Annotated in this window: 191 protein-coding genes, 3 tRNA genes, 3 pseudogenes, 1 riboswitch and 1 other annotated feature (1 of these 199 running past the window's edge); of the genes and pseudogenes, 100 read left to right on the top strand and 97 right to left on the bottom strand. The window is 56.8% G+C overall.

What is annotated here, in order from left to right; genetic code table 11:
* Nucleotides 1-76: 76 nt before the first annotated feature.
* Nucleotides 77-421, bottom strand: a pseudogene (locus LJA86_RS16450) (HNH endonuclease); the annotation flags it as partial.
* A gap of 301 nt (nucleotides 422-722) precedes the next feature.
* Here LJA86_RS16450 and LJA86_RS16445 point away from each other — a divergent pair.
* The gene (locus tag LJA86_RS16445) at nucleotides 723-1,178 is read left to right on the top strand and encodes a SymE family type I addiction module toxin (RefSeq protein ID WP_229226432.1); all 456 of its coding nucleotides are present in this window, start codon (nucleotides 723-725) and stop codon (nucleotides 1,176-1,178) included.
* A 43-nt stretch (nucleotides 1,179-1,221) separates the two neighbouring features.
* Here the strand turns inward: LJA86_RS16445 and trpS are convergent, their stop codons facing one another.
* Nucleotides 1,222-2,223: a tryptophan--tRNA ligase gene (gene trpS / locus LJA86_RS16440; protein ID WP_229226430.1), complete on the bottom strand. Its 1,002-nt coding sequence runs from the start codon at nucleotides 2,221-2,223 to the stop codon at nucleotides 1,222-1,224.
* Nucleotides 2,224-2,422: 199 nt separating this feature from the next.
* Here trpS and fosA point away from each other — a divergent pair, with 199 nt between their 5' ends.
* Nucleotides 2,423-2,848, top strand: coding sequence for a FosA/FosA2 family fosfomycin resistance glutathione transferase (fosA, locus tag LJA86_RS16435; RefSeq protein ID WP_229226429.1), 426 nt, complete (start codon nucleotides 2,423-2,425; stop codon nucleotides 2,846-2,848).
* Here fosA and LJA86_RS16430 read toward each other — a convergent pair.
* Entirely contained in the window at nucleotides 2,834-3,841 is a 1,008-nt protein-coding gene (locus tag LJA86_RS16430; protein WP_058662000.1) for a LacI family DNA-binding transcriptional regulator, read from the bottom strand. The two genes, fosA and LJA86_RS16430, sit on opposite strands and share 15 nt — an antisense overlap.
* Before the next feature lie 185 nt (nucleotides 3,842-4,026).
* Here LJA86_RS16430 and LJA86_RS16425 point away from each other — a divergent pair, with 185 nt between their 5' ends.
* Together LJA86_RS16425 and LJA86_RS16420 are read left to right on the top strand one after the other, a co-directional pair.
* On the top strand, nucleotides 4,027-5,115 hold the full coding sequence (locus tag LJA86_RS16425; protein ID WP_229226428.1) for a cellulase family glycosylhydrolase: 1,089 nt from the start codon (nucleotides 4,027-4,029) through the stop codon (nucleotides 5,113-5,115).
* A gap of 50 nt (nucleotides 5,116-5,165) precedes the next feature.
* A complete protein-coding gene (locus tag LJA86_RS16420) occupies nucleotides 5,166-6,560 on the top strand; it encodes an MFS transporter (protein ID WP_023315317.1) in 1,395 nt (464 codons plus the stop codon).
* Nucleotides 6,561-6,601: 41 nt separating this feature from the next.
* On the opposite strand, the gene LJA86_RS16415 is transcribed toward LJA86_RS16420, so the two are convergent.
* The 4 genes from LJA86_RS16415 to LJA86_RS16400 are packed head-to-tail and all read right to left on the bottom strand — an operon-like array spanning nucleotide 6,602 to nucleotide 11,348.
* Nucleotides 6,602-7,423 carry an alpha/beta fold hydrolase gene (locus tag LJA86_RS16415; protein ID WP_024909512.1) on the bottom strand — a complete coding sequence of 274 codons (822 nt, stop codon included), beginning with the start codon at nucleotides 7,421-7,423 and terminating at the stop codon, nucleotides 6,602-6,604.
* 30 nt (nucleotides 7,424-7,453) lie between these two features.
* Nucleotides 7,454-9,073 carry an MFS transporter gene (locus LJA86_RS16410; RefSeq protein WP_061716031.1) on the bottom strand — a complete coding sequence of 540 codons (1,620 nt, stop codon included), beginning with the start codon at nucleotides 9,071-9,073 and terminating at the stop codon, nucleotides 7,454-7,456.
* A complete protein-coding gene (locus LJA86_RS16405) occupies nucleotides 9,070-9,477 on the bottom strand; it encodes a DoxX family protein (RefSeq protein WP_229226427.1) in 408 nt (135 codons plus the stop codon). The genes LJA86_RS16410 and LJA86_RS16405 overlap by 4 nt, the downstream gene beginning before the upstream one ends.
* The gene (locus LJA86_RS16400) at nucleotides 9,477-11,348 is read right to left on the bottom strand and encodes an amidohydrolase (protein WP_229226426.1); all 1,872 of its coding nucleotides are present in this window, start codon (nucleotides 11,346-11,348) and stop codon (nucleotides 9,477-9,479) included. Before LJA86_RS16400 ends, LJA86_RS16405 begins: the two co-directional genes overlap by 1 nt.
* A gap of 218 nt (nucleotides 11,349-11,566) precedes the next feature.
* Between LJA86_RS16400 and LJA86_RS16395 the strand changes: the two genes are divergently transcribed.
* The 5 genes from LJA86_RS16395 (at nucleotide 11,567) to LJA86_RS16375 (ending at nucleotide 18,789) form a co-directional block, all read left to right on the top strand.
* Nucleotides 11,567-12,253 carry a hydrolase gene (locus tag LJA86_RS16395; protein ID WP_008501349.1) on the top strand — a complete coding sequence of 229 codons (687 nt, stop codon included), beginning with the start codon at nucleotides 11,567-11,569 and terminating at the stop codon, nucleotides 12,251-12,253.
* A 61-nt stretch (nucleotides 12,254-12,314) separates the two neighbouring features.
* On the top strand, nucleotides 12,315-12,536 hold the full coding sequence (locus LJA86_RS16390) for a DUF1427 family protein (protein ID WP_024909508.1): 222 nt from the start codon (nucleotides 12,315-12,317) through the stop codon (nucleotides 12,534-12,536).
* Complete coding sequence (locus LJA86_RS16385; protein ID WP_048225484.1) at nucleotides 12,533-12,796, top strand: XapX domain-containing protein; 264 nt, start codon at nucleotides 12,533-12,535, stop codon at nucleotides 12,794-12,796. The genes LJA86_RS16390 and LJA86_RS16385 overlap by 4 nt, the downstream gene beginning before the upstream one ends.
* A 20-nt stretch (nucleotides 12,797-12,816) precedes the next feature.
* Entirely contained in the window at nucleotides 12,817-13,197 is a 381-nt protein-coding gene (locus LJA86_RS16380; protein ID WP_229226425.1) for a response regulator transcription factor, read from the top strand.
* Between the two features lie 9 nt (nucleotides 13,198-13,206).
* Entirely contained in the window at nucleotides 13,207-18,789 is a 5,583-nt protein-coding gene (locus tag LJA86_RS16375) for a trifunctional serine/threonine-protein kinase/ATP-binding protein/sensor histidine kinase (protein WP_229226424.1), read from the top strand.
* Between the two features lie 3 nt (nucleotides 18,790-18,792).
* Here the strand turns inward: LJA86_RS16375 and LJA86_RS16370 are convergent, their stop codons facing one another.
* Both LJA86_RS16370 and LJA86_RS16365 read right to left on the bottom strand, forming a co-directional pair.
* Nucleotides 18,793-19,410, bottom strand: a complete 618-nt coding sequence (locus tag LJA86_RS16370) for a response regulator transcription factor (RefSeq protein ID WP_048028672.1) — start codon at nucleotides 19,408-19,410, stop codon at nucleotides 18,793-18,795.
* Between the two features lie 180 nt (nucleotides 19,411-19,590).
* Nucleotides 19,591-19,977 carry a VOC family protein gene (locus tag LJA86_RS16365; protein ID WP_045908085.1) on the bottom strand — a complete coding sequence of 129 codons (387 nt, stop codon included), beginning with the start codon at nucleotides 19,975-19,977 and terminating at the stop codon, nucleotides 19,591-19,593.
* 88 nt (nucleotides 19,978-20,065) lie between these two features.
* Between LJA86_RS16365 and LJA86_RS16360 the strand changes: the two genes are divergently transcribed.
* Nucleotides 20,066-20,668: an ATP-dependent Clp protease proteolytic subunit gene (locus LJA86_RS16360; protein WP_126534229.1), complete on the top strand. Its 603-nt coding sequence runs from the start codon at nucleotides 20,066-20,068 to the stop codon at nucleotides 20,666-20,668.
* Between the two features lie 50 nt (nucleotides 20,669-20,718).
* On the opposite strand, the pseudogene LJA86_RS16355 reads toward LJA86_RS16360, so the two are convergent.
* Nucleotides 20,719-21,381 (bottom strand): annotated as a pseudogene (locus LJA86_RS16355) (HAD family hydrolase); the annotation flags it as partial.
* 189 nt (nucleotides 21,382-21,570) lie between these two features.
* Here LJA86_RS16355 and LJA86_RS16350 point away from each other — a divergent pair.
* Together LJA86_RS16350 and LJA86_RS16345 are read left to right on the top strand one after the other, a co-directional pair.
* Nucleotides 21,571-22,488 (top strand): LysR family transcriptional regulator, encoded by a 918-nt coding sequence (locus LJA86_RS16350; RefSeq protein ID WP_229226422.1) that lies wholly within the window; start codon nucleotides 21,571-21,573, stop codon nucleotides 22,486-22,488.
* Nucleotides 22,489-22,521: 33 nt separating this feature from the next.
* Nucleotides 22,522-23,643, top strand: coding sequence for a cupin domain-containing protein (locus LJA86_RS16345; protein ID WP_229226421.1), 1,122 nt, complete (start codon nucleotides 22,522-22,524; stop codon nucleotides 23,641-23,643).
* 91 nt (nucleotides 23,644-23,734) lie between these two features.
* Here the strand turns inward: LJA86_RS16345 and LJA86_RS16340 are convergent, their stop codons facing one another.
* On the bottom strand, nucleotides 23,735-25,150 hold the full coding sequence (locus LJA86_RS16340) for a PLP-dependent aminotransferase family protein (RefSeq protein ID WP_063622637.1): 1,416 nt from the start codon (nucleotides 25,148-25,150) through the stop codon (nucleotides 23,735-23,737).
* Nucleotides 25,151-25,326: 176 nt separating this feature from the next.
* Between LJA86_RS16340 and LJA86_RS16335 the strand changes: the two genes are divergently transcribed.
* Nucleotides 25,327-25,488 carry a DUF1127 domain-containing protein gene (locus LJA86_RS16335; protein WP_022650337.1) on the top strand — a complete coding sequence of 54 codons (162 nt, stop codon included), beginning with the start codon at nucleotides 25,327-25,329 and terminating at the stop codon, nucleotides 25,486-25,488.
* Between the two features lie 86 nt (nucleotides 25,489-25,574).
* On the opposite strand, the gene LJA86_RS16330 is transcribed toward LJA86_RS16335, so the two are convergent.
* Nucleotides 25,575-26,963, bottom strand: a complete 1,389-nt coding sequence (locus LJA86_RS16330; RefSeq protein ID WP_229226420.1) for a PLP-dependent aminotransferase family protein — start codon at nucleotides 26,961-26,963, stop codon at nucleotides 25,575-25,577.
* Nucleotides 26,964-27,064: 101 nt separating this feature from the next.
* On the opposite strand from LJA86_RS16330, the gene LJA86_RS16325 reads away from it, so the two are divergent.
* The gene (locus tag LJA86_RS16325) at nucleotides 27,065-27,544 is read left to right on the top strand and encodes a carboxymuconolactone decarboxylase family protein (RefSeq protein ID WP_014882392.1); all 480 of its coding nucleotides are present in this window, start codon (nucleotides 27,065-27,067) and stop codon (nucleotides 27,542-27,544) included.
* Here LJA86_RS16325 and LJA86_RS16320 read toward each other — a convergent pair.
* The gene (locus LJA86_RS16320) at nucleotides 27,531-28,433 is read right to left on the bottom strand and encodes a LysR family transcriptional regulator (protein WP_063622634.1); all 903 of its coding nucleotides are present in this window, start codon (nucleotides 28,431-28,433) and stop codon (nucleotides 27,531-27,533) included. The genes LJA86_RS16325 and LJA86_RS16320 overlap by 14 nt on opposite strands.
* 100 nt (nucleotides 28,434-28,533) lie before the next feature.
* On the opposite strand from LJA86_RS16320, the gene LJA86_RS16315 reads away from it, so the two are divergent.
* From LJA86_RS16315 to LJA86_RS16285, 7 genes are all read left to right on the top strand, one after another.
* On the top strand, nucleotides 28,534-29,949 hold the full coding sequence (locus LJA86_RS16315; protein ID WP_229226419.1) for an aldehyde dehydrogenase family protein: 1,416 nt from the start codon (nucleotides 28,534-28,536) through the stop codon (nucleotides 29,947-29,949).
* 152 nt (nucleotides 29,950-30,101) lie between these two features.
* Nucleotides 30,102-30,425, top strand: coding sequence for an antibiotic biosynthesis monooxygenase family protein (locus LJA86_RS16310; RefSeq protein ID WP_023618387.1), 324 nt, complete (start codon nucleotides 30,102-30,104; stop codon nucleotides 30,423-30,425).
* A complete protein-coding gene (locus tag LJA86_RS16305; RefSeq protein ID WP_148768996.1) occupies nucleotides 30,418-30,795 on the top strand; it encodes an amino acid-binding protein in 378 nt (125 codons plus the stop codon). The genes LJA86_RS16310 and LJA86_RS16305 overlap by 8 nt, the downstream gene beginning before the upstream one ends.
* Nucleotides 30,788-31,483 (top strand): ArsR/SmtB family transcription factor, encoded by a 696-nt coding sequence (locus LJA86_RS16300; RefSeq protein WP_126534236.1) that lies wholly within the window; start codon nucleotides 30,788-30,790, stop codon nucleotides 31,481-31,483. The genes LJA86_RS16305 and LJA86_RS16300 overlap by 8 nt, the downstream gene beginning before the upstream one ends.
* 146 nt (nucleotides 31,484-31,629) lie before the next feature.
* A complete protein-coding gene (locus LJA86_RS16295) occupies nucleotides 31,630-32,100 on the top strand; it encodes a MarR family winged helix-turn-helix transcriptional regulator (protein ID WP_024908312.1) in 471 nt (156 codons plus the stop codon).
* The gene (locus LJA86_RS16290) at nucleotides 32,097-33,164 is read left to right on the top strand and encodes an HlyD family secretion protein (RefSeq protein WP_111967178.1); all 1,068 of its coding nucleotides are present in this window, start codon (nucleotides 32,097-32,099) and stop codon (nucleotides 33,162-33,164) included. The genes LJA86_RS16295 and LJA86_RS16290 overlap by 4 nt, the downstream gene beginning before the upstream one ends.
* Nucleotides 33,154-34,230: a DUF2955 domain-containing protein gene (locus tag LJA86_RS16285; RefSeq protein WP_196365453.1), complete on the top strand. Its 1,077-nt coding sequence runs from the start codon at nucleotides 33,154-33,156 to the stop codon at nucleotides 34,228-34,230. Before LJA86_RS16290 ends, LJA86_RS16285 begins: the two co-directional genes overlap by 11 nt.
* On the opposite strand, the gene LJA86_RS16280 is transcribed toward LJA86_RS16285, so the two are convergent.
* Nucleotides 34,227-35,498, bottom strand: a complete 1,272-nt coding sequence (locus LJA86_RS16280; protein WP_229226418.1) for a DUF445 domain-containing protein — start codon at nucleotides 35,496-35,498, stop codon at nucleotides 34,227-34,229. The genes LJA86_RS16285 and LJA86_RS16280 overlap by 4 nt on opposite strands.
* Before the next feature lie 56 nt (nucleotides 35,499-35,554).
* A complete protein-coding gene (locus LJA86_RS16275; RefSeq protein WP_229226417.1) occupies nucleotides 35,555-36,202 on the bottom strand; it encodes a hypothetical protein in 648 nt (215 codons plus the stop codon).
* Between the two features lie 197 nt (nucleotides 36,203-36,399).
* Here LJA86_RS16275 and LJA86_RS16270 point away from each other — a divergent pair, with 197 nt between their 5' ends.
* Nucleotides 36,400-37,770, top strand: a complete 1,371-nt coding sequence (locus LJA86_RS16270; RefSeq protein ID WP_229226416.1) for an NAD-dependent succinate-semialdehyde dehydrogenase — start codon at nucleotides 36,400-36,402, stop codon at nucleotides 37,768-37,770.
* 45 nt (nucleotides 37,771-37,815) lie between these two features.
* On the opposite strand, the gene LJA86_RS16265 is transcribed toward LJA86_RS16270, so the two are convergent.
* The gene (locus LJA86_RS16265) at nucleotides 37,816-38,136 is read right to left on the bottom strand and encodes a hypothetical protein (protein WP_008501314.1); all 321 of its coding nucleotides are present in this window, start codon (nucleotides 38,134-38,136) and stop codon (nucleotides 37,816-37,818) included.
* Nucleotides 38,136-38,681: a YfaZ family outer membrane protein gene (locus LJA86_RS16260; protein WP_047746519.1), complete on the bottom strand. Its 546-nt coding sequence runs from the start codon at nucleotides 38,679-38,681 to the stop codon at nucleotides 38,136-38,138. Before LJA86_RS16260 ends, LJA86_RS16265 begins: the two co-directional genes overlap by 1 nt.
* Before the next feature lie 411 nt (nucleotides 38,682-39,092).
* On the opposite strand from LJA86_RS16260, the gene LJA86_RS16255 reads away from it, so the two are divergent.
* Nucleotides 39,093-40,451, top strand: a complete 1,359-nt coding sequence (locus LJA86_RS16255; RefSeq protein ID WP_229226415.1) for an esterase-like activity of phytase family protein — start codon at nucleotides 39,093-39,095, stop codon at nucleotides 40,449-40,451.
* A 68-nt stretch (nucleotides 40,452-40,519) separates the two neighbouring features.
* Here the strand turns inward: LJA86_RS16255 and yjiA are convergent, their stop codons facing one another.
* The 14 genes from yjiA to hpaG all read right to left on the bottom strand — a co-directional run bounded on the left by yjiA (nucleotide 40,520) and on the right by hpaG (nucleotide 55,447).
* Nucleotides 40,520-41,473, bottom strand: a complete 954-nt coding sequence (gene yjiA / locus LJA86_RS16250; RefSeq protein WP_229226414.1) for a GTPase — start codon at nucleotides 41,471-41,473, stop codon at nucleotides 40,520-40,522.
* Nucleotides 41,474-41,483: 10 nt separating this feature from the next.
* On the bottom strand, nucleotides 41,484-41,687 hold the full coding sequence (locus tag LJA86_RS16245) for a YbdD/YjiX family protein (protein ID WP_003856610.1): 204 nt from the start codon (nucleotides 41,685-41,687) through the stop codon (nucleotides 41,484-41,486).
* 96 nt (nucleotides 41,688-41,783) lie between these two features.
* Nucleotides 41,784-43,937, bottom strand: coding sequence for a carbon starvation CstA family protein (locus LJA86_RS16240; protein WP_024908297.1), 2,154 nt, complete (start codon nucleotides 43,935-43,937; stop codon nucleotides 41,784-41,786).
* A 191-nt stretch (nucleotides 43,938-44,128) separates the two neighbouring features.
* A complete protein-coding gene (locus LJA86_RS16235; protein ID WP_126534242.1) occupies nucleotides 44,129-45,046 on the bottom strand; it encodes a helix-turn-helix transcriptional regulator in 918 nt (305 codons plus the stop codon).
* 177 nt (nucleotides 45,047-45,223) lie between these two features.
* Nucleotides 45,224-45,733, bottom strand: a complete 510-nt coding sequence (locus LJA86_RS16230) for a 4-hydroxyphenylacetate 3-monooxygenase reductase subunit (protein ID WP_045907710.1) — start codon at nucleotides 45,731-45,733, stop codon at nucleotides 45,224-45,226.
* A gap of 17 nt (nucleotides 45,734-45,750) precedes the next feature.
* The gene (hpaB, locus tag LJA86_RS16225; RefSeq protein WP_014168483.1) at nucleotides 45,751-47,313 is read right to left on the bottom strand and encodes a 4-hydroxyphenylacetate 3-monooxygenase, oxygenase component; all 1,563 of its coding nucleotides are present in this window, start codon (nucleotides 47,311-47,313) and stop codon (nucleotides 45,751-45,753) included.
* A 195-nt stretch (nucleotides 47,314-47,508) separates the two neighbouring features.
* The gene (gene hpaA / locus LJA86_RS16220) at nucleotides 47,509-48,399 is read right to left on the bottom strand and encodes a 4-hydroxyphenylacetate catabolism regulatory protein HpaA (protein WP_044597194.1); all 891 of its coding nucleotides are present in this window, start codon (nucleotides 48,397-48,399) and stop codon (nucleotides 47,509-47,511) included.
* A complete protein-coding gene (gene hpaX, locus LJA86_RS16215; protein ID WP_063622611.1) occupies nucleotides 48,371-49,723 on the bottom strand; it encodes a 4-hydroxyphenylacetate permease in 1,353 nt (450 codons plus the stop codon). The genes hpaA and hpaX overlap by 29 nt, the downstream gene beginning before the upstream one ends.
* A gap of 21 nt (nucleotides 49,724-49,744) precedes the next feature.
* Nucleotides 49,745-50,542 carry a 4-hydroxy-2-oxoheptanedioate aldolase gene (gene hpaI / locus LJA86_RS16210; protein WP_045907712.1) on the bottom strand — a complete coding sequence of 266 codons (798 nt, stop codon included), beginning with the start codon at nucleotides 50,540-50,542 and terminating at the stop codon, nucleotides 49,745-49,747.
* 9 nt (nucleotides 50,543-50,551) lie between these two features.
* Nucleotides 50,552-51,355: a 2-oxo-hept-4-ene-1,7-dioate hydratase gene (gene hpaH / locus LJA86_RS16205; RefSeq protein ID WP_024908290.1), complete on the bottom strand. Its 804-nt coding sequence runs from the start codon at nucleotides 51,353-51,355 to the stop codon at nucleotides 50,552-50,554.
* Between the two features lie 107 nt (nucleotides 51,356-51,462).
* A complete protein-coding gene (locus LJA86_RS16200) occupies nucleotides 51,463-51,843 on the bottom strand; it encodes a 5-carboxymethyl-2-hydroxymuconate Delta-isomerase (RefSeq protein ID WP_111967187.1) in 381 nt (126 codons plus the stop codon).
* Between the two features lie 9 nt (nucleotides 51,844-51,852).
* Nucleotides 51,853-52,704 (bottom strand): 3,4-dihydroxyphenylacetate 2,3-dioxygenase, encoded by an 852-nt coding sequence (gene hpaD, locus LJA86_RS16195; protein WP_014830538.1) that lies wholly within the window; start codon nucleotides 52,702-52,704, stop codon nucleotides 51,853-51,855.
* A 2-nt stretch (nucleotides 52,705-52,706) separates the two neighbouring features.
* Nucleotides 52,707-54,173, bottom strand: coding sequence for a 5-carboxymethyl-2-hydroxymuconate semialdehyde dehydrogenase (gene hpaE / locus LJA86_RS16190; RefSeq protein WP_025912116.1), 1,467 nt, complete (start codon nucleotides 54,171-54,173; stop codon nucleotides 52,707-52,709).
* Nucleotides 54,170-55,447 (bottom strand): 4-hydroxyphenylacetate degradation bifunctional isomerase/decarboxylase, encoded by a 1,278-nt coding sequence (gene hpaG / locus LJA86_RS16185; RefSeq protein ID WP_229226413.1) that lies wholly within the window; start codon nucleotides 55,445-55,447, stop codon nucleotides 54,170-54,172. Before hpaG ends, hpaE begins: the two co-directional genes overlap by 4 nt.
* A 270-nt stretch (nucleotides 55,448-55,717) precedes the next feature.
* On the opposite strand from hpaG, the gene hpaR reads away from it, so the two are divergent.
* Together hpaR and tsr are read left to right on the top strand one after the other, a co-directional pair.
* Nucleotides 55,718-56,158, top strand: a complete 441-nt coding sequence (gene hpaR, locus LJA86_RS16180) for a homoprotocatechuate degradation operon regulator HpaR (RefSeq protein WP_045907716.1) — start codon at nucleotides 55,718-55,720, stop codon at nucleotides 56,156-56,158.
* A gap of 83 nt (nucleotides 56,159-56,241) precedes the next feature.
* The gene (tsr, locus tag LJA86_RS16175) at nucleotides 56,242-57,906 is read left to right on the top strand and encodes a methyl-accepting chemotaxis protein (RefSeq protein ID WP_045335615.1); all 1,665 of its coding nucleotides are present in this window, start codon (nucleotides 56,242-56,244) and stop codon (nucleotides 57,904-57,906) included.
* 228 nt (nucleotides 57,907-58,134) lie between these two features.
* On the opposite strand, the gene LJA86_RS16170 is transcribed toward tsr, so the two are convergent.
* From LJA86_RS16170 to LJA86_RS16090, 17 genes are all read right to left on the bottom strand, one after another.
* Nucleotides 58,135-58,641: a GNAT family N-acetyltransferase gene (locus LJA86_RS16170; RefSeq protein ID WP_045907850.1), complete on the bottom strand. Its 507-nt coding sequence runs from the start codon at nucleotides 58,639-58,641 to the stop codon at nucleotides 58,135-58,137.
* A gap of 29 nt (nucleotides 58,642-58,670) precedes the next feature.
* Nucleotides 58,671-59,144 carry a hypothetical protein gene (locus tag LJA86_RS16165; protein ID WP_048028616.1) on the bottom strand — a complete coding sequence of 158 codons (474 nt, stop codon included), beginning with the start codon at nucleotides 59,142-59,144 and terminating at the stop codon, nucleotides 58,671-58,673.
* Between the two features lies 1 nt (nucleotide 59,145).
* On the bottom strand, nucleotides 59,146-59,886 hold the full coding sequence (locus tag LJA86_RS16160; protein ID WP_111967190.1) for a winged helix-turn-helix domain-containing protein: 741 nt from the start codon (nucleotides 59,884-59,886) through the stop codon (nucleotides 59,146-59,148).
* A gap of 126 nt (nucleotides 59,887-60,012) precedes the next feature.
* On the bottom strand, nucleotides 60,013-60,969 hold the full coding sequence (locus tag LJA86_RS16155; protein WP_111967191.1) for a spore coat U domain-containing protein: 957 nt from the start codon (nucleotides 60,967-60,969) through the stop codon (nucleotides 60,013-60,015).
* Complete coding sequence (locus LJA86_RS16150) at nucleotides 60,960-63,248, bottom strand: fimbria/pilus outer membrane usher protein (RefSeq protein ID WP_229226412.1); 2,289 nt, start codon at nucleotides 63,246-63,248, stop codon at nucleotides 60,960-60,962. The genes LJA86_RS16155 and LJA86_RS16150 overlap by 10 nt, the downstream gene beginning before the upstream one ends.
* On the bottom strand, nucleotides 63,169-63,945 hold the full coding sequence (locus LJA86_RS16145; RefSeq protein WP_229226411.1) for a molecular chaperone: 777 nt from the start codon (nucleotides 63,943-63,945) through the stop codon (nucleotides 63,169-63,171). The genes LJA86_RS16150 and LJA86_RS16145 overlap by 80 nt, the downstream gene beginning before the upstream one ends.
* A 2-nt stretch (nucleotides 63,946-63,947) precedes the next feature.
* Nucleotides 63,948-64,442: a spore coat U domain-containing protein gene (locus LJA86_RS16140; protein ID WP_045907722.1), complete on the bottom strand. Its 495-nt coding sequence runs from the start codon at nucleotides 64,440-64,442 to the stop codon at nucleotides 63,948-63,950.
* Between the two features lie 178 nt (nucleotides 64,443-64,620).
* A complete protein-coding gene (locus LJA86_RS16135; protein WP_229226410.1) occupies nucleotides 64,621-65,259 on the bottom strand; it encodes an EAL domain-containing protein in 639 nt (212 codons plus the stop codon).
* Between the two features lie 180 nt (nucleotides 65,260-65,439).
* Complete coding sequence (gene opgB / locus LJA86_RS16130) at nucleotides 65,440-67,731, bottom strand: phosphatidylglycerol--membrane-oligosaccharide glycerophosphotransferase (RefSeq protein WP_229226409.1); 2,292 nt, start codon at nucleotides 67,729-67,731, stop codon at nucleotides 65,440-65,442.
* 270 nt (nucleotides 67,732-68,001) lie between these two features.
* The gene (locus LJA86_RS16125; protein ID WP_024908282.1) at nucleotides 68,002-68,484 is read right to left on the bottom strand and encodes a DUF2501 domain-containing protein; all 483 of its coding nucleotides are present in this window, start codon (nucleotides 68,482-68,484) and stop codon (nucleotides 68,002-68,004) included.
* Nucleotides 68,485-68,567: 83 nt separating this feature from the next.
* Complete coding sequence (gene dnaC / locus LJA86_RS16120) at nucleotides 68,568-69,305, bottom strand: DNA replication protein DnaC (protein WP_008502094.1); 738 nt, start codon at nucleotides 69,303-69,305, stop codon at nucleotides 68,568-68,570.
* Nucleotides 69,302-69,847 carry a primosomal protein DnaT gene (gene dnaT, locus LJA86_RS16115; RefSeq protein ID WP_229226408.1) on the bottom strand — a complete coding sequence of 182 codons (546 nt, stop codon included), beginning with the start codon at nucleotides 69,845-69,847 and terminating at the stop codon, nucleotides 69,302-69,304. Before dnaT ends, dnaC begins: the two co-directional genes overlap by 4 nt.
* 148 nt (nucleotides 69,848-69,995) lie before the next feature.
* Nucleotides 69,996-70,424 (bottom strand): organic hydroperoxide resistance protein, encoded by a 429-nt coding sequence (locus tag LJA86_RS16110; protein ID WP_196365468.1) that lies wholly within the window; start codon nucleotides 70,422-70,424, stop codon nucleotides 69,996-69,998.
* 84 nt (nucleotides 70,425-70,508) lie between these two features.
* Nucleotides 70,509-70,961, bottom strand: coding sequence for a MarR family winged helix-turn-helix transcriptional regulator (locus LJA86_RS16105; RefSeq protein ID WP_023293337.1), 453 nt, complete (start codon nucleotides 70,959-70,961; stop codon nucleotides 70,509-70,511).
* Between the two features lie 41 nt (nucleotides 70,962-71,002).
* Complete coding sequence (locus LJA86_RS16100) at nucleotides 71,003-71,644, bottom strand: TetR family transcriptional regulator (protein ID WP_008502090.1); 642 nt, start codon at nucleotides 71,642-71,644, stop codon at nucleotides 71,003-71,005.
* A 67-nt stretch (nucleotides 71,645-71,711) separates the two neighbouring features.
* Nucleotides 71,712-72,185: a threonine/serine exporter gene (locus tag LJA86_RS16095; RefSeq protein WP_045907727.1), complete on the bottom strand. Its 474-nt coding sequence runs from the start codon at nucleotides 72,183-72,185 to the stop codon at nucleotides 71,712-71,714.
* On the bottom strand, nucleotides 72,176-72,952 hold the full coding sequence (locus LJA86_RS16090) for a threonine/serine ThrE exporter family protein (RefSeq protein WP_048028601.1): 777 nt from the start codon (nucleotides 72,950-72,952) through the stop codon (nucleotides 72,176-72,178). Before LJA86_RS16090 ends, LJA86_RS16095 begins: the two co-directional genes overlap by 10 nt.
* A gap of 408 nt (nucleotides 72,953-73,360) precedes the next feature.
* Between LJA86_RS16090 and LJA86_RS16085 the strand changes: the two genes are divergently transcribed.
* Together LJA86_RS16085 and bglJ are read left to right on the top strand one after the other, a co-directional pair.
* Nucleotides 73,361-74,098 carry a helix-turn-helix transcriptional regulator gene (locus LJA86_RS16085; protein ID WP_229226407.1) on the top strand — a complete coding sequence of 246 codons (738 nt, stop codon included), beginning with the start codon at nucleotides 73,361-73,363 and terminating at the stop codon, nucleotides 74,096-74,098.
* Entirely contained in the window at nucleotides 74,095-74,730 is a 636-nt protein-coding gene (gene bglJ / locus LJA86_RS16080) for a DNA-binding transcriptional activator BglJ (RefSeq protein WP_063620702.1), read from the top strand. The genes LJA86_RS16085 and bglJ overlap by 4 nt, the downstream gene beginning before the upstream one ends.
* Before the next feature lie 37 nt (nucleotides 74,731-74,767).
* Here the strand turns inward: bglJ and LJA86_RS16075 are convergent, their stop codons facing one another.
* Nucleotides 74,768-75,226, bottom strand: a complete 459-nt coding sequence (locus LJA86_RS16075; RefSeq protein ID WP_008502085.1) for a YbaK/EbsC family protein — start codon at nucleotides 75,224-75,226, stop codon at nucleotides 74,768-74,770.
* 328 nt (nucleotides 75,227-75,554) lie between these two features.
* On the opposite strand from LJA86_RS16075, the gene LJA86_RS16070 reads away from it, so the two are divergent.
* Nucleotides 75,555-76,901 carry a PTS sugar transporter subunit IIC gene (locus LJA86_RS16070; RefSeq protein ID WP_045907731.1) on the top strand — a complete coding sequence of 449 codons (1,347 nt, stop codon included), beginning with the start codon at nucleotides 75,555-75,557 and terminating at the stop codon, nucleotides 76,899-76,901.
* An 83-nt stretch (nucleotides 76,902-76,984) separates the two neighbouring features.
* Here the strand turns inward: LJA86_RS16070 and fhuF are convergent, their stop codons facing one another.
* Nucleotides 76,985-77,773 carry a siderophore-iron reductase FhuF gene (fhuF, locus tag LJA86_RS16065; protein WP_048225555.1) on the bottom strand — a complete coding sequence of 263 codons (789 nt, stop codon included), beginning with the start codon at nucleotides 77,771-77,773 and terminating at the stop codon, nucleotides 76,985-76,987.
* Between the two features lie 95 nt (nucleotides 77,774-77,868).
* The gene (locus tag LJA86_RS16060) at nucleotides 77,869-78,933 is read right to left on the bottom strand and encodes a GGDEF domain-containing protein (RefSeq protein WP_045907733.1); all 1,065 of its coding nucleotides are present in this window, start codon (nucleotides 78,931-78,933) and stop codon (nucleotides 77,869-77,871) included.
* Between the two features lie 215 nt (nucleotides 78,934-79,148).
* Between LJA86_RS16060 and LJA86_RS16055 the strand changes: the two genes are divergently transcribed.
* Nucleotides 79,149-79,418, top strand: coding sequence for a DUF1435 domain-containing protein (locus LJA86_RS16055; RefSeq protein ID WP_229226406.1), 270 nt, complete (start codon nucleotides 79,149-79,151; stop codon nucleotides 79,416-79,418).
* 38 nt (nucleotides 79,419-79,456) lie between these two features.
* On the opposite strand, the gene LJA86_RS16050 is transcribed toward LJA86_RS16055, so the two are convergent.
* From LJA86_RS16050 to rsmC, 4 genes are all read right to left on the bottom strand, one after another.
* Nucleotides 79,457-79,542: transfer RNA gene (locus LJA86_RS16050), tRNA-Leu, on the bottom strand.
* A 42-nt stretch (nucleotides 79,543-79,584) separates the two neighbouring features.
* Nucleotides 79,585-79,671 (bottom strand) — tRNA-Leu (locus LJA86_RS16045).
* Between the two features lie 28 nt (nucleotides 79,672-79,699).
* Nucleotides 79,700-79,786 (bottom strand) — tRNA-Leu (locus LJA86_RS16040).
* Between the two features lie 172 nt (nucleotides 79,787-79,958).
* Nucleotides 79,959-80,987 (bottom strand): 16S rRNA (guanine(1207)-N(2))-methyltransferase RsmC, encoded by a 1,029-nt coding sequence (gene rsmC / locus LJA86_RS16035; protein WP_039265277.1) that lies wholly within the window; start codon nucleotides 80,985-80,987, stop codon nucleotides 79,959-79,961.
* A 102-nt stretch (nucleotides 80,988-81,089) separates the two neighbouring features.
* Here rsmC and LJA86_RS16030 point away from each other — a divergent pair, with 102 nt between their 5' ends.
* The 8 genes from LJA86_RS16030 to LJA86_RS15995 all read left to right on the top strand — a co-directional run bounded on the left by LJA86_RS16030 (nucleotide 81,090) and on the right by LJA86_RS15995 (nucleotide 87,452).
* Complete coding sequence (locus LJA86_RS16030) at nucleotides 81,090-81,503, top strand: DNA polymerase III subunit psi (protein WP_045907736.1); 414 nt, start codon at nucleotides 81,090-81,092, stop codon at nucleotides 81,501-81,503.
* Nucleotides 81,472-81,915, top strand: coding sequence for a ribosomal protein S18-alanine N-acetyltransferase (gene rimI / locus LJA86_RS16025; RefSeq protein ID WP_008502078.1), 444 nt, complete (start codon nucleotides 81,472-81,474; stop codon nucleotides 81,913-81,915). The genes LJA86_RS16030 and rimI overlap by 32 nt, the downstream gene beginning before the upstream one ends.
* Before the next feature lie 20 nt (nucleotides 81,916-81,935).
* On the top strand, nucleotides 81,936-82,613 hold the full coding sequence (yjjG, locus tag LJA86_RS16020) for a pyrimidine 5'-nucleotidase (protein ID WP_045907737.1): 678 nt from the start codon (nucleotides 81,936-81,938) through the stop codon (nucleotides 82,611-82,613).
* A 91-nt stretch (nucleotides 82,614-82,704) separates the two neighbouring features.
* Nucleotides 82,705-84,294 (top strand): peptide chain release factor 3, encoded by a 1,590-nt coding sequence (gene prfC / locus LJA86_RS16015; protein ID WP_008502076.1) that lies wholly within the window; start codon nucleotides 82,705-82,707, stop codon nucleotides 84,292-84,294.
* A 299-nt stretch (nucleotides 84,295-84,593) separates the two neighbouring features.
* Nucleotides 84,594-85,211: a molecular chaperone OsmY gene (gene osmY, locus LJA86_RS16010; RefSeq protein ID WP_008502075.1), complete on the top strand. Its 618-nt coding sequence runs from the start codon at nucleotides 84,594-84,596 to the stop codon at nucleotides 85,209-85,211.
* 127 nt (nucleotides 85,212-85,338) lie between these two features.
* Complete coding sequence (locus LJA86_RS16005; RefSeq protein ID WP_003856556.1) at nucleotides 85,339-85,500, top strand: DUF1328 domain-containing protein; 162 nt, start codon at nucleotides 85,339-85,341, stop codon at nucleotides 85,498-85,500.
* Between the two features lie 120 nt (nucleotides 85,501-85,620).
* The gene (locus LJA86_RS16000) at nucleotides 85,621-86,673 is read left to right on the top strand and encodes a patatin-like phospholipase family protein (RefSeq protein ID WP_008502074.1); all 1,053 of its coding nucleotides are present in this window, start codon (nucleotides 85,621-85,623) and stop codon (nucleotides 86,671-86,673) included.
* The gene (locus LJA86_RS15995; RefSeq protein WP_229226405.1) at nucleotides 86,670-87,452 is read left to right on the top strand and encodes a TatD family hydrolase; all 783 of its coding nucleotides are present in this window, start codon (nucleotides 86,670-86,672) and stop codon (nucleotides 87,450-87,452) included. The genes LJA86_RS16000 and LJA86_RS15995 overlap by 4 nt, the downstream gene beginning before the upstream one ends.
* On the opposite strand, the gene LJA86_RS15990 is transcribed toward LJA86_RS15995, so the two are convergent.
* Nucleotides 87,447-88,307, bottom strand: coding sequence for a YjjW family glycine radical enzyme activase (locus LJA86_RS15990; protein WP_229226404.1), 861 nt, complete (start codon nucleotides 88,305-88,307; stop codon nucleotides 87,447-87,449). The two genes, LJA86_RS15995 and LJA86_RS15990, sit on opposite strands and share 6 nt — an antisense overlap.
* Nucleotides 88,282-89,829, bottom strand: coding sequence for a YjjI family glycine radical enzyme (locus tag LJA86_RS15985; RefSeq protein WP_229226403.1), 1,548 nt, complete (start codon nucleotides 89,827-89,829; stop codon nucleotides 88,282-88,284). The genes LJA86_RS15990 and LJA86_RS15985 overlap by 26 nt, the downstream gene beginning before the upstream one ends.
* 262 nt (nucleotides 89,830-90,091) lie before the next feature.
* Here LJA86_RS15985 and deoC point away from each other — a divergent pair, with 262 nt between their 5' ends.
* The 4 genes from deoC (at nucleotide 90,092) to deoD (ending at nucleotide 94,405) form a co-directional block, all read left to right on the top strand.
* Nucleotides 90,092-90,871, top strand: coding sequence for a deoxyribose-phosphate aldolase (gene deoC / locus LJA86_RS15980; protein WP_003856543.1), 780 nt, complete (start codon nucleotides 90,092-90,094; stop codon nucleotides 90,869-90,871).
* Nucleotides 90,872-90,979: 108 nt separating this feature from the next.
* The gene (gene deoA, locus LJA86_RS15975) at nucleotides 90,980-92,302 is read left to right on the top strand and encodes a thymidine phosphorylase (protein ID WP_024908263.1); all 1,323 of its coding nucleotides are present in this window, start codon (nucleotides 90,980-90,982) and stop codon (nucleotides 92,300-92,302) included.
* 53 nt (nucleotides 92,303-92,355) lie between these two features.
* Complete coding sequence (gene deoB, locus LJA86_RS15970; RefSeq protein WP_014882457.1) at nucleotides 92,356-93,579, top strand: phosphopentomutase; 1,224 nt, start codon at nucleotides 92,356-92,358, stop codon at nucleotides 93,577-93,579.
* A 103-nt stretch (nucleotides 93,580-93,682) separates the two neighbouring features.
* A complete protein-coding gene (deoD, locus tag LJA86_RS15965; RefSeq protein WP_045907741.1) occupies nucleotides 93,683-94,405 on the top strand; it encodes a purine-nucleoside phosphorylase in 723 nt (240 codons plus the stop codon).
* A 43-nt stretch (nucleotides 94,406-94,448) separates the two neighbouring features.
* Here deoD and LJA86_RS15960 read toward each other — a convergent pair whose 3' ends face one another.
* From LJA86_RS15960 to LJA86_RS15925, 8 genes are all read right to left on the bottom strand, one after another.
* Nucleotides 94,449-95,153, bottom strand: a complete 705-nt coding sequence (locus LJA86_RS15960; RefSeq protein WP_229226402.1) for a DUF1120 domain-containing protein — start codon at nucleotides 95,151-95,153, stop codon at nucleotides 94,449-94,451.
* A 117-nt stretch (nucleotides 95,154-95,270) separates the two neighbouring features.
* Nucleotides 95,271-95,834: a hypothetical protein gene (locus tag LJA86_RS15955; protein WP_053073523.1), complete on the bottom strand. Its 564-nt coding sequence runs from the start codon at nucleotides 95,832-95,834 to the stop codon at nucleotides 95,271-95,273.
* Nucleotides 95,825-98,191, bottom strand: coding sequence for a fimbrial biogenesis usher protein (locus LJA86_RS15950; RefSeq protein WP_229226401.1), 2,367 nt, complete (start codon nucleotides 98,189-98,191; stop codon nucleotides 95,825-95,827). The genes LJA86_RS15955 and LJA86_RS15950 overlap by 10 nt, the downstream gene beginning before the upstream one ends.
* A gap of 63 nt (nucleotides 98,192-98,254) precedes the next feature.
* Complete coding sequence (locus LJA86_RS15945; RefSeq protein WP_048028575.1) at nucleotides 98,255-98,944, bottom strand: fimbria/pilus chaperone family protein; 690 nt, start codon at nucleotides 98,942-98,944, stop codon at nucleotides 98,255-98,257.
* An 82-nt stretch (nucleotides 98,945-99,026) separates the two neighbouring features.
* Entirely contained in the window at nucleotides 99,027-99,743 is a 717-nt protein-coding gene (locus LJA86_RS15940) for a DUF1120 domain-containing protein (RefSeq protein WP_045907745.1), read from the bottom strand.
* Between the two features lie 245 nt (nucleotides 99,744-99,988).
* Entirely contained in the window at nucleotides 99,989-100,699 is a 711-nt protein-coding gene (locus LJA86_RS15935) for a DUF1120 domain-containing protein (RefSeq protein WP_045907746.1), read from the bottom strand.
* 234 nt (nucleotides 100,700-100,933) lie between these two features.
* On the bottom strand, nucleotides 100,934-101,950 hold the full coding sequence (lplA, locus tag LJA86_RS15930) for a lipoate--protein ligase LplA (protein ID WP_048028573.1): 1,017 nt from the start codon (nucleotides 101,948-101,950) through the stop codon (nucleotides 100,934-100,936).
* Nucleotides 101,951-101,989: 39 nt separating this feature from the next.
* Entirely contained in the window at nucleotides 101,990-102,634 is a 645-nt protein-coding gene (locus LJA86_RS15925) for a YtjB family periplasmic protein (RefSeq protein WP_048225575.1), read from the bottom strand.
* Between the two features lie 117 nt (nucleotides 102,635-102,751).
* Here LJA86_RS15925 and serB point away from each other — a divergent pair, with 117 nt between their 5' ends.
* The 3 genes from serB (at nucleotide 102,752) to nadR (ending at nucleotide 106,448) form a co-directional block, all read left to right on the top strand.
* Nucleotides 102,752-103,720: a phosphoserine phosphatase gene (serB, locus tag LJA86_RS15920; RefSeq protein ID WP_008502066.1), complete on the top strand. Its 969-nt coding sequence runs from the start codon at nucleotides 102,752-102,754 to the stop codon at nucleotides 103,718-103,720.
* Between the two features lie 74 nt (nucleotides 103,721-103,794).
* A complete protein-coding gene (radA, locus tag LJA86_RS15915) occupies nucleotides 103,795-105,180 on the top strand; it encodes a DNA repair protein RadA (protein ID WP_023293325.1) in 1,386 nt (461 codons plus the stop codon).
* 35 nt (nucleotides 105,181-105,215) lie between these two features.
* Nucleotides 105,216-106,448, top strand: coding sequence for a multifunctional transcriptional regulator/nicotinamide-nucleotide adenylyltransferase/ribosylnicotinamide kinase NadR (gene nadR, locus LJA86_RS15910; RefSeq protein ID WP_032643997.1), 1,233 nt, complete (start codon nucleotides 105,216-105,218; stop codon nucleotides 106,446-106,448).
* Nucleotides 106,449-106,513: 65 nt separating this feature from the next.
* On the opposite strand, the gene LJA86_RS15905 is transcribed toward nadR, so the two are convergent.
* Complete coding sequence (locus tag LJA86_RS15905; RefSeq protein ID WP_048225578.1) at nucleotides 106,514-107,515, bottom strand: zinc-binding alcohol dehydrogenase family protein; 1,002 nt, start codon at nucleotides 107,513-107,515, stop codon at nucleotides 106,514-106,516.
* 108 nt (nucleotides 107,516-107,623) lie between these two features.
* Here LJA86_RS15905 and LJA86_RS15900 point away from each other — a divergent pair, with 108 nt between their 5' ends.
* Nucleotides 107,624-108,523: a LysR family transcriptional regulator gene (locus LJA86_RS15900; RefSeq protein ID WP_111964085.1), complete on the top strand. Its 900-nt coding sequence runs from the start codon at nucleotides 107,624-107,626 to the stop codon at nucleotides 108,521-108,523.
* A 128-nt stretch (nucleotides 108,524-108,651) separates the two neighbouring features.
* On the opposite strand, the gene ettA is transcribed toward LJA86_RS15900, so the two are convergent.
* The gene (gene ettA / locus LJA86_RS15895; RefSeq protein WP_003856515.1) at nucleotides 108,652-110,319 is read right to left on the bottom strand and encodes an energy-dependent translational throttle protein EttA; all 1,668 of its coding nucleotides are present in this window, start codon (nucleotides 110,317-110,319) and stop codon (nucleotides 108,652-108,654) included.
* Between the two features lie 227 nt (nucleotides 110,320-110,546).
* On the opposite strand from ettA, the gene sltY reads away from it, so the two are divergent.
* Both sltY and trpR read left to right on the top strand, forming a co-directional pair.
* On the top strand, nucleotides 110,547-112,484 hold the full coding sequence (sltY, locus tag LJA86_RS15890; protein WP_045907750.1) for a murein transglycosylase: 1,938 nt from the start codon (nucleotides 110,547-110,549) through the stop codon (nucleotides 112,482-112,484).
* A 55-nt stretch (nucleotides 112,485-112,539) separates the two neighbouring features.
* Nucleotides 112,540-112,866 carry a trp operon repressor gene (gene trpR / locus LJA86_RS15885; protein WP_021240574.1) on the top strand — a complete coding sequence of 109 codons (327 nt, stop codon included), beginning with the start codon at nucleotides 112,540-112,542 and terminating at the stop codon, nucleotides 112,864-112,866.
* On the opposite strand, the gene yjjX is transcribed toward trpR, so the two are convergent.
* Nucleotides 112,863-113,378: an inosine/xanthosine triphosphatase gene (yjjX, locus tag LJA86_RS15880; RefSeq protein ID WP_008502058.1), complete on the bottom strand. Its 516-nt coding sequence runs from the start codon at nucleotides 113,376-113,378 to the stop codon at nucleotides 112,863-112,865. The two genes, trpR and yjjX, sit on opposite strands and share 4 nt — an antisense overlap.
* 50 nt (nucleotides 113,379-113,428) lie before the next feature.
* Between yjjX and gpmB the strand changes: the two genes are divergently transcribed.
* A complete protein-coding gene (gpmB, locus tag LJA86_RS15875) occupies nucleotides 113,429-114,076 on the top strand; it encodes a 2,3-diphosphoglycerate-dependent phosphoglycerate mutase GpmB (protein ID WP_008502057.1) in 648 nt (215 codons plus the stop codon).
* Here the strand turns inward: gpmB and robA are convergent.
* Nucleotides 114,073-114,942, bottom strand: coding sequence for an MDR efflux pump AcrAB transcriptional activator RobA (gene robA / locus LJA86_RS15870; RefSeq protein ID WP_045907752.1), 870 nt, complete (start codon nucleotides 114,940-114,942; stop codon nucleotides 114,073-114,075). The two genes, gpmB and robA, sit on opposite strands and share 4 nt — an antisense overlap.
* Nucleotides 114,943-115,153: 211 nt before the next feature.
* Between robA and creA the strand changes: the two genes are divergently transcribed.
* The 4 genes from creA to creD are packed head-to-tail and all read left to right on the top strand — an operon-like array spanning nucleotide 115,154 to nucleotide 119,161.
* Nucleotides 115,154-115,624 (top strand): protein CreA, encoded by a 471-nt coding sequence (creA, locus tag LJA86_RS15865; RefSeq protein ID WP_063620725.1) that lies wholly within the window; start codon nucleotides 115,154-115,156, stop codon nucleotides 115,622-115,624.
* A 14-nt stretch (nucleotides 115,625-115,638) separates the two neighbouring features.
* Nucleotides 115,639-116,328 (top strand): two-component system response regulator CreB, encoded by a 690-nt coding sequence (gene creB / locus LJA86_RS15860; RefSeq protein WP_229226400.1) that lies wholly within the window; start codon nucleotides 115,639-115,641, stop codon nucleotides 116,326-116,328.
* Nucleotides 116,328-117,752 (top strand): two-component system sensor histidine kinase CreC, encoded by a 1,425-nt coding sequence (creC, locus tag LJA86_RS15855; RefSeq protein WP_229226399.1) that lies wholly within the window; start codon nucleotides 116,328-116,330, stop codon nucleotides 117,750-117,752. Before creB ends, creC begins: the two co-directional genes overlap by 1 nt.
* Before the next feature lie 56 nt (nucleotides 117,753-117,808).
* Nucleotides 117,809-119,161 carry a cell envelope integrity protein CreD gene (gene creD / locus LJA86_RS15850; RefSeq protein ID WP_229226398.1) on the top strand — a complete coding sequence of 451 codons (1,353 nt, stop codon included), beginning with the start codon at nucleotides 117,809-117,811 and terminating at the stop codon, nucleotides 119,159-119,161.
* Between the two features lie 46 nt (nucleotides 119,162-119,207).
* Here the strand turns inward: creD and arcA are convergent, their stop codons facing one another.
* Nucleotides 119,208-119,924, bottom strand: a complete 717-nt coding sequence (gene arcA / locus LJA86_RS15845; protein ID WP_003856501.1) for a two-component system response regulator ArcA — start codon at nucleotides 119,922-119,924, stop codon at nucleotides 119,208-119,210.
* A 95-nt stretch (nucleotides 119,925-120,019) separates the two neighbouring features.
* Between arcA and yjjY the strand changes: the two genes are divergently transcribed.
* From yjjY to LJA86_RS15810, 7 genes are all read left to right on the top strand, one after another.
* On the top strand, nucleotides 120,020-120,160 hold the full coding sequence (yjjY, locus tag LJA86_RS15840; RefSeq protein ID WP_085928893.1) for a protein YjjY: 141 nt from the start codon (nucleotides 120,020-120,022) through the stop codon (nucleotides 120,158-120,160).
* 399 nt (nucleotides 120,161-120,559) lie between these two features.
* Entirely contained in the window at nucleotides 120,560-121,246 is a 687-nt protein-coding gene (locus tag LJA86_RS15835) for a tRNA/rRNA methyltransferase (RefSeq protein WP_045907754.1), read from the top strand.
* Between the two features lie 211 nt (nucleotides 121,247-121,457).
* Nucleotides 121,458-121,526 (top strand): thr operon leader peptide, encoded by a 69-nt coding sequence (thrL, locus tag LJA86_RS15830; RefSeq protein WP_015572623.1) that lies wholly within the window; start codon nucleotides 121,458-121,460, stop codon nucleotides 121,524-121,526.
* Nucleotides 121,465-121,582: a sequence feature (Thr leader region), on the top strand. (Overlaps the previous gene by 62 nt.)
* 24 nt (nucleotides 121,583-121,606) lie before the next feature.
* Nucleotides 121,607-124,069: a bifunctional aspartate kinase/homoserine dehydrogenase I gene (thrA, locus tag LJA86_RS15825; RefSeq protein ID WP_045907755.1), complete on the top strand. Its 2,463-nt coding sequence runs from the start codon at nucleotides 121,607-121,609 to the stop codon at nucleotides 124,067-124,069.
* A gap of 1 nt (nucleotide 124,070) precedes the next feature.
* Entirely contained in the window at nucleotides 124,071-125,000 is a 930-nt protein-coding gene (gene thrB / locus LJA86_RS15820; protein ID WP_048225593.1) for a homoserine kinase, read from the top strand.
* 3 nt (nucleotides 125,001-125,003) lie between these two features.
* A complete protein-coding gene (gene thrC, locus LJA86_RS15815; protein WP_023326668.1) occupies nucleotides 125,004-126,290 on the top strand; it encodes a threonine synthase in 1,287 nt (428 codons plus the stop codon).
* 310 nt (nucleotides 126,291-126,600) lie between these two features.
* Nucleotides 126,601-126,903: a DUF2502 domain-containing protein gene (locus LJA86_RS15810; protein WP_045907758.1), complete on the top strand. Its 303-nt coding sequence runs from the start codon at nucleotides 126,601-126,603 to the stop codon at nucleotides 126,901-126,903.
* A 32-nt stretch (nucleotides 126,904-126,935) separates the two neighbouring features.
* Here LJA86_RS15810 and yaaA read toward each other — a convergent pair whose 3' ends face one another.
* Nucleotides 126,936-127,709, bottom strand: coding sequence for a peroxide stress protein YaaA (yaaA, locus tag LJA86_RS15805; RefSeq protein WP_048225595.1), 774 nt, complete (start codon nucleotides 127,707-127,709; stop codon nucleotides 126,936-126,938).
* A 66-nt stretch (nucleotides 127,710-127,775) separates the two neighbouring features.
* A complete protein-coding gene (locus tag LJA86_RS15800) occupies nucleotides 127,776-129,206 on the bottom strand; it encodes an alanine/glycine:cation symporter family protein (RefSeq protein WP_045907759.1) in 1,431 nt (476 codons plus the stop codon).
* Nucleotides 129,207-129,468: 262 nt separating this feature from the next.
* Here LJA86_RS15800 and tal point away from each other — a divergent pair, with 262 nt between their 5' ends.
* From tal to LJA86_RS15785, 3 genes are all read left to right on the top strand, one after another.
* Nucleotides 129,469-130,422 (top strand): transaldolase, encoded by a 954-nt coding sequence (tal, locus tag LJA86_RS15795; RefSeq protein WP_024907418.1) that lies wholly within the window; start codon nucleotides 129,469-129,471, stop codon nucleotides 130,420-130,422.
* Nucleotides 130,423-130,532: 110 nt separating this feature from the next.
* Nucleotides 130,533-131,120, top strand: coding sequence for a molybdopterin adenylyltransferase (gene mog / locus LJA86_RS15790; protein WP_229226397.1), 588 nt, complete (start codon nucleotides 130,533-130,535; stop codon nucleotides 131,118-131,120).
* 122 nt (nucleotides 131,121-131,242) lie between these two features.
* On the top strand, nucleotides 131,243-132,565 hold the full coding sequence (locus tag LJA86_RS15785) for an MFS transporter (protein WP_229226396.1): 1,323 nt from the start codon (nucleotides 131,243-131,245) through the stop codon (nucleotides 132,563-132,565).
* On the opposite strand, the gene satP is transcribed toward LJA86_RS15785, so the two are convergent.
* Nucleotides 132,542-133,108 carry an acetate uptake transporter gene (gene satP, locus LJA86_RS15780; protein ID WP_032649862.1) on the bottom strand — a complete coding sequence of 189 codons (567 nt, stop codon included), beginning with the start codon at nucleotides 133,106-133,108 and terminating at the stop codon, nucleotides 132,542-132,544. The genes LJA86_RS15785 and satP overlap by 24 nt on opposite strands.
* Nucleotides 133,109-133,404: 296 nt before the next feature.
* Here satP and dnaK point away from each other — a divergent pair, with 296 nt between their 5' ends.
* The 4 genes from dnaK to nhaR all read left to right on the top strand — a co-directional run bounded on the left by dnaK (nucleotide 133,405) and on the right by nhaR (nucleotide 138,857).
* Nucleotides 133,405-135,318, top strand: coding sequence for a molecular chaperone DnaK (gene dnaK / locus LJA86_RS15775; RefSeq protein WP_048028553.1), 1,914 nt, complete (start codon nucleotides 133,405-133,407; stop codon nucleotides 135,316-135,318).
* An 87-nt stretch (nucleotides 135,319-135,405) separates the two neighbouring features.
* Nucleotides 135,406-136,551, top strand: a complete 1,146-nt coding sequence (dnaJ, locus tag LJA86_RS15770) for a molecular chaperone DnaJ (RefSeq protein WP_008502040.1) — start codon at nucleotides 135,406-135,408, stop codon at nucleotides 136,549-136,551.
* A gap of 172 nt (nucleotides 136,552-136,723) precedes the next feature.
* Complete coding sequence (gene nhaA, locus LJA86_RS15765) at nucleotides 136,724-137,899, top strand: Na+/H+ antiporter NhaA (protein ID WP_047746184.1); 1,176 nt, start codon at nucleotides 136,724-136,726, stop codon at nucleotides 137,897-137,899.
* Between the two features lie 58 nt (nucleotides 137,900-137,957).
* A complete protein-coding gene (gene nhaR / locus LJA86_RS15760) occupies nucleotides 137,958-138,857 on the top strand; it encodes a transcriptional activator NhaR (RefSeq protein WP_032660752.1) in 900 nt (299 codons plus the stop codon).
* Between the two features lie 59 nt (nucleotides 138,858-138,916).
* Here the strand turns inward: nhaR and rpsT are convergent, their stop codons facing one another.
* Nucleotides 138,917-139,180 carry a 30S ribosomal protein S20 gene (gene rpsT / locus LJA86_RS15755; protein ID WP_003856458.1) on the bottom strand — a complete coding sequence of 88 codons (264 nt, stop codon included), beginning with the start codon at nucleotides 139,178-139,180 and terminating at the stop codon, nucleotides 138,917-138,919.
* Nucleotides 139,181-139,295: 115 nt separating this feature from the next.
* Between rpsT and LJA86_RS15750 the strand changes: the two are divergent.
* The 10 genes and pseudogenes from LJA86_RS15750 to LJA86_RS15705 form a co-directional block, all read left to right on the top strand.
* Nucleotides 139,296-139,502: pseudogene (locus LJA86_RS15750) on the top strand (DUF2575 domain-containing protein); the annotation flags it as partial.
* 7 nt (nucleotides 139,503-139,509) lie between these two features.
* Complete coding sequence (ribF, locus tag LJA86_RS15745; RefSeq protein ID WP_045907763.1) at nucleotides 139,510-140,436, top strand: bifunctional riboflavin kinase/FAD synthetase; 927 nt, start codon at nucleotides 139,510-139,512, stop codon at nucleotides 140,434-140,436.
* A 45-nt stretch (nucleotides 140,437-140,481) separates the two neighbouring features.
* A complete protein-coding gene (gene ileS / locus LJA86_RS15740; protein ID WP_229226395.1) occupies nucleotides 140,482-143,298 on the top strand; it encodes an isoleucine--tRNA ligase in 2,817 nt (938 codons plus the stop codon).
* The gene (gene lspA, locus LJA86_RS15735; protein WP_229226394.1) at nucleotides 143,298-143,798 is read left to right on the top strand and encodes a signal peptidase II; all 501 of its coding nucleotides are present in this window, start codon (nucleotides 143,298-143,300) and stop codon (nucleotides 143,796-143,798) included. The genes ileS and lspA overlap by 1 nt, the downstream gene beginning before the upstream one ends.
* Before the next feature lie 117 nt (nucleotides 143,799-143,915).
* On the top strand, nucleotides 143,916-144,365 hold the full coding sequence (fkpB, locus tag LJA86_RS15730) for an FKBP-type peptidyl-prolyl cis-trans isomerase (RefSeq protein WP_003856450.1): 450 nt from the start codon (nucleotides 143,916-143,918) through the stop codon (nucleotides 144,363-144,365).
* Nucleotide 144,366: 1 nt separating this feature from the next.
* The gene (ispH, locus tag LJA86_RS15725; RefSeq protein ID WP_045907765.1) at nucleotides 144,367-145,317 is read left to right on the top strand and encodes a 4-hydroxy-3-methylbut-2-enyl diphosphate reductase; all 951 of its coding nucleotides are present in this window, start codon (nucleotides 144,367-144,369) and stop codon (nucleotides 145,315-145,317) included.
* Between the two features lie 205 nt (nucleotides 145,318-145,522).
* A complete protein-coding gene (gene dapB / locus LJA86_RS15720) occupies nucleotides 145,523-146,344 on the top strand; it encodes a 4-hydroxy-tetrahydrodipicolinate reductase (protein ID WP_045907766.1) in 822 nt (273 codons plus the stop codon).
* Nucleotides 146,345-146,798: 454 nt separating this feature from the next.
* Nucleotides 146,799-147,947, top strand: a complete 1,149-nt coding sequence (gene carA, locus LJA86_RS15715) for a glutamine-hydrolyzing carbamoyl-phosphate synthase small subunit (RefSeq protein ID WP_010427050.1) — start codon at nucleotides 146,799-146,801, stop codon at nucleotides 147,945-147,947.
* A gap of 18 nt (nucleotides 147,948-147,965) precedes the next feature.
* On the top strand, nucleotides 147,966-151,190 hold the full coding sequence (gene carB, locus LJA86_RS15710; RefSeq protein ID WP_047072642.1) for a carbamoyl-phosphate synthase large subunit: 3,225 nt from the start codon (nucleotides 147,966-147,968) through the stop codon (nucleotides 151,188-151,190).
* A gap of 182 nt (nucleotides 151,191-151,372) precedes the next feature.
* A complete protein-coding gene (locus tag LJA86_RS15705) occupies nucleotides 151,373-151,606 on the top strand; it encodes a YgdI/YgdR family lipoprotein (protein ID WP_021240552.1) in 234 nt (77 codons plus the stop codon).
* A 47-nt stretch (nucleotides 151,607-151,653) separates the two neighbouring features.
* Here the strand turns inward: LJA86_RS15705 and LJA86_RS15700 are convergent, their stop codons facing one another.
* Complete coding sequence (locus LJA86_RS15700; RefSeq protein ID WP_229226393.1) at nucleotides 151,654-154,521, bottom strand: autotransporter outer membrane beta-barrel domain-containing protein; 2,868 nt, start codon at nucleotides 154,519-154,521, stop codon at nucleotides 151,654-151,656.
* Between the two features lie 351 nt (nucleotides 154,522-154,872).
* Between LJA86_RS15700 and kefF the strand changes: the two genes are divergently transcribed.
* The 3 genes from kefF to folA all read left to right on the top strand — a co-directional run bounded on the left by kefF (nucleotide 154,873) and on the right by folA (nucleotide 157,855).
* Nucleotides 154,873-155,403, top strand: coding sequence for a glutathione-regulated potassium-efflux system oxidoreductase KefF (gene kefF / locus LJA86_RS15695; RefSeq protein WP_229226392.1), 531 nt, complete (start codon nucleotides 154,873-154,875; stop codon nucleotides 155,401-155,403).
* Nucleotides 155,396-157,261 (top strand): glutathione-regulated potassium-efflux system protein KefC, encoded by a 1,866-nt coding sequence (gene kefC / locus LJA86_RS15690; protein ID WP_045907771.1) that lies wholly within the window; start codon nucleotides 155,396-155,398, stop codon nucleotides 157,259-157,261. Before kefF ends, kefC begins: the two co-directional genes overlap by 8 nt.
* A gap of 114 nt (nucleotides 157,262-157,375) precedes the next feature.
* Entirely contained in the window at nucleotides 157,376-157,855 is a 480-nt protein-coding gene (gene folA / locus LJA86_RS15685) for a type 3 dihydrofolate reductase (RefSeq protein ID WP_008502023.1), read from the top strand.
* Nucleotides 157,856-157,891: 36 nt separating this feature from the next.
* Here the strand turns inward: folA and apaH are convergent, their stop codons facing one another.
* The 6 genes from apaH to lptD are packed head-to-tail and all read right to left on the bottom strand — an operon-like array spanning nucleotide 157,892 to nucleotide 164,645.
* Nucleotides 157,892-158,740, bottom strand: a complete 849-nt coding sequence (apaH, locus tag LJA86_RS15680; protein ID WP_045907773.1) for a bis(5'-nucleosyl)-tetraphosphatase (symmetrical) ApaH — start codon at nucleotides 158,738-158,740, stop codon at nucleotides 157,892-157,894.
* A gap of 4 nt (nucleotides 158,741-158,744) precedes the next feature.
* The gene (gene apaG, locus LJA86_RS15675; protein ID WP_032644031.1) at nucleotides 158,745-159,122 is read right to left on the bottom strand and encodes a Co2+/Mg2+ efflux protein ApaG; all 378 of its coding nucleotides are present in this window, start codon (nucleotides 159,120-159,122) and stop codon (nucleotides 158,745-158,747) included.
* Nucleotides 159,123-159,125: 3 nt separating this feature from the next.
* Nucleotides 159,126-159,947, bottom strand: a complete 822-nt coding sequence (gene rsmA / locus LJA86_RS15670) for a 16S rRNA (adenine(1518)-N(6)/adenine(1519)-N(6))-dimethyltransferase RsmA (protein WP_008502020.1) — start codon at nucleotides 159,945-159,947, stop codon at nucleotides 159,126-159,128.
* Nucleotides 159,944-160,930 (bottom strand): 4-hydroxythreonine-4-phosphate dehydrogenase PdxA, encoded by a 987-nt coding sequence (pdxA, locus tag LJA86_RS15665; protein ID WP_045907774.1) that lies wholly within the window; start codon nucleotides 160,928-160,930, stop codon nucleotides 159,944-159,946. The genes rsmA and pdxA overlap by 4 nt, the downstream gene beginning before the upstream one ends.
* Nucleotides 160,930-162,216 carry a peptidylprolyl isomerase SurA gene (surA, locus tag LJA86_RS15660; protein ID WP_045907775.1) on the bottom strand — a complete coding sequence of 429 codons (1,287 nt, stop codon included), beginning with the start codon at nucleotides 162,214-162,216 and terminating at the stop codon, nucleotides 160,930-160,932. The genes pdxA and surA overlap by 1 nt, the downstream gene beginning before the upstream one ends.
* A 53-nt stretch (nucleotides 162,217-162,269) precedes the next feature.
* Nucleotides 162,270-164,645 (bottom strand): LPS assembly protein LptD, encoded by a 2,376-nt coding sequence (lptD, locus tag LJA86_RS15655; RefSeq protein WP_045907776.1) that lies wholly within the window; start codon nucleotides 164,643-164,645, stop codon nucleotides 162,270-162,272.
* 239 nt (nucleotides 164,646-164,884) lie between these two features.
* Between lptD and djlA the strand changes: the two genes are divergently transcribed.
* The gene (gene djlA / locus LJA86_RS15650; protein ID WP_008502016.1) at nucleotides 164,885-165,700 is read left to right on the top strand and encodes a co-chaperone DjlA; all 816 of its coding nucleotides are present in this window, start codon (nucleotides 164,885-164,887) and stop codon (nucleotides 165,698-165,700) included.
* Nucleotides 165,701-165,760: 60 nt separating this feature from the next.
* Here the strand turns inward: djlA and LJA86_RS15645 are convergent, their stop codons facing one another.
* The 7 genes from LJA86_RS15645 to araB all read right to left on the bottom strand — a co-directional run bounded on the left by LJA86_RS15645 (nucleotide 165,761) and on the right by araB (nucleotide 179,586).
* Nucleotides 165,761-169,045, bottom strand: coding sequence for an autotransporter outer membrane beta-barrel domain-containing protein (locus LJA86_RS15645; protein ID WP_229226391.1), 3,285 nt, complete (start codon nucleotides 169,043-169,045; stop codon nucleotides 165,761-165,763).
* A 312-nt stretch (nucleotides 169,046-169,357) separates the two neighbouring features.
* Complete coding sequence (rluA, locus tag LJA86_RS15640) at nucleotides 169,358-170,017, bottom strand: bifunctional tRNA pseudouridine(32) synthase/23S rRNA pseudouridine(746) synthase RluA (protein WP_023345423.1); 660 nt, start codon at nucleotides 170,015-170,017, stop codon at nucleotides 169,358-169,360.
* A 12-nt stretch (nucleotides 170,018-170,029) separates the two neighbouring features.
* Entirely contained in the window at nucleotides 170,030-172,936 is a 2,907-nt protein-coding gene (gene rapA, locus LJA86_RS15635) for an RNA polymerase-associated protein RapA (RefSeq protein ID WP_111967213.1), read from the bottom strand.
* 128 nt (nucleotides 172,937-173,064) lie between these two features.
* A complete protein-coding gene (gene polB / locus LJA86_RS15630; protein ID WP_229226390.1) occupies nucleotides 173,065-175,422 on the bottom strand; it encodes a DNA polymerase II in 2,358 nt (785 codons plus the stop codon).
* Between the two features lie 156 nt (nucleotides 175,423-175,578).
* Nucleotides 175,579-176,274, bottom strand: a complete 696-nt coding sequence (araD, locus tag LJA86_RS15625; protein WP_229226389.1) for an L-ribulose-5-phosphate 4-epimerase — start codon at nucleotides 176,272-176,274, stop codon at nucleotides 175,579-175,581.
* Between the two features lie 89 nt (nucleotides 176,275-176,363).
* Nucleotides 176,364-177,866 (bottom strand): L-arabinose isomerase, encoded by a 1,503-nt coding sequence (gene araA, locus LJA86_RS15620; RefSeq protein ID WP_229226431.1) that lies wholly within the window; start codon nucleotides 177,864-177,866, stop codon nucleotides 176,364-176,366.
* A gap of 10 nt (nucleotides 177,867-177,876) precedes the next feature.
* A complete protein-coding gene (gene araB / locus LJA86_RS15615; protein ID WP_229226388.1) occupies nucleotides 177,877-179,586 on the bottom strand; it encodes a ribulokinase in 1,710 nt (569 codons plus the stop codon).
* A gap of 337 nt (nucleotides 179,587-179,923) precedes the next feature.
* On the opposite strand from araB, the gene araC reads away from it, so the two are divergent.
* Together araC and LJA86_RS15605 are read left to right on the top strand one after the other, a co-directional pair.
* Nucleotides 179,924-180,769: an arabinose operon transcriptional regulator AraC gene (gene araC, locus LJA86_RS15610; protein WP_023293301.1), complete on the top strand. Its 846-nt coding sequence runs from the start codon at nucleotides 179,924-179,926 to the stop codon at nucleotides 180,767-180,769.
* 128 nt (nucleotides 180,770-180,897) lie between these two features.
* Nucleotides 180,898-181,665, top strand: coding sequence for a DedA family protein (locus LJA86_RS15605; RefSeq protein WP_045907783.1), 768 nt, complete (start codon nucleotides 180,898-180,900; stop codon nucleotides 181,663-181,665).
* Between the two features lie 28 nt (nucleotides 181,666-181,693).
* Here LJA86_RS15605 and thiQ read toward each other — a convergent pair whose 3' ends face one another.
* The 4 genes from thiQ to sgrR form a co-directional block, all read right to left on the bottom strand.
* On the bottom strand, nucleotides 181,694-182,392 hold the full coding sequence (thiQ, locus tag LJA86_RS15600) for a thiamine ABC transporter ATP-binding protein ThiQ (RefSeq protein ID WP_045907784.1): 699 nt from the start codon (nucleotides 182,390-182,392) through the stop codon (nucleotides 181,694-181,696).
* Nucleotides 182,376-183,986, bottom strand: a complete 1,611-nt coding sequence (thiP, locus tag LJA86_RS15595) for a thiamine/thiamine pyrophosphate ABC transporter permease ThiP (RefSeq protein ID WP_229226387.1) — start codon at nucleotides 183,984-183,986, stop codon at nucleotides 182,376-182,378. Before thiP ends, thiQ begins: the two co-directional genes overlap by 17 nt.
* Complete coding sequence (thiB, locus tag LJA86_RS15590) at nucleotides 183,962-184,945, bottom strand: thiamine ABC transporter substrate binding subunit (protein ID WP_023345430.1); 984 nt, start codon at nucleotides 184,943-184,945, stop codon at nucleotides 183,962-183,964. The genes thiP and thiB overlap by 25 nt, the downstream gene beginning before the upstream one ends.
* Before the next feature lie 31 nt (nucleotides 184,946-184,976).
* A riboswitch (TPP riboswitch) is annotated at nucleotides 184,977-185,077 on the bottom strand.
* Nucleotides 185,078-185,113: 36 nt separating this feature from the next.
* Entirely contained in the window at nucleotides 185,114-186,769 is a 1,656-nt protein-coding gene (gene sgrR, locus LJA86_RS15585; protein ID WP_126534272.1) for an HTH-type transcriptional regulator SgrR, read from the bottom strand.
* An 87-nt stretch (nucleotides 186,770-186,856) separates the two neighbouring features.
* Here sgrR and sgrT point away from each other — a divergent pair, with 87 nt between their 5' ends.
* The 3 genes from sgrT (at nucleotide 186,857) to LJA86_RS15570 (ending at nucleotide 188,677) form a co-directional block, all read left to right on the top strand.
* Nucleotides 186,857-187,009, top strand: a complete 153-nt coding sequence (sgrT, locus tag LJA86_RS15580) for a glucose uptake inhibitor SgrT (protein ID WP_045907787.1) — start codon at nucleotides 186,857-186,859, stop codon at nucleotides 187,007-187,009.
* Between the two features lie 120 nt (nucleotides 187,010-187,129).
* A complete protein-coding gene (locus tag LJA86_RS15575) occupies nucleotides 187,130-188,308 on the top strand; it encodes a sugar efflux transporter (RefSeq protein ID WP_126534273.1) in 1,179 nt (392 codons plus the stop codon).
* A gap of 216 nt (nucleotides 188,309-188,524) precedes the next feature.
* Nucleotides 188,525-188,677 carry a Hok/Gef family protein gene (locus LJA86_RS15570; RefSeq protein WP_045907789.1) on the top strand — a complete coding sequence of 51 codons (153 nt, stop codon included), beginning with the start codon at nucleotides 188,525-188,527 and terminating at the stop codon, nucleotides 188,675-188,677.
* Nucleotides 188,678-188,768: 91 nt separating this feature from the next.
* Here LJA86_RS15570 and leuD read toward each other — a convergent pair whose 3' ends face one another.
* The 5 genes from leuD to leuL form a co-directional block, all read right to left on the bottom strand.
* Entirely contained in the window at nucleotides 188,769-189,374 is a 606-nt protein-coding gene (leuD, locus tag LJA86_RS15565) for a 3-isopropylmalate dehydratase small subunit (protein ID WP_023616037.1), read from the bottom strand.
* 10 nt (nucleotides 189,375-189,384) lie between these two features.
* Nucleotides 189,385-190,785, bottom strand: coding sequence for a 3-isopropylmalate dehydratase large subunit (leuC, locus tag LJA86_RS15560; protein ID WP_229226386.1), 1,401 nt, complete (start codon nucleotides 190,783-190,785; stop codon nucleotides 189,385-189,387).
* A 2-nt stretch (nucleotides 190,786-190,787) separates the two neighbouring features.
* Nucleotides 190,788-191,879 (bottom strand): 3-isopropylmalate dehydrogenase, encoded by a 1,092-nt coding sequence (gene leuB / locus LJA86_RS15555; protein ID WP_024907450.1) that lies wholly within the window; start codon nucleotides 191,877-191,879, stop codon nucleotides 190,788-190,790.
* Nucleotides 191,879-193,450, bottom strand: coding sequence for a 2-isopropylmalate synthase (leuA, locus tag LJA86_RS15550; protein ID WP_008501997.1), 1,572 nt, complete (start codon nucleotides 193,448-193,450; stop codon nucleotides 191,879-191,881). Before leuA ends, leuB begins: the two co-directional genes overlap by 1 nt.
* Before the next feature lie 91 nt (nucleotides 193,451-193,541).
* Complete coding sequence (gene leuL / locus LJA86_RS22300) at nucleotides 193,542-193,628, bottom strand: leu operon leader peptide (protein WP_071530973.1); 87 nt, start codon at nucleotides 193,626-193,628, stop codon at nucleotides 193,542-193,544.
* A 587-nt stretch (nucleotides 193,629-194,215) separates the two neighbouring features.
* Here leuL and leuO point away from each other — a divergent pair.
* The 15 genes from leuO to murC all read left to right on the top strand — a co-directional run.
* Nucleotides 194,216-195,178 (top strand): transcriptional regulator LeuO, encoded by a 963-nt coding sequence (gene leuO / locus LJA86_RS15545; protein ID WP_275430302.1) that lies wholly within the window; start codon nucleotides 194,216-194,218, stop codon nucleotides 195,176-195,178.
* 380 nt (nucleotides 195,179-195,558) lie between these two features.
* Nucleotides 195,559-197,283 carry an acetolactate synthase 3 large subunit gene (gene ilvI, locus LJA86_RS15540; RefSeq protein ID WP_196365491.1) on the top strand — a complete coding sequence of 575 codons (1,725 nt, stop codon included), beginning with the start codon at nucleotides 195,559-195,561 and terminating at the stop codon, nucleotides 197,281-197,283.
* A gap of 1 nt (nucleotide 197,284) precedes the next feature.
* Nucleotides 197,285-197,776 (top strand): acetolactate synthase small subunit, encoded by a 492-nt coding sequence (gene ilvN, locus LJA86_RS15535; protein ID WP_063620771.1) that lies wholly within the window; start codon nucleotides 197,285-197,287, stop codon nucleotides 197,774-197,776.
* Between the two features lie 179 nt (nucleotides 197,777-197,955).
* On the top strand, nucleotides 197,956-198,963 hold the full coding sequence (gene cra, locus LJA86_RS15530) for a catabolite repressor/activator (protein WP_008501993.1): 1,008 nt from the start codon (nucleotides 197,956-197,958) through the stop codon (nucleotides 198,961-198,963).
* Between the two features lie 600 nt (nucleotides 198,964-199,563).
* Nucleotides 199,564-200,022: a division/cell wall cluster transcriptional repressor MraZ gene (mraZ, locus tag LJA86_RS15525; protein WP_021240528.1), complete on the top strand. Its 459-nt coding sequence runs from the start codon at nucleotides 199,564-199,566 to the stop codon at nucleotides 200,020-200,022.
* 2 nt (nucleotides 200,023-200,024) lie between these two features.
* Complete coding sequence (gene rsmH, locus LJA86_RS15520) at nucleotides 200,025-200,966, top strand: 16S rRNA (cytosine(1402)-N(4))-methyltransferase RsmH (RefSeq protein WP_021240527.1); 942 nt, start codon at nucleotides 200,025-200,027, stop codon at nucleotides 200,964-200,966.
* Nucleotides 200,963-201,328: a cell division protein FtsL gene (gene ftsL / locus LJA86_RS15515; RefSeq protein WP_008501989.1), complete on the top strand. Its 366-nt coding sequence runs from the start codon at nucleotides 200,963-200,965 to the stop codon at nucleotides 201,326-201,328. The genes rsmH and ftsL overlap by 4 nt, the downstream gene beginning before the upstream one ends.
* Nucleotides 201,329-201,343: 15 nt before the next feature.
* Nucleotides 201,344-203,110, top strand: a complete 1,767-nt coding sequence (locus LJA86_RS15510; protein ID WP_045907793.1) for a peptidoglycan glycosyltransferase FtsI — start codon at nucleotides 201,344-201,346, stop codon at nucleotides 203,108-203,110.
* The gene (murE, locus tag LJA86_RS15505; protein WP_229226385.1) at nucleotides 203,097-204,584 is read left to right on the top strand and encodes a UDP-N-acetylmuramoyl-L-alanyl-D-glutamate--2,6-diaminopimelate ligase; all 1,488 of its coding nucleotides are present in this window, start codon (nucleotides 203,097-203,099) and stop codon (nucleotides 204,582-204,584) included. The genes LJA86_RS15510 and murE overlap by 14 nt, the downstream gene beginning before the upstream one ends.
* Nucleotides 204,581-205,939 (top strand): UDP-N-acetylmuramoyl-tripeptide--D-alanyl-D-alanine ligase, encoded by a 1,359-nt coding sequence (gene murF, locus LJA86_RS15500; RefSeq protein ID WP_229226384.1) that lies wholly within the window; start codon nucleotides 204,581-204,583, stop codon nucleotides 205,937-205,939. The genes murE and murF overlap by 4 nt, the downstream gene beginning before the upstream one ends.
* On the top strand, nucleotides 205,933-207,015 hold the full coding sequence (gene mraY / locus LJA86_RS15495; protein WP_008501985.1) for a phospho-N-acetylmuramoyl-pentapeptide-transferase: 1,083 nt from the start codon (nucleotides 205,933-205,935) through the stop codon (nucleotides 207,013-207,015). Before murF ends, mraY begins: the two co-directional genes overlap by 7 nt.
* A gap of 2 nt (nucleotides 207,016-207,017) precedes the next feature.
* Nucleotides 207,018-208,334: a UDP-N-acetylmuramoyl-L-alanine--D-glutamate ligase gene (gene murD, locus LJA86_RS15490; protein WP_045907796.1), complete on the top strand. Its 1,317-nt coding sequence runs from the start codon at nucleotides 207,018-207,020 to the stop codon at nucleotides 208,332-208,334.
* Nucleotides 208,334-209,578 carry a cell division protein FtsW gene (ftsW, locus tag LJA86_RS15485; protein ID WP_008501983.1) on the top strand — a complete coding sequence of 415 codons (1,245 nt, stop codon included), beginning with the start codon at nucleotides 208,334-208,336 and terminating at the stop codon, nucleotides 209,576-209,578. Before murD ends, ftsW begins: the two co-directional genes overlap by 1 nt.
* Nucleotides 209,575-210,639: an undecaprenyldiphospho-muramoylpentapeptide beta-N-acetylglucosaminyltransferase gene (murG, locus tag LJA86_RS15480; protein WP_126534276.1), complete on the top strand. Its 1,065-nt coding sequence runs from the start codon at nucleotides 209,575-209,577 to the stop codon at nucleotides 210,637-210,639. The genes ftsW and murG overlap by 4 nt, the downstream gene beginning before the upstream one ends.
* A gap of 56 nt (nucleotides 210,640-210,695) precedes the next feature.
* A protein-coding gene (murC, locus tag LJA86_RS15475; RefSeq protein WP_023293287.1) for a UDP-N-acetylmuramate--L-alanine ligase crosses the window boundary here: on the top strand, nucleotides 210,696-210,916 show its start. The gene runs 1,255 nt beyond the window's last position; the window shows 221 of its 1,476 coding nt (coding positions 1-221); its start codon is at nucleotides 210,696-210,698; its stop codon lies beyond the right edge, outside the window.

The raw sequence follows: 210,916 nt of genomic DNA, 5'->3' as shown, positions 1-210,916 counted from the left end.
GCAGATGCCACCGGCTGAATATGAAAACCTATATTATCAACGGCTCAGAAGTGTCTAGATTATCCGTAGCGATTCAACCGCCTGCAACATGATGTTCAACCAGCTCTCCTGCAGGAGGTTGTTTGCTGGTACCTGATGTGGAACAGCGCTCCGCATTGCGTAGTTCCCAAAATCCATCACCTTGTAAACGCCAGAACGGCATATCAGGACGGTACTGTGCACGCTGCGGTCCGAAACGTTCCAGCAGGCTGTGCAGCTGATCGCGTACTTCAGTACCATAATCAAACAGTCTCGCATGCCCCTGCTGATACTTCGCCAGCACGTACAGAAGCAATAAAGGTTTATGTGGCGCACGCTGTTCGCCTTTACGCCAGATGGTGATGTCGGCAATTGCCTGTTCGAGAGTTTTGCTGGAAGCCATCGCGTTACGGAAGAAGGTAAATAATTGCGATGATGCTCGCAAAACCCAGACCAATCAACCCACAATCAACAAAAACATGATCTTACCGTACCAAACCCTATTTCCTGAATCCCCCTCGCAAATTCCAAATTTCCCCCAACCCAAACCGCTGTATCTATATTCAGCCCTATATAATGAGCACCAGAAATTACGCCAAACGGCGAAAGAAAGTATCAAGGAATATTTAACGAAGAATTCGCGATATGAAGGTGCTGCAACACCCTCATACCGCTAACCACAAACAACTAAGATGGAGTTGAAAATGGCTGCGACGAATTTTAAGCCAGAGTTTACTGTTTGCAAAACAGAATCAGACGCTTTCACCGGCGTGATTGAAAACCGCGAGTTGGTACGCAAAAACAGCGCCCGCCGACTTCACGGCAACCAAACTAACGCAGCACCCGTCCATCCTCGCGCGGAGACGCCGCAGGACAGTGCCGCCTGCTGCGAACTGTATGCGCGCATAGATATGAAATATCTTCTGCTGGGCGGCGAGTGGTTAACTCGTGCGGGCTTTATCGACGGCATGCCCGTGAAAATCCGCGCCATGAAAGACTGCATTGTGATAACGCCACAACATACAAGAGAATTATGGGGATGCCTGGAAGGTATGAGCGTGGTGAATATTAATAAGCAGAAAGTCGCGCAGTGGTTAAAAACATTTCCGGGCGCGTTAAACGACACCGGCGATATTCCGGTGATTAAGCGCAACGCCTGATAAATATCCCGGCCCTGCGCCGGGATTATTATTTAAGCCGTCATCAAAACACCGGCACCCCCAGCCCAACCTTCACCTCCCGCAACGTCTCCTGCGTCACCCCCTGCGCCCGTTCGGTCCCGCGCTTCAGCATCGCCATCAACTCGGCCCTATCCTGCATATAAATCGCCCTCCGCTCCCGCATCGGCGCAATCAGTTCCTGCAAACACGCTTCCAGCTCGTTCTTGCACACCCGGTCACCCAGCCCACCCGCCTGATAGTGAGCCTTCATCGCCGCCACTTTCTCCTTGTCCGGATGAAACGCGTCGAGGTACGTAAACACCACGTTCCCCTCAATCTGCCCCGGGTCGCTCACCTTCAGGTGGTTCGGGTCGGTGTACATGGCGCTGACCGCACGGTGAATAGTCTCTTCGCTGGCCGAAAGGTGCAGCGTGTTGCCCAGCGATTTCGACATCTTGGCGCTGCCGTCGATGCCGGGCAGGCGGCTGGTGTCGCTCAGCATCGCCTTGCAGTGGCGTAGCACCGGGGCGGGCAGCAGGCTGTTCATCTTGTGCACAATCTCGTTAGTCTGCTCAATCATTGGCAGCTGGTCGTCGCCGACGGGCACGCACTCGGCCTTAAACGCGGTGATGTCCGCCGCCTGGCTGATGGGGTAGGCCATAAACCCGACCGGCAGCGAGCGGGCAAAGCCCTTCTGCGCAATCTCGTTTTTCACCGTCGGGTTACGCTCCACGCGGGCAACGGTGACGATGTTCATATACAGCATCGTCAGCTCGGCGAGGGCGGGCAGGGCAGACTGCAGGCAGATCGTGGTCAGGTTCGGGTCGATACCGGCGGCGAGGTAGTCGGCCAGCACTTCGGGGATGTTATCGCGGATCTTCTGCGGGTTGCTGCCGTTATCGGTCAGGCCCTGCAGGTCGGCGATCAGTACAAACTGGTTGTGCGTCTGCTGGAGCGCCACGCGCTGGCGCAGCGATCCGACGTAGTGGCCGAGGTGCAGCGGGCCGGTTGGGCGATCGCCGGTGAGGATGGTTTGCGGGTTCATAAAGACTCCTTAACGTTGTAATGCCGAAAGGGGTCTTAGAAATGTGAAAGCCGCCTTTCGGCGGCTATCTGAAAATGGGGAAAACTACTCCGTGCCGCCTTTAAGAAGGCAGCCACCAGCGGTTTACGGTGAGCACGGCGTGGTTTATGTTCATCTCTTTACCATACCACGTCCGGCGCGAAAAACAAAAGGGCACGTCATGCTGCAATCTCTCAATCATCTGACCCTCGCGGTCAGCGACCTGCAAAAAAGTGTCACCTTCTGGCACGAGCTGCTGGGGCTGACCCTGCACGCCCGCTGGAATACCGGAGCCTATCTTACCTGCGGCGATCTGTGGGTCTGCCTGTCGTACGACGAGGCGCGCCAGTACGTGCCGCCGCAGGAGAGCGACTACACCCACTACGCGTTTACCGTGGCGGAAGAGGATTTTGAACCGTTCTCGCAAAGGCTGGAGCAGGCGGGCGTCACCGTCTGGAAGCAGAACAAAAGCGAGGGAGCGTCGTTCTATTTTATCGACCCGGACGGGCACAAGCTGGAGTTGCACGTGGGCAGCCTCGCCGCGCGGCTGGCGGCGTGTCGCGAGAAGCCCTATGCGGGCATGGTGTTTACCTCAGACGGGGCTTGAGGCGCGCACCTTCAGCCTGCCCGCCAGCGTCACGTGCGTGGCGGCATCTTCCTGATTGCACAGGTACTCCACCGCCAGCCGTCCCAGCTCGCTGTAGGGCAGCTGGATACTGGTCAGCGGCGGGGTGAGCTGCTCGGAGATCTTCTGGTCGTCGTAGCCCGCCAGCAGCATATCCTGCGGGATGCGCACGCCGTTCACCGCCAGCGCCTGATAGCAGCCAATCGCCAGCCAGTCGCTGGCGCAGAAGATGGCGTCCGGGCGCTCGGCCAGTTCCAGCAGAGAAGTCGTGGCGGTAAAGGACTCGCTGAACTGCCAGTTGGTCTGGCGCACCAGGTCGTCGTCGCACGCGAGTCCGGCCTGCTGCAGCGCCGCCTGGTAGCCTGCCAGACGCTGGCGCGAGGCCTCCATCCAGCTCTCCCCGGTGATGTGGGCGATGCGCGTCGCCCCGCAGGCGATGAGGTGTTTAGTCACCTGGAAAGCGTTGGCGTAGTCGTCCGGGATAAACGACGGCAGCAGCGGCGAGCCGGGGTCGCGCTGGTTGAGCAGCACCAGCGGAATGCGGGTGCAGTCCTGAAACGCCGTCATGTCCACCAGCGTGGTGACCGGAGACGCGAGAATAATCCCGATGCAGTTGCGCTTCTCCAGCTGGCGGATGATGTTCAGCGCCAGCTCGATGTCGTCGCCGTAGTCGTAGACGGTGAGCAGGGTCTCGTTGCGCCACGCCGCTTCCCGCGCCTGGCTGATGGCATCGATAAACGGGTCGAAGCTCTGCATGGAGCTCACCAGCAGGGCGATCTCTTCCTGGTTGCGCGGGGCGTGAACGGCGGGGAGGCGGTCGTAGCCGAGCTCGGTAGCCACGTTAATTACCCGCTGGCGGGTGTCGTCGCTGAGCTTGATGTTGCGGGACTGGTTAAGTACCAGCGATACCGTCGCCTGCGACACCCCTGCCGCCCGCGCAATATCGTTCATCGTCACTTTCGTTTTTCGCTTCATCCGTCCTCTCCCTTTCGCGAATTCGCATCATACCCTAACCGCACGCTTTAGCGCCGTCGATCACGTTTCTCATTCATCGAAGCGTGAACTTTGTGAGGGGCATCGCTTTTCTTCGTGCGGGAAATTGCGCATTTATCCCACAGTTAATATTTATTAGCTAAATATTATCAGTAAGAGGACGCGTAATGAAAGAGCAGTGGAGCAGGGAGCAGGCACAGGCGTGGTATCAGCAGAAGGGCTGGCTGTGCGGGTTTAACTATCTGCCGTCTACGGCGGTGAACTGGACCGATATCTGGCAGGCGGAGACCTTCGACGCCGGGACGATTGACCGCGAGCTGGGCTGGGCGGCGGACGCGGGCTATAACACCCTGCGCATCAACCTGCCGTTTATCGTCTGGGAGCATGACCGCGACGGGCTGATGGCGCGCATCGACCGCTTTTTAACGATTGCCAACGGCCACGGGTTCAGCACCATGCTGACCCTGATGGACGACTGCGGCTTCTCCGGCGACGAGCCGTACCTTGGCCCGCAAAAGCCGCCGGTGCCGGGCAAGCACAACAGCCAGGCGGCGGCGAGTCCGGGGCGCGACAAGGTGTGCGATCCCGACTACTGGGCAGACATTGAGCGCTATATCCGCGACGTTGTCCGCCAGTTCCGCGAGGATGGGCGCGTGCTGCTGTGGGATCTCTACAACGAGCCGGGCAACCGCGGCATTTTCGCGACGGGCACGCAGGAGGTGCAGTACGACGCGAAGCTGGAGACCTGCGCCCACGCGCTGATGAAGCTCGCATTCCAGTGGGTGCGTGAAGAAGACCCTACCCAGCCGCTCACTGTCTGCGCGTGGCGCCTGCCGCCGGAAGAGGAGGGCGAGACGTTCTTCCAGCACCCGCTGGACCAGACCGCGCTGGCGCTCTCGGACGTGGTGAGCTTCCACGCCTACACCCACACCGGGCGGATGACGGCGATTATCCAGCAACTGCAAAAGCTCGGACGACCGCTGTTCTGTACCGAATGGCTGGCGCGCCACGTGGGCAGCACCATCGAAGAGCAGCTCCCGCTGATGTACGCGGCGAAGGTCGCGCCGTATCAGTGGGGGCTGGTGCGCGGCAAAACCCAGACGTGGCTGCCGTGGCCGGTGGTGATGAAGGAGTCCACGGACTACTGCCGCCTCTGGTTCCACGACGTGTTTGAGGAGAACGGCATTCCGTTCTCACGCCGTGAAATCGCATTAATGCAGCAGCTGCGCAAGATCGCCCCGCAGGCACAAGGCTAATAATATCGACCCGGCGGTCCACCGCCGGGCAACCAGGCAGGCATATAACAATGGCAATGACAATGAAAATACCGTCTCGCGAGCTGTGGTCTTATTTTGGTTATGGTTTAGGTCAGTGTTTTAGCTTTGGTTTAGTGGGTTCGTTTATTAACTATTTTTACACCGACGTGCTGGGGATCTCGGCGCTGGCGGCGAGCACCATCTTCCTGATTGCCCGCGCGTGGGACGCGGTTCACGATCCGCTGTTTGCCAGCATTATGGATACCATTAACAGCCGGTTCGGCAAGTTTCGCCACTTTTTGCTGATCGCCCCGCTGCTGATCACCGGCGTCACGCTGCTGTCGTTCTATAAAATCGAAGCGGACATGACCACCAAAATCCTCTACGCCGGGGTGACCTACATCCTGTGGGGGACGCTGTACGCCATCTCTGATATCCCGTTCTGGTCGATGTCGTCGGTGATGACCAACGACTCCGGGCAGCGCACCCGCGCGGTGACGGCGGCGATGCTCGGGGTGAACGCCGGGATTGCCTGCGCCAACATCTTCTTCCCGAAGCTGGCGGCCTATTTCGCCCAGTACAGCAATGACAAAGGCTACTTTATGGCGGCGCTGGTGATGATGCTGGTGGGCCTGCCGCTGATGCTTAACGGCTTTATGCAGATCAAAGAGCGCGTGCCGCCAAGCCCGGAAAAGGTGACCATCCGCGACACCTTCCACAACCTGCGCCAGAACAAGCCGCTGTTTATCGTCCTGCTGTCGTTCTTCTTCTGCGTGTTCCACAACGTGGCGGGCGGTCTCTATATCTACTTCTTTATCAACAACCTGGGCGACGGCAGCCTGCAGATGGCGATTGGCGTGATGGGGATTGTCGCGGCGGTGCTGTGCCTGGTCGCCCCGATGCTGACGCGCCGGATGCAGAAGCGAAAGCTGTTTATGATCCTCTGCGGGCTGGACGTGGCGGTGCGCGTGGTGATGTGGTTTGTCGGCTATCAGCAGGTGACGATGCTGTTTATTCTGCTCGGCCTGAGCACGCTGTTCGTGATGATGACCAACATTCTCACCTCGTCGATGATTGCCGACACCATCGAGTACGCGGAGTACCACACTCACAAGCGCTGCGCGGCGATCACTTTCTCCGGGCAGACCTTCACCGGCAAGATGTCGGTAGCGGTGGGCGGCGGGCTTATCGGCGTGTTTCTGACGATGATCGGCTACGTGCCGCAGGCGCAAATTCAGAGCGAGAGCGTGCTGTCGGGGCTGTTCTTCGGGATTTGTCTGCTGCCGGCAATAGGGTCGCTGATCCGCATGGGCTTTATGTCGCGTTTTACCTTTACCGAGGAGAAGCACGCGGAGATTTGTCGGCTGCTGGCGGAGCGGAACGCGTCTGCGAAAGCGCCGGGTGGCGGCTGCGCCTTACCCGGCCTACAGGATCAGCCCTTGTAGGCCTGATAAGCGAAGCGCCATCAGGCTTCGCTTTTTAAGAGTTAAAGCGACTTCACAAACGCCAGCAGGTCTTCGTTGAGCTGGTCCTGGTGGGTCAGCGCGAAGCCGTGTGGCGCGTTGTCGTACACCTTCAGCGTGGCGTTTTTGATCATCTCTGCCGCCAGCTTGCCGGTGCTTTCAAACGGCACGATCTGGTCGTTGCTGCCGTGGATCACCAGCGTCGGCACGTCGATTTTCGCCATATCCGGGCGGAAGTCGGTTTCGCCGAAGGCGGTCACGCAGTCGATGGTACCCTTCAGGGAGGCCAGCAGGGCGATGTTCAGCGTCTGCGTCAGGGCACCGGCAGAAACGGTCTGTCCGGCGTTGGTGCCGTAGAACGGGGTGGCGAAGTCGCTGATGAACTGGGCGCGATCTTTACGCAGTCCGTCGCGAATGCCGTCGAACACGCTCTGATCCACACCCTGCGGGAAGGTCTCAGATTTACCAAAGATTGGCGTGACCGCGCCCAGCAGCGCCAGACCGGCCACGCGCGCGCTGCCGTAGTTGTTGATGTAGCGGGTCACGTCGCCGCCGCCCATGGAGAAGCCCACCAGCGTCACGTCCTGGAGGTCCAGGGTGGTGATCAGGTCGTTGATGTCGGACGCAAAGGTGTCGTAGTCGTAACCGTTCCACGGCTGATCCGAGCGGCCAAACCCGCGGCGGTCAAAGGCGATGGCGCGGAAGCCGCGCTCGGCCAGGTAGTTCAGCTGGCTGTCCCACATGTCGCCGTCCAGCGGCCAGCCGTGGCTGAAGAGAACCGGTTTGCCCGCGCCGCCTTCTTTGTAGTAAATCTGCGTGCCGTCTTTTGCCTTAAACGTTGCCATAGTGTGTTCCTGTGCAGGTGATGGTTATGGTTATACCGGCGCGACCAGATAACGAATTGCCGGTGATGTTGTGCCCTGATGAAAAGCCAGAACGCGGCTCTGCAGCAGGAGGTCATTCATGGTGTGGCGCTCCTGCTGGCGCAGATGCTCAATCCACGAGCCCATCAGGAAGGTCTCGATAAACAGGCCGGGGCGCTCAATATCTTCGTATACCGCCCAGCTCATCGCCCCGGCGCGGCGTCGCACTCGGCGCAGCTCGTGTACTGCCTCCAGGAAGGCCTTCGCGTTGTGTGGGTCTATGATGTACTCGTGTGAGACCAGCACCGGGCCACGCTCGTTCGGCAGGTCGATCTCCACGCCGTCCAGCGGCTGGCCGCTCAGGTCGAGGTTTAATTCCGGGTCTTTCTCCAGCTTCCAGCGGAACACGGTGGCGCTTGCCAGCACCATGCCCAGCGTGGCGACAACCAGCGCGGTCGGGGTGCCGAACCGGGAGGCAATCTGCCCCCAGATGGCGCTGCCCGTGGTCATCGAGCCGAAGAACACCGTCAGGTAGACCGCCAGCGCGCGGGCCTTCACCCAGCGGGCTGCGCTGCGCTGCGCGCCGAGGTTTAGCGTCGAGAGCACCGCAATCCACGCGAAGCCGGTGAAGAACTCAAACAGGTTGAGCAGCCAGACGTGGCGCACAAACGCCAGCGCCAGCATGGTGAGGGCAAAGACCAGGCTCGCGGCCACCATCAGGCGGTCGGCGTTCAGCCGCTGGCGCAGGCGCGGCAGCAGGATGGCCCCGGCAATCGCTCCCAGGCCAATGCACGCCAGCATCACGCCGTAGCCCGCCGGGCCCAGGCCCAGCTCGCGGCGCGCCACCAGCGGCAGCAGCGCCCAGCCCGCGCTGCCAAAGACAAAGAACGCCACGGTACGCACCAGCACGTTGCGCAGCACCGGGGCGGCGTGCACGTAGCGGATGCCTGTGCGCACCGCAGAGAAGAAGTGCTCCGGCGGGAGACGCTGAATGGACGGGGCCGGACGCCAGCGCCACAGTACCCACGCCACGCCCACCACGGACAGCGCGTTCAGGGCAAACACCATCCACGGCCCGGCGAGCGACAGCAGGAAACCGCCCAGCGCGGGGCCAATCGCCCGGCTGATGTTCACCCCGAGCGAGTTCAGCGCCACGGCGGCGCCCAGCTCCGGCTTGCTCACCAGATCGGGCACCACGGCCTGGAACGGCGGCGAGCTCATCGCCGCCCCCACGCTCAGCAGAAACGTCGCCACCAGCAGCACGGTGGGGGTGACGTGTCCGGTGAAGGAGAGCACCGTCAGCCCGGCGGCGGCGATGAACACCCACAGCTGGGAGAAGAGCAGGTATTTACGCCGGTCAACGATGTCCGCCATCACCCCGGACGGCAGGGCAAAGAGGAACATCGGCAGGCTGCTGGCCGCCTGCACCAGCGCGATATCCAGCGGGTCGGCGCTCAGGGTCAGCATGCTCCAGTTGATGCCGACGTCGCTCATCCATGAGCCGACGTTAGAGACCACCGTGGCGATCCACAGCATGCGGAACACCGGCTGGCTCAGCGGCTGCCAGGGTGAAACCGTCGGTGCGGGCGTCGTCTCGACGTGTGCGTCGCGAACGTCGTTAACCTGGGTCATGCGAACCTCTCCGTTGCCTTACGCTGCAGCCGCCACTGACCCGGCCCGGTGAGGGCGAGAGTGGTGAAGATAATCAGCAGCAGCCAGCCAAACTGCCCTTCGGCAATCGACCAGTTCGGGTGGACCGCCAGCATCGCCACCAGCAGCACGGCGATAATCGGCAGGCACGCCAGGCGGGTGTAGACGCCCGCAATGATCAACAGCGGGCAGATCACCTCGGCGACAATCGCCGGGATCAGGCTCGCGTAAGGCCCGAAGCCGAACGGATCTTCAATGCGCATCAGCTCTTCGCTGAAGTGCAGCACCTTCGGCAGGCCGTGCACGTAGAGCAGCAGCAGGCTGCCGGTCAGGCGCAGGAAGAACAGCCCCAGGTCGATCCGGGGCGGCATGGTAGTGTTTTTCATCAGAATGCAAAGCAGCTGCAGCCCAGCGCCCCCCAGAAAGCGTTATCGTCGGACACCGGCATCGCTGACGTGCGGGCGAAATCGTGCTGGTGGCTGTGAACTCCGCACGGGCCGCTGCAGTGGTGAGCCACACTCATACCCACGCGTGCGGCCTGCGGCGGCGCGCTGCGGTAGTGGCCAGGCACCTTGACCACCGGGGACCACTCGGGCAGGACCGGGATGGCCGGCGGCGCGAGCGGGCCAAAGCTGCCCGCGGCGTAGACGATGTCGCCGTTGACCACCGTGAGAACGGACTCGATGCCCTTGATCTCCTCTTCCGGCACGCGGAAGTAGTCTTTGCTCAGCACCGCCAGGTCGGCGAGCTGGCCGACTTTAATCTGCCCCTTCTGGTTCTGCTCGCTGGAGAACCACGCGCTGCCCTGGGTCCAGAGCATCAGGGCGGTATCGCGATCCAGACGGGCACTGTGGTCGTACATCTGCATTCCGCCGACGGTACGGCCGGAGACCAGCCAGTAGAGCGCGGTCCACGGGTTGTAGCTCGCCACGCGGGTGGCGTCCGTCCCTAAGCCCACCGGCACGCCGGTCTCGAGCATTTTCGCCACCGGCGGCGTGTGGCGGGTGGCTTCGATGCCGTAACGCTCGGCAAAGTACTCGCCCTGGAAGGCCATGCGGTGCTGGACGGCAATGCCGCCGCCGAGCGCTTTGATGCGGTCGATGTTGGCCTGTGACACGGTTTCCGCGTGGTCGAAGAACCAGTGCAGGCCGTTGAACGGAATGTCGCGGTTCACCTTCTCGAAGACGTCCAGCATGCGGCTGATGGATTCGTTATAGGTGGCGTGCAGGCGGAACGGCCAGCGGTGCTCCACCAGATGGCGCACCACGCGCTCCAGTTCGTCCTCCATGCCCGGCGCGAGATCCGGGCGCGGTTCGAGGAAGTCTTCAAAATCGGCGGCGGAGAAGACCAGCATCTCGCCCGCGCCGTTGTGGCGGAAGAAGTCGCTGCCCTGGCCCGGCGTGAGCATGTCGGTCCATTTTTCAAAGTCTTCCAGCTCGTGGCCCGGACGCTGGGTAAAGAGGTTGTAGGCGATGCGGATGGTCATCTGCTTTTTCGCGTGCAGCTCGGCGATCACCTCGTAATCTTCCGGGTAGTTCTGGAAGCCGCCGCCCGCGTCGATGGCGCTGGTCAGCCCCAGACGGTTAAGCTCGCGCATGAACTGACGCGTGGAGTTGACCTGCTGCTCCAGCGGCAGCTTCGGCCCTTTGGCCAGCGTGGCGTAGAGGATCATGGCGTTCGGACGGGCAATCAGCATCCCGGTCGGGTTGCCGTTGGCGTCGCGCTGGATCTCCCCGCCCGGCGGGTTTGGCGTGTCTTTGGTGTAGCCGACCACCTTCAGCGCGGCGCGGTTGAGCAGGGCGCGGTCGTACAGGTGCAGGATGAAGACCGGGGTATCCGGCGCGGCGTCGTTAATTTCGTCGAGAGTCGGCATGCGGCGCTCGGCAAACTGGAACTCGGTCCAGCCGCCCACCACGCGCACCCACTGCGGCGACGGGGTGCGCAGCGCCTGCTCTTTCAGCATCCGCAGGGCGTCGGCCAGGGAGGGCACGCCTTCCCAGCGCAGCTCGAGGTTGTAGTTCAGCCCGCCGCGAATCAGGTGCAGGTGCGAGTCGTTGAGGCCGGGGATGGCAGTGTGGCCTTTTAAGTCGACCACTTTGGTGCCGTCGCCGTGGTGCTGCATCACCTCGGCGACGGTACCCACTTCCAGAAATTTTCCGTCGCGCATGGCAACGGCTTCCGCGACAGGATTCTCGCGATCGACGGTATGAAACTGGCCGTTAACCAGAATGAGATCGGCTTTACCGAGGGTAACCATAACTGCTCCTGACTGAGAGGGGAATGGTCAGGATTATGGGAACCGGTTTCGGCAAAGATCCAGTTATACAATAGGATAGGTATACCAAAGTATAACTATACCTAAGGTTAACTATACGAAGAGATAATTACGCGCGGAGAAGGAAAACCGCAGGATGAGGGTGACTTTATCGCCGTGGCACTCGCGGCGATTTCTACCCTTAACCACTGGAAAATGCTATGACCTCTTCAAAGCTCGAAGTGTTAACCCCTGCGAACTGTCAGATCATCTTTATCGATCACCAGCCTCAGATGGCGTTTGGCGTGCAGTCGATTGACCGCCAGGTGCTGAAAAACAACACCGTGGCGCTGGCGAAAGCGGCTAAGGTGTTCAACATCCCGACCATCATCACCACCGTTGAGACCGAAAGCTTCTCCGGTAACACCTATCCTGAGCTGCTGGACGTGTTCCCGGGTCAGGACATTCTGGAGCGCACCTCCATGAACTCCTGGGACGACCAGAAGGTGCGCGACGCGCTGAAGGCCAACGGCAAGAAGAAGGTCGTGGTTGCCGGTCTGTGGACCGAAGTGTGCAACAACAGCTTTGCCCTGTGCGCGATGCTGGAAGGCGACTACGAAATTTATATGGTGGCGGACGCGTCCGGCGGCACCTCCAAAGAAGCCCACGACTACGCGATGCAGCGCATGATCCAGGCGGGCGTGATCCCGGTGACCTGGCAGCAGGTGATGCTGGAGTGGCAGCGCGACTGGGCGCGTAAAGAGACCTACACCGCGGTGATGGACATCGTGCGCGAGCATTCCGGCGCGTACGGCATGGGCGTGGATTACGCCTACACCATGGTGCATAAAGCGCCGTCTCGCCAGAAGAGCGAGCACCGCACCTTAGCGCCGGTCCCGGCTCGCTAAGTCCCGTCGGCGGGCTGGTCCCTCATCCGGCTCGCCGCTGCCTCTTTCTCTGGAGTTCACGATGAGTACTGGGCTGATATCCCTTGCGGCAGGCGTGTTGATAGGCCTGATGTATGCCGTGCTGAAGGTGCGCTCCCCCGCGCCGCCCGCGCTGGCGCTGATTGGTCTGCTGGGGATGCTGGCGGGTGAACAGGCGACGCGTCATCTCTTATCCCGCGATGGCGCCCCACCTCCTCAGGTGACCGTTCCGCAGGCGGCATCGCAGACGGGAGCGTCATCATGAAAGCATGGATAATTTCGCTGGTGTGCGGCGTGGTTGCTGGGGTAATTTACGCTCTGCTCGACGTCCATTCCCCGGCACCGCCGGTTGTCGCCCTGCTTGGCCTGTTTGGCATGCTGGTGGGCGAACAGCTTATCCCGGTGGGACGACGTTTACTGAGTCGCGAACCGCTCACCCTCGCCTGGTTTCGTCACGAATGCGTACCGAAAATCAGTGGCACGGCGCCCCCTTCGCCCGCGAAGGACCCTCGCGACGTTAAATGACTGGTTAGAGGAATAACAGCATGACGCTGCCGTGGCGCATTGCCATCATTGATGACGAACGTTCCGTCCGCAGCGGGTTGAGTAATCTCCTGGAGTCGGAAGGCTATTCAACCGACACGTTTGATTCGGCAGAGGTATTTCTGAGCCATCCGCTTGCCCTGTCCGGCGCGGCGCTGGTGATCACCGATATCAAGCTCCGGGGCATGAGCGGCCTTGAGCTGTTTGACAAGCTGCGGCTGCTGGCCGTACCGCCTCCGCCCGTGCTCTTTATCTCCGGTCATGCTGATGAAAATATGCAGCGGTACGCTCTCGGTCTGGGCGCCGCTGCTTTTTTGCGTAAGCCGATTAACATCGATATGCTGCTGGATCATATTCAGCGGGAGCTGGCCCGCCGACAATAAGGATCGCGGATGAACGAACACGAGCAGCCTGCATTCTGGCCCGCCCAGGGAAATCTTCACCAGGGGCGGGTTTTTGTCCTTAAAGAGGATGTGATTTTTACCGTGCTGGCGCAGGAGGGCGGAATCGCCTGGATGCATGCGCGACATCCTCATTCCGGCGGCTCGTTCATTATCGCCACCGCGGTCAGCGACGAAGAGGAAGAGCGGGCCACCCGGCTGCTGAAAAACGAGTTTGCGCTGCGTGACGCGCTGCAGGATAGCTGGGCCATTCGCGCCGTCGCGTCCACCCAGTACCGGGGACGCTTCGCGCTGGTGTACGCCCCGTTTTCGTTTGAGCTGCTGTCGCGGCGCGCGGGCAGGGCGATCTCGGGGATCGCGCGCTTTATCGAGCTGGCGATCCAGATCTGCGTTCCTCTGCGCCAGATGCATCTGCAAAACCTGATCCACGGCGATATCAAGCCCGGCAATATTTTTGTTCATCACGATGCCACCTGCCGTCTGGGCAGCTTTGGCCTTTCATGCAGCCTCTCCGGCGCCTTCGCGCAGACCCGGCTTGCCGTTTCAGGCGGCACGCCAGCGTATATGTCCCCGGAGCACACCTCCCGCACCCAGCGCCCCGTCGATGGTCGCAGCGATCTCTACAGCCTCGGCGTGGTGCTGTATGAACTCCTGACCGGACGCCTGCCGTTTGAACGGGGGGAGGACGATCGGACCAACTGGGCGCATTACCATATTGCCTCGGCGCCGCTGGCCCCGGATGCGATACGCCCGGACGTGCCGGGAATGCTGTCGACCATCATCCTGAAGCTGCTGGAGAAGCACCCCGATAACCGCTACCAGACGGTTGACGGGCTGATTGCCGACCTCCGCCGCTGCCAGGCGACGTTGACCGGTGAGAGCGAGATCGTTGCCTTTACCCCCGGCCAGCAGGACCGCACCCCGGCTATTCTTCTGGCGGACTCGCTGTTCGCGACGCATCCGCAGGCGAATGACGTCATTGCCGCGTTTGAGCGGGTGGGGGAGAACCGCGTGCCGGAGCTGGTGACCATCGGCGGGCCGTCGGGGATCGGCAAATCCTCCATCATTGCGACGGCGTTAAAAACGCTCCAGCAGCGTACGGTGCTGCTGGCGGTGGGCAAAGTGGATCAGTTTTCACCGTCATTGCCCTACGGCGTATTAAGCTCCGCATTCCGCCCCCTGGCCCTGCACCTGCTGGGCCTGCCGGCAGACGAGGTGGCGAAGTGGAAAATCCGTCTTTCTCGCGCCCTGGAAGGACACGAGGCGCTGGCCGTCAGCCTCGTGCCCGAGCTGGGCCTGCTGCTTGAGCGCAAGCCGCGCTTCCCGGCGGATACGTTTTCCATTGATGCCCGGGCGCGCTTCAGCCATATGGTGCTGGCGCTGGTGAAAACCTTTGCCTCGCAGGGCTGCCCGCTGGTGCTGGTGCTCGACGATCTCCAGTGGAGCGACGCCGCCAGCCTGCATACGCTCAACTATCTGCTGGTGAACTGCGGCGCGATCCCACTGCTGGTGGTTGTGGCTCACCGCGACATCGGTTCGTTGTCCGAACCCGCACTGCAACAGCAGCTGGCGAGCCTGCCGCAGGCGGCGCAGCACGCGAGCGAAATTGTCCCGCAGGCGCTCTCTGTCAAAGCCGTGTCCCGTTGGCTGGGGACGGTATTTCGCACCCGCAGCACGGCGACGACCGACCTCGCCACGCTGATCCATGAAAAGACCGGGGGCAACCCGCTCTTTGTACACGAATTTTTCCGCCGCATCGTCGATGACGGGCTGGTGGTGCACAACAAATATCAGGACAAGTGGCACTACGATCTGCAGGCGATTCGCGCCCGGCATTACACCGAAAACGTCGTCACCCTGGTGCTGGAGAAGCTGGAAGAGTTGCCCGACGAGACGCGTCGCCTGCTGGGCAGCCTTGCCTGCCTCGGCGGCACGGGCGAAATGGAGATGATCTGCCGCGTGGTTGGTATATCGATGGCGGAAATGCGCTACGCGCTGCATCCGGCGGTCATGGCGCAGCTGATCGTGCTGACGGAGAAAGCGTACTCCTTCACCCACGACCGGGTGCAGGAGGCCGCCTTTGCCCTGCTGGATCGGCATGAGAAAAGCCATCTTCATCTGACCACCGCCAGCCTGCTGGCCGACGCCGCGCGGCAGGCGGCGGGGAACGAGCTGCTGTTTCGCGCCGTACATCACGTCACGGCCGCGCTGGACAGCATCCAGCCCGCCCCGCAGCGCCAGATGTTCCGCGAGCTGAGCCTGCTGGCCGCGCGACGCGCGAAACGCTCGGGGGATTATCTCTCGGCGCTGAGCTATATCCAGACTGCCCGAGCGCTGGGCAACGCCGGGACGGTGTCAGACTTTATGCTCGATATCGAAGAGGCGGGCTGCGAGTTTGCGCTGGGGCACCTGGAGCGTACCCGCGAGCTGTGTGACGCCATTCTCGGGTGTCCCGGCGGGCTGACCGAAAAGGCGCTGGCGGCCAATCTGCTGGTGGAAGTGTACATTCGCCAGTCGGACAGCCGTCTGGCGCTGGAAGCAGCGCTCTGCTGGCTGGGGGTCTTTGGTATTCAGATCGGCCGCTATCCGGAAGATGCCGACTGCGACAAGGCCTGGGAACACTTCTGTAACCGCGCGGGCGACGCGCCGCAAAGCCTGTTTGCCCCGCTCTCGCGGATGGATAACCCGGAAACCGAAGCGGTGATGAACCTGCTTTACAGCGCCAGCATTTGCGCCAGCTTCATCTGTCCGCGCCTGCACTTTTTACTGCTTTGTCGCATGATGCACCTGACGCTCGACCACGGTATTACCGGCGCCTCCACCACGGCGATGGCTTGGTTTGGCGTGCTGATGGGCCACCGCTACGCCGAGTATCGCCTCGGCTTTCAGTACGGCACGCTGGCCCGCGAACTGGTCAATCGCCACGGCTACGACGCGTTTGAAGCCAAAACCCTGCTGCCGTTCGACCAGCTCAGCGTCTGGACCCAGCCCTTATCGTTTACCATCGAGTGCGCGAAAGCCTGCTTTACCTCGGCGGTGACCCACGGGGATATGACGATGGCCTGCTTTGCGGCCTGCCACCAGGTCATTAATTTCCTCTCCCGGGGCGATCACCTGGACGGGGTGCTGACCAGCATCGATCGCGGCCTGGCGTTCGTGCGTAAAACCCACTTCCAGGACGTGGAGACCATTTTGATGGTCCAGCGCGGCTACATAGAGTTCCTGCGCACGCCGGTTATCGGCACCTGGACCGCATCGCAGGTGCTGCCGGAGGCGCTGCTGCCCGCGTCGCCGGAGCAGGCACCGGAGCAGACCTCCACCATGCTGTTCTGGTACTGGCTCTACCGCGGCATGGCGCACTTTACCTGCGGCGAGTATGCCGACGCGCAGGCGGATCTGGAGATGGCGGGGTGGTACGCGTGGTCTGCGCCGGGGCACATTCATCTGCTGGATTACCATCTCTACAGCGCGCTGGCGCTTTCGCGTCAGCTGACGCCGGAGACCTTCTCGGCGAACCACCGCCGCAGCATTCACGCCCACTATGACAAAATCGCCCTCTGGGCGCGCATTAATCCCGGCACGTTCGCGGATAAAGAGGCGCTGATCTACGCCGAAATCGTGCGTCTGGACGGGATGAACAGCATCGCGCTTGAGCAGTATGAGAAGGCGGTCCGGCTCTCCCGCGAGGGCGGGTTTAATCCGATTAATGCCCTGGCCCACGAGCTGGCGGGCCGCTTTGCGCTGGCCTGCGGCTATCCAACCGCCTCGGACGCACACTTCCGTGGCGCAATTGCCGCCTGGGGCCGGGCGGGCGCGCAGGCCAAGGTGCGCCAGCTGGAGCAGGATTTCCCGCATCTGCTGGCCTCCGGGCAGGCGAGCGCCTATGACACGGTGGCGTTCGCTCAGAACGAGACCATCCGCGATCTGCAGAGCGTCATCAAAGCCTCCCGCGCGCTGTCGGAAGAGATCAACCTCGAGCGCTTAATCGAAAACCTGATGACGATCCTCCTCGAACGCGCCGGGGCGCAGCGCGGCCTGCTGCTTCGCGTGAGCGATAACCTGATCCCGGAGATCGAGGCCAGCGCCTGGACCAGCACTGAAGGCGTGCGGGTGCGGATCCTGAAAGACGTGCCGACGGCGACCGATATGCCCCTGTCGGTGCTGGCGGCGGTGATCCGCACCGGGCAGGAGATCCGCACCGGTAAGCCGGAGGAGTTTCACCCCTTCAGTCAGGATCCCTATCTGGTGACCTCGGGAGCGGCCGTCATGTGCGTCCCTATGTTCAAACAGGCGCGGCTGGTGGGCGTGCTTTACCTGGAAAACCGCCTGATGCCGGAGGTTTTCACCGCCGAGCATTCTCGCGTGGTGAGCCTGCTGGGGGCGCAGGCCGCGGTCTCCCTGGAAACGGCGCGGCTGTATGCCGAGCTGCTGGGGGAGAACATCCAGCGCCGTCGGGTGGAAAAAGAGCTGCGCGCCAGCCAGACCTCGCTGATGCTGGGCGAGCAGATCAGCCACACCGGCAGCTGGCGCTGGGAGCTGGAGCAGGATCTGATGTTTGTCTCGGAGGAGTACGCCCGCATCCTCGGCCTGCCCGAGCAGCAAAAGATGATCTCCATGGCGGAGTTTTTGACCTTCGTTCATGAAGACGATTACGCCCGTATCAGCACCATCGTCACGCAGAGCGTGCGCGAAGGGCTCTCCATGCGCGCGGAGTTTCGGGTGAAGCGTACCGACGGTTCTACGCGCTATATCCTCGGTATTGGCGATCCGGTGGGCGTGGGCAGCGAGGTGAATGAGTATTACGGCATCATCACCGATATCACCAGCCAGCGCGCCGCGGAGGATGCCATGCGGGTGGCGCAGGCGGATCTGGCGAGGGTGTCCCGCGCCACCACCGTCGGGCAGCTGACCTCCTCCATCGCCCATGAGATCAACCAGCCGCTGATGTCGATCGTCTCTAACGCCGGAGCGAGCCTGCGCTGGCTCAGCCGGGAGCCCGCCCGGCTGGATAAAGTGCGGGAAGGGCTGGAAGAGATCGCCGCGGAAGGCGCGCGGGCGGGGGAGATCATTCGCAGCATCCAGTCCCTGACGCGCAAGCAGGATCCCACCTTCTCGCGCATCGATCTGCACTATCTGATCCACCATATCATCGCGCTCTCCCGCAGCGAGCTGGAGCAGCGACACATTAGCGTTGATTACCTGTTGAAGGCGCAGGACAGCTTTATCACTGGCGATAGCGTGCAGATCCAGCAGGTGCTGCTTAACCTGGTGATGAACGCCGTTGAGGCGATGGCCGAGGTGAAGGATCGCGCCTGCACCATCACCCTCAGCACCAGCAACGCGGACGGGAAAGCGATCGTTGAGATCGCCGATACCGGGAGCGGCATTGAGCCCGAGCGGCTGGAGCAGATTTTTGACTCGTTCTACTCCACCAAGCCACAGGGAATGGGGATGGGGCTGACCATCAGCGCCAGCATCATTGAGCGCCATTGCGGGAAGCTGAGCGCGCGCCGCCGGGAGCCTTACGGCACGGTGTTTGCCTTTGCGCTGCCGCTGGCGGTACAGGAAGGGTAAACGTTACTCCGCAGGCTGGCTTTTGGTCAGGCGCTCAACGGCCCTGACTAGCTCTGCCACGGAGCGCACCTGCATTTTCTCCATTACGCGGCGGCGATGCACTTTCACCGTGATCTCACTGACGCCCAACTCGGCGGCAATTTGCTTATTCAGCATGCCGCTTATCGCCAGCGTGAGCACCTCGTGTTCGCGCGGCGTGAGGGAGAGATGGCGCTGCTTCAGGGCGTAGTGCTCTTTATTGCGCTCGGCATTGTTTTCCGCCAGCTGCAGCGCGGACTCAATGGCGTCGATAAGCGCGGTGGATTCGACGGGCTTGGTGAGAAATTCGTAAGCGCCGCCTTTAATGGCGCGCACCGACATCGGAATGGTGCCGTGGCCGGTGAGAAAGATAATCGGGATTTCACGCCCGCTGTCCTTGAGGGCATCTGCCACCTCAAAACCCGAGATGGTGGGCATCTGCATATCCAGAACCACGCACGAGGGGAGCTCTTCAAAGCGGTGCTGAAGAAACGCTTCTGCCGATGAAAAGCCGATGGCGTTTAAGTCTGCGGATTCCAGCAGCCCGATTACGGACTGTCTGACTGCGTCATCGTCATCAACCACATACACAATGTGTTCCATTCACCGCCCCGGTGCTGTTTTACATGTCGAGGATGCAAACAGCCCCCAGGAGTGACGTAAGGGACTGTTTATGCTGACTTTCATCTTAACACATTAAATATAATTATCATTTAACAATATGATAATCATATGAAGTATAGCGATCCGTGACCGGGCGAGTTCAGGAACGAAACGCTGATGTTATGCACCGACAAGCTCAATCCGGTTGCCGTCCGGGTCCGCGATCACCGCTTCATAGAAGCCGTCTCCGGTCATGCGCGGGGCGCTGAGCAACGTGCCGCTGGCCTGCGCCCGTTCGGCCATGTCGTCCACCTGCGCCTTGCTGCCGACATTGATGGCAATATGCGCCCAGCCGATAAACTCCGGATGTGACGGGGCTGCGGGCAGGTCCGGCAGCGTCATCAGCTCGATGGTCGGTCCGTCATTCAGCGTAATAAAATGTGATTCAAACCCGGGACGATTTTTACTGACGTAGCGTTCGTTGCTGCGGCCATTAAAAACCGTTTCCCAGAACTGAACCTGGGCGTTCAGGTTTCGGGTCCACAGTGCAACATGGGCAATATGCATAAGCTCCCTCGTGATTTGTCTGTGAGGACTTTGATCGGTAAAACAGGCTACACTCTGGTTTTGAGCGCGACAAGCTGAGGAAATAACAATGCACTACACACTGAAAGAAAGCGACAAGGAAAAAGCGGAAGGGTCAAACGGCGCGGGCGCTCTGCAGCAAAAACTGCTGGAGTCTCGTTCGATTGTGATCTCCGGTGAGATCAACCAGGAGCTGGCGCAGAAAGTGATCACCCAGATGATCCTGCTGCAAAGCGTCAGCAACGATCCGATCAAGCTGTACATCAACAGCCAGGGCGGCCACGTGGAAGCGGGCGACACCATCCACGACTTCATCAAATTCATTCGCCCGGAAGTGCACGTGATCGGCACCGGCTGGGTCGCGAGCGCCGGGATCACCATCTTCCTGGCCGCGAAAAAAGAGCACCGCTACTCGCTGCCAAATACCCGCTTCATGATCCACCAGCCGCTGGGCGGCGTGCGCGGTCAGGCGACGGATATTGAGATCGAAGCGCGCGAGATCATCCGCATGCTGGAGCGCGTGAACAAGCTGATCGCCGACGCTACCGGCCAGCCGCTGGAAAAAGTGAAAAAAGACACCGACCGCAACTTCTGGATGTCCCCGGCGGAAGCGCTGGACTACGGTATCGTGGGTAAACTGATTACCCATTATGACGAGCTGAAGCTGGATTAATGTGTTATTGCGCCCGGAAACGGGCGCTAACCCAGACCTCATCGGTCCGTTTATCGGCAGGATTTCAGCTCCAGCTGCGTTTGCGAGTCAATAGTCATCACCACTTTCCCCGCTTCTGTCGCTGCAATAGCAACCCCGGTAAAGTCCTGAAGTGTCAGTCTGGCGCCGTGCTTAAGCAGTTCTGCTGCACCGAGACCGACACAATACGCCCCGGCGGCGACGGCTGATGTCACTCCGCTAACGGAGTCTTCGAATACCAGGGCATTCCTGGCGGGTATATTCAGACGCCGGGCTGCGACTAAGTAGGGATCCGGGAAGGGTTTACCTCGTTCAACATCATCTCGTTCAACAATAACCGACACAGACTGTGAAATATCAAGCATGGCCGCGACACGCTCTATTTTCTCTTTCCACCCACTCGTCACAATCCCCACCGTCACTCCTGCGCTATGCAGGGAAGCAATCAGTTTCGCCACGCCAGGAATGGGCGCATACTCAGCCGTATTTTCAACGTAGATAACATGGTTCTGAACGTTATTTTGTTCATGGAGGGGAAGGTGACCAAATAGCGCGCGGATAGTATGATGACCTGGCTGGCCATGAATATGCTGCACAATATCTTCATTGGAAATATCTATTCCATACATGGCAGCAGCTTCTGTCCATGCTCGTTCTATGACGGGGTTTGAATCAATTAACACGCCGTCCATATCAAAAAGAACGGCTTAAAGAGGGATGTGTTCGTTACACATGCGTGACTCCCTGGTTGTAATTATTCATATTGAAAATGAATTCGTAATATATGTTTCTGTTGTGAATGACTGTCAGGTCCGACTTTATGGGGCAATATCATGGACTAATGCCTGGTGTTTTTATAATTCCATTTTTTCCGGGTTCTATAAATGAAAGGAATTGATATTAAATTAATACGGGCGTTTATTACTCTGGCGGACAAGGGCAATTACCAGCACGCTGCTCAGGTGCTGTCTATCACTCAGCCTGCGTTATCGAAGCAGATAAAAATGCTGGAAGAGGTGATGAAGGGGACCCTCTTTATCCGCGGTAGAAAGGGCGCGACGCTCACAGCGTTTGGTCATCATCTGTTGTCGAATGCAAACGCCATTTTGTCTGCCCATGACGAACTGTTGAAGCAGGCTAAAATATTTCAAAAAACATTTTACAAAACGCTCAGGGTGGGATTGGGCATTTCTTCTTTTCATCATGTACCGATATGGATAAACCATTTTCGACGAACAGTTACCGATTGTGAGGTGGTAATAAAAGAAATGGCCTCGAGTCTTCAGTGCCACATGCTGACGGAGGGAGAGCTGGATATAGGCTTCATCAGGATGCCGGTGACAGGGGCGCTGACGGGAAGAGCGTTGTTTGAGGAGAAACTTGTTCTGGCTGTGCCGGGTGATAAAAGAATAGACGCCATGAATTTGACTGACGTCTTATCGTCCTTGCCATTATTACAATTATCCCCGGATGTTATGCCCTGTCTGGCTGAACAAACTGCACTCTGGCAAAAAAATACGAAAACAACCGCGCTTCCTGGACCCATGGCTGACGATATTCCTACCTTGCTGGCATTAGTGGCGGGCGGCAATGGGACTGCCTTAGTGCCCGGGAGTGTCAGACATTTTTTACCGCCAGGCGTGAGGCTTATCACGCTGGAGACAGATCCTGTCGGCTGGGATATTGGTATCGCCTGGAATCCAAAAATAGCCCATCCGCAGCGGGATGAATTTTTACGTCTGGTTGAAGAAACTTCGACATTTGACCCACGACAAGGCGGTTTGATGCGCAGTCTTCCATAATCGCGCCTGTTTCCCTTCTCACTGGTGCTACCCATGGCGTATCAACTGAACCTGAACTGGCCGGAATTTCTTGAGAAATACTGGCAAAAGCAACCCGTTGTGCTGAAAAATGCCTTCCCGAATTTTGTCGACCCGATTACTCCGGACGAGCTGGCGGGTCTGGCGATGGAGCCAGAAGTCGATAGCCGTCTGGTGAGCCATTTCAACGGTAAATGGCAGGCCAGCAATGGTCCGTTCGAGCACTTTGACGATCTGGGCGAAACCGGCTGGTCGCTGCTGGCGCAGGCGGTGAACCACTGGCATATGCCCGCGGCGGAGCTGGTGCGTCCGTTCCGCGTTCTGCCGGACTGGCGTCTGGACGATCTGATGATCTCCTTCTCCGTGCCGGGCGGCGGCGTGGGTCCGCATATCGATCAGTACGACGTGTTTATCATTCAGGGGATGGGCAGCCGCCGCTGGCGCGTGGGTGACAAGCTGCCGATGCGTCAGTTCTGCCCGCATCCGGCGCTTCTGCATGTGGATCCGTTCGAGCCGATCATCGACGAAGATCTGGCCCCGGGCGATATTCTCTATATTCCGCCTGGATTCCCTCACGACGGTTTTACCCATGAAACGGCGCTTAACTACTCCGTCGGCTTCCGTGGGCCAAACGGCCGCGATCTGATCAGCAGCTTCGCCGATTATGCGCTGGAAAACGATCTGGGCGGTGAGCATTACAGCGATCCGGATCTGACCTGCCGCGAACACCCGGGCCGCGTGGAGCAGTGCGAGCTCGATCGCATTCGTCAGATGATGATCGACATGATCGGCAAGCCCGATGATTTCACAAAATGGTTCGGCAGTTTTGTCTCCACGCCGCGCCACGAGCTGGATATTGCCGCCGCCGAGCCGCCGTACGCGCCGGAAGAGGTGCTGGACGCGCTGCAGGGCGGCGAAACGCTGTCTCGCCTGAGCGGCCTGCGCGTGCTGAACATCAACGGCAGCTTCTTCATCAACAGCGAACAGCTGGAGACGGTAGACGCGAAGGCGGCGGATGCGCTGTGCCGCTACACCGAACTCGGTCAGGCCGAGCTGGGCGATGCGCTGAAAAACCCGGCGTTTGTAGAAGAGCTCACCGGGCTGATTAACCAGGGATACTGGTACTTCGACGAGTAGTGCGGCCTGTTGCCCGGTGGCGCTGCGCTTACCGGGCCTACAACGGCAAGAACGTAGGCCGGGTAAGGCGAAGCCGCCACCCGGCAAAACACTACTCCTCCATCGCAATCACAATCGCTTCACCCAGCTTTTTCAACGCCTCGCGATGTTTCTCCGTCGGCGGCAGCGCTACGTTGATCCGCAGGCAGTTGCGGTACTTCCCTGATGCGGAAAACAGCGACCCGGCCGCGGCCTGGATCTTCATCCGGCACAGCTGCTTGCTGACGCACACCATGTCGACCTTCTCCGGCAGCTCAATCCACAGCAGGAAGCTGCCCTGCGGGCGCGTGACGCAAATCTCTGCCGGAAAATACTGCCGCACCCAGCAGGTGTAGGTTTCCATATTCTGCTGATAAATCTGGCGCATACGGCGCACATGGCGATGGTAATGACCGTCGCGAATAAACGCCGCCACCGCCATCTGCGTGCCCGGCACGTTAAACCCGCCCGCGGCGTATTTCATGTGCATTACCCGGTCGTAGTAGCGTCCCGGCACAATCCAGCCGACGCGCAGGCCCGGCGCCACGGTTTTGGTAAACGAGCTGCAGAGGATCACGCGGCCGTCGATATCCATTGAATGAATGGTGCGCGGGCGCGGGTACTCCGCCGCCAGCTCGCCGTAAATATCATCCTCGACAATCACGATATCGTGCCGCTGGGCGAGGGCCAGCACCTGCTTTTTCCGCGCCTCCGGCATGATAAACCCGAGCGGGTTATTGCAGTTGGGCACCAGGATCACCGCCTTGATTGGCCACTGCTCCATTGCCAGCTCTAGCGCTTCGATGCTGATCCCGGTTTCAGAGTCGGTGGGAATTTCAATCGCCTTGATGTCAAACCCGCGCAGCATCTGCATGGTGCCGTGAAACGACGGCGATTCCACCGCCACGATATCCCCCGGTTTGCATACCGACAGCAGGGCAATCGACAGCGCGCCGTGGCAGCCGTTGGTGATCACAATGTCGCTTGCCGAAACGGTGGAGCCGCCGTCCAGCATCAGGCGGGCGATCTGCTCGCGCAGCTCCAGACGCCCGTCAAGCACGTCATAGCTCAGCATCTCGCCAGGGTTATGCTGCGCGATGCGGCTCATCTCGCGCCACAGGGGCTTCAGGCTCGGCTGGTTAATGTCCGGCGAACCGCCGCCGAAGGAGATCATCTCTTTGTCGGCGCGGGCGTCCAGCAGCATCATCACCTCATCCCACTGGGTAACGTCCACGGGGCGCTGCACCGGGCGCGTCATCGCCGGGACGGGCGGCTGGGCTTTGCGCGGTGAGACAAAATAGCCGGAGCGCGGTTGAGGCGTGATCAGCTGGAGGTTTTCGAGGATCTGGTAGGCCTGCTGTATGGTGCTGATGCTCACGCCGTGCTCCTGACTCAGCGTGCGCACCGACGGCAGACGTTCGCCGCTGCGATACAGCCCTTGCTCAATGCGTTCAGCCAAAAGATTGGCCAGATGTTGGTAGCGTGTCATGCTGTATCCTTTGTTTTCACCATACAGATTATAAAACCAGTACAGATTGCTGCGAAAATTGCCATGCAGATACTGTTTTAGCGGATCTGTATGTTAAACAAAAGTTGTTTTTGCATCTGTATTGCACGGGTGGATTTCCGGGATGATAACCCCACTGACACAGTGAGGAGAGCATCATGGAATTCTACGAGAATCGTTCAAAACGTCCGTTTATTGTGTTTGTCTGGATCGCAAAAACGCTGCGTAACTGGTATCGCATCAACCGCACCCGCCGCATCCTGAGCCAGATGAGCGACGAGCAGCTCAAGGACGTTGGGTTATCGCGATATGATGTGTGATCCACGTCGTCGCCGGGTGGCGGCTGCGCCTTACCCGGCCTACTCGATCCCGTAGGCCCGGTAAGCGTAGCGCCACCGGGCGATTCTCAGCGCAACAGCGCAAACGTCTGCCGCTTCGGCCTTTCCAGTAAATCCAGCGCCTCCTGATACGAGCGCACGTTGTTATAGCCCATCACCAGCCCGTAGCGTTTGCCCGACCCGCGATACCATTCCGAGAGCGCATTGACCTGCAGCTGATGTTCCTGCCAGCAGCGCGCCACTTCCCGGTCACGGCTTCCTTTGGTCAGGAACGCCACGATATGCATCCCACCGTCGTTTTGCTCGGTGAAAAACAGATCGCCATACACCTCCTGCAGGGCGGCAATCATCCAGTCGCGGCGGGTCTGATACAGCGCGCGCATCTTTTTCAGGTGACGGAAAAAATGCCCTTCGTTGAGAAACGCGGTGAGGATCTTTTGCGTCAACACCGGCTGGCCGCTGGTGGTGATGTCCGCGCAGTCGGTAAAGGCTCCGACGGTGCTGGCGGGCATCACCACGTAGCCCATGCGCAGCGACGGCATGATGGTTTTACTGAAGGTGCCCATAAAAATCACCCGGTCGTGATGGTCGAGGCTTTTCAGCGACGGCAGCACCTTGCGGGTGTAGTGAAACTCCCCGTCGTAATCGTCTTCGATAATCCACGCCTCGTTCTGGCTGGCCCAGTCGAGAAGCTGCTGTTTACGCGGCAGGGAGAGCGTGACCGCCAGCGGGCTCTGGTGCGACGGGGTGACGATGGCAAATCGGGCGTCGCGATGGTGACGCAGCAGGTAGTCCGTGTCGATGCCGCAGCGATCGACCGGCACGGTGTGCAGGCGCGGCACGATCCGCTTGAGCAGCTGCTGGCCCATAAAATAGCCCGGATCTTCAAACACCACCTTGTCGCTGCGGCTGGCGAGGGTGTCGAGGATCAGCCGCAGGCTGCCGCTGTAGCCACTGGTGATCAGCACCTGTTCAGCGGTGCAGGATAAACCGCGTGAAATATTGAGGTAGCTGGCGATGGCCTGGCGCAGCGGATACCAGCCCAGCACCGGCGGGTTGAGCATCTCCTCCTGACGCATGGCGCGCGTCGCCTGGCCCGCCAGCAGCAGCCATTTTTTATACGGAAAACTGTCGAGGGCAGGGATGCCGGGGCGCAGAAACCCGGCCCGCTCGCGCTGGCTGATGAGCGAGGCCGGAAGCGCCCCGGTGGGCTGCTCCGCAGGGGCAGTCTTATCCGGCAGCAGTAAATCCGGGTTAACATGCGTGCCGCGCGCGCCCTGGCTCACCAGATACCCTTCACCCGTCAGAATGGCGTACGCCGTTTCGACGGTTTTACGCGCCACCTTCAGCTCTTCCGCCAGCACGCGGATGGCAGGCACCCTGTCGCCCGGCTTCAGCACGCCGCGCATGATGTTGTCGCGATAGCGGGAATAAATCTCGTGATAGCCCGGCTTCATGTCCTACCTCGTTTCACGCTTTTTGTATCTTTTTACTATGTCATGAACGGCGTAGATTTGCCTCATCGCACGGCACATGCCGCACAAAAAGAGGAAAGACCATGAGCACTCGCGTTAACCACCATAAAGTTACACCTGCCCTCGCCAACGCGCTGTCTGCCCTGAGCATGGAGGTGGCAAAAACCTCCATCGATCCGGCGCTGAAGCACCTGATCGACATTCGCGTGTCGCAGCTGAACGGCTGTACGTTCTGTCTGGATATGCACTCAAAAGAGGCGAAAATCGCCGGCGAGCGCGAACTGCGCCTGTACCATCTGGCGGCCTGGCGCGAGTCCCCGCTGTTCAGCGCCCGTGAGAAAGCGGCGCTGGCGTTCACCGAAGCGCTGACCCAGATTGGCGTTCACGGGGTGAGTGACGCGCTGTACCGCAGCGTGGCGGAGCACTTCTCGGACGTGGAGATTTCAGAGCTGAACTTCGCCATCGTGGCGATCAACGCCTGGAACCGTCTGGGGATCACCTCCCGCATGGCGCCCGGTTCGCTGGATGCGGCGTACGGGCTGAATAAAGCTAACCTGGAATAATTCCGCGCTCGCGGATCATCGCCACCAGCGCCCGCAACCCCGGCGGGACGTGGCGATGGCCGGGATAGTACAGGCGCAGCCCGGCAAACGGCTGCGTCCAGTCGTTTAAGACGCTCACCAGTTCCCCGCTTTTCAGCTCGTCCCGAATATAGAGTTCCGGTAAAAATCCCACCCCTAATCCCGCTTTCACGGCGCGGATGGAGGCAAAAAGATCGGACGTCGCAAAGCGCGGCGGCACGGCAAGCGCGTACGTTTCCCCCCGACGGGCCAGCTCCCAGCGGTAGATCCCACCGTGAGCCATACGCATGCCGATCCCCTGATGTGAAAGCAGATCGTCCGGCGTCTCGGGTATGCCGTGAAGGGCGAAATAGTCCGGCGTGGCGGTGACGAGCTGGCGGATCTCTCCGGTCAGCGGCACGGCGATCATGTCCTGCGGAACGGACTCTTCGAGGCGGATCCCTGCGTCATAGCCTTCGGCAACGATGTCGATCATCCTTGCTTCACTCACCGTTTCCACGCGCATTTTCGGGTAGCGGATCATGTAGTCGATCAGCAACTGGTCCAGAAACAGGGTGCCGATATGATTCGGCACGTTTAGCCGTAGCGTGCCGGCAGGTTCCCCGGTTTCGCTGTGGATCGCCTCCCCGGCGAGACGGATCTCCTGCAGGGCGGGGCCGATACGCGCCACGTAGCGCTGTCCGGCGTCGGTAAGCGCCACGCTGCGGGTGGTGCGGTTGAAAAGTCGCGTCTCAAGGCGGCTCTCCAGCCCGGCGATGGCGTTGCTGACCGCCGTGGCGGACATCCCCAGCTCCTGCGCTGCGCCGCGAAAGCTGCCGCGTCGCACCACCGCCATCACCACCTCCAGCTCTGTCAGACCTGAACGATGCATAGATTATCCTGAAAATCGAAACAACCCTTGCAGCATAGCGTGGATTATCGCAACGGAGAAGCCGTGACAGACTGGTCTTACACAGCCTGAGGAGGGTTATATGCACATTATCGAACAGATCTTTATGAACGGCGAGTTTGTTACCCCGCACGGGACCGAACGGTTTGATTTATACAATCCGGCGACGGCGCAGGTCATCGGCCAGGTTCGCCTGGCGGATGAGGTTGACGCTGAACGCGCTATCGCGGCGGCAAAAGCGGCGTTTCCGGCGTGGTCGCAGACCACAAAGCAGGAACGCATCGCCGCGCTGAAGCGCATGCACGCCGCCGTGGCCGCCCGTCACGATGCGCTGCTGGATGCCATTGTCGAGGAGTACGGCGCGCCCGCCTCGCGCTCGGCATGGATGGCAAGCTATCCGGCAGAGGTGATTGCTCAGGCCATCGAGGCGCTTGAGGCGTTTGAGTTTGTCATCCCCGCAGGTGCCGCAACAGTGCAGATGACGCCGCTTGGCGTGGCCGGGCTGATTACGCCGTGGAACAGCGATGCCGGGTTTATCTGCGGCAAACTGGCGGCCGCGCTCGCCGCGGGCTGCACGGCGGTCATCAAGCCGAGTGAAATGAGCGCCCTGCAAACGCAGATTGTCACCGAAGCGCTGCGCGACGCCGCACTGCCGCCGGGCGTGTTTAACATCGTCACCGGACGCGGCGAGACGGTGGGCGAAACGATTAGCCGTCATCCGGACGTCGCAAAAATCTCGTTCACCGGTTCCACGAATACCGGCAAGGCGATCCTTCGCAACGCGGCGGAAAGCTTTAAGCGCGTGACGCTGGAGTTGGGCGGTAAATCGCCGACGATCCTGCTGGATGATGTGGATCTCTCGCAGGCGATCCCGCTGGTGATCCAGGCCGGGTTTATGAACAGCGGGCAGGCGTGCGTGGCCGGGACGCGCATTCTGGTGCCTTACTCGCTCAAGACGGAGATCGAAACCGCGCTGGCGCAGGCCGTGGCGGCGGTGAACTCCGGCGACCCGCGCAACAGCACGACAGACGTCGGCCCGATGGTCAGCGAGAAGCAGTGGCTTCGGGTGCAGGGCTATATCCGTAAAGGTCTCGAAGAGGGGGCACGCCTGCTGGCGGGCGGTGAAGGACGACCGGACGGCACGCAGGACGGCTGGTTCGTGCGTCCGACGCTGTTTACCGACGTGAACAACCGGATGACCATTGCCCGCGACGAAATTTTCGGCCCGGTGCTGTGCGTGATCCCCTATCGTGACGAGGCGGAGGCGATCGCCATTGCCAACGACACCGACTACGGCCTGAGCGCAATGGTGCTGGGCGGCGATGTGGACCGCGCACGACGCGTGGCGCAGCAGATTGTTTCCGGTCGCGTGCTGGTGAACACCCTGGCCCATGAACCGAAAGCGCCGTTCGGCGGGTTTAAGCACTCCGGTTTGGGGCGCGAGATGGGTGAGTGGGGAATTCGGGCGTTTATGGAGCCGAGGTCGATTGTGGGATAAAACCCGCCCGGTGGCGCTGCGCTTACCGGGCCTACATGAGCCCGTAGGCCGGATAAGCGCAGCGCCATCCGGCGCAACTCTTCGCTCCTTGCCGAAGCATTGTGCTTTTCCCTCCTGCATTCTCTCCCCTACATCACAACGGAGAGAAAACCATGATCGCAGTCCTTTTCGAAGCCAAAGCCGCGCCTGCCCATCAGGCGCGCTATCTTCAGCTTGCCGCAGAGCTTAAGCCGCTGCTGGCGGACATTGACGGTTTTATTGATATCGAGCGGTTCCAGAGCCTGACGACCGACGGCAAAATCCTCTCCCTTTCCTGGTGGCGGGATGAAGAGGCCGTCCGCCGCTGGAAGCAGAACGTTTTTCATCAGGCGGCGCAGGCCGAAGGACGGGAGTCAATTTTTGCGTACTACCGCATTCGGGTGGCGCAGGTCGTGCGGGAATATACCTCTGAAACCGGAGGACACGCCGATGTATGACGTTCATGTCATTTTTCGCGATATTCCGGGTGAACTGGCGCGCTTTGGGCAGCTGCTGGGCCGCAACGGCGTGGGGCTGGAGGGCGGTGGCGTATTTGGTACACATGCCCATTTCCTGGTGGAAGACGGGGAAAAAGCGCGACGCGTGCTGCTCGACGCCGGGTTTACCGTGCAGGCGGTGCGACAGCCGGTGATCAGAAAGCTTAAGCAGGAACGCCCTGGCGAGCTGGGCGAGATCGCAGCGGCGCTGGCGGCACGCGGTGTGTCTATCCTGACTCAGTACAGCGACCATGCGAATCACCTTATTCTGCTGACGGATGATGATAAGCTGGCCGCAGAGATCACCGAACCCTGGGCGGCCCATGCTTAAGACGAGTTTACCCCCTGACAACAGCGCGATGCTGGAAAAAGCGATTGCCGCGGTGGCGGCAGCAATGGCCGATCCGTCGCGCGTGAAGATGCTCTGTGCGCTAATGGACGGGCGGGCGTGGACGGCCACTGAGCTGAGCGCGGCGGCAGATGTCGCACCGTCGACCGCCAGCGGGCATCTCGCCCGGCTGCTTGAAGGGCAACTGATAACCTGCCTGTCGCAAGGGCGGCATCGCTATTATCGTCTTGCCGGGCACGACGTGGCGGCGCTGGTGGAGCAGATGATGGGGCTTTCGTGGAGCCGCATTACCCCGCCGGAAACCACCGCACCGAAAGCCATGCGTGAAGCTCGGACCTGCTATGACCATCTCGCAGGCGCGGTGGCGGTGCAGATCTATGATTTCATGCACGCGGAAGGCTGGCTGGAGGCTGACGGTTCAGCGTTGACACTCTATGGCCGGGAGCAGTTCCTGACGCTCGGCATTTCGTTAAGCGCGCATCCGCGCCGGAAGGCCTGCTGCGCCTGCCTGGACTGGAGCGAGCGGCGGTTTCACCTGGGCGGAGAAGCCGGCGCGTTGCTGCTCGACCATCTGGAAAGTAAAGGCTGGATCCAGCGGGTGGCGGGGTATCGGGAGGTGGTGGTGACGGCGTCGGGGAAGGCCGCTGTAAAGAGGCTTTTTAGCCGCTAAAAACGCCCGGTGGCGCTGCGCTTACCGGGCCTACGCGTACATCGCCTCCAGTAACACCTTTCGCAATTCCTGCGCTTTCGCCTCTCGTTTCTTGATAGTTACCCTGATAACTATTATCTTGACCGCGTGTAACGAGAGGTTTCCCCATGAGTGAAGAAGAACTGTTCTGCCGCAGACCGATGGGCATGCGGATGGCGATGATCGTGCGCCAGTGGCGTGCCGTCATCGACGAGGCCATTCTCGATACCGGGTTAACCCAGTCGAGCTGGACGGTGATGATGCAGCTTCATCAGCTCGGGGATAACGTCTCAATGAGTGAGCTGGCGGAGGTGCAGGGCATTGAACTGCCGCCGCTGATGCGCACCCTGACACAGCTGGAAAAGCAGGGATACCTGCTGCGCGCCGTATCGCCTTATGACAAGCGCATCCGGCTTCTGACGCTGACGCCTGAGGGAAAAGCCCTGTTACAAAGGCTCACTCAGGTGATTGAGACGTATCAGGCGCGCGTATCGCAAAACATCGCGCCGGAACATCTCGACATTTTCAGCGCCACGTTGAATCAAATCGCCTGCAATTTGCGGACAATCCGCGAAGAAGATAACAAGACCGAAAAATAATGACCCCTGAACAAAAGTTTGCCCGCTGGGTAAGGGTGAGTATTGCCTCTTTCCTGCTGATGTTTGTCTACTTTATCGTCGCGGATATCTGGATCCCGCTGACGCCGGACTCCACCGTGATGCGCGTGGTGACGCCGGTGTCTCCGCGCGTCTCCGGCTACGTGGCGGCGGTGCATGTCCACAACAACAGCCAGGTGAAGAGAGGCGATCTGCTGTTTGAGCTCGATGACACGCCGTTTCGCAATAAGGTGGAAGCGGCGCAAATCGCGCTCGAGCAGGCACGTCTGTCCAACGAACAGCTGGATGCGCAGATCGCCGCCGCGCAGGCCAGCCTGAAAACCGCCGTGCTGACCGCGCGTAACGACAAAGTGACTTTTGATCGCTACCAGAAGCTGAGCACGCTGCAGAACGTCTCGCAGGCGGATCTGGATAAAGTCCGCACGACCTGGCAGAGCAGCGAACAGGCCGTCAGCTCAATTCAGGCCAACATCCAGAACCTGCGCATTCAGCGCGGCGAGCGGGACGAGCACCGCAACGTGACGCTGCAAAAATACCGTAACGCGCTGGATGAAGCAGAGCTGAATCTCGGCTGGACGAAGGTCTACGCCCAGGCGGACGGTACGATCAGTAACCTGCAGTTGAGCCCCGGCTTCTACGCTTCATCCGGTTCCGCCGCGCTGGCGCTGGTGAACAACCAGACCGATATCGTGGCCGATTTCCGTGAGAAGAGCCTGCGCCATACCCATCAGGGCACCGATGCGGCCGTGGTGTTTGACGCCTTTCCGGGACACGTTTTCCGCGCCCACGTCACCAGCAGCGACGCGGGGATCCTGGCAGGTCAGGAGGCCGTTAACGGCCAACTCTCCGAGCCGGAAACCTCTAACCGCTGGGTGCGCGACGCTCAGCGCATGCGCATTCACGTGACGCTGGACGAGGCGTTGCCGAAGCATCTGCCGACCGGCGCCCGCGCGACCGTGCAGCTTTACAACAGCGAAGGGCCGTTTGCGCGCTTCTTCTCCGGGATGCAGATCCACCTGGTAAGCCTGCTTCACTATGTCTATTAGTACCCTGGCGCGGGTCTTTACCCCGCACGGCAACATCGTCTACACGGCAAACGACTTTCGCCAGACCCTGCGCATCGTCTTTGCCGGGATGATTGCGCTCAGCATCTCCAGTTTCTACAACACCAGCTACGGCGTCTTTTTCGTGGTCTATCCGATCATGCTGCTCTCGCTGGTGCCGGTGTTTAACCGCCACGTGGCGAAGCAGTTTATCTTCAGCGCATCGCTCAACTGCGTCGAAATGGTGATTATCATCGGCTATCTGTCGCAATGGCCGGTCATCATGACGCTGGTGGTCTTTGCCCTGTACGTGATGCGTTTTCGCTTTATGAGTAAAGGCCCGCTGTTTCTGTTCGGTTCGATGGGCGTGGTGTGCCAGAGCGTGATGCTCAACTTTATGAGCTACCCCACCACCAACTGGCACACGCTGCTGTTTTCCAACATCGAAGCGAGCGTGATGGCGGTGTGCCTGAGCGCGCTGATGAACTATCTCCTGCCGGACGTGGAGCCCCGCAAGCCGCCGCCGCTGATTGAGAAAGACGACGCCCGCGTGCGCCACGAGTCGTTGCTCTCCGGCACTGTCGCAACGCTGATATTCGTCGTTTTTCAGATCAGCGACTTAAGCGATTCGCTTTCGGCGCTGATGGCAGGGATTTTGATCCTGTTCCCGATGCACTATCGCGGCGCGGTGATGAGCTCCATCTGGCGCGTGGTCGGCGTGGTGCTGGGCTGTCTCTATATTCTGGTGGTGCAGTTGATCCTCTACGATCACAGCAGCCATATGCTGCTGATGATGCCGCTGATCGGCCTTGGGCTGGCGTTTGGTGCGCGACTCCACGTGATGGAGAAGGTGGGGGCGGGCGTGGGCTTCTCCAGCATCACCACCATCGGGATAATGTTCGGGCAGAACATGCACCCGGACACTGACCTGGTGTTCAGCGATCTGTACCGCATCACCTCCGTCACCTTTTCGCTGGTGGCGACGCTGACGATGGTCTTTCTGGTGCACCTGATCCTGAACCGCTTCGAGGCGACGCGCTACGTCATCGCGCCGCCCAAAGCGGATTAATGTCCCAGCACGGCAGGCAGCTGCGAGAGTAAAAACAGGATCAGGCCAATCGTCCCGCCCACCAGGGTGCCGTTGACGCGGATAAACTGCAGATCCTTGCCAATGTTCAGCTCAATCTGGCAGGACATGTCTTTGGCATCCCAGCTTTTCACCGTGTCGCTGATATGGCGTGTCAGGAACGCGGCAAAATCCGGCGCGAGGCGGTGCGCGGCCTGCTCCAGATGCTCGTTCAGCGAGGCCTGCAGGTTCGCGTCGTTCGTCAGCGTTTCACCGAACCACAGCCCGGCGTTGGCGATGCGCTGCTTCACGCGCGAGTCCTCACTCTGCATATCCGCCTTCAGCCACTGGCGCAGATCGGCCCACATCTCGCCCAGATAGCGGTTAAACGCCTCATCGTTTTTCAGGTAATGCTTGATGTTGTCGGCTTTGGCCGCCATGTCCGGATCGTTTTTCAGGTTGTCGATAAGCTTCAGCGTGGCGCGGTCAAACGCCTGGCGGATCTGGTGCGTGCGGTCGTGGCTGATATCGTCCAGCAGCGTGTTGACCGCGTTCGATACCATCTCCGCACTCTGATCCCCCAGCCACTCCGTGGGTAGCACCATCGCTTTGCGGGGATGCTCGGTTTTGAGCCAGTGGACGATCTGGTCGGCGATAAAGTCCCGCGTGCTTTCCCGCTGAATCAGGGTAATCAGTCGGTTGATGATGGTGTCGAGCAGCACCTGATGGCGGTTGTTTTTGGTCATGCTCTCCAGCATCACGGCGCTGGTTTCGGTGAAATCGACCTTGTCGATGGCCTTATGCACCGCGCGTTTGAGCAGGCGCTGAATGCGCCCGTCGTCGGTCAGCTCGAGAAAACCGCTCATCACCTGCATCAGATGCAGCCCGACGCGCTGGGCGTTGTCAGCCTTGCTGAACCAGGCACCAATCATCTGGGCAGGTTCATAGCGGCGAATCAACGCCACCAGCGACTGGGTATCCAGAAACTTCTCCTGCACGAACTGGCCGAGATTGTCGCCGATCCGGTCTTTATTGCGCGGGATGATCGCCGTATGGCGGGAGATAAAGGGAATCGGCACCCGGCGGAACAGCGCGACCACCGCAAACCAGTCCGCCAGCGCGCCGACCATTGCCGCCTCGGCAATGGCCTTGACGCCGCGCACCCAGAAGGTCTGCGGCAGGAACAGGGTGGTGATAAAGGCCGCGGCGGCAACCAGCAGCAGCGACAGCGCCAGCAGCTTGGCGCGTTTGAGTTCAGCTATTTTTTCCATAGGTTAAGGATAGAGGTAAGCGGGGGGAAAGTGCAAAGTCCTCAGTTAAAGATAAATTAGTCGCCATCACCTAATATCTTTTCATTTATTTCATACGATACAGGTAGCATAACTGCATATTTAATGATGTCGTCGATCTGCTCAAATTTTTCATTTTTATGGCTTTGAATATAATTTTCAAAATATTCGTATGCTTTTTTGTCAGAAGATGAGACTTTCTTTGTGTTATTATTAGGAAGCAATGAGTTTGAATAGGTGATAATATCAAATTTTGTGTTTCCTTTGATGGATATTTGATAAATAGTGGTACTAAGCAGTTTTTCCCGGATCGTTGCTAACTTTCCGAGAATTGTTTGCTTTTGTGCTAGAACAAGTTCTCTGTTCAAATTATCAAGTAATTTTTGTTTTTCTATAAGAGTTTTATTTGTTTTGCTCAGATTTTCATTGAGTTCATTTAAATGGTTGCTGGATGCTAAGAATTTATTTTGTAGTAAGAGATTGTCGGCATTTAATTTTGATTTTTCTGACTCAAGACTAAGCTTTTCAGCTCGTAAGTTTTGTAGTTCTTTTTCTTTTTCAAAAACGGGATGGATGGTATTAAAGTAGGCATAAATTCCGAAAGCTAGCGTTCCTGTAGTGGCAAATATTGAAGTTATTTTTGATACTTTATCGAAGAAAGCATCGTCAGCTTTAAATAATTTCACTTTCTTTCCTTGATGACTAAAAGTTATCGTCAATAATATGTGTATAATATATTGATATTAATTAATAATATTGTCTATCACAAGAAGAAAATGGTATATACGGAAATGGTAGGCTGCTTACATACCAAACTTTACGTTTGTTTCCAGTCATGTTGACTACCCTTAATACCCTAAGCGGTAAAACAAGGAGATTCGACATGGCTTATCAGACAGTAAATCCTGCCACTAACCAGCTCATCAAAGAATACCCCTCGCATACCGACGCGGATATCGAAGCGGCACTGAAGGCGGCCGATGCGCTTTACCATTCGGACTGGGCGAAAGGCGACATCAGCCAGCGCCTGCCGGTGCTGCATAAGCTTGCCGATCTGATCGACGAGCGCACCGAGGATCTGGCGAAAATCGCCAGCCAGGAGATGGGTAAGCTCATCGAACAGAGCCGCGGCGAAGTGAAGCTGTGCGCGCAGATCGCCCGCTATTACGCTGACAACGCGAAGCAGTTCCTGGCCCCGGTAAAGTATCAATCCGAACTCGGGGAAGCGTGGGTGGAGCATCATCCCATCGGCGTGCTGATGGCCGTTGAGCCGTGGAACTTCCCGTATTACCAGCTGATGCGCGTCCTGGCACCAAACCTGGCGGCGGGCAACCCGATGATCGCCAAGCATGCCAGCATCGTGCCGCACTGCGCTGAGACCTTTGCCCACCTGGTGCGCGAGGCGGGCGCGCCGGAAGGGGCATGGACTAACCTGTTTATCTCGTCCGAGCAGGTGGCGAACATCATTGCCGACGATCGCGTGCAGGGTGCCGCATTAACCGGCTCCGAAAAAGCCGGTAGCGTGGTGGCCGCACAGGCGGCGAAGCACATCAAGAAATCTACCCTTGAACTGGGCGGTAACGACGTGTTCGTGGTGCTGGACGATGCGGACCTGGACAAAGCCGTCAAGACTGGCGTGAATGCGCGCCTCAACAACGCCGGGCAGGTCTGCACCGCGGCGAAGCGCTTTATCCTGCATGAAAAGATCGCCGACGCCTTCCTGAGCAAATTCACCGAGGCGTTTAAGCAGGTGAAGATTGGCGATCCGCTGGACGAAAGCACCACGCTGGGGCCGCTGTCGTCGAAAGATGCGCTAGAAACGTTGACCAAACAGGTTAACGAGGCGGTGAAAAACGGCGCGACGCTGCACTATGGCGGCAAGCCGGTGCAGCGCGACGGGAGCTTTTTTGAACCGACGATCCTGACGAACATCTCGCGCGACAACCCGGCGTACTTCGAAGAGTTCTTCGGCCCGGTAGCGCAGATGTTCGTGGTGAAAAACGACGACGAAGCGGTCGCGCTGGCGAACGACTCCCACTACGGCCTGGGCGGCGCTGTATTCAGCCAGGATATCGAGCGCGCGAAGAAAATGGCGTCACGGATCGAGACCGGGATGGTGTACATCAACTGGCTCACCGATACCGCGCCAGAGCTGCCGTTCGGCGGCGTGAAGCGCTCCGGTTACGGACGCGAGCTGTCGGATCTGGGGATCAAAGAGTTTGTGAACCAGAAGCTGGTGGTGGTGCGTCAGTAAGAGGTCATAAAAAAACCTGCCAGCCGGCAGGTTTTTTTAAGGGGATTATTGCACTTCGATCTTGTCCCAGCCGCTTTTAAACATGCAGCTGTCAACCAGCGTATCCCGGCGATATTCATTCGCATCTTCAACCGTGTAGCTCGTGGAAATATCCTTTTTCTTTTTCGATTTGTCCGTTTTTTCCGAGCTCGAACCGGTCACCACGTTATCCGGGGGAAGATCGATCAGTGCCTGCGCTTCGCATTCCGTGAGCTTTTTATTCATTTCCGCGTCGCTGACGCCCGGTTTCACCCATTTGTACTGGACGCAGCCGGTGAGCATCAGCGTGAGGCTCAGAACGCAAAGCGCGGTCATGCGGTGTTTCATCAGAAGGTGACTCCACCGCCTACATATGCGCCGTCAATCAGCGTGTGGTTCGGACGACCGTCTTTACCATCAACGCTCACGTGGCGGTAGCCCACTTTCAGGGTCACCGGCGCGATCGGCGTCCAGCTTACGCCACCATTGGCTTCCACATAGTTTTTCACGCTGTTGTTCAGCCCTTCTGGCGCCACGTAGCCTTCACCGTACACGTGGATGCTGTCGGTCAGGGCAACGTTTACGCCGCCGCCGATCGGGAACGCCACGCCGTTATCGCCTTTTTTCGGGCCGATGTAGATGGCTTTGGCACCCGCATTCAGCATTACCGGGCCCACTTCCAGGTTGTAGCCTGCGCCCACGCCGCCGGTCTGGGTACCGTCATCGGTGTTTTTAAGCCAGTTGCTTTCGGCATACAGGCCGGATGAGGATTTCCCCATTTCCAGGTTGAGGTTGGTAAAGTTTTTACCCTGCTCAATGCTGCCACCCATTGCCAGAGCGGAACCCGAGAGGGCGGTCAGAGCAGAAAGAAGAAGGATATTCAGTTTTTTCATGTTTTATGCCTCGTCATTAAATTCATCTGGGGGCACCTTAACAAGCGATGTTTATGACTGCAAATGTGATGAAGGTCGCTGTTTTATGCTGATATTGTTAACTTTTTTATTTGAAATGTTGCATCTATGTTTGATTGTCGAGGTGTCAACGCGTGATGTTCGGACGTTTAGGCATCGTTTAATTTTTTGACTAAACATAAACTGAACGAGGAAGGGATAGTGATTAGAGGCGAATTAATTGAGTTTCTAATAATTTCCAAAAGTATTTCAGATGACACACAATACAACATAACCTTACATTTCCGGGCAATGAATATACGTTCACTCGCCCATGCCGATTGCCTTTCCATGTCATTTTTCTGACACGTTTATTCTTTACGTTGTTGGCTTCACTTACTGGATGCTAACAATATGAAAAGAAAAATTATTCCTGTGCTTATCGGTTGTGCGCTCTCTTTCTCTGGCCTGGCGGCACAGCCTACCGCTGAGCGCTATGTCGTCAGCTTCCCTGAGGACTCCCATGTGAAATACAGCGGCGCGTTTGCCGATGCGTTCCCGAACGGGCTCCCGGTGGGGATTGGCTCTGGCCTGCTGTTTACGGGCAAGCAGGGCGATGCCCTGACGTTTGCGACCGTGACCGATCGCGGTCCCAACGCCGATGCGCCAAAAATGGGTAAAAACGAAGCCAAAATATTTGTCACGCCAGATTTCGCGCCGCTGCTGATGACCATCCGCGTCCAGAACGGCAAAGCGGAGGCGGTTGATGCCCGCCCGCTGCATGACGATAAAGGCGAGATTAACGGTCTGCCGCTGCAAAGCGGCGTGATTGGTTCCACCAATGAAGTGGCGTTCAGCGATACCTTAAAGACGCTCAAGGGTGACAACCGCGGACTGGATACGGAAGGCATCACGCCGGACGGCAAAGGCGGCTACTGGCTGTGCGACGAGTACGGCCCGTTCCTGATTAACGTCGACAGCAAAGGCAAGATCCTCGCGATCCACGGGCCGCAGGCCGCGGAAGGGGAAAAATCCATCGCGGGCGGTCTGCCAAACATCATCAAATGGCGCCAGCCCAACCGGGGCTTTGAAGGCCTGACCCGGATGCCGGACGGACGCATTATCGCCGCGGTGCAAAGCACGCTGGACATCGACGGTAAGAGCAAAAAGCAGGCGCTGTTCACCCGTCTGGTGAGCTTTGACCCGGCGACCGGCAAAACCGCGATGTACGGTTACCCTATCGACAGCGCGGCCTACGACAAAAACAGCGACGCCAAAATCGGCGACATCGTGGCGCTCGATAATCAGCACATCCTGCTGATTGAGCAGGGAAGCGATAAAAACGACGGAATGCGTAACCTGATTTACAAGGTGGATCTCAGCAAGGCGAGCGATCTTTCCGCCTTCGACAAGCCGGGCGAGTACCCGGAATTTGATGATGAGAAAACCCTGGCGCAGCGCGGCATTACGCTTGCGTCAAAAACGCAGGTGGTCGATCTCCGCGCGCTGGGCTGGCAGCAGGAGAAGGCTGAAGGGCTGGCGCTGATCGACAGCAAAACGCTTGCGGTGGCGAACGATAACGATTTTGGCGTAAAGGTGGCGATGCAAAACCCGGTCGAGGGCAAGAAGCTTAAGGATTACCGGGTAAACGCGGAAGGTAAGCTGACGCTGGATGATAAACCGGTGGAAACCACGCTCAGCGTGAAGCCGCTGAAGAAGCCGGAGTCCGACAGCGAGCTGTGGATTGTGACGCTGCCGGAGGCGGTGAAATAAGTTTACCGCTCACCCCTCTCCCCACAGGGGAGAGGGGATTGTTCGGAGCGCATAGTTAAGCGGGGAGGCTATTTCTTCAGACCCGCAAACGCCGCCCGAATCTCCTCTTCCGGCAGCTGTATACCAATAAACACCATCACGCTGTGCGGCGGTTCATCGCCCCACTGTCGGTCCCAGTCGGCGCTGTACAGGCGCTGCACGCCCTGGAACAGCAGGCGGTTGGGCTCGCCGTCAATCCACAGCATCCCCTTGTAGCGCAGCAGCTTGTCGGCAAACGACAGCAGCAGGTTCTCCATCACGCGGGAAACCTCGCTGATATCTACCGGATAATCCAGCTCCACCACAATCGACGCCACGTCGTTTTGCTTGTCTCCCATAAAGTGGAAGCGCGGTTTCGCGGTGACATTCTCCTCCAGCATAAAGCCGTTGGTGTTGAACAACTGGGACAGGTCGATATCGCCGTGCGTCACCGTGTAAATTGGCGCGCGGGAGTTGATGCGCGTCAGGCGCTCGCGAAGCTTAACGCTTTCGCCCGCCACGTCGGTTTTGGTCAGCAGGATGCGGTCGGCGTAGCCCACCTGAGACTGGGCGATGGTGAACTGATTCATCTGCTCATTGGCGTGGACCGCATCGACCAGGGCAATGACGCCGTCCAGCAGGTAGCGCTGACAGAGGATCTCGTGAGAGAAAAAGGTCTGAATAATCGGGCCGGGGTCGGCCATGCCGGTGCACTCGATCACCAGACGGTCAAAGTCGATTTCACCGCGATCGCGGCTGTCGAGCAGGTCCAGCAGGGCGTCTTCCAGCTCGTTAGAGCGGGTGCAGCAGATGCAGCCGTTGGTCAGGGTTTTGATCTGCGTGGCGCGATCGCCAATCAGCTGGTCGTCTACGGAGACTTCGCCAAATTCGTTTTCGATGACGGCGATTTTGAAGCCGTGCTGCTCGTTGAGAATGTGGCGCAGCAGGGTGGTTTTACCGGCGCCGAGGAAACCGGTCAGCAGGGTAACGGCAATCGGGGTCATGGTCTCTCCTTTAGCAGCAGCGGACGCCGCCTTCTCCACTTCCGCCGTAGCGCGCTTCCTGACGCTCGCGGAAGAATTCGGTGTAGGTCATGTATGGCTTATCCGGATGGTTGGTCTTCATATGCTCAACGTAGTTGTCATAGTCCGGAATGCCAATCAGCATTTTCGCCGCCTGACCGAGGTATTTTTTTGCTTCGCCTAAGTTACCAAACATAACGTGTCCTGATAAGAAAAAGCCCGGTGGCGCGCAGCGATCCGGGCCTACAGTACCGTTGTAGGGCGGGTCAGCGCAGCGCCACCCGCCATTGTGTTAGTGGTGTGAAGAGGTCTTCACGCCGCCTTCCGGCACCGGCACGTACGGGGTTTCTTTATCCGTGCGGCCTTCAGCGTTACGCACTTTCAACCAGGTTTTGATGCCGTAGAAGATAATGCTGTACACCACCACCAGGAACAGAATGCTCAGACCCGCGTTGGTGTAGTTGTTCACCACGATATGGTTCATGTTGGCAATCTGCTGGGCAGTCAGGTCTGCGCCGCCTGCGGCAATCTTCTCTTTGTACTGGTTAGCCATGAAGAAGAAGCCTTCCAGCTGCGGGTTGGCGCTGAACAGCTTCAGGCCAAGCGCCCAGGTGGTGCAGAGCAGAAGCCACAGCGCAGGAACCACGGTGACCCAGATGTATTTGGTGCGCTTCATCTTCACCAGTACCACGGTGCCGAGCACCAGCGCCACGGCAGCCAGCATCTGGTTAGAGATACCGAACAGCGGCCACAGGCTCTTCACGCCGCCGAGCGGGTCGACAACGCCCTGATACAGCAGGTAGCCCCAGAGGCCGACGCAGCCCGCCGTACCCAGAATGCCCGCTACCAGAGAGTCGGTTTTCTTCAGGAACGGCACGAAGTTACCGAGCAGGTCCTGCAGCATGAAGCGGCCCGCACGGGTACCGGCGTCCAGCGCGGTGAGGATGAACAGCGCTTCGAACAGAATACCGAAGTGGTACCAGAAGCCCATGTCCGCCCACGGCAGCACTTTGTGGAACACGTGTGCGATACCGACGGCCAGCGTCGGTGCGCCACCGGCGCGGTTCAGCACGGACGGTTCGCCGATGTCTTTCGCGGTCTGCATGATCTGCTCAGGCGAAATCACGAAGCCCCAGGAGCTGACGGTCGCCGCCGCGTGTGCGCTGGCGTCTTTCAACTGCGCCATAATCAGCGCCGCGTTGTCGCCGCCCATCTCATGCAGGTTAGGCATCGTAATGCCGAGACCCGCCGGTGGGGTGTTCATCGCAAAGTACAGACCCGGTTCGATGATGGACGCGGCAACCAGCGCCATGATCGCTACGAAGGACTCCATCAGCATCGCGCCGTAGCCGATCAGACGTGCGTCTTTCTCGTTCGCCAGCAGCTTAGGCGTGGTACCGGAGGAGATCAGGGCGTGGAAGCCGGAGACCGCACCGCAGGCAATGGTGATGAACAGGAACGGGAACAGGGCGCCTTTCCACAGCGGGCCGGTACCGTCGATGTACTGCGTTACCGCAGGCATTTTCAGATCCGGGTTGATCAGCAGGATGCCGATCGCCAGACCGACGATAACGCCGATTTTAAGGAAGGTGGCCAGGTAGTCACGCGGGGCCAGAATCAGCCAGACCGGCAGCAGCGCGGAGATAAATGCATAGCCAATCAGCGCGAAGGTGATAGTGGTGTCCTTGAAGGTCAGCGCCGGGCCCCAGTACGGGTCGTGCGCAATCACGCCGCCGAAGTAGATGGAGGCGACCAGCAGTACGATACCAATCACCGACACTTCACCCACGCGTCCCGGACGCAGGAATCGCATGTAGATCCCCATGAACAGCGCAATCGGTACGGTAGAGCAGACGGTGAAGACACCCCACGGGCTTTCGGCCAGCGCTTTCACCACGATCAGGGCCAGCACCGCAAGGATGATGATCATGATCAGGAAGCAACCGAACAGGGCGATAGTCCCCGGTACGCGGCCCATCTCCTCTTTGACCATCTCACCCAGAGAGGCGCCGTTACGGCGAGAAGAGATAAACAGCACCATAAAGTCCTGCACCGCACCCGCCAGCACCACGCCCGCCAGCAGCCAGAGCGTACCCGGCAGGTAGCCCATCTGCGCGGCCAGTACCGGGCCGACCAGCGGGCCCGCACCGGCGATCGCGGCAAAGTGGTGACCAAACAGCACGTAGCGGTTGGTTGGCACGTAGTTCAGGCCGTCATTGTTAATGACCGCCGGGGTGGCACGCGTCGGGTCGAGCTTCATGACCTTCTGCGCGATGTATAAGCTGTAGTAGCGATAAGCCACAAGGTAGACGGAAACCGACGCGACCACGATCCATAGGGCGCTTACGTGTTCGCCCCGGCGTAATGCGACAACCGCCAGACAAAAAGCGCCGAGGATCCCGAGTAAGGCCCAGGGCACGTGCTTCAGTAGTTTTTTAGTATCCATAGTAAGACCTGGTTTTTTATGTAAAGAAAAAAGGGTCAGGGTTCGTTGTGAGGAGGTATTGATTAATGCTGGAGCGATCGTGCCAGATCCTCGCGCGTGTAAAGGACGGTAAATGAATGAGTGGTTGAAAGTGCCGGGTGAGCGGTCAAAGGCGGCGACGAGCGGTTTCGGCTCGCCGCCAGTGGGCTAAATTATGTGATTGAGATCACTTGATTATTCGGGGTACGCTCCACGGCCAGATAGCTTTCCAGCGTCCTGATGAGCTTCTCCTTCAGCCAGCTTGGTTCCAGTATCTGAATATGGGGGAGCCAGTAGAACAGCAGCGGCAGGATCTGGTTCTCGTGGGCCGCCTGGCAGCGCAGCGTGACGCCGCCCTGTTGCTCCTCCAGCAGCTCCTGTTCCGGCAGAAGATCGCGGCGCAGGAAGTAATGTGAAATATTATCTTTAATGAATATTTTCACCACGAAAGTATCTTCGGACACCCAGGGATCAAGGCTTTTTTCCAGCAGCTCAAGGACATTTTCTTCAGGAGTGAAGGTCGTTTTCTGAATATCAAACCAGCTAATCTGGCTCAATGAGAAGGATTTCAGCCGGCTATTTTCGGTGGCTTGTAAATACCATATATTTTTTTTGTTAATGAGTTTATAGGGATTAATCAGGCGGGTTTTGCCCTTATAAACGATCTGGCAAACATTATGGTTTTTAATCGATTTCTCGACTTTCGTTAAATGACGGCGAATATCGCGTTCTAACGTGTGTTCCGCTTCATTACCAAGAATAAGAATATGGTTTTCGTCTACGCGCGTTTCAAGCTTTTGCCAGAATTCCGTATTTCTTTCAGGGAAAAAGCTGTCGGCATTCAGAAAGTTAGCCAGAGTGTGGTGCAATCCTTGTCCGCCGGGCGATTGTGCAGAATGAATCAGACGATATAGCCCGTTACCGGTATGTTCAACAATGGGAGAGAGTGCATTTAAATCCCGATAGACGGTGCGCTCGGTAATTTTAAATTTCTCCATTAGCGCACTGCGGTTTACCACACCGTTTAAATGTAGCTCAAGGAGAATATCGACCAGACGTTCAGCCGAGCGGCTCCGCGTCGTTTTAGCCATAAGGTCATCCTGTATATATAGGCATGCGCTGAATGATGCGGGGGCACTGACACAACCTGTCAGTATTCAGGCACAGAAAATTTCTCTTATGGGTATATAACGGCGTGATTTAGCGGAAACCTTAGGAGTTTTTGTAGAAAGCGGCGCTGGCCGGAAAAAAGGCCAGCGCGAGGGAGATCATACGGCGGCTTCCGTCTCCAGCATGACCGGGTGGAAACGGCGCCTGAAGTAGATCAGGCCGTGGCCCGCATCACTCAGGATGATGTTTTTAATTTCAACAAGATAAACCAGATGCGTGCCGATGGTTTGCACCTGGCTTATTTCGCCTTCAAGGCTGGCCAGCGCGCCCTTGAGTACCGGCTGCGCCAGCGGCCCTTTCTGCCAGCAGGAGAGGGCAAAGCGATCCTCCATCGTCATACCGGTCATCCCGGCGAAATGGCGAGCCATGATCTCCTGCTCGTGGTTCAGCACGTTAACGCACAGCCTGCCGTTGCCCTGGAATACCGGGTTCATGGCGCTGTTGGCGTTGATGCATACCATCACCGACGGCGGGGTGTCCGTGACCGAGCAGACGGCGGTGGCGGTGATGCCGCAGCGTCCGGCCTCACCCTCGGTGGTGACAACATTGACCGCGGCCGACAGGCTGGCCATCGCGTCGCGAAAACGCAGGCGTTGTTCTGATTGCATGAAAACCTCCCGCTGCGCTATTTCAGCAGCTTATCCAGCATGTTGATATCGCTGTTATTGTGCAGGTGCGGCACCGTCCAGCCGTGTTGGTCGTATTCGGACATGCAGCGGTCGACCATCGCCATCATCTTGTCCATGTTGCCGGAGCTCTGCGCCTGGCGCAGACACTGCAGGCGGATCTCATCCTGGCTGCCGGAGTAGTTAATTTCGTACAGCTCGTGACGGCCGCCAAACTCGCTGCCGATGGCATCCCACATCAGCTTCAAAATCTTGATGCGTTCGACGTGATCCATGCCGTTGGAGCCGCGCACGTATTTCGCCAGATACTGGTCGATCTGCGGGTTGTTCAGGTCCCGGGCGCTGGACGGCAGGTAGATCAGCCCGGAAGTGACGTTACGCTCGATGATGTTCTTGATCTTGGCGTAGGCCATCGGGGCCATCACGCGGTAGGTCTGCAGCGCGGCATGATCCGGCAGATACGCGCCGTTGACCCACGGCGTGGCTTCGGAACACATGGAGTCGCTCAGCGCCCAGAACATGTTGCGCCAGGCCACCACTTCGCCGAGATCCGCCTGCACGCCGCGGAACTCCAGGGTGCCGGTGCACTCCAGGGATTTCTTCAGCAGAGCGGTGATGAAGTCGAGCTTCACCGCCAGGCGCACGCAGGCCTGCAGCGGGTACATTCGCGCAAAGCCGCCTTCCATCGTCCAGCGGCGGCAGCGGTCGAAATCGCGGTAGATCAGCACGTTTTCCCACGGGATCAGCACGTGATCCATCACCAGGATGGCGTCGTTCTCGTCAAAGCGGCTGGAGAGCGGGTAGTCGTACGGGGATCCGGTTGCGCCTGCCACCATCTCGTAGGAGGCGCGGGAGATCAGCTTCACGCCCTCGGCATCCATCGGCGCGACGAACATCAGCGCGAAGTCCGGGTTTTCGCCCATCACCTGCGCGGAACCGAACCCGATCATGTTGTAGTGGGTCAGGGCGGAGTTGGTCGCCACCACTTTCGCGCCGCTGACGATAATCCCGGCGTCGGTCTCTTTCTCCAGCTTGATGTAGACGTCTTTTACCTCGTCCGCTGGCTTGTGGCGGTCGATCGGCGGGTTAACGATGGCGTGGTTGAAGTACAGGCCGGTTTCCTGAATGCGGGTGTACCAGTTCCGGGCGTTCTGCTCGAACTGGCCGTAGAAGGCCGGGTTGGCGCCCAGCGCACAACCGAACGCGGCTTTATAGTCCGGCGTGCGGCCCATCCAGCCGTAGCTCAGGCGCGACCACTCGGCGATGGCATCGCGCTGCTGGCGCAGGTCGTCGGCGCTTTTCGCCACGCGGAAGAACTTGTGGGTATAGCCGCCGCTGCCGGTGTCGGTGCCCCAGCACAGCGTGTCCTGCATGTCCGGCTTGTGCAGCGCGTCATACATCTGCGCGATGGAGGCCGCCGCATTGCGAAACGCCGGATGGGTAGTGACGTCTTTGACGCGCTCGCCGTAGATATAAATCTCGCGTCCGTCCTGCAGGCTTTTTAAATACTCTTCACCGGTTAACGGGCGTTTGGCGTCTGCGCGGAAATCTTCAGGCTTCATAGGGACCTCGTATCGGAATAGGGTTGTTAAATTTATGTTTTGTTTTTGTTGTTTAATTGAAGCCTGAGAGGGACGTAACGTGAAGGGACGATTGGGACAACGACGGGTACTTTTCGGGTGGGATGTGGTTTTGTGATCTGGGCGGCTTTTCGGCGGGTGGCGCTGCGCTTACCCGCCCTACGAACCGTGATGCGTTCAGGAAACCGGTACTTTCTGCGCCCGGTATGCGCTGGGAGAGCACCCCACTAAGCGGTTAAAAAAGCGGGCGAAATAGGCCGGATCTTTGAACCCCAGCTGCCAGGCAATCTCGCTGACGGTGCTGTCGGAGAAGAGCAGTAGGCGCCTGGCCTCCCGCAGCTGGCGGTCGAAGATCAGGCGTTTTGGCGGGCGGTTGGCGAAGCGGCGGCAGATATCGGTCAGGCGAGATTCGGTCAGGTGCAGCTCGCTGGCGTATTCCGGCACCGTCCAGTGCTGATGGTAGTGGGTGTCGATCAACTGGGTAAAGCGCTGGAACAGCTTCAGCTCGCCGCGCATGCCGCCTGAGGCGTGGTCGTCGAGCTTCGCGTTGCGCAGCAGCAGGGTAAACACCGCCTGCGCCAGCAGGACCAGGGTATGCTCGCGCCCGGGCAGCTGCTCCGTGGATTCCCGGGCAATCAACTGCCAGTAGTGCTTCAGCGCCGCCAGCTCGTCCGGCCTGTCGGCAAGCGAGAGGCAGATCCCCGGCAGGCCAAAGGCCTCCCGCGTGCCGGGGTAGAGCACCTCCAGCAGCGGCCAGATCAGATCCTCGCGCACCGTCAGCACGTGACCGTCGCTGTCGGATTCGGTGATAAACGCGTGCGGCACCGACGGCGGCGTGAGGACGAACAGCGGCGCCTGCACCGAGTAGCGGTGATCGTCGAGCTGGAGCTCGATTTGCCCGGTATCGAGAAAGTGCATCTGAAAGTACTGGTCGTGACGATGCGCCTGCATGTCGCGGCCAAAAAAGGCCGCCATGCGGGCGAACGACTGGTAGTGCACATCGTCGGTGCCCAGACTTTCGTCGTACTCCTTGCTGATATCAATGTTGGCGATAGGGTTCTGGCACATGATCGTTCCTCTGTTGATCCCGCTGCGTCATCGGAATGCGCGTCAGCACCAGCGCGCCGACCACCAGCAGCCCGGCCACAAACCACAGCCCCGAGCTGAAGCTGCCGGTCGCGTCGCGCAGGATCCCAATCAGCAGCGGGCTGACGGCGGAGCCGACGTTGCCGATGGCGTTGATCACCGCCAGCGCCACCGCGCGGGACTGCAGGCTAATAACCCGATCCGGCGTGGTCCAGAATATCGCCATGGCGGTAAACGATCCGGTTGAGGCCATGATGATGCCAAGCAGCTGGATCAGGCTGTGATCCGTCGCGGAGGCCAGCATCCATCCCGCCGCGGCGAACAGGTACGGCAGGATGGTGTGCTTTTTTCGCTCTTTCAGCCTGTCGGAACGGCGGCTCCACCAGATCATCCCGAGGATGGTGCAGAACTGCGGGATCGCTGCCAGCAGGCCGATGACGATATTGCTGCTTCCCGTGTTGAAGCTTTGCAGGATCTGCGGCGTCCAGATGTTGATCGCACTCAGCGTATTGGTCAGGCAGAAGTAGGCCAGCGTGTAGAGCAGCACCGCCGGGGTCAGCACCTCGCGCAGCGTCGAACGCGGCGTGACGGATTGGGCAATCGCGACCTCCTGCTCGCGGGCGATCATCGTTTTGAGCGCCTGCTTTTCGTCCTCATCCAGCCAGGTGGCCTGGTCCGGCGTGTCGTTGAGGTAAAACCAGGTCACCACGCCGAGCACCACTGACGGCAGCCCTTCCAGCAGGAACAGCCACTGCCAGCCCTTGAGGTTCCACAGTCCGTCCATCGCCAGAATGTAGCCGGAGAGGATCGAGCCGAGCATCATGGTGACCGGCATAGCAATCATAAACAGCGCGTTGGCGCGGGCGCGGTGATAGGCCGGGAACCACCAGGTGAGATAGACCAGAATACCCGGCAGAAAACCGGCTTCGGCAATGCCCACCAGCATGCGCAGGACGTAGAGAGTCTCGGGGCTGGTGGCGAACATGGTGCAGGTAGAGGCAATACCCCATACCACCATGATCCCGGCGATCCAGCGGCGTGCGCCGATCTTCGCCAGCATGATGTTGCTCGGGATGCCGCACAGTACGTAGGTGACGTAAAACAGCGTCGCGGCCAGGCCAAACATGGTTGATGTGAGGCCCAGATCTTTACCCATTGTCAGCCCGGCGAAGCCGATGTTGATGCGATCGAGGAACGAGAAGACAAACAGGATAAAGAGAAAGACGATCAGGCGTCGGAACAGCTTGTGAATGACGCGGTGTTCAACAGCTTTATTATCATGGGTTTGCAGGGTAGAGGTCGTCATGGTGCGCTCCAGATCTTACGTTTAGTAGACGGATTTATTGTTATGAACTGACGTAACCGGTGTTTCGATAAAGCGTGCCGCCAGCGCTTCCGCGCCGCGGGCAAGCAGGGTAGTGTCGACCCCGACGGCAACAAACAGCGCGCCGAGCTCAAGATAGCGTTTTGCCAGCGGTTCATTCGCCATCAGGATGCCGGGAGCTTTACCGGCAGCGCGTATCTGCGCGATCGCCTGCTCAATGGCGGCCTGCACTTCCGGGTGCTGCGGATTGCCGGCAAAGCCCATGTCGGCGCTCAGATCCGCCGGGCCGATAAACACGCCGTCGACGCCTTCCACGTCCAGGATCTGCGGCAGATTTTTCAGCGCCTCGCGGGTTTCAATCTGCACCAGCACGCACATGGCGTCGTTGGCCTGCTGCAGGTAATCGGGAATGCGGTTCCAGCGCGACGCGCGTGCCAGGGCGCTGCCCACCCCGCGAATGCCCGCAGGCGGGTAGCGGGTGGCACGTACCGCCAGACGCGCTTCGTCGGCGTTTTGCACCATCGGCACCAGCAGGGTTTGTGCACCCACGTCCAGCAGCTGTTTGATCTGCACCGGGTCGTTCCACGACGGGCGGACCACCGGCTGGCTGGGATAAGGGGCGATAGCCTGCAGCTGGGTTAAGACGGTCTGCACGCTGTTCGGCGCGTGCTCGCCGTCGATCAGCAGCCAGTCGAAGCCTGCGCCGGCCAGCAGCTCGGCGCTGTAGCTGCTGGTCAGCCCCAGCCATAACCCAATTTGCGGACGGCCTGCTTTTAGCGCCGCTTTAAATGCGTTTTGCATCGTGCTCTCCTAGACAAAGCGGCAGCTGATGGAGCCCATGTTGCCGTAATCGACGTGGAAGGTGTCGCCTCTGCTGGCGGGCACCGGGCGGGTAAACGAGCCGCCGAGAATGATTTGGCCAGGCTCAAGCTGCACGTCGTACGGCGCAAGCTTGTTGGCCAGCCACGCCACGCCGTTGGCCGGGTGGTTCAGGACGCCTGCGGCCACGCCGGTCTCTTCGATCACGCCGTTGCGGTAGAGCAGGGCGGAGATCCAGCGCAGGTCCAGCTCGTCGGGCTTAATCGGACGGCCGCCGAGGATCACGCCCGCGTTGGCGGCGTTATCGGAGATGGTGTCGAAGACCTTGCGCGGACGCTGGGTCTCCGGGTCGACGTTGTGGCAGCGGGCGTCGATCAGCTCCAGCGCGGGGATGACGTAGTCCGTGGCGTTATAGACGTCGAAGATCGTGCAGTTCGGGCCGCGCAGCGGTTTTGCCAGCACGAACGCCAGCTCCACTTCAATGCGCGGGACGATAAAGCGATCGACGGGAATGTCGCTGCCGTCATGGAAGAACATGTCGTCCAGCAGTGCGCCGTAGTCCGGCTCGCTGATCTGCGAGCTGGCCTGCATCGCTTTAGAGGTGAGGCCGATCTTGTGGCCCTTCAGCACGCGGCCTTCGGCGATCTTCAGGCTCACCCATTCGCGCTGGACGGCGTAGGCGTCTTCAATCGTAATCTCCGGATAGTCCAGCGAGATCGCGCGGATCTGCTCCCGGGACTGTTCCGCCTGATGCAGACGGTGGGCGATCAGGGTATGGGTATGTTTGTCGAGCATGGCGTATCCTTTATGCGGCTGTCGCCGGGTGGCGCTGCGCTTACCCGGCCTACGTTCGGGGCCGTTGTAGGCCCGGTAAGCGAAGCGTCACCGGGCGGAAAAGATGTCTACTTAAACAACGCGTGCACGTTGTTCTGTTTGTAATTGAGCGTCGGGTGCAGCTCGTCGAGCTCAAACGACAGCGCCAGGTAGCGGCTCGCCATCAGCTCAGCGAAGTGCGCTTTGATAAGCCCAAACAGCATCTCCCCCACGGCTTCCCGGCTCTCCAGACTGCGCCCCGCGCCAATCTTCAGCGTCATATGGACAAAGGCGTAATCGTGTTTTCCGTCGGCCATCTGCCAGGTGTCCAGCCAGTGGGCGCGGCTGCGGATACCGCCGAGCGGGAAGATGCCCGTGGCGGCGAGCGCCTCGTTCACTTTGGCGAACAGCGCCGGCAGGTCGGCCTGCTCGCGGATGTTGTCGGTACATTCAGCAATAAAGTGCGGCATGGTGGCTCCTTACGCGGGCAGAGGGAAAACGGCGTTGACCTGGCCGGTGCCGGAGCTGGCGAACAGCTCGGTGAGAAACTCCACCTTGCCGTCGTATTTGTCCCAGCCGAGCATGCCCAGCAGCATCACCGTGTCGTGCATATTGCCCTCGCCGTAGCAGTAGTCGGCGTACTCCGGCAGCATGCTGCAGAATTCTTTGAACTGACCCTCGCGCCACAGCTTCACGACGCGCTCGTCCATCTGGCGGTCGAACTCGCGGGTGTAGCTGTTCATCCCTTCCTCGGCACGCTGGTCGTCGATAAAGCGGTGCGACAGCGAGCCGCTGGCGAGCACCGCCACGGTGCCGTCGTATTTTTCAATGGCGCTGACGATGGCCTCGCCCAGCCTGCGGCTGTCGGCGAAGTCGTGAACCGTGCAAAACGCCGAAATAGAGACCACTTTGAAGTGCTTATCCGCGTTCATGTAGCGCATCGGCACCAGCGTGCCGTACTCGAGCTTCAGGCTCGGAATGTTGTGCGCTTTGGCGCGCACGCCAAGCTTCACCGCCTCGTCGGCTATCAGCTGGCCGAGTTCCGGGTTGCCGTCGTAGTCGTAAGTCATGTCGCGGATAAAGTGCGGCAGCTCGTTGCTGGTGTAGACGCCCGAAAAATGGTCCGCACAGTTGATGTGGTAGGCGCTATTCACCAGCCAGTGGGTGTCGAAGACGATAATGGTATCGACGCCCAGCTCCCGGCAGCGCTTGCTGATCTCTTTGTGTCCGTCGATAGCGCCCTGGCGGCAGCCGTGGTTTTTACCCGGCAGCTCGGAGAGATACATCGACGGCACGTGGGTGATTTTTGCCGCTAACGCTAATTTACCCATTTTCAGATCCCCCACTTTGGAATCGGATGGTCGCCCATGGAGATGCAGACGTTCTTCATCTCCGCGAACACCTCGAAGCTGTACTCGCCCCCCTCGCGGCCGGTGCCGGAGGCTTTCACGCCGCCAAACGGCTGGCGCAGGTCGCGTACGTTCTGGGTGTTGACGAACACCATGCCCGCTTCGATATTGCGCGCCAGACGGAGTACCTTGCTGACATCCTGGGTCCAGATGTATGACGCCAGGCCGTACTCCACGTCGTTGGCCAGGCGCAGCCCTTCCGCTTCGTCCTTGAACGGCAGCAGGCAGGCCACCGGCCCGAAGATCTCCTCCTGCGCCACGCGCATGCGGTTATCAACATCCGCCAGCACGGTCGGGCGCAGGAAGTTGCCGCCTTTCAGGTGTGCAGGCAGGTCGGTCGGTTTGTCCGGGCCACCCGCCAGCAGGGTTGCGCCTTCCTCGATGCCGAGGCGGATATAGCCGGAGACTTTTTCCCAGTGCTGTTGGCTGATGAGCGCGCCAATCTGGGTGTTCGGATCGGTCGGGTCGCCCACGCGCAGGCGGTTGGCGCGCTCGGCAAAGCGCTTGACGAATTCCGGGTAGATGCTCTGCTGGATGAAGATGCGCGAGCCCGCGGTGCAGCGTTCGCCGTTGATGGAGAAGATGGTGAACAGGGCGGCGTCCAGCGCGCGCTCGATATCCGCGTCTTCAAAAATCAGTACCGGGGATTTGCCGCCCAGCTCCATGGAGTACTTCTTCAGCCCGGCGTTTTTCATGATGTTGCGTCCGGTGGCGGTGCCGCCGGTGAAGGAGACCGCGCGCACGTCGTGATGCCGCACCAGCGCATCGCCTGCCGTCGCGCCGTAGCCCTGAACGACGTTCAGCACGCCCGCCGGAATACCCGCTTCGAGGGCCAGTTCGCCCAGACGGTCGGCGGTCAGCGGGGAGAGTTCAGACATCTTCAACACCGCGGTATTACCTAAGGCCAGACAGGGCGCGACCTTCCAGGTGGCGGTCATAAACGGCACGTTCCACGGCGACACCAGCGCGCAGACGCCCACCGGCTGCACCAGGGTGTAGTTGAGCATCTTGTCGTCAACCGGATAGGTCTTGCCGTTCATTTGCTGGCACACCTCGGCGAAAAATTCGAAGTTGTGCGAGGCGCGCGGGATCAGCACGTTTTTGGTCTGGTGGATCGGCAGCCCGGTATCGGCGGTTTCCATGGCGGCGATCTCCGGTACGTTCTGGTCGATCAGATCGCCCAGACGACGCATCAGGCGCGCGCGCTCCTTCATCGGCAGGTTGGCCCACTTCGGAAACGCCTCTTTGGCGGCGGCAACGGCCTGATGGATTTCGGCTTCACCGCCGGAGGCCACTTCAGCCAGGACCTCGCCGGAGGCCGGGTTAGTGGTGTGGAAGTAGTCGCTGCCCGCGACGTTTTTACCGTTGATCCAATGGTTAATCTTTTTCATTTTGCCGTCTCCTCACTCACAATTCGGTTCACCAGGCGTCCCACGCCTTCCACTTCCACCACCACCTCATCGCCCGGCACCACGTCGGAGAGCCCCTTCGGCGTGCCGGTGGCAATCATGTCGCCCGGCTGCAGGGTCATAAAGTCGCTCAGATACGCAATCAGGTACGGGATGCTGAAGATCAGATCCGCCGTGGTGCCTTCCTGACGCAGCTCGCCGTTAACGAAGGTGCGCAGGGCGAGGTTATGCGGGTCGGGAATGGCCTCTTTTGGCACGATGTTGGGGGAAATGGGGGTCAGCCCGTCGCGGCTTTTCACCCGCAGGTTCGGGCGGTAGTAGTTTTCGAGATAGTCACGAATGGCGTAGTCGTTGCAGACCGTATAGCCCGCAACATAGTCCATCGCCTCGGCTTCGCTCACCTTACGCGCCGTTTTGCCGATGACCACCACCAGCTCCGCTTCATAGTGCATGTACTCGACGTTGTTCGGGCGCACCGCCGTCTGGTTGTCACCGTTGAAGGTGTTCGGCGCTTTGATAAAGACCAGCGGCTCGGTGGGCGGCTTGAAGTCCAGCTCGCTGGCGTGATCGGCATAGTTCAGACCGAGGGCAAACAGCGTGGCGTGCGGCGGCGTGCGGTGTGTGTTAGCGACGTCGCGTTCATCCACCACCGGGTTTTCCAGCGGCGGAAACCCCTCCGCCAGAATACGCACGCGATCGCCCGGGCGGATCTCAACGCGGCTGTGCGGGGTACCGAGCAGGATCGCATCGCCGGGATTAAGGGTGGCGAACTCGCTCAGGGCGCTCAGCAGTTCGGCAGCGTTACGCTGCAGATCGGCGGTGTTCCAGTGGTCCGCTTCGCGGCCGTTGATCTCGGTGATGATGGTCAGGTTATCCACGTTATCAACGGCGACCGGTTCGCCAAGCGGGCAGAATCCGTCCCGGCATTTGGCCTTGATGGCCGGGCGGTAGACGCTCTCTTCCGGCAGGCTCACCTCGTTGGCGAGGGCGTATCCCGCAATATATTCCGCGGCGTCCTCCACGCGCACCTTGCTGGCGGTTTTACCGACCACCAGCGCGACCGTGGCGCCGCTCAGCACCGTTTCCCCCAGCGGGAACGGAATGGGCTCGCCCGCGCGAATCACGGTGTTATGCGGTTTGATAAACCACACCGCCGTTTTCGGCGGCGTGTTGTAGGGGGCTTTTTCAAACGCCTCACGCCAGGCTTCACGCTGGCTTTGATGGTTGAGGGCGACGGCAAAAACGGTACCTTTCATTCACATACTCCTCAGGCCGGAGGTCCGGCTTATATTTCATTAATATGTTAATGATCTGGTTTTATGCTTTTGCTGTTTATTTCGCAATCAGAAGTGAAAAATTTGTGATATGAATAACAATAAATTTACATATTCTTTTTTATGTATAGTAAAATCAGTTGGTTAATAAAATTGATGGGTTTCTGTTAGACTTTTTGGCAGAAAACGTGTTGTTTATAAAAACATCTTTTCGTGTTTGTTTACTTGTTAATGATGTGAAGGGAACAGGCTATGCATGATTCATTAACCATCGCGCTGCTGCAGGCGCGGGAAGCGGCGATGTCCTACTTCCGCCCGATTGTGAAGCGCCATAATCTGACCGAGCAGCAGTGGCGTATTGTGCGCGTGCTGGCTGAACATCCGTCGATGGATTTTCACGATCTGGCGTTTCGCACCTGCATTTTGCGCCCGAGCCTGACCGGCATTCTGACGCGCATGGAGCGCGACGGTCTGGTGCTGCGCTTAAAGCCGGTGAACGACCAGCGCAAGCTGTACGTCTCGCTGACCAAAGAGGGCAATGCGCTGTATGAGCACGCCCAGGCGCAGGTGGAAGAGGCGTATCAGCAGATTGAGGCGGAATATACGCCGGAGAAGATGAAACAGCTGACGGCGCTGCTGGAAGAGTTTATTGAACTCGGAAACCGTCATAACGCAGCGCGGGATGAAGAGTAAAAACCACAAATTCCAGGATGAATTTCGTAAAGTTTTCCCTTTCCAGGCCGAAAATTCTGTATCTGTCTGAGGAAAGAGAAAACATGTTAAACCGTATCAAGATTGTCACCAGCTTAATGCTGGTTTTAGCGATATTTGGCCTTTTACAACTCACATCCGGTGGTCTTTTCTTTAATGCTCTGAAGAATGACAAAGAGAATTTCACCGTCCTGCAAACCATTCGCCAGCAACAGTCCACGCTGAACGCCAGCTGGGTAGCGTTGCTGCAAACCCGTAATACCCTGAACCGCGCGGGTATCCGTTACATGATGGATCAGAGCAATATCGGCAGCGGCGCGACCGTGAACGATTTGATGCAAATCGCCTCTGCGTCTCTGAAACAGGCGGAAAAAAACTGGGCTGCCTACGAAGCCCTGCCGCGCGATCCGCGTCAAAGCGATGCGGATGCCATGGAGATCAAGCGTAACTATGATATTTACCACGGCGCGCTGGCGGAGCTGATCCAGCTGCTGGGCGCGGGCAAAATCAACGCCTTCTTCGACCAGCCGACCCAGAGTTACCAGGACGGTTTTGAGAAGCAGTACGTGAGCTACTTGCAGCAGAACGACAAGCTGTACCAGATGGCGGTCGAAGACAGCAACAGCTCCTACAGCCAGGCTATCTGGGTGCTGATCAGCGTCCTGATTGCCGTGCTGGTGGTGATCGTGGCCGTCTGGCTGAACATCAAGCAGACGCTGATCTCCCCGCTGAATCGTCTGATCGATAACATTCGCCATATCGCCAGCGGCGACCTGGTGAAGCGTATTGAAGTTCAGGGCACCAACGAGATGGGTGAACTGGCCGACTCACTGCGCCATATGCAGGGCGAGCTGGTGCGTACCGTTGGCGACGTGCGTAACGGCGCGAATGCGATCTACAGCGGCGCGAGTGAAATCGCGATGGGCAACAATGACCTTTCCTCCCGTACTGAACAGCAGGCCGCTTCCCTGGAAGAGACCGCTGCCAGCATGGAGCAGCTGACGGCGACCGTTAAGCAGAACGCCGAGAACGCCCGTCAGGCGAGCCATCTTGCCCTGAGCGCCTCCGAAACCGCGCAGAAAGGCGGCAAAGTGGTGGATAACGTGGTGCAGACCATGCGCGATATCGCGGGCAGTTCGCAGAAAATTGCCGACATTATCAGCGTGATCGACGGCATTGCTTTTCAGACCAACATCCTGGCACTGAACGCGGCGGTAGAAGCGGCGCGTGCGGGCGAGCAGGGCCGCGGTTTTGCGGTGGTAGCAGGTGAAGTGCGTAACCTGGCCCAGCGCAGCGCCCAGGCGGCACGCGAGATCAAGAGCCTGATCGAAGACTCCGTGGGTCGCGTGGAAGTGGGGTCAACGCTGGTCGAAAGTGCTGGTGAAACCATGGGTGAGATCGTGAATGCGGTCACCCGCGTCACGGACATCATGGGCGAAATCGCCTCTGCATCTGACGAGCAGAGCCGCGGTATCGACCAGGTCGGTCTGGCGGTGGCAGAGATGGATCGCGTGACCCAGCAGAACGCCTCGCTGGTGGAAGAGTCTGCCGCAGCGGCAGCCGCACTGGAAGAGCAGGCAAGCCGTCTGACGCAGGCCGTGGCGGTGTTCCGCATTCAGCAGGAGCAGATGAAAGCGCGCGAGTTCGCTTCTGCGAAAACCGTTGCAGCACCGGCGATGGCGCGTAAAACGGTTACCGCTGATGCAGGTGATAACTGGGAAACGTTCTAACGCCGTAAGTTGTGCCGGGTGGCGGCTGCGCCTTACCCGGCCTACGGTTCGTGGCTTTTGCCGGGTGGCGGCTGCGCCTTACCCGGCCTACGGTTCGTGGTTTTGCCGGGTGGCGGCTGCGCCTTACCCGGCCTACGGTTCGTGGTTTTGCCGGGTGGCGGCTATGCCTTACCCGGCCTACGGTTCAGGGTTTTGTAGGCCCGGTAAGCGCAGCGCCACCGGGCGATATTACAGAGGCAGGCGCATGGCGCAGCGCGTTTCATACACGAAACCGTGCGCTGTCTCTTCTTCCCTTTTCTGACGCAGTTCAGGCGTCAGCGTCGTCATTTTTTCAAACCCCAGCCGTGCATAGAACGGCGCATTCCACGGGACGTCCCTGAACGTCGTCAGCGTCAGCGCTGTCAGCCCCCTGTTACGGGCATGGTCTGCCACGCAGGCGATGAGCTGCCTGCCGATCCCTTTTCCCTGCCAGTCCAGATCAACCGAGAGTTCGACAATAAACAGTGATGACGGATGGGCTTCGGCAAGGATAAACCCGACGGGGTGGTCGTTTGCCAGCGCCAGCCAGCTTAGCCCGCGTTCGACATAGCCGAGGTGTTGTTCAGCGGAAATGACCTCGCCGTCGGCAAGCCAGGCGAGTGCCGGGAAATCACGGAAGCGCCCGGCCGCCGCGCGTTCAATGGCGGACAGGGCAGCAACGTCGTTGCGGGTGGTGGGGCGAATGCGAATAGTCATGGCGGCAAGTATAACCTGACCCGTCGACATTATTCCGAGCAGATCAGCACCGGCGAATAGAAATTGCTGATCACCAGCGCGTCTTCCGGCGTGCGCTCGATCGTCAGAAGCCTTTTATTGCCCAGCGTCAGGCCGGCAACGTATTTTTCAAAGACCCCGGGCGGCATGGCGTCATGGCTAAAACGCTCCACTTTTTGAATAACGATCTCATACAGTTCGCCTTCCACGTGACGCCATTTAAACATCTCCTGGCGGGAAACCTCCCAGCTGCGCGGGGCATTCACCACACTGCCGTTAACCGTGATGTACCCCGTTTTGTCGGGATGAAAACGCATAATGATCTCACCGTCAAAGGTGAAATCGTGACTGTCGCGCCGGTCGGAGAAGGTCAGGTTTCCGTCACAGGCCACCGACAGCGGGGGCGTGTGAAAGTACCACGCCAGCACGGTGCCCAGCAGCAGCAGATTGAGGATCAGGATTAGCCAAACTTTTTTGTGTCTCATATCACCACTCGTAATAGTAAAGCGTACGACAGGCGCTGGCTTTACCCTGCGTGAGGGAACATTGGGAGAGCACCAGCCGCCCTTCGTGGCCGTAGAAAAGCGTTCTCTGAATGTGCATGTAGAAAATTGAATTTTTCAGGCACGGAAGATGGCCGTCCTTCTGAAGCGTTTGCGCCAGCGTAATCGCCTTCCCGTGAAACACGTCCGCCAGCGGCGTAAAGGTGTAGACCGGACAGGTGCCAATGTGCGTCAGCAGATGGATCTCCCGCTGTGAATTTTCCGGCTTGATGAGCGCGATCCAGAGGCATAGCGCAACGACGACCAGCGTGAGCGCGCCGCAGAACAGCCCTTCCGGGCGAACGCGCCATGCAGGTTTCGCCGTTTCGGCGGTCGGCGGAGCCTCCTCCAGCGGAGTGACCGTGACATCGGCGCTGAGCATAAAGCCCGTTTTCGGTACGGTAACGATAAACAGCGTGTCGGGAAGCAGGGTCGCCAGCATCTTGCGAAGAATGCTGATGTACTGGTTTAAGGAGTTGTTAGACCCCTGGAGCCCTCGACGATCCCAGACTTCCTGGAGAAAGGTTTCCCGTTCAACCACGTTCCCATGATGCTGAACCAGCAGCTTCATGATGGTATTGGCCGTACAGGTGAGGAGCTGCGCATCCTCGTCCGGCGCATTGATAAGAGAAACAGAACCGTCCTCGTCGTTGTAGACGATGGCGTCAGCAAGCAGGTATTTCATAAGTTCTTGTAATAAAAACAGAGATAAAAAATAAAAAGAGAAGGCCTACGCCTTCCGGGCTGCATTGCTGGCTATTTTAACGCCACTGTTACCGATAACATTGATCCAGGCAGGATTTTGGGTGGTTTAATAAGTCAGCGTGATAATCACGTCATCAATAAATTCCCCGGTACCGGTTAGCGGCTGCGCCGGGACCTCGCCGTAAACGGTGTAGTTCTGGGTGCCGCCTGCGGGATTGGTGACCTGCAGCGCATCGCCGCTGCTTTGATCTCCCCAGCGTTGCGTGGCCGCCTCATCCTGCCAGAGCCCGTAGCGCAGGCACTGGCCCTCGCTGTTGCAGAGCTGCCGCTGGTTACCGCTGGCATGGTTGCCTTTGCCCATGGCAAGGGTGAACGCGGTTCCGGCCGGACAGCGCGTGGTGAGGGTGGCGGTGGAACGCGTCGGATGTAGGGTCGCGGTGCTGGTCAGGGTGCCGAAGTTAAGGGGCGTCACGCGCTCGATGTAGCACCCCTGGCTGATTTCGGCCTGCGCGCTGGTGCCGCCCTGCACCTGCTCCCCCTCTGCGGAACCGTCCGAGCAGTTTTGCAGGGCATCCTGACGCAGGGCGCTGTGCCAGGCGATACGCAGATTCATGTTGTAGTTGTAATAGTGGTAGGCCGGAAGCTGGCTTTGCCCTGCCGGAATGGTAGCGATAAGCGGAAAGGTACCGCTGACGTTGGCATTGCTTTCCGCGGCCAGGGTTTGCTGAATCAGGTTTCCGCTGCTGGCAGGCCCCAGCTCCTGAGAGCGCGCTGCACCGTTCAGCAGGCGGAAGAGGAGGGTGTACTGTTTCCCCTCCTGATCCCCCGGAGAGATCATCTCAAAGGGCGGGGTGTCTACGCTGCTCAGGCAGACGTTGAGATATTCCGTCCTGCCCTCGTTGTCGGCCTGGCAGCTAAACTTGACCTCGGTGTTGACGGAAGTGGTATTGCCCGCCACGACGTTGCCAAAGTTAATGGCGGGCATGGACGTAATCCAGCAGGCTGCCGCCATCGCCTTCACGGACAGGACAAGCAGCAATAATAACGGTGCTCTTAATGACACAGTTGTTCTCCGATATTCTGTATAGATGACCCGGTGCGCGGCGCCGGAAGCGTGACCCGGCACTCCCCCTCACCGGTCTTCACCACCAGTTCACCCGGCAGGGGCGGATCTTCAAGCCAGATAAAGCCGTCGCGTCCCACGATGGTGGCACCCTGCGGCGTTGACACGACGCTGCCCAGCGGGAGCGGCCTGCGGCGGCCGTCGACCAGCCGGGCCTGAACCGTGACGGCGTGATGGACGTTAAACTCGACTTTGACCGCGCTGCTGTTGCCCGGCCTGGCATGCATGTCGGTGACGGGGGCGATCACATCGGCGGGCAGATCGAGCGGGTTAATGCTGACTTTGCTGTTGTGGTAGCGCGGCAGATCGGTCAGCAGGAGATAACCGTCCTCATCCGTTTCACCGGCCGGGCGGTTTTCCAGCATCACCGGTACGTGCCCAATACCGTGCGTGGAGACCAACGCCATGCCCTGCTGGATGTAGCGCAGCGCGTGCAGGCTGCCGTCCAGCAGCGTCAGGCTACCTTCGGCGGAGGCGTACTGGTTGCCCTGGCTGGCACCTTGCTGCAGCCCAACGTGCCATTCGCCCGCGCGGCCCAGATAGCCTACGTCCGCATATCTTTCACGTCGTTCGCCAAAGCCCTGGCCCAGCTCCCATGACCAGCCGCCGGCCTCATCGTCCGGCTGGTGGCGATAATCCATGCGCGGCGTATCCCGGGTGGCCTGAGCGGAGAGCGTGTCCTCGCGACCCAATGGGACGGAAAACAGCAGCTGAACGTGACTCGACGCATCCGTAAACGAGCGGGTATAGCTCAGCGTGGTGGAGATGTGTGCCGGCAGCGACACCGACCAGGAGGCGCTGAGGTAGCGCTCTGTGCTGCCCTGAATGTTCTGCTGTACCCAGCCCGCGCCCACGGTACCGAAATGGGGGATGGACTGGCTTACCCACACGCTGTCGCTGCGCCTGACGGGCGCGGCACCGCTCATGCGGGCGTTGTCGGCGAAATCCGCTTCGGTACGGACGGTGCTGGCAGAAATGCCCGTTCCTCTGCCGTTCCACTGCCAGCCGAGGCCCCATTGAACGCCCTGACCGTAAGGGCTGTCGCTCACGGCAACGTGCTGGCTGAGCACCCCTACGGCGGGGGAGACCAGCCAGTCAGCGCCCGCGCCCACGTTGCGCAGCCTGCGCTGCTGCTCCGTATGCAGCGCCAGCGTCAGGTGATTATTCACCCCATAGCGCCAGCCTGCGTCCAGCAGCGGCGAGGCGGCATAGTCGTCGGAGTGCAGGGCGTAGTTTTCGCGCATCCAGCCGATGTCCAGCGAACCGCTGCTGAGCCCTTCCGCCAGCATGCCCGGCGCGCCGTAGAGATCGAGCTGTACGGCGCGACGCTGGCCGTTGATATCGGTAATGACCACCTCCGCCTGCCCGCTTCCGGTGAAGGAGGGCAGGGTATCCAGCAGAAAGTCTCCCGGCGTGACGCGCTGGCTGCTCTGCTTAAGGCCGTCGATATACAAATCGACCGTGGAAGGCAGTACGGCGGTATCGCTGTAGCGGCTGCGCGGTTCGGTATTGAGCTGGGGATTGAGCTCAAAGTTACGTGCCCAGTGCAGCCCGCCAAAGCGCACCTGTCGGCTCCAGCGGGTACCGGTGGTGACGCTGTCGCCCAGCGCCAGCGTGGTCAGCGAGTCGGTGTTATCCCACTGCCAGCGGGTTTCGAGACGCGTGTGGGTCGGTCGACCGGCGCTGTTTTCCTCCCCGGCATGGCTTGAAAAACTGCTGCTGAACGTTCCGGGCAGCCCGCCGGACGCGGTCAGCATGGTCTGGGCGTTAAGCTGGCGCTTCCCCTGTACGTCGCTGGCGTAGAGCGCGTATCCGAGCGTATAGGCGCTGACGGGCTGCGCATCGGGATAGCGGTACATCGGCGCGGGCTTTGAGACGGTCAGATGCTGCTGGCCTTCGAGCGCGTCGGCCTCTGCGGTAATTGAAACCTGCTGGGACAGCACGTCGAGATTGACCTTCAGGCCTGGCAGGGAGGTCAGCTCAACCCACCCGGCGCGATCCTCCGGGGCGTGAAGCCCCAGCTTTTTCATGTCGCTGCGGCTTATCCATAGCGCATTATCCACCACCCGGCAGGCCCAAAGTTCGCCTCGCGGGGCGTGGTTCACGGTAATGGCCAGCCATTGCACGGTGTCGGCGGGATCAGTCCCGGCTGACAGCATGAGCGGTAGCCAAAACAGGAGCGCGAGAAGCGAGCGGGCGCAGAGGTATCTGGCTGGCATGATGGTCATCATTGAGATAGACGCGCAGCGTGCTGAGCGCGTGACGTGTGGGCTGCTTGAGCGATAAAAGGGCGGTTTGTCCCGGGAGCGCATAGCCCGCCAGGCCTTTAATCGACCCTACAACTTTCCCATCGGCCGTCAGGGCCTCAAGGTGGCTCAGGCGGATGTGGCGGTTTCCGGCGTTAAAGCAGCGGAGAGTGGCCGGTATGTCTGCCTGCTCACAGCTCAGGGCATCGTGGCTGACGGGCGCGCTCTGGTTCCCGGCAATAAACACCGGAATCGAGTAGCGCAGCAGGAAGTGTACCGCGGAGGGGTTGGAGGCACGGGACGCGGCGTCCGGCAGTTCGTCGATGACCAGCCGGTAACTTTGTTCCTGCGCACGGTTGCCGGGCTGCATGACGATAATGCGCACCAGCTGCTGCTGGCCCGGCGCCAGTGATGTCATCGCCGGGCTGGTGACCACCTCCCCGGTGGCCACCAGCACATCTTTACCGTTTTTTTGCGTCCATTCGTATACTCGAATCTGCGCATGGATAGCCGCTTTCCCACTGTTAGTGAGATAGACCGCCGCTGCCCGCTGGTCGCTCTGCAGATCGAGCGTTACCGGGGCCACCTGAAGCGTGGCGGCCAGCGCGTAGCGCGACAGCAGCGCCAGCATCATGAGCCACAAAATGAAGCAGGGAAGGTAACGACGCACGATCAATACTCCAGTTTTAACGTGATATCGTCGCTGTAGTTCCCTGCCTGGGCGGTTGTCAGCGCCCCGGCGTCAATGACGCCATACAGCGTTTCCTCCTGTTCCGCTCCGTTGCCGGTATCGTCCAGGCCATTCGTACCGGTGATTTGCGTCTGTTTGCCTTCGTCAGCAAAGAGCTTCCACGCAATCTTCTGCGCGCCCGTTTCGCCATTTTCCGGCTTCAGCCAGAAGGTACCGTTTTCGCCGTCGTTGCTGGTGGCGGTGAGGGTGAACGGCGTGCCGTTGGTACAAACGATATCGACCTGCGTTTTGGCCTGGATTTCACTCGACTCATCGGAGCCGTGACGCGAGAAGTTAAGATCGTTCGCTTTGAGGGTGCACGACTTCACGACCTCAAGTGAGACGTGCATCGTCGCGCTTGCGGTACTGTCTGCGGCGATCGCAGCAGCAGGAAGCAGGAGAGCGGAACAACATACAACGGTGGGAATAATTTTCATGATCTTATTTCCTGACGTGAGTAACAGTGCAATTACAAAGCGAATGACTGAGCGTCCAGCAGGCAGCGTTTTTGATGGCATTTCGCCAGGTTGTGGCAGCAAAAAGTGGGGCAGGGCCATAAACAGGCGTTGCCGCGCAGAACGATGACCCGATCGCCAGCATTCGGAATGAAAGGGGTCATTTTCTCCCCCACAGATAGCCCTGGCCGTAATCGGCCTCGCTGGCGCGGGCCAGCGCGAAATCACCCGCGGTTTCGATGCCTTCGATCAGCACCTTGCTGGCGACGCGCTTGCACTCGCGGGTGAGATGCAGAAACTTCGCCTGCTCGGTCCGTCCGTTCCAGAAGGTATGTTTGTCAATTTTGATGCCGCAGAAGCGGATCTGGCTGGTCAGCAGGTCGGGAAGAAGGTCTTCGCAGACATCGTCTGCCCACACTTCTATCCCCCACTGATGGAGCGTCGCGATGCATTTTTGCAGCACCCGGCTTTGCGTATCGTCGAGTTGGACCATCGTATGGAGATCGGTGATCTCGATAGCAAGTCTCTCCGGGCACGGGGTTTCTTCTTTTAGCCTGTCGAGGAAGTCCGTTTCCAGCAGTAAATCCGATGTCGCATTGAGATAATACTTGTCGCCATCCTTGCAAAACATGGCGTGACGAAGCTGCGCAAAGAAGTGCGCTTTACGCTGCGTCGCCGACATCGAGCCAAAGTAATCTTCAAGATTGACGTTGGGCTTTGCCGTGGACAATACCTCCCAGGCAATCACATTTGCACTGCGCAGTGCCCGGATGGATTCGAACTTATAGCCGGTTAGCATGATAAACGTGCGTAACGCTCCGTGGTGATTTCAGGAGCTGCACATTTTATGGATTTGGTTTTTAGCAGGATATTTATAGATAAAAATGGCTTATATAAAGTGTTTTTATCTAATTTATAAAAATTATATAGGATTATTTATTTTCATAAGCGCCCGGCAGAACGCCGGGCGCGACGCGCATTAACCCGCTTTGCTGATGATTTTGATTTCGACCATGCCGATCCCCAGCTCACGCGGTGAGTGACCAAGGATATTCCCCTCGTTCGTGGACTGCGGGTCCGGCGGCACGATGACCAGGGTATTGCTGCGTGAAGGATTCTCAAAATGCAGCGTGTGCGTGCTCACGTCGTTTCCAAGCGTTAACGTCTGCTCCCGATCGCCCACGCGCACGGGGACGGGCTTGTTAGCATTCGGCCCGTAGGCCCTGGCGGTGATCACCAGGTCGAACTGTTCCGGCAGGGGATGGGTGTACTCAATTTTCACCTCATTGCCCAGCTGCGCGTTGGACCAGCGTCCCCAGGACTCCGGCCGCGAGATGCCGCTAAACTGCTTCACTTCTTCCGGCGCGCCGGCCACGTTAAAGATAAAGCTGTCCGCTTTGTAGCGAATATCGTTGTCGCTGATTTTCAGCATGTCGATGTTGTGCTGATAGCGCGTCGTATCAATTACCGTATCTTTAAACGCGGTTTTGCCTTTCCACTGGGCTTTATCCACGTGCTGCACGGTTTGCTCGCCGCCGAGCTGGCCCTGAGAAACACACCAGTCGGTAGAGAGCGCCAGCGGCTGCGACCAGAGCTGGCCCATTTTGTAGCACCGGTCGACCCAGACGAAGTTATCGCGTGGCGCAAAATCGGCCAGCTGATAGCGCAGCGGCGCGGAATACTCGCTTTCTGGCAGCGGCTCAACGCGACCCTCCGACACGCGTATCAGCAGCGGCAGGCGGAAGTTGCTGCCCGAGAAGGCAATGGTGTTTTTATCCCGATCGACGGTGAAGTCCTTCATCTCTTTCGGGAAGTTCCACAGGCGGATGATGTCGGGCTTCCAGGCGAGGATTTTTTCCTTCATGTTGAGGAACACTTCCGACAGGGATTGCCCCGACAGCGTGCTGCGGCCCAGGCCAATAAAGTTGTCGCCGCCCAGGATGTCCAGCACGGTGGCGCCGTTATCCATGGAGTTGCGTTTGGTGGCGATCTCCTCCTGCTGCGGCTGGTCGCCGCGCAGGACGAAGAACAGATTGCTGCGATCCTGCTTGTTGAGCTGGTCCCACGCGCTGTTTTTCATCGCCAGGTGATCGGACGAGACGACGATGACGGTGTTTTTAAACCAGGGCGAGGCTTTGATTTTCTCGACCAGCGCGGCAATGTGCTCCTGACTGCAGGTGACGGCGCTAAATGATTTATTGTTTTTACCATCAATGTCATAGCTTTTGCGCTTGCAGGTGCGCGAGACAAACCCGTCCGGATGGTGGGTGTCCACCGTCAGCGCAAAGAGAGAGAAACGCTTGCCCGCGCGGGAGAGCTCCTCGAATTTCTTCCAGGTTTCGTCGAGTACCGTATCGTCATAGAAGCCCCAGTCGTTGCGGTAGCTCGGATCGGCAACTGTCGTTTTTAACTCTTCTGAGCCGTACAGGTGGTCAAAACCGTGGGATTTCAGGAACACATCTTTTCCGGCGAAGCGCAGGTTTGCTCCCTGCACAAAATAGTTTTCGTAGCCGGAGTTTTTCAGGATATCGCCGAGGCAAATATTCTGCGGGAAGAAGGTCGACATGGAGGCTGAGGCGTTACCTTCAAAAGGCGCGAACAGCGGGATACCACACTGGGAGGCAACCATCCCGGCAATCGTGTAATCCGTACCGGGCAGCTGCATAGTGTGGCTGAAATCGAGACCTTCATTTTTCAGCGCACCCAGATCTGGCGTCAGGTCCGGGAAGGCATCGTTATCAAAGTACGTACGCTCCAGGCTTTCACCGTAGATATAGACCAGATTGAGCGTCGGGTTGGCGATCGTTTTCGACGGCTCTTTATAGTAAGCCGCGAAATCCGGATCGCCGTCGCGCGACTGGGATTTCACCAGTTCGGTGATCTGATGGAACGCCGGGCTGGCGTCGACGGAGGCCAGCGCCAGGAATAACGCCAGCAGGCTGTAGCCATGATGGTGCGGATGATGGCGACGTCTACGCAGCACCCAGGCCAGCGCGCCAAAAATGGTGACCAGCGCAACGACAAGGCCGAGCCCCGGCAGAATGTACTTGCTTACACCCGCGCCCGTCAGGCTGTTTGTCAGCGTGTAGAGCACCGCATCGTTAATGCCGTCACCGGTAAAGTAATCGCTGGCGTATAATGTAATGTTTAAAATAATAAAAATGCCGAGCACCACCAGCGTGGCGATAAACCACCAGGTGTGACGGCCGGCTTTCCAGGCGTAAACGCCGACAGAAGCCAGAAAAAGGATAAGAGACAGGAATTCAGACAACAGCATATCCTCGTGACGCCAGATGCTTCGCTGGCTAACTGTTTATTTTTTGGGTCATACAATGTAATTGCGATGTCGTTAAGCTGCAATTTTAGTGTCACGAAAGTGTGCTGTTGTTAGGATTTGGTTTAGAAAATCGTTTTTATGAAGACGTGCACATCCTGACAAACGGACGCTGAGACGGTGGCAGGCAGGAAAAACGCTCATTTAGCGCCGCGTTGCAAGACTATCGCATTAAACGCGGCGTGTTGTGGCAGAAGATGGGGTAGATCAGGAGATGAAATTAACGCCTTGTTTCAGCACCAGATCGCAGGCTTTGGTTTTCACCTGTTTGGCCAGAGAAGAGTTGCCGAGGGTGCTCAGGTTAAGCTGCTGACCGTTCTGCGCGTTAAGCAGGCCCTGAATGCCGTCCATATAGTTGGTGTCCGCTTTTTGCTCCTGGGTATCCAGACCCAGTTTACCCAGCACCTGGTTTTTCACGTTTTGCGCGTCGGTCACGGAGGCCAGCTTTTGCTTCGCGCAATATTCCAGAATCCCCGCCGCGTTGTTCATCGTACCCGCGCTCAGGCTCTGACCGCTGTTGCCCAGCAGGCTGGTGAGGGAAGAGGCGGAGAGTCCGCCCTGCGTGCTGCTGCTCTCTTTGGTCAGCTCGTTTGCTGCGCTTGACAGGGACTCCTGCCAGGACGCCGCCTGCGCTGCGCCGGTTACCAGCAGCGCGCCTAAAAAGGTGCTGATTAGAATCTGTTTTTTCATCATGGCTCTCTCAAAAAGGTCCGTTTTGGGCCGAAGGGGTTCCAGTATATACCTGCGACCTGTCGGCGATTCCTGGAACTGTCTTAATACTCTTTCCCGGTGACGCGGCTGCGGTAACTGTCCCAGTCGAAGATGACATACAGGCTGTTACCCAGCTTCATGCGGTCCATGACGCGTTCCCCCAGCAAGCGGGTCATCTCGTCGATGTTGTGGTTTGTCAGCATGCCGGTGGGGCGTTTGGATGAGGAGCGGCGATCGACAATCTGGTTAATGATCACCTTTTCATAGCGGGATTCCGTCTGAACGCCAATCTCGTCGATGACCAGCAGGTCGACATTACTCAGATCGTTAAGCAGCTGTTCTTCGCTGGTTTCGCGGTTGCTGAAGGTGTCTTTCATCGCGGACATGATATCGGCCACGGTGATGATCAGGACCGATTTACCGCGCAGAAGCAGCTCGTTGCAGATGGCGGCAGCCAGGTGGTTTTTGCCGGTGCCCGGCTTGCCGCTAAAGATGAAGCTGGCGATATTGCCGTCGAATTCATCCACGTACTGCCGCGCGGCGGCCAGCGCGTTCATCTGCCCGGTGGTCTCAATTTTATAGTTATCGAACGAGCAGTTCTGGTGCAGGGGACGAATTCCGGAACGGTTAAAGGTGCGCTGCATTTTCATCGCCCGATTTTCGCGGGCAAGCGCGGCGGCGCGGATCTTACCTTGCTCTTTTTGCCACGCCAGCAGCTCTTCACCGGTGGTGAAAGCAGGCTTCACGTTGGCAGGCATCATTTTTTGCAGACGTTTCATCAGGTCGCCGACGTTCTTCATTTCGCACCTCGGAATCCGCTGGGGATCTGTTTATCCGGTTCTGAAAACGCATTGATATCACGTTTTGGCTGGCCGTTGTTGCTGGCGCGGGTAATCTGGAGATGACGCGCGAGCTTTTGCTGCCACTGAATATGGGTGAACACTTTCCCTTCCGCCTGCCACCAGGCGGTAAACGCGGCAAGCTCTTCCGCGGTGGCGGGTTGGGTTAACGCAATGCCCCACAGCGCGGCCTGCCGCTGAAAATCTGCATCCGGCTGCCAGCCTGCATAGAGGGCAAATTTACCCATCGGAACGGTCACGGGAACGTTAACCGGTTCATCAAAGAACTGGTTATCCAGCGTGACATCGCTTGCCGGGCGTGACAATTGCGCTTCGATCTCCAGAAGCTGTGCCAGACGTTCCGGTGTGATTGCGTAAAACGCCGGCGCGTTGTCGGCAAAAACCGCAACCGTGCCCCCTTCGGCGTGGGTCAACACACCGCGAGGGTCGCGCATAAAGGCATCAATACCAGCAATGCTGGTGGTCAGAATTCTGGAGGACATAACGCTTACTCTACTGATGACTACGGGCGTGATATGGGCTTATGGTAGCACAGAGAGGGGAAAGGGAAGGAGGGGATTTCCCCGGCGGCGCTGCGCTTCCCGGGGCTACAGTTGTAGGCCTGATAAGCGCAGCGCCGTCAGGCAGTTATCACGCGATGATGTTCAGCGTGACGTCGATGTTGCCGCGGGTTGCATTAGAGTACGGGCAAACAATGTGCGCCGCATCGACCAGCTTTTTAGCTTCCGCAGGATCCATACCTTCAACATGGATGTTCAGTTTTGCTTCAATACCAAAACCGGTAGGCAGCGGGCCAATACCCACTTCGCCTTCAATAAAAGCATCTTTAGGCAGGGTAAATTTGTCGCGTGCGGCCACGAACTTCATCGCGCCCAGGAAGCAGGCAGAGTAGCCCGCGGCAAACAGCTGCTCAGGGTTGGTCACGTCTCCCCCCAGGCCGCCCATCTCTTTTGGCACACCCAGTTTGACGTCCAGTACGCCATCGGAGGAGGTGGCACGACCGTCACGGCCACCGGTGGCTTTTGCTTTGGCGGTATAAACAACTTTTTCTAAAGACATGGCAGGTTCCTCATCTTGTTTTAACGTGTGCTATTAAATAGCGTGCGATATATATGGGTAAATAATAACGTGTAAAGTATAGCGTTACGCGCGGTGTAGCTGTTGTCGCAAAAGTTCGAGCTGCTGTTTGAGCGCCAGCAGGGTGTCAGTATCACACTGCGCTGCGCACCCTACCGCATGGGGGATACCCAAAGCCTGCTGCTGGAGCTCACGTCCCGCTTCACTCAGGGTGACGGCGACCTGACGTTCGTCTTTGCGTGAACGGTGGCGGTTGATGAGCCCGGCGCTTTCCAGACGCTTCAACAGCGGCGTCAGGGTCGCAGAGTCAAGAAACAGCCGTTCACCGATGTCCGACACCGTCATATCATCCTGCTCCCACAACACCAGCATCACCAGATATTGTGGATAGGTCAGGTTCAGCGGTGCCAGCAGCTGCCGGTACAGCTTGTTAAGCGCCAGATTTGCCGAATAGAGGGCAAAGCAGAGCTGGTTATCCAGCTTGAGCGCAGCGGTTGCATCGTTTGTTTTCGCGTTCATGAGATGAATATAGATAGCGTACAATTTAATTGCAAGCAATTTTATGGGCAGGTGTAACGGAGCGCCACCTGAACGGCCATTTTGCGGTAGTGCTGGCGCTGCGCCTGCTCGTCTGCGCCTTCTTCAAACAGCAGCGTAAAGGTGTAGCTGTTGGCAACGTAGTGAAAGCTGAAGCTGCTTATCAGACGATGAAGATCGCGGGCGTCAACCGTCTCACTGAAGAGCTGTTTTTCTTTCCCCCGGCGCAGGATCTCCTCCAGCAGGTCGAGCGCGCTGCGGTTGACCTGGCGGAGATAGCTCGACTGCTGCATAAAGCGGCCGCGCTGCATGTTTTCCATGCAGATAATCCGGATGTAGTCAGGGTGGTCGGCATGATAGTCAAAAGTGGCTTCAACCAGATTGACCAGCGCTTCGACCGGGGGCATTCCCGTCAGGCTTAGCGCTTTTTCACTGGCGCGAATCTGGGTGTAAACATGTTCCAGTACCAGGAGATAGAGGTTCTCTTTATTCTTGAAATGGTAAACCACCATGCGTTTGGTGGTGCCCGCTTTCTCTGCGATCTGCTCCATCCGTGCACCGTTCAATCCATACTCGGCAAAAAGCGCGATGGCGCTCTGAAAGATTTTCTCTTTCAGGCTGGATTCTTCACTGTGCTCGGGGTGTTCGCTGCCAGGGTTAGCCACATCCTTTCCTTATTTTCACCAAACGGACCAGACGGATTATCTCCACGGCAGCGAAATAACACAAATATCAAACGCGTGGGCGTTTGCGGTACAGCCACAGGCCGGGGATCGACAGCCCGATGGAGAGCGCGCCGACGATGGAGGACGCCTTAAGAAAGTTGCTCAGGAGGAGGATCATCTGAGGTTCGGTATAGCCGAAATGGCTGATTTTCACCGCGGAAATCATTGCGGTATAGGCCGATATGCCCGGGAACATCGGGATCACTGCGGCAACAGTGAACACTTTGGGATGTGCCAGGTACCAGCGCGACCACTGAATGCCGATACTGCCGACCAGCATGGAGGCCATAAATGTCGACCATTCGATGTTAAAACCCGCCGTCATCATGACCATGCGTGAGCCATGGCCAATCGCGCCCAGCAGGGCACACCAAGGCAGAGCGCGTTGCGGGACGTTAAATACCATCGCGAAGCCGATGGCCGGAATCGCGGCCAGAAGCATGTCCTGCGCCAGCGCCAGCAGAAAATCGATCACGCCCATCCGCGTAGCCCCCAGAGTGTCATGGCCATGACCACACCGATGCAGGTCGCCAGCGTCAGCAGGCTGGCGATCGCCCAGCGTGCCAGACCGGTATTGATGTGCCCTTTAAACATGTCGGCGACGGCGTTGATCAACGGAAAGCCCGGAACCAGCAGAAGCACGCTGGCGGCCATGGCAACGGTCGGGGTGTTGGCAAACTGCGGCAGACGCAGCAGCAGGCCAGAAACCGTGGTGGCGACAAATGCGGTAATGCAGAAGTTAATTTGCGGGTGCAGCTGCCGATGCGTCAGCAGCTGGCGAACATACATGGCGATACTGCTGGCGAAAAAGGTGATGATCGCTCCGTCCCATCCGCCTTTGTTGAGCTTACAAAAGCAGGCGCACGAGAGCCCTACCATCAACACGACGAGCCAGCGCGGATAACGTAATGGCTTGATCTGGTTGAACCGTTTTTCAATCTCCCTGAGATCGAGAAGCTTATGTTCAGCGAGGATGACAATGTGCTGCACTTCGGTCACGACGTGCATGTTTATGCCGCGGTCATGGTTTTTGCGCGTGGAGGTCAGGCACTGACCGTCTTTAATCGTGGTCAGCACAATGGCATTGGATGAGATGGCACTTTCGACGCTGTCCATCCCTAGCGCCAGCCCCAGCCGGGTGGAAAGCTCCTCAACCAGCGCGCTTTCCGCGCCGTGCTGGAGCAGAAAAAGACCGCACTGAATACATAGCCGCGTGATAGCACGCTGCGTTGACCGCTCTGCCTGCATGTCGTGTCCTGAAAAAAATGGAGAGGTTGCCGGTTAGCCCATAATGAGTACTTTTAGCACAAAGTGCAGTCCCTCTTGCTGTGGGCCAGATCAAGGTTTGTGCAAACAGTGGCAGGCGGTGTCGTGAAAGGGGGCGGGATTAATTTATTAATGCCGTGAATTATTAATATCAAAATATAAAATATTTGTATTTAGTTATTCTAATTTTAAATTGTCGTTATTTTAATGACTCCACAATTAAATTTTATTTCGCTTTGTGAGATATTACTGCTGTTTAGGCATTTCTTAAACTAAGCATACATCTCATCTTCTGCTTGTATTAACCAGTCTTACACTCAGGGACGAAATAGTCATACGTTGATGTGTTTTAACGTTACTCATCAAATGAAAAATGGACACGGAGGGTCTATGTTGTCATTGCATGGTAAGCATGGCGTTGTCATTAGCCGGATGCCCGTGATGCAAAACGGGTTAGGGGGCGTGATGGCACGTCATTTCCCCGATTTTGAATTGAGCTATTGCCGCTCATTGCAGGAATTAACGCTGCTCCAGCTACGCCGCGCGGACGTCATTATTGCCGATATTTCAGGCGAATACAGGAATCCTCGGGGTGCGCTTGAAGAATATTACAGTTTATTGAATCAATACCGGGACATTCACTGGATCTTTTTAGTCTCGCGTCCGCTTTACCCTATTGCGGTTGAGTTACTTATGCGCCCGGAAAGTACGTTGCTTTCTGATATGGAACCCATTGAAGGCGTGGTTAACGCGATTCGGGCAGGGAGTGAGCGGGCAGAGCGGATAAGCCAGACGTTATTAACCCCGGAGCCTCAGGGCACGGAGGATGAAAACGAACACATTATCGCGCTTACGCACTCCGAACGTAAGGTCCTGCGTCTGTTAGGGAAAGGATGGGGGATTAACCAAATCGCCACATTGCTTAAGAAGAGCAATAAAACCATCAGTGCGCAGAAAAACAGTGCGATGCGACGGCTTTCATTACGCAGCAATGCGGATATGTACGCCTGGATCAACAGTACACAGGGAATGAGAGAGCTGAGTTTGTTGTCAGCCTATGGAGAGTTCGAGGAATGGAAAAAACCGATTCAACAAGACATATCGCCATCATCGAAAGTTGCACGATGACGGCTGTCGGGCTACAGCATCTTTTTGCGATGCCCGGCCTGAGCCATTACCAACTACACCTGTTTAGTGAATTTGACAGCTTTAAGAATGCACTTCGTCACGTTAATTTTTTCTCGCTGATCTATTCCCTTTCCGATGCGCGAGAGGAGCGCCGTAACTGCCTGGCGCACCTGCGGGACCTTGCGTTTACGCACGGCCATATCCAGCGCATCATTTTGGTTTCTGACGAGATGGAAGCACGGCTAATTAGTCATCTTTCTCCATCACGCCTGCACGGTGTCGTCAGTAAATCGGTGACGCTTGAGCATCTGCAGAAGGAACTCGTGGAGTTGCTGAGCGAAACGCTGCGTATCAATGACAATATGCTGAATCACTGGTACCGGAGCCAAAACAGGATGCTGAGTCCCACAGAACGGGCAATATTGCGTTATATGTCCTGCGGGTATTCCATCCCTGAAATCGCGGCACATCTTGAACGGAATATTAAGACCATCCGGGCACATAAGTTCAATGCGATGGTGAAACTGGGCGTGAATTCAGACGTAGGGTTACTTGATGCGGCAGATATTATTACGCATCTTCCTGCAAGAGAGCCGCAATGTTTGACTCTCCTCACGCCCACCTTTTTATAAACCGTTTTTGCGCGCCAGATACGCTCTGGCGCGTCAATCAGATACAGACATCCACCCATTTTGCGGAAGTCAGCTCTGCCATTCTGTCAGGTGAAATGCGCACAGCGCTGTGAATTGCGCCTGCGGCAGGCAGCACTTCGGCGTACTGCTTTAAAGAGATATCGCAATATACCGCGAGCGGGTTTTCCAGCCCGAACGGGCACACGCCGCCAACGGGATGACCGGTGATGGTCACTACTTCATCACTGCTGAGCATGCGCGCTTTCGCACCAAACGTGTCTTTCAGCTTTTTGTTATCCAGACGCGCATCGCCTTTCGCCACGACCAGAATCACCTCATTTTTAACCTTGAGTGACAGGGTCTTGGCGATTTGTCCCGGCTCGACACGATGGGCGGCAGCAGCCAACGCAACGGTAGCAGTACTTTGACTAAGCTCAATAACGTCTATATCCGGCGCGTTGTCGGCAAAAAACTGCTGTACAGACTGCAAACTCATTGTTTCCTCCTGACAAATATCCTGCGTAATCTGTCATAAGAAATTATGCTCTGTAAATATCTCTTAAGTAACAAATATCCCAAACGGCTGATTTCTGGATCCTCTTCACAATCACAGAAACCGGTTACAGTAACCGGTTGCAGAGCGGGAAGCGTAGATTAATACTGAGTACGTAACGTCCCCTGTATCCAATAATAAGAGCCAAATATGAAACCATTTCGTCTGAGCAGTACCGCTGGTTGGCAAGCCAGCAAGGTTGTGAAGCTGATGTATGGAACAACGTGCGGCGCGTATGTGCCCGTAACAAACGTCTGACAGGAGATCTGCCATGTCTGCCAACCATGCTGCGTTTAACCTGATATTCCGTTTCGTCGAAAATTACGTCAGCCCGATAGCCGGGCGGATCTCGTCCCAGCGTCATGTTATGGCTATTCGTGACGGGTTCATCTCCGCGATGCCATTTATGATTGTGGGTTCGTTTTTGTTAGTGTTCGCTTACCCACCTTTTTCGCCTGATACCACCTGGGGTTTCGCCCGCGCCTGGCTGGATATGGCGAAGCAGTTTGAGGGCCAAATCCTGACGCCGTTTGATATGACAATGGGCATTATGTCCATTTATATCTGTGCGGCGATTGCCTATAACCTTGGCAAACACTACGTCAAATCTCATCAGCTGGACCCGTTTATGTGCGCCATGCTGTCGCTGATGGCCTTTCTGTTGGTCGCGGCACCCAAAACCAAAGGCACGCTCCCTGTCGACAGTCTGGGGGGAACGGGCATTTTTACCGCGATTCTGGTGGCGATTTACTGCGTTGAGATGATGCGTTTCCTCAAAGCGCATAACATCGGCATTCGCCTGCCGGACCAGGTCCCGCCGATGATCAAAAACTCTTTTGATCTGCTGATCCCGGTGCTGGTGGTGGTGGTGACCCTCTATCCTCTGAGCCTGGTGATTCAGTCTCAGTTCGGCATGCTGATCCCGCAGGCTATTATGTCGGTCTTTAAACCTCTGGTTTCCGCGGCGGATTCTCTGCCTGCGATCCTGCTGGCCGTGTTGATTGGTCATCTGCTGTGGTTCGCCGGGATCCACGGCGCTGCCATCGTCTCCGGAATGTTGCAGATGTTCTGGCTGACTAACCTGGGCGCTAACCAGACGGCACTGGCCGCCAGCCAGCCTCTGCCGCATATCTTCATGGAGGCGTTCTGGACGTTCTTTATCGTGATTGGCGGGTCGGGAGCCACGATGGGGCTGGTGATTTGCTATCTGCGTAGTCGTTCAGCGCATTTACGCTCTATTGGCCGTTTGAGTGTGGTTCCCAGCTTCTTTAACATCAACGAGCCGGTTATTTTCGGTACACCGATTGTAATGAATCCGGTGTTCTTTATTCCGTTCCTGCTGGCACCGATGGTCAACGCTGTGCTGGCGTGGGCGGCGATGACATTTGATTTGATTGGGCGCGTCATCTCGGTCGTTCCCTGGACGGCACCGGCGCCGATAGGGGCAGCGTGGGCCCTGGGCTGGGACTTCCGCGCGGCTATTCTGGTTGTGGTTCTGGCCTGCGTATCGGCGATCATCTACTTCCCGTTCTTCAAAGTGTATGAGAAGCAGCTGCTGGAGCAGGAAGCGGAAGAAGCGCAGCGTAGCGCGGAAGAGGACAATCAACAGGTGGCATAGGTAAAAACAAAACGGCAACGCAGGTTGCCGTTTTTTGTTTTTGTAGGCCTGGTAAGCGAAGCGCCACCGGGCAATTCACTGCTCTACTTCAGCGTGCAATCCCCACACTGCTTAACGTCCGGCAGGCGATAACGCTGGCAGCAGGTGCGGCGAACCAGAAGCCCGTCACGGAGTACAACGGTGCGGAATAGCGGGTTGTCACGGCCATCGGAAAGCTGCCTGGCAAAGAAACAGGACTGACGCAGGGCCTCAACGTTCTCATCACCGAGCAGCGGCTTCATTTCCGTTAAATACCAGTGGATTAAATAGCCCGTATTGCTCCAGATAAGCTTCCCGTTAATCTCTCCCGTCGCTTCCAGCGCTTCCACCACCGGGATCAGAGTCTGGGTGATGAGCTGCTCCATACGTTCCTGAGCCGTCAGGCGTTCAGCGCTATGGTCTTCGTGGAGATCAATCCAGAAGCAGGCAGCACGTCCGGTTTCGTGAAACTCAACATGGAAATTATCCGGCGAGAGTTCCAGCATGCTCTTCTGTGTTAACAGCGCCAGCATGAGCGGCGGCACCATCAACCCGATATACCACTGCGCCCAGAGAGAGAGCAGGGGTTTATTTTCCCGCGTAAGGGTGGGTTGATTGCGATAGATATGGTCGGAATAGGTGGCCAGCAGCGATTGCAGCTTTGACGGCTGTCGCCACTCTGAGAGCGTCATCGCGTGGGACGGGGGCGCTTCATCAAGCCGGATAAAGTCCAGCAGGTGGGCGCGCGTTTCCGCAATTTTGTCCCGTATCGCATCTGCAAGCGAAGCATTCCCGCTGGTGAGCGGCGCTCGCCAGAGGAGAGGTTCGACGATGTGGGCAGTATGCGTGGCCATAGTATAGATAGAAATCTAAATGATAATGATTGCCAATCCTAACTATTGCTCATACCAATGGCAAGACTTTTGTCCGGGTAACATCGTCGTTATGTCTACGCCGTCTGAATCTCTTCACTTAACAGAATGTTATTGCGTCCCATATGCTTTGCTTCATAGAGGGCTTTGTCCGCTTTTTCCAGCGCGCCTTCCACGTCTTCATCCTCGAAAATGGCGATACCAATGCTGATGGTGACGTTTGTCGCGACGCTTTCGTTAAACAGATGCGGGATTTTCAAATCATAGACTTTCTGACGGATCCGCTCGGCCGTCTGGCGGGCGTGTTCGAGTGAAATGTTGGTCAGCAGCACCATAAACTCTTCCCCACCAAAACGCGCCACAATATCGCGAGAACGCACGGCATCGCGGATTGCTGCAGAGACGCGCTTCAGCGCCTGGTCGCCCATCATATGGCCGTAATGGTCGTTATAGGCTTTGAAGTGGTCGATATCCATCAGCAGAACAAAATGCTCGCCATTTTCTACCGTGGGCAGATTCTCCAGACGGCTTTGCAGACCGCGACGATTATAGAGCCCGGTAAGCGGGTCCATCATGCTGAGATCGGTAAGGGTTTCTCGTTCTTCCAGAAGGCGAGAGAGCAGCTCCTGAGCGAAACGGTCGTTGCGTCTTTGCAAAATGTTATGAATAGCAATTGCCACCACAGGAAGTGCGAAAGAATAGGTCATTCTCAGCCATATATCGTGATCGCTTAACCACAGGCAGACAATAAAGGTGGGCAGTGAATGCAGCGTAAAGGCTTTGATATTACTGGCGAACGCCAGCGTGCCGATAAAAAGCACCGTTAAAAGCGCGATTAACAAATACGTCGCATGATCGTGGGTAATTAAGGCGAATTTGGAGACAATTTGCCAGGCCCACAAAATACCGAAGATCCCTGAAACGACAGGAATATTTATCTTCCGCGCGCGCTTTCTCCAGTGCCAGATGAACAGGCCGGTACTGATGGAGAAAATAGCAATCAGAGGGGCGGAAAACAGGCGTACAGAATTGAGCGGGTTTGTTACCGAGAACACTGCCGAGGTTGCGTTCAGAAATAAAAATAAACGTAACGATAATTGATATTTTCTGTGAACCAAAGACCGCCAGGATTGTGATGTCATAGTCGTGTGTTTTTATTAAAATTTAATTAAAACAAATAAATAGATTTCGTTTCGCAATAAAATATGCAAAAAGCGCAAAGAGTAATTATCAGAAAATCTTTAGACGTTGTTAACAGGTGCGCAATTTATCACCTTAGGCAATTCCTGTCATTACGGGAAAGGTAAAGGTCGATGGATTTTGATTCATTCAGCTGACAAATGATAATCTCTGTCATATGATATTGGTTATCATTATCGTTGAAAGAGGGCAGATCATGTTGAACAGGGCGCTGGGCAGCGGTTGGGGGGTATTGCTACCGGGAGCTATTCTCGGCGGTTTGACGTTTGCCGATCTCTCTCTTGATACCTGGAAAGCCATCATTGTGTCAGGACTGTTAGTCACGTCAGGCATGATCTGGCATAAGCAACTGCGTCACTTTGTTTTACTGCCATCGTGTGTCGCGCTGGTCAGCGGAATTCTGGTGATACTGATGACTTTGAAATAACAGGGAAAAGAAGATATTCACAGGGGTTGTAAGATAATTGGTGCGAGGGGGGGGACTCGAACCCCCACATCCTAAGGACACTAACACCTGAAGCTAGCGCGTCTACCAATTCCGCCACCTTCGCACAGTCATCTTACTCTTTATTGCTATGTTGATATCGCCTCGTTGGTGCGAGGGGGGGGACTCGAACCCCCACATCCGTAAGGACACTAACACCTGAAGCTAGCGCGTCTACCAATTCCGCCACCTTCGCCCAGTGCGAGCAATATCATCGTGATTTATGGTGCGAGGGGGGGGACTCGAACCCCCACATCCGTAAGGACACTAACACCTGAAGCTAGCGCGTCTACCAATTCCGCCACCTTCGCATACCATCGATACTGTAAAAGTATCGTAACCACGGAGGCGCATTCTAGATGTTTTCAGCTTTACGTCAACAGAAAAGTGCGCGTGATGCCTTGATTGATGGAAAAATGGCCGATGGACGCGCCCTGTATAGCCGGATGGCGCTTTCGCGTATCCGGCCTACAGGGGAGGCGATTACTTTTTGGCCTGACGCGTCATCACGGTGCGGTAGACCTTAAAGCGACCCGTCTGGGCGATAACTTCGTGGAAGCCAAAGGTTTCATCCAGCACTTTCGGGTACGCCAGGAAGGCGTTCGCGACGATACGCAGCTCACCGCCGCTGTTGAGGTGACGGACAGCACCACGGATCAGCGTTTGTGCTGCTTCCAGGCTGGTCTCCATACCGTCGTGGAACGGCGGGTTAGAGATGATCATGTCGAAGCGACCGGTGATGTCGGAGAAGACGTTGCTGGCAATCACCTCGCCTTCAATGCCGTTTGCGGCAAGCGTTGCGCGGCTGGCTTCAACCGCCGGGGCGCTCACGTCACACAGGGTTAAGCGCACTTTTGGCGAATGGCTGGCAAGCACGGTAGAGAGCACGCCCGCGCCGCAGCCCACGTCCAGCACTTTGCCTTTGGTGTGCGGCGTCAGAGTTGAAAGCAGCAGCTTGCTGCCCGTATCCAGCGCATCGCGGCTGAACACGCCCGGCAGCGTTTTGATGGTCAGGCCGTCAAGCTGGTACTCATCCCAGTATGCCTGTGCATCAAACGTTGTCTGTTTTTCCAGACGGCCATGGTACAGACCACAGCGGCGAGCGCTGTCAACTTTGTTCAGCGGCGCATAGCCTTCCAGCAGCTGTTCCGCGCTACGCACGCCGCTGCGGTTTTCACCGACCACGAAAATATCGCAGCCGACCGGCAGCAGGGAGAGCAGGTTCATCAGCTGGAACTGGGCTTCCGGTTTATTCTTCGGCCAGTAGTAGATCAGCGTATCGCAGTCGGCGATATCGCTCTGCTCTGCCACCAGGCTAAAGCGCGCGCGCTCGCCCATCTGGCGGCTCAGCACCTGCCAGTGGTGGTAGTATTGGGTGTGGGCACGGCTTTCAGCACAGTCGAAACGCGCGGGCAGGTCATCCTGCATATCTCCGGCAAACAGAATACGGCTTTCTTCGAAATCATCACTGTGACGCAGCAAGACTTCACTTGCCGGGGTAAATGCAGACATGAATTGTTCCTCAATAAACTCAGGCGGGGATTATAGTAGGTAGATGGCGCACTTTCGACACATTTGCTATATTTGCGCGCCTGAGAGACAGGAGTTTTCCCTATGACATCCCGACGAGACTGGCAGTTGCAGCAACTGGGCATCACCCAGTGGGCTTTGCGTCGCCCGACGGCGTTGCAGGGCGAAATCGCCATCTCCATCCCGGCGCACGTTCGTCTGGTGATGGTGGCGGAAGAACTGCCTGCCCTGAATGACCCCCTGATCGATGATGTCCTTCGCAGCCTGAAGCTGACGGCCGACCAGGTTTTACCGCTGACGCCAGAGCGTGTCGCGATGCTGCCTCCTGATAGTCGCTGTAACAGCTGGCGTATCGGAGAGGCGAATGAGATCTCTCTTCAGGGGAGCCAGATCTGCTCGCCAGCGCTGGACGAACTGAAAGCCAACCCAAAAGCGCGCAGCGCGCTATGGCAACAAATCTGCGAATATGAACACGATTTCTTCCCTCACGACGCCTGACCTGTCCACAGCGTTCGCGATTGAAACACGCGCCCACGCGTTTCCGTGGAGCGAAAAAACCTTCGCCAGCAATCAGGGCGAACGGTATCTGAACTACCGCCTGGACGTTGACGGCACCATGGCCGCTTTCGCGATCACGCAGGTTGTTCTTGATGAGGCGACGCTGTTTAATATCGCGGTTGATCCCGCGTTTCAGCGCCGTGGGCTGGGAAGAGAACTGCTTGAGCACCTCATCCGTGAGCTCGAAACCCGTGACGTTTTCACCCTGTGGCTGGAGGTGCGCGCGTCGAATGTCGCCGCCATCGCGCTCTATGAAAGCTTAGGCTTTAACGAGGCGACAATCCGCCGTAACTACTACCCCACCGCAGAGGGACGTGAAGACGCCATCATAATGGCTCTGCCGATTGGATAATAAAAAATAAGGTTGTAACGATGAAATGGGACTGGATTTTCTTTGATGCCGACGAAACGCTATTTACGTTCGACTCGTTCGGCGGCCTGCAGCGGATGTTTCTCGACTATAGCGTAACCTTCACCGCTGAAGATTTTCAGGACTATCAGGCGGTCAACAAACCGCTGTGGGTGGATTACCAGAACGGTGCCATCACCGCGTTACAGCTTCAGCACCAGCGCTTTGACGTCTGGGCGGAACGCTTAAAGGTCAGTCCGGGAACGCTGAACGAGGCTTTCCTTAACGCCATGGCCGATATCTGTGCGCCGCTGCCGGGCGCGGTTTCCCTGCTGAATGCGTTGAAAGGTAAGGTGAAACTGGGGATCATCACCAACGGTTTTACCGCCCTGCAGCAGATCCGCCTTGAGCGTACCGGCCTGCGCGATCATTTTGACGCGCTGGTGATCTCGGAAGAGGTTGGCGTGCCGAAGCCAGATCCGCGAATTTTCGACTACGCGCTGGCGCAGGCCGGCAATCCCGACCGCGATCGTGTCCTGATGGTGGGGGATACGGCAGAGTCGGATATTCTGGGCGGCATGAAGGCCGGTCTGTCGACCGTGTGGCTCAATGCGCATGGCCGTGAGAAGCCTGACGGCATCGAGCCGACCTGGACCGTGACGTCGTTGAACGAACTGGAGCAACTCCTGTGTAAACAATGATTGCCTGCCCCCCGTTGATGGGTAAAATAGCCGCAATTTTGTATTCCATGATGCGTGGCGTGCTGCCGCGCTTATAAAAGAAGATTTAATTATGACGTTGTCTCCTTATCTGCAAGAGGTGGCCAAGCGCCGCACTTTTGCCATTATCTCGCACCCCGATGCCGGTAAAACGACCATCACTGAGAAGGTGTTGCTGTTCGGACAGGCGATCCAGACTGCGGGTACCGTTAAAGGCCGTGGCTCCAGCCAGCATGCAAAATCCGACTGGATGGAGATGGAAAAACAGCGTGGTATTTCGATTACCACCTCCGTGATGCAGTTCCCGTATCACGACTGCCTGGTGAACCTGCTGGACACCCCGGGCCACGAAGACTTCTCCGAAGATACCTACCGTACCCTGACGGCGGTGGACTGCTGTCTGATGGTGATCGACGCCGCGAAAGGTGTAGAAGATCGTACCCGTAAGCTGATGGAAGTGACCCGTCTGCGCGATACGCCGATCCTCACCTTTATGAACAAACTCGACCGTGACATCCGCGATCCGATGGAGCTGATGGATGAAGTGGAAAACGAGCTGAAGATCGCCTGTGCGCCAATCACCTGGCCGATTGGCTGCGGTAAGCTGTTCAAAGGCGTCTATCACCTCTATAAAGACGAAACCTACCTGTATCAGACCGGTAAAGGCCACACCATTCAGGAAGTGCGCATTGTTAAAGGTCTGGACAACCCGGATCTGGACGCGGCGGTCGGGGAAGAGCTGGCCGCGCAGCTGCGCGACGAGCTGGAGCTGGTCAAGGGCGCGTCTCACGAATTCGACAAAGAGCTGTTCCTGAGCGGCGAAATTACCCCGGTCTTCTTCGGTACCGCACTGGGTAACTTCGGCGTTGACCACATGCTCGACGGTCTGGTGGAGTGGGCGCCGCAGCCGATGCCGCGCAAAACCGACACCCGTGAAGTGGAAGCGAAAGAAGAGAAGTTCACCGGCTTCGTGTTTAAGATTCAGGCCAACATGGATCCGAAACACCGTGACCGCGTGGCCTTTATGCGCGTGGTGTCCGGTAAATATGAAAAGGGCATGAAGCTGCGTCAGGTGCGTATCGGGAAAGACGTTGTCATCTCCGACGCGCTGACCTTTATGGCGGGTGACCGTTCGCACGTTGAAGAAGCCTATCCGGGCGACATCATCGGTCTGCACAACCACGGCACCATCCAGATCGGCGACACTTTCACGCAGGGTGAAATGATGAAGTTCACCGGTATTCCGAACTTCGCACCGGAACTGTTCCGTCGCATTCGTCTGCGCGATCCGCTTAAGCAGAAACAGCTGCTGAAAGGCCTGGTTCAGCTCTCCGAAGAGGGCGCCGTGCAGGTCTTCCGCCCGATTGCGAACAACGATCTGATCGTTGGTGCGGTCGGCGTGCTGCAGTTTGACGTGGTCGTTGCGCGCCTGAAGAGCGAATACAACGTAGAAGCGATTTACGAATCGGTGAACGTCGCGACCGCGCGCTGGGTTGAGTGTTCTGACGTGAAGAAATTCGAAGAATTTAAGCGTAAGAATGAAGTTCAGCTGGCGCTGGATGGCGGCGATAACCTGACCTATATCGCGCCAACGATGGTCAACCTGAACCTGACGCAGGAACGTTATCCGGACGTTCAGTTCCGTAAAACCCGCGAGCACTAATCCCCTCTCAGAGCACGGCAGCAGCCGTGCTCTTCTTTTATTCCTGTCTTATTAATCCCTTGCGGAATGTTCTTAATTCAACGCAATTTCACGCTATTCGCCCATTTTTTACCCAATTCTGAAAGCGGCTCTGTGAGAGTGATCTATATTTAACTCAGTGTTTAACACCGGGTGTGGATAAATTAACTGTTCAATGCATGGCTTTAGGTTATCCATTTTGCCCGCGTGTTTATTCGCAATATATATCACTACTAAGGAAGTACGTAGCCCGAATAACGGGTCAACACAGGAATAGATCGATGAATATGACAAGACTGAAGATTTCTAAAACTCTGCTGGCTGTAACACTGGGTAGCGTTCTGGTGAGCGGCTCCGCCCTGGCGGAAAGCAGCACCATGGATAAAGCACAATCCACGGCTGACAGCGCAGGGCAAAAAATCGATAGCTCTATGAATAAAGTCGGCAATTTCATGGATGACAGCTCTATCACAGCAAAAGTGAAAGCCGCACTGGTGGATGATGAAGCCATCAAGAGCACCGATATTTCCGTTAAGACCGACAAAAAAGTGGTCACGCTGAGCGGCTTTGTTGAAAGCCAGGCTCAGGCAGAACAGGCGGTGAAAGTGGCGAAAGGCGTCGAAGGCGTTGCCTCCGTCAGCGATAAGCTGCATGTCCGTGACGGCAAAAATGCGTCGGTGAAAGGTTATGCCGGTGATGCAGCCACCACCAGCGAAATCAAAGCTAAACTTTTAGCAGATGACATCGTGCCGTCCCGTAAGGTGAAAGTGGAAACCACCGATGGTGTGGTTCAGCTTTCCGGTACGGTAGATTCGCAGGCGCAAAGTGAACGTGCCGAGTCCATTGCGAAAGCGATTGATGGTGTGAAAAGCGTTAAAAACGATCTGAAAACGAAGTAAATCTGGACCATTCGCCCGTCTGGCTAAAACCTGCGGGCGATATAAGAACGACTCTGGAAAAACGCCGGTGAGTGACCTGAGCGCTCACGTTTAGCGGCCGACATTAACTATGGTAAAGGAGAAGCTTATGTTTCGTTGGGGCATTATATTTCTGGTTATCGCGTTAATTGCCGCCGCATTGGGCTTTGGTGGACTGGCAGGTACAGCGGCATGGGCAGCTAAAATTGTCTTCGTTGTCGGTATTATTCTGTTCCTGGTCAGCCTGTTTACGGGGCGTCGACGTCCGTAGCAAACGCAATATTCCTTCAACAAAATAAAGCCAGTCACTGTGACTGGCTTTTTCTTATTTGCGTAACAGGTCGGGTGCGTTACTGTGGTGTTATAAAATAATCAAAACAGGAAAGCAGAGGTGGGGCAACGAATTCCCGTTACGCTCGGCAATATTGCGCCGCTGACGTTAAAACCGTTTCGCGCAGGTCAACTCGCGCTGGTCTGCGAGGGTGGCGGACAGCGCGGCATTTTTACCGCTGGCGTGCTGGACGAATTTATGCGCGCGCAGTTCAACCCGTTTGACCTGTACTTCGGCACGTCTGCCGGGGCGCAGAATCTCTCTGCCTATGTCTGTAACCAGCCCGGCTACGCGCGAAAGGTCATCATGCGCTACACCACGGCGAAAGAATTTTTTAATCCGGTGCGCTTTGTGCGCGGCGGTAACCTGATCGACCTCGACTGGCTGCTGGAATCAACTTCCAGCCAGATGCCGCTGGCCATGGACACCGCGGCCCGCCTGTTTGATAGCGGTAAAGAATTCTGGATGTGCGCCAGCCGGGGGGATGACTATTCGCCGGGCTATTTTTCTCCGCAGAAGGAGAACTGGCTGGACATTATCCGCGCCTCCAGCGCCATTCCCGGTTTTTATCGTACCGGTGCGCTGCTGGACGGCATTAGCTATCTGGACGGCGGGATCAGTGACGCCGTGCCGGTGCAGGAAGCCGCCCGTCGCGGGGCGAAAACCATTGTGGTGATCCGTACCGTACCGTCGCAAATGTATTACACCCCACAGTGGTTTAAGCGGATGGAGCGCTGGCTGGGCGACAGCAGCCTGCAGCCGCTGGTGAACATCGCGAAGCAGCATGAAACCACCTACGGCGCGATGCAGCGTTTCATTGAAAAGCCGCCGGGTAAGCTGCGTATTTTTGAAATTTATCCGCCTAAGCCGCTGCTGAGCATGGCGCTGGGCAGCCGCGTCCCTGCGCTGCGCATGGATTACAAAACGGGGCGGCTGTGTGGACGCTACTTCCTGGCGACGGTGGGGAAAATGCTGGCGGAGCAACCGCCGCTTCATCGCCATAAACGCATTATTACGCCGCCTGCGATTGTCGCCAACGACGCTCTGACGGTGCCCCTGGTGGACATTCCGCAGGCGAATGACGCTTTACTGGATAACGAGGATCTGGCGTGACGCACCGCTTTGTCGATACCCATTGCCACTTTGATTTCCCACCGTTTACGGGAGATGAAGAACACAGTATTGCGAAAGCGGCTAACGCAGGCGTTCAGGCCATTATTGTGCCGTCAGTGGAAGCGGCTTACTTTTCCCGGGTGCTGGATCTTGCTGCACAGCACCCCGTGCTCTATGCGGCGCTCGGCCTGCATCCGATCGTGATTGAGCGGCATCGTGATGAGCACATTGAGAGACTTGATGAGATCCTGCAGACCGCAGAGGACAAGCTTGTCGCCATCGGGGAGATCGGCCTCGATCTTTATCGCGAGGATCCGCATTTTGAGCGCCAGCAGACGATCCTCGACGCGCAGCTCAGGCTGGCGAAGCGTCACGATCTGCCGGTGATCCTTCATTCAAGACGTACGCACGATAAGCTGGCAATGCACCTGAAGCGCATCGATTTGCCGCGCAGGGGCGTCGTACACGGTTTCTCCGGCAGCCTGCAGCAGGCGCAGCGTTTCATTGAACTAGGCTACAAAATTGGTGTGGGTGGCACCATCACCTATCCGCGCGCCAGTAAAACCCGTGACGTGATGGCACAGCTGCCGCTGTCGGCGCTTCTGCTGGAAACCGATGCGCCGGACATGCCGCTGAACGGTTTTCAGGGACAGCCGAATCGCCCGGAACAGGCGGCGCGCGTGTTCACCACCCTGTGTGAACTGCGACAGGAGCCGGAAGAGGTAATTGCCGATGCGCTGCTGGAAAATACGCGTTCGGTATTTGGCATCACGCTATAGATAAAGCGCCGGGCGGATCACCGTTATCCTCTGTTTTTCCAGCGCCCGCGCCAGCGGTTCAACGTCCTCGGGCGTGGCGCTACGCCACGACGCCGCCTCACCGTACACGCCATGCGCATGAAACGCGTTAAGGCGTACCGGCACGTTTCCCAGCCCGTGGATAAACGCCGTCAGCGGCTTCAGATGTTCCAGGTAATCACACTGCCCCGGAATGACCAGCAAGCGGAGCTCCGTTAAACGGTGGCGTTCTGCCAGCCAGCGGATACTCTGCTTGATCTGCTGATTGTCGCGTCCGGTCAGGAAGCGGTGGTGTTCGTTCCCCCATGCTTTCAGGTCCAGCATCGCGCCATCCAGTACCGGCAGCAGCTTTTGCCAGCCGGTTTCGCTTAACAAACCGTTGCTGTCGACCAGGCAGGTCAGATGATTCAGGGCGGGATCGGCTTTGATCGCGGTGAACAGCGTCACTAAAAACGGCAATTGCGTTGTGGCCTCCCCGCCGCTTACGGTGATCCCTTCGATAAACGGTGCGGATTTGCGGACCTGGGTGAGGATCTCCTCCACGCTCAGGCGCTGCGCCATGGGCGTCGCCTGCTGCTGGCACAGGTGCAGGCAGGTGTCGCACTGCTGGCAGTCGTTCTCCTGCCACCAGACGCGCCCGGCCTGAATGGTCAGCGCGTCGTGCGGGCAGTGGGGCACGCAGTCCCCGCAGTCGTTGCAGCGGCCGATCGTCCACGGGTTGTGGCAGGTTTTACAGCGCAGGTTGCAACCCTGCAGGAACAGGGCCAGGCGGCTGCCCGGCCCGTCCACGCAGGAAAAAGGAATGACCTGACTAACTAAAGCGCATCTGCTGTTCATGGCTAATCACGCGCGGCTGACGTTCCAGAATGCGGGTATTGCGTGCGGCTTCTTCCCCCAGCCACGTGGTGTTCGTTCTCGACCCTGCTTCCCGGTATTTCTCCAGATCCGATAGCCGCACCATATACCCGGTGACGCGCACCAGATCGTTACCCGCGACGTTGGCGGTAAACTCGCGCATACCCGCCCTGAACGCGCCCAGGCACAGCTGAACCACCGCCTGCGGGTTGCGTTTTACCGTTTCATCCAGCGTCAGGATATCGCTTATCCCGGAAGAGTAGTGCTTGTGATGGGGGGCCACCGCCAGCAGGTGGCTGATGGGATCCGGCTCGTCACCGTAGGGCAGGCGCGCGCCCGGCGTGGTGCCCGAATCGGAGCTGATCCCCGACTGCGCATGAAGCATCGCGCGCTGCTTCCAGCCGTTTTTCACCGGCGTGCTTTCGACAAACGCCGCAAGCTGTTCGCTGATGCGATAGCCCAGCGCGTTGGCCTGCTCATCTTTGCCGTAACGTCCCGCGATGCCTGCTTTCTCACAGAGCACGTTTACCGCTTCTGCCAGACCGTACATGCCAAACATCGGCACAAACCGATCGGCATCAATCAGCCCCTCTTTCACCAGGAAGCTATTCTCAAAGAAGCCGGATTGTTGATACAGGAAATCGCAGCGGGCATCAATGATGGCCATTTGCTGCTGGCAGTAGTGCGGAAGGGCGCGGCTGAAGAAGTCTTCACTTGACGTGCTGTGTTCGGCGATGGCCTTGAGATTGAGACGCACCAGGGTGCTGCCACCGCCAGCCAGAGGCAGGGAGTTGTAACAGCTCACCACGCCATAACGGCCTTTTGTGAAAATTTTATCATTCACCGGGCCATTAGAAATATGCGGTTTGCTGCATTCACATATGTTTTTCGCCACCTCAAGCAGTAAATCATCCGGGGTGATCTCTGGATCATAAATAAAGGTCAGGTTCGGCGCGACCTGCTTCAGCTCTGCATCGGCACGCAGAATGGCACGGGTGATGGGCGTATCTTCCGGCCCGATATTGGCATGCATAAAGGCATCCGGCAGCGTACGGTCAAGATAGCGCCAGAAACGTTTTATTCGGCTATTGATTTCTTCTTGTGTTAGAATTCTAACATACGGTTGCAGCAGCGCATCAAGCTGGCCGAGATAGACCGGCATCGATGTGACGGACGGAACATGATGGTAGAGGATGGTTAACAGCGAGAGGGCATCGTCGAGATCTTTTGCCCCTTCCAGCTCCAGCCATTCTGAACCGTTAGCCAGAAATTTTGCGTAATCCGGCAGAACGTAACGGGGTTTGTAAGGCGCATGGCCTTCGAACATGTCACAGATAAACCCCTCGTCCAGCGCGGCGCGCGCAGCTTCAGGAAGTGCCGGATACGGCAGGTTGTTTTCCGCTTCCAGCGCCAGAAAATGACGTTTTTGTTCTGGGGTTAACACCGGGCTTGTCACAATCTGCTGGCAACGTTGCTGCAGGGCGTCGGGGCTGGAGTGGGGCATATTCGCTTCCTTGAATGTTCTGCGGATGATGAACGGATTGTAGAAAGCCTGCCTGTTGGCGCTTTTGATCCCACAGGGGGTATTGCTGCTTTAGTCGGCAATTTGCGCACTAAAGTTTGAAGAAGATCTCATTACAGTAATGCAAATTTGTACGCAGTTTTCATTAACTGTGATGAATGTCGAAGTGTGGATGCGGGTGGATGTTAGAATACTCACAGACCCGCAAGGTAAAATTTATACGGCACTGCCGTTGGAGATTGTTATGACCGATTTAACTGCAAGCAGCCTGCGCGCGTTGAAACTGATGGACCTGACTACCCTGAATGATGACGACACCAATGAGAAAGTCATCGCCCTGTGCCATCAGGCGAAAACGCCAGTGGGTAATACCGCAGCCGTTTGTATCTACCCGCGCTTTATCCCGATTGCCCGTAAGACGCTGAAAGAGCAGGGCACCCCGGACGTGCGCATTGCAACCGTGACTAACTTCCCGCACGGCAACGACGATATCGAGATTGCGCTGGCAGAAACCCGTGCGGCGATTGCATACGGTGCAGACGAAGTTGACGTGGTGTTCCCTTACCGCGCGCTGATCGCCGGTAACGAGCAGGTCGGTTTTGACCTGGTTAAAGCCTGTAAAGACGCGTGTGCGGCGGCCAACGTGCTGCTGAAAGTGATCATCGAAACCGGCGAGCTGAAAGAAGAGGCGCTGATTCGTAAAGCCTCTGAAATCTCCATCAAAGCCGGTGCGGATTTCATTAAAACCTCTACCGGTAAAGTGCCGGTAAATGCGACCCCGGAAAGCGCGCGCATCATGATGGAAGTGATCCGCGACATGGGCGTGTCCAAAACCGTAGGCTTCAAACCTGCGGGCGGCGTGCGTACCGCCGAAGACGCGCAGCAGTTCCTGGCGATTGCCGACGAACTGTTCGGCGCCGACTGGGCCGATTCCCGTCACTACCGCTTCGGTGCGTCCAGCCTGCTGGCCAGCCTGCTGAAGGCGCTGGGTCACGGCGACGGTAAGAGCGCAAGCAGCTACTGATTGCCAACAATGCCGGATGACGCTTCGCTTATCCGGCCTACAGGATCGTAGGGCGGGTAAGCGTAGCGCCACCCGCCACAATTCCCCCGATTCCGCATGGAGGTTACCGTGTTTCTCGCACAAGAAATTATTCGTAAAAAACGTGATGGTCATGCATTAAGCGACGAAGAGATCCGCTTCTTCATCAACGGCATTCGTGATAACACCGTCTCAGAAGGGCAGATTGCGGCTCTGGCGATGACCATTTTCTTCCACGATATGTCGATGCCTGAGCGCGTGTCGCTGACCATGGCGATGCGAGATTCAGGAACCGTTCTGGACTGGAAAAGCCTCAACCTTAACGGCCCGATTGTGGATAAACACTCCACCGGCGGCGTGGGTGACGTGACCTCCCTGATGCTCGGCCCAATGGTGGCAGCCTGTGGCGGTTACATCCCGATGATCTCCGGGCGCGGCCTGGGCCACACTGGCGGTACGCTCGACAAACTGGAAGCCATTCCGGGCTTCGATATCTTCCCGGATGACAACCGCTTCCGCGACATTATTAAAGACGTTGGTGTGGCGATTATCGGCCAGACCAGCTCTCTTGCTCCGGCAGACAAGCGTTTCTACGCGACCCGCGACATCACCGCGACCGTTGACTCCATCCCGCTGATCACCGCCTCTATCCTGGCGAAGAAGCTGGCAGAAGGGCTGGACGCGCTGGTGATGGACGTGAAGGTAGGCAGCGGCGCGTTTATGCCAACCTATGAACTCTCTGAGGCGCTGGCCGAAGCGATCGTTGGCGTCTCCAACGGCGCAGGCGTGCGCACTACCGCACTGCTCACCGATATGAACCAGGTGCTGGCTTCCAGCGCCGGTAACGCCGTCGAAGTGCGTGAAGCCGTCCAGTTCCTCACCGGGGAATACCGTAACCCGCGTCTGTTCGACGTCACCATGGCGCTGTGCGTGGAGATGTTAATCTCCGGCAAGCTCGCCAAAGACGACGCCGACGCCCGCGCGAAGCTGCAGGCGGTGCTGGACAACGGCAAAGCGGCGGAGATCTTCGGCCGCATGGTCGCGGCGCAAAAAGGCCCGACCGATTTCGTCGAAAATTACGCGAAGTACCTGCCAACCGCGACGCTCAGCAAAGCGGTGTATGCCGATAGCGAAGGGTTTGTCTCCGCCATGGACACCCGTGCCCTCGGCATGGCAGTGGTCTCAATGGGCGGCGGCCGTCGTCAGGCCTCAGACACCATTGATTACAGCGTCGGCTTTACCGATATGGCCCGTCTGGGCGACAGCGTTGACGGCCAACGTCCGCTGGCGGTGATCCACGCCAAAGACGAAGCCAGCTGGCAGGAAGCGGCGAAAGCGGTGAAAGCGGCCATCACGCTTGACGATAAAGCACCGGAAACCACACCGACTGTCTATCGCCGTATCACCGAATAGCGGTATACTGATCTGATCGATAATTTTTGAAGCACTACGTACGGAGAACAATTATGAAACGTGCATTTATTATGGTGCTGGACTCATTCGGCATCGGCGCAACCGAAGATGCAGAACGTTTTGGTGACGTGGGTTCCGATACCATGGGTCACATCGCGGAAGCCTGTGCGAAAGGCGAAGCGGACAACGGTCGTAAAGGCCCTCTGACTCTACCTAACCTGACCCGCCTCGGGCTGGTGAAAGCGCATGAAGGCTCTACCGGTAAAATCGCAGCCGGTATGGACGGTAACGCGGAAGTCGTGGGCGCCTATGCCTGGGCGCACGAGCTCTCCTCCGGTAAAGACACCCCGTCTGGCCACTGGGAAATCGCCGGTGTGCCGGTGCTGTTCGACTGGGGTTACTTCTCCGATCACGAGAACAGCTTCCCGCAGGAGCTGCTCGATAAGCTGGTGAAGCGTGCCAACCTGCCGGGTTACCTCGGCAACTGCCACTCTTCCGGTACCGTGATTCTGGACCAGCTCGGCGAAGAGCACATGAAAACCGGCAAGCCGATTTTCTACACTTCTGCTGACTCCGTGTTCCAGATTGCCTGCCACGAAGAGACGTTTGGCCTGGATAAACTCTACGAGCTGTGTGAAATCGCCCGCGAAGAGCTGACCGAAGGCGGCTACAACATTGGCCGCGTGATCGCGCGTCCGTTTATTGGTGACAAAGCGGGTAACTTCCAGCGTACCGGTAACCGTCACGATCTGGCCGTTGAGCCGCCGGCGCCAACCGTGCTGCAGAAGCTGGTCGATGAGAAAGACGGTCACGTGGTGTCCGTGGGTAAAATCGCGGATATCTACGCTAACTGCGGTATTACCAAAAAGGTCAAAGCGACCGGTCTCGATGCGCTTTTCGATGCCACCATCAAAGAGATGAAAGAAGCGGGCGACAAGACCATTGTCTTCACCAACTTCGTGGACTTCGACTCCTCCTGGGGTCACCGTCGCGACGTCGCGGGTTATGCTGCGGGTCTTGAGCTGTTCGACCGCCGTCTGCCGGAGCTGATGGAGCTGGTGGGTGAAGATGACATTCTGATCCTGACCGCGGACCACGGCTGTGACCCAACCTGGACCGGTACCGACCACACCCGCGAGCACATTCCGGTGCTGGTGTACGGCCCGAAAGTGAAGCCGGGCTCGCTGGGTCACCGTGAAACCTTCGCGGACATCGGCCAGACCCTGGCGAAATATTTTGGTACGTCTGACATGGAATATGGCAAGGCCATGTTCTGATGTCATTGCCCGGTGGCGCTTCGCTTACCGGGCCTACGGTTTTGTAGGCCGGGTAAGGCGTAGCCGCCACCCGGCAAAAACAACAATGTAAAAGGAACTGAAGATGGCAACTCCTCACATTAATGCAGAAATGGGTGATTTCGCTGACGTCGTGTTGATGCCGGGCGACCCGCTGCGCGCGAAGCACATTGCAGAAACCTTCCTCGAAGACGTGCGTGAAGTGAATAACGTACGCGGCATGCTGGGCTTCACCGGTACCTATAAAGGCCGCAAAATCTCCGTCATGGGTCACGGTATGGGTATCCCATCCTGCTCTATCTACACCAAAGAGCTGATCACCGACTTCGGCGTGAAGAAAATCATCCGCGTGGGCTCCTGTGGCGCGGTGCGTATGGACGTTAAGCTGCGCGACGTGGTTATCGGCATGGGTGCCTGCACCGATTCCAAAGTAAACCGCATGCGTTTCAAAGACCATGACTTCGCGGCAATCGCTGACTTCGGCATGGTGCGTGACGCGGTTGACGCGGCAAAAGCGCTTGGCGTTGACGCGCGCGTGGGTAACCTCTTCTCTGCCGATCTGTTCTATGCACCAGACGGCGGCGAGATGTTCGACGTGATGGAAAAATACGGCATTCTGGGCGTGGAAATGGAAGCGGCGGGCATCTACGGCGTTGCGGCTGAGTTTGGTGCGAAAGCGCTGACCATCTGCACCGTGTCCGACCATATCCGTACTCATGAGCAGACCACTGCCGCTGAGCGTCAGACCACCTTCAACGACATGATCAAAATCGCGCTGGAATCCGTTCTGCTGGGCGATAAAGCGTAATGTTGTCTGCCGGGCGGCATTCGCTGCCCGGCATTTTCACTTCTTACAGATACACGACGCTGATCGTCGCCTGACCATCAAACTCGGTGTCTTCCGTCAGAGACAGCTTCTTCAGGTTTTCCACTGCCAGCGAGACGTTCAGCGGGAAAGAGACGCTGGTCACCGCCATCGGGTCGGTTTTACCGGCAGATGCCACGCTCATCAGACCCAGGTCTTTGTTCGCAATGGTGCCACCATTGGCTTTCTGCCAGCGGCCCATACTTGTACCTGCAGACAGCGCAGTACGGATAGGCTCAACCGTTGCGCCATTCGCCGTGACGTCACCGGTGCTGGTATACACTGAGTATGCGCCGATGTTCTTACCGTCATGCGTTTTACCCAGACCAAAGGTCGAGATGCTGCCGCGCAGCTCGCCACCGTTAGACGTCGCATTCATCACCTTCAGATTGGAACTGCTGCCGGTGCTGGCGTTGGTGTCTGCGCGGTTATCCGCGATGCTCCAGCCCACTTTAGTCGGCGTTGGGCAGTTGATCGTAAGTGTCAGTCTCTTTTCACCCAACTGGGTTGCCTGGGTTTGAGAGAGATCGCCGACCTGGACGGTACCGAAATCGATCACGCCATTGTTGCTGAGTTCAGGCGTACAGGAATTGCCGGTCAGCGACGCTTTGACTTTCAGTACCGCTGTGTCACCCGCATGAGCACAGGTCGCTGCCAGTGCCAGTGCGGCGGCAAGGAGACTCTTTTTCATGGTTAATCCTTAACATAGATGTAATGAATATTAAATTGAATGGACGGATCCATAATTTAAAAGGTTTATTTTTCTTCTTACTCTTCACCCAAAAAATGAATACGAAGGTGAATTCTTTTACTCGCTTGTTAATAATTCCCAGGCGAGGGTGCTTTCCAGGTCGGTATTATCGGAAATTCTGCGCAGCTGGTTATTATTAATGATAGGTATAAGTTTTATGGTTACGCTCATTTGCTTGCCCTGAACCGGTGTCGCGTTTTGGCGAGCAATGATGCCGTCGTTGTTTTTCAGGAAAACGTGTTCTTTGGGGCTGTCTGATGAGGTAAATTTTACCCGGTCGGTGGTTTTGACGAGATCGTAGTGGCGTCCGTCTACCGTCATGTTGTTCGCGACCAGCGCCAGCCGTCCCTCCTGCCCAAACAGCACGCCGCCGTTGGCGCCAGATGCGGACTGCATGAACAGGGCCATGAACTGAGGCTGAGGGCAAAACACGTTGATCATCACCTCTTTTGCGGGCATGCGATTCCAGTTTTTCAGCGAGGCAGCAATATCGTCCTGTTTGAATCGGCCAAACGAGACGGTCGGCTGAGAAAGGGTCATCTGGCACTCCTCGCTGAATACCTGAGAGGCGAAAAATAATGTCAGACCGCTCAGCATCACGTTAACTATTTTCACTGGCATGTTCCTTCTGCTTTTTCGTAATAGGCGTCTTTATCTTTCTCTTCATTCAGCGTGTAGTGGATCTGGCATAAACGCGTCATATTGTCGTCCACGACATACAGCTCCGGCGTCGTCGAGGCATCGGAAATAAACACGCTGCCGTTATCCATCACGCTGACAATATAGTTGCTGTCTTTGTCCACGATACTTAGCCCTTTTTCGAGCCAGCCGCCATTGACATGTTTTACCTTCAGCATCACGCGACGGGTATTCAGCACCTGGAAATCGACCTGTGCAAATGAGCCGTAGGCCGCGGACACGGTCTGGATACCATTTGATAAATCCATTCCCTGCGGCAGCGAGCTGGTATTGATCACAATTTGTGATTTCTGCCACTCTCTGAGCCCGGGAACGACGGCTTGCCCCCAGTAATCTGTCCAGACAGTGCCATCGGGTGTGGTGATTTCTATCCCGCTTTCCGGCTCACTTAGCCTTGCGATGCCAAAGGTCTCTTTCACCGGGAAGGGGGCAAAGGTGAGGCCATGGCGGTGCATGACAATGCCACCCCCTAACGATGCGCTGTAGTTATGCTGGTTTCCGTCATTCAGACCGGCAGACAGCCCAAGCTGGGTATAGTGCAGGTTGGTCGTGATATTGCCGTTAAAGGAATCACTTTTGTCCTGATTATCGCGATCGGCAGAAATGTTGTAGTTGAGGTTTCGGCCGACAGAACCGCTGTCCTGGACGCCATAGTTTTGCTTTTCACCCTGAGTACGCATGTAGGTACTGACGCGATCGTCGCCCAGAGGGACAATCAGGCTGACATAGAAGAGATCGTCATTGTTGCTGGTGCTGTTTTCTGTTTCGCTATTGCTCATGGCGTGTTGCCAGTTTACGGACAGCGAAGTACGCCCCAGGCTTTTGCTCCACGAGGCCATCAGATAGCGTGAGTCACCGCTACTCTCATCGCCAGAGTTCGCGCTGTATTGTAAAGAGAGGGAGCCGATGTATTCGTTGTTCCAGCTGAGGCTGGTATTCCATGCGTTTTCATAGCTTTGCGATTCTTCGTCCATGGCTTCGGTGAGCTCACGAAAGTCGCCGTTATACTGGGAAGCACTGAGCCCGAGCGTCAGCTGCGCGGGGAGTAAAATATTGCTGCTGAGCTCAAACTTGCTGCCCCGCTGCGTATCATAAAAGCGGGACTGACTCAGCAATACGCTGGGTGAAATGAGCCAGTTTTCGTTGACGGACCAGTCGAGCTTTGCACCGGTAGACTGGTATTTCTCGGCCAGCACGCTTGCCGCAACGGCAGTCAGGCGTGTAGTCAGGCTCGTACCGTCAGACACGGTGAACACCCAGGGGGAATTCTTTTCATCGCCACTGTCGCGAACCTGACCAAGTGCCAGATTTAACCCCTCGGCACGGTTGCTCCCGATGACGTTGAGGGCTGATGAAGGCACGGTGAAATGGGTTGTTGAGCCATCGGTTTCAATGACGCTGACATCCAGGTCGACATTGCTGCGCAAAACCGGTACGTCCGGCAGCGTGAAGGGACCGGCATTGATCAGCGAAGAATAGATAACCTGACCGGACTGACGAACTTCTACGCGAGCCTGGTTTGTACGGGCAATACCGGAGACTTCAGTGACCTGAATATTGGGCTGAAGACCGGTTTCAGGCATGAGCTGGACGCCGGTAATTTGCGCGCCGCTAAACAGGGCGGAGTTGATATTGATTTGACCGACCTGCGCACGCATTTTTTTCTCTTCAAAAACGTGCTCAGCGTAGGTGTAAAGATTCTCGGCGCTGCGGGTGCCGTTATCGTCCGTCAGGATGTAGTTACTGCGCAGCGTCCAGTTTGCAATGTTAATACCGGTGCCGATATTTCCCTGTGAAAACGTGCTGTTGCCACCGCTGCCATATTCGTTGTAGTTGGTGAAAGCGTTGTAGTTAATGAGGCCCGCAACGCCGCCGTGAGAGTAAAACCTGGCGGCATAGAACCCGTTATCCATGGCTTCTGCCGGAACGAAGATCTCCAGTGACTCGGTGTTGGGCATGAGCTTGATCGTGGCTGAAGGGTAGTCTTTGAGCAGGTCATGACACGTCTCTTTTTCGCTGATATTTAGCGGTAAAAGCCCCACGGCGCTGATGAAATCATCATCAACGCAGAGCTGCCCTTCGTCCCCAATCTTGACGGCAAGACTGCCCTTTTCAATGCCGTTTATTTTTACCTGCACGGCATGCTTGCCAGGCAGATAGCGTTGAGCTTCAGAGAAATAGTGGGCGAGGTTGGTACTGATGCCACGTGTCGCCAGAATATCCGTGTTAAAGTCCACATCGGACGCATGCAGCGCGGAAGACGGCAGTAATGCTGCCACTACTGCCGCTCGGCGCATCCTGTTGCGCAATGATAGCTCAGTCACCAAAGCATCCCTGTCGTTTTAGCGTTTAAGGGGGGCTGTGTAGTTATCCACTTCAATCCCGTAGCGGCTCGCGGGGCTGAACTCTACTGCGTTATCGGCGCTACCCATCGGCTTGTCCATCTGCACTTTCATGGTTTCACCCGGCAGGATAAAGGTCTTGTTGACCAGCCCGGTTGCTCGAGATGGAAGTAGGGTAATGGCGGTTGAGAAGCGCACGACGTAAGGGGAGGTATTGCGCACCACAACCTCTTTTCCTTCCAGCGACCAGGTCAGTAACTTCCACGCGTCGGTGACGACAGGCAGACTTTTCGGATGGATCAGTACCGGCAGATCCTGGCGAAGGTTAATCCCCACCTTCACGTTTTTATCTTTGCTCTTCGGCGGAATGCCTTCGAAGATCACGCGCTTATAGTGTTCGACCGTGAGAGGTTTATCGGTTTCAAGAATAAAACGCACCTGCTGTTCCTGGCCTGGTTCCAGACGAACAACCGGCTGGGTGACGTTGAGCTTTACGCCATTTTCCCCTTCGATATCGTTGATAGAGGTGTAGAGCAGAGTCGGTATGGTGTCGGTATTTTTGACGCTCATTACGCCGCCGTGGTTGGCTTCATCAATCATCAGCAGCGTGGTTTCAGGTACCATGCCTGCGGCGAACAGCGTGGTGGGAAGCGCGAATAAAAGGACGGAAAACAGGGATGAAGTTTTCATTATTCTGGTCATGATTTTTTCGTGGTTAACGGTAGTAAAAAACTCCCCATCGAAATGGAGAGTTTTGCGGCAACATGCTGAATTACAGATAAACCAGCGTAATAGTGGACTGGCCGTCGAGATCGGTTTTGTCGGTCAGGGTCAGATCTTTGCTTGGCGCGATAGCCAGGGCGATTTTCAGTGGGAAAGCTGCAGTGGTGAAGGCCATTGGCGCACGTTCACCCGTTTTGGCAACGGTCATCACGTCGGTACCGTCGTTCATGATGATGCCGCTGGTCCACATGTTGACCCAGCTTCTGCTGCTGATGGCGCCGCCGGTGTACATAGACGCGGCAATAGGCTGAGCCGTTGCGCCGTCTGCGGTGACGGAAGTCAGATAGGTCGCAACGGAATAGGCACCGATGTTTTCCCCTGCGCTGGTTTTACCCACGCCGTTCAACTGGTAGTTACCGGATGCCTGAGCACCGTTCGCCGTGCCGTTATCCACGTGGAACTCGCTTGATGTTTTATTCTTACCGGCATTTGAATCTGCACGGTCATCTTTGATCGTCCAGCCTACGCGGGTAGCCGACTGGCATTTGATGGTGAATGTCACATCTTTATGGCCAGCCTGGTAGGCCGCGGAGGAGGAAAGCGAATCCAGACCCACTTCGCCGAAATCGGCCAGACCGCCGTTGCTGATTTCAGGCACGCAACCAGCGCTGGTCAGCGTTCCCTGAACTTTCAGCATTGCAGTCGGTTCAGCATAGACCGCAGTCGCTGCCATTGATAAAACGGTAGCGAGAAGGAGCTTTTTCATTGTTATTCCTTAACCATAGAAAGAGTTAATAACTCAGATATTTTTAATTTAAAAATGACTTGCAAATCGATAAGTATCGGCATGACAAGCAGCGCCGATTTTAGTAATGATTTAAGTAATTCAATAATTAGTTTTACTTACACGTGCTTTGAGATTTAATAAGGCTCATTTAAACATTTATGAATGTATTTATTTAAATGAAAACGGCGGAATACTCCGCCGTGATAGTGACCAATCGTCAATGATTACAGGTAAACCAGCGTGATGGTGGTTTCGCCGCTCAGCTGAGCTTCATCCGTGGTGGACAGGCGGTTAGTGTTAACAATCGCCAGAGACACTTTGAACGGATAAACCACGTTGGTGATGGCCAGCGGTGCGGTATAGCCAGGCTTGGTTGCGGTCATAATTTCCGCGTTACCGTTAGCGATAACGCCAGACGCCAGGTTGCGCCACATGTATTCGCCTTTGCTGTTCACGTAGGCAGGGGCATAGATAGCCTGGGCAGGCATGCCGTTAGCCGTGATTTCATTGACGCGGGTGCTGATCGCATACGCACCAATTTTGTCGCCAGCGGCAGTGGTGCCCACGCCATAGGTGGTGCCTGCACCATACACGTCGCCGCCATTGTCTTTAGCATCACGAATATAAAACTCGCTGGAGCTCAGATCGTTTGCCGCATTGGAGTCTTCTTTGTTATCGGCAATACTCCAGGCAACTTTGGTTGCAGACGGGCAGTTGATGGTCAGAGACATGTCTTTCTGGCCCATCTGGTTGGTCTGGGTTGGAGAGAGCTGATCCAGCGCGATAGTCCCAAAATCAATAGAACCGCCGTTGCTTAATTCAGGGGTGCAAGAAGCATGGTTCATTTTACCCTGAACCTTCATCACGATGCTGCCGTCTGCCAGCGCTGCCGTGGACGTCATTGCAATCAGTGTTGCAAGAAGAACTTTTTTCATTGTTATTCCTTAACCAATAATTGAATAATTGTATTAATTATCATGAAGTCATTAACTTGCAGTGTTGCAAGCGCGAGGATTCTATTAATGGTTAATGTTAATTCTATAATGATTAATTCTAATTTTTGTTTTGAGAAATATTAATGCGGGTAAATACATTTGTGCATGTATTTACATGTAGAGGGAAGCGAATAATAAAAAAGCGGTGCATTTATTCACCGCTTTTTATCCGGGTTATTTTATAGCCTGGGCGATCCAGGCCGATAATTCCCGCAATTCCCTTTCTTGTTGCGGAAAATCGCCGATCAGCGCATCACACTCCTGCTGCAACATATCCGCCCGATACAAACAGCCCTGCAGACGCGCGGCCAGCGCCTCTAACGGTGCCGGATTGAGACTATCCGTAAAGACCTGCGTGCGGGTAATGTGGCCCTTCTCGACGTCAAAGTGCAATTCCACGCCGCCCCAGGTAAAACGTTCGTCCAGCAGATGGGAAAAGGCAGGGGCCTGACCGAAGTTCCACTCCCAGCTGCTCTGGCGGGCGAAGGTGTCGGCGAAGTTGGGCAGGTCCGGCGTTTTGTCCGGGGAGATCACTTCGGCTTCTACCTGCTCACCGTAATGTTCAAAGAAAGCGTCACGGATCGCATCGCAAATCTGCTCGTGAGTAATCCCGGGCAGCAGTTCCACCAGATTCGCCACGCGCCCGCGTACGGACGTAATGCCCTTAGCCTGTAACTTTTTCTTATCAGGATTAAGGTAGTTCGCCAGACGGCTCAGATCGGCATTCAGCAGCAGGGTGCCGTGGTGGAAGCCGCGATCCATCGTTTCACGGTAGGCAGAGCCGGAGACCTTGCGGTCACCGTCGGGCGTTTTGACCACCAGATCGTTGCGTCCCGAGGCTTCAGCCGTCACGCCGAGCGCATTGAGCGCGTTGAGGACGATGGATGTTGAGATGGTTTTGTCGTATTCCGGTTTTCCCGCCATAAAGGTAAAGCAGGTATTGCCAAGATCGTGGAACACCGCACCGCCGCCGCTGCTCCGGCGCGCCAGGCGGACGTTGTCTTCTTCCATGCGCCGGGTGTTGCACTCTTTCCACGGATTTTGCGCACGACCAATGACCACCGTATCGGCGTTACGCCAGAGAAAGAGGACGCGCTGGGTGGCAGGCATCTGGCGGAAGATGCACTCTTCCACCGCGAGATTAAACCAGGGATCGTAAGAGTCAGAGATAAGCAGGCGTAACGTCGTCATGGCAAAGTTCCTTTTCTGAATCGTTCGCCTACTTTATCACTATTCTTTCTTCTCGCTCTCTTCGTCTTCGGGGACCGACCGGCTGGCGGTCAGCAGGAACGGGGATTGCTGCCAGCGCGTGCGTTTGCCGCGAAGCAGGGTGCGCGCCAGCACAACGCCAATGGCGAGTGAAAGCAGCAGCATCAGGCGCAGAATGTTGGTGGTATTATCGACCTGCTTGGCTTCAGTCGGAAGAGTATGGGTGTCGAGCGTCAGGCGCAGATACCCCAGAGGGCCATTCTTGCCCTGAATAGGTTCAACAAGCTGTTGGTTGAAGTAGCCGCCGGCTTTCTTGCCGTCCAGCGCCAGCCTGTCGCGCACGTCGACATGTTCGCCCGCGCGGGCAATCAGGTTGCCTTGCTCATCATAGACGCCCGCATCAAGAATGCGGCTGTTCTCCGTCAGCAGGCGTAAAACCTGGCCTATCCGCTTCTCGTCCGGCGTTTCGGTTCGCATGGACGGCGCGACGTTGAGCGTCACCTGGCGTGCCAGCGTGCGGGCCAGCTCTTCAAACTGCGGGTTGCGTTGCCGTTGATGATTCTGGCTAAACCACGATGCCCCTTGCATCAGCACCACTAAGAGTGCGAGACAGGAAAGGACAATCACGGCGCGATGGAGCCGGAATTTCAGTTTTGCGCGAGCCATATTCCACCTGCTGAAAATTTACGGCTTAATGTTGCCAGAAGTGATGGTTACAGGGTAGCCTCATGCGTTATTTTCCCTCTGCAACCTTCCGGCGCGAACGAAATTACAGGAGCTTTAATGCCGAACATTACCTGGTGTGACCTGCCAACGGATGTCTCTTTATGGCCAGGATTGCCGCTCTCTTTAAGTGGCGATGAGGTGATGCCTCTGGATTACCACGCCGGTCGTAGCGGCTGGCTACTGTACGGACGCGGTCTGGATAAGCAACGCCTGACCCAGTATCAAACCAAACTGGGGGCCGCGATGGTCATCGTCGCCGCCTGGTGCGTGGAAGACTACCAGGTCATTCGACTGGCGGGCTCTCTGACGCAGCGCGCCACGCGCCTGGCTCATGACGCCGGGCTGGACGTCGCGCCGCTGGGGAAAATTCCGCACCTGAAAACGCCCGGCCTGCTGGTCATGGACATGGACTCTACCGCCATTCAGATCGAGTGTATTGACGAAATTGCGAAGCTGGCGGGCAGCGGTGAGCTGGTGGCGGAAGTCACCGAGCGTGCGATGCGCGGCGAGCTGGATTTCACCGCCAGCCTGAGACAGCGCGTGGCGACCCTGAAAGGGGCCGATGCCAACATTCTGCGCCAGGTGCGCGATGTGCTGCCGCTGATGCCCGGGCTGACGCAGCTGGTGCTGAAGCTGCAGTCCCTCGGCTGGAAGGTGGCGATCGCCTCCGGTGGCTTCACCTTCTTCGCGGATTATCTGCGGGAAAAACTGCATCTGACCACCGTGGTGGCCAATGAGCTGGAGATCATGGACGGCAAGCTGACCGGCCAGGTGATCGGCGATATTGTGGATGCCCAGTACAAAGCCAATACGCTGACGCGTCTGGCGGAAAAATATGAAATTCCGGTTGTCCAGACCGTCGCCATCGGGGACGGCGCGAACGACCTGCCGATGATCAAAGCGGCCGGCCTGGGCATTGCCTACCATGCCAAGCCAAAAGTGAATGAAAAGACGGAAGTGACTATCCGTCACGCTGACCTGATGGGGGTGTTCTGCATTCTCTCCGGCAGCCTTAATCAGAAATAACGGTCTGCTTTGTAGGCCGGGTAAGCGTAAGCGCCACCCGGCACGCAGGCCGCAGAGAAATAACGAGGTAAACCGTGGCGAAAGCTCCAAAACGCGCATTTGTCTGTAATGAATGTGGTGCGGATTATCCGCGCTGGCAGGGGCAATGCAGCGCCTGTCATGCCTGGAACACCATCACCGAAGTGCGTGGTGTGGCGGCTTCGCCGAGCGTGGCGCGCAACGAGCGCCTGAGCGGCTACGCGGGCAATGCGGGCGTAGCGAAAGTCCAGAAGCTCTCGGACATCAGCCTCGAAGAGCTGCCGCGCTTCTCCACCGGGTTTAAAGAGTTCGATCGCGTGCTCGGCGGTGGCGTGGTGCCGGGCAGCGCGATTCTTATCGGTGGTAACCCGGGCGCGGGCAAGTCAACCCTGCTGCTGCAAACGCTCTGCAAGCTCGCCGAACAGATGAAAACCCTGTACGTCACGGGGGAAGAGTCCCTGCAGCAGGTGGCGATGCGCGCGCACCGTCTGGGCCTGCCGACCGGCAACCTGAACATGCTGTCGGAAACCAGCATCGAGCAGATCTGCATGATCGCCGAAGAAGAGCAGCCGAAGCTGATGGTGATCGACTCCATCCAGGTGATGCACATGGCGGACATCCAGTCCTCGCCGGGCAGCGTCGCGCAGGTCCGTGAAACCGCGGCCTACCTGACGCGCTTTGCTAAAACACGCGGCGTGGCGATTGTGATGGTGGGCCATGTGACCAAAGATGGCTCGCTGGCGGGGCCGAAGGTGCTCGAACACTGTATCGACTGCTCCGTGATGCTCGACGGCGACGCGGATTCCCGCTTCCGCACCCTGCGCAGCCATAAAAACCGCTTTGGTGCGGTGAACGAGTTAGGCGTGTTTGCCATGACCGAGCAGGGGCTGCGCGAAGTCAGCAACCCGTCGGCCATCTTCCTGAGCCGTGGCGATGAGATCACCTCCGGCAGCTCGGTGATGGTGCTGTGGGAAGGGACGCGCCCGCTGCTCGTCGAAATTCAGGCGCTGGTCGATCACTCGATGATGGGCAACCCGCGGCGCGTAGCGGTTGGTCTGGAACAGAACCGTCTGGCGATCCTGCTGGCGGTGCTGCACCGTCACGGCGGGCTGCAGATGGCGGATCAGGACGTCTTCGTGAACGTGGTCGGCGGCGTCAAAGTCACTGAGACCAGCGCAGACCTGGCGCTGCTGCTGGCGATGGTCTCCAGCCTGCGCGACAGACCGCTGCCGCAGGATCTGGTCGTCTTCGGCGAGGTGGGGCTGGCCGGGGAAATCCGTCCGGTGCCGAGCGGGCAGGAGCGAATCTCCGAGGCGGCAAAACACGGTTTCCGTCGCGCGATCGTTCCGGCTGCAAACGTGCCGAAAAAAATCCCGGAAGGGATGCAGGTTTTTGGCGTGAAGAAACTCGCAGATGCGTTAAATGTCTTTGACGACTTATAATTACGTATTCGATTTTGCAGGAGGCACCGTAATTTATGTCATCATTTGACTACATCAAGACCGCTATCCGCCAGAAGGGCTGCACGCTGCAGCAGGTGGCAGACGCCAGCGGCATGACCAAAGGCTACCTGAGCCAACTGCTGAACGCCAAAATCAAAAGCCCCAGCGCGCAGAAGCTGGAAGCGCTGCACCGCTTTCTGGGGCTGGAATTCCCGCGTATGCAAAAGAACATCGGCGTGGTGTTCGGCAAGTTTTACCCGCTGCATACCGGGCATATCTATCTGATCCAGCGCGCCTGCAGCCAGGTGGATGAGCTGCACATCATCATGGGATACGACGAAACCCGCGATCGCCAGCTGTTTGAAGACAGCGCCATGTCGCAGCAGCCGACCGTGCCGGACCGCCTGCGCTGGCTGCTCCAGACCTTCAAGTACCAGAAAAACATTCGCATTCATGCCTTCAACGAAGAGGGCATGGAGCCGTACCCGCACGGCTGGGACGTGTGGAGCAACGGCATCAAAGCGTTTATGGAAGAGAAGGGCATTGCGCCTAACTGGATCTACACCTCTGAAGAGTCCGACGCGCCGCAGTTCCGCGAGCATCTGGGCATTGAGACGGTGCTGATCGACCCGAAACGCACCTTCATGAACATCAGCGGGGCGCAGATCCGCGAAAACCCGTTCCGCTACTGGGACTACATCCCAACCGAGGTGAAGCCGTTCTTTGTGCGCACCGTCGCCATCCTGGGTGGTGAGTCGAGCGGTAAGTCAACGCTGGTCAACAAGCTGGCGAATATCTTCAATACCACCAGCGCGTGGGAGTACGGGCGCGACTATGTCTTTTCCCATCTGGGCGGCGATGAGATGGCGCTGCAGTATTCCGACTACGACAAAATCGCGCTCGGTCATGCCCAGTACATTGATTTCGCGGTGAAATACGCCAACAAGGTGGCGTTTATCGATACCGATTTTGTCACCACCCAGGCGTTCTGCAAAAAGTACGAAGGGCGTGAACATCCGTTCGTGCAGGCGCTGATTGACGAATATCGCTTTGACCTGGTGATCCTGCTGGAAAACAACACCCCGTGGGTGGCCGACGGCATGCGCAGCCTCGGCAGCTCCGTCGACAGGCGTGAATTCCAGACCATGCTGGTGGATATGCTCAACGAAAACAACGTTGAGTTTGTGCACGTGGAAGAGTCGGATTACGACTCCCGTTTCCTGCGCTGCGTCGAGCTGGTGAAGGAGATGATGGGGGAGCAGGGTTAAAGACGGCTCCGTGCTATCCCCTCTCCCCTATGGGGAGAGGGTTAGGGTGAGGGGGAACAAGCCACTCAGAACTCAATCACCACTTTCCCCCGCATATGCCCCTCCAGCACTTTACGGTGCGCCTCCGTAATGCTTTCCACGCTCAGCCCGTGCAGCGTTTCACTCAGTGAGCTTTCCACCACGCCGTTATCCACCAGCTTCGCCACCTCATTGAGGATCTCACCCTGACGCGCCATATCCGCGGTCTGGTACATGCTGCGGGTGTACATAAATTCCCAGTGCAGCGCGGCGGATTTCGACTTCAGCTTGTCCTGGTTCAGCGGGTGTTCATTCTCAACGATAGAACAGATATGCCCCTGCGGCGCAATCAGTTCGCTGACCGCCTCCCAGTGTCCGTCGGTATCGTTGAGGATGAAAATGTAATCCACAAAGTTCAGCCCGTGCTTCGCCAGTTCGCCTTTCAGATCGCGGTAGTTCACCACCACATCTGCACCGCGATCGCGGCACCACTGGGCGGAATCTTCACGGGACGCCGTTGCGATGACCTTTACCTTGCTGTTGTGCTTCGCAAACGGGATCGCCAGCGATCCCACGCCGCCCGCACCACCGATGATCAGCAGGGTTTTGTCCGTACCGGCATCCTGAATATTCAGCCGTTCAAACAGTCCCTCCCACGCGGTGAGCGCGGTCAACGGTAGCGCAGCGGCAGCCGCCCAGCCGAGGCTTGTCGGTTTGTGCCCGACAATGCGCGCGTCGATCAGCTGGTGTGTGGTATTGCTGCCCGGGCGGGTGATGTCCCCTGCATACCACACCTCATCTCCCGGTTTGAATCCGGTGACGCCAGCGCCAGCGGCTTTGACGATCCCGCTGGCATCCCAGCCGAGCACGCGCGGCTCTTTCAGCCCGTTTTTGGCAATGCCCGCGTGGACTTTGGTATCGACCGGGTTAACGGAGACGGCCTTCACCTCCACCAGCAGATCGTGCTCGCCGGGCTGTGGCATCGGTGGGGTGATTTCAATGAAGGTGGACGGATTTTCCGGGTTCACGGCAATGGCTTTAACTGACATGGTGTGCTCCTCAATGGCATGCGTTTTGTTGAGGCTAGTCTATTAAGTGGCCAGCTGCATGATAAGATGGACAATGAAGAACTCAGCGTTCGTACAGGATGAACAATCATGTTTAAACAGCTGCAGGATATGGCGCTTTTCGCGCTGGTGGCGGAGATGGGCAGCTTTACCGCGGCAGCCCAGAAAGCCGAACTGCCGAAATCCAGCGTCAGCCAGCGAATTAGCCAGCTGGAGCAGCAGGTGGGTATCCGCCTGCTGAACCGCACCACCCGCAGGCTGAACCTGACGTTTGCAGGCGAGCACTATCTGGTGCACTGCCGCGAAATGCTGGCGGCCAGCGAGCGGGCGGAGTATGCCATTCAGCGCCTGCGCGAAAACCCGAGCGGGCGGCTGCGCATCACCTGCCCGGCTGGGATAGGCGCGACGCTGCTGGCGCATATGAATGCCGAGTTCCAGCTTCGCTATCCTGAGGTTTCGCTGGACGTGTCGATCTCTGATGATGTGGTGGATCTGGTCGAGTCCGGCTTTGATGTGGCGCTGCGTACCGGCAAGCCGCAGGACTCCTCCCTGATTGGCCGAATGATCGGGCATTGTCCGCGCTACATGCTGGCCTCGCCGGACTATCTGGCGCGCCGTGCGCCGCTAACGCATCCCCGTCAACTGGTGGAGCACCGCAGCATTACGCACAGAGCCTGGTCGGAGTGGCTTCTGCGAAGCGAGAATGAGGATTACCGCTACCTGCCGGATAACGCGCACATGACCGATAATCTGGTGTACGCCCGCGAGTGCGCGATGGCCGGGGCGGGGATCACGCTGCTTCCTGCATTTTTGCTGGAAGATAAGGTTGAAAAGGGCGCGCTGGTGCAGGTGCTGCCGGAGTGGAACGTTGAAGGCAACGACCTCTGGCTGGCCTACCCGAGCCGCAAGCTGAATTCGCCCGCGCTGATGAGCTATATCGAGTTTGCGATGCAGTTTGACGAGGTGAAGCGGTATTACGTGGGCAAATAAAAAAGCCGGGTGGCGGCTTCGCCTTACCCGGCCTACACACTGTGCGGCCTGATGCCCTCACCCTGGCCCTCTCCCACAGGGAGAGGGAACAACCATAAAAAACGGCAACCGAAGTTGCCGTTTTGCTTTTATTTCGCAATACGCTTGTACTTAATACGCTTCGGCTCCAGCGCGTCGGCGCCCAGCGTGCGTTTCTTGTACTCTTCGTATTCGGTGAAGTTACCTTCGAAGAACTCCACCTTACCTTCGTCCTGGTAGTCCAGGATGTGGGTCGCGATACGGTCCAGGAACCAGCGGTCGTGCGAGATAACCATCGCGCAGCCCGGGAACTCCAGCAGGGCGTTTTCCAGCGCGCGCAGGGTTTCGATATCCAGGTCGTTTGTTGGTTCATCGAGCAGCAGAACGTTACCGCCCACCTGCAGCAGCTTCGCCAGGTGCAGACGACCGCGCTCACCGCCGGACAGCTCGCCCACGCGTTTGCCCTGGTCGGTGCCTTTAAAGTTAAAGCGACCAACGTAGGCGCGGCTTGGCATCTCGGTGTTGCCGATACGCATGATATCCAGACCGCCGGAGACTTCTTCCCACACGGTTTTGCTGTTATCCATCGCGTCACGGAACTGGTCAACGGAGGCCAGCTTCACGGTCTCACCCAGGGTGATAGAGCCGCTGTCTGGCTGTTCCTGACCGGACATCATGCGGAACAGAGTTGATTTACCCGCGCCGTTCGGACCGATGATGCCGACGATAGCACCTTTCGGTACGGAGAAGGTCAGGTCGTCGATCAGCACACGGTCGCCGTAAGACTTACGCAGGTTGGTCACTTCAACCACTTTATCCCCCAGACGTGCTCCAGGTGGAATAAACAGTTCGTTGGTTTCGTTACGTTTCTGGTATTCGGTGTTGTTCAGCTCTTCGAAGCGTGCCAGACGGGCTTTGCCCTTAGACTGACGGCCTTTCGCGCCCTGACGCACCCACTCCAGCTCTTTCTCGATAGACTTACGACGGGCCGCTTCCTGAGACGCTTCCTGAGCCAGACGCTGATCTTTCTGCTCCAGCCAGGAGGAGTAGTTGCCTTCCCACGGAATACCTTCACCGCGGTCCAGCTCCAGGATCCAGCCGGCGACGTTGTCGAGGAAGTAACGGTCGTGGGTAATCGCCACAACGGTGCCTTCGAAGTCGTGCAGGAAGCGCTCCAGCCACGCCACGGATTCCGCATCCAGGTGGTTAGTTGGTTCGTCGAGCAGCAGCATGTCTGGTTTTTCCAGCAGCAGGCGGCACAGCGCCACGCGGCGGCGTTCACCCCCGGAGAGGTTCGCGATTTTTGCATCCCAGTCCGGCAGACGCAGGGCATCAGCCGCGCGCTCCAGCTGCACGTTCAGGTTGTGACCGTCGTGCGCCTGGATGATCTCTTCATACTTGCCCTGCTGTGCGGCCAGCTTATCGAAGTCCGCATCCGGCTCGGCGTATTTGGCATACACTTCATCCAGACCTTTCAGGGCGTTAACCACTTCGGATACCGCTTCTTCAACGGATTCGCGAACGGTGTGTTCCGGGTTCAGCTGAGGTTCCTGCGGCAGGTAGCCAATCTTGATGCCAGGCTGCGGACGGGCTTCACCTTCGATGTCTGTATCAATGCCGGCCATGATGCGCAGCAGGGTGGACTTACCGGCACCGTTGAGACCCAGAACACCGATTTTTGCGCCCGGGAAGAAGCTCAGCGAGATATTTTTAAGAATATGACGTTTCGGCGGGACAACTTTGCCGACACGATGCATGGTATAAACGAATTGAGCCACGTTGGACTTCGCCTCTTTTATCGTAATGAGAAGGAATTTCAGCCTCGAAGTGTAGCCTTTTTCCCGCCCTAATCCCAGCCAGGAACGTCGGGAGTGTTAAAACGCGCAAGAAAGGTAAAAAAGTGTCCATGACGTGGCGCGTTGAAGGATGCCTGGTTAGCATAAGTTAATTAGACTTTGACGTGGCAAGACGCTGCAATTGACGAAAAAACAATGAGGAAGAGCTTGTGGAAAAAGCCAAACAGGTGGTCTGGCGTCTGCTGGCTGCCAGCGTATGCGTAATGGCGGTAAGCCAGGCAGTGCATGCCGATTCACTGGATGAGCAACGTAGTCGCTACGCTCAGATTAAACAGGCGTGGGACAACAAGCAGATGGATACCGTTCAGGCGCTGATGCCGACGCTAAAGGATTATCCGCTGTATCCGTATCTCGAGTATCGCCAGATCACGGACGATCTCATGAACCAGCCAACCGTCACCGTGAATAACTTCATTCAGGCGAACCCGACCCTGCCGCCAGCCCGAAATCTCCAGTCTCGTTTTGTGAATGAGCTGGCGCGTCGCGAAGACTGGCGCGGGCTGCTGGCGTTTAGCCCAGAAAAGCCGAATACCACCGAAGCCCAGTGTAACTATTACTACGCGAAATGGGCGACCGGCCAGCAGGAAGAGGCCTGGGCCGGGGCGAAAGAGCTCTGGCTGACCGGGAAAAATCAGCCGAACGCCTGTGATTCCCTGTTCGGCGCGTGGCGAGCATCCGGGAAACAGGACCCGCTGTCCTACCTTGAGCGCATCCGCCTGGCGATGAAGGCAGGCAACACGCGGCTGGTGACCACGCTGGCGGGGCAGATGCCGTCCGATTACCAGACGATCTCCACGGCGGTTATCTCGCTGGCAAACGATCCCAACAGCGTGCTGACCTTTGCCCGCAGTACGGGCGCGACCGATTTTACCCGCCAGATGGCGGCGGTGGCTTTTGCCAGCGTGGCGCGTGACGATGTGGAAAACGCACGACTGATGATCCCGCAGCTGGTGCAGGCACAGCAGCTTAATGAGGAGCAAACCCAGGAGCTGCGCGATATTGTGGCGTGGCGACTAATGGGCACCGATGTGACCGACGAGCAGGCGCGCTGGCGAGACGATGCCATTATGCGTTCGAACTCCACGTCGCTGGTGGAGCGCCGCGTGCGCATGGCGCTGGGTACGGGCGATCGTCGCGGGCTCAATACCTGGCTCGCGCGGTTGCCAATGGAGGCCAAAGAGAAAGACGAATGGCGCTACTGGCAGGCCGATCTGCTGATGGAGCGCGGTCGTGATGATGAAGCCAAAGAGATTCTCCATACGCTGATGCAGCAACGCGGGTTCTACCCGATGGCGGCCGCGCAGCGCCTGGGCGAGGAGTACACCTTCCGCATTGATAAGGCGCCCGCTAACGCGAACCCGGCGCTGACGCAGGGGCCAGAAATGGCGCGCGTTCGCGAGCTGATGTACTGGAATATGGATAACACCGCGCGCAGCGAATGGGCGAATCTGGTGACCAGCCGCACCACCGATGAAAAAGCCCAGCTTGCCCGCTATGCCTTTGATAACCACTGGTGGGATCTGAGCGTGCAGGCGACGATCGCCGGTAAGCTGTGGGATCATCTCGAAGAGCGTTTCCCGCTGGCGTACAACAATCTGTTCGAGCGCTATACCCGCGGCAAAGATATTCCGCAAAGCTACGCGATGGCCATTGCCCGTCAGGAGAGTGCCTGGAACCCGAAAGTCCGCTCCCCAGTGGGCGCCAGCGGCCTGATGCAGATCATGCCGGGCACGGCGACGCACACGGTGAAGATGTTTAACATCCCTGGATACAGCAGCCCGTCACAGCTTCTCGATCCGGATACCAACATCAATATCGGCACCAGTTATCTCCAGTATGTGTATCAGCAGTTCGGCAACAACCGCATCTTCTCATCGGCGGCCTATAACGCGGGACCGGGTCGCGTGCGCACCTGGCTCGGCAACAGCGCCGGACGCATCGACGCCGTGGCGTTTGTCGAGAGCATCCCGTTCTCGGAAACGCGCGGCTACGTGAAGAACGTGCTGGCCTATGATGCCTACTATCGCTACTTCATGGGGCAGAAAGATACCCTGATGAGCGATGCCGAGTGGCAGAGACGTTACTGATCGGTGTGGGTTGTGTTATGCTGTACTCGCTAAAGAGTACAAGAGGCAGCATAACATGACCCAGCATTCCCCGTATTCCTCGGCAATGGCCGAACAACGTCATCAGGAGTGGCTTCGTTTTGTGGAGTTGCTTCGCCAGTCTTACGAGCAGGATTTGCATTTACCCCTGATGCAGCTGATGCTCACGCCGGACGAGCGTGAGGCGCTGGGCACGCGCGTGCGCATCATTGAAGAGCTGCTGCGCGGCGAGATGAGCCAGCGCGAGCTGAAAAATGAGCTCGGCGCGGGCATCGCAACGATTACCCGCGGATCGAACAGCCTGAAGTCGGCGCCCGTTGAGCTGCGTCAGTGGCTGGAAGCGGTGTTGTTGAAAAACGCTTAACGATAGATCGCGTTATGGAACGGGCTTAACGCCAGGATCACCGCCTGGTGATAAACGCCTGAACGCGTCAGCGCACCGGCGGTAAAGACGCCAATCGCCCCTTCTTTACGGCCAATCTCATCAATGCCGGTGTACTGCGACATCACCGGCCCGAGCGCTTCACCCGCACGCACTTTTTCCAGAATGATTTCCGGCAGGGGCAGGGTGGCCGAACGCGCTTCGCCGCGCTGTTCACGACTTTCGATCACCACCCAGCTAAAGGTTGCACCTTCGTCGATACCGGCTTCAATCGCCACCCAAAAGTCCGCATCCGGTGCCGCAGCCCTGGCATTTGCCACGCGATTTCGTGCGCCAGCGCGCGTTTCCTCGCTGCCAAACGGCTGTTCAGGAACGCCACTCTCGACGCCGATGGCCTCAATATGGCAGGATCCTGCGCCGAAGATCTCGTCAAATGCCCTTAGAATTGCCTGAATTTTGGCAGGATTAGTGGTAGCAGAGACAACATGGTGCATAATTAAGCTCGATTCAAAAAAAACTCATCGCAGTATAACGGAAAAAAAGCATGTTACAGGTATACCTTGTTCGCCACGGTGAAACGCAGTGGAACGCCGAGCGACGTATTCAAGGCCAGTCAGACAGTCCTCTCACTGAGAAGGGTGTGCAGCAAGCGTGGCAGGTGGCAGAGCGTGCCAGAACGCTGGGCATTACCCACGTCATTACCAGCGATTTAGGTCGCACACAGCAGACGGCGCGCATCATCGCAGACGCCTGCGGCTGTGACGTCATGCTTGAGCCGCGCCTGCGCGAGCTGGATATGGGCGTGCTGGAAAAACGCCATATCGATACGCTGACGGAAACGGAAGAGGGCTGGCGCCGCACGCTGGTGAACGGTACCGAAGATGGCCGTATTCCTGAGGGCGAATCCATGCAGGAGCTCAGCGTACGTATGCATGCCGCCCTGGCGGAATGCCTGAAGCTTCCGGCGGGAAGCCGTCCGCTGCTGGTGAGTCATGGGATTGCGTTGGGTTGCCTGGTGAGCACCATTCTGGGGTTACCGGCTTACGCTGAGCGCCGTCTGCGTCTGCGTAACTGCTCCATTTCCCGAATTGATTATCAGGAAAGTGCGTGGCTGGCGTCAGGTTGGGTCGTGGAGATGGCAGGGGACATTTCGCATCTTGATGCCCCTGCGCTTGACGAACTGCAGCGTTAACGACGTATTGGAATCAAGAATTCCATACGCAGATTGATAGGGCCTTCTTCCGGTTTCGCATCCTGAGCCGGGTAATAGAGCTCAATGTCCTGACCTTTACGGCGATTCAGATTCAGCATCGGCATACAGGTTCCGTAAACGGTCAGGATAAACTCCTGCACCCCCGTTCCCAGCCCTTCATAGGCGAACATCACGTATTCGCCACCTTCCAGCACGACAGGCTTCGAACCCTGAATGTAGCCATTGGCCATCTCTGGCGTCAGCGCGGTGGTGTAGAACACCTCCTGCTCGTCGTCTTTTTCCTGGCTTGGGTGCGTTTCGTTGAGACCATACAGGATCGGCGGGATCGCCGGCGCGTGGCTCAGGAAGTCGCGCCAGAACTGAACGCGCATCTGATGACGGAACTCGGAAATCTGCTCCAGTGAACAGGAGTAGCTCTGCGTTGTGCCGATCAGATGGGTTTCCGGCAAGGTAATAATTTCATACTTCGGCATCGCGAACTCGCCCAGACGCAGCGGCGGACGCATGCCAAACGAGCTCCAGTCAGGCGAGCGACGATACAGCGCTGGCGTCAACGAGAACTGTTTTTTAAAGGCGCGGGTGAAAGTTTGCTGCGAATCGAAACGATATTGCAGGGCAATATCCAGAATCGGGCGCGCGGTCAGGCGCAGAGCCACAGCAGATTTCGATAAACGACGTGCGCGAATATAGGCCCCGATAGCATGACCGGTGACATCCTTGAACATCCTTTGCAGATGCCACTTGGAATAGCCTGCTTTAGCCGCCACATTATCCAGTGACAAAGGCTGGTCGAGATGACCTTCCAGCCAGGTGAGCAGGTCGCGAATAATTCCAGCCTGATCCATATACTATCCTCATCCTTAAAACAGCAGGTGCCTGATAACAGGTTAGCGGATAATAGCATTTTTTGATGTTTTAGCATTCAGTGTTTTTTTTGCGCATTCATGCTTTTTGCAGGGCATTATGGGCAAATATATTCTAATCCTGTGATCTTGCTACATTTTTGTCTAAAGTGTTGAATAATCGCTCAGTGTAATTTTAAAGAATGGTAACAATATGAAATACAAGACTTTGCTCTTCACCGCGCTGATGTTGATGGTCGGACGCGCTGCACAGGCGGAACAGATTGGTTCCGTCGATACCGTGTTCAAAATGTTTGGCCCGGACCACAAAATTGTCGTTGAGGCGTTTGACGATCCAGACGTGAAAAACGTCACCTGCTATGTCAGCCGTGCGAAAACGGGCGGTATCAAAGGCGGCCTGGGGCTGGCGGAGGACACCTCCGATGCGGCGATCTCCTGTCAGCAGGTGGGACCGGTTGAATTGAGCGATAAAATTAAAAACGGCAAGGCGCAGGGCGACGTGGTATTCCAGAAACGGACCTCGCTGGTGTTCAAAAAGCTGCAGGTTGTGCGTTTCTACGATGCCAAACGCAACACGCTGGCCTACCTTGCCTATTCTGACAAAGTGGTGGAAGGCTCGCCGAAAAACGCGATCAGCGCGGTGCCGATTATGCCGTGGCATTAATTCAGGGATGAATCATGCAACAACCTGTGGTCTGGCTGGTTGAAGACGAAACCAGTATCGCCGATACGCTGATCTACATGCTTCAGCAGGAAGGATTCGCGGTAAAGGCGTTTGAACGCGGTTTACCCGTGCTGGAGGAGGCTCAGCGGCAGGTTCCGGCGCTCGCCATTCTGGATGTCGGACTGCCGGACATCAGCGGGTTTGAGCTTTGCCGTCGGCTGCTGGCGCAGCATCCCTCGCTGCCTGTACTGTTTCTGACGGCGCGCAGTGATGAGGTCGACAAGCTGCTTGGCCTGGAAATGGGCGCTGATGACTACGTTGCGAAACCTTTCTCCCCTCGTGAAGTCTGCGCTCGGGTGCGGACTGTTTTACGGCGCATGCAAAAATCCGCCGCACCCTCAGAAACGTTGCGTATCGGGCAGTTTGAACTGAACGAGCCTGCCGCACGAATCAGCTGGTGCGGGGAAACATTGCCCCTGACCCGCTACGAATTCTTGCTGCTCAAAACCTTGTTACAGGCGCCCGGTCGGGTCTTTTCGCGTCAGCAGCTCATGGACAAGGTGTGGGGTGAAGACGGCGACAGTTTCGATCGTACCGTGGACACCCACATCAAAACCCTGCGCGCCAAGCTGCGGGCGGTGAACGAGGAGCTGTCCCCCATCAGCACCCATCGCGGTATGGGCTACAGTCTGGGCCTTTACTGATGCGCATTGGGATGCGGTTGCTGCTGGGGTATTTCCTGATCGTCGCCATCGCCGCGTGGTTCGTGCTGTCGATCTTTGTTCAGGAGGTGAAGCCCGGCGTGCGCAGGGCAACCGAGGGCACGTTAATCGATACCGCGACCCTGTTGGCCGAAATCGGACGTGATGATTTGCTTTCGGGTCACGCGCAGCAGGGCAAGCTTGCACAGGCCTTTTCTCAGCTTCATCAGCGCCCATTTCGCGCCAATATTGGCGGTATTCATAAAGTGCGTAACGAGTATCACGTCTACATGACCGATGCGCAGGGCAGGGTCGTGTTTGATTCCGCTGGTCTGGCCGTGGGAAAAGATTACTCGCGCTGGAATGATGTCTGGCTGACGCTTCGCGGCGAATACGGCGCGCGCAGTACCCAGAGCCATCCAGACGATCCGGAAAGCACGGTGATGTATGTTGCCGCACCGGTTGTGGATCAGGGCAAGATAATCGGCGTGCTGTCGGTGGGGAAACCGAACAGCGCGATGGCTCCGGTGATTCACCGCAGCGAGCGACGGATATTGTGGGCAGGCGGTGCGCTGCTCGGCATTGCCCTGCTGATTGGCTTGGCGGTGGCGTGGTGGATCAATCGATCTATTGGTACGTTATCGCGCTATGCCGACTCGGTAACCACCGATACGCCTCTCCCATTGCCTAATCCAGGCAGTAGCGAGCTGCAAAAGCTGGCACAGGCGCTGGAAAATATGCGTATCCGCCTTGAAGGGAAAAACTACATTGAACGCTATGTCCATGCGTTGACCCACGAGCTGAAAAGCCCGATTGCCGCCATACGCGGCGCGGCAGAAATTCTCTCCGAGCAGCCGCCGCCGCAGGTCGCCGCGCGGTTTATCGATAATATACTGGTGCAAAATGCGCGCATGCAGTCGCTGGTTGAAAAGCTGCTCACTCAGGCGCGGCTTGAAAATCGTGTCGAGATTACGCCTGAGGCTGTCAGTGTTGACTCGCTCTTCTCTCGGCTTGCAGACGCGCGAGCGACGCTGTTGGCAGCGAAAAAAATTGTGCTGACCCTTCAGCCGACATCGCTTTATGTGGCGGGCGATCCCGACCTTCTCGAACAGGCGCTCGGCAATTTGCTGGATAACGCTATTGATTTCACCCCGCAGGGTGGCGCCATTGCGCTGGCGGCCCGGGAAGATCGCAGGCAGGTAGAGCTGATCGTCACCGACAGCGGAAGCGGGATCCCGGATTACGCGCTGGAGCGTATTTTTGAGCGCTTTTATTCCCTTCCGCGCGAGAACGGGTTAAAGAGCAGCGGGCTCGGGCTGGCGTTTGTTCAGGAGGTGGCGCGTCTGCATCAGGGAGAGATTACATTGCGTAATCGTGATGAAGGTGGCGTGATGGCCACGCTGAGACTTCACCGTCCCTTCACATAACTTCAAACTGACCCCACATAGCCTGGTTACGCTCTCCTCATCACAAAGGAGACGTAATGATGAAATCCCCCCTGTTCTGGAAAGTTAGCACCCTGCTGGGGTGCATCCTGCTGCTGTTAGTCCCGCTTTTTATGGTCAGTAACTTGATATCAGAGCGGGAGAGCTACCGCAACGATGTTGAAAATACGCTGCGTCAGAGTACCAGCGGGCCGCAAAAACTGGTCGGGCCGCTGATTGCTATCCCGGTAACGGAGATTTTTTACAAGGTAGAGGATGAGAAGAAAGTCGAGTACAAGAAAAGCTATATGCATTTTATTCTGCCGGAGTCTCTGGTTGTTGAAGGTAACCAGCACGTTGAGTCCCGAAATATCGGGATCTATGACGGACAGATCTGGAACACCGATCTCAGGATAAAAGTGCGGTTCAGCACCGAGAAAATGGCGCAGCTTAAAGGGGAAACGATGACCCTTGGGCAACCGTTTATCGTTGTCGGCGTGGGGGATGCGCGGGGCATTGGCACGGTGAAAGTCTCCAGCATCAATGGCGAGGCGTTGAGCGTCGAGCCGGGGTCGGGTGTGTATGGTGCGCTTTCCGGTATTCATATTCCGCTGACTGACAAAACGCTGGAGTCAAAAACGTTTGCCCTGGAGATGTCCCTGAATCTGGCCGGAACGGGGAGTTTTGCCGTGGTTCCTGTGGGACGCAACAGTGAAATGACGCTCAACAGCAACTGGCCTCATCCGGGCTTTATGGGTAACTATCTGCCGGTGAAACATAAAATTGGTGATTCTGGTTTTCAGGCGAACTGGCAGAGCAGCTGGTTTGCGAACAATCTTGAGAGCTGGTTTAACGGCAGTGAATCGCCAGAGTGGGAATCAATCCCTGCTTTTAGCGTTACGGTAGCCACGCCTGCCGATCAGTATCAACTGACTGACCGTGCGATCAAGTACGCCATTTTGCTGATTGCGCTGACGTTTATGGCCTTCTTTGTCTTCGAAACCTTAACCGGATTACGCCTTCACCCGATGCAGTATCTGCTGGTGGGGCTGTCGCTGGTCCTGTTCTATCTGGTGCTGCTGGCGCTGTCTGAACACGTCGGGTTTACCCCCGCCTGGGTTGTTGCAAGTCTGGTTGGTGCAGCGATGAACGTAATGTACCTGCAGGCCGTGATGAAAAGCTGGAAGCGCAGCGGGCTGTTTGTGCTGGCGCTAATCGGGCTGGATGTCGTGATGTGGTTCCTGCTGCGCTCGGAGGACAGCGCGCTGCTGTTGGGGTCAGCGGTTCTCGCGCTGGCGCTGTTTGCCGTGATGTACCTGACCCGGCATTTCGACTGGTACTCGCTCTCTCAGCCAAAGCGGCCTGAACCTCCGGCAGAGCCTGATAACGACACGATGCGGATCTGGAAATAAAAAAAACGGCGCAAATGCGCCGTTTTTTAATGCGTTAACTGCGGGATTACTCCTGCAGGTCACCGCAGAAACGGTACCCTTCGCCGTGGATCGTGGCGATGATTTCCGGCGTATCTGGCGTAGATTCGAAGTGCTTACGAATACGACGGATGGTGACGTCTACGGTACGGTCGTGCGGCTTCAGCTCACGGCCGGTCATTTTCTTCAGCAGCTCTGCACGGGACTGGATCTTGCCCGGGTTTTCGCAGAAGTGCAGCATCGCGCGGAATTCACTGCGCGGCAGTTTATACTGCTCGCCGTTCGGGCTAATCAGCGAACGGCTATTGATATCAAGTTCCCAGCCGTTGAATTTGTAGCTATCAACGCTACGACGCTCTTCGCTGACCGTGCCCAGATTCATGGTACGGGACAGCAGGTTGCGTGCACGAATGGTTAACTCGCGAGGGTTGAACGGCTTGGTGATGTAATCATCCGCACCGATTTCCAGGCCAAGAATTTTATCAACTTCGTTATCACGGCCCGTCAGGAACATTAACGCGACGTTCGCCTGCTCGCGCAGTTCGCGCGCCAGAAGAAGACCGTTTTTGCCCGGCAGGTTAATGTCCATGATCACCAGGTTGATATCATTTTCAGAAAGGATCTGATGCATCTCTGCGCCATCGGTCGCTTCAAAGACATCGTAGCCTTCTGCTTCGAAAATGCTCTTTAACGTGTTGCGTGTTACCAACTCGTCTTCAACGATAAGAATGTGCGGGGTCTGCATGTTTGCTACCTAAATTGCCAACTAAATCGAAACAGGAAGTACAAAAGTCCCTGACCTGCCTGATGCATGTCGCAAATTAACATGATCGGCTTAACGTGACTAAAGTACGTAATTGCGTTCTTGATGCACTTTCCATCAACGTCAACAACATCATTAGCTTGGTCTTGGGTACTTTCCCTTTGGACCCGACAGTGTCAAAAACGGCTGTCATCCTAACCATTTTAACAGCAACATAACAGGCTAAGTGACACCAGACACCCAATAAAACTACGCTTCGTTGACATATATCAAGTTCAATTGTAGCACGTTAACAGTTTGATGAAATCATCGTAGCCGAATGCTAGCCTTTGTCACAATTTTTCAATAAACCAACTAGTTGCGGACATTGATTTATAAACGAAGCGAATCCAATCAGAATAGGGTATTCATGTCGCTATTATCATTATAAAACATAAGGATAATAGTGTTCTGTTAACATTCTAACTGATTGTTCAGACACAGAATAGTTTAGCGTTTTTAATTTGTTATGAAACGCTATTTCGGTGATTTGTGTTGCAATTTTGTAAATTCGCGCTGCGTAATATGTTGAAGTGCATCACATTTTTACCGGCTAACTGATTAAAAAGAGAGCATAAATGCATCTGTCGATTGTACTGGTTGCCCCAGCCAGAGCAGAAAATATAGGCGCAGCGGCGCGTGCCATGAAGACCATGGGTTTTACCGATTTGCGTATTGTGGACAGCACGGCCCATCTGGAACCCGCCGCCCGTTGGGTGGCGCACGGATCGGGAGATATTCTCGATAATATAACCACTTACGCTACGCTTGCCGATGCGCTGCACGATATTTCGTTTACCGTCGCAACCACGGCGCGCAGCCGGGCGAAGTTCCACTACTATGCCACGCCAGCGGAGCTGGTGCCGATGCTCAGCGAGAAAAGCCAGTGGCTGGAGAAAGCGGCGCTGGTGTTTGGGCGTGAAGATTCTGGATTAACCAATGAAGAGCTGGAACTGGCGGACGTGCTGACGGGGGCACCGATGGTCGCGGATTATCCGTCCCTCAATTTAGGCCAGGCGGTCATGGTGTATTGCTATCAATTAGCATCCTTAATACAAATTCCCCCGTCGCAAAATACAGGAACCGATGAAAATCAGCTTGCCGCACTTCGCGCGCGCGTAGAAAACCTGCTCGTGCATCTGGGGGTGGCGGACGATCAAAAAATGGCTGACTGGTTGCAGCAGCGTTTGGGGCGTCTTGAACAGCGGGACACCGCCATGCTGCACCGTTTGCTACACGATATTGAAAAAAAATTGGCCGAGTAAAACACTGCCATAAGTTTTTACTATGGCGAATAAGTCTGTCTGGATGGGTTGCACATGGGGGAATCGGATGAAAATAAATCTGCACACAGCGGGACGTGAGAGTCTCCCGAATTGTGATCAAATTAAAAATTCGTTGACTTAAGGTGCCCGATCCTTTAACCCTAAAAGAATACAGCACAGACAGATAATAATGACAGAGTACACAACATCCATGAAACGCATCAGCATCACCACCATTACCACAACCATCATTATTACCACAGGTAACGATGCGGGCTGACGCGTACAGGAAAAACAAAAAAAAGCCCGCACCTAGACAGTGCGGGCTTTTTTTTCGGCTAAAGGAAACGAGGTAGAACCATGCGAGTGTTGAAGTTCGGCGGTACATCAGTGGCAAATGCAGAACGTTTTCTGCGTGTTGCCGATATCCTGGAAAGCAACGCCAGGCAGGGGCAGGTTGCGACCGTGCTCTCTGCCCCGGCAAAAATCACGAACCATCTGGTGGCGATGATTGAAAAGACCATCGGTGGTCAGGATGCACTTCCGAACATCAGCGACGCAGAGCGTATCTTCGCTGACTTACTGCAAGGGCTGGCAGAGGCGCTGCCTGGCTTCCCGCATGCGCAGCTGAAGTCCTTCGTTGAGCAGGAATTCGCGCAAATTAAACATGTCCTGCACGGCATCAGCCTCCTCGGCCAGTGCCCGGACAGCATCAACGCGGCGCTGATTTGTCGCGGTGAAAAACTCTCTATCGCCATCATGGCGGGCGTGCTGGAAGCGCGCGGCCATAGCGTGACCGTGATCGATCCCGTTGAAAAACTGCTGGCGGTGGGCCACTACCTCGAATCCACCGTTGATATTGCCGAATCAACCCGCCGTATCGCCGCCAGCAAAATTCCGTCTGACCACATGATCCTGATGGCGGGCTTTACCGCTGGTAACGAGAAGGGCGAGCTGGTGGTGCTGGGCCGTAACGGCTCCGACTACTCCGCCGCCGTGCTGGCTGCCTGTTTACGCGCGGACTGTTGCGAGATTTGGACTGACGTCGACGGCGTCTATACCTGCGACCCGCGCCAGGTACCGGACGCCAGGCTGCTGAAGTCGATGTCGTACCAGGAAGCGATGGAGCTTTCCTACTTCGGCGCCAAAGTGCTTCACCCGCGTACCATCTCCCCGATTGCCCAGTTCCAGATCCCTTGCCTGATTAAAAATACCGGTAACCCGCAGGCGCCGGGTACGCTGATTGGCGCGAGCACCGATGAGGACGGTCTGCCGGTGAAAGGCATCTCCAACCTCAACAATATGGCGATGTTCAGCGTCTCCGGCCCGGGAATGAAAGGAATGGTCGGCATGGCGGCACGCGTGTTTGCGGCCATGTCCCGCAACGGTATTTCGGTGGTGCTGATCACCCAGTCCTCTTCCGAATACAGCATCAGCTTCTGCGTGCCGCAGGCTGACTGCCTGCGCGCCCGCCGCGCGCTGGAGGAAGAGTTCTATCTGGAGCTGAAAGAAGAGCTGCTGGAGCCGCTCGCGATTCAGGAGCGTCTGGCGATCATCTCCGTGGTGGGCGACGGTATGCGCACCCTGCGCGGTATCTCCGCCAAATTCTTTGCCGCGCTGGCGCGCGCCAATATCAATATCGTGGCGATTGCCCAGGGCTCGTCAGAGCGTTCAATTTCTGTTGTCGTCGATAATGACGATGCCACCACCGGCGTTCGCGTGGTACACCAGATGCTGTTTAACACCGATCAGGTCATCGAGCTGTTCCTGATTGGCGTGGGCGGCGTGGGCGGCGCGCTCCTGGAGCAGGTGAAGCGCCAGCAGGCGTGGCTGAAGAAGAAACACATCGACCTGCGCGTCTGCGGGATCGCGAATTCCAAAGCGCTGCTGACCAACGTCCACGGCCTGAACCTGGAAAACTGGCAGGCCGAGATGAAGGAGGCAAAAGAGCCGTTCAACCTGGGCCGCCTGATCCGTCTGGTAAAAGAGTATCACCTGCTTAACCCGGTCATCGTCGACTGCACTTCGAACCAGGCGGTGGCCGACCAGTACGCGGACTTCCTGCGTGAAGGTTTCCACGTGGTGACGCCGAATAAAAAGGCCAATACCTCGTCGATGGATTACTATCACCAGCTGCGTCTGGCGGCGAGCAAGTCGCGCCGCAAGTTCCTGTACGACACCAACGTGGGGGCGGGCCTGCCGGTTATCGAGAACCTGCAGAACCTGCTTAACGCGGGCGATGAGCTGCAGCGTTTCTCCGGCATTCTTTCCGGATCGCTGTCGTTTATCTTCGGCAAGCTGGACGAAGGGATGAGCCTCTCGGAAGCCACCCGCGCCGCGCGCGAGCTGGGCTATACCGAGCCGGATCCGCGTGACGACCTTTCCGGTATGGACGTGGCGCGCAAGCTGCTGATCCTCGCCCGCGAAACGGGCCGTGAGCTTGAGCTTTCCGATATCGTGATTGAACCGGTCCTGCCGGCAGAATTTGACAGCAGCGGCGATGTTGGCGCCTTTATGGCCAGTTTGCCGCAGCTTGACGACGCGTTTGCCGCTCGCGTTGCAAAAGCCCGTGATGAAGGTAAGGTATTGCGCTATGTTGGCAACATTGAAGAAGATGGCGTGTGCCGGGTGAAGATTGCCGAAGTGGATGGCAACGACCCGCTGTACAAAGTCAAAAACGGCGAAAACGCCCTCGCGTTTTACAGCCACTATTATCAGCCACTGCCGCTGGTGCTTCGCGGCTATGGCGCAGGGAACGATGTTACGGCGGCGGGTGTGTTTGCCGATCTGCTGCGTACCCTGTCATGGAAGTTAGGAGTTTAACATGGTCAAAGTTTATGCCCCGGCTTCCAGCGCGAATATGAGCGTCGGATTCGACGTGCTGGGTGCGGCGGTGACGCCGGTGGATGGTTCGCTGCTGGGTGATACGGTGACGGTGGAAGCGGCAGACAGCTTCAGCCTGAACAACGTGGGCCGCTTCGCCAGCAAGTTACCGTCCGACCCGCGCGAGAACATCGTCTATCAGTGCTGGGAACGTTTCTGTCAGGAGATCGGCAAAAACGTGCCGGTCGCCATGACGCTGGAAAAGAGTATGCCGATCGGCTCGGGTCTGGGGTCCAGCGCCTGCTCGGTGGTCGCCGCGCTGGTAGCAATGAACGAGCATTGCGGCAAGCCGCTGAACAACAACCGTCTGCTGGGCTTAATGGGCGAGCTGGAAGGGCGTATCTCCGGCAGCATTCACTATGACAACGTGGCGCCGTGCTTCCTCGGCGGCATGCAGTTGATGATCGAAGAAAATGGCATCATCAGCCAGCAGGTGCCAGGGTTTGATGAGTGGCTGTGGGTGCTGGCCTATCCGGGTATCAAGGTTTCAACCGCGGAAGCGCGTGCGATCCTGCCCGCGCAGTATCGTCGTCAGGACTGTATTGCCCACGGGCGTCATCTGGCGGGCTTTATCCACGCCTGCTACACCCGCCAGCCGCAGCTGGCGGCCAAACTGATGAAGGACGTCATTGCCGAGCCGTACCGCACGAAGCTGCTGCCCGGCTTTAACGAGGCGCGACAGGCATCAATGGATATCGGCGCGCAGGCGTGCGGCATCTCCGGCTCCGGCCCGACGCTGTTCGCCCTGTGCGACAAGGCAGACACTGCGCAGCGCGTGGCGGACTGGCTCTCTAAACACTACCTGCAAAATCAGGAAGGCTTTGTTCATATTTGCCGTCTGGACACGGCTGGCGCACGAGTACTGGGATAATTAATGAAACTCTACAACCTTAAAGATCATAACGAGCAGGTCAGCTTCGCGCAGGCGGTGACTCAGGGACTGGGCAAAAATCAGGGGCTGTTTTTCCCTCATGACCTGCCGGAATTCCAGCTGACCGAGATTGATGACCTGCTGAAGCAGGATTTTGTCACCCGCAGCACCAAAATTCTGTCCGCGTTTATCGGCGATGAAATTCCGCAGGAGCTGCTGGAAGAGCGCGTACGCGCGGCATTCGCGTTCCCGGCGCCGGTTCAGCAGGTTGAGCCTGACGTCGGCTGTCTGGAGTTGTTCCACGGCCCGACCCTGGCGTTCAAAGACTTCGGCGGCCGCTTTATGGCGCAGATGCTGACCCACATCAGCGGCGACAAGCCGGTGACCATCCTGACCGCAACCTCCGGCGATACCGGCGCGGCGGTAGCCCACGCGTTCTACGGCCTGAAAAACGTCCGCGTGGTGATCCTCTATCCGAAAGGTAAAATCAGCCCGCTGCAGGAGAAACTGTTCTGCACCCTCGGCGGCAACATTGAAACCGTGGCAATTGACGGTGATTTCGATGCCTGCCAGGCGCTGGTCAAGCAGGCCTTCGACGACGAAGAGCTGAAGGTAGCGCTGGGTCTGAACTCCGCCAACTCCATCAACATCAGTCGTCTGCTGGCGCAGATCTGCTACTACTTCGAAGCGGTGGCGCAACTGCCGCAGGAAGCGCGCAACCAACTGGTGATCTCCGTGCCGAGCGGTAACTTCGGTGACCTGACGGCGGGCCTGCTGGCAAAATCCCTGGGGCTGCCGGTGAAACGCTTTATCGCCGCCACCAACGCCAACGACACCGTGCCGCGCTTCCTGAAAGACGGGAAGTGGGCGCCGAACGCCACGCAGGCGACCCTCTCCAATGCGATGGATGTGTCACAGCCAAACAACTGGCCGCGCGTGGAAGAGCTGTTCCGCCGTAAGATCTGGCGTCTGGGCGACCTGGGCTATGCCGCGGTGACGGATGAGACCACCAAATCCACCATGCGCGAGCTGAAGGCGGTGGGGTATACCTCTGAACCGCACGCGGCGATTGCCTACCGCGCGCTGCGCGATCAGCTTAATCCGGGTGAATACGGCCTGTTCCTGGGAACCGCACATCCGGCGAAGTTCAAAGAGAGCGTGGAGGCGATTCTGGGCGAAACGTTGCCGCTGCCAAAAGAGCTGGCCGAGCGTGCCGACCTGCCGCTGCTGTCTCATGAGTTGCCGGCAGACTTTGCCGCGCTGCGTAAGCTGATGATGACGCGTGCATGATTTTTTGTCGGGTGGCGGCTACGCCTTACCCGACCTACAACCAATGATGACGCGTGCGTGATTGTGTTGCCCGGTGGCGGCTACGCCTTACCGGGCCTACAACGATGAACAAATCGTAGGCCGGGTAAGCGAAGCGCCACCCGGCTTTTTTTATGGAGAAATTAAGGAGAAAAATAGCAGGGAAAAAGTAGAAATTCCCAATAAATGCGGTCACTTAGCGTTTAGGATTGCAGAGAATAACATCCCCCGTTCCCCTCGCGTACTCTCCTTACATCGGCCCACGTTGGGCAAAGATAATAAGGAGTCACCGATGTCTACACTGAAACCTGTGCTGATTGCGCTTTCACTGATGCTGGTCGCTCCCATGGCGGTACAGGCATCCGAAATCACCCTCGTACCTGCGGTCAAATTGCAGATTGGCGACCGGGATAATAACGGGCATTACTGGGACGGCGGCCGCTGGCGCGACCACGACTGGTGGAAAGCGCATTATGACTGGCGCGATAACCACTGGCGCCCACATGATGAGCATCGTAAACACGACGATCGTCACGATGACCATCACCACGATGACCGCCGCGACGATCGCGGCCCGGACTGGAAACACCACTAATGCAAAACCCCGCCAGCTGGCGGGGTTTGTTTTTACTGCTCGTGGCGCTTAAACACCAGTTCGCCTTTCCCTGACGACGCCTCGTCAAAGAAATAGCCTTCGCTGTTGAAGGCGGTTAGCTGCTCCGGCTTCGTCAGGCGGTTCTGGATAATATAGCGGCTCATCAGGCCACGCGCTTTCTTGGCGTAGAAGCTGATCACTTTGAACTTGCCGTTCTTCTCGTCAAGGAATACCGGCTTGATGATGTCGGCATCCAGTTTTTTCGGCTTCACCGACTTGTAATATTCATCGGACGCCAGGTTAATCACTACGTTATCGCCCTGTGCGTGCAGCGCCGCATTCAGCTTATCGGTGATGATATCGCCCCAGAAATGGTACAGGTCTTTGCCTTTGGCATTCTCCAGACGAATCCCCATCTCCAGACGGTACGGCTGCATCAGATCCAGCGGGCGCAGTACGCCGTACAGACCCGACAGCATGCGCAGATGCTGCTGGGCAAAATCGAAATCGGCTTCGCTAAAATCTTCCGCCTGCAGGCCGGTATACACGTCGCCTTTAAATGCCAGAATCGCCTGACGAGCGTTGGCAGGGGTGAAATCCGGATGCCATTCATGAAAGCGGGTCGCGTTAAGGTCTGCCAGCTTGTCGCTGATGCTCATCAGCGAGGCGATTTGCGGCGCAGAGAGCTTACGCGCTTCGCGGATCAGCTGTTGCGAATAGTCCAGCAGTTCAGGCTGAGTATAGCGTTCGGTGGCGAGCGGGCTCTGGTAGTCGAGCGTTTTTGCAGGTGAAATCAGAATCAGCATATCCAGTCCTTGCAGGAAATTTAGAGCGACTTTAGCAAAAAATCGCCCCGAATTGATCGATAGCTGTTATTGCCGCGGCAAATCATCCCACGTCCCGGGGGCAAGCTGCGCCTTGATATCGGGATAGCGGGCGGGATCAAAGACCGGCGGAACGCCGAGTTTGCGCTGACGCAGATAGTCTCTGGCAATCAGGGTCACCACGGGCGAGAGCAGCAGGATTGCCGTGAGGTTCGTGATCGCCATCAGCGCCATAATGATATCGGCCAGCTGCCAGACCAGCGGCATACTGAGCAGGGAGCCTGCAATCACCATCAGGATGACCCCCAGGCGCAGGGTTCCGATTGCGGCGCGGGAGTCGAGCTTCAGGAAAATAAGGTTATTTTCGGCGTAAAGGTAATTCACCACTATCGAGCTGAAGGCAAACAAGATCAGGATGAGCGAGACAAATCCGGCTCCCCAGCCGCCGGTCAGGTTGACCAGCGCCTGCTGGAGAAGCTGTATCCCGACGGTGCCCGACGCGTGCGGTACGGGGCCTGCCAGCAGCAAAATCATGGCGCTGGCGGAACAGATAATAATGGTATCGGTAAAGACGCCAATCATCTGCACAATGCCTTGTGCGGCCGGGTGCGGCGGCCAGGAAGAGGCGGCGGCGGCCGCGTTGGGGGTTGACCCCATACCGGCTTCATTGGAGAACATGCCCCGTTGAAAACCCGCCATCAGCGCCTGGCTGAAGGTGTAGCCCAGCGCCCCGGAGGCCACTTCGCGCCAGCCAAAGGCGCTTTTGACGATGGTGGCAATCACGCCCGGCACCTGGTCGAGATGCAGTGCGGCAACGAACAGGCTCGCGGCAACCCAGAGCAGCGCCATAATGGGCACCAGCCACTGCATCAGGCGAGCGATGCCCTTGAGACCGACCGAGATGGTAAGCAGAACGACGAGGGCTAAAGCGAGACCCGCGATCCACTCGGGGCAGGAGAAGGCATAGCGCAGGGCGTTGGCAACCGAGTTCGCCTGGACGGTATTAAAAATAAGACCGTACGCGAGCAGTAAAAAAACCGAGAACAGGACGCCCATCCAGCGCATCCCTAAGCCACGCGCCATGTACCAGGCAGGACCACCGCGAAACTGGCCGTGTTTATCTTTCTCTTTGTAGAGTTGTGCAAGCGAACTTTCGGCAAAGGAGGTGGCCATCCCGAGTAGCGCCGTCACCCACATCCAGAAGACCGCGCCCGGCCCACCGGCGCTGATGGCCAGCGCAACGCCCGCCAGATTGCCGCTGCCGAGGCGAGCCGCGAGGCTGGTACAGAGCGCCTGGAATGACGTTAATCCGCCCGGCTGAGGCGTGACGCTGTTTTTCAGACTTCTGCCAAACTTGCGAATATAGCGAAACTGGATAAACCCAGAGCGTAGCGTAAACCAAATACCTGCTCCCAGAAGCAGGTATATCATTATCGAACCCCAGAGGACTTCGTTAATAAAGAAAAAGAAATCAGGCATTAACGTCCCTCTTGTTGATGCCAAAGTGAATATGTAAGCGCTACCACTGATTGGGCATGCTGTTGCTTAGCAGCCTGTTAATATTTCCAGTTTATCATACTCTGCCTAAGCGCACTGTCTGCGGTTGCGCTACCCCTCCGTCGTGTTATCATCAGGGCAGACCGGTTACATCCCCCTAACAAGTAAACCTGTCATTTTTCCGCTGCAGGCATGCTGTCGGTAGCGTGAATTATCCAGGGCACGTTAAAAGAGAAACACTATCATGACGGATAAATTGACCTCCCTTCGTCAGTTCACCACTGTCGTAGCTGACACCGGAGATATCGCGGCAATGAAGCTGTACCAGCCGCAGGATGCCACAACCAACCCTTCTCTGATCCTTAACGCCGCACAGATCCCTGAGTATCGCAAACTGATTGACGACGCAGTGACCTGGGCGAAAGCGCAGAGCAATGACCGCGCGCAGCAGGTTGTGGATGCCACTGACAAACTGGCAGTGAACATCGGTCTGGAGATCCTGAAACTGGTTCCTGGCCGTATCTCTACCGAAGTGGATGCGCGTCTCTCCTACGACACCGAAGCGTCTATCGCCAAAGCGAAACGTCTCATCAAAATGTACAACGACGCGGGCATCAGCAACGATCGTATCCTGATCAAACTGGCTTCTACCTGGCAGGGTATTCGCGCGGCAGAGCAGCTGGAAAAAGACGGTATCAACTGTAACCTGACCCTGCTGTTCTCCTTCGCGCAGGCGCGTGCTTGTGCAGAAGCGGGCGTATACCTGATTTCTCCGTTCGTAGGCCGTATTCTGGACTGGTACAAAGCCAACACCGATAAGAAAGAGTACGCACCGGCTGAAGATCCAGGCGTGATTTCTGTGACTGAAATCTACGAATACTACAAACAGCATGGCTATGAGACTGTGGTTATGGGCGCAAGCTTCCGTAACGTCGGTGAAATCATTGAGCTGGCTGGCTGTGACCGCCTGACCATCGCGCCTGCGCTGCTGAAAGAGCTGGCAGAAAGCGAAGGTACCCTGGAGCGTAAACTGTCCTACACCGGTGAAGTGAAAGCACGCCCAGAGCGCATCACTGAATCCGAGTTCCTGTGGCAGCACAACCAGGATCCAATGGCGGTAGACAAGCTGGCGGACGGTATCCGTAAGTTTGCTGTTGACCAGGGCAAACTGGAAAAAATGATCGGCGACCTGCTGTAATCATTCTGCGTGACCGGGCTCCCGGTCACGCGACTTCTTTCGTCCCCTGTCTGAATCCCCTCTCTGCGTGTATCATTCCCTTTAATCAGTACTCTTTGAATGGAATGGATATGAATACCTTACGCATCGGCTTAGTGTCGATTTCTGACCGCGCCTCCAGCGGTGTTTACCAGGATAAAGGCATCCCCGCTCTGGAAGCGTGGCTGGCCAGTGCATTGACTACCCCGTTTGAGATCCAGACTCGCCTGATTCCCGACGAACAGCCGATCATCGAGCAGACCCTGTGTGAGCTGGTGGATGAGATGAGCTGTCACCTGGTGTTAACCACCGGCGGAACCGGCCCCGCGCGCCGTGATGTGACGCCGGACGCGACGCTGGCGATTGCCGATCGTGAAATGCCTGGCTTCGGCGAACAGATGCGCCAGATCAGTCTACACTTTGTTCCGACGGCCATTCTTTCCCGCCAGGTGGGGGTGATCCGCAAGCAGGCGTTGATCCTGAACCTGCCGGGCCAGCCGAAGTCGATCAAAGAGACCCTGGAAGGGCTTAAAGCGGGAGACGGCAGCGTCATCGTTCACGGTATCTTTGCAAGTGTACCGTATTGTATACAGCTGCTTGATGGCCCGTATGTCGAAACCGATGAGAAAGTGGTAGCAGCTTTTCGTCCTAAAAACGCGCGTCGCAAAACAATCTCCTGAAATTAATCAATATGTGACATAAGCTGAAGCGGCGATAGCGTGGTAACGGTTTTACGGTATAGTAATTTTTTCTTTACGATTGCTGTAAAAATAAATCCACAATACACGCATAATGGTTCGCTATGTCACATAACACCCGACCTCTGAATCGACAGGATTACAAAACCCTCACGCTTGCGGCCTTAGGCGGCGCGCTGGAGTTTTACGATTTCATTATCTTCGTCTTCTTCGCCGCCGTGGTGGGGGAACTCTTCTTCCCGGCAGATATCCCGGAGTGGCTGCGTCAGGTGCAAACCTTCGGCATATTTGCCGCCGGGTATCTGGCGCGTCCGCTGGGCGGCATCATCATGGCTCACTTTGGCGATCTGGTCGGGCGTAAGAAGATGTTTACCCTTAGCATCCTGCTGATGGCCGTGCCGACGCTGGCCATTGGTCTGTTGCCTACCTATGCCTCGATGGGTATTCTCGCGCCGTTGCTGCTGTTACTGATGCGCGTGCTTCAGGGCGCGGCAATTGGCGGTGAAGTGCCGGGCGCGTGGGTGTTTGTCGCGGAGCATGTTCCCGTGCGCCGCATTGGTATCGCCTGCGGAACCTTAACGGCGGGGCTGACGGTCGGGATCCTGCTCGGCTCGGTGGTCGCCACCATTGTGAATACCAGCATGACGCAGCAGACCGTACACGACTGGGGCTGGCGTATTCCGTTCCTGCTGGGCGGGGCGTTTGGTCTGGTCGCGATGTACCTGCGCCGCTGGCTGCAGGAGACCCCCATTTTCCTCGAAATGCAGCAGCGCAAAGCGCTGGCGCAGGAGCTGCCGGTGAAGGCGGTCGTGGTACGCCATAAAAAAGCGGTGGTGGTGTCGATGCTACTCACCTGGCTGCTCTCGGCGGGCATTGTGGTAGTGATATTGATGTCCCCAGTCTGGCTGCAAAAGCAGTACGGTTTCGCCCCTGCCGTGACGCTACAGGCAAACAGTATCGCGACAATCATGCTCTGCTTTGGCTGTCTGGCCGCCGGGCTGGCGGCGGATCGTTTCGGTGCCAGCGTCACCTTTATTGTCGGCAGCCTGTTACTGGCCGCTTCAAGCTGGGCGTTTTACCATCTGGCAGGCAGCCATCCTGAACAGTTGTTCCTGCTGTACGGCGTGGTAGGGCTGTGCGTGGGCGTTGTCGGGGCGGTACCGTACGTGATGGTGCGCGCGTTCCCGCCAGAGGTTCGCTTCACCGGGATTTCGTTTTCCTACAACGTGTCGTATGCCATTTTCGGTGGGCTGACGCCGATTGCGGTGACGGTCCTGATGGGCGTGTCTCCCATGGCTCCGGCCTGGTACGTGCTGGCGCTGTCGGTGATGGGGCTGGGATTAGGGATTTGGCTGGGGCAGAAGAAGGGATGTCGTGCCCGCGAGGCGGACACGACAGAAGGATCAGTGTTTTTCACCAATCGGTAGCACGGTGCGGTCAAACTGCTCGTTCAGCACTTCACCCATTGCCAGGTAGATAGCGCTCGCGCCGCAAACCAGACCAATCCAGCCAGCAACGTGAACGATGCCTTCGTTATCCACGAGGTGACCAATCGCCAGCAGGGCGAACAGGACGGTCAGGCTCAGGAAGACGAACTGCAGCATGCGGTTGCCTTTCAGGGTACCGAAGAACATGAACAGGGTGAAGATGCCCCACAGGCCCAGATAAACGCCCAGGAAGTGGGCGTTTGCCGCGTCTGCCATGCCCATTTTAGGCAGCAGCAGAATGGCAACCAGGGTCAGCCAGAAAGAACCGTAAGAGGTGAAGGCGGTTAAGCCGAAGGTATTGCCTTTTTTATATTCCAGCAGGCCCGCGAAAATTTGCGCGATACCGCCGTAAAAAATGCCCATCGCCAGGATGATGCCATCCATCGGGAACATCCCGATATTGTGCAGGTTCAGCAGAATAGTGGTCATGCCAAAACCCATCAGGCCCAGCGGAGCCGGATTAGCCAACTTAGTGTTGCCCATAAGTCCTCAAAAAAATCATCATTAATATGGTGAAATGGTTAAACCCGCGTCAGTTCTCCCTGACGGGGCGCGGCATCATAATGGGCGCAATCGATGGCGTCTATGATCTCATCAGGGTGAAATTAAAATTTTTTTTATCATTACCCCTTGATGGATGCCGTCGCGACCCCATCTTGTAGTCAACCGCAGTGTGTGGACCTGAAAAAAATCAAATCTGGGCAGTTGAAAAAGCACGTTCTGCCCTTATTACAGGTACACAACCACATGTTGACTGAATTTTTAGTGGAGACGTTTAGATGGGTAAAATTATTGGTATCGACCTGGGTACAACCAACTCTTGTGTAGCGATTATGGATGGCACTACTGCACGCGTGCTGGAGAACGCCGAGGGCGATCGCACCACGCCTTCTATCATTGCTTATACCCAGGATGGTGAAACTCTGGTTGGTCAGCCGGCTAAACGTCAGGCAGTGACAAACCCGCAAAACACCCTGTTTGCGATTAAACGCCTGATCGGTCGCCGCTTCCAGGACGAAGAAGTTCAGCGTGACGTTTCCATCATGCCTTACAAAATCATCGCGGCAGATAACGGCGATGCATGGCTTGATGTGAAAGGCACCAAAACGGCACCACCGCAGATCTCTGCTGAAGTGCTGAAAAAAATGAAGAAAACGGCTGAAGATTACCTGGGTGAGCCGGTAACTGAAGCGGTTATCACCGTTCCTGCCTACTTCAACGATGCTCAGCGTCAGGCAACCAAAGATGCTGGCCGTATCGCAGGTCTGGAAGTAAAACGTATCATCAACGAACCAACCGCGGCTGCTCTGGCTTACGGTCTGGATAAAGAAGTTGGCAACCGTACTATCGCGGTTTACGACCTGGGTGGTGGTACCTTCGATATCTCTATTATCGAAATTGACGAAGTTGACGGCGAAAAAACCTTCGAAGTTCTGGCAACCAACGGTGATACCCACCTGGGTGGTGAAGACTTCGATACCCGTCTGATCAACTACCTCGTTGACGAATTCAAGAAAGATCAGGGCATTGACCTGCGTAACGACCCGCTGGCTATGCAGCGCCTGAAAGAAGCCGCTGAGAAAGCGAAGATCGAACTGTCTTCCGCTCAGCAGACCGACGTGAACCTGCCGTACATCACCGCAGACGCGACCGGTCCTAAACACATGAACATCAAAGTGACCCGTGCGAAACTGGAAAGCCTGGTAGAAGACCTGGTGAACCGTTCTATCGAGCCGCTGAAAGTTGCTCTGCAGGACGCTGGCCTGTCCGTGTCTGATATCAACGACGTTATCCTCGTTGGTGGCCAGACCCGTATGCCAATGGTGCAGAAGAAAGTGGCTGAGTTCTTTGGTAAAGAGCCACGTAAAGACGTTAACCCGGACGAAGCGGTGGCAATTGGTGCTGCGGTTCAGGGCGGCGTACTGACCGGTGAAGTAAAAGACGTACTGCTGCTGGACGTTACCCCGCTGTCTCTGGGTATCGAAACCATGGGCGGTGTGATGACGGCGCTCATCAACAAAAACACCACCATCCCAACCAAGCACAGCCAGGTGTTCTCTACCGCTGAAGACAACCAGTCTGCGGTAACCATCCATGTGCTGCAGGGTGAGCGTAAGCGTGCGGCGGATAACAAATCTCTGGGTCAGTTCAACCTGGACGGTATTAACCCGGCACCGCGCGGCATGCCGCAGATCGAAGTCACCTTCGACATCGATGCTGACGGTATCCTGCACGTGTCTGCGAAAGACAAAAACAGCGGTAAAGAGCAGAAGATCACCATCAAGGCATCTTCTGGCCTGAACGAAGCAGAAATCGAAAAAATGGTTCGCGATGCCGAAGCTAACGCGGAATCCGACCGTAAGTTCGAAGAGCTGGTTCAGACCCGTAACCAGGGTGACCATCTGCTGCACAGCACCCGTAAGCAGGTTGAAGAAGCCGGCGATAAGCTGCCAGCGGAAGACAAAACTGCTATCGAAACTGCACTGAGCGCGCTGGAAACGTCTCTGAAAGGCGAAGACAAAGCGGACATCGAAGCGAAGATGCAGGAGCTGGCACAGGCTTCCCAGAAGCTGATGGAAATCGCTCAGCAGCAGCATGCTCAACAGCAGGCGGGCGCTGACGCTTCTGCGAACAATGCGAAAGACGACGACGTTGTCGACGCTGAGTTCGAAGAAGTTAAAGACAAAAAATAATCGCCCTGATGCAGGGTAATTAATCGGCACGGGCGTAGGAGAACTCTCCACGCCCGTGCTCGCATGTTAAGGGGCTTAAAAAAACCAATGGCAAAGCAAGACTATTACGAGATTTTAGGCGTTCCGAAAACTGCGGAAGAGCGTGAAATCAAAAAGGCGTATAAGCGCCTGGCCATGAAATTCCACCCGGACCGTAATCAGGGTGACAAAGAGGCTGAAGCCAAATTTAAAGAGATCAAAGAAGCCTATGAAGTCCTGACCGATGCACAAAAACGTGCGGCCTATGACCAGTACGGTCACGCAGCCTTTGAACAGGGCGGCATGGGCGGCGGTGGATTCGGTGGCGGCGGCTTTGGCGGCGGCGCTGACTTCAGCGATATCTTTGGCGATGTGTTTGGCGACATCTTCGGCGGCGGTCGTGGTCGTCAGCGCGCGGCGCGCGGCGCGGATCTGCGCTACAACATGGATCTGACGCTGGAAGAGGCCGTTCGCGGTGTCACCAAAGAGATCCGTATTCCGACGCTGGAAGAGTGTGACGTTTGCCACGGCAGCGGCGCGAAAGCGGGTACGCAGCCGCAGACCTGTCCAACCTGTCACGGCTCCGGCCAGGTGCAGATGCGTCAGGGCTTCTTCGCGGTACAGCAGGCCTGTCCGCACTGTCATGGTCGCGGTACGCTGATTAAAGATCCGTGCACCAAGTGCCACGGCCACGGTCGCGTTGAGAAAACCAAGACCCTGTCCGTTAAGATCCCAGCTGGCGTCGATACGGGCGACCGCATCCGTCTGGCGGGCGAAGGTGAAGCAGGTGAACACGGCGCACCGGCAGGCGATCTGTACGTTCAGGTGCAGGTGAAGCAGCACGCGATTTTCGAGCGCGAAGGGAACAACCTGTACTGTGAAGTGCCGATCAACTTCGCGATGGCGGCACTCGGTGGCGAAATTGAAGTACCGACGCTGGATGGTCGCGTCAATCTGAAGATCCCGGGCGAGACCCAGACCGGTAAGCTGTTCCGCATGCGCGGTAAAGGCGTTAAATCCGTTCGTGGTGGTGCGCAGGGCGATCTGCTGTGCCGCGTCGTCGTGGAAACGCCGGTTGGCCTGAACGACAAGCAGAAACAGCTGCTGAAAGAGTTGCAGGAGAGTTTCGGTGGCCCGACGGGTGAGAAAAACAGCCCGCGCTCCAAAAGCTTCTTCGATGGCGTCAAAAAATTCTTCGATGATTTGACCCGCTAATCGACTAGCTGGTTTTCATCCGCAAAAGCCCGGAAGCGATTCCGGGCTTTTTCTTTTTATCGGTATTGCTCGGTTAAACTGAATCTATACTCAATATTAATCTGTTTTTGCCGAGTTATCTGGCTTGGTATTATGGTTTTATCGAGGTATTGTTGTAAAAGAGAGAACTAAAATGAAATTACTACACCGTTTCTTTAGCAGTGAGGCATCCGGCGGCGTGATCCTGATTATGGCTGCTGCGGCCGCGATGGTACTGGCCAACGTCGGAATGACCCGCGATCTGTATCATGCTTTTCTGGAAACGCCCGTTGAACTGAAGGTCGGGGCGCTGGAAATCAACAAGAACATGCTGCTGTGGATCAACGATGCGCTGATGGCGGTGTTCTTCCTGCTTGTGGGGCTTGAGGTCAAGCGCGAGCTGGTGCTGGGGTCGCTTGCCAGCCGCCAGCGTGCGGCGTTCCCGGTCATTGCTGCGCTCGGCGGGATGGTGGTGCCGGCGCTGCTCTTTCTGGCGTTCACCTGGCAGGATCCGATCGCACGTCACGGCTGGGCAATCCCGGCTGCGACGGATATCGCTTTTGCGCTCGGGGTGCTGGCCTTGCTGGGAAGCCGCGTGCCGGTAGCCTTGAAAATCTTCCTGATGGCGCTGGCGATTATTGATGACCTTGGCGCCATTGTGATTATCGCGCTGTTCTACACCAGCGATCTGTCGATCCTGTCCCTGAGCGTGGCTGCCGGGGCGATTGCGGTGCTGGCGCTGCTGAACATCTTTAATGTGCGCCGCATCGGCATTTACATCCTCGTGGGGATGGTGCTGTGGACGGCGGTGCTGAAATCGGGCGTGCATGCCACGCTGGCTGGGGTGATCGTCGGCTTCTTCGTGCCGCTTAAGCCGCAGGACGGCAAGTCGCCTGCCAAACAGCTGGAGCATGTGCTGCACCCGTGGGTCGCCTTTATGATCCTGCCGCTGTTTGCGTTTGCCAACGCGGGCGTTTCCCTCGGCGGGGTTACGCTGGACGGGCTAACGTCCGTGCTGCCGCTGGGCATTATTGCCGGGCTGTTTATCGGTAAGCCGCTGGGTATTAGTCTCTTCTGCTGGCTGGCGACGAAACTGAAGCTGGCGTCATTGCCGCACGGCACCACGTTTAAGCAGATTATGGCCGTCGGCGTGTTGTGTGGTATCGGGTTTACGATGTCGATCTTTATCTCGACGCTGGCGTTTGGCGCGCATGCGCCTGAGCTGATCGTCTGGGCGAAACTCGGCATTCTTATCGGGTCATTACTGGCCGCGGTAATCGGTTATACCTTGCTGAAGGTAAAATTGTCCGGACAGGCCGTCCAGGCATAACGGAACACCGGGAGGAGGCGAGCCTTCTCCCGATACACACTCAGGGAGAGAAGACGCGATGTCTCATTTGAATTACAACCATCTTTACTACTTCTGGCACGTCTATAAACAGGGATCGGTGGTCGGGGCAGCAGAGGCGCTCTACCTGACGCCGCAAACCATCACCGGGCAAATTAAGGCGCTGGAAGAGCGTTTGCAGGGCAAGCTGTTCAAGCGTAAGGGGCGCGGAATTGAACCCAGCGAACTGGGTGAACTGGTTTTCCGCTACGCGGACAAGATGTTCACCCTGAGCCAGGAGATGCTGGATATCGTTAACTATCGCAAAGAGTCGAACCTGCTCTTTGATGTTGGCGTGGCGGATGCGCTGTCCAAACGGCTGGTGAGCGGCGTGCTGGACGCAGCGGTGGTTGAAGATGAACAAATTCATCTTCGCTGCTTTGAATCCACTCACGAGATGCTGCTGGAACAGCTAAGCCAGCACAAGCTGGACATGATTATCTCGGACTGCCCGATTGACTCCACGCAGCAGGAAGGCTTGTTCTCGGTGAAGATTGGTGAATGCGGCGTGAGCTTCTGGTGCATTAATCCGCCGCCGGAGAAACCCTTCCCGGCCTGCCTGGAAGAGCGTCGCCTGCTGGTGCCGGGAAGACGTTCCATGCTCGGACGCAAGCTGCTGAACTGGTTTAATTCCCAGGGGCTGAAGGTGGAAATCCTCGGTGAGTTCGACGATGCGGCGCTGATGAAAGCCTTTGGTGAAGCGCATAACGCCATCTTTGTTGCGCCGACGCTCTACGCGCACGATCTCTATTCGGATGACAAGATTACGGAGATAGGCAGAGTGGATAACGTGATGGAGGAGTATCACGCCATATTTGCCGAAAGAATGATTCAGCACCCCGCGGTACAGCGAATCTGTAACCGTGACTACTCGGCGCTGTTTACGCCACCGGCAATCTGAAGACATAAAAAAACCCGCGTTAAGCGGGTTCTTTTAAAACAAGCAACAACAAGCGGCGATTAAGCCAGTTTGTTGATCTGCGCGGTCAGGTTTGCTTTATGACGCGCTGCTTTGTTTTTGTGGATCAGACCTTTAGCAGCCTGACGATCCACGATTGGTTGCATTTCGTTAAATGCGTTCTGCGCAGCAGCTTTGTCGCCAGCTTCGATAGCTGCGTATACTTTCTTGATGAAGGTACGCATCATAGAGCGACGGCTTGCGTTGTGCTTACGAGCCTTCTCAGACTGTACGGCACGTTTCTTAGCTGATTTGATATTAGCCAAGGTCCAACTCCCAAATATGATCTATGTGGACAATTCAAAGGCCGAGGAATATGCCCTCTATACCTTCTTTTGTCAATGGATTTGTGCAAATAAGCGCCGTTAATGTGGCGACGCTACGTTACGTAGTGATGGCGCAGGATTCTACCAGCTTGTTGTTCGTGAATACAGCTTTTCGGCATAAAAATCGCAGTTCGCGAGCAGATTTTTTCGCTGCGAAAGGTCAGCCTGATGAAATCATTACGGCTTTCTGTTTTGCACGAACAATCGCCGGTTAACCTTAACCGCTGTACAAGGTATACTTTGGCGATTTTCACTGTTTTGAGCCAGACATGAAGCTGATACGCGGCATACATAATCTCAGCAGAGCCCCGCACGGGTGCGTGCTGACCATTGGTAATTTCGACGGCGTGCATCGTGGTCATCAGGCGCTGTTGCAGGGATTGCGTAAAGAAGGGGAGGCCCGCGGCCTGCCCGTTGTAGTGATGATTTTCGAACCGCAGCCGCTGGAGCTGTTCGCGGGCGATAAATCTCCCGCCCGTCTTACACGCCTGCGCGAGAAGTTGCGCTATCTGGCTGAGTCCGGCGTGGACTATGTATTGTGCGTACGTTTCGATCGCCGCTTTGCCGCGCTGACAGCACAAAATTTCGTCAGCGACCTGCTGGTTAAGCGTCTTGGCGTGCAGTTTCTTGCCGTGGGCGATGATTTCCGCTTTGGCGCTGGTCGTCAGGGCGATTTCTTGCTATTACAGAAGGCTGGTCTGGAGTACGGTTTTGACGTCACCAGCGCGATGACCTTCTGTGAAGGCGGCGTACGCGTCAGCAGCACGGCGGTACGCCGGGCACTGGCCGATGACGAACTGGATACGGCAGAAACCCTGCTGGGGCATCCGTTCACCATCTCTGGCCGCGTGGTCCATGGCGATGCGCTGGGCCGCACGATAGGTTTCCCGACGGCGAATATACCGCTGCGTCGTCAGGTTTCCCCGGTTAAAGGGGTCTATGCGGTAGAAGTGGCAGGACTGGGCGATAAACCGTTCTACGGCGTCGCCAATATTGGCACGCGTCCGACCGTCGCCGGTGTGCGTCAACAGCTAGAAGTGCACCTGCTGGACGTTGTAATGGACCTGTATGGTCGCCATATAGATGTAATACTGCGTAAAAAAATACGCAATGAGCAGCGATTTGGTTCGCTGGATGAACTCAAAGCGCAAATTGCGCGAGATGAATTGACGGCCCGCGAGTTTTTTGGGCTTTAGAACCGGCTTAACTGCCTACGTGATAAATACGGAACCGAGAATCTGATGAGTGACTATAAATCAACCCTGAATTTGCCGGAAACAGGGTTCCCGATGCGCGGCGATCTCGCCAAGCGCGAACCGGGAATGCTGGCGCGTTGGACCGATGATGACCTGTACGGCATCATTCGTGCAGCCAAAAAAGGCAAAAAAACCTTCATTCTGCATGATGGCCCTCCCTATGCGAATGGCAGCATTCATATTGGTCACTCGGTTAACAAGATTCTGAAAGACATTATCGTGAAGTCCAAAGGACTCGCGGGCTATGACTCGCCTTACGTTCCGGGCTGGGACTGCCACGGTCTGCCAATCGAGCTGAAAGTCGAGCAAGAGTTCGGCAAGCCAGGTGAGAAGTTCACCGCCGCCGAGTTCCGTGCGAAGTGCCGCGAATACGCAGCCACGCAGGTTGACGGTCAGCGTGCTGACTTCATCCGTCTGGGCGTACTGGGCGACTGGTCGCACCCGTACCTGACCATGGACTTCAAAACGGAAGCCAACATTATCCGTGCGCTGGGCAAAATCATCGGTAACGGCCACCTGCACAAAGGCGCTAAGCCGGTGCACTGGTGCGTGGACTGCCGTTCTGCGCTGGCAGAAGCGGAAGTGGAGTATTACGACAAAACCTCTCCGTCTATCGACGTGGCCTTCCACGCGGTGGATCAGGATGCGGTAAAAGCCAAATTTGGCGTCGCCTCGGTAAACGGCCCGATCTCTCTGGTGATTTGGACCACCACCCCGTGGACCCTGCCAGCCAACCGTGCGATCTCCCTGTCCGGTGAGTTCGAATACGCGCTGGTGCAGATTGACGGTCAGGCGGTTATCCTGGCGAAAGATCTGGTTGAGAGCGTGCTGAAGCGCGCGCATATCACTGACTACACCGTGCTGGGCACCGTGAAAGGTGATGCCCTGGAGCTGATGCGCTTCAAACACCCGTTCCTGGACTTCGACGTTCCGGCGATCCTCGGCGACCACGTGACGCTGGAAGCGGGTACCGGTGCGGTACATACCGCCGGTGGCCACGGTCCTGACGACTACAACATCAGCCTGAAGTACGGTCTGGAAATCGCTAACCCGGTTGGCCCGGACGGTTCTTACCTGCCTGGCACCTACCCGGCGCTGGACGGTATCAACGTCTTCAAAGCGAACGACATTATCGTCGACATGCTGCGTACCAGCGGCGCGCTGCTGCACGTTGAAAAAATGCAGCACAGCTATCCGTGCTGCTGGCGTCACAAGACCCCGATCATCTTCCGTGCGACCCCGCAGTGGTTCGTCAGCATGGATCAGAAGGGCCTGCGCGAGCAGTCTCTGAAAGAGATCAAAGGCGTGCAGTGGATCCCGGACTGGGGCCAGGCGCGTATCGAATCCATGGTGGCTAACCGTCCTGACTGGTGTATCTCCCGTCAGCGTACCTGGGGCGTGCCGATGTCGCTGTTCGTGCATAAAGAGACGCAGGAGCTGCACCCGAATACCCTGGAACTGATGGAAGAAGTGGCGAAGCGCGTCGAAGTTGACGGCATCCAGGCGTGGTGGGATCTCGACGCCCGCGACATCCTGGGCGCTGATGCGGATAACTACGAGAAAGTGCCGGATACCCTGGACGTGTGGTTCGATTCCGGGTCTACCCACTCCTCCGTGGTTGACGTGCGTCCGGAGTTTGCCGGTCACGCTGCCGATATGTATCTGGAAGGGTCTGACCAACACCGCGGCTGGTTCATGTCATCTCTGATGATCTCTACCGCCATGAAGGGTAAAGCGCCTTACCGTCAGGTACTGACTCACGGCTTCACCGTGGATGGTCAGGGCCGTAAGATGTCCAAATCTATCGGTAACACCGTTTCTCCGCAGGATGTGATGAACAAACTGGGCGCAGACATTCTGCGTCTGTGGGTGGCGTCGACCGACTACACCGGCGAAATGGCGGTGTCTGACGAGATCCTGAAACGCGCTGCCGACAGCTATCGTCGTATCCGTAACACCGCGCGCTTCCTGCTGGCAAACCTGAACGGGTTCGATCCGGCAAAAGACATGGTGAAACCGGAAGAGATGGTCGTGCTGGACCGCTGGGCGGTAGGCTGCGCAAAAGCGGCGCAGGAAGATATCCTGAAGGCCTACGAGTCTTATGACTTCCACGAAGTGGTGCAGCGCCTGATGCGCTTCTGCTCCATCGAGATGGGCTCGTTCTACCTCGACATTATCAAAGACCGCCAGTACACCGCGAAAGCGGACAGCGTGGCGCGTCGTAGCTGCCAGACCGCGCTGTTCCATATCGCAGAAGCGCTGGTACGCTGGATGGCGCCGATCATGTCCTTCACCGCGGATGAAATCTGGAGTTACCTGCCGGGCGATCGTGAGAAGTATGTCTTCACCGGCGAGTGGTACGAAGGTCTGTTCGATCTCTCCAGCACCGAAGCGATGAACGATGCCTTCTGGGACGAGCTGCTGAAAGTGCGTGGCGAAGTGAACAAGGTTATCGAGCAGGCGCGTGCTGATAAGAAAGTCGGCGGCTCTCTGGAAGCGGCAGTAACCCTGTACGCGGAGCCAGAGCTGGCGGCGAAGCTGACGGCGCTGGGCGATGAATTACGATTTGTCCTGTTGACCTCCGGTGCGAAAGTTGCGGATTATGCCGAGGCTTCTGCTGATGCTCAGCAGAGCGAACTGCTCAAAGGACTGAAAGTCGCGCTGAGCAAAGCCGACGGTGAGAAATGCCCGCGTTGCTGGCATTACACCACCGATGTCGGTCAGGTGGCGGAACACGCAGACATCTGCGGACGCTGTGTAAGCAACGTCGCCGGTGACGGCGAAAAACGTAAGTTTGCCTGATGAGTAAAACTCTCTGTTCAACAGGACTGCGCTGGCTGTGGCTGGTTGTGGTGGTGCTGATTATTGATCTGGGCAGCAAGTTCCTGATCCTCCAGAATTTTGCTCTGGGGGAGACGGTCCCGCTGTTCCCGTCGCTTAACCTGCACTACGCGCGCAACTACGGTGCGGCGTTCAGTTTCCTTGCTGACAGCGGTGGCTGGCAGCGCTGGTTCTTTGCGGGTATCGCTCTCGGTATCTGCGTGATCCTGGCGGTGCTGATGTACCGCTCGAAGGCAACGCAGAAGCTGAATAACATCGCCTACGCGCTGATCATTGGCGGCGCGCTGGGCAACCTGTTTGATCGCCTGTGGCACGGCTTTGTGGTCGATATGATCGACTTCTACGTCGGCGACTGGCACTTCGCGACCTTTAACCTCGCTGATAGCGCCATTTGCATCGGTGCGGCGTTAATCGTGCTGGAAGGCTTCTTGCCTAAACCCCCTGCGAAAGAGCAGGCGTAAGCATCAATGCCGGGTGGCGCTACGCTTACCCGGCCTACAGAATTTGTGGCTTCCCGTAGGCCCGGTAAGCGTAGCGCCACCGGGCAACAGGTGACCCAAAACAAGCGAGCAATTTGCATGTCTAAATCCGTACAGAGCAACAGCGCGGTTCTCGTTCACTTCACGCTGAAGCTGGATGATGGTTCAACGGCTGAGTCCACCCGCAATAACGGCAAACCGGCCCTGTTTCGTCTTGGCGATACCTCCCTGTCTGAAGGTCTTGAGCAGCAGCTTCTGGGCCTGAAAGAGGGCGAGAAAAAAGCCTTTTCGCTGGAGCCGGATGCGGCATTTGGCGTGCCAAGCCCGGACCTGATCCAGTATTTCTCGCGCCGCGAGTTTATGGACGCAGGTGAACCGGAAATCGGCGCGATTATGCTCTTTACCGCTATGGACGGCAGCGAAATGCCCGGCGTGATCCGCGAAATCAACGGCGACTCGATTACCGTTGACTTCAACCATCCGCTTGCCGGGCGTACCGTTCATTTTGATGTTGAAGTGCTGGAAATCGATCCGGCACTGGAGGCCTGAAATGCAGATCCTGTTGGCTAACCCGCGCGGCTTCTGCGCCGGTGTAGACCGCGCTATCAGCATTGTTGAAAACGCGCTGGAGATTTACGGCGCGCCGATTTATGTACGTCACGAAGTGGTGCATAACCGCTACGTGGTCGACAGCCTGCGCGAACGCGGTGCCATCTTTATCGAGCAGATCAGCGAAGTGCCTGACGGTGCGATCCTGATTTTCTCCGCACACGGCGTCTCTCAGGCGGTCCGTAACGAAGCCAAAAGCCGCGATCTGACCGTCTTCGATGCCACCTGCCCATTGGTGACCAAGGTGCATATGGAAGTGGCGCGCGCCAGCCGCCGTGGTGAAGAGTCGATCCTGATTGGCCATGCAGGTCATCCGGAAGTCGAAGGCACCATGGGCCAGTACAGCAACCCTGAAGGGGGAATGTACCTGGTTGAGTCGCCTGAAGATGTCTTCACGCTGAACGTGAAAAACGAAGCGCGTCTGTCGTTTATGACCCAGACGACGCTCTCCGTCGACGATACCTCAGACGTGATTGATGCCCTGCGTCAGCGCTTCCCGAAAATCGTCGGGCCGCGCAAGGACGACATCTGCTACGCCACCACCAATCGTCAGGAAGCGGTGCGCGCACTGGCTGAACAGGCGGACGTGGTGCTGGTGGTCGGCTCTAAGAACTCCTCCAACTCTAACCGTCTGGCTGAACTGGCACAGCGAATGGGGAAGGCGGCGTTCCTGATCGACGATGCCACGGATATTCAGGAAGTGTGGGTTAAAGACGCGGCCTGCGTAGGCGTGACGGCCGGGGCATCCGCGCCCGATATTCTGGTACAAAACGTCATTTCGCGTTTGCAGGAGCTGGGCGGCGGTGAAGCGGTGCCGCTGGAAGGACGCGAAGAGAATATTGTTTTCGAAGTGCCGAAAGAGCTGAGAATCGACGCCCGCGAAGTCGAATAGTCCCTTTTCTGATGAAAGGCCAGCACCTCCTGTGCTGGCCTTTTTTTTACCCGTTACTTTATCGTGACGACAAAATCATGTCTTTTACTGATATTTAAGTCGGTTTCACGTTAAATTCTAATTATCGGTGTTTTCAGTTGGCAGTGCTCAGAAAGGCTGGTTAATCTGAAAACGGTTTACATCATTTTAACGTAAGAGAATAACTATGCATGATGCACAGATCCGTGTCGCCATTGCGGGCGCGGGTGGACGTATGGGCCGTCAGCTGATTCAGGCGGCACTTCAGATGGATGGCGTAGCACTTGGCGCGGCGCTGGAGCGTGACGGTTCATCACTTCTGGGGACCGATGCTGGTGAGCTGGCGGGCGCGGGAAAGACCGGCGTCACCGTACAAAGCAGCCTGGACGCGGTTAAAGATGACTTCGATGTGTTCATCGATTTTACCCGTCCTGAAGGGACGCTCACGCATCTGGCGTTTTGCCGTCAGCACGGCAAGGGGATGGTGATCGGCACCACCGGTTTTGACGATGCGGGCAAGCAGGCTATCCAGGATGCATCCAAAGAGATTGCGATTGTCTTCGCCGCAAACTTTAGCGTGGGCGTTAACGTCATGCTGAAGCTGCTGGAGAAGGCGGCGAAGGTGATGGGCAACTACACCGATATTGAGATTGTCGAAGCTCACCACCGCTATAAGGTTGATGCGCCATCAGGCACGGCGCTGGCAATGGGCGAAGCGATTGCTCATGCACTTGATAAAGATTTAAAAGACTGCGCGGTCTATGCCCGCGAAGGCCACACCGGGGAGCGCGTGCCGGGCACCATTGGTTTCGCAACCGTCCGGGCGGGTGACATCGTCGGCGAACATACCGCGATGTTCGCCGATATTGGCGAACGCGTCGAGATTACGCATAAAGCGTCCAGCCGAATGACGTTTGCCAATGGTGCCGTTCGATCCGCCTTGTGGCTGAAAGAGAAGAAAAATGGTCTTTTTGATATGAGAGATGTGCTTGATCTCAACAATCTGTAAGCATTATTACCCATCGTGATGTGGTTATTGCAGTCGTAATCCTTTGATTGCATAGGGCAATAATTTATTGCCCTTTTATTTTATCTGTTTCGTGCTCATTTCGTTCCTTTAGCCTTGAAAGTATAGCTATTCCACTTAATTCTCGTTACTGAAATGTAAATTTTGACCATTTGGTCCACTTTTTGATGCTGTGCCGACTCATTTTTCATTAAAACCGGTGCGCAAGCGTTTTCCGCAGTGATTTACCTGATCTTTTTGTCGCTTAAGCTTCACTCACCTCGTCAGATACGCAAAAGACTAAACAAAATATCGGTTTTAAGTTGACTTTTACCCACCAAATCTCCAGAATGCCGCCGTTTGCCAAAAATCCGCTGGCAACACATTTGCATTGATCCATGACATGGTTATGAATTAATATGCAAATAAAGTGAGTGAATATTCTCTGGAGGGTGTTTTGATTAAGTCAGCGCTATTGGTTCTGGAAGACGGAACCCAGTTTATCGGTCGGGCCATAGGGGCAACGGGTTCGGCGGTTGGGGAAGTCGTTTTCAATACTTCAATGACCGGTTATCAAGAAATCCTCACTGATCCTTCCTATTCTCGCCAAATCGTTACTCTTACTTATCCTCATATCGGCAATGTCGGCACCAATGCGGCTGACGAAGAATCCTCTCAGGTACATGCGCAGGGCCTGGTCATTCGTGACCTGCCGCTGATTGCCAGCAACTTCCGCAATACCGAAGACCTCTCTTCTTACCTGAAGCGCCATAACATCGTGGCGATTGCCGATATCGATACCCGTAAGTTAACGCGTCTGCTGCGCGAGAAGGGTGCACAGAACGGCTGCATCATCGCGGGTGATAACCTCGATGCGACGCTGGCGCTGGAAAAAGCGAAAGCCTTCCCGGGCCTGAACGGCATGGACCTGGCGAAAGAAGTCACTACCGCAGAAGCCTACAGCTGGACGCAGGGTAGCTGGACGCTGGAAGGCGACCTGCCGGAAGCGAAAAAAGAGAGCGAGCTGCCGTTCCACGTGGTGGCCTACGATTTCGGCGCCAAGCGCAACATCCTGCGCATGCTGGTTGACCGCGGCTGCCGCCTGACGGTGGTGCCGGCACAAACGTCTGCTGAAGACGTACTGAAGATGAATCCGGACGGTATTTTCCTGTCCAACGGCCCTGGCGACCCGGCGCCGTGCGATTACGCCATCGCTGCCATCAAGTCCTTCCTGGAAACCGACATCCCGGTATTCGGCATCTGCCTCGGCCATCAGCTGCTGGCGCTGGCGAGCGGTGCGAACACCGTCAAGATGAAGTTCGGCCACCACGGTGGTAACCACCCGGTGAAAGATATCGATAACAACACGGTGATGATCACCGCGCAGAACCATGGCTTTGCCGTCGATGAGGCCTCAATGCCAGCTAACCTGCGCGTGACCCATAAGTCGCTGTTCGATGGCACCCTGCAGGGGATTCATCGCACCGATAAGCCAGCGTTCAGCTTCCAGGGGCATCCGGAAGCCAGCCCGGGCCCACACGACGCCGCGCCGCTGTTCGATCACTTCATCGAACTTATCGAGCAATACCGTAAGACCGCTAAATAATCAGGAGCCGAGAAGACAATGCCAAAACGTACAGACATAAAAAGCATCCTGATCCTTGGCGCTGGCCCGATCGTCATCGGCCAGGCCTGCGAATTCGACTACTCCGGCGCGCAGGCGTGTAAAGCCCTGCGTGAAGAGGGTTACCGCGTCATCCTGGTTAACTCTAACCCGGCTACCATCATGACCGACCCGGAAATGGCAGATGCGACCTACATCGAGCCGATTCACTGGGAAGTGGTGCGTAAAATCATCGAGAAAGAGCGTCCGGACGCGGTGCTGCCAACCATGGGCGGCCAGACGGCGCTGAACTGCGCGCTCGAGCTGGAGCGTCAGGGCGTGCTGGCCGAATTCGGCGTCACCATGATTGGTGCGACCGCCGACGCGATTGATAAAGCCGAAGACCGTCGCCGCTTCGACGTGGCGATGAAGAAAATCGGCCTCGACACCGCGCGCTCCGGTATCGCACACAACATGGAAGAAGCGCTGGCCGTTGCGGCTGACGTGGGCTATCCGTGCATCATCCGTCCATCGTTCACCATGGGCGGCACCGGCGGCGGTATCGCTTACAACCGTGAAGAGTTCGAAGAAATTTGCGAACGCGGTCTGGATCTCTCTCCAACCAAAGAGCTGCTGATTGATGAATCGCTGATTGGCTGGAAAGAGTACGAGATGGAAGTAGTGCGTGATAAAAACGACAACTGCATCATCGTCTGCTCCATCGAAAACTTCGATGCGATGGGTATCCACACCGGCGACTCCATCACCGTTGCGCCAGCCCAGACGCTGACCGACAAAGAGTACCAAATCATGCGTAACGCCTCGATGGCGGTACTGCGTGAAATCGGCGTGGAAACAGGTGGTTCAAACGTGCAGTTCTCCGTGAACCCGAAAACCGGCCGCCTGATTGTTATCGAAATGAACCCGCGCGTGTCCCGCTCCTCCGCGCTGGCCTCTAAAGCGACCGGCTTCCCGATTGCGAAAGTGGCGGCGAAACTGGCGGTGGGTTATACCCTCGACGAGCTGATGAACGACATCACCGGTGGCCGCACCCCTGCGTCCTTCGAGCCGTCCATCGACTACGTTGTGACCAAAATTCCACGCTTTAACTTCGAGAAATTTGCAGGCGCGAATGACCGTCTGACCACCCAGATGAAATCTGTCGGGGAAGTGATGGCGATTGGCCGTACGCAGCAGGAATCCCTGCAAAAAGCGCTGCGCGGTCTGGAAGTGGGCGCGACCGGTTTCGACCCGAAAGTGAGCCTGGACGACCCGGAAGCGCTGACCAAAATCCGCCGCGAGCTGAAAGACGCGGGTGCAGAGCGTATCTGGTACATCGCCGATGCCTTCCGTGCCGGTCTGTCCGTCGACGGCGTGTTCAACCTGACTAACATCGACCGCTGGTTCCTGGTGCAGATTGAAGAGCTGGTGCGTCTGGAAGAGAAAGTGGCCGAGCTGGGCATCAACGGCCTGGACGCTGACTTCCTGCGCGTGCTGAAGCGTAAAGGCTTCGCCGATGCGCGTTTGGCTAAGCTGGCGGGCGTGCGCGAAGCGGAAATCCGCAAGCTGCGCGACCAGTATGACCTGCACCCGGTCTACAAGCGCGTGGACACCTGTGCGGCTGAATTCTCGACCGACACCGCGTACATGTACTCCACCTATGAAGACGAGTGCGAAGCGAACCCGTCCGTCGACCGCGACAAGATTATGGTGCTGGGCGGTGGTCCAAACCGTATCGGCCAGGGCATCGAGTTCGACTACTGCTGCGTACACGCCTCGCTGGCGCTGCGCGAAGACGGTTACGAGACCATCATGGTCAACTGTAACCCGGAAACCGTCTCCACCGACTACGACACCTCCGACCGCCTCTACTTCGAGCCGGTTACCCTGGAAGACGTGCTGGAAATCGTGCGCATCGAGAAGCCAAAAGGCGTTATCGTGCAGTATGGTGGCCAGACTCCGCTGAAGCTGGCGCGCGCGCTGGAAGCGGCAGGCGTACCGGTTATCGGTACCAGCCCGGATGCGATTGACCGTGCGGAAGACCGCGAGCGTTTCCAGCAGGCGGTTGACCGTCTGAAGCTGAAACAGCCAGCGAACGCCACGGTGACGGCCATCGAACAGGCCGTTGAGAAGGCGAAAGAGATTGGCTACCCGCTGGTGGTGCGTCCTTCCTACGTGCTGGGCGGCCGCGCGATGGAAATCGTCTACGACGAAGCCGACCTGCGTCGCTACTTCCAGACGGCGGTGAGCGTCTCCAACGATGCGCCAGTGCTGCTCGACCGCTTCCTCGACGATGCGGTAGAAGTGGACGTTGATGCCATCTGCGACGGCGAAATGGTGCTGATTGGCGGCATCATGGAGCATATCGAGCAGGCGGGCGTGCACTCCGGTGACTCTGCCTGTTCTCTGCCAGCGTACACCCTGAGCCAGGAAATTCAGGATGTGATGCGCCAACAGGTGCAGAAGCTGGCCTTCGAGCTGCAGGTTCGCGGCCTGATGAACGTCCAGTTCGCGGTGAAAGATAACGAAGTCTACCTGATTGAAGTCAACCCGCGTGCGGCACGTACCGTACCGTTCGTCTCCAAAGCCACCGGTATTCCGCTGGCGAAAGTGGCGGCACGCGTGATGGCAGGCCAGACGCTGGCACAGCAGGGCGTGACCAAAGAGATCATTCCACCGTACTACTCGGTGAAAGAAGTGGTGCTGCCGTTCAACAAATTCCCGGGCGTTGACCCACTGTTAGGGCCAGAAATGCGCTCAACCGGGGAAGTGATGGGCGTAGGCCGCACCTTCGCAGAAGCGTTCGCGAAGGCGCAGCTGGGCAGTAGCTCAACCATGAGAAAATCGGGCCGTGCGCTGCTCTCCGTTCGCGAAGGCGACAAAGAGCGCGTGGTTGACCTTGCGGCCAAGCTGCTGAAGCAGGGCTTTGAGCTGGACGCGACCCACGGTACGGCGATTGTGCTGGGTGAAGCGGGCATCAACCCGCGTCTGGTGAACAAGGTGCATGAAGGTCGTCCGCACATTCAGGATCGTATCAAGAATGGCGAATACACCTACATCATCAACACCACCGCAGGCCGCCAGGCGATTGAAGACTCCAAGCTGATTCGCCGCAGCGCGCTGCAGTATAAAGTGCACTACGACACCACCCTGAACGGCGGTTTCGCAACAGCCATGGCGCTGAACGCGGATGCCACCGAGAAGGTGATTTCGGTTCAGGAAATGCACGCGCAGATTAGCAAGTAATCTGCGTAGGCCCGGCAAGCGGTAGCGCAGCCGGGCAAATGGCGGGTGGCGCTTCGCTTACCCGCCCTACTTTTTTTCTTTATCCATCTTCAGAACCTTCTGGTTTTTCATCCGCATTCAGTGAGTTAGCCTAAAATCATTAGGTCGATAACGAAATTCAACTGAGAGCAGGGGAAAACACCATGCAAAATAAATTACTGATCGCCACCCTTCTTGCCGCCACTGCAACGTTTACCGTCGCGGGCTGTTCCTCTAACCAGGCAGTGAAAACCACCGATGGCAAAACCATTGTCACCGACGGAAAACCACAGGTCGATGATGATACCGGTCTGGTGTCGTATAAAAATGCGGAAACGGGTCAGACCGAGCAGATCAACCGCGATCAGGTTAAATCAATGGGCGAGCTGGATAACTAATAAAAAAGCCGTGGCGTTTGCCACGGCTTTTAGTCTTTCAGGAACGATTACCAGCGGTGGTTCAGCAGGATATGACCGCCATAAGCAGCATAGCTGTTTTCACCCCACTCGCCGCTGGCGCGCAGGGACAGCGTGGTGGTGTCGTTCAGGTTACCGGTGACGCCCAGTTCCAGCTGCCCACGATCTTCCGGCGTATCGTTGCTGACGGTCTCGCCGTTAAACGCCAGATCGTTTTGACCCGCACCTTTCAGCCAGTTCACGGCAACGTACGGCTGCCAGGCTTTCACATCTTTCTGCTGGAAGTAGCTTGATTTGACGCCCAGACGACCAAACAGACCGTCGTTGTCCAGCGTTGTCACCCGCACGCCGTCGCGATCGGTATGATTTTCCTGATCCAGATAGCTGTAGACGATCTGGGCCTGCGGTTCGATTTTCCAGGTGCGCTCATTCTCTGAATCAACCACCCACGCATGGCCCACTTCGACGGAAGCGGCAAAACCGGTGCTGTCGTAGTCTTCATCGTTGCGATTGCTGGTCACTTTATTGTTGTACCAGCTGTAGGCGGCCCAGGTATCAACGTAGCTGCCCAGGCGCAGCTTCTGATCTTCCTGCCAGGTTGCATACAGGCCGACGTTAAAGCCGTCCACTTTGCCCTGCGCATCACGCACGTTGTGTTTTGCATCAGAGTGGGTTTTCGCCTGACCGGCCCCGAACATGCCGCCCGCACGCAGAATACCGTTGTCCATAGGCTTGCTCATAAAGTCGCTGCCTACCTGAAGCACGGTGGTGGTGGTGTCATAGCTGACTTTGTCGCCGCCTGCATTGTTTTCATGGTAGCGACCTTTGACGTACATCCAGGTGTTGAGGTCTTCTTCATTACGGAAGGTGATCTGATCGCGATCGTCACGCTTGTGCAGGAACATGCTCTGCGCGGCAAGGTAGTTGCCTAAGTAAGCGCCAACCTCCGGAGCCATGACTTCAGGACCGCTGTTGCCGCCGTTGTCAGTGTTACCGCCGTTGTCGGTGTTGCCGCCGTTGTCAGTGTTACCGCCGTTGTCAGTGTTGCCACCGTTGTCGGTGTTACCGCCGTTGTCGGTGTTACCGCCATCATCGGTATTATCAGACGGTTCATCGGAAGGCGTGGCCTTTGACTCCAGGTACCAGTTGCCGTTGCTGTGCTGATAGAGATTATATTCCCACGCACCGGCAACCACCGGTTTGGCAAGGGTCAACTGGGCTTCGGAGCTGCCGCCAACGCTGACAATTTCCATGCCGTTAACGGTTTGCGCGCCCAGGCCGCCAATGTTGTTAACGCTGACGTCGGACTGGCCAAAGCTGCTGCCGGTAATGGTGAGATGATCGGTTGGCGAGTTGTCTTCACCCAGGGTACTGTTCATCACGATCTGACTGCCCGCAGAGCCGGTATAGTCGCCGTTAATGGTGAAATTATTGCCAACGCTGTTATTGGCGGCGCTGAGTAACAGTGTGCCACCGTTGGTGACGTTGCCGTTGACTGTATCGATACCTGAAACGCTCAGCGTATCGTTACCCTGAATCGCATTCCATGCTGCCAGCGTACCACCCGTGAGGATGTTGATATTGTCGTTTACTTCGCCAGCAGTGGCAAACTGAGCGCCATTTTCGACAGTAATCGTCGCGTTGCTACTCTTTGTACCAAGCGTTGAACCAACAGCGACCAGCGTGGTGCCGCTATGCAGAACGGTATCACCCGTGTAGGTGTTTTTGCCGGTTAGCGTCAGGGTGTTGGAATCCACTTTTTCAACATTGCCGCTACCGGTAATGCCGGTGGCGAACGCCGTATTACTGCCCTGATTAAAAATAAGGGTGCCGTTGTTGGTCAGTCCACCGCTCAGCGTCGCGGTTTTCGTGCCATCACCCAACTGGAGAGAAGCATCTTTGGCAATGAGAGTCGTACCTGCATTAGACACATTCCCCGACAGGATTAAATCACCGCTGTTAACCAGCAGCGAATTGCCAGAACCGATAATGTCGATATTCCCTGAGAGCGCCCAGCTTTCGCCGTCCATTTCTAAAGAAGCAAAGCCATCGCCTTCCGATAAGCCAACAAAATTGCTGTCTTCTGTGCCGGTTCCTGCCAGGGTTACCGTATTTCCTTTAGAGACGCTAGAAATGACGTCGCCTTTCAGTGACGAGCCTGTATCAAGTACCAATGTATTATTTTTGCTGCTGGCAAACGTAATCGCCGTACCGCCACCGCCAATCGAGCCCTTGTTAGTGATATCAACTTTCGCCGTATCCGTTACGTTGATGCCGTTCTGAAGGCCCTGAACGGTACCCGTGTTGATGATTTTCGAATTGCCATCGCTCAGGATAATACCGTTGTCACTCGTGCCGGTGATTGTACCGCTGTTATCTATACCGGCCCCTGTTTGAGCGCTGATACCGTTTTTACCTTTTATCACTCCCGATGACGTATTGGAAATATTTATTGCAGAGGAAGATTCACTGACAAAGATCCCATTTTCAGCGCCGGAAATATTTCCCTCATTATTTAAGTCACCCAGCATTGACTGGATGTTAATAGCGTTGCCTGTTTTAGATGTAATATTTGCGTTGAGATCATTATTAATAATGACGCGCTGCGCGCCAGTATTAATCTCTAGCCCGTTTGCCGTTCCAGAAATATTTCCCTGATTGGTGGCCGTTTTTACGTTAAACCCTGTTACGGAGACGGCCGCCTCATTCCCGGAAGAGGTGATCGTAACGTCTTTACTTATGACGTATTCAGTGTCGGCGGAGAAATCTTGCGGCACGGAGGTGGACTGGTCAATCGTACCGGAAAAGGCTACGGCGGGCGTGAATATCAACAAGGCAGGAAACAGATTGCCCAGCGTTCTGGTTGTTTTATTGAGTCTGAAATAATTGTTGCTCATGTACACATCCATTTGAATAAGAAGGGCGCGATATAACGCATTAAAATAACGTTTATATGCGAAGTAAAAGAATGAGCTCGCGACAAAGAGCATAAAATTATTATTTTTTCAATGTGTTATGTATAGATCGATTTATTAAAAAATTATTTTAGATTTTCTTAAAATATCTCATCTTTATATGGATTAATGGGAGGAATTCATGTCATGGATCTTTTGCGAAGATAAAAACGTCCTGCGAATGATGATTACCAATAGCTGCGCTTTCCTTTTCATGGCCTCTACGCCCCTTTCACCGGGCGGGTTAACTGTCTACACTCACTGCTACAAGAAGAGAAGAAGACAGGCCATTTGATGATACTCATTATTTACGCGCACCCTTATCCGCAGCACTCGCATGCGAATAAGCGGATGCTTGAGCAGGTAAGGACGCTTGATAACGCAGAGATACGTTCTCTCTATCAACTTTATCCCGATTTCAACATCGATATCGCCGCTGAACAGGAGGCGCTTTCCCGTGCCGATCTGATCGTCTGGCAGCATCCCATGCAGTGGTACAGCACGCCCCCGCTGCTGAAGCTGTGGATTGATAAGGTCTTCTCCCACGGCTGGGCGTATGGCCACAATGGTCATGCGCTAAAAGGGAAAAGCCTGATGTGGGCGGTCACCACGGGCGGAGGGGAAAGCCACTTTGATATTGGTTCCTTCCCGGGTTTTGAGGTCCTGGCACAGCCGCTGCAGGCGACCGCGCTCTACTGCGGCCTGAACTGGCTCCCGCCTTTTGCGATGCACTGCACTTTTGTCTGCGATGACGAAACGCTGCAGGCGCAGGCTCGCCATTATAAACAACGCTTACTTGAGTGGCAGGAGGCGCACCATGGATAGCCATACGCTGATACAGGCGCTGATATACCTTGGCGCAGCGGCGCTGATTGTGCCCGTGGCGGTACGCCTGGGGCTGGGCTCTGTTCTCGGCTACCTGATTGCGGGCTGCGTTATTGGACCGTGGGGCTTTCGACTGGTGACGGATGCAGAGGCGATCCTTCATTTCGCTGAAATTGGCGTTGTGCTGATGCTCTTTGTGATTGGTCTGGAGCTCGATCCGCAGCGCCTGTGGAAGCTTCGCGCCTCGGTATTTGGCGGCGGGGCGCTGCAGATGGTGGCCTGCGGCCTGCTGCTGGGTGGGTTCTGCATCCTGCTGGGCATGGACTGGAAAGTGGCAGAGCTTATCGGCATGACGCTGGCGCTTTCCTCGACCGCCATTGCCATGCAGGCCATGAACGAGCGCAATCTGACGGTCTCCCAGATGGGACGCAGCGCGTTCTCAGTGCTGCTGTTCCAGGACATTGCCGCTATCCCGCTGGTGGCGATGATTCCGCTGCTGGCGGCCAGCGGTTCCTCCACGACGCTGGGGGCGTTCGCGCTGTCGGCATTAAAAGTCGTGGGGGCGCTGGCGCTGGTGGTGCTGCTTGGTCGCTACGTCACCCGCCCGCTGCTGCGGTTCGTTGCCCGCTCGGGCCTTCGCGAAGTGTTCAGCGCCGTGGCGCTCTTCCTGGTGTTTGGTTTCGGTCTGCTGCTGGAGGAAGCTGGTCTGTCGATGGCGATGGGGGCCTTCCTGGCGGGCGTTCTGCTGGCGAGTTCCGAATACCGTCACGCGCTGGAAAGCGATATCGAGCCGTTCAAAGGCTTGCTGCTGGGGCTGTTTTTCATCGGCGTAGGGATGTCCGTCGACTTTGGCACGCTGGTGACGCACCCGCTGCGGATCGTCGTCCTGCTGGTCGGCTTCCTGATCATTAAAATGGCGATGCTGTGGCTGATTGCGCGTCCGCTGAAGGTGCCGAATAAGCAGCGCAGCTGGTTTGCGGTTCTGCTGGGGCAGGGGAGCGAATTTGCGTTCGTGGTCTTTGGCGCGGCGCAGATGGCAAACGTCCTCGATCCCGAGTGGGCAAAAGCGCTGACGCTGGCAGTCGCACTGTCGATGGCCGCGACGCCCGTTCTGCTGGTGGTGCTGACGCGTCTGGAAAAATCGGGTAGCGATCAGGAGCGCGAAGCCGATGAGATTGACGAGGAGCAGCCTCGCGTCATCATTGCCGGATTTGGCCGCTACGGGCAGATCGTTGGTCGTCTGTTGCTGTCCAGCGGGGTGAAAATGGTTATCCTCGATCACGACCCCGACCATGTCGATACCCTGCGTAAATTTGATATGAAGGTGTTTTACGGCGATGCAACGCGCGTCGATCTATTGGAATCCGCCGGGGCGGCGAAAGCGGAGGTATTGATTAACGCGATTGACGATCCGGAGACCAGCCTGCAGATGGTGGAAATGGCGAAAGAGCATTTTCCGGATCTAACCATCATTTCCCGCGCGCGCGATGTTGATCATTATATCCGCCTCAGGCAGGCGGGCGTCGCAGCCCCCGAGCGTGAAACCTTTGAAGGCGCGCTGAAGTCTGGCCGCATGGCGCTGGAAAACCTGGGGCTCGGCGCGTATGAAGCCCGCGAACGGGCGGATCTGTTCCGTCGCTTTAATACCGAAATGGTGGAAGAGATGGCGGCGATGGCGGGCAGTACGGCCACGGAGCGTGCGGCAGTGTTTAAACGCACCAGCGCCATGCTGACGGAAATCATCAATGAGGATCGCAATCACCTGTCGCTGATCCAGCGTCACGGCTGGCAGGGCACAGAAGAGGGCAAGCATACCGGGGATCCGTCTGACGAACCGGAGAGTAAACCTTCCGCGTGAAGTGGAGTTGCCAGCAATATTAAAAAATTTCTGTATCTTTACTCTGCCGCCAGTCGACGAAAGATTAAGCTTTCCGTATAGTGGCGGCAATTTTTTGCATCCGGGAAATTTTCAATGATCAGTCTGATTGCAGCGCTGGCGGTGGACCGCGTTATCGGTATGGAAAATGCCATGCCGTGGAACCTGCCTGCCGATCTCGCATGGTTTAAACGTACTACGTTAAACAAGCCGGTAGTGATGGGCCGCCTGACCTGGGAGTCGATTGGTCGTCCATTGCCGGGCCGTAAAAATATCGTTATCAGTAGCCAGCCGGGTACTGACGATCGCGTCGAATGGGTAAAATCCGTCGACGAGGCGATTGCTGCATGCGGCAATGCCGAAGAGATCATGGTGATTGGCGGCGGGCGCGTGTACGAGCAGTTCCTGCCTAAAGCGCAGAAGCTGTATCTGACCCATATTGATGCGGAAGTGGAAGGGGATACCCATTTCCCAGACTACGATCCGGACGAGTGGGAATCGGTATTCAGCGAATTCCACGATGCGGATGCACAGAACTCTCACAGCTACTGCTTCGAGATCCTGGAACGTCGTTAAGTGATTTGCCCTCTCCCGCCCGGGAGAGGGCATGATTCAGGAGGCGACGGCCTCACTTTCCCCTAAGTCCAGCTGTCGGTTGGACGGCTGAACAAAGTAAGCTTTATCTTCCCAGCGTAAGCAGGTTAGCTCTCCGCCCCAGCAGCATCCGGTATCCAGACCGTAAATCCCGTCCGGCGTCCCTTTTCCTTCCAGTGCAGCCCAGTGACCAAATACCACGCTGTACTCGCTTGTCACCGGCCCCGGAATGGCAAACCACGGTTTGAGCGGGGCCGGTGCGCTTTCCGGCGTCTCTTTGGAATACATGTCCAGCTGTCCGTTCGGGAAGCAGAAACGCATGCGGGTGAAGGCGTTCGTGATAAAGCGCAGACGGGCCAGACCGCTGAGATCCTCGCTCCAGTGGTTCGGCATGTCGCCGTACATGGCATCGAGGAAGAAAGGATACGAATCGCTTGCCAGCACTGCCTCAACGTCACGCGCACAGGTTTTCGCTGTTTCAAGATCCCATTGTGGCGTGATCCCGGCATGCGCCATGACCAGCTTTTTCTCTTCGTCGACCTGAAGCAGGGGCTGACGGCGCAGCCAGTTAATCAGATCGTCCGCGTCCGGCGCATCCAGCAGCGGGGTGAGGCGATCTTTTGGTTTATTGCGGCTGATCCCGGCGAACACTGCCAGCAGATGCAGATCGTGATTGCCCAGCACCATGCGCACGCTGTCGCCCAGTGATTTGACAAAACGTAATACCTCAAGAGAGCCGGGGCCACGTGCGACTAAATCGCCCGTCAGCCAGAGCGTGTCCTGTTCTGGCGTAAAGTCGACCTGTTTTAATAATGCGATCAGTTCATCGTAGCAACCGTGAACGTCGCCAATCAGATATGTAGACATTAGATTAATGAATAAGTGTGGTTACGGCGAGACGGAACACGGGAATGGCAACGCGGAAGCCATTGCCATCGACATCGACCATTTCATAATGGCCTTGCATGGTACCCATCGGCGTTTCAATCACCGCGCCGCTGGTGTACTGGTACTCTTCGCCAGGGGCGATGTGGGGCTGTTCACCGACCACTCCTTCCCCCTGAACTTCGATTTCGCGGCCATTGCCGTTGGTGATAAGCCAGTAGCGTCCGCGCAGTTGCACGGGCGTCCGCCCCAGGTTGCGAATGGTCACGGTGTAAGCAAAGACAAAACGTTCTTCGTCCGGCGAGGACTGTGATTCAACATAGACGCTTTGTACATGAACACATACGCGGGGCGAATCAATCATGGCTTAACTCTCCTTCGGCGGCGCATTTTCGCTGATGTAATTAGCCAGCTTGCAGTACTGCTCTACGGAAATGTTCTCCGCACGCATTGCCGGGTCGATCCCCAGTTCAGCTAATACCTCAACGGTGAATGAATTGCTGAGGCTGTTACGGATCGTTTTACGACGCTGGTTAAAGGCTTCAGTGGTAATGCGGCTCAGTACACGCAGATCTTTAACCGGGTACGGTTTCGTTTTGTGCGGCACAAGGCGCACAACCGCTGAATCCACTTTCGGTGGTGGTGTGAACGCTGACGGCGGTACTTCGAGTACCGGGATCACGTTGCAGTAATATTGTGCCATCACGCTTAAACGACCATACGCTTTACTGTTCGGGCCTGCAACCAGACGGTTAACCACCTCTTTTTGCAACATGAAGTGCATATCGGCAATGGCATCAGTATAGCTAAAGAGGTGGAACATGAGCGGCGTGGAGATGTTATACGGCAGGTTGCCGAAAACGCGCAGCGGCTGGCCCATTTTTTCCGACAGTTCGCCGAAGTTCATGGTCATGGCGTCCTGCTGATAGATAGTCAGCTTCGGCCCGAGGAACGGGTGCGTTTGCAGGCGTGCGGCCAGATCGCGGTCCAGTTCGATGACGGTCAGTTCGTCGAGGCGTTCGCCTACCGGCTCGGTCAGTGCGGCAAGGCCCGGGCCGATTTCGACCATCGCCTGGCCTTTTTGTGGATTAATAGCCGAGACAATGCTTTCGATCACGAACTGATCGTTAAGGAAGTTTTGCCCGAAACGTTTACGGGCTAAGTGGCCCTGATGGACTCGATTAGTCATTGAGTATTAACAATCATTTTGATGGCGAGATTAAGCGCCGTAATAAAACTGCCGACATCCGCTTTCCCCTGGCCTGCCAGATCCAGCGCAGTACCGTGGTCAACGGACGTTCGAATAAAGGGTAAACCGAGGGTGATATTCACCCCGCGGCCAAAGCCCTGGTATTTTAGCACGGGCAGGCCCTGATCGTGGTACATCGCGAGCACGGCGTCGGCATTATCCAGGTATTTCGGCTGGAAAAGGGTATCAGCAGGCAGCGGACCGCTGAGGTTCATTCCCTTCGCCCGCATTTCGTTGAGTACCGGAATGATGGTGTCGATCTCTTCGGTGCCCATGTGCCCGCCTTCGCCCGCGTGCGGGTTCAGGCCACAAACCAGCACATGCGGCTGCGGGATCCCAAATTTTGTCTGCAGATCGTGATGCAAAATCCCGATGATCTCGCGCAGGAGATCGGGGGTGATCGCATCCGGAATCGCTTTGATCGGCAGATGGGTGGTCACCAGGGCAACGCGCATCGCTTCGGTCGCCAGCATCATCACCACTTTCGGACTGTGCGATCGCTCTTCGAAGAACTCCGTATGCCCGGTAAACGGTATGCCCGCTTCGTTGATCACGCCTTTGTGGACGGGGCCGGTAATCAGGGCGGCAAATTCGCCCTTCAGGCAACCGTCGCAGGCGCGCGCAAGGGTTTCAACCACATAGTGGCCGTTTTCCGTGCTGAGCTGGCCAGGAATGACCGGCGTACGAAGGGGAACCGAAAGAAGGGTGAGGGTACCGGCTTGCTGCGGTGCAGGCTGTTGGCCTTCAACGTAAGGGATGAGCGTTAAAGGCAGACCGAGCAGCGTTGCCCGGTCCTGTAACAGTGTTGCATCCGCGCAGACAACCAGTTCTACTGGCCAGCTGCGCTGGGCGAGCTGGACAACAAGGTCAGGCCCAATCCCGGCGGGTTCGCCGGGCGTGATAACAACACGATGCTGTTTCATTAGTTGCTCAGCACTTTCACGTAAGCACTGGCGCGTTGTTCCTGCATCCAGGTGGCTGCTTCTTCGGAGAACTTACGGTTAAACAGCATACGGTAGGCTCTGTCTTTCTGCGCCGCATCCGTTTTATCAACATTACGGGTGTCCATCAGCTCGATCAGATGCCAGCCAAACGAAGAGTGGACCGGCGCGCTAATCTGGCCTTTGTTCAGCTTCATCAGCGCGTCACGGAAGGCAGGATCGTAGATATCCGCTGCCGCCCAGCCCAGATCGCCGCCCTGGTTAGCAGAGCCAGGATCCTGCGAGAACTCTTTTGCTGCTTTCGCAAACGAGGTTTTACCGCTCTTAATGTCTGCTGCAATCTGTTCCAGCTTCGCACGCGCCTGATCGTCAGTCATGATTGGTGACGGTTTCAGAAGAATATGACGAGCGTGAACTTCGGTAACGGAGATATTTTGGCTCTGGCCGCGCAGATCGTTCACTTTCAGAATGTGGAAGCCCACGCCTGAACGGATTGGACCGACGATATCCCCTTTCTTCGCCGTGCTCAGGGCCTGGGCAAAGATGGATGGCAGCTCCTGAATACGTCCCCAGCCCATCTGGCCGCCTTTCAGCGCCTGTTGGTCTGCGGAGTAGGTGATGGCCAGCTTGCCAAAGTCACCGCCGTTACGCGCCTGTTCGACAATTGAACGCGCCTGACTTTCTGCTTCCGCAGCCTGATCGGACGTTGGATTCTCTGGCAGTGGGATCAGAATGTGGCTCAGATTCAGCTCCGTGCTCGCATCGTTTTGGTTACCCACCTGTTTTGCCAGCGCGTCCACTTCCTGAGGCAGGATAGTGACGCGGCGACGCACTTCGTTGTTACGCACTTCCGAAATCAGCATCTCTTTACGGATCTGATTACGGTAGGTGGCGTAGCTGATGCCGTCATAGGCCAGACGGCTGCGCATCTGGTCTAAAGACATGTTGTTTTGTTTCGCGATGTTAGCGATCGCCTGATCGAGCTGCTCGTCAGTGACCTTCACACCCATTTTCTGCCCCATCTGCAGAACGATCTGATCCATGATCAGACGCTCCAGGATCTGGTGGCGCAGCGTGGCGTCATCCGGAAGCTGCTGACCCGCTTCGCCCGAATTGAGCTTCACCGATTTCATCAGACCGTCAACGTCACTTTCAAGCACGACGCCGTTGTTAACCACCGCGGCGACTTTATCAACAACCTGGGGGGCCGCGAAGCTGGTATTCGCAACCATAGCGACACCGAGCAGCAGCGTTTTCCAGTTCTTCATACTTTTTCCATTTCAATTAACCGCAAAGCGGATTACGTTGCAAATCAAGCACATTACAAGGAACTGCGGTAAGGCAGAATATTCGAGCGCAGCATTTTCTGCGTACCCAGACCGTAGTTGGAACTCAGGCCGCGTAACTCGAAGTTAAAGCCAATCACGTTATCGTATTTGCTTTGATTGTTTTCCCAGCCGTTAAGCTTACGTTCGTAACCGACACGCAGCGCGTAGCAGCAGGAGTTATATTGCAGCCCCACCATCTGGTCAGCAGCTTTATTCGCGTTAGTGTCAAAGTAGTAAGCGCCTACGATTGACCAACGGTCGGCGATGGGCCAACTCGCTGCCGCACCGACCTGAGAAATACCATCCGAATATTGTGGCGATTTCCAGTAGTTGATGCTGTTCTGATCATTGCTTTTCGGTAGCGTTGCCTGAATATATTCTGGGCTAGCGTAACGATAGCTTACCTGAATCATACGATCTTCATCGCGACGATACTCTATGGCTGCACTACTGTTAGCAACGTTGTCGAGACGCGTGTCATACTGCACACCGCCACGCAGGCCCCAACGGTCAGTCATACGCCAGTAGGTATCTCCCGCCCACACTATCGATCCCGTTTTGTTGTCTTTCTCCCACTGAATATTGTCATCACCCGTGCGAGACTCTGTGAAGTAGTAGATTTGACCAACAGAAACGTTAAAACGTTCAACGGCGGCATCATCATAAACACGTGTTGTGACGCCGGTCGTTAACTGGTTCGCTGAGGCGATGCGGTCCAGACCGCCGTAAGTACGGTCGCGGAACAGGCCACTGTAGTCGGACTGCAGTAAAGAGGAGTCGTAGTTTTGAATGTTGCTCTGATCGCGGTATGGCACGTACAAATACTGCATACGCGGTTCAAGCGTCTGGGTATACCCATCCGCCAGCAGGGCCATATCACGCTCGAAGATCAGCTTGCCGTCCATTTTAAACTGCGGGAGCGTTCGGTTAACCGACTCTTCCAGATGTGCACTGTTCGTTGCGTTGTAATTATCGAGATTTTTTTGCTGATAGTGCGTCGCCATCAGCTTGGCTTCGGTATTCAGACTTGCCCAGTCGTTAGACCATGGCAGATTGATCGTCGGCTCAAGGTGAACACGCGTGGCTTCAGGCATGTCCGAATCCGTGTTCACGAAATGCACCGCCTGAGCGTAAACCCGGGTGTCGAATGGACCTACATCATTCTGGTACCAGTTGACGTCCAGCTGTGGCTCAGCGCCATAGGTAGGCGTGGACTGGTCAGAAAACACCTGAAATTTCTTGGTCGAGACGGTTGCATCAAAGTTCTGCACCGCATAGCCTACGCTGAATTTCTGCGTGGCATAGCCATCGGTACTCGAGCCGTATTTGGACGAGAAGTCATTAAAATAAGCCGAATCGCTGACTTTGGTGTAGTCAACATTAAAGCGCCACACCTGATCCATCACCCCGGAATGCTGCCAGTAGTACAGCCAACGGTGACGGTTATCACCCGAGACGTTTCTGGCGTCGTCCTTGTAAACGTTATCCGACGGCAGATAATCCAGCTCCATCAGACCCGCACCGGCGTGGGTCAGATAGCGGAATTCGTTCTCCCACATGACGTTGCCGCGCTTGTGGATATAGTGCGGCGTGATCGTCGCATCCATGTTGGGCGCGATATTCCAGTAATACGGCAGGTAGAACTCAAAGTAGTTCGTGGTGCTGTATTTGGCATTCGGGATCAGGAAACCGGAGCGACGTTTGTCACCCACGGGAAGCTGCAGATAAGGGCTGTAGAAGATGGGGACCGGACCCACCTTGAAGCGGGCGTTCCAGATCTCTGCGACCTGCTCTTCGCGGTCATGGATCACTTCGCTCCCGACCACGCTCCAGGTATTTGAACCCGGCAGACACGACGTGAACGTGCCATTTTCCAGGATGGTATAGCGGTTTTCTCCGCGCTGTTTCATCAGGTCTGCGTCACCGCGCCCCTGGCGACCCACCATCTGGTAATCACCTTTCCAGACGTTAGTGTCTTTCGTATTCAGGTTTGACCAGGCTTTCGGACCTTTCAGGATGACCTGATTGTCGTCATAGTGCACATTACCCAGCGCATCCACCGTGCGTACCGGTTCGGCCGCGCCTTCCGGCTGCTTCTGGTGCAGCTGCACTTCATCTGCCTGCAGGCGGCTATTGCCCTGATTAATATCGACATTGCCTGTAAACGTGGCATTGTCAGGGTAAGTCCCTTTTGAACTGTCGGCAGTAATGGTTACCGGCAAGCTATTGGTATCGCCACTCACCAGTGGGCGATTATAACTTGGGACGCCAAGCATACACTGCGAGGCGAGATCGGCCGCCAGCCCCTGTTGACTGTACAGGGCGGTGCCAATCATTGTGGCCAGGAGGGTGGGGATACGTTTTTTCATACGTTGTATTTTATTGTTCCGTCATCAGTGGCTACGGCTTACAAACGCTCAGAGACTATCTTACTCATCTGCGCAGTACCAGCGTTAATCCTGCCCGTTTGCGTGCCAGAGTGTTAGGCTCGCTATCGAATGACGAGTATGATAAAGCAAATTATAGGCGATGTCCTTCAATTGACCGTGACTTGAACACAGTGATGATGACGTTGCGTCGGCCAGGAATATGACTATCCGGGGAGTATATGCAGTATTGGGGTAAAATAATCGGCGTTGCGTTCGCCATCATCATGGGGGCCGGGTTCTGGGGAATAGTGCTGGGGCTTATTATTGGCCATATGTTTGATAAGGCGCGCAGCCGCAAAATGGCCTGGTTTGCCAATCAGCGCGAGCGTCAGTCACTCTTTTTCTCCACCACTTTTGAGGTGATGGGGCATTTAACCAAATCCAAAGGCCGCGTTACGGAAGCCGATATTCAGATTGCCAGCGTCTTTATGGACCGAATGAATCTGCACGGTGACTCCCGCCTGGAGGCGCAAAATGCGTTTCGCATCGGGAAATCCGATAACTATCCGCTTCGCGAAAAAATGCGTCAGTTCCGCAGCATCTGCTTCGGCCGTTTTGATTTAATTCGGATGTTTCTGGAAATTCAGATTCAGGCGGCCTTCGCCGACGGCTCGCTTCATCCTAACGAGCGCGATGTTTTATACGTGATTGCGGAAGAGCTGGGCATCTCCCGTATGCAGTTCGACCAGTTCCTGCGCATGATGCAGGGCGGGGCGCAGTTTGGCGGCGGCTATCACCAGCAGTCATCTGGCGGTGCCTGGCAGCAGGCGCAGCGTGGTCCGACGCTGGAAGATGCCTGTAACGTACTTGGCGTAAAGCCTTCTGACGATCAGACCACGATCAAACGTGCCTATCGTAAGCTGATGAGCGAGCACCATCCGGACAAGCTGGTCGCGAAAGGCTTACCGCCGGAAATGATGGAGATGGCGAAGCAAAAGGCGCAGGAAATTCAGAAAGCGTACGAACTGATTAAAGAGAAGAAAGGCTTTAAATAAGCCCCTCTGTGGAATGAAGAAGGGCCTGGCAGGATGAACTGCCAGGCCCTTTCTACGTGATTACCAGCTGTAGCGTACGTTCAGACTGCCGTTCACATCGCTGTAATCATTATCACCTTTCTGTCCGGACACCTGGGCGATAACGCTCCATTGCTTGTTCACATTCGCCTGAACACCCGCTTTCAGCTCCGCACGATCGGCAGGAATATCCTGTTTGATCTGTGTGTCACCAAAGTTAACTGCCGTTTCTTCAGAGGTATGCAGCCAGTTGACCTCCGCAAACGGCTGGATAACCGCGTCGTTCGCCTTATTCATCTTGCTGTCAACTCGCAGACCTAAACGGGTGGTCCAGCTGTCACCGTTTTGCCCATCAATCGTTGTGCCGCTGCTGTCTTTGATGTCATCGGCACGGTAATCCTGCCAGACGATCTGTGCCTGCGGCGTGAGGCTCAGCGTGTTGTCGCCGAGTGCGACATCGTAGCGATAGCCCGTTTCCAGCGAAACGGCGTTGGCGTTTGAATCGTAATCCGTTGAGCCAACGTCACCGTTATCTACGCTGTTGTGGTACATCCCGTACTGATACCAGCTGTCGACATAAAAACCCTGATGCTGTCGGGCATCGGCAAACCAGGTGCCATAGACGCCGAGGTTATAGCCATCGACTTTACCGTCAGCGCTAAAGCGGCTGCCGTCAGCACCTCTATTGCCTTTGCTGTCGCTGCTGGCTTTCATATAGCTACCCATAACCCCGACCACCAGGCTTTGTTCGCCGTTGTTCCAGGCTGCAACATCGCCCCCCATCTGGAACTGGGAGTAGTTGCTGTCGATATCAATATTGCTCCCTGCCGCAGTGGACTGGTTCTTACCTGCTTTGAAACGCGCCCATGTCGTGCCGTTTTGCGATTTGAACTGGCTGCCTTCTCGGTCTGAGAGGGTCTGCATCTGCAGATCGCGAGCCAGCCACTGGTTGCTAAGGTATGAACCAATATCGGCACGATACTGAGGCGTTACGTCGCCACCCTCACCCGTGGCCTGGGAACGGAGATACCAGTTCCCTGAGTCCTGATACAGACGGTATTCGTAGGCGTTGATTTGGACCTGGTTACCCTGAACAAAGGTACCGTTTGATTCACCGCCGACCTTAATCACTTCAATTCCGTTTTGGGTCAGGGCCCCCTGACCGCCTGCGTTGTTAATGTACAGGGTAGTGTTACCGGACGTATTCCCCGTAATGTTAAGCATATCGGTTGGCGACGTGTCGTCGCCTAACTGCGTATTCAGCGTCAGAGACCCCTGGTTACCGGTATAATCGCCGTTTACGATCAGTGTGTTACCGGTCGTTGTGCCGTCGGTGCCTTCGATATTGCCGCTGATAATGCTGCCTGCGTTGCTCAGATCACCATTGATCGTAAGCGTGTCGTTGAATTGAACGGTGCCCTTGCTGTTAACATTGCCGTTCACCACTCCGTTGTCGCCACCAAACGTCGCGCCTGCCGCGACATTCACGGCCTGATCGCTGTTTTGTACGCCGATAACGCCGGCCTCGCCCAGCCAGAGCGTGCCCTGGTTAACATCCGTTGTGCCGCTGTAACTGTTTGCGGCATTCAGAATCAGCGTACCTTGCCCCTCTTTGGTGAGTGATTTACCGTCCCATCCCGTCGTGGCGTTAGCATTTTGATCGACAAGCGCCGTGCTCAGCGTAAAGCTGCCGTCAGCATTGTTCAGGGTGAATGTGCCGTGAGCCGCCGTTGGCGTTGGGTTCTGGCTGGCATACCAGGCTAATGACGGCGTCAGGACGTAATTCGTCACGTCGGCGGGGTCAACGGTGCCGCTAAAGGTGATGAAGTCAACGGATCCTGATGCCATACCCGCGACGGTGAGGTGGGTAAAATTGCCATTGATTGCATTTTCAGCGTCAATCACCGTGAAGGTGCTATCCGCTGAAAGCGTGCTGGCCCCACCGTAACCCGTAATATTCAGCGTGCCATTCAGCGTTGCATTCTGAGCGATAACAGGGGCACTCGTCGCGTTTGCATCGAGGTAGACATCAGTTTGGCTGTTATCCTGAAGGATGAGATTACCGACATTGAGCGTACCGGCACTGCCGTTTTCATCGCCGAGCGTGATGCGCCCGTTACTGGAAAGATTACCGACGCTGGAATCGCCGGTAAGCAGCCACTGGCTGTTTTCATCCAGATTCATGCTGATATTATCACCGCTGGCCTTAACCGCGCCGGACAGCTTGCTGTTTTCAGCGCTCAGGGTGACTGCATCGGCGGTATTGGCCACGGTGAGCAGATTGTCTGCATTCATCGTTTGCACATTCTTCACGCTAATATCGGCAGATCCTGAATCCACGGCAAAAGCACTTCCTCCGGATGCGGTTGCCGTAATGCTTCCGCCGTCAATTGTGGCGACATTTTTTCCACCGCTGAACGAGAAGACGGCCTTGCTACCGGAAATATTACTGTTAGCGATGGCGGCATTGCTGGCGTTTTGCAAGACGATGGCTGCAGACTGTTCACTGGTAATCGTTGTGCCGGTTGCATCAAATTTCCCGCCATTATCGATTACCACCGCCCGTGAGTTTTCCCCTGTCGTGATAACAGAACCGTTATTCAGCACGACAGCGCTGGTTGCTTTACTGGAGGATATCGCGTCAGAATTCTGTCCATGCGTGGTAATTTGCGTATCCGAGAGCGCTGCGCGACCGGTATTCAATAAACCAATAGACTTTTCACCGTAAGTATCAATTTTTGATGAGTCAAAGGTAAACGTTTGGGTGTAATTCTGAATCCCATAGCTCTCGCTACCGGTTGTACTAATGGTGACCCCGGTGCCGGTCATTTCGCCATTGTTAAATATGCCCGCATTACCAAAATCACCGGTGGTTTTTATAGTAACGTTAGCTAATGTGACCGTTCCTTGTTGGTTAACGATCCCCCTGGCCATGCCATACCCAGAAGTAGTAATGGTGGTGTTGGGATCGTCTAGCGTGACTTTCGCGCCATTGAAAACGTACAGGCCCATCGCTGAGTCTCCGCTAGTCGATATTGTCAGCGCGCCACTATCGTTAACAACGACATCGGAACCGTTGGCTGTTACCGCTGCGGTAACATTCTCTGTGGTTGAGTATTCGCCGCTGATCTCGTTATCACCTGGGACAGCCTCAAACGTCCTGTCAGTCGCGAGTGCCGAACCCGCAATGCCGGATAAAATAAAGGTCGCGATAGCCCCTCCAGCGCGAACGCGTGAGCGGGTTTTGCTGTCTCCACGGGAAAACTCAGAGGCAACAATGTACATATTTCTGGCGTAATTCCAGATGATGTTGTAAGTCCTGTTCATATACGTCCTTGTAAATTAATGAGTCGATTGTTTCTGAATGTTTTTGGCTAGCGAAACGACCTGGCCTGGGAGCCTGTGGGATTAGTATTTTCTTATTTTTTAAGTGAATTTTTAACAATGGCCGACGTTATTTCAATTTACTATTTTTTAATATGTATTTTAGTTTTTTTAAATAAATGAGAGAGGCGTTATTATAAGAAATAACTTTTGTGAATATTATTTGTGGTGGTTTTATTATTGGTGTGAAATATATAGATTTTGAATATTTGTTATCAGGCGCGTGCCCGATAACAAATATTTATTGAGCGTGGATTAGAAGTCCACCGGAGCTTTAAACGTCATCGCATTACCGAAGGCAGGATGGGTGATGGTGAGCGTCTGCGCGTGCAGCTGCAGACGTGGCGCTAAGGTCAGTGCTTCAGGCGGCGCGTAAAACCGGTCGCCCAGAATCGGATGACCCAGGGCAAGCATATGCACGCGCAGCTGGTGTGAGCGTCCGGTAATCGGTTTAAGCAGGACGCGCGCGGTATTATCCGGCGCGTACTCCAGCACTTCATACTCGGTCTGCGCGGCCTTGCCGGTTTCGTAGCACACCTTCTGCTTTGGCCGGTTCGGCCAGTCGCAGATCAGCGGTAAATCCACCAGCCCTTCCGCCTGCGCGGGGTGACCCCAGACGCGGGCGACATACTGCTTTTTCGGCTCGCGCTCGCGGAACTGGCGCTTCAGCTCGCGTTCCGCCGCCTTATTCAGCGCCACCACAATCACGCCGCTGGTCGCCATGTCCAGGCGATGGACAGACTCCGCCTGAGGATAATCGCGCTGAATGCGCGTCATCACGCTGTCTTTGTGCTCATCCAGACGCCCCGGCACGGACAACAGCCCGCTGGGCTTGTTGACCACCATAATGTGTTCATCCTGATACAGAATGACCAGCCAGGGATCCTGCGGCGGATTGTACGGCTCCATCACCATCTTGCGCTCCGGTTACTGATGCGTCACAACGATAAGACGCAGGGCATCCAGACGCCAGCTAGCCTGGTTGAGGCTTTCCAGCACCTGCTGACGGTTGCTTTCAATCGCCGCCAGCTCGTCGTCACGGATGTTAGGGTTCACGGCCTTCAACGCTTCCAGACGCGACAGCTCCGCAGACAGTTTCTCGTCGGCTTCCGCGCGTGCGGCATCAATCAGCGCTCTCGCCGCTTTCTCAATCTGGGTTTCGCCCTGCTGCAGAATAGCGTGCACGTCCTGCTGGACCGCGTTAACCAGCTTGCTGCCGGTATGGCGGTTCACCGCGCTCAGCTGGCGGTTGAAGCTTTCGAACTCGACCTGTCCGGCCAGGTTCGTGCCGTTTTTATCCAGCAGCAGACGGACCGGCGTCGGCGGCAGGAAGCGGTTGAGCTGCAGTTGCTTCGGCGCCTGTGCTTCCACAACGTAAATCAGCTCCAGCAGCAGCGTCCCCACCGGCAGCGCCTTGTTTTTTAACAGGGAGATCGTGCTGCTGCCGGTATCACCGGAGAGGATCAGATCCAGCCCGTTGCGGATCAGCGGGTGTTCCCAGGTGATGAACTGGGCATCTTCACGGGACAGCGCCACGTCACGCTCGAAGGTGATGGTACAGCCATCTTCCGGCAGGCCCGGGAAATCCGGTACCAGCATGTGATCGGACGGGGTCAGGACTATCAGGTTCTCACCACGATCGTCCTGGTTGATGCCGACGATATCGAACAGGTTCATCGAGAAGCTAATCAGGCTGGTGTCGTCATCCTGCTCTTCGATGCTCTCTGCCAGCGCCTGCGCTTTCTCGCCACCGTTGGAATGGATCTCCAGCAGGCGATCGCGACCCTGTTCCAGCTGCGCTTTCAGCGCGTCGTGCTTCTCACGGCAGGACTTAATCAGATCGTCAAAGCCGTCGGTGTTTTCCGGCGCGGCCAGGTAGCCGATCAGATCGCCATGCACCTGATCGTAAATGGTGCGGCCCGTCGGGCAGGTATGTTCAAACGCATCCAGACCTTCGTGGAACCAGCGCACCAGCACGGACTGGGCCGTTTTTTCCAGATACGGCACGTGGATCTGAATATCATGGGCCTGACCGATACGGTCCAGACGGCCGATACGCTGCTCCAGCAGATCGGGGTTAAACGGCAGATCGAACATCACCAGGTTGCTGGCGAACTGGAAGTTACGGCCTTCGGAGCCGATTTCCGAGCACAGCAGAACCTGCGCGCCGCTGTCCTCTTCGCCAAACCACGCCGCGGCACGGTCGCGTTCAACGATGGACATGCCTTCGTGGAACACGGCGGCGCGAATACCTTCACGCTCGCGCAGAACCTGCTCCAGCTGCAGGGCGGTAGCCGCCTTGGCGCAGATCACCAGCACTTTCTGGGAGCGGTGTGCGGTCAGGTAGCCCATCAGCCACTCCACGCGCGGATCGAAGTTCCACCAGGTGCCGGTATCGCCTTCGAACTCCTGGTAGATTTGCTCCGGATAAAGCATGTCGCGGGCGCGCTCTTCCTGCGTTTTGCGCGCGCCCATAATGCCGGAGACTTTAATCGCCGTCTGATATTGCGTCGGCAGCGGCAGTTTAATGGTGTGCAGCTCGCGTTTCGGGAACCCTTTCACGCCGTTACGGGTGTTACGGAACAGCACGCGGCTGGTGCCGTGGCGATCCATCAGCATGTCGATCAGCTCTTTACGCGCGGATTCCGCGTTGTCGCTCTCGCTGTTCGCAGCCTGCAAAAGTGGCTCGATATCCTGCTCGCCGATCAGATCGCTCAGGGTGTTGAGTTCGTCATTAGAAAGACGCTTGCCCGCCAGCAGCAGGGCGACGGCATCTGCCACCGGACGGTAGTTATTCTGTTCTTCCACAAACTGCTCAAAATCGTGGAAACGGTTGGGATCGAGCAGGCGCAGACGGGCGAAGTGGCTTTCGAGACCCAGCTGTTCCGGCGTTGCGGTCAGCAGCAGGACGCCAGGCACGCGTTCGGCAAGCTGCTCGATGGCCATATATTCGCGGCTCGGCGCATCTTCGCTCCAGACCAGGTGGTGCGCTTCGTCGACCACCATCAGGTCCCACTCGGCATCGCACAGATGCTCAAGACGCTGCTTGCTGCGGCGCACGAAGTCCAGGGAGCAAATCACCAGCTGTTCGGTTTCAAACGGGTTGTCCGCATCGTGCTGCGCTTCTGCGTAGCGTTCGTCGTCGAACAGAGAGAAACGCAGGTTGAAGCGGCGCAGCATCTCAACCAGCCACTGGTGCTGCAGGGTTTCTGGCACCACGATCAGCACGCGCTCGGCGGCGCCGGAAAGCAGCTGTTGATGCAGGATCATACCCGCTTCAATGGTTTTACCCAGGCCCACTTCATCTGCCAGCAGCACGCGTGGCGCGTGGCGACGGCCCACGTCATGGGCGATGTTCAGCTGGTGGGGGATCAGGCTGGTGCGCTGGCCGCGCAGGCCGCTCCACGGCATGCGGTACTGTTCACTCTGGAACTTACGCGCGCGATAGCGCAGCGAGAAGCGATCCATACGGTCGATTTGCCCGGCAAACAGGCGGTCCTGAGGCTTGCTGAACACCAGCTTGCTGTCGAGCAGCACTTCGCGCAGGATGACATTGGCCTCGTCGGTGTCCAGGCGAGTGCCGATGTAGGCGAGCAGTCCATTCTCTTCTTTTACGTCTTCAATCTTGAGCTGCCAGCCGTCATGGCTGGTCACGGTGTCACCCGGATTAAACATCACGCGGGTTACAGGGGAGTCATTGCGAGCGTACAGGCGGTTTTCACCAGTGGCAGGGAAGAGGAGGGTAACCATGCGCGCATCAACGGCAACGACGGTTCCTAATCCAAGTTCGCTTTCTGTATCGCTGATCCAGCGTTGACCAAGTGTAAAAGGCATAGTTGTTCGGCTCTAATCTTTAATTGCAGGCAATAGTTCGACCACCGTCAAAAAAGACGGTCATCGAAAAATGGGTCCGGGAATGGAAAGGGCGCTATGGTACTGGATGGCAGCCATTTCGTCACGTGTCAAAATAGGCCAAGTTGCCCTGTAACCAGTGTAGCAAAGTCGTCGTCGATGAAGGGCAAAATTCCGTCGGCAACCGGCTGAAGCTGACGTGTCAGATAGTGTTCGTAATCCAGAGGTGAGTGCTGATAATCCACCGGTTCCGGACCGTTTATCGTCCAGACGTATTTGATGGTGCCCCGGTTCTGATATTGCGGCGCGCGGCCACGGCGGACGTTTTCTTCATCCGCGAGGCGCGCGGCGCGCACGTGCGGAGGAACGTTGCGCTGGTACTCCGCGAGCGGGCGGCGCAGGCGTTTGCGATACACCAGCTGCGCGTCAAGCTCGCCCGCCATCAGGCTGGCTATCGTCTCGCGCACGTAGTCCTGATACGGTTCATTGCGAAACACCCGCAGATAGAGCGTTTGCTGGAACTGTTGCGCCAGCGGCGTCCAGTCGGTACGTACCGTCTCGAGCCCTTTAAACACCATCCGCTGTGCGTCGCCGTCCTGAATCAGCCCGGCGTAGCGCTTCTTACTGCCCTGATCGGTACCGCGAATGGTGGGCATTAAAAAGCGGGCGAAATGGGTTTCAAATTCCAGCTCCAGCGCACTGGTTAACCGCGCTTTCTGCAGATGTTCCTGCCACCAGTCGTTCACGAAGGCGACCAGCGCTTTGCCGATTTTCGCGGCGTCTTCTTCTGAATGCGCGCCCTTAAGCCACACAAAGGTGGAGTCGGTGTCACCGTAAATGACGTCATAGCCCCGGGACTCAATCAGCGCTTTGGTCTGACGCATGATCTCGTGCCCGCGCATGGTGATCGACGACGCCAGACGCGGGTCGAAGAAGCGGCAGGCGCTGGTACCCAGCACGCCGTAGAAGGCGTTCATGATGATTTTCAGCGCCTGTGATAGTGGCTTGTTGCCGTGGCGCTTGGCCTCATCGCGGCCGTGCCAGATGTTTCCCACGATGTCGGGCAGGCAGTGTTTTTCCCGCGAGAAGCGTGCGCCGAGGAAGCCTTCGGTGCTGTGTTCATCATCTGGCTGGGCCAGGCCCTCAACCAGCCCGACGGGATCGATCAGGAAGGTGCGGATTATCGACGGGTAGAGGCTTTTGTAGTCCAGCACCAGAACGGAATCATACAATCCTGGCCGGGAATCCATGACGTAGCCGCCGGGGCTGGCCTGCGGCGGCACCTCCCCGAGGTTAGGGGCGACATATCCTGCCCGGTGCATTCGGGGAAAGTAGAGATGGCTAAAGGCGGCAACCGATCCACCATGCCTGTCGACCGCAAGGCCGTTCACCGTCGCGCGCTCCAGCAGGAAGGGCATAATTTCGGTTTTGTGGAAAATCTGCGTGACCAGCTCGCAATCTTTCAGGTTATAGGTGGCGAGCGCGGGCTTGTCTTCGTTAAAGCGTCGGTCGATCTCGTCCATTCTGTCCCAGGGGTTGTCGATGGATTTGCCTTCGCCAAGCAACTCCTGCGCCACCGCTTCGAGGGCGAATGATGAGAAGTTCCAGAAGGCGGACTTGAGCGCCTCGATGCCGTCGATAATCAGGCGACCGTTCGCCTGGGCGAAGAAAACGCCGTTCTTAAAACCGTGCTCGCGCCATTCCAGCTCGCTGTTGCCGCGCCCGAGCATCAGCGGGATGCGGTAACGCTCGGCGTGTTTTTGCAGCACGCGCAGGTCGAACTGCACCACGTTCCAGCCGATCAGGACGTCGGGATCGTAGTCGGCAAACCACTGGTTCAGCTTCTCCAGCAGCTGCGGGCGGCTGTTGACGTACTCAAGCCGGAAATCCAGCGCGGAGGCATCACCATTTGGCGGCCCGAGCATATAGACAACCCGATCGCCGCAGCCTTCAAGTCCTATGCAGTACAGTTCGCCGTGGCGGGTGGTTTCGATATCCAGGGAGACCCACTTCAGCGGAGGGCGGTAGTGCGGGTTCGGCTTCAGCCGCGCGTTAACGAGGCTGCCGTTGTGCGCGGTGCCGTCGACCCAGACGGGCGCGGTAATAAACCGCTCCATCAGAAAGCGCTCCGGTGGGCGGATGTCGGCTTCGTAGAGCGTTACGCCCGCTTCGCGAAGCAGTTTTTCATAGCGCATCAGCTGACGATGGGCGCGACAGTAGAGGCCATAAACCGGTTGACGGTGGAAATCTTTCAGCTCAAGCGGGGTAATGCGCCAGCCGTTTTCACCGCGCAGCAGCTGTTTCACTTTTTCGACGTGCGCTTCTGGAATAAACGCCACGGATTCCTGCGGCGGCAGCGTCACCTGCAGCGGGCCGTTGTCCGTTGCCAGCCAGAATTCAACCTCGGTGCCCTGAGGCGTATCCCGCCAGTGTCGGGTCAGTAAAAAGCCTTCTTGCGCCTGCGCCACGCCGTTATCCCAGAAAACAAAACCAGGCCTGATTATAGCCTGGTTGAGGTAGGTTTGCTGGGGTTTTATACAGTGCCTGTTTCGCCGGATGGCGCTACGCTTATCCGGCCTGCAGGTTCCGTAGGTCCGGTAAGCGCAGCGCCACCGGGCAAGGGTTTACTGCCCGTAGTAGGCCTTCGCGCCGTGCTTGCGCAGGTAATGCTTATCCAGCAGGGTTTGCTGCATATCCGGCAGCTGCGGCGCCAGCTGGCGACAGAAGATCCCCATATAAGCGATCTCTTCGAGCACGATGGCGTTATGCACCGCGTCCTCCGCGTTTTTCCCCCAGGCAAACGGGCCGTGGGAGTGCACCAGCACGCCGGGCATTTGCGCAGCGTCGATTCCCTGTTTTTCGAAGGTCTCAACGATCACGTTACCGGTTTCCCACTCGTACTCGCCGTTGATTTCCGCATCGGTCATCAAACGCGTGCAGGGAATGGTGCCGTAAAAGTAGTCCGCGTGGGTGGTGCCGGTCGCCGGGATGGACTGGCCCGCCTGCGCCCAGATGGTGGCATGGCGCGAATGGGTATGCACGATACCGCCGATGGTCGGGAAAGATCGATAGAGCAGGCGGTGAGTGGGCGTATCGGATGACGGCTTTTTATTGCCTTCCACCACTTCACCTGTGTCAATGCTGACAACGACCATATCGTCCGCCGTCATCACCGCGTAATCGACGCCGGAAGGCTTGATCACGAACACGCCTCTATCGCGATCAACGGCGCTCACGTTGCCCCAGGTTAGGGTGACCAGATTATGTTTCGGCAGCGCCAGGTTGGCTTCAAGTACCTGCTGTTTGAGCTCTTCTAACATTGTTGTCTCCAGTGCCGGATGGCGCTTCGCTTACCCGGCCTACAGGATCGTAGGCCCGGTAAACGCGGCGCCATCGGGCATTCCGTGCTTTAGCGTTTTGAACCGTAATAGACTTCGTTCCAGCGCAGCGCGTCCTTGAAGGCGGGCAGGCGGGTATCGTTATCAATGACGGTCAGTTCGATATCGTGCAGCTCGGCGAACTGACGCATGTCGTTCAGATCCAGCGCGTGGCTGAAGACGGTATGGTGCGCGCCACCGGCCAGGATCCAGGCTTCTGACGCGGTCGGCAGGTCCGGCAGTGCTTTCCACAGGGCGTTGGCGACCGGCAGTTTCGGCAGAGAATGTGGCGTTTCAACCGCATCGACGCAGTTCACCAGCAGGCGGAAACGATCGCCCAGGTCGATCAGGCTGGCGTTGATGGCCGGGCCCGTGCGGGTGTTGAAGATCAGACGCGCCGGATCGGCTTTACCGCCAATGCCGAGGTACTGCACGTCGAGGATCGGTTTTTCCTCTACCGCGATGGAAGGACACACTTCCAGCATGTGCGAGCCGAGCACCAGGTCATTGCCGTTCTCGAAGTGGTAGGTGTAGTCCTCCATAAAGGAGGTGCCGCCCTGCAGACCGGTCGACATCACCTTCATGATGCGAAGCAGAGCGGCAGTTTTCCAGTCGCCTTCGCCGGCAAAGCCGTAGCCCTGCTGCATCAGACGTTGTACTGCCAGACCCGGCAGCTGTTTCAGACCGTGGAGATCTTCAAAAGTGGTGGTAAAGGCGTGGAAACCGCCCTGTTGCAGGAAGCGCTTCATGCCCAGTTCGATGCGCGCCGCATCCAGCACGTTCTGACGCTTGTCGCCGTTGATCTGTGCCGCAGGCGTCAGGCGGTAGCTGCTTTCGTACTCGTCCACCAGCGCGCTCACGTCGCCATCGCTGATCTCATTCACCACCTGCACCAGGTCGCCCACGGCCCAGGTATTCACGGAGAAGCCGAACTTGATCTGCGCGGCCACTTTGTCACCGTCGGTGACCGCCACTTCACGCATGTTGTCGCCGAAACGCACCACTTTCAGGTGGCGGGTATCCTGCTTCGAAACCGCCTGGCGCATCCAGGATCCGATACGCTGTTGCGCCTTGCCATCCTGCCAGTGGCCGGTGACCACCGCGTGCTGCTGACGCATACGCGCGCCGATGAAGCCGAACTCGCGGCCGCCGTGTGCGGTCTGGTTCAGGTTCATAAAGTCCATGTCGATGCTGTCCCACGGCAGGGAGGCGTTGAACTGGGTATGGAACTGCAGCAGCGGTTTGTTGAGGATAGACAGGCCGTTGATCCACATTTTTGCCGGTGAGAAGGTGTGCAGCCACACCACCAGACCGGCGCATTTATCGTCGTAGTTCGCGTCGCGGCAGATATGGGTAATCTCATCCGGCGTGGTGCCCAGCGGTTTCAGCACCAGCTTGCACGGCAGTTTGGCTTCCGCGTTCAGCGCGTTAACGACGTGCTCCGCGTGTTTCGTTACCTGCTGCAGCGCTTCCGGTCCGTACAGATGCTGGCTGCCAATCACAAACCACACTTCATAGTTATTAAAAATGGTCATCATCGTGTCCTTAATGGGTCAGGGTTGCCGTAGTGTCCGCGGTGCTTTTGGCCGGGGCGGCGACAGGGAGATAGTGAAGTTCGGCGCTTTTTGCCCACTGCTGGTAGCGCTGATAAAGCTGTTCAAAGCGTTGTGCCTGCTGAGCACGCGGCTGAAGGGTGTTTTCGACGGCGCTCGCCATGTGCTGCTGCGCGGTGGGGATATCCGCATGGACGCCCGCGGCGACGGCGGCGAAAATCGCCGCGCCCAGCGCGCAGCACTGATCGGACGCCACAATCTGCAGCGGACGGTTCAGCACGTCGCAGCAGGCCTGCATGATCACCGGGTTTTTACGGGCGATGCCGCCCAGCGCCATCACGTTGTTCACGTCGATGCCCTGCTCGGTGAAGCACTCCATAATGGCGCGGGCACCGAAGGCCGTTGCGGCAATCAGGCCGCCGAACAGCGCAGGCGCGTCGGTTGCCAGGTTGAGATCCGCGATCACCCCTTTCAGGCGCTGGTTGGCAAACGGCGTACGGCGACCGTTAAACCAGTCCAGCACCACCGGGAGGTGGTCGAGAGATGGATTTTTGGCCCAGGCGTCGGTGAGCTGCGGCAGAAGCTGCTTTTTGCTCTCGGCTATCTGGGTTTTCAGTTCAGGATGCGCCGCCGCCAGTCGATCCAGCGGCCAGCCCAGCACGCGGCCAAACCAGGCGTAGATATCGCCAAACGCGGACTGACCGGCCTCCAGACCGATGAAGTCCGGTACCACGCTGCCGTCAACCTGGCCGCAGATGCCTTTCACCGCGCGGTCGCCGACGGTGGCTTTATCCGCCGTCAGGATGTCGCAGGTGGAGGTACCGATAACTTTGACCAGCGTGTTTGGCTGTGCGCCCGCGCCCACGGCGCCCATATGGCAGTCAAACGCGCCGCCGGAGATCGCCACGTTTTGCGGCAGGCCGAGGCGCGTCGCCCACTCCTCACAGAGGGTGCCGACGGGAATATCGGCTGTAAAGGTGTCGGTAAACAGCGGGTATGTCAGGCTCTTGTTGATGATCGGGTCGAGTTCATCGAAGAAGGCTGCCGGAGGCAGGCCGCCCCAGCTTTCATGCCACAGGGATTTATGCCCGGCGCTGCAGCGACCGCGGCGGATATCCTGTGGACGCGTGGTGCCGGAGAGCAGAGCAGGCACCCAGTCGCACAGTTCAACCCATGACGCTGCAGCCTGCGCAACGGTTGCGTCGGCACGGGTGACGTGCAGGATCTTGGCCCAGAACCATTCGCTGGAGTAAATTCCGCCGATGTAGCGCGAGTAGTCCGTTTTGCCCGGCTGATGGCACAGGCGGGTGATGGCTTCGGCCTCTTCCACGGCGGTATGGTCTTTCCACAGCACGAACATGGCGTTCGGGTTGTCGGCAAACTCAGGACGCAGCGCCAGCACGCGGCCATCGGCATCCACAGGGGCAGGCGTGGAGCCGGTACTGTCGACGCCAATCCCAACAATATCCGCCCGCTGGGCGTCGGTCAGTTCGACCAGAACGGTTTTAATGGCCGCTTCCATCGACTCAATGTAGTCACGCGGGTGATGCCGAAACTGGTTGTTCGGCGCATCGCAGTAGCGCCCCTCTTGCCAGCGCGGGTACCACTCAACGCTGGTTGCTATCTCCTGGCCGGACGTACAGTCCACTGCCAGCGCGCGAACCGAATCGCTGCCAAAATCGAGGCCAATCGCAATTGCCATGGTGTTGCTCCATCGAAAAAAGAGGTATGGAAGAACATTAGAGACTGGGGACAAAAGTCGTCAGGCAGGATCCGCTAATCTTATGGACTAAATTGCTGTTACAACGGAAAGTGTGACGCCGTGCAAATATTCAATGTGGACATTTCTGCCGCAGTTATAGACACTTTTGTTACTGCTTATCTGCCTGCTCAGGCGGAGAAATCAGGGGGAAAGGCTGAAACATGGCGGACGTAAAAGCGGCGTGATGCTTTTTGGATCTTTTCGCGGGCCATTTTTAACCTGCTTTTAGTGATATGGACAATTGGTTTCCTTGAGGACCCTTGGGAGAACTGAATCTATGGCCGAAACGCAAAACGATCCTCTGCTGCCGGGATACTCGTTTAACGCGCACCTTGTGGCGGGACTGACTCCTATCGAGGCTGAAGGATATCTCGACTTTTACGTCGACCGACCGCTTGGGATGAAAGGATATATCCTTAACCTGACCGTGCGGGGGGAAGGGATCATCAAAAACGGCGACCAGCAGTTTGTCTGCCGCCCGGGGGATATCCTGCTGTTCCCGCCGGGGGAGATCCACCACTACGGCCGTCATCCGGATGCCAAAGAGTGGTATCACCAGTGGGTCTATTTCCGTCCGCGGGCCTACTGGCAGGAGTGGCTTTCCTGGCCGGCGATTTTTGCGCACACCGGTTTTTATCGCCCGGATGAGGTGCATCTGGCGCAGTTTCGCGAACTTTTTGCGCAGATTATCGAGGCGGGACAGGCCGGTGGGCGCTACGCTGAACTGCTGGCGATTAACCTGCTTGAGCAGCTGCTGCTGCGACGGATGGAGGCGATTAACGCGTCGCTTAACCCGCCGCTGGATAACCGCGTGCGCGACGCCTGCCAGTACATCAGCGACCACCTGGCCGATAGCCAGTTTGATATCGCCAGCGTTGCCCAGCACGTCTGCCTGTCACCGTCGCGTCTGTCGCATCTGTTCCGCCAGCAGCTGGGCGTCAGCGTGTTGAGCTGGCGCGAGGACCAGCGCATCAGCCAGGCGAAGCTGCTGCTCAGCACCACCCGGATGCCCATCGCCACCGTGGGGCGCAACGTGGGCTTTGAGGATCAGCTCTATTTCTCCCGGGTATTTAAAAAATGCACCGGTGCCAGCCCCAGTGAATTCCGCGCTGGATGTGAATAAACGGTAAAAAAAGATAAACAAACAGGTGAATGCGGGAAGCAACCTGTAAACTATTCAGACAATTGTTGCCTTGACGCGGTGCGGGGCGCTAAGCAGAATCGCTGATTCGTTTTCTGACCGGAATAGTTATGCAGGCATTGCTGGAACACTTTATTACCCAGTCCGTTATGTACTCGCTCATCGCCGTGGCGCTGGTGGCGTTTCTGGAGTCGCTGGCGCTTGTCGGGTTAATCCTGCCCGGTACCGTGATGATGGCGGGGCTTGGCGCGCTGATCGGCAGCGGTGAGGTCAATTTCTGGCAGGCGTGGCTGGCGGGAATTATCGGTTGCCTGCTCGGCGACTGGATCTCCTTCTGGCTGGGCTGGCGCTTTAAGAAGCCGCTGCACCGCTGGTCGTTCATGAAAAAGAACAAAGCCTTGCTGGATAAGACCGAGCATGCGCTGCACCAGCACAGCATGTTTACCATCCTTGTCGGCCGCTTCGTTGGGCCAACGCGTCCGCTGGTGCCGATGGTGGCCGGGATGCTGGACCTGCCCGTTGCGAAATTCGTGGTGCCAAACATTATCGGCTGCGTCTTCTGGCCGCCGTTCTACTTCCTGCCGGGGATCCTCGCGGGGGCCGCCATCGATATTCCTGACGGTATGCAAAGCGGTGAGTTTAAGTGGCTACTGCTGGGCACGGCGCTGCTGCTATGGCTGGCGGCATGGCTCTGCTGGCGACTGTGGCGCAGCGCGAAGGCAAATATCGATCGCCTGACACGCTACCTCCCGCGTACTCGCCTGCTCTGGCTGGCCCCGCTGACGCTGGGTGTGGCGGTGGTGGCGCTGGTGGCGCTGATTCGTCACCCGCTGATGCCAGTGTACGGTGAGATCCTGTTGAAAGTTGTGAGCCGTTAAGCGCCGGGCGGCACTGCGTTTGCCCGGCCTACGGTTTTATACCCAATAATCCAGAAGCGCTTTCTTTTCCGCTCATTAATGCTTCTGTTGCTCCATCCCACAAAATGCGTCCCTCCGCGATCACCACCGATCGCGGCGCAATCCGTGCGGCATCCTCGATACTGTGCGAAACCATCAGCATCGTCAGTTGCTGGCGCTGACAGACCTCCTGCACCAGGGCCAGCATCTCCTGGCGCAGCGCGGGATCGAGCGCCGAGAACGGCTCATCCAGCAGCAGTATCGGCTGCTCGCGCACCAGACAACGTGCCAGCGCCACGCGCTGACGCTGCCCACCGGAAAGCTCGCCCGGCAGCCTGTCGATAAACCCGGCGATCCCCATCTGCGCGGCAATGACCTCCAGCTTATGGCGCTGATCATCGTTCAGCCTCAGTCCCGGGTGCATTCCCAGCGCGATGTTTTGCCGCACCGTCAGGTGGGTAAACAGGTTGTTTTCCTGAAACAGCATTGAGACAGGACGTTTAGCCGGAGGGGCGCTGGTGAAATCACGATTATCGATGGCTATCGACCCGCTGGCAGGTTGCAGAAAACCGGCGATCAAATTGAGCAAGGTGCTTTTCCCGGCACCGCTTGGGCCAAGCACGGCGATCATCTCTCCCTGGCGCACGGAGAGCGTGAAGCGCATCGGCAGATGCTGATAAAGCCAGGTTACATCAGTCAGTTTTAGCATCACGCCCCGGAAGTTTTTCGATAACGGTAAATAAGGCAAAGCACAGCAGCAGCAGTAACAGCGCGGTGACCGCGCCGTCCTGACTGCGGTAAGAGCCGATTTGCTGATAGAGCCAGTATGGCAGCGTGCGGAAATCGTCATTGCCGAACAGCGCCACGACCCCAAAGTCTCCAATAGAGAGCACGCAGGCAAACGCCAGCGCCTGTGCCAGCGGACGCTTTAGCGCGCGCAGTTCAACCACCTTCAGCCGCTGCCAGCCCTGCATGCCCAGCGACTGGCATAGCAAACTGTAGCGGCTGTTGACGTCGCGCATCGGGTTTTCCAGCACCTTGAGCGCGTAGGGGATGGCCATTAAGGCGTTGGTAAAAATCACTATGCCGTCGGCGCTTTCCGGCAGACCGAGGGTGCTGTTGAACAGTAAAAAGAAGCCCGTTGCCAGTACAATCCCCGGCATAGCAAGAATCAGCATGCCCGTCAGCTCCAGCATTTGTCCGGCTTTTTGCGCCTGGCGGGCGTAAAGCTCACGGCTGCTCCACAACAGCATAATGGTCAGGATGACGCACAGTAATCCGGCAGCCAGCGCGATACGCAGCGAGGTCCAGGTGGCCTGCCAGAGGACGGGCTGTTGCAGGACAGACATGAGATTGAGGTTCAGTCCGTCAACGATAACGGCCAGCAGCGGCGGCAACAGCAGCAGGAGCGCCAGCCCGATCAGGATAACATCACTGACGCGGCTGTGCAGGCTGTCCTGCGGATCGCGCCAGCCGGTTATTTGATGACTGCCAGCGGGAATGGCTTTACTCAGCCGCTGGCTCAACAGTACCAGTGCAAGGCAGCACGCCATCTGGACTATCGCCAGCAGGGCGGCGCGACCGGGATCGTAGTCGTAACTCAGCGCCTGGTAAATCGCCAGCTCAATGGTGGTGGCCTGCGGCCCGCCGCCAAGTGACAGCACGGTGGCAAAGCTGGCAAAGCAGAGCATGAAGATTAATGCCGCTACGGGCGGGAGCTGGCGGCGCAGCCACGGCCATTCGACAAAACGGAAGAACGACCAGCCGCGCATGCCGAGCTGGGCGGCAATCTGCCGCTGTTCGCCGGGAATGTTCTCCAGCGCCTGCAAAAAGAGGCGCGTTGCCATCGGCATATTGAAAAAAACGTGTGCCAGCAGGATGCCCTGCAGTCCGTAAGGCGAGAATGACCATTCCAGACCAAGCTGGCCGAACAGCGAAGCCAACCACCCCTGGCGACCGTAAACGCTCAGAATGCCAAATACCGCCACCAGCACGGGCAGGATCAGCGTCATGGCGCACAGGCGCAGCAGAGCCTGCCTGCCGGGGAAACGCCGCCGATACAGCGCGCGTGCAAGAAAAATAGCGGGGAGCACCGACATCAGGGCAGAAAGAAACGCCTGCCAGAAAGAGAACCGAATGACGTGCCAGAGGTAGCTGTCGTGCCAGAGAGCGAGCAGGTCGCTCTCCGGCGCGTTAAACCACAGCGCAAGAAAAGCCCCCAGGCTGACTGCCACCATTACGACGGCGGCGAGCAGCCCGGGAAGCAACCAGCCGGGAATTAGCGGCTGACGGCGCGTTGCCATTCACTTACCCATGCTGCACGCTGCGCGGCGACCTGCTGCGGCGTAAACTCCAGCGAGGTTTTCGGTTTGGTCAACTGTTCAAAACCTGCAGGCAGCGCAACGCTGGTGACCGGATACATCCAGTTGCCTGCGGGAATGGCGTTCTGGAATGCCGGCGAAACCATAAACTTCAGGAATTTCTCGGCCAGCTCAGGCTGTTTGCTGGCAGCGGTACGCGCGGCGACTTCCACCTGCAGATAGTGCCCTTCCGCAAAATCTGCGGCGGCATAGTTATCTTTCTTCTCGGCGATAATGTGGTAAGCCGGGGAGGTGGTGTAGCTCAGCACCAGGTCGCTTTCGCCTTTCAGGAACAGGCCATAGGCTTCGCTCCAGCCTTTGGTCACGGTCACGGTTTTGGCGGCCAGCTTCTGCCACGCTTCCGGCGCCTTATCGCCGTAGACTTTCTGCATCCACAGCAGCAGACCCAGGCCCGGTGTGCTGGTCCGCGGATCTTCATAAATCACGCGCCACTTCTGGTCGCTTTCCACCAGCTCTTTCAGGCTCTTCGGCGGGTTTTTCAGCTTGTTTTTGTCGTAAACAAAAGCAAAGTAGCCGTAGTCGAACGGCACAAAGGTGTCGTTCTTCCAGCCGCCAGGCACGTTAACGGCCTCTGCTGCGACGCCGCTTTTGGCAAACAGTTTGGTCTGCGAGGCGGCTTCCAGCAGGTTGTTATCCAGACCGAGCACCACGTCAGCCTTGCTGTTTTTCCCTTCCATGCGCAGACGGTTGAGCAGTGAAACGCCATCTTCCAGCGCCACGAACTTCAGCTCGCAGTTGCAGTCAGCTTCAAAGGCTTTTTTGACAACCGGGCCAGGGCCCCAGTCGGCAGAGAAAGAGTCGTAGGTGTAGACCGTCAGGACGGGTTTGGCTAAAGCGGGCAGCGCGAACAGCGCCAGCAGGGGGAGAACTTTTTTTAACACTTTGCACCTCAGGGTTGAGTGGCAAAGGATTTTGAGCGACAGCCTCAAATCCCTTCGCCGGCGTTATCCGGATCAGGTTCGACGGGTATTATCTCAGCGCACATCTGTGATGCAGCACCCCGTTGAGAACGGCGCTATTGTAATGATTTGGTGAATATTACGAAAGCGTTATGGCTCCGGGGGCGCAAACCAGGCGGATTTGAAATCAAACCAGCCCAGGGTGTTCATCCGCAGGCCGCGCATGCTGCGCTGGCCCTGAATCATCAGCCAGTGGTGGATTAACGGGACGATCGCCTGCTCGGCCAGCAGCTGCTGGCACCACACGGCAAGATTCATCTCGCCCGCACGCCACAGGGCGGCATCCTGCTGCCAGTCACGGTCGATGCAGTGCTGGATCAGCGGGACTTCATACAAATGCGAGAAAAGGGAAAAATCGAGCGGCAGGGTAAAGTTGGCGCTGTTGAGCCAGATATCGCTGGCGATCTCCCCCTGATGCCATTCGTCATAGTCCACTTCCCTGATGTCCAGCCTGACCCCCTCGGCTGCCAGCAGGCGGGTCATGATCCTCGCGATAAAACGATGCTCAACATGCTCGCGGTAGTAGGTCAGGGTGATGGACTCCAGCCCTGCGGGTTTGTCGCACTGCGACGGGCGGGCGTGGTGCCAGCGCGGAAGCAGGCCGTACGCCGGGAACCAGTATGTCTGGTACTGCGCTTCCGCATGGTAGATCAGATTGGAAGGGGACAACACGTGGCTGATCCACTTCCGGACGTCCTGGTTTGCCCCGCGGTGGGTGCGGCGGTCAAAGAGGAGATAGTAGCATCCCTCCTCCAGGCGGCTCTCCACGGCCTTTTCTCCCGTGGTGGGGCCTTCCAGCGTCAGCCCGCAGCTCAGGTCTTCATTGAGATCCGGCAATACCCACACGTTCACTTCGTCGATCAGCGCCCGATAGCCAAAGTAGTCATCGAACGCGCGGATTTTCAGCTGATTGCTGTTATTGCGGGACACGGCGTAGGGGCCGGTGCCAATTGGCAGGCTGGCAAAATTGTTCATCGATTCCCACTCGCCGGGCAAAATCATCGACGGTACATAGCCCAACAGCCAGGGAAGCCACTTGTCCTGCTGCGACAGCTCAATATCCAGCGTCCAGGCCGTGGGGGAGTGGATGCGCGAAATATGCGAGTAGAGCGGCAGCCTGCGGGCGCGTTCCAGAGAGGCGATGACGTCGTGCATCTCCAGCTCGCGACCGTGGTGAAAGTGGATGCCAGGGCGTAAGAAAAAGCGCCAGTGGCGCGGGGAAAGCTGCTGCCAGTGGTGCGCGATATCCGCCTCCAGTTCCCCGTTTTCCTCATTTATCCGCGTCAGGCCGCTGAAGATTTGCCGGGCCATATGGGTTTCTGAGCGGCGTAACGCCGTGCCGGGCAACAGATTTTTCATTGGCCGATAGTAGAGCACCCGCAGAATGTGTCGGCCCTGACGAAAACTGCGTCCGAGATGGGAAACCAGCATCTGGCGCACGGCGGCTTTGTCGCCCACCAGCTGGACCAGCTGATCGATGCGGTCCTGCTCGAGCAGGTCTTCTGCACGCTGCTGCTGCAATGCCAGCCCGGTGTAGAGAAAGGTCAGTCGCGAGCGTTTCCCGCGTCCCGCTTCCGCTTCCCAGCTTAACCAGCCCTGCTGCTGCATGGTATTGAGCAACGTGCGCATATGACGGCGGGAACAGCTAAGCAGGTCAGCCAGCTCGTTGAGCGTCGTTTCCTGCGATTGCCCCTCGCAGCACTGCCAGAGGCGGATAAATTGTTGCTGCAGACGACCGGAAGGCATAAAAGGGGAACTCCTGACAAAAAACCAGCAATTTATTAATCCCTATATTAGGCCAATAATGCTTCCCGATGAAGCGAGGAGGTAATGATGAAGAGGTCTACCGCACGTCAGTTTTATCAGCAGTACTTTTCAGCGACAAAAGGATCGTCCTGGCTGGCCCGCCAGTGTGCAGAGCAACGGCTGAAAATGTTAGAAGAACTGATGCAGTGGGACGTTACGAAACCGGCCTCTTCTCGCTGACTCGCCTCGATCATGTGTGACTGAGTATTGGTGCTTATCACCCGCCAGCAAAATGTTTTTGCTGGCTTTTTTCGTTTATTCTTTCACCCAATTTCGATTCGCTTTCACAAGGACTTGCGCATGCTGTGGTTGATGACGATGGGGCGACGCCTGAACGGCGTGTATGCCGCTTTTATGCTGGTGGCCTTTATGATGGGCGTGGCGGGGGCGCTGCAGGCGCCGACGCTGAGCCTGTTTCTCAGCCGCGAGGTGGGGGCGCAGCCGTTTTGGGTGGGGCTGTTTTATACCGTCAACGCGATTGCCGGGATCCTGGTCAGCCTCGCGCTGGCGAAACGATCGGACAGCCAGGGCGATCGCCGCAAGCTGATCCTCTTTTGCTGCGCCATGGCGGTGGGCAACGCGCTGCTCTTTGCTTTTAACCGTCATTACCTGACGCTCATTACCTGCGGCGTGCTGCTCGCCTCTCTTGCGAACACTGCCATGCCGCAGCTGTTCGCCCTGGCGCGGGAATATGCGGATAGCTCGGCACGGGAAGTGGTGATGTTCAGCTCGGTGATGCGTGCCCAGCTCTCGCTGGCGTGGGTCATTGGTCCGCCGCTGGCCTTCATGCTGGCGTTGAACTACGGCTTTACCGCCATGTTCTCCATCGCGGCCGGGATTTTTGTCATCAGCCTGGCGCTGATAGCCTTTGCGCTGCCGTCCGTGGCGCGCGTCGAACAGACAACGGATAAACCGCTCACCCAGGTGAGCGGCTGGCAGGACAAGAACGTCCGTATGCTGTTTATTGCCTCCACGCTGATGTGGACCTGCAACACCATGTACATCATCGACATGCCGCTGTGGATCAGCAGCGATCTGGGCTTACCGGACAAGCTTGCGGGGATCTTAATGGGGACCGCTGCCGGGCTGGAAATTCCGGCAATGATTCTGGCGGGATATTACGTAAAGCGTTTCGGTAAACGCAAAATGATGGTGGTTGCGGTTGCAGCCGGGGTGTTGTTTTATCTTGGGCTGATCTTATTCCACTCGCGCGAAGCGCTGCTGGCGCTGCAGCTGTTTAATGCTGTGTTTATTGGCATCGTCGCCGGAATCGGCATGCTCTGGTTTCAGGATCTGATGCCCGGACGCGCGGGATCGGCCACGACGCTCTTTACGAACAGTATTTCAACCGGGGTGATTCTGGCCGGTGTGATCCAGGGCGCGCTGGCGCAAAGCTATGGCCATACGTCGGTTTACTGGATGATTGCGGCGCTATCCGTTGTGACGCTCCTGCTGACCTGCCGGGTAAAAGACGTGTGATTCTGGAAGACGGCTTCACAAAATGGAACGACATTCTGACAGAGATCACGAAGGGGAATAGAGTGCGTGGCGGGTGCTTGAGGCTGTTTGCCTCAGGCTTTCGCAAGAGGCAAACAGTGGAGAGTCCCACATCAAAAGATTGATGGGGAGACCAACTTCACAACCAACATTGCGAGGTTAGTCTCTTCATTGCCGAAAAGCAATAAGGAGGCTGGAATGCCAAAACGTACTCTGCTGTTAGGTTTATTTCTGATCTGTACGACGTTGTTGATCTTCACCTGGATGGTGCGTGACTCGCTGTGTGAGCTGCACTTCAGACAGGAGAAAACAGAAATGGCGGCAGTGTTGGCTTACGAAGCAAAACGTTAGCGGTATGGGCGGGGAAGTTTCCCCGCCTCCCCAGAGTGGTTGAGCCTCAACGCACCCTTATCAATGGCCCGCATTTCGCGGGCCATTGCCTTTAGCCCATAAACGCAGGCTGTTTTTTCTCGTACGCTGAGATGGCGTCTTCGTGCTGCAGCGTCAAACCAATGCTGTCCAGACCGTTCAGCATGCAGTGACGGCGGAACGCATCAATGCTGAAGCTGTAGGTCTTATCCCCGGCTTTCACCACTTCCGCTTCCAGATCCACTTCAAACGACATACCCGGATTTGCCTTAACCAGCGCAAACAATTCATCGACCTGCTCATCGCTCAGCGTTACCGGCAGCAGCTGGTTGTTGAAGCTGTTGCCGTAGAAGATATCCGCGAAGCTGGGAGCAATAACCACCTTAAAGCCGTAGTCGGTCAACGCCCATGGCGCATGCTCACGCGACGAGCCGCAGCCAAAGTTTTCCCGCGCCAGCAAAATGGAGGCACCTTTGTATTCCGGGAAGTTCAGAACGAATTCCGGATTAGGCACTTCGCCTTTGTCGTCCAGGAAACGCCAGTCGTTGAACAGGTGCGCGCCAAAACCGGTACGCGTCACCTTCTGCAAAAACTGCTTAGGAATAATGGCGTCAGTATCGACGTTCGCGGCGTCCAGGGGGACAACCCGGCCTGTATGTTGGGTAAATTTCTCTGCCATGATTGTCTCCTTATTTCAGGCTGCGAATGTCGGCGAAATGGCCGGTGACTGCCGCAGCGGCGGCCATTGCCGGGCTGACCAGATGGGTGCGCCCACCGCGGCCCTGACGGCCTTCAAAGTTACGGTTGCTGGTGGAGGCACAGCGCTCACCCGGATTCAGGCGATCGTTGTTCATGGCCAGACACATGGAACAGCCTGGCAGGCGCCACTCGAAGCCTGCTTCGATAAAGATCTTATCCAGACCTTCGGCTTCCGCCTGGGCTTTCACCGGACCGGAGCCTGGCACCACCAGCGCCTGCACGCCCGGCGCGACTTTACGGCCTTTGGCGATCTCTGCCGCCGCACGCAAATCTTCGATACGGGAGTTGGTGCAGGAGCCGATAAACACTTTATCAATGGTCACGTCGGTCAACGGCACGCCGGGCTTCAACCCCATATAGGCCAGCGCTTTTTCCGCACTGGCGCGCTCGACCGGATCGGCGAAGGAAGCCGGATCGGGAATGGCGTCGTTGACGGAAATCACCTGACCCGGGTTGGTACCCCAGGTCACCTGAGGGGCAATCTCTTCTGCCTGCAGCGTGACAACGGTATCAAACATTGCCCCGTCGTCGGTTTTCAGGGTTTTCCAGTACGCTACCGCGTCGTCAAAATCCTGCCCTTTCGGCGCGTGCAGACGGCCCTTCACATAGTTGAAGGTCGTTTCATCTGGCGCGACCAGCCCGGCTTTGGCACCCATCTCAATGGCCATGTTGCACAGGGTCATGCGACCCTCCATGCTCAGCGCCTGAATAGCGTCGCCGCAGAACTCAACGACGTGGCCGGTACCGCCTGCGCTGCCGGTTTTACCGATAATCGCCAGCACGATATCTTTCGCGGTAATGCCTGGTGCCGCTTTGCCCTTCACTTCAATCTTCATCGTTTTGGCGCGACCCTGCTTCAGGGTCTGCGTCGCCAGCACGTGTTCTACCTCGGAAGTGCCAATCCCGAACGCCAGGGCGCCAAACGCGCCGTGGGTTGCGGTATGCGAGTCACCGCAGACGATGGTCATGCCCGGCAGGGTAATCCCCTGCTCAGGGCCCATCACGTGGACGATGCCCTGATACGGATGGTTCAGGTCGTACAGCTCAACGCCAAATTCATTGCAGTTCTTAATCAGCTCCTGCATCTGGATACGCGCCATCTCACCCGAGGCGTTAATGTCTTTAGTCTGGGTGGAAACGTTGTGATCCATCGTCGCGAAGGTTTTACCCGGCTGGCGCACTGGACGCTTGTGCGCGCGCAGGCCGTCGAATGCCTGGGGAGAGGTCACCTCGTGTACCAGATGTCTGTCGATATACAGCAGTGGGGTTTCGTTTGGTGCTTCGTAGACAACGTGCGCATCAAACAACTTTTCATATAACGTCTTAGCCATGATTACACCCCTTCAGCGACATAGCGGGCAATAATGTCGCCCATTTCATCGGTACTGACTGCCGCCGTGCCGCGTGCTAAATCACCGGTACGAACGCCTTCTTCTAACGCCCGGTTAATGGCGTTTTCAATTGCGGTTGCTGCATCGCCTGCATCCAGGCTGTAGCGCAGCAGCAGGGCAAGGGAGAGGATCTGCGCAATCGGGTTAGCGATGTTTTTGCCGGCGATATCCGGTGCGGAGCCGCCTGCCGGTTCATACAGACCAAACCCTTCTTCATTCAGGCTGGCGGATGGCAGCATGCCCATCGAGCCGGTTATCATCGCGCACTCGTCAGAGAGAATATCGCCGAACAGGTTGGAGCACAGCAGCACGTCAAACTGGGACGGATCCTTAATCAGCTGCATGGTCGCGTTGTCGATATACATGTGCGACAGCGCAACGTCCGGGTACTGTTTAGCGACTTCACTGACGATCTCGCGCCACAAAATGGAAGACTGCAGCACGTTCGCTTTATCAATCGAGGTCACCTTATGGCGGCGTTTGCGCGCCGACTCAAACGCGATATGGGCGATACGTTCAATTTCGAAGCGGTGATACACCTCGGTATCGAACGCTTTTTCATGCTGACCGCTGCCTTCGCGCCCCTTTGGCTGACCGAAATAGATCCCACCGGTCAGTTCACGTACGCACAGAATGTCGAAACCGTTGGCGGCGATATCGGCGCGCAGCGGGCAAAACTCTTCCAGACCCTGGTACAGCTTCGCCGGACGCAGGTTACTGAACAGTTTGAAATGTTTACGCAGCGGCAGCAGCGCGCCGCGCTCTGGCTGCTCTGCTGGCGGCAGGTGTTCCCATTTTGGACCACCGACGGAACCAAACAGCACGGCATCGGCATTTTCACAGCCTTCCACGGTCGCTTTTGGCAGTGGCGTACCGTGGTTATCAATCGCAATACCGCCCACATCGTAGTGGCTGGTGGTGATTTTCATCGCAAAACGCGTGCGAACGGCTTCCAGTACTTTCAGCGCCTGTGCCATCACTTCCGGGCCAATACCGTCGCCCGGTAACACAGCAATATGGTAATTCTTCGACATTACACGGTTTCCTTGTTGTTCTCTTTATTCTGAGCTTTGCGTTGCAACTCTTTTTCGACTTCGGCGGCGCGCCAGATGTTATTCAGCACATGCACCATCGCTTTCGCGGAGGATTCAACGATATCGGTCGCCAGACCCACGCCATGGAAGCGGCGGCCATTGTGGGTCACAACAATGTCGACCTGGCCCAGTGCATCTTTGCCATGGCCCTTGGCCGTCAGGTCATATTTGACCAGCTCAACGTCGTACTCGGTAACGCGGTTGATGGCCTGGTAAATCGCATCGACAGGTCCATTACCGTTAGCTGCCTCTGCTTTAATTTCATCTCCGCAGGCCAGCTTGACCGAGGCGGTGGCGATGTCGCTGGATCCGGACTGCACGTTGAAGTAATCCAGACGGAAGTGCTCTGGCTCTTCCTGCTGTTTGTTAATAAAGGCCAGCGCTTCCAGGTCATAGTCGAACACCTGCCCTTTTTTGTCGGCCAGCTTCAGGAACGCGTCATACAGCTGATCCATGTTGTAATCGCTGTCCTTATAACCCATCTCTTCCATGCGGTGCTTCACTGCCGCGCGACCGGAACGGGAGGTCAGGTTCAACTGGACCTGGTTCAGGCCGATGGATTCCGGGGTCATAATTTCGTAGTTTTCACGGTTCTTCAGCACGCCATCCTGATGAATACCGGAGGAGTGCGCGAAGGCGCCCGTGCCGACAATCGCTTTGTTGGCCGGAATAGGCATGTTGCAAATCTGGCTGACGGTCTGGCTGGTGCGCCAGATCTCGTTGTGATTGATGCGGGTGTGCACGTCCATGATGTCCTTGCGCACTTTGATCGCCATGATCACTTCTTCCAGCGAACAGTTGCCCGCACGTTCACCGATGCCGTTCATCGCGCCTTCTACCTGACGCGCGCCAGCGTGGACGGCGGCGATAGCATTGCCCACGGCCAGACCCAAATCATCGTGGGTGTGGACGGAGATAATCGCTTTATCAATGTTCGGAACGCGGTCATACAGGCCGGTGATGATGTTGGCGAACTCAAACGGCATGGTGTAGCCGACGGTGTCCGGGATGTTGATGGTTTTGGCACCCGCGTTAATGGCGGCTTCCACGACGCGCGCCAAATCGTCGATTGGCGTACGGCCTGCATCTTCACAGGAGAATTCAACGTCATCGGTGTAGTTGCGTGCGCGTTTCACCATGTACACCGCGCGCTCAATCACCTCATCCAGCGTGCTGCGCAGCTTGGTGGCGATGTGCATGGGCGAGGTGGCAATAAAGGTATGGATACGGAACGCTTCGGCCACTTTCAGTGACTCGGCTGCAACGTCGATATCTTTTTCTACACAGCGCGCCAGACCACATACGCGGCTGTTTTTAATGGTGCGGGCGATGGTCTGGACGGATTCGAAATCACCCGGAGACGAGACCGGGAAACCCACCTCCATCACGTCGACACCCATACGTTCGAGAGCCAGCGCGATCTGCAGTTTCTCTTTTACACTCAGGCTTGCCTGTAATGCCTGTTCACCGTCACGTAAAGTAGTATCGAAAATAATGACTTGCTGGCTCATGGGTTAGGTCCTTGTCAGTCTTAGGGCGCCTTGCTACGAGCATAAAAAAACCCGCGCAGTGGCGCGGGTTTTTAGTCTTACTGGTGACGATTCAACGCTGAATTTCGCCCGCCAGTCTACCGCGCACAGTGGATGCGTTTAGTAGTAGTAGACCGGTGAAACGAATGGTGCGAATCATGAATCGTGCTCCGTTAAATTCAATATGCTTTTAGTGGTACTGGATACGGCAGTTGATGTCAACCCCTGACGATAAAAACGGACCCGACGGGCGGAACGGGCAGAATTTTACGTTAGCTAATTGTGCTGGTTTTGGCTTTTGCGAGCCGACTAATTGTCTAATTTTGGACTGAAGAAAACAGTTGCAGAAATAAATAAATATAATTGTTTAAAATGAGTGACGCGCGTTACAGAGAGTATTCTGTACATAAAGGGGTTTACTATCATTAAGTTATAATTACGGTGAATCTATTGCGCGTCGCTAAAAAATGAACAGGGGTAACATGTTATTAACTAACTGATGAGCGGTGGCGATAACAGTTTAATAATACTTAAGTCATCATTAATCTGGCGGTCATTGTGTATTTGCTTGGTTTATGGTTTCATTTAAATCCTAAAGTCAAACATATCATTTGCGCTATTTTCTTTTCGTTTGTATAGCGTCTTTATATATTCTGAATTTTAAATAATTCTCTTTCGCTGATCGTATTTGCATGATAAATCATATTTTTCGAGATTATTACCGTACGTGAGCAAAGGGAGTGTAGCGTGACAGTGGAGTCAGAAGTGTCAGAAAATAATATTAAACAACCTCAAGCTACTGATGGGATTAAACCGCAGTTACGCACGGTGGATCTTAATCTTCTGACGGTGTTTGATGCTGTCATGCAGGAACAGAATATCACCCGCGCGGCCCAGGCGTTGGGGATGTCACAACCTGCTGTGAGTAACGCCGTTGCCAGGCTTAAGGTCATGTTTAACGACGAATTGTTTGTTCGTTACGGAAGAGGGATCCAGCCTACTGCGCGCGCATTCCAGCTGTTCGGCTCAATCCGTCAGGCGTTGCAGCTGGTACAAAACGAGCTGCCGGGATCGGGCTTTGAACCTTTAAGCAGCGAGCGCACATTTCATCTGTGTGTCTGCAGTCCATTAGATAATTATTTAACCTCAATTATCTATAATAAAGTCGAAGAGATCGCGCCAAATATCCATCTGGTTTTTAAATCATCCCTGAACCAAAGTACAGAGCATCAGTTACGCTATCAGGAGATTGAATTCGTCCTGGGGTATGAAGAGTTCCGTCGTCCTGAATTTTCCTGCGTACCGCTGTTTAAAGATGAAATGGTTCTGGTGGCCAGTAAAAATCATCCTCGGCTGAAATATCCACTACGCGAAAATGATGTCTATAACGAGCAGCATGCCGTTGTTGCCCTCGACAGATATGCTTCCTTTAGCCTGCCATGGTATGACTCTGCGGATAAGCAGGCGAGCGTGGCTTATCAGGGGATGGCTATGGTCAGCGTATTAAACGTTGTCTCCCAAACACATCTGGTGGCGATTGCACCGCGCTGGCTGGCAGAAGAGTTTTCTGACCCGTTAAATCTGCAAATTTTGCCTCTGCCGCTTAAATTAAATAGCCGAACCTGCTATCTCTCCTGGCATGAAGCGGCCGGAAGGGATAAAGGACACCAGTGGATGGAAGAGTTGCTGGTTGGTATCTGCCGCCGGTAAACGCATCAGGATAAATCGCATCGGATTGTGTGATTTATCCTGAATTTTTATAGATAATTACTATTTTGTTCTGTGATGCATTTTTTCGGGCCGCTCTTCGGTACGCAAAAATAGATGATTTCCTGCATTGCCCCGCTTTTCAGCGATGATTTATCACACCGTCCTCTATTCCCAGAGGAATTAACCATATCTTCAGTTAACGGCTGCTTTTTCTGCTTTACGCACCGTTTATCTCCCCGGGTTTGCTAATTGCCTGCCTCATAACGAGCGGTTAAGGTAAAGAACACTCTGCAAAATATAAGATTGGTTCATCCCGATCGTAAGACGGTGCGGAAATGAATTCGGCAGTCCGTCTATAACAAAATGCCTGGAGGCAAAGCATGGAGATGTTGTCTGGCGCGGAAATGGTCGTGCGGTCGCTGATCGATCAGGGCGTAAAGCAAGTGTTCGGCTACCCTGGCGGCGCGGTCCTGGATATTTATGATGCGCTGCATACGGTAGGGGGCATTGACCATGTTCTGGTACGTCACGAGCAGGCGGCTGTACACATGGCCGACGGTCTGGCGCGTGCGACGGGCGAAGTGGGCGTGGTCTTAGTCACGTCCGGCCCCGGGGCGACAAACGCCATTACCGGCATTGCGACGGCGTATATGGACTCTATCCCACTGGTGATCCTCTCCGGGCAGGTAGCAACCTCGCTGATTGGCTACGATGCTTTTCAGGAGTGTGACATGGTCGGGATTTCCCGTCCCGTTGTGAAGCACAGCTTTCTGGTCAAGCAAACCGAAGACATTCCCGGCGTACTGAAAAAAGCCTTCTGGCTGGCAGCAAGCGGACGCCCGGGACCGGTGGTGGTCGATCTGCCTAAAGACATTCTGAACCCGGCAAACAAGCTGCCTTACGTCTGGCCTGACTCGGTGAGCATGCGTTCTTACAATCCGACAACGCAGGGGCATAAAGGACAGATCAAGCGGGCGTTGCAAACGCTTCTGGCAGCCAAAAAACCGGTCGTCTATGTCGGCGGCGGGGCGATCAACGCTGCCTGTGAAACCCAGCTTCGTGAGCTGGTTGAAAAACTCAACCTTCCTGTGGCGTCGTCGCTGATGGGGCTGGGGGCGTTTCCCGCCACTCACCGCCAGGCGCTGGGCATGCTGGGTATGCACGGTACCTATGAAGCCAACATGACGATGCATCACTCCGATGTGATCTTTGCCGTCGGCGTGCGTTTTGACGATCGTACCACCAACAACCTGGCGAAGTATTGCCCGAATGCCACCGTGCTGCACATTGATATCGATCCGACGTCCATTTCAAAAACGGTGTCGGCTGATGTACCGATCGTCGGTGATGCTCGTCAGGTTCTGGAACAGATGCTGGATCTGCTGACCCAGGAGAACGCGACCCAGCCGCTGGATGAGATCCGCGACTGGTGGCAGCAGATTGAACAGTGGCGAGCGCGTCAGTGCCTGAAATATGACACGCAGAGCGAAAACATTAAGCCGCAGGCGGTCATCGAAGCGGTGTGGCGACTGACGAAGGGTGAGGCGTATGTAACCTCAGACGTGGGCCAACACCAGATGTTTGCCGCCCTGTATTACCCGTTTGATAAACCGCGTCACTGGATCAACTCGGGTGGCTTAGGCACCATGGGCTTCGGTCTGCCTGCCGCGCTGGGCGTGAAGCTGGCCCTGCCGAATGAAACCGTCGTCTGCGTGACCGGAGACGGCAGTATTCAGATGAACATTCAGGAGCTGTCTACCGCACTGCAGTATGAGCTGCCGGTTCTTGTGCTGAACCTGAATAATGGCTACCTCGGCATGGTGAAGCAGTGGCAGGATATGATTTACTCTGGCCGTCATTCGCAGTCCTATATGCAATCGCTGCCGGATTTTGTTCGTCTTGCTGAAGCTTATGGCCATGTTGGGATGCGAGTGACCGATCCGGCCGAGCTGGAAACGAAGCTCGCACAAGCGCTTGAGCACGTTAAAAACAACCGCCTTGTCTTTATGGATGTGATTGTTGATGGAACCGAACACGTTTATCCGATGCATATTCGGGGGGGCGGTATGGATGAAATGTGGTTAAGCAAAACGGAGAGAACCTGATATGCGCCGGATATTATCGGTTTTACTGGAAAACGAGTCTGGCGCACTGTCGCGCGTCATTGGTCTTTTTGCGCAGCGCGGTTATAACATTGAAAGCCTGACCGTCGCGCCGACGGAGGATCCCACGCTGTCGCGCATGACGATTCAAACCGTTGGCGACGCCAAAGTGCTTGAACAGATTGAAAAACAGCTGCATAAGCTGGTTGATGTGCTGCGCGTGAGCGAGCTGGGGCAGGGGGCCTACGTTGAACGTGAGGTCATGCTGGTGAAAATCCAGGCCACCGGCTACGGGCGTGAAGAAGTTAAACGCAATGCGGATATTTTCCGCGGACAGATTATCGACGTCACGCCTTCTCTTTATACGGTTCAGCTGGTCGGGACAAGTGACAAGCTGGATGCTTTCCTGACGTCCGTGCGGGATGTGGCAAAAATTGTTGAAGTCGCAAGATCGGGTGTCGTGGGTCTGTCACGCGGCGAGAAAATCATGCGTTAGTTGTCAAAAAGGTTCGCCTCTTTCTGCCCGGTCACCAAAGCCGGGCTTTTTTTTGCGTAATCAGCCGACAACGCAGATAAAAGCGGTTGCCGCGAAGGCTTTTCTGCGTTTAGATGTTAAAAGATTTAACCATAACCTTGACAGGGCCATGGACTCTTTTCTTTTTTTAAGGGGCAATTGTGAAACTGGATGAAATCGCCCGGCTAGCCGGCGTGTCACGAACAACGGCCAGCTATGTGATTAACGGTAAAGCAAAGCAGTACCGTGTCAGCGACAAGACCGTTGAAAAAGTTATGGCGGTGGTTCGTGAACATAACTACCATCCGAATGCTGTCGCAGCCGGTCTGCGCGCCGGGCGCACCCGCTCTATTGGTCTGGTGATCCCGGACCTGGAAAACACCAGCTATACCCGTATCGCCAACTATCTTGAACGTCAGGCGCGCCAGCGTGGCTATCAACTGCTGATTGCCTGCTCGGAAGATCAGCCTGATAACGAGATGCGCTGCATTGAGCACCTGCTCCAGCGCCAGGTGGATGCCATTATTGTTTCGACCTCCTTACCGCCAGAACATCCGTTCTACCAGCGTTGGGCGAACGACCCGTTCCCAATCGTGGCGCTGGATCGCGCGCTCGATCGTGAACATTTCACAAGCGTTGTGGGTGCGGACCAGGATGATGCCGAAATGCTGGCCGCAGAGCTGCGGACGTTCCCGGCGGAAACGGTGCTGTATCTTGGCGCGTTGCCCGAGCTTTCGGTGAGCTTCCTGCGCGAGCAGGGATTCAGAACTGCCTGGAAAGACGATCCGCGCGAGGTTCACTACCTCTATGCCAACAGCTACGAACGTGAAGCCGCCGCGCAGCTGTTCGAGAAATGGCTGGAAACCCACCCGATGCCTCAGGCGCTGTTCACGACCTCGTTTGCGCTCTTGCAGGGCGTCATGGATGTCACCTTACGCCGTGAAGGTAAACTCCCCTCCGACCTGGCGATTGCCACGTTCGGAGATAACGAGCTGCTCGACTTCCTTCAGTGCCCGGTGCTGGCGGTTGCACAGCGTCACCGTGACGTGGCTGAACGCGTGCTGGAGATTGTGCTGGCGAGTCTGGATGAACCCCGCAAACCAAAGCCGGGCCTGACGCGTATCAAACGTAATCTCTACCATCGCGGAATTTTAAGCCGCCAAAAATGAAATGACTGGGGCGGCGAAATCTGCCCCATTTTGCTGAGATAATTCGTGCGGATAATTCCCGGAGAGAAATTAGGATAATTCTTGTGAGATCATAATCGCCTATTTTTCTTAATTCATTTTGGCTTTTAAATTGTTCTTTAAAGAACATCTCAGCGATTTTAAACGGTATTCTTTGTATTATTTTGTTACAAACCCTCTTCGGTCGATGAATATTCAGACGTTTTTTCCTCTTCCTTTGACTTCTTACGTGCTAACCACTGCGCTTACCGTGTGCCTGGGTGAATCTGGCGCTGTCATCCCCTGAGAATCTGTCATAAAATGCTGCCCGCGTCGCAAACTGACACTTTATATTTATCTGCGATGATATTGAGTGAGCCTTAACGCTAGTGTGCATATTCGGTTTTTTTCTTACAAATATTCATAACGTTAATTTTGCCTCGCCAGTTGTGCAGTTATTAACCAGGACTGTTTAACTCTGTAAATAGAGGGCTTTCGAGTCCTTATACGGAGAGTCCTGGCTTGACAAGCTTTTCCCTCGCTCCGTAAACTCCTTTAGGTGGGAATTTGTGGGTTAAAGTGGTGAGGAGGGGTGAGACTGGCATGTTCCGTGGAGCAACGTTAGTCAATCTCGACAGCAAAGGGCGTTTATCGGTACCAACCCGATACCGCGACCAGCTGATTGAGAACGCTGCGGGTCAAATGGTTTGCACCATTGACATTAACTCCCCCTGCCTGCTGCTTTACCCCTTACCTGAATGGGAAATTATTGAGCAAAAGCTGTCGCGACTGTCGAGCATGAACCCGCAGGAACGCCGCGTGCAGCGGCTGTTATTGGGACATGCCAGTGAATGTCAGATGGATAACGCAGGGCGATTACTGATTGCCCCGGTGTTGCGGCAACATGCCGGTCTGACAAAAGAAGTGATGCTGGTCGGGCAGTTCAACAAGTTTGAACTGTGGGATGAAACGACCTGGTATCAACAGGTCAAGGAAGATATCGACGCTGAGCAGTCTGATTCCGCGACATTATCGGAACGACTGCAGGACTTGTCTCTATAAATATGATGGAAAATTATAAACATAAAACGGTGTTACTGGACGAGGCCGTTAACGGCCTGAATATTCGTCCGGATGGCATCTACATTGATGGCACGTTTGGTCGCGGTGGCCACTCGCGTTTGATCCTCTCCCAGCTGGGTGAGGAGGGACGTCTGCTGGCAATCGATCGCGATCCGCAGGCAATTGCCGTTGCACAGACCATCAATGACCCACGCTTTTCCATCGTGCATGGACCTTTCTCTGCGCTCGCGGACTATGTGGCTGAGCGCGGCCTGACGGGCAAGATCGACGGGATTCTTCTCGATCTTGGCGTCTCTTCACCCCAACTTGACGACGCTGAACGCGGTTTCTCCTTTATGCGTGATGGTCCGCTGGACATGCGGATGGACCCGACGCGCGGACAATCCGCCGCCGAGTGGCTACAGACCGCTGACGAAGCCGATATTGCATGGGTCATTAAAACGTTTGGCGAAGAGCGTTTTGGCAAACGTATCGCGCGCGCCATTGTTGAGCGCAACCGCATTGAGCCAATGACCCGCACCAAAGAGTTGGCCGAGGTGATCGCGGCAGCGACCCCGGTGAAGGATAAGCACAAACATCCCGCGACCCGTACCTTCCAGGCGGTTCGCATCTGGGTAAACAGTGAACTGGAGGAAATAGAGCTGGCGCTAAAAAGCTCGCTCGACGTGCTTGCCCCGGGTGGGCGGTTATCCATCATCAGCTTCCATTCGCTGGAAGACCGTATTGTGAAACGCTTTATGCGTGAACAAAGTCGCGGTCCACAGGTGCCAGCGGGGCTGCCGATGACGGAAGAACAACTCAGGAAGCTGGGTGGCCGTCAGTTGCGAGCATTAGGCAAGTTGATGCCGGGCGAAGAAGAAGTGGCAGAGAATCCACGCGCCCGTAGTTCAGTGCTGCGTGTTGCAGAGAGGACGAACGCATGATCGGCAGAGTGACAGAGACCCTAAGCAAAGTTAAGGATTCGTTAGGAAGCAACGAGCGCCATGCCTTGCCTGGCGTGATCGGCGACGATCTTTTGCGGTTTGGGAAACTGCCACTCTGTCTGTTCATTTGCATCATTGTCACGGCAGTAACGGTGGTGACGACAGCCCACCATACACGTTTATTGACTGCGCAACGCGAGCAGATGGTACTGGAACGCGATGCGCTGGATATTGAATGGCGAAATCTGATCCTTGAAGAAAACGCGCTCGGCGATCACAGCCGGGTTGAACGGATCGCAACGGAAAAGCTGCAGCTGCAGCATGTTGATCCTTCACAGGAAAATATCGTAGTACAAAAATAAGGGAAAACGCGACGCATGAAAGCAGCGGCAAAAACGCTAAAACCAAAACGTCAGGAAGAACAGGCCAACTTTATCAGTTGGCGTTTTGCGTTGCTTTGCGGCTGCATTTTACTGGCGCTGGGTTTTCTGCTGGGCCGCGTGGCCTGGCTGCAGATCGTCGCGCCTGACATGCTGGTACGCCAGGGCGATATGCGCTCTCTGCGCGTTCAGGAGGTCTCCACGTCCCGCGGGATGATCACCGACCGCTCCGGTCGTCCGCTGGCGGTGAGCGTACCGGTGAAGGCTATCTGGGCCGATCCGAAAGAGCTGCACGACGCCGGTGGCATTACCCTTGATAACCGCTGGAAAGCGCTGGCTGATGCGCTGAAAATGCCGCTTGATCAGCTGGCCTCCCGCGTTAACGCGAACCCGAAAGGGCGTTTTATCTATCTGGCGCGTCAGGTTAACCCTGACATGGCGGACTACATTCGCAAACTGAAGCTACCGGGCATTCATCTGCGTGAAGAATCCCGTCGTTACTATCCATCCGGCGAAGTAACCGCTCACCTCATTGGCTTCACCAACGTCGACAGCCAGGGGATTGAGGGCGTTGAAAAAAGCTTCGATAAGTGGCTCACCGGTCAGCCGGGCGAGCGAATCGTGCGTAAGGACCGCTACGGGCGCGTCATCGAAGATATCTCCTCTACGGACAGTCAGGCAGCGCACAACCTGGCCCTGAGTATCGACGAGCGCCTGCAGGCACTGGTCTACCGCGAGCTGAACAACGCCGTGGCGTTCAACAAGGCGGAGTCAGGTAGCGCCGTGCTGGTGGATGTCAGCACCGGTGAAGTGCTGGCGATGGCCAACAGTCCGTCCTACAACCCGAACAACTTTACCGGCACCGCAAAAGATGCCATGCGTAACCGGGCGATTACCGACGTGTTCGAACCTGGCTCCACGGTGAAGCCGATGGTGGTGATGACTGCGCTCCAGCGCGGCATCGTCAATGAAAACACGGTTCTGAACACCATCCCATACCGTATTAACGGCCACGAGATAAAAGACGTGGCGCGCTACAGCGAATTGACCCTGACCGGGGTGTTACAGAAGTCGAGTAACGTCGGTGTTTCAAAGCTGGCGTTAGCGATGCCGTCCTCAGCGTTAGTAGAGACTTACTCACGTTTTGGACTGGGAAAGGCGACCAATTTGGGGTTGGTCGGAGAACGCAGTGGCTTATATCCTCAAAAACAACGGTGGTCTGACATAGAGAGGGCCACCTTCTCTTTCGGCTACGGGCTAATGGTAACCCCGTTACAGTTAGCGCGAGTCTACGCAACGATTGGCAGCTATGGCGTTTATCGCCCGCTGTCGATTACCAAAGTTGATCCACCGGTCCCGGGCGAGCGTATCTTCCCGGAATCCATCGTTCGTACCGTGGTGCACATGATGGAAAGCGTGGCGCTGCCGGGCGGCGGCGGCGTGAAGGCGGCGATTAAAGGCTATCGTATCGCCATTAAAACCGGTACAGCGAAAAAAGTGGGGCCAGACGGCCGCTATATCAACAAATACATTGCCTATACCGCAGGCGTTGCGCCTGCAAGCAATCCGCGTTTTGCGCTGGTGGTCGTGATAAACGATCCACAGGCGGGTAAATACTACGGCGGCGCCGTCTCCGCGCCTGTGTTCGGGGCCATCATGGGCGGCGTGTTACGCACCATGAACATTGAACCGGATGCGCTGGCGACGGGCGAAAAAAGTGAATTTGTAATTAATCAAGGCGAGGGTACAGGTGGCAGATCGTAATTTGCGCGACCTTCTCGCTCCGTGGGTGCCAAATGCACCGGAGCGAGCACTGCGAGAGATGGTACTGGACAGCCGCGTGGCTGCTTCTGGCGATCTTTTTGTGGCGGTGGTCGGTCATCAGGCGGACGGGCGTCGTTATATCCCGCAGGCGATTGCGCAAGGTGTGGCTGCCATTATTGCTGAGGCTAAAGATGAGGCAACCGACGGTGAGATCCGTGAAATGCACGGCGTGCCGGTCATCTATCTCAGCCAGTTAAATGAACGTCTTTCCGCACTGGCGGGGCGTTTTTATCGCGAACCTTCCGACCAGCTGCGCCTGGTTGGCGTAACGGGTACGAACGGAAAAACCACCACCACGCAGCTGATGGCGCAGTGGGCTCAACTGCTGGGTGAAACCGGCGCGGTGATGGGGACCGTGGGTAACGGTCTGCTGGGCAAAGTGAGCCCGACGGAAAACACCACCGGCTCCGCGGTTGACGTACAGCACGTGCTCGCCGGTCTGGCAGGGCAGGGCGCAACCTTTGCCGCGATGGAGGTCTCTTCGCACGGTCTGGTACAGCACCGTGTCGCGGCGCTGAAATTTGCCGCGTCCGTGTTTACCAACCTGAGCCGCGATCATCTTGATTATCATGGTGATATGGAGCACTACGAAGCCGCGAAATGGCTGCTCTATTCCACTCACCACTGTGGTCAGGCGATCATCAATGCCGACGATGAAGTCGGCCGCCGCTGGCTGGCGAAGCTGCCGGATGCAGTTGCCGTATCGATGGAAGACCATATCAATCCGAACTGCCACGGCCGCTGGCTGAAGGCGGTTGAGGTGAATTATCACGACAGCGGAGCGACCATCCGCTTTGCCTCTTCCTGGGGTGAAGGCGAAATTGAAAGCCGCCTGATGGGGGCGTTTAACGTCAGCAACCTGCTGCTGGCGCTGGCAACGCTGCTGGCGCTGGGTTACCCGATGGCTGAGCTGCTGAAAACCGCCGCGCGTCTGCAGCCAGTATGTGGCCGTATGGAAGTGTTTAGCGCGCCGGGCAAACCGACCGTTGTGGTTGATTATGCCCACACGCCGGATGCGCTGGAGAAAGCGCTGGAAGCGGCGCGCCTGCACTGTACCGGTAAGCTCTGGTGCGTGTTTGGCTGCGGCGGCGATCGTGACAAAGGCAAACGCCCGCTGATGGGCGCTATTGCGGAACAGTTCGCAGATATTCCGGTTGTCACCGATGACAACCCGCGTACGGAAGAGCCGCGCGCCATCATTAATGACATTCTGGCGGGCATGCTGGATGCGGGTCGCGCGCGCGTCGTGGAAGGCCGGGCGGAAGCCGTGACGAATGCCATCATGCAGGCCCAGGAGAATGATGTTGTTCTGCTGGCGGGTAAAGGCCATGAAGATTATCAGATCGTTGGCAACCGCCGTCTGGATTACTCGGATCGCGTAACGGCAGCTCGCCTGCTGGGAGTCGTCGCATGATTAGCCTCTCGTTAAGCCAGGCCGCTGCGGTACTGCACGGCGACCTGCACGGGCAAGACCTGACCATTGATGCCGTGACGACGGACACCCGCAAAGTCACCACTGGCTGTCTGTTCGTGGCGCTGAAAGGCGAGCGTTTTGACGCGCATGATTTTGCTGAACAGGCCAAAGATAACGGCGCCGGTGCGCTGCTGGTCAGCCGCAAGCTTGATATCGATCTGCCGCAGGTTGTGGTGAAAGATACGCGTCTCGCGTTCGGTGAGCTGGCGGCCTGGGTTCGTCAGCAGGTGCCGGCTCGCGTCGTGGCCCTGACCGGATCCTCAGGCAAAACGTCAGTGAAAGAGATGACGGCGGCGATCCTCAGCCAGTGCGGCAATACGCTTTATACCGCGGGCAACCTCAATAATGACATCGGCGTGCCGATGACATTGCTTCGCCTGACCAAAGAGCACGAGTATGCGGTGATCGAGTTAGGTGCAAACCACCAGGGTGAAATCGCCTGGACCGTGAGCCTGACTCGACCTGAAGCAGCGCTGGTGAATAACCTCGCGGCTGCGCACCTGGAAGGCTTTGGATCGCTGGAAGGCGTGGCGAAAGCGAAAGGCGAGATTTACACCGGCCTGCCGGAAAACGGTATCGCCATTCTGAACGCCGATAACAACGACTGGCTGAACTGGCAGAGCATCATTTGTGCGCGTAAAACCTGGCGCTTCTCGCCGAATGCGGCCAACAGTGATTTTACAGCGACCAATATCCATGTGACGTCGCACGGCACCGAGTTCACCCTCACCACCCCAACGGGTGGCGTGGAGGTGCTGCTGCCGCTGCCGGGTCGCCATAACATCGCCAATGCCCTTGCGGCGGCGGCGCTGGCAACGGCGGTAGGCGCTTCACATGAGGCGATCAAAGCCGGGCTGGCGAACCTGAAAGCCGTGCCGGGACGCCTGTTCCCGATTCAGCTTTCGGAAAACAAGCTGCTGCTGGATGACTCCTATAACGCGAACGTTGGCTCGATGACGGCGGCGGTGCAGGTGTTATCTGAAATGCCGGGCTTCCGCATCATGGTGGTTGGCGACATGGCAGAGCTGGGCGACGAAAGCGAAGCCTGTCATACCCAGGTCGGTGAAGCGGCGAAAGCGGCGGGGCTGGACTGTGTACTGAGCGCAGGAAAACTGAGCCAGGCGATTAGCCAGGCCAGCGGCGTTGGCGAGCATTTTGCCGATAAAGCCGCGTTGATTGAGCGCCTTAAGGCATTAATGACAGAAAAACAAATTGTGACAGTGTTAGTGAAAGGTTCACGTAGTGCCGCCATGGAAGAGGTTGTGCACGCATTACAGGAGAACGGGACATGTTAGTTTGGCTGGCCGAACATTTGGTCAAATATTATTCAGGCTTTAACGTCTTTTCCTATCTGACGTTTCGCGCCATCGTCAGCCTGCTGACTGCGCTGTTCATCTCGTTGTGGATGGGCCCGCGCATGATTGCCCGTCTGCAAAAGCTCTCTTTCGGCCAGGTTGTGCGTAACGACGGCCCGGAATCGCACTTCAGCAAGCGCGGTACCCCGACCATGGGCGGGATCATGATCCTGACTGCCATCGTCGTTTCCGTACTGCTGTGGGCGTACCCGTCCAACCCGTACGTCTGGTGTGTGCTGACGGTTCTGGTGGGTTACGGGATCATTGGTTTCGTCGATGATTACCGCAAAGTCGTCCGCAAAGATACCAAGGGCCTGATTGCCCGCTGGAAGTACTTCTGGATGTCGGTGATCGCGCTGGGCGTGGCCTTCGCACTGTATCTTGCCGGGAAAGACACGCCAGCGACCGAGCTGGTCGTGCCGTTCTTTAAAGACGTGATGCCGCAGTTGGGTCTGTTCTACATTCTGCTGGCGTACTTTGTGATTGTCGGCACCGGTAACGCCGTTAACCTGACCGACGGTCTGGATGGCCTGGCGATTATGCCAACCGTCTTCGTGGCGGCCGGTTTTGCGCTGGTGGCCTGGGCGACCGGTAACATGAATTTCGCGAACTACCTGCACATCCCTTATCTGCGCCACGCGGGTGAACTGGTGATCGTCTGTACGGCGATTGTCGGCGCGGGGCTGGGCTTCCTGTGGTTCAACACCTATCCGGCTCAGGTCTTTATGGGTGACGTCGGTTCACTGGCGTTAGGCGGCGCGCTGGGCATTATTGCCGTGCTGCTGCGTCAGGAGTTCCTGCTGGTGATCATGGGCGGCGTGTTTGTGGTTGAGACGCTGTCGGTGATTTTGCAGGTCGGCTCCTTCAAGCTGCGCGGTCAGCGCATCTTCCGTATGGCGCCGATTCACCACCACTATGAACTGAAAGGCTGGCCGGAGCCGCGCGTCATTGTGCGCTTCTGGATTATTTCGCTGATGCTGGTGCTGATTGGCCTGGCAACGCTGAAGGTACGTTAATCATGGCAGATTACCAGGGCAAAAAAGTCGTTATCATCGGGTTAGGCCTCACGGGCCTTTCCTGCGTGGACTTTTTCCTCGCACGTGGCGTGACGCCGCGCGTGATGGATACGCGTGTCTCTCCGCCAGGTCTGGATAAACTGCCGGAACAGGTTGAACGCCACCTTGGTGGTCTGAATGATGACTGGCTGCTGGCAGCCGATCTGATTGTCGCCAGCCCGGGTATGGCGCTGGCGCATCCTTCCCTGAGCGCTGCCGCAGATGCAGGCGTTGAGATTGTCGGCGATATCGAGCTGTTCTGCCGCGAAGCGCAGGCGCCCGTTATCGCGATTACCGGTTCTAACGGTAAAAGCACCGTCACCACCCTGGTGGGGGAAATGGCAAAAGCGGCGGGCATGAACGTCGGCGTTGGCGGTAATATTGGTTTGCCTGCTCTGATGCTGCTGGACAAAGGCTGTGAACTGTATGTTCTCGAGCTTTCCAGCTTCCAGCTGGAAACGACCTCCAGCCTGCATGCTGCCGCTGCGACGATCCTCAACGTGACTGAAGATCACATGGACAGATATCCCTTTGGTCTGCAGCAGTACCGTGCTGCCAAGCTGCGCGTTTATGAGAATGCCAAAGTCTGCGTAGTGAACGCCGATGATGCGCTGACCATGCCGGTGCGTGGCGCAGACGACCGCTGCATTAGTTTTGGCATCACCATGGGTGATTATCATCTGAACCGCCAGCTGGGGGAAACCTGGCTGCGCGTGAAAGGTGAGAAAGTGCTGAACGTGAAAGAGATGAAGCTCTCTGGGCAGCACAACTATACCAATGCGCTGGCGGCGCTGGCGCTGGCGGACGCAGTGGGGCTGCCGCGCTCCTCAAGCCTGAAAGCGTTAACCACGTTTTCCGGCCTGGCACACCGTTTCCAGCTGGCGCTGGAGCACAACGGCGTGCGCTGGATCAACGACTCCAAAGCCACCAACGTGGGCAGCACGGAGGCCGCGCTGAACGGCCTGCACGTTGACGGTACCCTGCATCTGCTGCTGGGCGGCGACGGTAAATCAGCGGATTTCTCGTCCCTGAAGCCGTATCTCTCCGGCGATAACGTCCGTCTGTACTGCTTCGGCCGTGACGGCAGCGAGCTGGCTGCACTGCGCCCTGAGGTCGCCGAGCAAACCGAAACCATGGAACAGGCGATGCGGCTGATTGCCCCTCGCGTGAAGCCGGGTGATATGGTGCTGCTCTCTCCGGCCTGTGCCAGCCTCGATCAATTCAAGAATTTCGAACAGCGTGGTGATGTCTTTACCCGCCTGGCGAAGGAGTTAGGCTGATGCGTTTATCTCTCCCTCGCCTGAAAATGCCGCGCCTGCCAGGATTTGGGATCCTGGTGTGGTTGTTTGCGGCACTCAAAGGCTGGGTGATGGGCTCTCGTCAAAAAGATAACGACAGCCTGATCATGTATGACCGCACGCTGTTCTGGCTCACGATGGGGCTCGCGGCGGTCGGCTTTATTATGGTGACGTCAGCGTCAATGCCCGTCGGGCAGCGTCTGGCGAACGATCCTTTCCTGTTTGCCAAGCGTGATGGTCTGTACATTATCCTGGCATTCTGCCTGGCGCTGGTGACCTTGCGTCTGCCGATGGAGTTCTGGCAGCGACACAGTACGGCGATGCTGATCGCGTCGATCATTATGCTGCTGATCGTCCTGGTGGTGGGGAGCTCCGTAAACGGGGCATCACGCTGGATCGCCTTTGGCCCGCTTCGTATTCAGCCTGCGGAATTTACCAAGCTCTCCCTGTTCTGCTACCTGGCGAACTACCTGGTGCGTAAGGTAGATGAAGTGCGTAATAACCTGCGCGGCTTCTTAAAACCGATGGGCGTGATTCTGGTGCTGGCGGTATTACTGCTGGCGCAGCCTGACCTCGGTACCGTGGTGGTACTGTTTGTCACCACGCTGGCCATGCTGTTCCTGGCGGGCGCAAAGCTGTGGCAGTTCATCGCCATTATCGGGATGGGGATTTCAGCGGTTGTGCTGCTGATCCTCGCCGAACCTTACCGTATTCGCCGCGTGACCTCGTTCTGGAACCCGTGGGAAGACCCGTTCGGCAGCGGCTATCAGCTGACGCAGTCACTCATGGCCTTTGGGCGCGGTGAGCTCTGGGGGCAGGGGCTGGGTAACTCGGTACAGAAACTGGAGTATTTACCGGAAGCGCATACTGACTTCATCTTCTCCATTATTGCGGAAGAACTGGGTTATATCGGTGTGGTATTAGCGCTATTAATGGTATTCTTCGTCGCTTTCCGCGCCATGTCCATCGGCCGGAAAGCGCTGGAGATCGATCACCGTTTCTCAGGCTTCCTGGCCTGCTCAATTGGTATCTGGTTTAGCTTCCAGGCATTGGTTAACGTCGGGGCCGCAGCAGGTATGCTGCCGACCAAAGGTCTGACGTTGCCGTTGATCAGTTATGGTGGTTCCAGTCTGTTGATTATGTCGACGGCCATCATGCTGTTGTTGCGCATAGATTATGAGACGCGTCTGGAAAAAGCCCAGGCGTTTACACGAGGTTCACGATGAATCAACCGAAGCGGTTAATGGTGATGGCAGGCGGTACCGGCGGACATGTGTTCCCGGGACTGGCGGTTGCGCACCATTTAATGGATCAGGGCTGGCAGGTACGCTGGCTGGGAACCGCAGACCGCATGGAGGCCGACCTGGTACCGAAACACGGTATTGAGATCGACTTTATTCGTATTTCCGGCCTTCGGGGCAAAGGCCTCAAGGCAATGCTGCTGGCACCGGTGCGCATTTTTAACGCCTGGCGTCAGGCGCGCACCATCATGAAGCGCTTTAAGCCCGATGTGGTGCTGGGCATGGGCGGCTATGTCTCGGGTCCAGGTGGGTTAGCCGCGTGGTCGTTAGGTATTCCCGTCGTGCTGCATGAGCAGAACGGTATTGCGGGTCTGACCAACAAATGGCTGGCGAAAATCGCCACCAAAGTCATGCAGGCATTTCCTGGCGCGTTCCCGAAAGCGGACGTGGTGGGAAACCCGGTGCGCGTGGACGTACTGGCACTGCCGCTGCCGGAGGCTCGTCTGGCGGGCCGTGAAGGGCCGGTGCGTGTGCTGGTCGTCGGCGGCTCTCAGGGCGCACGTATTTTAAACCAGACGATGCCGCAGGTTGCCGCAAAGCTGGGTGATACCGTCACCATCTGGCACCAGAGTGGAAAAGGTGCTCAGCAGACCGTTGAGCAGGCTTACGCCGAGGCGGGGCAGCCGCAGCATAACGTGACGGAATTTATCGACGACATGGCGGCAGCCTATGCCTGGGCCGATGTCGTGGTCTGTCGTTCTGGCGCCTTAACGGTAAGCGAAATCGCTGCCGCGGGGCTACCGGCTCTGTTTGTGCCTTTCCAGCACAAAGACAGACAGCAGTACTGGAATGCCCTGCCGCTTGAGAAAGCCGGTGCGGCGAAAATTTTTGAGCAGCCACAATTTACCGCCGACGCGGTCGCCACCACCCTGGCGGGCTGGAACAGAGACGTATTGCTTGAGATGGCTGAACGCGCGCGCGCGGCGGCTATCCCTGATGCGACGGAACGGGTGGCAAAAGAAGTGAGCCTGGCAGCTCAGGCTTAACCCTCGCAGCGCGTGAAGCGCGGCACGAATTTTAAGTAGTCGATGGCGTTTAGAGAATGAATACACAACAACTGGCAAAACTGCGTTCAATCGTGCCCGAGATGCGTCGCGTCCGGCACATTCACTTTGTTGGCATCGGTGGTGCTGGCATGGGCGGTATTGCCGAAGTGTTAGCTAACGAAGGCTATCAGATCAGCGGGTCTGACCTGGCGCCAAACCCTGTAACGCAGCAGCTGGCGTCGCTTGGGGCGACTATCTATTTTAACCATCGCCCGGA

The sequence above is a fragment of the Enterobacter sp. TCD1-1 genome, from assembly GCF_020567405.1.
Taxonomy (GTDB): Bacteria; Pseudomonadota; Gammaproteobacteria; order Enterobacterales; family Enterobacteriaceae; genus Enterobacter; species Enterobacter quasiroggenkampii.
This window is presented reverse-complemented; position numbering and strand designations above follow the sequence as displayed.

What these genes read in the sequence shown, in the direction of transcription:
- rsmC (WP_039265277.1), bottom strand. Translation starts at nt 80,987, where the DNA reads ATGTCTGCATTTACCCCGGCAAGTGAAGTCTTGCTGCGTCACAGTGAT.
- LJA86_RS15945 (WP_048028575.1), bottom strand. Translation starts at nt 98,944, where the DNA reads ATGAAAACTTCATCCCTGTTTTCCGTCCTTTTATTCGCGCTTCCCACC.
- fkpB (WP_003856450.1), top strand. Translation starts at nt 143,916, where the DNA reads ATGTCTAAATCCGTACAGAGCAACAGCGCGGTTCTCGTTCACTTCACG.
- LJA86_RS15645 (WP_229226391.1), bottom strand. Translation starts at nt 169,045, where the DNA reads ATGAACAGGACTTACAACATCATCTGGAATTACGCCAGAAATATGTAC.
- LJA86_RS16240 (WP_024908297.1), bottom strand. Translation starts at nt 43,937, where the DNA reads ATGGATACTAAAAAACTACTGAAGCACGTGCCCTGGGCCTTACTCGGG.
- leuL (WP_071530973.1), bottom strand. Translation starts at nt 193,628, where the DNA reads ATGATTCGCACCATTCGTTTCACCGGTCTACTACTACTAAACGCATCC.
- dnaJ (WP_008502040.1), top strand. Translation starts at nt 135,406, where the DNA reads ATGGCAAAGCAAGACTATTACGAGATTTTAGGCGTTCCGAAAACTGCG.
- LJA86_RS15705 (WP_021240552.1), top strand. Translation starts at nt 151,373, where the DNA reads ATGCAAAATAAATTACTGATCGCCACCCTTCTTGCCGCCACTGCAACG.
- lspA (WP_229226394.1), top strand. Translation starts at nt 143,298, where the DNA reads ATGAGTAAAACTCTCTGTTCAACAGGACTGCGCTGGCTGTGGCTGGTT.
- apaH (WP_045907773.1), bottom strand. Translation starts at nt 158,740, where the DNA reads ATGTCTACATATCTGATTGGCGACGTTCACGGTTGCTACGATGAACTG.
- LJA86_RS16425 (WP_229226428.1), top strand. Translation starts at nt 4,027, where the DNA reads ATGAAAGAGCAGTGGAGCAGGGAGCAGGCACAGGCGTGGTATCAGCAG.
- osmY (WP_008502075.1), top strand. Translation starts at nt 84,594, where the DNA reads ATGAATATGACAAGACTGAAGATTTCTAAAACTCTGCTGGCTGTAACA.
- gpmB (WP_008502057.1), top strand. Translation starts at nt 113,429, where the DNA reads ATGTTACAGGTATACCTTGTTCGCCACGGTGAAACGCAGTGGAACGCC.
- LJA86_RS16395 (WP_008501349.1), top strand. Translation starts at nt 11,567, where the DNA reads ATGACCTCTTCAAAGCTCGAAGTGTTAACCCCTGCGAACTGTCAGATC.
- hpaB (WP_014168483.1), bottom strand. Translation starts at nt 47,313, where the DNA reads ATGAAGCCTGAAGATTTCCGCGCAGACGCCAAACGCCCGTTAACCGGT.
- murG (WP_126534276.1), top strand. Translation starts at nt 209,575, where the DNA reads ATGAATCAACCGAAGCGGTTAATGGTGATGGCAGGCGGTACCGGCGGA.
- kefF (WP_229226392.1), top strand. Translation starts at nt 154,873, where the DNA reads ATGATACTCATTATTTACGCGCACCCTTATCCGCAGCACTCGCATGCG.
- LJA86_RS16420 (WP_023315317.1), top strand. Translation starts at nt 5,166, where the DNA reads ATGGCAATGACAATGAAAATACCGTCTCGCGAGCTGTGGTCTTATTTT.
- trpS (WP_229226430.1), bottom strand. Translation starts at nt 2,223, where the DNA reads ATGAACCCGCAAACCATCCTCACCGGCGATCGCCCAACCGGCCCGCTG.
- sgrT (WP_045907787.1), top strand. Translation starts at nt 186,857, where the DNA reads ATGAAGAGGTCTACCGCACGTCAGTTTTATCAGCAGTACTTTTCAGCG.
- LJA86_RS16310 (WP_023618387.1), top strand. Translation starts at nt 30,102, where the DNA reads ATGATCGCAGTCCTTTTCGAAGCCAAAGCCGCGCCTGCCCATCAGGCG.
- rimI (WP_008502078.1), top strand. Translation starts at nt 81,472, where the DNA reads ATGAACACGATTTCTTCCCTCACGACGCCTGACCTGTCCACAGCGTTC.
- LJA86_RS15575 (WP_126534273.1), top strand. Translation starts at nt 187,130, where the DNA reads ATGCTGTGGTTGATGACGATGGGGCGACGCCTGAACGGCGTGTATGCC.
- creB (WP_229226400.1), top strand. Translation starts at nt 115,639, where the DNA reads ATGCAACAACCTGTGGTCTGGCTGGTTGAAGACGAAACCAGTATCGCC.
- LJA86_RS16300 (WP_126534236.1), top strand. Translation starts at nt 30,788, where the DNA reads ATGCTTAAGACGAGTTTACCCCCTGACAACAGCGCGATGCTGGAAAAA.
- LJA86_RS16075 (WP_008502085.1), bottom strand. Translation starts at nt 75,226, where the DNA reads ATGAGTTTGCAGTCTGTACAGCAGTTTTTTGCCGACAACGCGCCGGAT.
- deoD (WP_045907741.1), top strand. Translation starts at nt 93,683, where the DNA reads ATGGCAACTCCTCACATTAATGCAGAAATGGGTGATTTCGCTGACGTC.
- LJA86_RS15925 (WP_048225575.1), bottom strand. Translation starts at nt 102,634, where the DNA reads ATGGCTCGCGCAAAACTGAAATTCCGGCTCCATCGCGCCGTGATTGTC.
- hpaH (WP_024908290.1), bottom strand. Translation starts at nt 51,355, where the DNA reads ATGCTCGACAAACATACCCATACCCTGATCGCCCACCGTCTGCATCAG.
- araD (WP_229226389.1), bottom strand. Translation starts at nt 176,274, where the DNA reads ATGTTAGAAGAGCTCAAACAGCAGGTACTTGAAGCCAACCTGGCGCTG.
- LJA86_RS16350 (WP_229226422.1), top strand. Translation starts at nt 21,571, where the DNA reads ATGAAAGGAATTGATATTAAATTAATACGGGCGTTTATTACTCTGGCG.
- ileS (WP_229226395.1), top strand. Translation starts at nt 140,482, where the DNA reads ATGAGTGACTATAAATCAACCCTGAATTTGCCGGAAACAGGGTTCCCG.
- rsmH (WP_021240527.1), top strand. Translation starts at nt 200,025, where the DNA reads ATGATGGAAAATTATAAACATAAAACGGTGTTACTGGACGAGGCCGTT.
- LJA86_RS16135 (WP_229226410.1), bottom strand. Translation starts at nt 65,259, where the DNA reads ATGCTAACCGGCTATAAGTTCGAATCCATCCGGGCACTGCGCAGTGCA.
- LJA86_RS15835 (WP_045907754.1), top strand. Translation starts at nt 120,560, where the DNA reads ATGCATCTGTCGATTGTACTGGTTGCCCCAGCCAGAGCAGAAAATATA.
- thiP (WP_229226387.1), bottom strand. Translation starts at nt 183,986, where the DNA reads ATGGCAACGCGCCGTCAGCCGCTAATTCCCGGCTGGTTGCTTCCCGGG.
- yjjX (WP_008502058.1), bottom strand. Translation starts at nt 113,378, where the DNA reads ATGCACCATGTTGTCTCTGCTACCACTAATCCTGCCAAAATTCAGGCA.
- apaG (WP_032644031.1), bottom strand. Translation starts at nt 159,122, where the DNA reads ATGATTGATTCGCCCCGCGTATGTGTTCATGTACAAAGCGTCTATGTT.
- LJA86_RS16365 (WP_045908085.1), bottom strand. Translation starts at nt 19,977, where the DNA reads ATGCATATTGCCCATGTTGCACTGTGGACCCGAAACCTGAACGCCCAG.
- LJA86_RS16430 (WP_058662000.1), bottom strand. Translation starts at nt 3,841, where the DNA reads ATGAAGCGAAAAACGAAAGTGACGATGAACGATATTGCGCGGGCGGCA.
- LJA86_RS16405 (WP_229226427.1), bottom strand. Translation starts at nt 9,477, where the DNA reads ATGAAAAACACTACCATGCCGCCCCGGATCGACCTGGGGCTGTTCTTC.
- LJA86_RS15510 (WP_045907793.1), top strand. Translation starts at nt 201,344, where the DNA reads ATGAAAGCAGCGGCAAAAACGCTAAAACCAAAACGTCAGGAAGAACAG.
- thiQ (WP_045907784.1), bottom strand. Translation starts at nt 182,392, where the DNA reads ATGCTAAAACTGACTGATGTAACCTGGCTTTATCAGCATCTGCCGATG.
- yaaA (WP_048225595.1), bottom strand. Translation starts at nt 127,709, where the DNA reads ATGCTGATTCTGATTTCACCTGCAAAAACGCTCGACTACCAGAGCCCG.
- creA (WP_063620725.1), top strand. Translation starts at nt 115,154, where the DNA reads ATGAAATACAAGACTTTGCTCTTCACCGCGCTGATGTTGATGGTCGGA.
- LJA86_RS16370 (WP_048028672.1), bottom strand. Translation starts at nt 19,410, where the DNA reads ATGGAACACATTGTGTATGTGGTTGATGACGATGACGCAGTCAGACAG.
- LJA86_RS15700 (WP_229226393.1), bottom strand. Translation starts at nt 154,521, where the DNA reads ATGAGCAACAATTATTTCAGACTCAATAAAACAACCAGAACGCTGGGC.
- ilvN (WP_063620771.1), top strand. Translation starts at nt 197,285, where the DNA reads ATGCGCCGGATATTATCGGTTTTACTGGAAAACGAGTCTGGCGCACTG.
- deoB (WP_014882457.1), top strand. Translation starts at nt 92,356, where the DNA reads ATGAAACGTGCATTTATTATGGTGCTGGACTCATTCGGCATCGGCGCA.
- LJA86_RS16030 (WP_045907736.1), top strand. Translation starts at nt 81,090, where the DNA reads ATGACATCCCGACGAGACTGGCAGTTGCAGCAACTGGGCATCACCCAG.
- dnaC (WP_008502094.1), bottom strand. Translation starts at nt 69,305, where the DNA reads ATGAAGAACGTCGGCGACCTGATGAAACGTCTGCAAAAAATGATGCCT.
- LJA86_RS15940 (WP_045907745.1), bottom strand. Translation starts at nt 99,743, where the DNA reads ATGAAAAAGCTCCTTCTCGCTACCGTTTTATCAATGGCAGCGACTGCG.
- lptD (WP_045907776.1), bottom strand. Translation starts at nt 164,645, where the DNA reads ATGAAAAAACGTATCCCCACCCTCCTGGCCACAATGATTGGCACCGCC.
- leuD (WP_023616037.1), bottom strand. Translation starts at nt 189,374, where the DNA reads ATGGCAGAGAAATTTACCCAACATACAGGCCGGGTTGTCCCCCTGGAC.
- sgrR (WP_126534272.1), bottom strand. Translation starts at nt 186,769, where the DNA reads ATGCCTTCCGGTCGTCTGCAGCAACAATTTATCCGCCTCTGGCAGTGC.
- LJA86_RS15985 (WP_229226403.1), bottom strand. Translation starts at nt 89,829, where the DNA reads ATGCCCCACTCCAGCCCCGACGCCCTGCAGCAACGTTGCCAGCAGATT.
- tal (WP_024907418.1), top strand. Translation starts at nt 129,469, where the DNA reads ATGACGGATAAATTGACCTCCCTTCGTCAGTTCACCACTGTCGTAGCT.
- pdxA (WP_045907774.1), bottom strand. Translation starts at nt 160,930, where the DNA reads ATGAAACAGCATCGTGTTGTTATCACGCCCGGCGAACCCGCCGGGATT.
- rapA (WP_111967213.1), bottom strand. Translation starts at nt 172,936, where the DNA reads ATGCCTTTTACACTTGGTCAACGCTGGATCAGCGATACAGAAAGCGAA.
- fhuF (WP_048225555.1), bottom strand. Translation starts at nt 77,773, where the DNA reads ATGGCCACGCATACTGCCCACATCGTCGAACCTCTCCTCTGGCGAGCG.
- trpR (WP_021240574.1), top strand. Translation starts at nt 112,540, where the DNA reads ATGACCCAGCATTCCCCGTATTCCTCGGCAATGGCCGAACAACGTCAT.
- hpaA (WP_044597194.1), bottom strand. Translation starts at nt 48,399, where the DNA reads ATGTGCCAGAACCCTATCGCCAACATTGATATCAGCAAGGAGTACGAC.
- ftsW (WP_008501983.1), top strand. Translation starts at nt 208,334, where the DNA reads ATGCGTTTATCTCTCCCTCGCCTGAAAATGCCGCGCCTGCCAGGATTT.
- araC (WP_023293301.1), top strand. Translation starts at nt 179,924, where the DNA reads ATGGCCGAAACGCAAAACGATCCTCTGCTGCCGGGATACTCGTTTAAC.
- creC (WP_229226399.1), top strand. Translation starts at nt 116,328, where the DNA reads ATGCGCATTGGGATGCGGTTGCTGCTGGGGTATTTCCTGATCGTCGCC.
- LJA86_RS16110 (WP_196365468.1), bottom strand. Translation starts at nt 70,424, where the DNA reads ATGTCTTTAGAAAAAGTTGTTTATACCGCCAAAGCAAAAGCCACCGGT.
- LJA86_RS16390 (WP_024909508.1), top strand. Translation starts at nt 12,315, where the DNA reads ATGAGTACTGGGCTGATATCCCTTGCGGCAGGCGTGTTGATAGGCCTG.
- hpaG (WP_229226413.1), bottom strand. Translation starts at nt 55,447, where the DNA reads ATGAAAGGTACCGTTTTTGCCGTCGCCCTCAACCATCAAAGCCAGCGT.
- LJA86_RS16270 (WP_229226416.1), top strand. Translation starts at nt 36,400, where the DNA reads ATGGCTTATCAGACAGTAAATCCTGCCACTAACCAGCTCATCAAAGAA.
- ispH (WP_045907765.1), top strand. Translation starts at nt 144,367, where the DNA reads ATGCAGATCCTGTTGGCTAACCCGCGCGGCTTCTGCGCCGGTGTAGAC.
- satP (WP_032649862.1), bottom strand. Translation starts at nt 133,108, where the DNA reads ATGGGCAACACTAAGTTGGCTAATCCGGCTCCGCTGGGCCTGATGGGT.
- rluA (WP_023345423.1), bottom strand. Translation starts at nt 170,017, where the DNA reads ATGGTGATGGAGCCGTACAATCCGCCGCAGGATCCCTGGCTGGTCATT.
- ftsL (WP_008501989.1), top strand. Translation starts at nt 200,963, where the DNA reads ATGATCGGCAGAGTGACAGAGACCCTAAGCAAAGTTAAGGATTCGTTA.
- surA (WP_045907775.1), bottom strand. Translation starts at nt 162,216, where the DNA reads ATGAAGAACTGGAAAACGCTGCTGCTCGGTGTCGCTATGGTTGCGAAT.
- LJA86_RS15900 (WP_111964085.1), top strand. Translation starts at nt 107,624, where the DNA reads ATGTTTAAACAGCTGCAGGATATGGCGCTTTTCGCGCTGGTGGCGGAG.
- LJA86_RS16260 (WP_047746519.1), bottom strand. Translation starts at nt 38,681, where the DNA reads ATGAAAAAACTGAATATCCTTCTTCTTTCTGCTCTGACCGCCCTCTCG.
- LJA86_RS16285 (WP_196365453.1), top strand. Translation starts at nt 33,154, where the DNA reads ATGTCTATTAGTACCCTGGCGCGGGTCTTTACCCCGCACGGCAACATC.
- hpaE (WP_025912116.1), bottom strand. Translation starts at nt 54,173, where the DNA reads ATGAAAAAGATTAACCATTGGATCAACGGTAAAAACGTCGCGGGCAGC.
- LJA86_RS15810 (WP_045907758.1), top strand. Translation starts at nt 126,601, where the DNA reads ATGTCTACACTGAAACCTGTGCTGATTGCGCTTTCACTGATGCTGGTC.
- LJA86_RS16230 (WP_045907710.1), bottom strand. Translation starts at nt 45,733, where the DNA reads ATGCAATCAGAACAACGCCTGCGTTTTCGCGACGCGATGGCCAGCCTG.
- LJA86_RS16005 (WP_003856556.1), top strand. Translation starts at nt 85,339, where the DNA reads ATGTTTCGTTGGGGCATTATATTTCTGGTTATCGCGTTAATTGCCGCC.
- LJA86_RS15570 (WP_045907789.1), top strand. Translation starts at nt 188,525, where the DNA reads ATGCCAAAACGTACTCTGCTGTTAGGTTTATTTCTGATCTGTACGACG.
- LJA86_RS16335 (WP_022650337.1), top strand. Translation starts at nt 25,327, where the DNA reads ATGGAATTCTACGAGAATCGTTCAAAACGTCCGTTTATTGTGTTTGTC.
- LJA86_RS16090 (WP_048028601.1), bottom strand. Translation starts at nt 72,952, where the DNA reads ATGCAGGCAGAGCGGTCAACGCAGCGTGCTATCACGCGGCTATGTATT.
- hpaR (WP_045907716.1), top strand. Translation starts at nt 55,718, where the DNA reads ATGCATGATTCATTAACCATCGCGCTGCTGCAGGCGCGGGAAGCGGCG.
- LJA86_RS15990 (WP_229226404.1), bottom strand. Translation starts at nt 88,307, where the DNA reads ATGAACAGCAGATGCGCTTTAGTTAGTCAGGTCATTCCTTTTTCCTGC.
- nhaA (WP_047746184.1), top strand. Translation starts at nt 136,724, where the DNA reads ATGAAATTACTACACCGTTTCTTTAGCAGTGAGGCATCCGGCGGCGTG.
- LJA86_RS16140 (WP_045907722.1), bottom strand. Translation starts at nt 64,442, where the DNA reads ATGAAAATTATTCCCACCGTTGTATGTTGTTCCGCTCTCCTGCTTCCT.
- deoC (WP_003856543.1), top strand. Translation starts at nt 90,092, where the DNA reads ATGACCGATTTAACTGCAAGCAGCCTGCGCGCGTTGAAACTGATGGAC.
- yjjG (WP_045907737.1), top strand. Translation starts at nt 81,936, where the DNA reads ATGAAATGGGACTGGATTTTCTTTGATGCCGACGAAACGCTATTTACG.
- LJA86_RS16445 (WP_229226432.1), top strand. Translation starts at nt 723, where the DNA reads ATGGCTGCGACGAATTTTAAGCCAGAGTTTACTGTTTGCAAAACAGAA.
- hpaI (WP_045907712.1), bottom strand. Translation starts at nt 50,542, where the DNA reads ATGCAAAACGCATTTAAAGCGGCGCTAAAAGCAGGCCGTCCGCAAATT.
- LJA86_RS16160 (WP_111967190.1), bottom strand. Translation starts at nt 59,886, where the DNA reads ATGAAATACCTGCTTGCTGACGCCATCGTCTACAACGACGAGGACGGT.
- LJA86_RS16235 (WP_126534242.1), bottom strand. Translation starts at nt 45,046, where the DNA reads ATGGCTAAAACGACGCGGAGCCGCTCGGCTGAACGTCTGGTCGATATT.
- rsmA (WP_008502020.1), bottom strand. Translation starts at nt 159,947, where the DNA reads ATGACTAATCGAGTCCATCAGGGCCACTTAGCCCGTAAACGTTTCGGG.
- LJA86_RS15960 (WP_229226402.1), bottom strand. Translation starts at nt 95,153, where the DNA reads ATGAAAAAGAGTCTCCTTGCCGCCGCACTGGCACTGGCAGCGACCTGT.
- dapB (WP_045907766.1), top strand. Translation starts at nt 145,523, where the DNA reads ATGCATGATGCACAGATCCGTGTCGCCATTGCGGGCGCGGGTGGACGT.
- LJA86_RS16095 (WP_045907727.1), bottom strand. Translation starts at nt 72,185, where the DNA reads ATGGGCGTGATCGATTTTCTGCTGGCGCTGGCGCAGGACATGCTTCTG.
- dnaT (WP_229226408.1), bottom strand. Translation starts at nt 69,847, where the DNA reads ATGTCCTCCAGAATTCTGACCACCAGCATTGCTGGTATTGATGCCTTT.
- LJA86_RS16330 (WP_229226420.1), bottom strand. Translation starts at nt 26,963, where the DNA reads ATGAAGCCGGGCTATCACGAGATTTATTCCCGCTATCGCGACAACATC.
- murF (WP_229226384.1), top strand. Translation starts at nt 204,581, where the DNA reads ATGATTAGCCTCTCGTTAAGCCAGGCCGCTGCGGTACTGCACGGCGAC.
- mog (WP_229226397.1), top strand. Translation starts at nt 130,533, where the DNA reads ATGAATACCTTACGCATCGGCTTAGTGTCGATTTCTGACCGCGCCTCC.
- LJA86_RS16315 (WP_229226419.1), top strand. Translation starts at nt 28,534, where the DNA reads ATGCACATTATCGAACAGATCTTTATGAACGGCGAGTTTGTTACCCCG.
- leuC (WP_229226386.1), bottom strand. Translation starts at nt 190,785, where the DNA reads ATGGCTAAGACGTTATATGAAAAGTTGTTTGATGCGCACGTTGTCTAC.
- LJA86_RS16380 (WP_229226425.1), top strand. Translation starts at nt 12,817, where the DNA reads ATGACGCTGCCGTGGCGCATTGCCATCATTGATGACGAACGTTCCGTC.
- LJA86_RS16360 (WP_126534229.1), top strand. Translation starts at nt 20,066, where the DNA reads ATGCACTACACACTGAAAGAAAGCGACAAGGAAAAAGCGGAAGGGTCA.
- LJA86_RS16070 (WP_045907731.1), top strand. Translation starts at nt 75,555, where the DNA reads ATGTCTGCCAACCATGCTGCGTTTAACCTGATATTCCGTTTCGTCGAA.
- LJA86_RS16105 (WP_023293337.1), bottom strand. Translation starts at nt 70,961, where the DNA reads ATGAACGCGAAAACAAACGATGCAACCGCTGCGCTCAAGCTGGATAAC.
- folA (WP_008502023.1), top strand. Translation starts at nt 157,376, where the DNA reads ATGATCAGTCTGATTGCAGCGCTGGCGGTGGACCGCGTTATCGGTATG.
- tsr (WP_045335615.1), top strand. Translation starts at nt 56,242, where the DNA reads ATGTTAAACCGTATCAAGATTGTCACCAGCTTAATGCTGGTTTTAGCG.
- LJA86_RS16265 (WP_008501314.1), bottom strand. Translation starts at nt 38,136, where the DNA reads ATGAAACACCGCATGACCGCGCTTTGCGTTCTGAGCCTCACGCTGATG.
- hpaX (WP_063622611.1), bottom strand. Translation starts at nt 49,723, where the DNA reads ATGACGACCTCTACCCTGCAAACCCATGATAATAAAGCTGTTGAACAC.
- LJA86_RS16060 (WP_045907733.1), bottom strand. Translation starts at nt 78,933, where the DNA reads ATGACATCACAATCCTGGCGGTCTTTGGTTCACAGAAAATATCAATTA.
- djlA (WP_008502016.1), top strand. Translation starts at nt 164,885, where the DNA reads ATGCAGTATTGGGGTAAAATAATCGGCGTTGCGTTCGCCATCATCATG.
- LJA86_RS16375 (WP_229226424.1), top strand. Translation starts at nt 13,207, where the DNA reads ATGAACGAACACGAGCAGCCTGCATTCTGGCCCGCCCAGGGAAATCTT.
- araA (WP_229226431.1), bottom strand. Translation starts at nt 177,866, where the DNA reads ATGACCATTTTTAATAACTATGAAGTGTGGTTTGTGATTGGCAGCCAG.
- LJA86_RS16410 (WP_061716031.1), bottom strand. Translation starts at nt 9,073, where the DNA reads ATGACCCAGGTTAACGACGTTCGCGACGCACACGTCGAGACGACGCCC.
- nhaR (WP_032660752.1), top strand. Translation starts at nt 137,958, where the DNA reads ATGTCTCATTTGAATTACAACCATCTTTACTACTTCTGGCACGTCTAT.
- LJA86_RS16280 (WP_229226418.1), bottom strand. Translation starts at nt 35,498, where the DNA reads ATGGAAAAAATAGCTGAACTCAAACGCGCCAAGCTGCTGGCGCTGTCG.
- leuA (WP_008501997.1), bottom strand. Translation starts at nt 193,450, where the DNA reads ATGAGCCAGCAAGTCATTATTTTCGATACTACTTTACGTGACGGTGAA.
- LJA86_RS16125 (WP_024908282.1), bottom strand. Translation starts at nt 68,484, where the DNA reads ATGAAAAAACAGATTCTAATCAGCACCTTTTTAGGCGCGCTGCTGGTA.
- LJA86_RS16340 (WP_063622637.1), bottom strand. Translation starts at nt 25,150, where the DNA reads ATGACACGCTACCAACATCTGGCCAATCTTTTGGCTGAACGCATTGAG.
- LJA86_RS16400 (WP_229226426.1), bottom strand. Translation starts at nt 11,348, where the DNA reads ATGGTTACCCTCGGTAAAGCCGATCTCATTCTGGTTAACGGCCAGTTT.
- LJA86_RS16295 (WP_024908312.1), top strand. Translation starts at nt 31,630, where the DNA reads ATGAGTGAAGAAGAACTGTTCTGCCGCAGACCGATGGGCATGCGGATG.
- serB (WP_008502066.1), top strand. Translation starts at nt 102,752, where the DNA reads ATGCCGAACATTACCTGGTGTGACCTGCCAACGGATGTCTCTTTATGG.
- LJA86_RS15905 (WP_048225578.1), bottom strand. Translation starts at nt 107,515, where the DNA reads ATGTCAGTTAAAGCCATTGCCGTGAACCCGGAAAATCCGTCCACCTTC.
- LJA86_RS16385 (WP_048225484.1), top strand. Translation starts at nt 12,533, where the DNA reads ATGAAAGCATGGATAATTTCGCTGGTGTGCGGCGTGGTTGCTGGGGTA.
- LJA86_RS16415 (WP_024909512.1), bottom strand. Translation starts at nt 7,423, where the DNA reads ATGGCAACGTTTAAGGCAAAAGACGGCACGCAGATTTACTACAAAGAA.
- LJA86_RS16150 (WP_229226412.1), bottom strand. Translation starts at nt 63,248, where the DNA reads ATGCCAGCCAGATACCTCTGCGCCCGCTCGCTTCTCGCGCTCCTGTTT.
- leuB (WP_024907450.1), bottom strand. Translation starts at nt 191,879, where the DNA reads ATGTCGAAGAATTACCATATTGCTGTGTTACCGGGCGACGGTATTGGC.
- mraY (WP_008501985.1), top strand. Translation starts at nt 205,933, where the DNA reads ATGTTAGTTTGGCTGGCCGAACATTTGGTCAAATATTATTCAGGCTTT.
- LJA86_RS16320 (WP_063622634.1), bottom strand. Translation starts at nt 28,433, where the DNA reads ATGCATCGTTCAGGTCTGACAGAGCTGGAGGTGGTGATGGCGGTGGTG.
- creD (WP_229226398.1), top strand. Translation starts at nt 117,809, where the DNA reads ATGATGAAATCCCCCCTGTTCTGGAAAGTTAGCACCCTGCTGGGGTGC.
- thrC (WP_023326668.1), top strand. Translation starts at nt 125,004, where the DNA reads ATGAAACTCTACAACCTTAAAGATCATAACGAGCAGGTCAGCTTCGCG.
- LJA86_RS15935 (WP_045907746.1), bottom strand. Translation starts at nt 100,699, where the DNA reads ATGAAAAAAGTTCTTCTTGCAACACTGATTGCAATGACGTCCACGGCA.
- arcA (WP_003856501.1), bottom strand. Translation starts at nt 119,924, where the DNA reads ATGCAGACCCCGCACATTCTTATCGTTGAAGACGAGTTGGTAACACGC.
- ilvI (WP_196365491.1), top strand. Translation starts at nt 195,559, where the DNA reads ATGGAGATGTTGTCTGGCGCGGAAATGGTCGTGCGGTCGCTGATCGAT.
- LJA86_RS16255 (WP_229226415.1), top strand. Translation starts at nt 39,093, where the DNA reads ATGAAAAGAAAAATTATTCCTGTGCTTATCGGTTGTGCGCTCTCTTTC.
- mraZ (WP_021240528.1), top strand. Translation starts at nt 199,564, where the DNA reads ATGTTCCGTGGAGCAACGTTAGTCAATCTCGACAGCAAAGGGCGTTTA.
- bglJ (WP_063620702.1), top strand. Translation starts at nt 74,095, where the DNA reads ATGACGGCTGTCGGGCTACAGCATCTTTTTGCGATGCCCGGCCTGAGC.
- LJA86_RS16345 (WP_229226421.1), top strand. Translation starts at nt 22,522, where the DNA reads ATGGCGTATCAACTGAACCTGAACTGGCCGGAATTTCTTGAGAAATAC.
- LJA86_RS16305 (WP_148768996.1), top strand. Translation starts at nt 30,418, where the DNA reads ATGTATGACGTTCATGTCATTTTTCGCGATATTCCGGGTGAACTGGCG.
- thrB (WP_048225593.1), top strand. Translation starts at nt 124,071, where the DNA reads ATGGTCAAAGTTTATGCCCCGGCTTCCAGCGCGAATATGAGCGTCGGA.
- prfC (WP_008502076.1), top strand. Translation starts at nt 82,705, where the DNA reads ATGACGTTGTCTCCTTATCTGCAAGAGGTGGCCAAGCGCCGCACTTTT.
- LJA86_RS16325 (WP_014882392.1), top strand. Translation starts at nt 27,065, where the DNA reads ATGAGCACTCGCGTTAACCACCATAAAGTTACACCTGCCCTCGCCAAC.
- ribF (WP_045907763.1), top strand. Translation starts at nt 139,510, where the DNA reads ATGAAGCTGATACGCGGCATACATAATCTCAGCAGAGCCCCGCACGGG.
- thrA (WP_045907755.1), top strand. Translation starts at nt 121,607, where the DNA reads ATGCGAGTGTTGAAGTTCGGCGGTACATCAGTGGCAAATGCAGAACGT.
- yjiA (WP_229226414.1), bottom strand. Translation starts at nt 41,473, where the DNA reads ATGACCCCGATTGCCGTTACCCTGCTGACCGGTTTCCTCGGCGCCGGT.
- lplA (WP_048028573.1), bottom strand. Translation starts at nt 101,950, where the DNA reads ATGACGACGTTACGCCTGCTTATCTCTGACTCTTACGATCCCTGGTTT.
- nadR (WP_032643997.1), top strand. Translation starts at nt 105,216, where the DNA reads ATGTCATCATTTGACTACATCAAGACCGCTATCCGCCAGAAGGGCTGC.
- carB (WP_047072642.1), top strand. Translation starts at nt 147,966, where the DNA reads ATGCCAAAACGTACAGACATAAAAAGCATCCTGATCCTTGGCGCTGGC.
- robA (WP_045907752.1), bottom strand. Translation starts at nt 114,942, where the DNA reads ATGGATCAGGCTGGAATTATTCGCGACCTGCTCACCTGGCTGGAAGGT.
- kefC (WP_045907771.1), top strand. Translation starts at nt 155,396, where the DNA reads ATGGATAGCCATACGCTGATACAGGCGCTGATATACCTTGGCGCAGCG.
- LJA86_RS16170 (WP_045907850.1), bottom strand. Translation starts at nt 58,641, where the DNA reads ATGACTATTCGCATTCGCCCCACCACCCGCAACGACGTTGCTGCCCTG.
- hpaD (WP_014830538.1), bottom strand. Translation starts at nt 52,704, where the DNA reads ATGGGTAAATTAGCGTTAGCGGCAAAAATCACCCACGTGCCGTCGATG.
- dnaK (WP_048028553.1), top strand. Translation starts at nt 133,405, where the DNA reads ATGGGTAAAATTATTGGTATCGACCTGGGTACAACCAACTCTTGTGTA.
- LJA86_RS16085 (WP_229226407.1), top strand. Translation starts at nt 73,361, where the DNA reads ATGTTGTCATTGCATGGTAAGCATGGCGTTGTCATTAGCCGGATGCCC.
- LJA86_RS15785 (WP_229226396.1), top strand. Translation starts at nt 131,243, where the DNA reads ATGTCACATAACACCCGACCTCTGAATCGACAGGATTACAAAACCCTC.
- LJA86_RS16200 (WP_111967187.1), bottom strand. Translation starts at nt 51,843, where the DNA reads ATGCCGCACTTTATTGCTGAATGTACCGACAACATCCGCGAGCAGGCC.
- LJA86_RS16245 (WP_003856610.1), bottom strand. Translation starts at nt 41,687, where the DNA reads ATGTTTGGTAACTTAGGCGAAGCAAAAAAATACCTCGGTCAGGCGGCG.
- LJA86_RS15605 (WP_045907783.1), top strand. Translation starts at nt 180,898, where the DNA reads ATGCAGGCATTGCTGGAACACTTTATTACCCAGTCCGTTATGTACTCG.
- LJA86_RS16165 (WP_048028616.1), bottom strand. Translation starts at nt 59,144, where the DNA reads ATGAGACACAAAAAAGTTTGGCTAATCCTGATCCTCAATCTGCTGCTG.
- LJA86_RS16055 (WP_229226406.1), top strand. Translation starts at nt 79,149, where the DNA reads ATGATATTGGTTATCATTATCGTTGAAAGAGGGCAGATCATGTTGAAC.
- murD (WP_045907796.1), top strand. Translation starts at nt 207,018, where the DNA reads ATGGCAGATTACCAGGGCAAAAAAGTCGTTATCATCGGGTTAGGCCTC.
- LJA86_RS15800 (WP_045907759.1), bottom strand. Translation starts at nt 129,206, where the DNA reads ATGCCTGATTTCTTTTTCTTTATTAACGAAGTCCTCTGGGGTTCGATA.
- araB (WP_229226388.1), bottom strand. Translation starts at nt 179,586, where the DNA reads ATGGCAATTGCGATTGGCCTCGATTTTGGCAGCGATTCGGTTCGCGCG.
- LJA86_RS15955 (WP_053073523.1), bottom strand. Translation starts at nt 95,834, where the DNA reads ATGCCAGTGAAAATAGTTAACGTGATGCTGAGCGGTCTGACATTATTT.
- fosA (WP_229226429.1), top strand. Translation starts at nt 2,423, where the DNA reads ATGCTGCAATCTCTCAATCATCTGACCCTCGCGGTCAGCGACCTGCAA.